Origin of the sequence: Salegentibacter lacus (genome assembly GCF_020164555.1) — a bacterium.
Taxonomy (GTDB): Bacteria; Bacteroidota; Bacteroidia; order Flavobacteriales; family Flavobacteriaceae; genus Salegentibacter; species Salegentibacter lacus.
The window spans coordinates 1-224656 of record NZ_JAIQZB010000005.1 but is presented as its reverse complement, the minus strand read 5'-3'; the positions used below and the strand labels follow the sequence as shown (position 1 = coordinate 224656).

General features: G+C 37.0%; 201 protein-coding genes and 1 other RNA gene. 74 read left to right on the top strand and 128 right to left on the bottom strand.

The features are described 5' to 3' along the window. Positions 1 to 229 precede the first annotated feature (229 nt). Positions 230 to 1333, bottom strand: a complete 1104-nt coding sequence (locus tag LB465_RS05775) for a glycoside hydrolase family 43 protein (RefSeq protein ID WP_224468048.1) — start codon at positions 1331 to 1333, stop codon at positions 230 to 232. A gap of 234 nt (positions 1334 to 1567) precedes the next feature. Between LB465_RS05775 and LB465_RS05770 the strand changes: the two genes are divergently transcribed. Both LB465_RS05770 and LB465_RS05765 read left to right on the top strand, forming a co-directional pair. Beyond that, positions 1568 to 2608 (top strand): sugar-binding domain-containing protein, encoded by a 1041-nt coding sequence (locus tag LB465_RS05770; protein ID WP_224468046.1) that lies wholly within the window; start codon positions 1568 to 1570, stop codon positions 2606 to 2608. Next, the gene (locus tag LB465_RS05765) at positions 2572 to 2808 is read left to right on the top strand and encodes a glycoside hydrolase family 2 TIM barrel-domain containing protein (RefSeq protein ID WP_224468043.1); all 237 of its coding nucleotides are present in this window, start codon (positions 2572 to 2574) and stop codon (positions 2806 to 2808) included. The genes LB465_RS05770 and LB465_RS05765 overlap by 37 nt, the downstream gene beginning before the upstream one ends. A gap of 7 nt (positions 2809 to 2815) precedes the next feature. Here the strand turns inward: LB465_RS05765 and LB465_RS05760 are convergent, their stop codons facing one another. Next, positions 2816 to 4186: an IS110 family RNA-guided transposase gene (locus LB465_RS05760; RefSeq protein ID WP_224468041.1), complete on the bottom strand. Its 1371-nt coding sequence runs from the start codon at positions 4184 to 4186 to the stop codon at positions 2816 to 2818. Positions 4187 to 4443: 257 nt separating this feature from the next. On the opposite strand from LB465_RS05760, the gene LB465_RS05755 reads away from it, so the two are divergent. The 7 genes from LB465_RS05755 (at position 4444) to LB465_RS05725 (ending at position 13726) form a co-directional block, all read left to right on the top strand. Next, entirely contained in the window at positions 4444 to 5151 is a 708-nt protein-coding gene (locus LB465_RS05755) for a glycoside hydrolase family 2 TIM barrel-domain containing protein (RefSeq protein ID WP_224468039.1), read from the top strand. Next, complete coding sequence (locus LB465_RS05750) at positions 5100 to 5819, top strand: DUF4982 domain-containing protein (RefSeq protein ID WP_224468037.1); 720 nt, start codon at positions 5100 to 5102, stop codon at positions 5817 to 5819. Before LB465_RS05755 ends, LB465_RS05750 begins: the two co-directional genes overlap by 52 nt. 350 nt (positions 5820 to 6169) lie before the next feature. Then, entirely contained in the window at positions 6170 to 9283 is a 3114-nt protein-coding gene (locus LB465_RS05745) for a SusC/RagA family TonB-linked outer membrane protein (protein WP_224468035.1), read from the top strand. Positions 9284 to 9295: 12 nt separating this feature from the next. Next, on the top strand, positions 9296 to 11218 hold the full coding sequence (locus LB465_RS05740) for a RagB/SusD family nutrient uptake outer membrane protein (RefSeq protein ID WP_224468032.1): 1923 nt from the start codon (positions 9296 to 9298) through the stop codon (positions 11216 to 11218). A gap of 196 nt (positions 11219 to 11414) precedes the next feature. Next, on the top strand, positions 11415 to 13217 hold the full coding sequence (locus tag LB465_RS05735) for a carbamoyltransferase family protein (RefSeq protein ID WP_224468029.1): 1803 nt from the start codon (positions 11415 to 11417) through the stop codon (positions 13215 to 13217). After that, positions 13218 to 13367, top strand: coding sequence for a DUF5989 family protein (locus LB465_RS05730; protein ID WP_224468027.1), 150 nt, complete (start codon positions 13218 to 13220; stop codon positions 13365 to 13367). Further along, on the top strand, positions 13367 to 13726 hold the full coding sequence (locus LB465_RS05725) for a hypothetical protein (RefSeq protein ID WP_224468025.1): 360 nt from the start codon (positions 13367 to 13369) through the stop codon (positions 13724 to 13726). Before LB465_RS05730 ends, LB465_RS05725 begins: the two co-directional genes overlap by 1 nt. A 6-nt stretch (positions 13727 to 13732) precedes the next feature. On the opposite strand, the gene LB465_RS05720 is transcribed toward LB465_RS05725, so the two are convergent. Together LB465_RS05720 and LB465_RS05715 are read right to left on the bottom strand one after the other, a co-directional pair. After that, the gene (locus LB465_RS05720; RefSeq protein WP_224468022.1) at positions 13733 to 15376 is read right to left on the bottom strand and encodes an SGNH/GDSL hydrolase family protein; all 1644 of its coding nucleotides are present in this window, start codon (positions 15374 to 15376) and stop codon (positions 13733 to 13735) included. Between the two features lie 77 nt (positions 15377 to 15453). Beyond that, complete coding sequence (locus tag LB465_RS05715) at positions 15454 to 15819, bottom strand: endo-1,4-beta-xylanase (RefSeq protein ID WP_224468020.1); 366 nt, start codon at positions 15817 to 15819, stop codon at positions 15454 to 15456. Positions 15820 to 16221: 402 nt separating this feature from the next. On the opposite strand from LB465_RS05715, the gene LB465_RS05710 reads away from it, so the two are divergent. Together LB465_RS05710 and LB465_RS05705 are read left to right on the top strand one after the other, a co-directional pair. Then, positions 16222 to 16923 carry a DsbA family oxidoreductase gene (locus LB465_RS05710; RefSeq protein WP_224468018.1) on the top strand — a complete coding sequence of 234 codons (702 nt, stop codon included), beginning with the start codon at positions 16222 to 16224 and terminating at the stop codon, positions 16921 to 16923. Between the two features lie 138 nt (positions 16924 to 17061). Then, complete coding sequence (locus tag LB465_RS05705) at positions 17062 to 17502, top strand: universal stress protein (protein WP_224468015.1); 441 nt, start codon at positions 17062 to 17064, stop codon at positions 17500 to 17502. 617 nt (positions 17503 to 18119) lie between these two features. On the opposite strand, the gene LB465_RS05700 is transcribed toward LB465_RS05705, so the two are convergent. Continuing rightward, positions 18120 to 19115 carry a GAF domain-containing sensor histidine kinase gene (locus LB465_RS05700; RefSeq protein WP_394370921.1) on the bottom strand — a complete coding sequence of 332 codons (996 nt, stop codon included), beginning with the start codon at positions 19113 to 19115 and terminating at the stop codon, positions 18120 to 18122. 434 nt (positions 19116 to 19549) lie between these two features. Here LB465_RS05700 and LB465_RS05695 point away from each other — a divergent pair, with 434 nt between their 5' ends. The 3 genes from LB465_RS05695 to LB465_RS05685 all read left to right on the top strand — a co-directional run bounded on the left by LB465_RS05695 (position 19550) and on the right by LB465_RS05685 (position 22231). Further along, positions 19550 to 20104 carry a hypothetical protein gene (locus LB465_RS05695; protein WP_224468011.1) on the top strand — a complete coding sequence of 185 codons (555 nt, stop codon included), beginning with the start codon at positions 19550 to 19552 and terminating at the stop codon, positions 20102 to 20104. A 246-nt stretch (positions 20105 to 20350) separates the two neighbouring features. Continuing rightward, entirely contained in the window at positions 20351 to 21115 is a 765-nt protein-coding gene (locus tag LB465_RS05690; RefSeq protein ID WP_224468009.1) for a LytR/AlgR family response regulator transcription factor, read from the top strand. A 9-nt stretch (positions 21116 to 21124) separates the two neighbouring features. Then, positions 21125 to 22231, top strand: coding sequence for a sensor histidine kinase (locus tag LB465_RS05685; protein WP_224468006.1), 1107 nt, complete (start codon positions 21125 to 21127; stop codon positions 22229 to 22231). Here LB465_RS05685 and LB465_RS05680 read toward each other — a convergent pair whose 3' ends face one another. Next, positions 22232 to 23314, bottom strand: a complete 1083-nt coding sequence (locus LB465_RS05680; RefSeq protein ID WP_224468004.1) for a Gfo/Idh/MocA family protein — start codon at positions 23312 to 23314, stop codon at positions 22232 to 22234. 148 nt (positions 23315 to 23462) lie between these two features. Here LB465_RS05680 and LB465_RS05675 point away from each other — a divergent pair, with 148 nt between their 5' ends. Then, positions 23463 to 24038, top strand: coding sequence for a DJ-1/PfpI family protein (locus LB465_RS05675; protein WP_224468002.1), 576 nt, complete (start codon positions 23463 to 23465; stop codon positions 24036 to 24038). Positions 24039 to 24225: 187 nt separating this feature from the next. Here the strand turns inward: LB465_RS05675 and miaA are convergent, their stop codons facing one another. The 7 genes from miaA to LB465_RS05640 all read right to left on the bottom strand — a co-directional run bounded on the left by miaA (position 24226) and on the right by LB465_RS05640 (position 31334). Next, positions 24226 to 25146, bottom strand: coding sequence for a tRNA (adenosine(37)-N6)-dimethylallyltransferase MiaA (miaA, locus tag LB465_RS05670; protein ID WP_224467999.1), 921 nt, complete (start codon positions 25144 to 25146; stop codon positions 24226 to 24228). Next, positions 25136 to 25969: an ion transporter gene (locus LB465_RS05665; protein WP_224467997.1), complete on the bottom strand. Its 834-nt coding sequence runs from the start codon at positions 25967 to 25969 to the stop codon at positions 25136 to 25138. The genes miaA and LB465_RS05665 overlap by 11 nt, the downstream gene beginning before the upstream one ends. 65 nt (positions 25970 to 26034) lie before the next feature. Continuing rightward, positions 26035 to 27408, bottom strand: a complete 1374-nt coding sequence (locus LB465_RS05660) for an exonuclease domain-containing protein (protein ID WP_224467995.1) — start codon at positions 27406 to 27408, stop codon at positions 26035 to 26037. 21 nt (positions 27409 to 27429) lie between these two features. After that, positions 27430 to 28083: a YggS family pyridoxal phosphate-dependent enzyme gene (locus tag LB465_RS05655; protein WP_224467993.1), complete on the bottom strand. Its 654-nt coding sequence runs from the start codon at positions 28081 to 28083 to the stop codon at positions 27430 to 27432. A gap of 11 nt (positions 28084 to 28094) precedes the next feature. Further along, a complete protein-coding gene (locus LB465_RS05650) occupies positions 28095 to 29339 on the bottom strand; it encodes a DUF1015 domain-containing protein (RefSeq protein WP_224467990.1) in 1245 nt (414 codons plus the stop codon). A gap of 19 nt (positions 29340 to 29358) precedes the next feature. Further along, positions 29359 to 30246: a 3-hydroxyacyl-CoA dehydrogenase family protein gene (locus LB465_RS05645; RefSeq protein WP_224467988.1), complete on the bottom strand. Its 888-nt coding sequence runs from the start codon at positions 30244 to 30246 to the stop codon at positions 29359 to 29361. A gap of 110 nt (positions 30247 to 30356) precedes the next feature. Further along, positions 30357 to 31334, bottom strand: a complete 978-nt coding sequence (locus LB465_RS05640) for a Gfo/Idh/MocA family protein (RefSeq protein ID WP_224467985.1) — start codon at positions 31332 to 31334, stop codon at positions 30357 to 30359. A gap of 135 nt (positions 31335 to 31469) precedes the next feature. On the opposite strand from LB465_RS05640, the gene LB465_RS05635 reads away from it, so the two are divergent. After that, the gene (locus LB465_RS05635) at positions 31470 to 32111 is read left to right on the top strand and encodes a protein-L-isoaspartate(D-aspartate) O-methyltransferase (protein ID WP_224468057.1); all 642 of its coding nucleotides are present in this window, start codon (positions 31470 to 31472) and stop codon (positions 32109 to 32111) included. Positions 32112 to 32227: 116 nt separating this feature from the next. Here the strand turns inward: LB465_RS05635 and yidC are convergent, their stop codons facing one another. The 6 genes from yidC to LB465_RS05605 form a co-directional block, all read right to left on the bottom strand. Continuing rightward, entirely contained in the window at positions 32228 to 34096 is a 1869-nt protein-coding gene (gene yidC, locus LB465_RS05630; RefSeq protein WP_224467983.1) for a membrane protein insertase YidC, read from the bottom strand. 46 nt (positions 34097 to 34142) lie between these two features. After that, positions 34143 to 35783, bottom strand: coding sequence for a CTP synthase (locus tag LB465_RS05625; RefSeq protein WP_224467981.1), 1641 nt, complete (start codon positions 35781 to 35783; stop codon positions 34143 to 34145). Positions 35784 to 35905: 122 nt separating this feature from the next. Next, the gene (locus LB465_RS05620; protein WP_093305874.1) at positions 35906 to 36142 is read right to left on the bottom strand and encodes a DUF3820 family protein; all 237 of its coding nucleotides are present in this window, start codon (positions 36140 to 36142) and stop codon (positions 35906 to 35908) included. Between the two features lie 94 nt (positions 36143 to 36236). Next, entirely contained in the window at positions 36237 to 36605 is a 369-nt protein-coding gene (locus LB465_RS05615) for a response regulator (protein ID WP_224467979.1), read from the bottom strand. Continuing rightward, positions 36602 to 37468, bottom strand: a complete 867-nt coding sequence (locus LB465_RS05610) for a histidine kinase (protein WP_224467977.1) — start codon at positions 37466 to 37468, stop codon at positions 36602 to 36604. The genes LB465_RS05615 and LB465_RS05610 overlap by 4 nt, the downstream gene beginning before the upstream one ends. A 10-nt stretch (positions 37469 to 37478) precedes the next feature. Next, the gene (locus LB465_RS05605; RefSeq protein ID WP_224467975.1) at positions 37479 to 38051 is read right to left on the bottom strand and encodes a carboxymuconolactone decarboxylase family protein; all 573 of its coding nucleotides are present in this window, start codon (positions 38049 to 38051) and stop codon (positions 37479 to 37481) included. 170 nt (positions 38052 to 38221) lie between these two features. On the opposite strand from LB465_RS05605, the gene LB465_RS05600 reads away from it, so the two are divergent. Both LB465_RS05600 and LB465_RS05595 read left to right on the top strand, forming a co-directional pair. Continuing rightward, the gene (locus tag LB465_RS05600) at positions 38222 to 39781 is read left to right on the top strand and encodes an NAD(P)/FAD-dependent oxidoreductase (protein WP_224467973.1); all 1560 of its coding nucleotides are present in this window, start codon (positions 38222 to 38224) and stop codon (positions 39779 to 39781) included. A 108-nt stretch (positions 39782 to 39889) separates the two neighbouring features. Continuing rightward, a complete protein-coding gene (locus tag LB465_RS05595) occupies positions 39890 to 41416 on the top strand; it encodes a GH3 family domain-containing protein (protein ID WP_224467970.1) in 1527 nt (508 codons plus the stop codon). Here LB465_RS05595 and LB465_RS05590 read toward each other — a convergent pair. The 6 genes from LB465_RS05590 to LB465_RS05565 form a co-directional block, all read right to left on the bottom strand. Next, positions 41413 to 41991, bottom strand: coding sequence for a M48 family metalloprotease (locus LB465_RS05590; RefSeq protein ID WP_224467968.1), 579 nt, complete (start codon positions 41989 to 41991; stop codon positions 41413 to 41415). The two genes, LB465_RS05595 and LB465_RS05590, sit on opposite strands and share 4 nt — an antisense overlap. A gap of 230 nt (positions 41992 to 42221) precedes the next feature. Further along, on the bottom strand, positions 42222 to 42701 hold the full coding sequence (locus LB465_RS05585) for a DUF4168 domain-containing protein (RefSeq protein ID WP_224467966.1): 480 nt from the start codon (positions 42699 to 42701) through the stop codon (positions 42222 to 42224). Between the two features lie 117 nt (positions 42702 to 42818). Beyond that, positions 42819 to 43643, bottom strand: coding sequence for a DUF2490 domain-containing protein (locus tag LB465_RS05580; protein WP_224467964.1), 825 nt, complete (start codon positions 43641 to 43643; stop codon positions 42819 to 42821). Beyond that, positions 43643 to 45577 carry a hypothetical protein gene (locus LB465_RS05575; RefSeq protein WP_224467962.1) on the bottom strand — a complete coding sequence of 645 codons (1935 nt, stop codon included), beginning with the start codon at positions 45575 to 45577 and terminating at the stop codon, positions 43643 to 43645. The genes LB465_RS05580 and LB465_RS05575 overlap by 1 nt, the downstream gene beginning before the upstream one ends. 285 nt (positions 45578 to 45862) lie before the next feature. Beyond that, on the bottom strand, positions 45863 to 47728 hold the full coding sequence (locus tag LB465_RS05570) for a DUF389 domain-containing protein (RefSeq protein ID WP_224467960.1): 1866 nt from the start codon (positions 47726 to 47728) through the stop codon (positions 45863 to 45865). A gap of 136 nt (positions 47729 to 47864) precedes the next feature. Next, a complete protein-coding gene (locus LB465_RS05565; RefSeq protein WP_224467958.1) occupies positions 47865 to 48146 on the bottom strand; it encodes an alpha/beta hydrolase family protein in 282 nt (93 codons plus the stop codon). Positions 48147 to 48374: 228 nt separating this feature from the next. Between LB465_RS05565 and LB465_RS05560 the strand changes: the two genes are divergently transcribed. Next, a complete protein-coding gene (locus LB465_RS05560) occupies positions 48375 to 48815 on the top strand; it encodes a VOC family protein (protein WP_224467956.1) in 441 nt (146 codons plus the stop codon). On the opposite strand, the gene LB465_RS05555 is transcribed toward LB465_RS05560, so the two are convergent. Beyond that, positions 48812 to 49624 (bottom strand): HAD family hydrolase, encoded by an 813-nt coding sequence (locus LB465_RS05555; protein WP_224467954.1) that lies wholly within the window; start codon positions 49622 to 49624, stop codon positions 48812 to 48814. The two genes, LB465_RS05560 and LB465_RS05555, sit on opposite strands and share 4 nt — an antisense overlap. A gap of 232 nt (positions 49625 to 49856) precedes the next feature. On the opposite strand from LB465_RS05555, the gene LB465_RS05550 reads away from it, so the two are divergent. Further along, complete coding sequence (locus tag LB465_RS05550) at positions 49857 to 52337, top strand: TonB-dependent receptor (RefSeq protein ID WP_224467951.1); 2481 nt, start codon at positions 49857 to 49859, stop codon at positions 52335 to 52337. A gap of 159 nt (positions 52338 to 52496) precedes the next feature. Next, positions 52497 to 53621 carry a PepSY-associated TM helix domain-containing protein gene (locus LB465_RS05545; protein WP_224467949.1) on the top strand — a complete coding sequence of 375 codons (1125 nt, stop codon included), beginning with the start codon at positions 52497 to 52499 and terminating at the stop codon, positions 53619 to 53621. 92 nt (positions 53622 to 53713) lie between these two features. Here the strand turns inward: LB465_RS05545 and LB465_RS05540 are convergent, their stop codons facing one another. The 10 genes from LB465_RS05540 to LB465_RS05495 all read right to left on the bottom strand — a co-directional run bounded on the left by LB465_RS05540 (position 53714) and on the right by LB465_RS05495 (position 62115). Next, the gene (locus LB465_RS05540; protein WP_070055173.1) at positions 53714 to 54517 is read right to left on the bottom strand and encodes a DUF481 domain-containing protein; all 804 of its coding nucleotides are present in this window, start codon (positions 54515 to 54517) and stop codon (positions 53714 to 53716) included. A 59-nt stretch (positions 54518 to 54576) separates the two neighbouring features. Then, positions 54577 to 54861, bottom strand: coding sequence for a sll1863 family stress response protein (locus tag LB465_RS05535; RefSeq protein ID WP_070055174.1), 285 nt, complete (start codon positions 54859 to 54861; stop codon positions 54577 to 54579). A 67-nt stretch (positions 54862 to 54928) separates the two neighbouring features. Continuing rightward, the gene (locus LB465_RS05530) at positions 54929 to 55342 is read right to left on the bottom strand and encodes a hypothetical protein (protein ID WP_224467947.1); all 414 of its coding nucleotides are present in this window, start codon (positions 55340 to 55342) and stop codon (positions 54929 to 54931) included. A gap of 75 nt (positions 55343 to 55417) precedes the next feature. Further along, positions 55418 to 56302 carry a mechanosensitive ion channel family protein gene (locus LB465_RS05525; protein ID WP_070055176.1) on the bottom strand — a complete coding sequence of 295 codons (885 nt, stop codon included), beginning with the start codon at positions 56300 to 56302 and terminating at the stop codon, positions 55418 to 55420. Between the two features lies 1 nt (position 56303). Next, entirely contained in the window at positions 56304 to 57074 is a 771-nt protein-coding gene (locus LB465_RS05520; protein ID WP_224467945.1) for a transporter, read from the bottom strand. Positions 57075 to 57145: 71 nt separating this feature from the next. After that, positions 57146 to 58405, bottom strand: a complete 1260-nt coding sequence (locus tag LB465_RS05515) for a hypothetical protein (protein ID WP_224467943.1) — start codon at positions 58403 to 58405, stop codon at positions 57146 to 57148. After that, on the bottom strand, positions 58384 to 59550 hold the full coding sequence (locus LB465_RS05510) for a hypothetical protein (protein WP_224467941.1): 1167 nt from the start codon (positions 59548 to 59550) through the stop codon (positions 58384 to 58386). The genes LB465_RS05515 and LB465_RS05510 overlap by 22 nt, the downstream gene beginning before the upstream one ends. A gap of 495 nt (positions 59551 to 60045) precedes the next feature. Continuing rightward, complete coding sequence (locus tag LB465_RS05505) at positions 60046 to 61047, bottom strand: helix-turn-helix transcriptional regulator (protein ID WP_224467938.1); 1002 nt, start codon at positions 61045 to 61047, stop codon at positions 60046 to 60048. Positions 61048 to 61059: 12 nt separating this feature from the next. Continuing rightward, a complete protein-coding gene (locus tag LB465_RS05500) occupies positions 61060 to 61416 on the bottom strand; it encodes a phage holin family protein (protein ID WP_224467936.1) in 357 nt (118 codons plus the stop codon). Positions 61417 to 61482: 66 nt separating this feature from the next. Next, entirely contained in the window at positions 61483 to 62115 is a 633-nt protein-coding gene (locus LB465_RS05495) for a SanA/YdcF family protein (RefSeq protein WP_224467934.1), read from the bottom strand. 126 nt (positions 62116 to 62241) lie between these two features. Between LB465_RS05495 and LB465_RS05490 the strand changes: the two genes are divergently transcribed. Next, a complete protein-coding gene (locus LB465_RS05490) occupies positions 62242 to 62874 on the top strand; it encodes an NAD(P)H-dependent oxidoreductase (RefSeq protein ID WP_224467932.1) in 633 nt (210 codons plus the stop codon). On the opposite strand, the gene ribB is transcribed toward LB465_RS05490, so the two are convergent. From ribB to LB465_RS05425, 13 genes are all read right to left on the bottom strand, one after another. Beyond that, complete coding sequence (ribB, locus tag LB465_RS05485; protein ID WP_224467929.1) at positions 62871 to 64019, bottom strand: 3,4-dihydroxy-2-butanone-4-phosphate synthase; 1149 nt, start codon at positions 64017 to 64019, stop codon at positions 62871 to 62873. The genes LB465_RS05490 and ribB overlap by 4 nt on opposite strands. Before the next feature lie 30 nt (positions 64020 to 64049). Continuing rightward, the gene (locus LB465_RS05480) at positions 64050 to 65498 is read right to left on the bottom strand and encodes an LptF/LptG family permease (RefSeq protein WP_224467927.1); all 1449 of its coding nucleotides are present in this window, start codon (positions 65496 to 65498) and stop codon (positions 64050 to 64052) included. Between the two features lies 1 nt (position 65499). Next, positions 65500 to 66141 carry a LolA family protein gene (locus LB465_RS05475; RefSeq protein ID WP_224467924.1) on the bottom strand — a complete coding sequence of 214 codons (642 nt, stop codon included), beginning with the start codon at positions 66139 to 66141 and terminating at the stop codon, positions 65500 to 65502. A 15-nt stretch (positions 66142 to 66156) separates the two neighbouring features. Further along, positions 66157 to 68526, bottom strand: a complete 2370-nt coding sequence (locus tag LB465_RS05470; protein ID WP_224467922.1) for a DNA translocase FtsK — start codon at positions 68524 to 68526, stop codon at positions 66157 to 66159. A gap of 193 nt (positions 68527 to 68719) precedes the next feature. Continuing rightward, positions 68720 to 69082, bottom strand: a complete 363-nt coding sequence (locus LB465_RS05465; protein ID WP_224467920.1) for a diacylglycerol kinase — start codon at positions 69080 to 69082, stop codon at positions 68720 to 68722. Continuing rightward, positions 69082 to 69582, bottom strand: a complete 501-nt coding sequence (gene tpx, locus LB465_RS05460) for a thiol peroxidase (RefSeq protein WP_224467917.1) — start codon at positions 69580 to 69582, stop codon at positions 69082 to 69084. Before tpx ends, LB465_RS05465 begins: the two co-directional genes overlap by 1 nt. A gap of 131 nt (positions 69583 to 69713) precedes the next feature. Then, positions 69714 to 69962 carry a DUF6952 family protein gene (locus LB465_RS05455; protein WP_079713624.1) on the bottom strand — a complete coding sequence of 83 codons (249 nt, stop codon included), beginning with the start codon at positions 69960 to 69962 and terminating at the stop codon, positions 69714 to 69716. Then, positions 69943 to 70257, bottom strand: a complete 315-nt coding sequence (locus LB465_RS05450; protein ID WP_133549479.1) for a thioredoxin family protein — start codon at positions 70255 to 70257, stop codon at positions 69943 to 69945. Before LB465_RS05450 ends, LB465_RS05455 begins: the two co-directional genes overlap by 20 nt. Positions 70258 to 70279: 22 nt before the next feature. Further along, complete coding sequence (locus LB465_RS05445; protein ID WP_224467915.1) at positions 70280 to 70918, bottom strand: peroxiredoxin; 639 nt, start codon at positions 70916 to 70918, stop codon at positions 70280 to 70282. A gap of 185 nt (positions 70919 to 71103) precedes the next feature. Continuing rightward, a complete protein-coding gene (nhaC, locus tag LB465_RS05440; RefSeq protein ID WP_224467913.1) occupies positions 71104 to 72591 on the bottom strand; it encodes a Na+/H+ antiporter NhaC in 1488 nt (495 codons plus the stop codon). A 137-nt stretch (positions 72592 to 72728) separates the two neighbouring features. Next, positions 72729 to 73307, bottom strand: coding sequence for a porin family protein (locus LB465_RS05435; protein ID WP_224467911.1), 579 nt, complete (start codon positions 73305 to 73307; stop codon positions 72729 to 72731). Between the two features lie 298 nt (positions 73308 to 73605). Then, positions 73606 to 73761, bottom strand: a complete 156-nt coding sequence (locus tag LB465_RS05430; RefSeq protein ID WP_224467908.1) for a hypothetical protein — start codon at positions 73759 to 73761, stop codon at positions 73606 to 73608. A 188-nt stretch (positions 73762 to 73949) separates the two neighbouring features. Beyond that, complete coding sequence (locus tag LB465_RS05425; RefSeq protein WP_224467905.1) at positions 73950 to 75164, bottom strand: aminotransferase class I/II-fold pyridoxal phosphate-dependent enzyme; 1215 nt, start codon at positions 75162 to 75164, stop codon at positions 73950 to 73952. A 160-nt stretch (positions 75165 to 75324) separates the two neighbouring features. Here LB465_RS05425 and LB465_RS05420 point away from each other — a divergent pair, with 160 nt between their 5' ends. From LB465_RS05420 to lpdA (LB465_RS05380), 9 genes are all read left to right on the top strand, one after another. Beyond that, positions 75325 to 75783, top strand: a complete 459-nt coding sequence (locus LB465_RS05420) for an Lrp/AsnC family transcriptional regulator (protein WP_224467903.1) — start codon at positions 75325 to 75327, stop codon at positions 75781 to 75783. Positions 75784 to 76208: 425 nt separating this feature from the next. After that, positions 76209 to 77516 (top strand): aspartate aminotransferase family protein, encoded by a 1308-nt coding sequence (locus LB465_RS05415; RefSeq protein WP_224467900.1) that lies wholly within the window; start codon positions 76209 to 76211, stop codon positions 77514 to 77516. Positions 77517 to 77696: 180 nt separating this feature from the next. Beyond that, the gene (locus tag LB465_RS05410; RefSeq protein ID WP_224467898.1) at positions 77697 to 78629 is read left to right on the top strand and encodes a carbon-nitrogen hydrolase family protein; all 933 of its coding nucleotides are present in this window, start codon (positions 77697 to 77699) and stop codon (positions 78627 to 78629) included. Positions 78630 to 78645: 16 nt separating this feature from the next. Next, on the top strand, positions 78646 to 79062 hold the full coding sequence (locus tag LB465_RS05405; RefSeq protein ID WP_224467896.1) for a VOC family protein: 417 nt from the start codon (positions 78646 to 78648) through the stop codon (positions 79060 to 79062). A 2-nt stretch (positions 79063 to 79064) separates the two neighbouring features. Next, the gene (locus LB465_RS05400) at positions 79065 to 81821 is read left to right on the top strand and encodes an aminotransferase class I/II-fold pyridoxal phosphate-dependent enzyme (RefSeq protein WP_224467894.1); all 2757 of its coding nucleotides are present in this window, start codon (positions 79065 to 79067) and stop codon (positions 81819 to 81821) included. Positions 81822 to 81825: 4 nt separating this feature from the next. After that, positions 81826 to 83616, top strand: a complete 1791-nt coding sequence (locus LB465_RS05395) for a biotin carboxylase (RefSeq protein ID WP_224467892.1) — start codon at positions 81826 to 81828, stop codon at positions 83614 to 83616. An 86-nt stretch (positions 83617 to 83702) separates the two neighbouring features. Then, entirely contained in the window at positions 83703 to 84953 is a 1251-nt protein-coding gene (locus LB465_RS05390; RefSeq protein ID WP_224467889.1) for a C45 family autoproteolytic acyltransferase/hydolase, read from the top strand. Between the two features lie 147 nt (positions 84954 to 85100). Next, on the top strand, positions 85101 to 86459 hold the full coding sequence (locus tag LB465_RS05385; RefSeq protein ID WP_224467887.1) for an NAD-dependent succinate-semialdehyde dehydrogenase: 1359 nt from the start codon (positions 85101 to 85103) through the stop codon (positions 86457 to 86459). 88 nt (positions 86460 to 86547) lie between these two features. Then, positions 86548 to 87954: a dihydrolipoyl dehydrogenase gene (gene lpdA / locus LB465_RS05380; RefSeq protein ID WP_224467884.1), complete on the top strand. Its 1407-nt coding sequence runs from the start codon at positions 86548 to 86550 to the stop codon at positions 87952 to 87954. 261 nt (positions 87955 to 88215) lie between these two features. Here lpdA (LB465_RS05380) and LB465_RS05375 read toward each other — a convergent pair whose 3' ends face one another. Further along, positions 88216 to 88854 (bottom strand): hypothetical protein, encoded by a 639-nt coding sequence (locus tag LB465_RS05375; RefSeq protein ID WP_224467882.1) that lies wholly within the window; start codon positions 88852 to 88854, stop codon positions 88216 to 88218. Between the two features lie 6 nt (positions 88855 to 88860). Next, a complete protein-coding gene (locus LB465_RS05370) occupies positions 88861 to 89355 on the bottom strand; it encodes an RNA polymerase sigma factor (RefSeq protein ID WP_224467880.1) in 495 nt (164 codons plus the stop codon). A gap of 176 nt (positions 89356 to 89531) precedes the next feature. On the opposite strand from LB465_RS05370, the gene LB465_RS05365 reads away from it, so the two are divergent. Then, a complete protein-coding gene (locus LB465_RS05365; protein ID WP_224468055.1) occupies positions 89532 to 90839 on the top strand; it encodes an NAD(P)/FAD-dependent oxidoreductase in 1308 nt (435 codons plus the stop codon). 67 nt (positions 90840 to 90906) lie between these two features. Here the strand turns inward: LB465_RS05365 and LB465_RS05360 are convergent, their stop codons facing one another. Continuing rightward, the gene (locus LB465_RS05360) at positions 90907 to 91341 is read right to left on the bottom strand and encodes a hemerythrin domain-containing protein (RefSeq protein ID WP_224467878.1); all 435 of its coding nucleotides are present in this window, start codon (positions 91339 to 91341) and stop codon (positions 90907 to 90909) included. A gap of 191 nt (positions 91342 to 91532) precedes the next feature. Here LB465_RS05360 and LB465_RS05355 point away from each other — a divergent pair, with 191 nt between their 5' ends. Genes LB465_RS05355 through LB465_RS05345 form a run of 3 tightly spaced genes read left to right on the top strand, consistent with a single transcriptional unit; the run spans position 91533 to position 93906 of the window. Beyond that, entirely contained in the window at positions 91533 to 92858 is a 1326-nt protein-coding gene (locus tag LB465_RS05355; protein WP_224467876.1) for a 2TM domain-containing protein, read from the top strand. 2 nt (positions 92859 to 92860) lie between these two features. Continuing rightward, on the top strand, positions 92861 to 93154 hold the full coding sequence (locus tag LB465_RS05350; protein WP_224467874.1) for a 2TM domain-containing protein: 294 nt from the start codon (positions 92861 to 92863) through the stop codon (positions 93152 to 93154). Further along, entirely contained in the window at positions 93154 to 93906 is a 753-nt protein-coding gene (locus tag LB465_RS05345; protein WP_224467872.1) for a LytR/AlgR family response regulator transcription factor, read from the top strand. Before LB465_RS05350 ends, LB465_RS05345 begins: the two co-directional genes overlap by 1 nt. 252 nt (positions 93907 to 94158) lie before the next feature. On the opposite strand, the gene LB465_RS05340 is transcribed toward LB465_RS05345, so the two are convergent. The 9 genes from LB465_RS05340 to LB465_RS05300 all read right to left on the bottom strand — a co-directional run bounded on the left by LB465_RS05340 (position 94159) and on the right by LB465_RS05300 (position 102938). Next, complete coding sequence (locus LB465_RS05340; protein WP_224467870.1) at positions 94159 to 94962, bottom strand: anti-sigma factor; 804 nt, start codon at positions 94960 to 94962, stop codon at positions 94159 to 94161. Next, positions 94962 to 95492, bottom strand: coding sequence for an RNA polymerase sigma factor (locus LB465_RS05335; RefSeq protein WP_224467867.1), 531 nt, complete (start codon positions 95490 to 95492; stop codon positions 94962 to 94964). Before LB465_RS05335 ends, LB465_RS05340 begins: the two co-directional genes overlap by 1 nt. Positions 95493 to 95637: 145 nt before the next feature. Continuing rightward, positions 95638 to 96234, bottom strand: a complete 597-nt coding sequence (locus tag LB465_RS05330) for a superoxide dismutase family protein (RefSeq protein ID WP_224467865.1) — start codon at positions 96232 to 96234, stop codon at positions 95638 to 95640. Positions 96235 to 96332: 98 nt separating this feature from the next. Then, a complete protein-coding gene (locus tag LB465_RS05325) occupies positions 96333 to 97544 on the bottom strand; it encodes a bifunctional alpha/beta hydrolase/OsmC family protein (RefSeq protein ID WP_224467863.1) in 1212 nt (403 codons plus the stop codon). Positions 97545 to 97664: 120 nt separating this feature from the next. Beyond that, positions 97665 to 98432: a 3-keto-disaccharide hydrolase gene (locus LB465_RS05320; RefSeq protein WP_224467860.1), complete on the bottom strand. Its 768-nt coding sequence runs from the start codon at positions 98430 to 98432 to the stop codon at positions 97665 to 97667. A gap of 9 nt (positions 98433 to 98441) precedes the next feature. Further along, complete coding sequence (locus LB465_RS05315; RefSeq protein ID WP_224467858.1) at positions 98442 to 99497, bottom strand: sugar phosphate isomerase/epimerase family protein; 1056 nt, start codon at positions 99495 to 99497, stop codon at positions 98442 to 98444. 12 nt (positions 99498 to 99509) lie between these two features. Beyond that, the gene (locus tag LB465_RS05310; protein ID WP_224467856.1) at positions 99510 to 100649 is read right to left on the bottom strand and encodes a Gfo/Idh/MocA family protein; all 1140 of its coding nucleotides are present in this window, start codon (positions 100647 to 100649) and stop codon (positions 99510 to 99512) included. 21 nt (positions 100650 to 100670) lie between these two features. Further along, a complete protein-coding gene (locus tag LB465_RS05305) occupies positions 100671 to 101906 on the bottom strand; it encodes a nucleoside permease (RefSeq protein ID WP_224467854.1) in 1236 nt (411 codons plus the stop codon). 18 nt (positions 101907 to 101924) lie between these two features. Continuing rightward, positions 101925 to 102938 carry a sugar phosphate isomerase/epimerase family protein gene (locus tag LB465_RS05300; RefSeq protein WP_224467852.1) on the bottom strand — a complete coding sequence of 338 codons (1014 nt, stop codon included), beginning with the start codon at positions 102936 to 102938 and terminating at the stop codon, positions 101925 to 101927. Between the two features lie 149 nt (positions 102939 to 103087). On the opposite strand from LB465_RS05300, the gene LB465_RS05295 reads away from it, so the two are divergent. Together LB465_RS05295 and LB465_RS05290 are read left to right on the top strand one after the other, a co-directional pair. Continuing rightward, positions 103088 to 104791 carry a GMC oxidoreductase gene (locus LB465_RS05295; protein WP_224467850.1) on the top strand — a complete coding sequence of 568 codons (1704 nt, stop codon included), beginning with the start codon at positions 103088 to 103090 and terminating at the stop codon, positions 104789 to 104791. Between the two features lie 11 nt (positions 104792 to 104802). Next, positions 104803 to 105447: a gluconate 2-dehydrogenase subunit 3 family protein gene (locus tag LB465_RS05290; RefSeq protein WP_224467847.1), complete on the top strand. Its 645-nt coding sequence runs from the start codon at positions 104803 to 104805 to the stop codon at positions 105445 to 105447. 122 nt (positions 105448 to 105569) lie between these two features. Here the strand turns inward: LB465_RS05290 and LB465_RS05285 are convergent, their stop codons facing one another. From LB465_RS05285 to LB465_RS05255, 7 genes are all read right to left on the bottom strand, one after another. Further along, positions 105570 to 106472, bottom strand: coding sequence for a GyrI-like domain-containing protein (locus LB465_RS05285; RefSeq protein ID WP_224467845.1), 903 nt, complete (start codon positions 106470 to 106472; stop codon positions 105570 to 105572). Between the two features lie 3 nt (positions 106473 to 106475). After that, on the bottom strand, positions 106476 to 107810 hold the full coding sequence (locus LB465_RS05280; RefSeq protein WP_224467842.1) for a vanadium-dependent haloperoxidase: 1335 nt from the start codon (positions 107808 to 107810) through the stop codon (positions 106476 to 106478). After that, positions 107811 to 111077 carry a VCBS repeat-containing protein gene (locus LB465_RS05275; RefSeq protein ID WP_224467840.1) on the bottom strand — a complete coding sequence of 1089 codons (3267 nt, stop codon included), beginning with the start codon at positions 111075 to 111077 and terminating at the stop codon, positions 107811 to 107813. Continuing rightward, positions 111061 to 114438: a VCBS repeat-containing protein gene (locus tag LB465_RS05270; RefSeq protein WP_224467838.1), complete on the bottom strand. Its 3378-nt coding sequence runs from the start codon at positions 114436 to 114438 to the stop codon at positions 111061 to 111063. The genes LB465_RS05275 and LB465_RS05270 overlap by 17 nt, the downstream gene beginning before the upstream one ends. Before the next feature lie 139 nt (positions 114439 to 114577). Beyond that, complete coding sequence (locus tag LB465_RS05265) at positions 114578 to 116179, bottom strand: RagB/SusD family nutrient uptake outer membrane protein (protein WP_224467835.1); 1602 nt, start codon at positions 116177 to 116179, stop codon at positions 114578 to 114580. Positions 116180 to 116193: 14 nt separating this feature from the next. Continuing rightward, entirely contained in the window at positions 116194 to 119286 is a 3093-nt protein-coding gene (locus LB465_RS05260) for a SusC/RagA family TonB-linked outer membrane protein (RefSeq protein WP_224467833.1), read from the bottom strand. Between the two features lie 288 nt (positions 119287 to 119574). Next, positions 119575 to 120450 carry a diacylglycerol/lipid kinase family protein gene (locus LB465_RS05255; protein ID WP_224467831.1) on the bottom strand — a complete coding sequence of 292 codons (876 nt, stop codon included), beginning with the start codon at positions 120448 to 120450 and terminating at the stop codon, positions 119575 to 119577. Between the two features lie 68 nt (positions 120451 to 120518). Between LB465_RS05255 and LB465_RS05250 the strand changes: the two genes are divergently transcribed. Continuing rightward, positions 120519 to 121484: an App1 family protein gene (locus tag LB465_RS05250; RefSeq protein ID WP_224467829.1), complete on the top strand. Its 966-nt coding sequence runs from the start codon at positions 120519 to 120521 to the stop codon at positions 121482 to 121484. A gap of 100 nt (positions 121485 to 121584) precedes the next feature. Next, a complete protein-coding gene (locus tag LB465_RS05245; RefSeq protein WP_224467827.1) occupies positions 121585 to 123711 on the top strand; it encodes a Tex family protein in 2127 nt (708 codons plus the stop codon). Here LB465_RS05245 and LB465_RS05240 read toward each other — a convergent pair. The 4 genes from LB465_RS05240 to LB465_RS05225 all read right to left on the bottom strand — a co-directional run bounded on the left by LB465_RS05240 (position 123708) and on the right by LB465_RS05225 (position 128729). Then, positions 123708 to 124571, bottom strand: coding sequence for a dienelactone hydrolase family protein (locus LB465_RS05240; protein ID WP_224467824.1), 864 nt, complete (start codon positions 124569 to 124571; stop codon positions 123708 to 123710). The two genes, LB465_RS05245 and LB465_RS05240, sit on opposite strands and share 4 nt — an antisense overlap. Before the next feature lie 36 nt (positions 124572 to 124607). Then, positions 124608 to 125957 (bottom strand): M28 family metallopeptidase, encoded by a 1350-nt coding sequence (locus tag LB465_RS05235; RefSeq protein WP_224467822.1) that lies wholly within the window; start codon positions 125955 to 125957, stop codon positions 124608 to 124610. Between the two features lie 137 nt (positions 125958 to 126094). Continuing rightward, positions 126095 to 126376 (bottom strand): YtxH domain-containing protein, encoded by a 282-nt coding sequence (locus LB465_RS05230; RefSeq protein WP_224467820.1) that lies wholly within the window; start codon positions 126374 to 126376, stop codon positions 126095 to 126097. Between the two features lie 139 nt (positions 126377 to 126515). Beyond that, positions 126516 to 128729, bottom strand: a complete 2214-nt coding sequence (locus LB465_RS05225; RefSeq protein WP_224467817.1) for a bifunctional alpha,alpha-trehalose-phosphate synthase (UDP-forming)/trehalose-phosphatase — start codon at positions 128727 to 128729, stop codon at positions 126516 to 126518. A gap of 96 nt (positions 128730 to 128825) precedes the next feature. On the opposite strand from LB465_RS05225, the gene LB465_RS05220 reads away from it, so the two are divergent. Beyond that, the gene (locus LB465_RS05220) at positions 128826 to 130625 is read left to right on the top strand and encodes a glycoside hydrolase family 15 protein (RefSeq protein WP_224467815.1); all 1800 of its coding nucleotides are present in this window, start codon (positions 128826 to 128828) and stop codon (positions 130623 to 130625) included. On the opposite strand, the gene LB465_RS05215 is transcribed toward LB465_RS05220, so the two are convergent. From LB465_RS05215 to LB465_RS05160, 12 genes are all read right to left on the bottom strand, one after another. After that, entirely contained in the window at positions 130622 to 131677 is a 1056-nt protein-coding gene (locus LB465_RS05215) for a mechanosensitive ion channel family protein (protein ID WP_224467813.1), read from the bottom strand. The two genes, LB465_RS05220 and LB465_RS05215, sit on opposite strands and share 4 nt — an antisense overlap. Positions 131678 to 131684: 7 nt before the next feature. Further along, the gene (locus LB465_RS05210) at positions 131685 to 133412 is read right to left on the bottom strand and encodes a mechanosensitive ion channel family protein (protein WP_224467810.1); all 1728 of its coding nucleotides are present in this window, start codon (positions 133410 to 133412) and stop codon (positions 131685 to 131687) included. A gap of 162 nt (positions 133413 to 133574) precedes the next feature. Then, the gene (locus tag LB465_RS05205; RefSeq protein WP_224467808.1) at positions 133575 to 135389 is read right to left on the bottom strand and encodes an acyl-CoA dehydrogenase family protein; all 1815 of its coding nucleotides are present in this window, start codon (positions 135387 to 135389) and stop codon (positions 133575 to 133577) included. Positions 135390 to 135450: 61 nt separating this feature from the next. Continuing rightward, positions 135451 to 135813: a four helix bundle protein gene (locus LB465_RS05200; RefSeq protein ID WP_224467806.1), complete on the bottom strand. Its 363-nt coding sequence runs from the start codon at positions 135811 to 135813 to the stop codon at positions 135451 to 135453. Between the two features lie 37 nt (positions 135814 to 135850). Beyond that, positions 135851 to 137044 (bottom strand): acetyl-CoA C-acyltransferase, encoded by a 1194-nt coding sequence (locus LB465_RS05195; protein ID WP_224467803.1) that lies wholly within the window; start codon positions 137042 to 137044, stop codon positions 135851 to 135853. A 41-nt stretch (positions 137045 to 137085) separates the two neighbouring features. Further along, entirely contained in the window at positions 137086 to 137433 is a 348-nt protein-coding gene (locus LB465_RS05190; protein WP_224467801.1) for a four helix bundle protein, read from the bottom strand. A 47-nt stretch (positions 137434 to 137480) separates the two neighbouring features. After that, on the bottom strand, positions 137481 to 139889 hold the full coding sequence (locus tag LB465_RS05185; protein ID WP_224467798.1) for a 3-hydroxyacyl-CoA dehydrogenase/enoyl-CoA hydratase family protein: 2409 nt from the start codon (positions 139887 to 139889) through the stop codon (positions 137481 to 137483). 71 nt (positions 139890 to 139960) lie between these two features. Then, a complete protein-coding gene (locus LB465_RS05180; protein ID WP_224467795.1) occupies positions 139961 to 140413 on the bottom strand; it encodes a MarR family winged helix-turn-helix transcriptional regulator in 453 nt (150 codons plus the stop codon). Between the two features lie 162 nt (positions 140414 to 140575). Further along, a complete protein-coding gene (locus LB465_RS05175) occupies positions 140576 to 142357 on the bottom strand; it encodes an AMP-dependent synthetase/ligase (RefSeq protein ID WP_224467793.1) in 1782 nt (593 codons plus the stop codon). Between the two features lie 244 nt (positions 142358 to 142601). Next, complete coding sequence (gene purL, locus LB465_RS05170) at positions 142602 to 146279, bottom strand: phosphoribosylformylglycinamidine synthase (RefSeq protein ID WP_224467790.1); 3678 nt, start codon at positions 146277 to 146279, stop codon at positions 142602 to 142604. A 121-nt stretch (positions 146280 to 146400) separates the two neighbouring features. Next, positions 146401 to 146970, bottom strand: coding sequence for a lamin tail domain-containing protein (locus tag LB465_RS05165; protein WP_224467788.1), 570 nt, complete (start codon positions 146968 to 146970; stop codon positions 146401 to 146403). Positions 146971 to 147044: 74 nt separating this feature from the next. After that, entirely contained in the window at positions 147045 to 148262 is a 1218-nt protein-coding gene (locus tag LB465_RS05160) for an RsmB/NOP family class I SAM-dependent RNA methyltransferase (RefSeq protein WP_224467786.1), read from the bottom strand. 241 nt (positions 148263 to 148503) lie between these two features. On the opposite strand from LB465_RS05160, the gene LB465_RS05155 reads away from it, so the two are divergent. Continuing rightward, on the top strand, positions 148504 to 149568 hold the full coding sequence (locus tag LB465_RS05155) for a WD40/YVTN/BNR-like repeat-containing protein (protein ID WP_224467784.1): 1065 nt from the start codon (positions 148504 to 148506) through the stop codon (positions 149566 to 149568). 123 nt (positions 149569 to 149691) lie between these two features. Here the strand turns inward: LB465_RS05155 and LB465_RS05150 are convergent, their stop codons facing one another. The 3 genes from LB465_RS05150 to LB465_RS05140 are packed head-to-tail and all read right to left on the bottom strand — an operon-like array spanning position 149692 to position 151242. Beyond that, positions 149692 to 150141 (bottom strand): hypothetical protein, encoded by a 450-nt coding sequence (locus LB465_RS05150; protein ID WP_224467781.1) that lies wholly within the window; start codon positions 150139 to 150141, stop codon positions 149692 to 149694. Position 150142: 1 nt separating this feature from the next. Then, positions 150143 to 150664 (bottom strand): hypothetical protein, encoded by a 522-nt coding sequence (locus LB465_RS05145; protein WP_224467779.1) that lies wholly within the window; start codon positions 150662 to 150664, stop codon positions 150143 to 150145. A gap of 32 nt (positions 150665 to 150696) precedes the next feature. Then, the gene (locus LB465_RS05140) at positions 150697 to 151242 is read right to left on the bottom strand and encodes an RNA polymerase sigma factor (RefSeq protein WP_224467777.1); all 546 of its coding nucleotides are present in this window, start codon (positions 151240 to 151242) and stop codon (positions 150697 to 150699) included. A gap of 424 nt (positions 151243 to 151666) precedes the next feature. Here LB465_RS05140 and LB465_RS05135 point away from each other — a divergent pair, with 424 nt between their 5' ends. Then, entirely contained in the window at positions 151667 to 152020 is a 354-nt protein-coding gene (locus LB465_RS05135; RefSeq protein ID WP_224467775.1) for a hypothetical protein, read from the top strand. A gap of 77 nt (positions 152021 to 152097) precedes the next feature. On the opposite strand, the gene LB465_RS05130 is transcribed toward LB465_RS05135, so the two are convergent. From LB465_RS05130 to LB465_RS05115, 4 genes are read right to left on the bottom strand one after another with little or no spacing between them, the layout of a single operon-like run. Beyond that, a complete protein-coding gene (locus tag LB465_RS05130) occupies positions 152098 to 153927 on the bottom strand; it encodes an ABC transporter ATP-binding protein (protein ID WP_224467773.1) in 1830 nt (609 codons plus the stop codon). A 12-nt stretch (positions 153928 to 153939) separates the two neighbouring features. Next, entirely contained in the window at positions 153940 to 155670 is a 1731-nt protein-coding gene (locus tag LB465_RS05125) for a phospho-sugar mutase (protein ID WP_224467771.1), read from the bottom strand. 48 nt (positions 155671 to 155718) lie between these two features. Then, positions 155719 to 156678 (bottom strand): glycosyltransferase family 2 protein, encoded by a 960-nt coding sequence (locus LB465_RS05120; protein ID WP_224467768.1) that lies wholly within the window; start codon positions 156676 to 156678, stop codon positions 155719 to 155721. 10 nt (positions 156679 to 156688) lie between these two features. Next, the gene (locus LB465_RS05115) at positions 156689 to 157207 is read right to left on the bottom strand and encodes a DUF4199 domain-containing protein (protein WP_224467766.1); all 519 of its coding nucleotides are present in this window, start codon (positions 157205 to 157207) and stop codon (positions 156689 to 156691) included. A gap of 149 nt (positions 157208 to 157356) precedes the next feature. Between LB465_RS05115 and LB465_RS05110 the strand changes: the two genes are divergently transcribed. Both LB465_RS05110 and LB465_RS05105 read left to right on the top strand, forming a co-directional pair. Continuing rightward, the gene (locus tag LB465_RS05110) at positions 157357 to 157608 is read left to right on the top strand and encodes a type B 50S ribosomal protein L31 (protein ID WP_037314972.1); all 252 of its coding nucleotides are present in this window, start codon (positions 157357 to 157359) and stop codon (positions 157606 to 157608) included. A 198-nt stretch (positions 157609 to 157806) separates the two neighbouring features. Next, positions 157807 to 158979 (top strand): GlmU family protein, encoded by a 1173-nt coding sequence (locus LB465_RS05105; RefSeq protein WP_224467764.1) that lies wholly within the window; start codon positions 157807 to 157809, stop codon positions 158977 to 158979. Between the two features lie 324 nt (positions 158980 to 159303). Here the strand turns inward: LB465_RS05105 and LB465_RS05100 are convergent, their stop codons facing one another. Beyond that, on the bottom strand, positions 159304 to 160998 hold the full coding sequence (locus LB465_RS05100) for a M23 family metallopeptidase (protein ID WP_224467761.1): 1695 nt from the start codon (positions 160996 to 160998) through the stop codon (positions 159304 to 159306). 184 nt (positions 160999 to 161182) lie between these two features. Here LB465_RS05100 and LB465_RS05095 point away from each other — a divergent pair, with 184 nt between their 5' ends. The 4 genes from LB465_RS05095 to rny all read left to right on the top strand — a co-directional run bounded on the left by LB465_RS05095 (position 161183) and on the right by rny (position 163558). Next, a complete protein-coding gene (locus tag LB465_RS05095; protein ID WP_224468053.1) occupies positions 161183 to 161473 on the top strand; it encodes a hypothetical protein in 291 nt (96 codons plus the stop codon). A 5-nt stretch (positions 161474 to 161478) separates the two neighbouring features. After that, on the top strand, positions 161479 to 161769 hold the full coding sequence (locus LB465_RS05090; RefSeq protein WP_075327237.1) for a cell division protein ZapA: 291 nt from the start codon (positions 161479 to 161481) through the stop codon (positions 161767 to 161769). A 55-nt stretch (positions 161770 to 161824) separates the two neighbouring features. Beyond that, positions 161825 to 161945: non-coding RNA, 6S RNA (ssrS, locus tag LB465_RS05085), on the top strand. A 50-nt stretch (positions 161946 to 161995) separates the two neighbouring features. Next, entirely contained in the window at positions 161996 to 163558 is a 1563-nt protein-coding gene (rny, locus tag LB465_RS05080; protein WP_224467759.1) for a ribonuclease Y, read from the top strand. A gap of 224 nt (positions 163559 to 163782) precedes the next feature. Here rny and LB465_RS05075 read toward each other — a convergent pair whose 3' ends face one another. Further along, on the bottom strand, positions 163783 to 164745 hold the full coding sequence (locus LB465_RS05075; RefSeq protein ID WP_224467757.1) for an aldo/keto reductase: 963 nt from the start codon (positions 164743 to 164745) through the stop codon (positions 163783 to 163785). A 124-nt stretch (positions 164746 to 164869) separates the two neighbouring features. Then, on the bottom strand, positions 164870 to 165766 hold the full coding sequence (xerD, locus tag LB465_RS05070) for a site-specific tyrosine recombinase XerD (RefSeq protein ID WP_224467755.1): 897 nt from the start codon (positions 165764 to 165766) through the stop codon (positions 164870 to 164872). Positions 165767 to 165882: 116 nt separating this feature from the next. On the opposite strand from xerD, the gene LB465_RS05065 reads away from it, so the two are divergent. The 4 genes from LB465_RS05065 (at position 165883) to LB465_RS05050 (ending at position 168410) form a co-directional block, all read left to right on the top strand. Next, the gene (locus tag LB465_RS05065; RefSeq protein ID WP_224467753.1) at positions 165883 to 166488 is read left to right on the top strand and encodes a porin family protein; all 606 of its coding nucleotides are present in this window, start codon (positions 165883 to 165885) and stop codon (positions 166486 to 166488) included. Between the two features lie 144 nt (positions 166489 to 166632). After that, complete coding sequence (locus LB465_RS05060) at positions 166633 to 167121, top strand: hypothetical protein (RefSeq protein ID WP_224467750.1); 489 nt, start codon at positions 166633 to 166635, stop codon at positions 167119 to 167121. A gap of 141 nt (positions 167122 to 167262) precedes the next feature. Further along, positions 167263 to 167685 (top strand): type II 3-dehydroquinate dehydratase, encoded by a 423-nt coding sequence (gene aroQ, locus LB465_RS05055; protein WP_224467748.1) that lies wholly within the window; start codon positions 167263 to 167265, stop codon positions 167683 to 167685. Further along, positions 167685 to 168410 (top strand): Dph6-related ATP pyrophosphatase, encoded by a 726-nt coding sequence (locus LB465_RS05050; RefSeq protein ID WP_224467746.1) that lies wholly within the window; start codon positions 167685 to 167687, stop codon positions 168408 to 168410. Before aroQ ends, LB465_RS05050 begins: the two co-directional genes overlap by 1 nt. A 171-nt stretch (positions 168411 to 168581) precedes the next feature. Here LB465_RS05050 and lpdA (LB465_RS05045) read toward each other — a convergent pair whose 3' ends face one another. From lpdA (LB465_RS05045) to LB465_RS05025, 5 genes are all read right to left on the bottom strand, one after another. Beyond that, positions 168582 to 169973, bottom strand: coding sequence for a dihydrolipoyl dehydrogenase (lpdA, locus tag LB465_RS05045; protein ID WP_224467744.1), 1392 nt, complete (start codon positions 169971 to 169973; stop codon positions 168582 to 168584). Positions 169974 to 170285: 312 nt separating this feature from the next. After that, positions 170286 to 170852 carry a DUF2977 domain-containing protein gene (locus LB465_RS05040; protein WP_224467742.1) on the bottom strand — a complete coding sequence of 189 codons (567 nt, stop codon included), beginning with the start codon at positions 170850 to 170852 and terminating at the stop codon, positions 170286 to 170288. Positions 170853 to 170871: 19 nt separating this feature from the next. Beyond that, positions 170872 to 171264, bottom strand: a complete 393-nt coding sequence (msrB, locus tag LB465_RS05035) for a peptide-methionine (R)-S-oxide reductase MsrB (protein WP_224467740.1) — start codon at positions 171262 to 171264, stop codon at positions 170872 to 170874. Positions 171265 to 171356: 92 nt separating this feature from the next. Continuing rightward, positions 171357 to 171851: a peptide-methionine (R)-S-oxide reductase MsrB gene (msrB, locus tag LB465_RS05030; RefSeq protein WP_224467738.1), complete on the bottom strand. Its 495-nt coding sequence runs from the start codon at positions 171849 to 171851 to the stop codon at positions 171357 to 171359. A gap of 99 nt (positions 171852 to 171950) precedes the next feature. Beyond that, positions 171951 to 172820 (bottom strand): alpha/beta fold hydrolase, encoded by an 870-nt coding sequence (locus tag LB465_RS05025; protein WP_224467736.1) that lies wholly within the window; start codon positions 172818 to 172820, stop codon positions 171951 to 171953. 185 nt (positions 172821 to 173005) lie between these two features. On the opposite strand from LB465_RS05025, the gene LB465_RS05020 reads away from it, so the two are divergent. Both LB465_RS05020 and LB465_RS05015 read left to right on the top strand, forming a co-directional pair. Next, on the top strand, positions 173006 to 173827 hold the full coding sequence (locus LB465_RS05020) for a M48 family metallopeptidase (protein ID WP_224467733.1): 822 nt from the start codon (positions 173006 to 173008) through the stop codon (positions 173825 to 173827). 83 nt (positions 173828 to 173910) lie between these two features. Further along, the gene (locus tag LB465_RS05015) at positions 173911 to 175248 is read left to right on the top strand and encodes an MFS transporter (protein ID WP_224467730.1); all 1338 of its coding nucleotides are present in this window, start codon (positions 173911 to 173913) and stop codon (positions 175246 to 175248) included. 33 nt (positions 175249 to 175281) lie between these two features. On the opposite strand, the gene LB465_RS05010 is transcribed toward LB465_RS05015, so the two are convergent. The 4 genes from LB465_RS05010 to LB465_RS04995 form a co-directional block, all read right to left on the bottom strand. Then, positions 175282 to 176013, bottom strand: a complete 732-nt coding sequence (locus LB465_RS05010) for a head GIN domain-containing protein (RefSeq protein ID WP_224467728.1) — start codon at positions 176011 to 176013, stop codon at positions 175282 to 175284. Between the two features lie 98 nt (positions 176014 to 176111). Continuing rightward, complete coding sequence (locus LB465_RS05005) at positions 176112 to 177197, bottom strand: hypothetical protein (RefSeq protein WP_224467726.1); 1086 nt, start codon at positions 177195 to 177197, stop codon at positions 176112 to 176114. Beyond that, positions 177181 to 177747 (bottom strand): DUF4179 domain-containing protein, encoded by a 567-nt coding sequence (locus LB465_RS05000; RefSeq protein WP_224467724.1) that lies wholly within the window; start codon positions 177745 to 177747, stop codon positions 177181 to 177183. The genes LB465_RS05005 and LB465_RS05000 overlap by 17 nt, the downstream gene beginning before the upstream one ends. Then, positions 177744 to 178298: an RNA polymerase sigma factor gene (locus LB465_RS04995; protein WP_224467721.1), complete on the bottom strand. Its 555-nt coding sequence runs from the start codon at positions 178296 to 178298 to the stop codon at positions 177744 to 177746. The genes LB465_RS05000 and LB465_RS04995 overlap by 4 nt, the downstream gene beginning before the upstream one ends. Positions 178299 to 178513: 215 nt before the next feature. Between LB465_RS04995 and lon the strand changes: the two genes are divergently transcribed. The 3 genes from lon (at position 178514) to rpsA (ending at position 183896) form a co-directional block, all read left to right on the top strand. Further along, complete coding sequence (gene lon / locus LB465_RS04990; RefSeq protein WP_224467719.1) at positions 178514 to 180964, top strand: endopeptidase La; 2451 nt, start codon at positions 178514 to 178516, stop codon at positions 180962 to 180964. A 210-nt stretch (positions 180965 to 181174) separates the two neighbouring features. Further along, positions 181175 to 181867, top strand: a complete 693-nt coding sequence (gene cmk, locus LB465_RS04985; RefSeq protein WP_224467716.1) for a (d)CMP kinase — start codon at positions 181175 to 181177, stop codon at positions 181865 to 181867. Between the two features lie 244 nt (positions 181868 to 182111). Further along, on the top strand, positions 182112 to 183896 hold the full coding sequence (gene rpsA / locus LB465_RS04980) for a 30S ribosomal protein S1 (protein ID WP_394370920.1): 1785 nt from the start codon (positions 182112 to 182114) through the stop codon (positions 183894 to 183896). 82 nt (positions 183897 to 183978) lie between these two features. Here rpsA and LB465_RS04975 read toward each other — a convergent pair whose 3' ends face one another. From LB465_RS04975 to LB465_RS04940, 8 genes are all read right to left on the bottom strand, one after another. Continuing rightward, positions 183979 to 184833, bottom strand: coding sequence for a pirin family protein (locus LB465_RS04975; protein WP_224467712.1), 855 nt, complete (start codon positions 184831 to 184833; stop codon positions 183979 to 183981). Between the two features lie 16 nt (positions 184834 to 184849). Further along, complete coding sequence (locus LB465_RS04970) at positions 184850 to 185467, bottom strand: alpha/beta hydrolase (RefSeq protein ID WP_224467709.1); 618 nt, start codon at positions 185465 to 185467, stop codon at positions 184850 to 184852. 116 nt (positions 185468 to 185583) lie between these two features. Then, on the bottom strand, positions 185584 to 185814 hold the full coding sequence (locus tag LB465_RS04965; protein WP_224467706.1) for a hypothetical protein: 231 nt from the start codon (positions 185812 to 185814) through the stop codon (positions 185584 to 185586). Positions 185815 to 185858: 44 nt separating this feature from the next. Continuing rightward, complete coding sequence (locus tag LB465_RS04960; RefSeq protein ID WP_224467704.1) at positions 185859 to 186677, bottom strand: GIN domain-containing protein; 819 nt, start codon at positions 186675 to 186677, stop codon at positions 185859 to 185861. A 65-nt stretch (positions 186678 to 186742) separates the two neighbouring features. Next, complete coding sequence (locus tag LB465_RS04955; protein WP_224467702.1) at positions 186743 to 186886, bottom strand: hypothetical protein; 144 nt, start codon at positions 186884 to 186886, stop codon at positions 186743 to 186745. Further along, positions 186883 to 188619, bottom strand: a complete 1737-nt coding sequence (locus tag LB465_RS04950) for a PspC domain-containing protein (protein WP_224467700.1) — start codon at positions 188617 to 188619, stop codon at positions 186883 to 186885. Before LB465_RS04950 ends, LB465_RS04955 begins: the two co-directional genes overlap by 4 nt. Then, the gene (locus LB465_RS04945) at positions 188612 to 188956 is read right to left on the bottom strand and encodes a PadR family transcriptional regulator (RefSeq protein WP_075327210.1); all 345 of its coding nucleotides are present in this window, start codon (positions 188954 to 188956) and stop codon (positions 188612 to 188614) included. The genes LB465_RS04950 and LB465_RS04945 overlap by 8 nt, the downstream gene beginning before the upstream one ends. After that, entirely contained in the window at positions 188953 to 189489 is a 537-nt protein-coding gene (locus LB465_RS04940) for a DUF4870 domain-containing protein (protein ID WP_224467697.1), read from the bottom strand. The genes LB465_RS04945 and LB465_RS04940 overlap by 4 nt, the downstream gene beginning before the upstream one ends. Positions 189490 to 189634: 145 nt before the next feature. On the opposite strand from LB465_RS04940, the gene LB465_RS04935 reads away from it, so the two are divergent. The 4 genes from LB465_RS04935 to LB465_RS04920 all read left to right on the top strand — a co-directional run bounded on the left by LB465_RS04935 (position 189635) and on the right by LB465_RS04920 (position 192219). Continuing rightward, positions 189635 to 190087, top strand: a complete 453-nt coding sequence (locus tag LB465_RS04935; RefSeq protein WP_224467695.1) for a DUF4442 domain-containing protein — start codon at positions 189635 to 189637, stop codon at positions 190085 to 190087. Between the two features lie 4 nt (positions 190088 to 190091). Then, positions 190092 to 190892 carry a TIGR00266 family protein gene (locus tag LB465_RS04930; protein ID WP_224467692.1) on the top strand — a complete coding sequence of 267 codons (801 nt, stop codon included), beginning with the start codon at positions 190092 to 190094 and terminating at the stop codon, positions 190890 to 190892. Positions 190893 to 191024: 132 nt separating this feature from the next. Further along, positions 191025 to 191222: a hypothetical protein gene (locus LB465_RS04925; RefSeq protein ID WP_133549211.1), complete on the top strand. Its 198-nt coding sequence runs from the start codon at positions 191025 to 191027 to the stop codon at positions 191220 to 191222. Positions 191223 to 191457: 235 nt separating this feature from the next. Then, the gene (locus LB465_RS04920; RefSeq protein WP_224467690.1) at positions 191458 to 192219 is read left to right on the top strand and encodes a hypothetical protein; all 762 of its coding nucleotides are present in this window, start codon (positions 191458 to 191460) and stop codon (positions 192217 to 192219) included. A gap of 72 nt (positions 192220 to 192291) precedes the next feature. Here LB465_RS04920 and LB465_RS04915 read toward each other — a convergent pair whose 3' ends face one another. The 8 genes from LB465_RS04915 to LB465_RS04880 all read right to left on the bottom strand — a co-directional run bounded on the left by LB465_RS04915 (position 192292) and on the right by LB465_RS04880 (position 200090). Beyond that, a complete protein-coding gene (locus LB465_RS04915) occupies positions 192292 to 193248 on the bottom strand; it encodes a LysR substrate-binding domain-containing protein (RefSeq protein ID WP_224467688.1) in 957 nt (318 codons plus the stop codon). Between the two features lie 102 nt (positions 193249 to 193350). Further along, positions 193351 to 193767, bottom strand: coding sequence for a DUF2141 domain-containing protein (locus LB465_RS04910; protein WP_224467686.1), 417 nt, complete (start codon positions 193765 to 193767; stop codon positions 193351 to 193353). A 229-nt stretch (positions 193768 to 193996) separates the two neighbouring features. After that, complete coding sequence (locus tag LB465_RS04905) at positions 193997 to 195328, bottom strand: DUF58 domain-containing protein (RefSeq protein ID WP_224467683.1); 1332 nt, start codon at positions 195326 to 195328, stop codon at positions 193997 to 193999. Next, complete coding sequence (locus tag LB465_RS04900; RefSeq protein WP_224467681.1) at positions 195328 to 196329, bottom strand: AAA family ATPase; 1002 nt, start codon at positions 196327 to 196329, stop codon at positions 195328 to 195330. Before LB465_RS04900 ends, LB465_RS04905 begins: the two co-directional genes overlap by 1 nt. Then, positions 196310 to 197524, bottom strand: coding sequence for a DUF4350 domain-containing protein (locus LB465_RS04895; protein ID WP_224467679.1), 1215 nt, complete (start codon positions 197522 to 197524; stop codon positions 196310 to 196312). Before LB465_RS04895 ends, LB465_RS04900 begins: the two co-directional genes overlap by 20 nt. Next, positions 197517 to 198275 (bottom strand): DUF4129 domain-containing protein, encoded by a 759-nt coding sequence (locus LB465_RS04890; protein ID WP_224467676.1) that lies wholly within the window; start codon positions 198273 to 198275, stop codon positions 197517 to 197519. Before LB465_RS04890 ends, LB465_RS04895 begins: the two co-directional genes overlap by 8 nt. Continuing rightward, positions 198275 to 199132 (bottom strand): hypothetical protein, encoded by an 858-nt coding sequence (locus LB465_RS04885; RefSeq protein ID WP_224467674.1) that lies wholly within the window; start codon positions 199130 to 199132, stop codon positions 198275 to 198277. Before LB465_RS04885 ends, LB465_RS04890 begins: the two co-directional genes overlap by 1 nt. Beyond that, positions 199113 to 200090, bottom strand: a complete 978-nt coding sequence (locus tag LB465_RS04880) for a stage II sporulation protein M (protein ID WP_224468051.1) — start codon at positions 200088 to 200090, stop codon at positions 199113 to 199115. The genes LB465_RS04885 and LB465_RS04880 overlap by 20 nt, the downstream gene beginning before the upstream one ends. A gap of 34 nt (positions 200091 to 200124) precedes the next feature. Between LB465_RS04880 and LB465_RS04875 the strand changes: the two genes are divergently transcribed. Beyond that, positions 200125 to 200841, top strand: a complete 717-nt coding sequence (locus LB465_RS04875; protein ID WP_224467672.1) for an RDD family protein — start codon at positions 200125 to 200127, stop codon at positions 200839 to 200841. Between the two features lie 94 nt (positions 200842 to 200935). On the opposite strand, the gene LB465_RS04870 is transcribed toward LB465_RS04875, so the two are convergent. Beyond that, on the bottom strand, positions 200936 to 201697 hold the full coding sequence (locus LB465_RS04870) for a peptidylprolyl isomerase (RefSeq protein ID WP_224467670.1): 762 nt from the start codon (positions 201695 to 201697) through the stop codon (positions 200936 to 200938). Between LB465_RS04870 and LB465_RS04865 the strand changes: the two genes are divergently transcribed. The 3 genes from LB465_RS04865 to LB465_RS04855 all read left to right on the top strand — a co-directional run bounded on the left by LB465_RS04865 (position 201696) and on the right by LB465_RS04855 (position 204063). Beyond that, positions 201696 to 202337, top strand: a complete 642-nt coding sequence (locus LB465_RS04865; protein WP_224467668.1) for an NUDIX hydrolase — start codon at positions 201696 to 201698, stop codon at positions 202335 to 202337. The genes LB465_RS04870 and LB465_RS04865 overlap by 2 nt on opposite strands. Positions 202338 to 202440: 103 nt before the next feature. Next, positions 202441 to 203238 carry a lysophospholipid acyltransferase family protein gene (locus LB465_RS04860; RefSeq protein ID WP_224467666.1) on the top strand — a complete coding sequence of 266 codons (798 nt, stop codon included), beginning with the start codon at positions 202441 to 202443 and terminating at the stop codon, positions 203236 to 203238. Between the two features lie 33 nt (positions 203239 to 203271). Then, positions 203272 to 204063 carry a tRNA pseudouridine synthase A gene (locus tag LB465_RS04855; protein ID WP_224467664.1) on the top strand — a complete coding sequence of 264 codons (792 nt, stop codon included), beginning with the start codon at positions 203272 to 203274 and terminating at the stop codon, positions 204061 to 204063. On the opposite strand, the gene recQ is transcribed toward LB465_RS04855, so the two are convergent. Further along, positions 204060 to 206177 carry a DNA helicase RecQ gene (gene recQ / locus LB465_RS04850; protein WP_224467661.1) on the bottom strand — a complete coding sequence of 706 codons (2118 nt, stop codon included), beginning with the start codon at positions 206175 to 206177 and terminating at the stop codon, positions 204060 to 204062. The genes LB465_RS04855 and recQ overlap by 4 nt on opposite strands. Positions 206178 to 206306: 129 nt before the next feature. Then, complete coding sequence (locus tag LB465_RS04845; RefSeq protein WP_224467659.1) at positions 206307 to 207242, bottom strand: C1 family peptidase; 936 nt, start codon at positions 207240 to 207242, stop codon at positions 206307 to 206309. Between the two features lie 231 nt (positions 207243 to 207473). Between LB465_RS04845 and ychF the strand changes: the two genes are divergently transcribed. From ychF to LB465_RS04825, 4 genes are all read left to right on the top strand, one after another. Then, on the top strand, positions 207474 to 208568 hold the full coding sequence (ychF, locus tag LB465_RS04840) for a redox-regulated ATPase YchF (RefSeq protein ID WP_224467657.1): 1095 nt from the start codon (positions 207474 to 207476) through the stop codon (positions 208566 to 208568). A gap of 158 nt (positions 208569 to 208726) precedes the next feature. Continuing rightward, on the top strand, positions 208727 to 209401 hold the full coding sequence (locus tag LB465_RS04835) for a hypothetical protein (RefSeq protein ID WP_224467654.1): 675 nt from the start codon (positions 208727 to 208729) through the stop codon (positions 209399 to 209401). Between the two features lie 90 nt (positions 209402 to 209491). Further along, the gene (locus tag LB465_RS04830) at positions 209492 to 210226 is read left to right on the top strand and encodes a class I SAM-dependent methyltransferase (protein WP_224467651.1); all 735 of its coding nucleotides are present in this window, start codon (positions 209492 to 209494) and stop codon (positions 210224 to 210226) included. Positions 210227 to 210307: 81 nt separating this feature from the next. Then, a complete protein-coding gene (locus LB465_RS04825) occupies positions 210308 to 211501 on the top strand; it encodes a hypothetical protein (RefSeq protein WP_224467649.1) in 1194 nt (397 codons plus the stop codon). A gap of 100 nt (positions 211502 to 211601) precedes the next feature. Here LB465_RS04825 and LB465_RS04820 read toward each other — a convergent pair whose 3' ends face one another. The 3 genes from LB465_RS04820 to LB465_RS04810 form a co-directional block, all read right to left on the bottom strand. Next, on the bottom strand, positions 211602 to 212540 hold the full coding sequence (locus LB465_RS04820) for a ring-cleaving dioxygenase (RefSeq protein ID WP_224467647.1): 939 nt from the start codon (positions 212538 to 212540) through the stop codon (positions 211602 to 211604). Between the two features lie 71 nt (positions 212541 to 212611). After that, the gene (locus tag LB465_RS04815) at positions 212612 to 215110 is read right to left on the bottom strand and encodes a cation-translocating P-type ATPase (protein ID WP_224467645.1); all 2499 of its coding nucleotides are present in this window, start codon (positions 215108 to 215110) and stop codon (positions 212612 to 212614) included. Between the two features lie 26 nt (positions 215111 to 215136). Continuing rightward, positions 215137 to 215460 (bottom strand): phosphoribosylpyrophosphate synthetase, encoded by a 324-nt coding sequence (locus LB465_RS04810; RefSeq protein ID WP_224467643.1) that lies wholly within the window; start codon positions 215458 to 215460, stop codon positions 215137 to 215139. A gap of 248 nt (positions 215461 to 215708) precedes the next feature. Between LB465_RS04810 and pyrR the strand changes: the two genes are divergently transcribed. The 5 genes from pyrR to LB465_RS04785 all read left to right on the top strand — a co-directional run bounded on the left by pyrR (position 215709) and on the right by LB465_RS04785 (position 219165). Continuing rightward, entirely contained in the window at positions 215709 to 216248 is a 540-nt protein-coding gene (gene pyrR, locus LB465_RS04805; protein ID WP_224467641.1) for a bifunctional pyr operon transcriptional regulator/uracil phosphoribosyltransferase PyrR, read from the top strand. Positions 216249 to 216256: 8 nt separating this feature from the next. Then, a complete protein-coding gene (locus LB465_RS04800; protein WP_224467639.1) occupies positions 216257 to 217186 on the top strand; it encodes an aspartate carbamoyltransferase catalytic subunit in 930 nt (309 codons plus the stop codon). Between the two features lie 41 nt (positions 217187 to 217227). Continuing rightward, entirely contained in the window at positions 217228 to 217560 is a 333-nt protein-coding gene (locus LB465_RS04795; RefSeq protein ID WP_224467637.1) for a ribonuclease Z, read from the top strand. 10 nt (positions 217561 to 217570) lie between these two features. After that, positions 217571 to 218479, top strand: coding sequence for a ribonuclease Z (locus LB465_RS04790; protein WP_224467635.1), 909 nt, complete (start codon positions 217571 to 217573; stop codon positions 218477 to 218479). A 179-nt stretch (positions 218480 to 218658) separates the two neighbouring features. Next, entirely contained in the window at positions 218659 to 219165 is a 507-nt protein-coding gene (locus LB465_RS04785) for a CAP domain-containing protein (protein ID WP_224467633.1), read from the top strand. Positions 219166 to 219245: 80 nt separating this feature from the next. On the opposite strand, the gene LB465_RS04780 is transcribed toward LB465_RS04785, so the two are convergent. The 3 genes from LB465_RS04780 to LB465_RS04770 all read right to left on the bottom strand — a co-directional run. Continuing rightward, positions 219246 to 221108, bottom strand: a complete 1863-nt coding sequence (locus LB465_RS04780) for an OmpA family protein (protein WP_224467630.1) — start codon at positions 221106 to 221108, stop codon at positions 219246 to 219248. Between the two features lie 17 nt (positions 221109 to 221125). After that, positions 221126 to 222037: a PorP/SprF family type IX secretion system membrane protein gene (locus LB465_RS04775; RefSeq protein ID WP_224467627.1), complete on the bottom strand. Its 912-nt coding sequence runs from the start codon at positions 222035 to 222037 to the stop codon at positions 221126 to 221128. Positions 222038 to 222049: 12 nt separating this feature from the next. Next, a partial coding sequence (locus tag LB465_RS04770; RefSeq protein ID WP_224467625.1) for an HYR domain-containing protein occupies positions 222050 to 224656 on the bottom strand: 2607 nt, incomplete at its 5' end.

Below are 224656 nucleotides of genomic sequence, written 5' to 3'. Positions count from 1 at the left end.
ACCCTTTTCTGCTGGATTATTATCTTAAAGTTAGAACGTAAATTAGGGAACCGCTCAGTACGGATCCGTACGCTGAGTGGTGTGAGAGGACAGATAGGGAATTAATCCCTATCTTCCTACTCGATTTAGGGTGGCCTAATTAAAATATGCTAAGTGATAAAGATTCAAGCAAAAAAAGAGGTGCTAATAATTTACTTACCAGCACCTCTTCTTAAAAAATAAACTTGCTTTAGTCTACTTCAGTATAAGACTGCATTGTTTTAATTTTTCCATCTTCATCATATTCAATTTCCATCATTTTCATACTTCTTAAGTATGTTTTTCCTTCTGAAAGCGAACTATCGTGGTAGAATAAGTACCATTTTCCTTCATACTCAACTATAGAGTGGTGGTTTGTCCACCCTACAACCGGTTCTAGAATTACTCCCTGATAAGTAAAAGGACCATAAGGGCTGTCGCCGATGGCGTAAGCAATGTTATGGGTGTCTCCGGTAGAATAAGAGAAATAGTATTTACCATTGTATTTATGTACCCAGGCGGCTTCAAAGAATCTACGGTCATTATCACCTGTTGTAATCGGTTCTCCGTTTTCATCTAATATTTCAACATCTTTTGGTTCTTCAGCAAAACTTAATAAATCATCGCTCATTTTAGCGATTTTAGGTCTAAGTGCCGGTTCATCATCAGCTGGATATTCGTCCTCTTCGGCAAATTCGCCGGTTTGCCAACGTTGCAACTGGCCTCCCCAAATTCCACCAAAATACATATAATATTCACCATCGGTATCTTTGTAAACCGCAGGATCTATACTGTAACTACCTTCAATTGGTTCTTCTTCAGGATTAAATGGACCTTCTGGATTATCAGCCGTAGCAACTCCAATTCTAAAAATATCGTCCTTATCCTTAGCAGGGAAGAATAAGTAGTATTTTCCGTCTTTTTCGGCAGCATCAGGAGCCCACATTTGGCGTTTTGCCCAGGCTACGTCTTCAACGCTTAAAACTTCCCCGTGATCGGTTACTTCGCCGTTAGGATCTTCCATAGAATAAACATGGTAATCTTTCATGTTAAAATGATTTCCGTCGTCCATTTCAGGTTCTCCAGAATCCCAATCGTGTGATGGATAAATATATATTTTATCTTTAAACACATGAGCCGAAGGGTCTGCAGTATAATGATCGGTAATTAGTGGTTCTGAGTGATATCTAATAGTGTCTTGTTGGGCTATAGAATCTTCAGCTACTTCGTCTTTTTCCTCCTGTTTGTTGTTGTCCTTACACCCAAAGGCGATAAGGGCCGGTAATAAAATTGGAAGGCTTTGTTTTAATTTCATTTTAAAGTTGGTTTTAATGTTTTGGGTAAAAATATAAAAAAATCAATCGTATTCGTAAGTTAATTTGGATAATATCCCCTGTAAAATAGTTTTTTAAACAAAAATAGACCTGTTAAAAAAGCTAATTTAACACAAACGGTTGCGTTAATTAATTAAACCCTTACCTTTATTAATCATTCAATAAATCTTTCTGTAACGGTGATTTTCCAACAAATTAAATTTGAAATTTTCATATTGTTATTATTAATTGGTGGTGGCAATTTTGTTCAAGGTCAAAATACCAGTGCCGAACCAAGGGAAAGAATACTACTAAATGAGGATTGGAAATTTTTTAAATATGATTCTGCAGCTGAAGTTGATAGCTTAATCTACGATGTGCGGCCTCAATTTGAAGATGATGAAGACGGAAAAGATGCTGATGCTAAGCCTACGGAAGCTGAAGAAATTACCGGTGAAGCAAAAGTTTTAAAACCCTGGATATTACCTACAGGTAATAAATTTTTAAAGGATGGTGAAGATAAACATTCCAGACCCAGGGGAGAACCTTTCCCTGATTTTCCATTTATCCAGCCCGATTATAATGATGGCGATTGGGAGTCTATAGACTTGCCGCACGACTGGGCTATAAAAGGGCCTTTTTTTGAAGGAGAGGATGCAGAAGTAGGAGGTGGAATGGGACGCTTGCCAAGCCCCGGTGTAGGCTGGTACCGAAAAAGCATCGAAATTTCAGAAGCCGATCTTAAAAAACAGATTTTCTTGGAAATAGATGGTGCTATGTCTTACGCTATGGTTTGGCTAAACGGAAAAATCGTAGGTGGATGGCCGTATGGTTATGCTTCCTGGCAGGTAGATTTAACGACGTATTTGAAGAGCGGTGAAAACCAGTTGGCTATTCGAGTAGATAATCCACCGGCTTCTTCACGCTGGTATCCCGGTGGAGGAATATATCAAAATGTTTGGTTGACCAAAAAGAACCCTATTAACATAGCCAAATGGGGAACTTTCGTTACGGGTGAAAATATTACTGAAAATTCAGCAGGTATTAATTTAAATCTTTTTATTGATAATGTTTCTAATAATGATGCTGAAATATCAGTTGAAAATAAATTATACGAGTTGAATGAAAATGGGGGAAGAAAGAATGCTATTACTGCTGAATTTGATGAGGTGAAATTAAACCTGAATGCTAATTCTACTGAAATTTTAAAAGATAAAATAAACATTCAGAACCCAAAACTATGGGGACCACCTCCCAGCCAGAAGCCTTCTATATAAAGGGTGTTAATCTACATCATGACCTGGGTGCTTTGGGGGCAGCTTTTAATATTGAAGCAGCCCGGCGTCAATTAAAAATTCTAAAGGAAATGGGTGTAAATGCTATAAGAATGGCTCACAATCCTCCGGCTTCAGAATTCCTTGAATTAACGGATGAAATGGGATTCCTGGTAGTTCATGAAATTTTTGATTCTGACTAACGTCAAATTAGTTGATTTGTATTAAGGTTGGTAAAAACCCCAGATCTTCTGGTTTGAGTTCCAATTTAGCTATATTTTTCTTTAGCCTTGCCACCATCTTTAATTTCCGCTTTTGGTCAAGGAACAAATACTCTGTTGGTGGAAGATATGGAACTTTTTTCACCATCATGTTCCAAACTATTACCGCAAGTTTTCGGGCTGTGGCTGAGACTGCTGCAGTTCTACCTTTTCTGTAGGCTACCCTTTTAAAAAAATTAGACAAATGGGTGTCTTTTAGATTTCCTATGGAATTTGCTGCTTGCCTGAAGGCTATTTTTAGCCGGTTACTTCCTTTTGGTATTCTATGGCTCAAGATTTTCCCTCCAGATATTTTATTGTTTGGTGCTAGTCTTAACCAGGAAGTAAAGTGTTTGGCAGATTCAAATTTCTTAAACCCTTCTGGTCCTATCTCGCTCATAATGGATACTACTGTAGCGTGACTTAAGCCTTCTATGGTAAATAAATCGACACCTTCAAAATACTGATAGGCTATCTGGTTAAGGTTTTTAATTTTAGGAGCATTCTTATTGATCCTCTTGTATGGTTTTTCAGTAGTTTTCAAAGCTCTTTTGGCTGGGAACTTTTTGAGCTCTGCATTGATAAAATTTTCCATCTGCTTATCACACTCATCAATCTTCTTTTGGAGGAACAGGTAAGTCTCGTATTCTTGCTTTAAACCAAATAGATAATCTTCTCTATTATTACCATGCAATGCCTTGGCTATTTCTTCTTCTGACTTTCTACAGTTGTAATGCCGGTGCTTTGCAAGTTTTTCGGGGTCTAGGTTCCCTTTACAGATATCGCCTACAATCGCAAGTCCTGTAAGGCCGCAAATGTCATTAACCACTACATCCAATCGGAAATTCAAAAACTTGAGGAACTTCTGCATTTTCTGAGTGGTGCAAGCTGCCTGCTCTACCCAGTTCCCACGCTGTCTGCAATAGGTGCGAAGCTTCTCTGTAGTTTCATCTGGAAGGAAACTCCCAGAGAGAAGCCCTAGGGTATGCAGCTGCTGGATCCACCGGCAATCCTTTACGTCCGTCTTTTTCCCTTTAGCGTGTTTGGTAAATTTTCCATTGACCAGGACAACTTCAAAACCTTGTTTAACAAGCTCCCCAAACAGGTTTTGCCAGTAATCACCTGTAGATTCCATTGCCACAGTTGTAATTCCTTTTGATTTTAACCATACTCCAAGTGCGGTAAGTTCTTCGGCATACACACCAAATTCCTTTACATCTCCAGGCAATTGCCCCACGGCCACGTAATGTGAGCGACTGCCAACATCAATCCCCGCTGCATTGGGATTAATGATTTCCATAGAAAGTTTTTTTCGTCCCATAATTGAATATTTTAGAAAAAGACCCTAAGGAAATGTATCTTTGATTTGAACAATATTCTGAACGGGCTCTCCAAAAAGGGGCACCACTGAAATTATCAACAAGCTCCTGAACCACTTCAGGGGCTTTTTTACATTTCGACCAGAATGTTTCTCGGGCTTTGTTTCAAGCGCCAATTTAAAAAGCGGCCACACATAGGGTCACCAATAAATTTAATACAGAAAGCTGATATTTTGCTCCACGTTAGCCGAAGAAATTAATGGAGTTTCTTCATGTGGGGAATGTTTGGGAACGAAAGAAAACACCGCTTGATTTTCACCTAATTTTTCCGGACTGGTACGAGCAGGATTTAAGGGCTTTTATAAGAAGGGACAGGAACCATCCCTCCATCATTTTATGGAGTTACGGGAATGAAGTTGGGGAACAATATACCGGGGAAGAGGGAGCTAAACTATCCAGTCTTTTAAATGAAATAGTTAAAGAAGAAGATACTACCCGTCCAACAACGGTATCAATGAATTTTGCCAAACCGGATATGCCATTTGCCCAAGTTCCAGATGTAATTAATTTGAATTATCAGGGTGAAGGTATAAGAAATACACCTGCGCACGCTCATTTAGATGGAATTAGAACTGAACCTTTATATGCTGAATTTCATAAAGGATTACCCGATAAATTAATTCTTAGCAGCGAAAATGCTGCAGCTTTAAGTACTCGGGGTGAATTTCTCTTTCCCGTTCATGAAGACATAAGTTATCTGGTTACCGACAGTCTTGGAGGTGATTCTGAAAATAAATATGTAAGTGATTATGGTATCTATGCAGTAGAATTTGATTCATCGCCGGATAAGGTTTTTAAGGCTAAAGATAAAATCCGTTTGTTGGTGGAGGATTTGTATAGAGCGGATGGGATTATTTGGGTGAGCCCAGCCCATATTATCTGGCGCGAAGTTCCTATTTTGGAATAATCGATCTTGCCGGATTTAAGAAAAGCAGGTTTTATCAATATCAGGCCAGATGGAGACCTGATTTAAAAAAGGCTCATATTATTCCTCATTGGAATTGGAAAAATAGAATTGGAAAAAATGTACCTGTACACGTTTTTTCTTCGGCCGATGAAGCTGAGCTATTTTTAAATGGAAACTCCTTAGGCCGACGGGAAAAAGGGGAATTTGAATATAGGTTCAGGTGGGACGAAGTAGAGTACCTGCTTGGTAAATTGGAAGTGGTAACTTATAAAAATGGCAAAGAATGGGCGGAAGATTCGGTGGTAACTACAGGGGATCCTGAGAAAATAGAATTGATTTCCGATAGAGAAGCAATAAAGACTAATGTAAAGAACCTCGCCTTTGTAACTGTAAATATAATTGATAGCAAAGGGAGATTGGTTCCAACTGCTGATAGTAAACTGGAATTTGAATTGTCTGGACCGGGGGAAATAGTAGCCACCGACAACGGAAATCCTGCAGATCTTGCATCGTTTATAAGTAAAGAAAGAAAAGCTTTAAATGGGAAAGCTCTGGTGATAATCAAGGCTAAAAAGGATGCAAAGGATAAGGATAAACTTTCACTTAAGGTAAGTTCTCAAAATCTCGACTCAGGCAAATTGATTTTAGAAGTCCATAGAATGCCTTAGTGGACTAAGTTAAATATCAATAGTATTAGGAATGCACTCTAACGGGTGCATTTTTACTTTTTTAAGATTTTCTAGCCTTTAAAAATAACAAGAATAGAATAATTACCGCTAACAACTATTCATTTTGCAATTAAAAATCAATCGTATTCGTTAAAAATATACATTTTAAAATATTGATTTTCAAGATTTTATATTTTAATATTATGATTTTTTAAATAAATTTAAAGATTTTTTAACGCAAACGATTGCGCAAAACATGATTTCTTGTATATTTATCATTGTAGAAAATTTACAACCTGTTTTTTAAAAATTAAGTAAACTAACACTCAAATGATTAAATATTCGAAAAGATGAAAGAAACGTTATTAAATTATTGTTTAAGTATGAAGCATTTTCTGTTAATACCTGTTTTCTTGTTGATTACAGGTTCAATCTATGCTCAGGAAATATCAGTTTCAGGAACTGTTACTGATGAAACAGGTCCCGTTCCAGGGGTTACTGTAGTTCTCGAGGGAACAAATAAAGGTGTTACAACTGATTTTGATGGAGTTTACCAAATTAGTAACGTACCTCCAAATGGAAATCTGGTGTTTTCCTATATAGGATACCTCACGGAAACAGTCAGTATTCAAGGTCGTACCGATATTGACGTAGTTTTGGAAACAGACTTGGAATCTCTTAATGAAGTGGTCGTTCTGGGTTATGGTACACAAAGTAGGGAATCGGTAACAGGTTCAGTCGTTTCGGTAAAAGGAGAGGAGTTGAATGAAGTGAAGACAGCAAACTTCCAGGAAGCCCTTATAGGTCGTGCAGCTGGTGTTAATATCCAAACAACTAGCACCAGGCCTGGAGCCTCACCACAAGTTCGTATTCGTGGTGCTCGTTCGCTCTCAGGAAATAATGATCCTTTAGTCGTGCTTAATGGTATTCCTTTTGCTGGGGGTTTAAGTGATATTAATTCGAATGACATTGAAAGTCTTGATATACTTAAAGATGCTTCTGCAACAGCAATTTATGGCTCCAGAGGTGCAAATGGTGTTATTCTTATAACTACGAAATCAGGAAAAGAGGGACAAGAAGCAACATTTTCTTATAACACGTACTATGCAACAAAGGAGGTTTTTGCTAAGTACCCTATGATGAATGGACCTCAGCTAACACAATTGCGAGCTGACGTTGCAGCTAATAATGATGGAGTTCCAATTTATGATTTGGCAGGAGATGAAGACCCTGCAAATAATACTGATTGGCAAAGCCTATTATATGCTCCAGGCCTTCAAACTACCCATGATTTTAGTGTGAGGGGTGGTTCGGAATCAGGTTCATATAATGTTGGAATGGGATACTTTAAAGAAACTTCTGTTGTACCCGATGATTCTTTTGAGAGGATTACATTAAGAGCTCAGGTTGATCAGGAAGTTGGTTCCTTATTCAGTTTTGGCTTAAATTCGGTAATGAACTTCAATAAAACAAGTAGTGTCGTTGGTGTATTTGGTGCACTGGCTGCATCACCTCTTTTAAGTCCTTATGGTGAAGATGGAAATTTCGTAACACCCGTTCGACTTCAAACTCAATCTGATGATCTTTGGATTCCTACCAGGTATGAGATAGAGCGAATTGGGGATGGCAGAAAAAACCAGCAATTAGATTATGGTTCTTATAATAACTTGTATGCTCAGGTTAGAATACCCTGGGTTGAGGGATTGAAATTTCGAATTAATGGCGGTTTAAATTTCCGTGCCAGTAGAGATGGGGATTTTACAGGTCAGGGAGTATTCAGCTTTAATCCCAACAATCCTTCATCTGCAAGTTACAACAGTTCTAATACAAGAGATTACGTTGTTGAGAACCAATTACTTTTTGACAGAACTTTCGCTGATAAACATAAGGTAAATTTCGTAGGATTATTCTCAGCTCAGCATACCGAATATGATGACGTAGGCTTAACCGTTCGAAATATCCCCGACGAACAATCCTTATGGTACAATTTAGATTCAGCTCTTACAGAAGATATCCTAGGTTTTGGAACCAATTATTCAGCTACCGGATTACTGTCTTATATGGGGAGGGTTATGTATCAATATGATGATCGTTACCTCTTTACTGCTACAGTACGTTCTGATGGTTCATCTCGTTTAGCACCCGGTAAAAAATGGGTTACTTATCCTGCAGTTTCCGCCGGGTGGAATATTGCCAATGAAGCCTTTATGGAAAATGTTGATGCTGTTAATGTTTTGAAATTTCGTGCGGGTTACGGGCAAACCTCTAACCAGGCAATAGCCCCTTTTTCTACACAAGGAAGGTTAGCTCAAAGAAATTATAACTTTGGTAGTAACTTTGCTACGGGTTATTTTGTGAACCAGTTACCTAATCCTAATTTAGGCTGGGAGTTTTCAGAAACTTACAATTATGGAGTGGATTTCAGGTTATTTAACCATCGCTTATCCGGCTCTGTAGAATATTATATTACTAATACTAATGATGTATTATATGGTTTGGGACTTCCCGCAACATCTGGTGTAGGCAGTGTAACCAGTAATATTGGAGAAACACAAAATAAAGGTTACGAAATCACCCTTAATGGTACTATTATAGATAATCCAGATGGTTTTACCTGGGATGCTGGTTTAAATCTTTATTCTAATAGAAATGAAATTGTTTCTTTAGCTTCTGGAGAGACTAGAAATGAAGGACAGCTTTGGTTTGTTGGTTCACCCATTAACGTAATCTATGATTACGAAAAAGTTGGACTTTGGAATGAATCAGACCCAGATTTTCAATACCTGGATACTTACGAGCCAGGTGGTAACGCCGGAATGGTAAGAGTGAGATACACCGGAGAATTTAATGATGACGGATCACCGGTTAGAGCGATCAATCCTGATGATAGAGTTATACAGGATCCTACACCCAATTTTCAAGGTGGTTTTAATACGCGTTTAGCTTATAAAAATTTTGATTTAAATATGGTTGGAACCTTCCAAAACGGGGGACTTGTTTATAGTACACTATATGGATCTGCAGGTTACTTAAATTTACTAACCGGAAGACAAAATAATGTTGATGTGGATTATTGGACACCTACAAATACAGATGCCAGATTTCCTGCACCTGGAGGAATACAAAGTGGCGATAATCAAAAATATGGAAGTACTTTAGGTTTGTTTGACGCCTCCTATGTGAAAATTAGGTCCATAACCTTAGGATATAATTTTAACCAGGACTTCATTGGGGATATTGGAATAAAAAATTTACGTATTTATGCTTCTGCGCAGAATCCGTTTGTATTCTTTTCACCTTTTCATGATGAATCTGGCTTAGATCCAGAGATTACCAACTCTTCGCAAGGAGATCGGAATTCTGCTATAGGAGATCTCGGAAATGTTTCCGCAGGTATTCCTACGATAGGAGCAAATGTGCCCTCAACACGAAATTATCTGTTAGGATTAAACCTTACATTTTAAAATATGAAAATTATGAAAAACATTAAATCTAAAATGAGACTATTTGCGATGCTGTCAATGGTATTGCTCATAGGTTTTGCATCTTGTTCAGAAGATATACTACAAGAGAAACCAAGGAGTGTTTTTACTCCAGATTTTTTCACAACTGAAATAGGTGTCCAGGGTGGAATAACCTTTTTATACGAAAATATGAGGTACTTATACGGTCATGCCTATTATTATAGTGCTTTGGAAACCGGGACCGATGAATATACCTTTGCCCAAAGTGCTGATAATAACTTTATAACTCCGGATTTATCGGGTCAGGGTGCTCCTATCCAATCAGATACATATGTAACCGGTATTGCCTGGAATACTGCCTTTCCTGCTATTAATACAGCCAATGGAATTATCGAAAATGCTGAGGCGGTTGGAGTTAATGAATCTCTAGTTGCGGAAGCCAGATTTTTCCGTGCTTTTAACTATTTCATATTAGTTCAACAATATGGTGGTATGCCATTGGATTTAGGTTCAGGAGAATTAGCATTTAATAATTCTGCAGTTAGAACCTCAGTACGTAATACGGTACCTGAAGTATACACTAAGGCCATATTTCCAGATTTAATTACAGCCGTTGAAAATCTTCCTGTGAATCCTAGATTAACTGGAACCGTTACGCAAAATGTAGCCAGGTTGAAATTAGCGAAAGCCTATTTAACTTATGCATGGTGGTTAGAGAATCCAAATAATATTCCTACGTATCCAGAAACGCCCAGAACAGATCCTGATGGACATGATGCACAATGGTATTTCCAGCAAGCTTATGATCTAGCTGTTGAAGGAATTGAAAGTCCAGGGCCTTATGCTTTACAGGAATATTATTATGATGTACACCTGGGATCCAATGATCGCAATAGCGAATGGATGTTATATGCAGATCGAACAGAAGAAAGCCAACTTTATAATGGAGCAGATTTAGGATGGAGTGGGACTGATGGTAGTGCCAATACAGCCGTTTGGATGGTTACACCTAACTATACCACAATAAGTGTTGATGGTGTTGCAGCGGTGCAACGTGAAGCAGCTCAAAGCTATGGTAGACCCTGGACTCGTATGGCTCCCCCAGTCGAAGTGCTTACAGAGACTTTTGATAATAAAGATATGGATTCTCGTTATGATGGTACATTTGTAACTAGTTATAGAGGGAACTGGGATAAAGGTGGCGTTGAAGCACCAACTATAACAGCTGCCAATGGTATGGAAATAGCACCCGGTGATGCTGTTATTTCATTCTTAGATGAATATAACCCGAACGTAGCTTATGTAGACGGGGCTAGTATTGGAGGTGGAGAGCTTCCTGGTAGATCTGATTATGTTATAAACCCAAATGAAATCAACAGAAGATTTTATCCAGGTTTATGGAAGCTGGGAACTTATCGTACCGATAGTCAAGGTGGTTTGGGACAACCAAACGGGGCATTAACCCGTCCTTTCCCGATAGCTAAGTATTCTGAATTTTACTTTATAGCTGCCGAAGCCGCAGTAAAAGGTGCATCTGGAAGTTATTCTGCTTACGATTTAATAAATGTTATTCGTGCTCGTGCTGGAAATTGGCGTTTTGATAATGGTGAACAGGAAGTAAGAATTGAGGATTTTAGTGATGAATTGGTAGCTGCAACCCCAACTGATATTGATATATACTATATTTTAGCAGAACGTTCACGAGAATATTTTGGTGAGCAGATAAGATGGTATGACTTGGTGCGTACCCAAAAATGGGCTGAACTTGCTGGCACTTATACTATTGCAGGAAATGCCGCTACAGACCATGATCCAGAACAATTTACCAGAACTATTGAAGATTTTCATTACTTAAGGCCAATTCCTCAAAACCAGTTAGACGACTTGGATATGACTGAAGCTGAAAAGGATGCATATCAAAATCCTGGATATTAATATATAGTGTTTGATGTAATATAAATTTTTAAATACGAATTTTACTTCTTGAATTAGTCAAAGTAATTCGGTTTTATGAAAAGGTTGTCTTGAAATATTAGACAGCCTTTTTATTTATATATTCGGCTTAAATAGCGCCAGAAAAGTAACTTTGAATACAACTAACTTACTTTAACAATTAGCCTGCTTAATTTAAATGAAAGTACTTGGCATTTCTGCATATTATCATGATTCGGCTGCTGCCATTATTTTTAATGGAAAAGTTTTATACGCTGCTCAGGAAGAACGCTTTACCAGAATAAAAAACGACGCTTCTTTTCCTGAAGAAGCCATTAAATTTTGCCTCAATGAATCTGGATTTAGTCTATCCGATATCGATGCTATTGCATTTTACGATAAGCCTTTTTTGAAATTTGAAAGACTTTTAGAAACCTATTATGCTTTTGCGCCAAGAGGTTTTAAATCATTTGTTAAAGCTATGCCTGTTTGGCTAAAAGAAAAACTTTTTATTAAACAGATTATAAGGAAAAGATTAAAGCAAATAAATAAAGACTTTAAATTTTCAAAAATTGACATAGTTTTTCCGGAGCATCATTTATCTCATATAGCCAGTGCATTCTATACTTCCCCTTTTAAAAAAAGTGCTTTTATAACAGTTGATGGCGTTGGTGAATGGGCTACCACCTCTTATGGAGTTGCTTGTGGTGAAGATGGAATAGAAATATTAGGAGAATTACAATTTCCAGACTCAATAGGTTTATTTTATTCTTCATTTACTTATTTCCTGGGATTTGAAGTGAATAGGGGCGAATATAAAATGATGGGACTTGCTCCTTACAGTAATAAGCAATCTGATCGAGTAGCACAATTTATTGGCATTATAGAAGAGGAATTAATTGATATCAAAAAAGATGGCTCAATTAAGTTGAGTAGAGATTATTTTGAATTTCCCGTTGGATTAAGGATGGTGAATCCAAAAAAATGGGAAAGATTATTTGGATTTAAAAAGAGGGAACCAAATGAAAAACTAACACAAATACATGCCGATTTAGCATTCGCGGCACAAAAAGTTTTAGAGCAAGTGTTAATTAGGATGATAAAACACGTTAAGCAGCAAACAAATGCCGATTATTTATGTATGGCAGGAGGTGTAGCTCTTAATTGCGTTGCTAATTCTGTTTTATATCACCAGAAAATCTTTAAGGATATTTATATCCAACCAGCCCCAGGAGATGCCGGCGGTGCATTAGGAGCTGCGTTGATAACTAATTACCTTAAGTCAGATTTGACATTTAATGGTTTGAATAAACCTTTTAATAATTATTTGGGTCCTATTTTTTCGAATTTCGAAATTGAAAAGATGCTGAGAAAAAATAAATGCAATTTTCATTACTTTGAATCATCAGAAGATTTAATGAATAAAACCGCCAATTACCTCGCTGAAAAAAAAGTAGTTGGTTGGTTTCATGGAAGGACGGAATTTGGTCCAAGAGCATTAGGTAATAGAAGTATTTTGGCAGATGCAACTGATGGAGGTATGCAGTCTAAGCTCAATTTAAAAATTAAATTTAGAGAAAGTTTCAGACCCTTTGCCCCGGCAGTGTGTGAAGAGGATTATGGCACTTATTTTAAGCAAGGAAAACAATCTTATTATATGTTGTTTACTAATGAGCTTAAACAATCACTGGTAAATGAATTACCAAATAATTTTGATGAGCTTAGTCTTGAAGAAAAACAAAATTTTATTAAATCCACACTCCCTGCAATTACCCACGTAGATTTTTCTGCCAGGGTGCAAGTTGTGAAAAAAAGTACGAATGCAAAGTTTTGGAATTTAATACAAGCTTATAAAAAAGTTTCTGGAAATGGTGTGATAATTAATACAAGTTTCAACGTTAAAGATGAACCCATAGTTAATACTCCAGAAAATGCCTATTTTTGTTTTATGAACTCAGGGATGGATATCTTGGTGATAGAGAATTATTTAATTGTAAAGTAGATGGAGTTTATAAAAGAATTTTTCCTTTTTTTAAAGGAACGCAAAAAGTGGTGGTTGGTACCATTGATTTTAATTTTTGGGATTTTAGGAGGTTTAATATTTCTTACAAATGGGTCTGCTTTAGCGCCTTTTATTTATAGCTTATTTTAATGAAGAAAGAAAAAGCCTTTGAAACCATAATTGTTTTAGCGTTAGCTGCGCTAATTTGTTTTTTGTTTTATCAAAAGATATGGCTCATTTATTTATCAGTAGCATTGCTGGTAATTCCAATAATTTCAGTTAAAGTCACCTTGATTATAGCCCAAATTTGGTTTGGTTTTTCTAATTATTTGGCTCTGGTAATGAACTATGTTCTAATGTTCATTTGCTTTTATCTTTTTTTAGTTCCGTTATCTTTTCTGCAAAGGTTATTTGGGGGAAATCAAATTTTAAAAAAACAAGAGGGTGATTCATATTTTCATAAAAGGAATCATTTATTTACCAGTGAGGATATTAATAAACCCTGGTAACTGCTCTTATTTTAGTTTATCCCCTTTTTCAAAATAAAATTTGGCATAATCTACCTTATCCATCTCCATACACATATTCCCGGCCATTTCGTATACCTTTGACTGTTCAGGAAATTCAGAAATTAAGGATTGTGCCACTCGAAGAGCATTTTCAAAATCACCTTCATTCTTATAAGTATGATAGGCCTCCCTCATTACATCTTCCCATTTTTCTCTACCAGAGTAAAGGTTGATTGCTTTTCTCTCTTCGTAAGTGGGATTTTGAATGGAATGATACAGTCTTACCGGATTCCTTCCAGACATTTCTAAATCATAGGGCCAGGATTGTTTTAGATCATCTACAATAAACTTTCCTTTAAGAGAATCTATGCGAGTTATAGGGATGTCCTGGAATGCCTTATCATAAGGAATAAAATTTTCCCATCTGCCTATAAATTGTAGTTGCTTTATCTTGTTATAAAAAGCATCAGCTATGATGAAATTACCTTTTACATTGGGATGCACATGCTCTGTCATCAGTTCATTATCGATAAATCCACTTTGGGATTTAGCCCTAAACAATTTCTTTGTATCAACCAGATGCACATTTTCATTCTTTGATAATTCGATAATGGCTCCATTTATTTTTTCCGGAGCTCGAAACCTAAGTAAATCTAATTCTTTAGCAATATGGAAGTACTTTTTTGCAGAATCCTTTTGCTTATTAATATAAAATTGCCCCAATTTGTAAGCGGCTTTGGCATTATGCTCAGCAATTTTAGAAGTTATCGTTTTATCTTTCTCTAAAGCCTCTTTAAATTCATCTTCGGCCAAATCATCACTTATAAATGGGGGAATATCTTTCTCGTTTGATACGAGCGTTGATAAAATTACAGGAATATCTTTGCCTTGATATTTCGATATGATTTTTTCAAAATTGCTTTTAAATTGATTTATACCAGCATGATAAATTTCTGAGTTATAAGGGATCTGCTGTTCCCTGGCCATCACCTCCATCAGTGTTGTTTCTCCAACTTTATAACCAGTATCATCTACAGATTCAAAAATCTGGGAGTAGGCATTTTCTAATAATTGAAAGAAACGTAAGTTTTTTAACTTTAAATAGCCCCTTACAAGAAATGGATGATTACCTGTAAAAACAGTTGATCCTGCACCTAATGCTCCATAATATTCATTGTGTCCCGCATATATTATTACAAGGTCTGGATTTTGTTCAATTATTCTATCCGTCAAATCCCATAGTGTATAGGAATTAACAGCGGTAATTCCAGTATTTATTACTTCTATATTTTTCTCAGGAAAAGTTCGTGATAGTCTATGTTTTAGCAACCTGGGAAAGGAACCATTTCTATAAAAAGGAAAACCTACTATTGTGGATGCTCCCTGAACAACAATTCTAAATGTATTATCAGTTTTATTCTTTAAGAACAAATCTGATTGATTATCGGAACGAAATCCTGTATTCTTAAAATATTTTTTAGATATGTCGGAATCCATTACATAATATTCCGTAGTATTTTCAGAAATAACTTTATTAAAAAGTTCATAATTTTCACCGTATCCAAAAAGTCTAAGTATTATCTCTACCACCAGAATTAAAAACAATGGGAGACCAATAGCGATTAGCTTAAATACTGTTTTTTTTTTCAAAAGCATTCAGTTATTGTCGATTTAAACCATAAAATTTCAACCAAGATAATAAATCGAAAGCGATATAATTAGAGTTTCTACTTATTTAGAATATTTAAATTGATTCCTAATCTGAATATGTTTTTCCTTGATTTAATGTTTTCTATAGCATAATTTATAATTTCATCACCATCACTGTAATCGTAATTATCTGGCCCCAGGAAGAAGTTCGCCATTTTCATATCATTCTCTGCAGTAATACTATTGTATTTCCGTTCCAAAACCTTTTTGAAATCAGTGTTATTTGTATTATTAGAAGTTAGTTTTGAGGCAGAAACAATATTGCCAATTGGGAAACTTGTTGAATTCTTAAGTAATGCTGAAGCATTATAAGTTAATGGGTAATCATCATCTCCGGTATCTGGTATATCTTCTCCGCATCCCTCCTTCGGTATGTCCGCCAACAATAGGATCGGTTACACTATCATCATCACTACTGCAGGCTATGAATAAAACACATCGTAAAAATTGGAAATAATACGAAATTATAACAATTGAGGAAGAGATGTTTAAGGAATTCCGTAGTGCTGTAGTTTTTTCTGAAATATCCCTTCTTTTTAGGCATCTTCAGCCATACCTTTAATTTTTTTCCTATTTTTAAAAGCTCTTTATTAAAGAATCGATAAAAGCAAATCCCTACATGCTTTATATTAATATCAAACCCCCAAATCTGCCTTGAGAGAATTTAGCGATAATAGCGGAAACTTCAATGCCAATTTACAATATCGGTATCTTAATTACTATCAGGAACAGGAGGGCAGTGGAGGTGAATAGCCCGCAGAAGTCTAATTTTAGAAAAAAACATTATGAAAGTTAAAATATGGTCAGATGTAAGATGTCCGTTTTGTTACATAGGAAAGAAAAAATTTGAAGCCGCTCTGGCAAAATTTCCGCAGAATAATCAGGTAGAAATAGACTGGAAAAGTTACCAACTTGATCCAAATCTTAAGACAGATCCAAATTTAAGCACGCTGGAGTATTTCGTTAAAGCAAAAGGTGTAAGCGAAGCTCAGGCAAAAGAAATGTTTAGCAGCGCAACCAATATGGCTGCTGAAGTTGGGTTGAAGTTTAACCTGGAAACTTCGGTGACGGCCAACTCATTTATGGCGCACAGGCTTATTCAATTGGCTAAATCAAAAGCTCTTGGAAATGAAATTGAAGAAGCGCTGTTTAAGGCTCATTTTGAAGAATCAAAAAATATAGATGATTCTGAAGTTTTACAGGAAATCGGGACGTCGGTTGGAATGAAAGCCGATGAAGTAAAAAATACGCTGGAATCTGATGCTTTTTCTTATGAAGTGAAACAAGATGAAATGGAGGCACGAAATATAGGGGTAAGAGGGGTTCCCTTTTTTGTTGTAGATGATAAATATGCTATTTCGGGAGCGCAGCCCTTAGAGGCCTTTTTACAAGCCATGGAAAAAGCATGGGATGAATTTAAACCGAAGAAAGATGAGTTAAAGGTTTCAGAAGGCGATTCCTGCTCAATTGATGGTAATTGTGATTAAAAAATAAGTTATATAAAAAGCTCTATTGTCTTGCTTTCAAAAAAATAAAAATTTAGTATCTGAATAATTAAAGCTTATAACGAAATATTTTAGAAGCATTTAATTTTTTCCTATTTTAGTTTCTTAAACTACCACAACATGAAGAATATTTTAGTAGCCGTAGACCATAAAAAAGATGCCGAAATACTTATCTCTCACTCGGTTAAAATTGCAAAGCTCAATAATGCCAAGATCTGGATAATTCATGTTACCGAAGCAGATCCTGATGATTTTCTTGCCAGGGAAGCCGGACCTCAATATGTGTATGACAAAAGAGCTGAAGAGCGAAAGGTAGAAAAAGCTACCATAGAAAAATGGGCCGATGATGTGGCTAAAGAGCATAATATAGTAGTTGAAGGTCGTTTAATTGAAGGTTCAGGAATTAAATCTATCAAAAAATTAGTCGATGAGTGTAATATTGATTTGGTAGTTGCAGGGCATAAAAAAAGAAATTTAGTTTATGGTCTGTTTACTTCCAATAAGAAAAAAGATCTTATAGATGAACTTAAAATTCCATTACTGGCGGTTCCGCTTGGGTAAATAGTTAACAATAAAAAGCCAAAATATCTTTAAATGTCAAAGCTAAGTTTAAGTGTTTGGCGAAGTGTTTTGTCCTTTCCCGTTTTCAATCGAGTTCCTTCTATTTGGGGGTTTCAACCGCCTTATTAGTAACTTCATTCCTTTTAAAACTGTGATATTTTTTGCTTTATCTGCACTCTATTTTTAACTTTAAATTAATTAGCAGGGATTTCCCCTATACCAAAAATGTATTTATAGTCTTAAATTAATGTTGAACTTTTTTGGACAAAAATATATAGAAGAATATGGTATGAAATTACCTTTAAAAAATTCTGAGGCTAATCATTTTTTGAAGGATTAAAGCTTCAAAGCAAATTTCGTTTCAGATTTATACCATTACTTATTTATAGCGAATTTATCCAAAGGTTCTATGTCTAACCTTAATTTTTGTGCTATGAATCCTTTTTATATTTTTATCGAGAATTATAAAACAGCCACGTCCGGTTTCCATTTTCTGGCCAAACTCTTTATTTTATTGATACTCGCGTGGATCGTAATTGCGGCTATCTTTGCAGTGTTGGGAACCTTAAATTTGATATTTTAGTGTCAAATAATCTTTTAAATTCTGGCATTCCGGCTTAGTTATGTGCAGGCATGACAAAGCTGAATATCGTTTCTTTGTCTGAAGATTTTACATTTATATTTCCCTGGTGAGCTCTGGCAATTTCGGAAGCTATATAAAGCCCAAGCCCTAAACCTTGTTTAGCTTCTTCACCCTCAATACGATAAAAAGGTTCAAATAATTTCTCTCTTACTTTCTTTGGGATTTTTGCCCCCTTATTGGTAATTTCCAATTTAAATTCCCCGTTAACACAAACAGCCTCAAGTTCTATAGGATTATCCAGAGAGCCGTGGGTTACAGCATTTCCCAAGAGATTAGAACATAACTGTGCAATTCTATCAGGATCACAGTTAACAGGATTTTTAATTCTAATATTTGTAGAGAAATCTCTATTGGGAGATATGGTTTTAATTTCGTTGATTACCTGCTCCAGAATATTTTCTAGCTTTCCAAAATCCTTTGTTTTATTTAATTTGATACCTTCCCCTAATCGACCACGAGCAAAATCCAGAAGATTATCTATTAAATTTTCCATTCTAATGCTGGTAGATTTAATGAGCGCGGCATTGCGTTTTACAATATCTTCCTTGCTAAATTTCATAAGAATTTCAGCACTCATTCTGGTGGTGGCAATAGGATTCTTAAGGTCGTGCCCTAAGATTGCTATAAATTGCTCGCGCAATTCGGCTATATGTTGCTCTTCGTCAAGCTCTGTTATCGCCTTTTCTTTCTCTTCAATCGCTTCAAGATGAAAACTTATTAGATCAGCATAAAGTTGAAACATTCCTCTAACTTCTTCGTTATCAACGTTGGCTGCCTTTTTATCTATAGCGCAAAGCGTTCCGAAGAAACTTCCATCCTTTTTATAAAGCGGTATCGAGATATAACTGCCAAACCCGTACATAGCCGGGGTAGGATGTTTAGCATAAGTTTCACTGGTTGCTACATTATCAATATAAATTGGTTCTTCTTCTCGGCGTACCTGCTCACAAAGTGTAGTTTCTACTTCCAGTTCATCCCCCTGGTTTTAAGCCAAATGAAATTTCATCCTTACTGGCGCAGGTGATCCATTTGTCTTCAGTAACGCGTGCAATCGCTGCGAAGCCCATTCCCGTATTAAGGCAAACTATGTCTAATAGCTGAGAGACGATCGGGATTTTATTAATGTTTGCAACGTCAGCTTTATAATTTTTATGCGTAGTGGAAGTCTTAATAGGTATAAATTTTTGAGTGTAAAAAGCTTATAAAATTAGTAAATATTTTTGATTCCTAAAAAGGTTACAAGTCAGCCCTGGGGCTTTATATCAAATTTCTACCTGCTCATTATCAAAAAAATGTAGTCTGGATCATTACTGATTATTTTACCTGTATTGCTATTTAACTTTAGGATATAATTAAATACAAGCTTGTACCTAAACCGTTTATAAATCCTAAAATTTAATTGTTATGAAAACATTAGTCGTTATTTTGATGCTTGTGAGCTTTAGCTTTAGTAGCTACGCTCAGAGAATTACTGAACTGGAAGAAACTAAGATTGCTTATTCTCCAATTGTTCTGACTGAAACCGATAATCCAGATGAATATCGCTATAAAGTGAACGATGGTTTTGCTGCCGAATTCACTGAGAACCCATTGGCTTTTATGGAATCTTATTTTGATATTTCTAACTTTATTGAAGAAGTAAAAGATAAGGATTATAATTCTTACCTGGTGCGTTTCTCAACTGATAAAGGCTTTCTTGAAGCCAATTATTCAAAAGATGGAGAATTAAACCGAACCAGGCAGCTATTTAAAGATGTTGCTTTGCCTCGTGCGGTAAGAGACCAATTATGGAGACAAACCGAAGGCTGGAGTATGGTGAAGAATAGTTATAAAGCCAAAGGAAAGAGGAATCTGGTAGACAAAGAGCTTTACCGAATTAAAGTTGTAAAAAACAATAAATCGAAAATTATTAAAATTGATCCTAAAAATATCGGGGAAGAGCGGTTTGCGGGAATGTAGTTTCCATAGATTCTAAAATTAATGTCTGTAAGGGGTAAGCTAGGGCTTCAAAACTTTTACAGGCATTTTTTATATGCTTAAAGCAAATAAAGATGTATTTACTTCAAAAATTTAACCGTTCACTGCAAAATTAAGGGTATTCATATTATTCAGTTTATTTGTTTTCAGTCACTTAGAATTAAAAAATATATACAACAAGAAAAAATAGTTTTAAATTCACATGGGTAAATATCTAATATTAGCATTATGAAAGCACTTGTTGTAGACGACGAAGAATTGGCGAGGCGAAGAGTGCTCAACCTGCTGGGTGAAGTTAACGAAATTGAAGTTTTAGGAGAATGTTCAAATGGGAAATCGGCTATTGCGCAGATTAATAACCTCAAACCCGATTTGGTTTTTCTTGATATTAGTATGAAAGATATGAATGGTTTTGAAGTTTTGCAGAAGCTTAATGTGAACCCAAAACCAGTGGTTGTCTTTGTAACTGCTTATGATAATTACGCCACAAAAGCTTTTGATGTAGATGCCTTTGATTTTCTACTGAAACCATTTAGGGACGAACGTTTTTTTAAAACCATAAAAAAGGTACTAAATATATCGCATCATGAAGCTCAGGGTAATTTTGAAAGACGCCTAAAGGCTTTATTTGACGTTTACAATAATGACCAGGAAACCTCAAATCTCCCGTTAAAACTGCCGGTAAGGCAGGGAAATAAAACTATTTTGTTAAAACCTGTAGATATTTATTATATCTGTGCTTCGGGATATTATGCTGAAATTTTTACTGAAAATAAAAAATATGTGTTGCGGGATTCATTAAGCAACCTGGGTGATTTTTTTAAGAACCACTCTTTTTTCAGAATTCATCGTTCGGCCATCATCAATCTTGATCATATCAAGGAAATTGTTCATTCAGACTTTTCTGAAGTAGACGTTAGAATGAAAGACAATAAATTATTGCGCATCAGTAAATCCAATAAAAAAGAATTGTTTGATAAACTCGGTATATAAACCTAAACGATGACTCTTTCAGCCTTAAAGAATAAATATATAGATGTAAAGCTTATTTTGCTTTTAGCCGCTTTTTATACACTATTCAATCTAGTATACATTGCCAAACTTGCTTACATGCGGGCATATATGTTTCAGGAAATTATGGAGTCCTGGCATGATATTATTTTTCACAACCTCCTTATAGACTGGATTATCGTAGTAACTTATATGACCCTCGTAGCCATAAGTACTAAACGCTTACTGAATAAGAATTATTCCTGGACCAGGATCTTTTTACTGCATACTATATTTTCAATTTTAATAGGATTTGTAATTCGTTTTGTTTTCGATCTACACGGAATTTTGCTGGGCCGTATGACTTTTGCCGATTACAGCTTAAAGGCCAGCCTGGACCGCATGATATATGTAATAGACCTCAACTTTCTCATCTATTTTGCGATGATTTTCATCATCTATACTTATTATTATTTGAAGCAGGTAAAAGAGGCTGAAAAACAAAAAACACAGTTGGAATCTCAACTTGTCAACACCCGTATGAAAATGCTATCTTCTCAACTTCAGCCACATTTTTTATTTAATACGCTTAATTCCATATCGGCTTTAGTAGAAATGGATGCTAAAAAAGCCCAGGATACTATTGCTGATTTAAGTGACCTGCTTCGGGAGATTTTATATAGTGGTGAGAATTATAAAGTGAGTTTGCGAAAGGAATTACGAATGATGGATTATTATTTAAATATTCTTACGCTCAGATTTTCAGATCATTTGGTGATTGAAAAGCAAATAGATGAAAGCCTTTTAGATCGTTTGGTGCCCTCTTTAATTTTACAACCCATTATAGAGAATTCGGTGAAACACGGTTATTCCTATCATAATATTCACCTTAAAATTGAAATTAATATTTTCAGGGAGAAAAACTACCTTGTGCTTAATATCTATAATAATGGCAAACCGCTTACTGAAAAGCAAGAAGCTTTATTAAATAAAGGTGTTGGAATTTCTAATATTCGGGATCGCTTATTTACACTTTATGGAGAAAAAGCTCGATTTAAGATTCGTAATAAAGAAGTAGGTGTCGAAACCCTAATAAAAATTCCTTTTTCTAAGACCTAATTATAAACTTAGACGTTCCCCGTTTTTACTGGCAGATTCATAGATCTTTTCAAGAATGATAATATCCTTTAAACCATCTTCTCCCGGAACCATAACTTGTTTATCCTGAATAATTGCCAGGGCGTCATCATCCATTTGCACTGCCTGCTGGTTTTTTCCAAATGGTGGCAAAATAGTTCCATCGCTAGCCTTACCTTTCACACCGGAATAAGACTGAAAAGGCCTTAAGTAATACCATCCGTTTTCACAATCGGTTTCAAGGTTATTCATACTCTCGCCAAAACTGGTTTTGCAATCGGCAGTGATTCCGTTAGGGAATTCAAGATTAAAAACCGTGGTTTCATCGACTTCATCAAAAATTTTAGGCCTATTAATAATATGTTTCGCACTCACCGAAATTGGTTCTAATCCGGTAGTATATCTGGCTGCATTTAACGGGTAAACTCCCATATCATACATTGCACCGCCACCCATTTCTTTTTCCAGTTTCCAGGGATTCATTGGGTCTCCATAATAACCTGCTTCCGCTTTTAAGCTTTTCATTTTACCAAAAGGTTTGGTATCAGCCCATTTCATAAGCGTTTGTGTGTTCTTTTCGTGTTGCATTCTATAGCCAATAGAAAGCTTCACTCCATTTTTATTACAGGCTTCAATTATTTGCCGGCATTCTTCTGATGTTTTTGCCATGGGTTTTTCACACCAAACGTGTTTACCGGTATTCGCGGCTTTAATAGCATATTGGGCGTGTAATCCCGTTGGTAAAACAATATAGATCACATCGATCTCGTCGTTATTTGCAATACCATCCATATTTTCATAATTATACACATTTTGATCTTTAATACCGTATCTCTTTTGCCAAACAGGGATTTTTTCTGGGCTTCCGGTTACGATTCCCTTTAGTTCACAATAATCTGTTTCCTGAAGTGCCGGTGCGAGTTGCCCTGTGCTGTAATTTCCTAACCCTACCAGGGCCACACCCAATTTTTCTTTATTCTTCGGAATCAAAAAGTTGGGAATTGGAAGCGTAGTGGCGGCAACAAATAACCCCGACTTTTTAATGAATGTCCTGCGATCTTGCATAATTATGTTTTTGGCTGAACCCAAAAGTTACTCAAGCTTTCTTAAATTTAGCAGCCAAATTTCATATTTAACTATTTTTTAAAAGCTGATTACTAGTGCTTAGCCCGAATTTCCTTAACTTAAAAAGGAAACTAAAACCTGATTAATTATGAAAAAAATACTCTTTTTAACCGGAGATTTTGCTGAAGATTACGAAACAATGGTTCCTTTCCAGATGTTAGATATGTTGGGATATACAGTGCATACTGTTTGCCCGGGAAAGAAGAAAGGCGACAAGATAAAAACCGCCATTCACGATTTTGAAGGAGACCAGACTTACACCGAAAAACCCGGGCATTTGTTTGAGCTCAATTATTCTTTTGAAGAGGTATTTCCAGACGATTATGACGGATTCGTTATGGCCGGAGGCCGAGCGCCAGAATATCTTAGATTGAACAAAAAAGTAATTGAAATCACTAAACATTTCTTTGAGAAAGATAAGCCGGTGGCTTCTATTTGTCACGCGATTCAAATTCTTACGGTTGCGAAAGTTTTACAAGGAAGAACCCTTACGGCTTATCCAACCATAGGTCCTGAAATAGAACTGGTAGGAGGGACGTATAAAGAGGTAGAACCTACTGAAGCGGTAGTTGATGGTAATTTGGTAACTTCACCGGCCTGGCCCGGACACGCTGCTTTTATTAGGGAATTTGTAAAACTACTTGGTGCAAAAATTGAGATTTAAGATAAAGCTATAACCACCCCTTTTTTCAGTAAAGCTGAATTCATTGAAGCTGCATAAGAAGTTATTAAATCGTCATTCTCAATTCAATTCAAAATCAGAGATGTGGATAATCAAAACTTGTTAGAAGCTGAAACTAGTTTCAGCTTGACGAGATGAGACTTTTTATGCAGCGTTCAGCTTTAATCGATCAATCTTCATAATCTTTAATTTTTGTTTCAATAAATTGTTGGATTTCCTTACCCGTAGTTTTAAAATTGAACCAATGGATATCTGTGTCTTTTCTAAACCAGGTAAGTTGTCTTTTTGCGAATCTTCGGGTGTTTTTCTTGATTTCTGATACGGCTGTTTCCAGGGAATCTTTCCCTTCCAAAAATCTGAAAAGCTCTTTATAGCCCACCGTATTTAGGGCATTGAGCTGTCGTTTGGAAAAAAGGTTTTCAGCTTCTTCCAGTAATCCTTCTTTCATCATTAAATCTACACGGCGATTGATGCGTTCATAAATTATTTCGCGATCTGCGTCTAAACCAATATTTACAGGAATAAAATTACGCTGTTTTTTAGGCTGATTTAAATAAGAAGAATAAGGTTTTTCGGAAACAATAGCGACCTCCAGGGCACGAATCACACGCTGCGGATTTTCAACATCCGCAATTTTATAATATTCAGGATCCAGTTTTTTTAATTGTTCCTGTAGAGGAGCAATGCCCTCTTTTTCAAACTTCTTGTTGAGATCTTGTCTAGTTTCTGAAGGAACTTCAGGAAAATAATCCAGCCCGTGCAAGATACTTTTGGTATATAGGCCACTGCCGCCAACCATTATCGCAAAATTATTATTTTGGAAAAGTTCTTCTAATTTCTGAATAGCTTCAGTTTCAAAATCGCCAACATTATAAGAATCTTCAATAGAAATATGCTGTATAAAATGGTGTTTAGCCACCTGTAATTCTTCTGCTGAAGGAACGGCAGTACCAATGCTCATTTCTTTATAAAATTGCCGGGAATCTGCAGAAATTATTTCAGTATTAAACTTTTTGGCAAGTTTAATGGCCAGAGAAGTTTTACCAATAGCAGTAGGGCCAATTACATTTAAAAGATAATTATTCTTCATTCAATTTTTTTCCACAGTTATGGCAAAATTCGGCATCATCTAAATGCTTGGTTTCATTACAATGCGGGCAGGCTTGCGTATTGTCTGGAATCTTCTTTTTTTGAGCCCGGGTAATTTCAGAAGTAACGATTCCGGTTGGGACCGCAATAATTCCATAACCTACAATCATAATAAAAGATGCGATAAACCTACCAAGGGGAGTGACCGGATGTATATCACCAAAACCAACTGTGGTAAGGGTTACAATAGCCCAATAAATACTAAGGGGAATATTATCAAAACCTCCTTTTTCGCCTTCTACCAAATGCATCAGCGTTCCCATAATCACACAAATAATAAGCACGGCAAAGAGAAAAACAATAATTTTAGGCCTACTATTACGTAATGCTAGTAAAAGTCGGTTAGATTCCCCGATATAGCGCGTAATCTTTAAAATTCTAAATACTCTGAGTAATCTTAACGCCCTTACCGCAAAGAGTAAATTATGGCCCCCAAGAATAAGGGAGAGATAGGTTGGGAGGGTGGAGAGTAGATCCACAATCCCATAAAAACTAAAAATATAATTTTTAGGTCTTTTAATTGCTATTACCCTTAAGATATATTCAATGGTGAAGATTACGGTGATAATCCATTCGGCAATATAAAAATGCCAGTAATATTTTACATTCAAGGAGCTAACACTTTCCAACATTACCAGGACAATGCTTATCGCAATAACTATAAGTAAGGCAACATCAAAAAATTTACCTGCCGGGGTATCGGCCTCATAAATGACTTCATGAATCTTCGCCTTCCAGCCTGGTTTCGGTTGTGTTCTCGCCAAAAATAAGTGTTTTAAGAATTATTCAAATTTAAATAAATTACTGTAGCTTCTAATTAATTTGAAACTTATTTGGTTAGCGGGTCTAACTGAACAATTTTTAAACGGGAATTTTGGCGTAAATAACTTTGAATAATATGCTGTGCATCCCGGTCGTTTTTCATAGGAGTTATGATAGACCTAATAATTTCTATGTTGTTAATCTGGTGGTTTAAATTAAAATAACCATATCCTTTGAATTCACCATCTTCAACGAGTAATGCGCTTTTTTCGTCTATATCCCGACCCCGGTCTATAACCAGCATATGTTGATTTTTATAGGAATGTTGATCTATTAATGCCCTTACCCTTTCGTTGTAAGATTCAGCTGATTCTTCCCTTATGCAGGCACCATTGCATTCTTTTATAGTGTAGTTAAAGCAATTTCCTTTGCCATTCTCAAGATTGCAAAGTTTTTGGCAGAGTTCGTATTTTTCGATCCACATCTCCAAAACATTTCTAGCTCGTTTTAGAGAAGAAAAAGTGGTAATACTTTGTTTTTTTCCGGCACGCCCAATTTTTAAATTAATATAGCCGTTTTCATCGGTAGAGTGGTAGAGTGCGTGGCTAAAAATATTCTTTTTTAAAGCCTTGTTGTATTTCGGTTTGTTGTGTTTTATTTCCTGGTTTTCCTTTAAGAGGGCAGCGAGTTCATTTCCCGTAGCTTCAAAACTAACCGAGCTAACTTCTTTTTGCATTTCGCGGGCTTTACGTTGCTCGTTAGTAAAATGCTGGGTTACCCGTTTTTTTATATTCCTGCTTTTCCCAATGTAAATAATTTCACCTTCCTCGTTATGAAAATAATATACACCGGTAATTCCCGGTAAATCTTCCAGAATATAAACCAGACGAGTATCTAACTGGCGTTTAGGTTCTAATTTTACGGCATCTTTTAAGATATTTTTTTCAACATCTTTGGCAAGTAGCATTTTAAAAAGTTTTACCGTAGCCTGTGCGTCGCCACTGGCACGATGCCTGTCACTTAGCGGAATTCCCAGTGCTCTAACCAGTTTTCCCAAACTATAAGATGCCTGCCCGGGAATAAGTTTTTTAGATAGTTCTACTGTACAAAGCGATCTTCTTTCAAAATCGAATCCTAGTCTTTTGAATTCGGTGCGAAGAATTCGATAATCAAATTTTGCATTGTGCGCTACCAAAACGCAATCTGCAGTAATTTCTACAACGCGCCTGGCCACTTCGTAAAATTTAGGTGCATTACGAAGCATGTCGTTATTAATACCTGTAAGGTTTACTACAAAGGGCTGAATAGGTTTTTCAGGGTTTACAAGGCTTATAAACTGGTCTACTACTTTTAGGCCATCAAATTTATAAATTGCAATTTCGGTTATTCCTTCTTCGTTATATTTACCACCGGTGGTCTCTATGTCTACTACTGCGTACAAAAAATGCTCTTACTTCTTTAATTAATTTCTTTCTCCAAAAATTTCGCTTCCTATGCGTACCATATTACTACCGCAATCTACAGCGATCTTGTAATCTCCGCTCATTCCCATAGAAAGGATACTCATATTTGAATATTCTTTTTTAAAATCTTCAAAAACCGATTTTAAGTGTTCAAATTCTTTTTTTACCTGCGCTTCATCATCGGTAAAAGTGGCCATTCCCATTAGGCCTTTTACCTTTACGTGATCTAACTTTTTAAATTCTTCTGAATCTAATATTTCTTTAGCTTTTTCAGCTGAAATTCCAAATTTGCTATCTTCTTCCGCAATTTTAATTTGCAACAGGCAATCTATAGAACGCACATTTTTGTTGGCTTCTTTATTGATTTCTTTCAATAATTTTAAACTATCCACCGCGTGAATCAGGGAAACGTACGGCGCCATGTATTTTACCTTGTTTCTCTGCACGTGACCAACCATATGCCATTCAATATCTTTGGGAAGTTTCTCCCATTTCTCTGTCATTTCCTGGATCTTATTCTCACCAAATTGTCTCTGCCCGGTTTCATAAGCTTCAAAAAGATCTTCTACAGGTTTGGTTTTGGAAATAGCAATTAGGTTAACGTCTTCAGGTAGTTCTTCTTTAAACCTTTTAATATTTTCTGAAATGTCCATGCAATCAATTTTTATTTGGTTTCAAACTCGTAGATGGTTAGGCCGTTTAAAAGTTTAGGCTCAATATATGTGCTTTTTGGTGGCATCGTTAAACCTTCATCGGCTGTTGCTTTAATTTCCTCAATACTTAATGGAAGCATCCCAAAGCCGACTGCAAATTCACCTTTATCTATACGGGTTTTGAGTTCGATTAGATCATTTTTACCGTGAATATAAGAAATACGCTTGTCATTTCTAAGGTCTTCAATTCCCAAAATTGGCTGAAGCACTTTTTTATAAAGAATATAAGGATCTAATTTAGTCAAAGAATCCCCAAATTCATAGTTTGTTTTTCGCAAATAAAGGGAATAAAATTCCCCATCCAAATACATGTTGAAATGATGTTTTTGCAGCGGCTTATAAACTTCCATCCCGTGATTTTCAATTCTGAAATATTCATCCAGTTGGATAAGAAATTCCTCTTTGGTATGTCCATTTAAATTGGTAATCAGCCTGCTGAATTCGTGAATTTTAAGGTTACTCTCTGAGATAAGGTAACTCATAAAAAAATTATAAGGTTCTTTTCCCGTATGCTTAGGATTGGCCTCTCGTTCTTCCTGAGCTAACAAATAGGAAGAAGCGCAACGGTGATGACCATCTGCGATATATAAATGCGGCATCTGGTCAAATTCTTCCTTAATTTGCTTTAATAAATCTTCCTCATCAATCTTCCATAGGTAATGAATTTCCCGGTTTGCAGTGGCAAATTCATATTCGGCCCGGGTTTGCATTACCCGATCAATAACGTCGTTTATTTTAGAATTATCGGGATAGGTGAGGAGCACAGGTTCAGTATTAAAGCCCACCACTTTTAGGTAATCTTTGAACATTGTCTCGCGGCGGGCAATCGTATCTTCGTGCTTTTTAATGAGATTATTTTCGTAATCTTCGGCACTGGCAGCGGCTATAATACCGCAGCAATTAGTTTCGCGACTTACTATTTTATAAAGATAGTAGGCCGGCTCTTCATCTTTTATAAACGAATTTTCTTCCTTAAATTCCAGGTAGCGATTTTTAACCATCTGGAAGCGTTGCCCACCGGTAATCTCGTGTTGAAATTTATAACCCGGATTCAAAATATGTAAAAATGAATACGGGTTATATTGTAATATCGCCCTTATTTCGGCTTCAGTATAGTCTTCAAAAGACTTTGTAGCTACAAGTCCGGCTTTGGCTCGTTGTGGCCTTACAGCTCTAAATGGAAGTATTTTTGTCAAATCTAATTCTACCTTTTATTTAGCTGAATTGAGCAGAAACCTTTTCGGCTTTTTTGCTTTCAGAATAATCATAAAAGCCTTCACCCGATTTTATTCCAAGTTTTCCTGCCATCACCATATTGGTTAATAACGGACAAGGGGCGTATTTTGGATTTTTGAAACCTTCATACATCACTTCCAGAATAGAATGACAAACATCCAGCCCTATAAAATCGGCCAATTGAAGCGGTCCCATAGGGTGCGCCATACCTAGTTTCATAACGGTATCAATTTCTTTTACTCCGGCTACGCCGTTGTAATAAGTTTCAATCGCCTCGTTAATCATAGGCATTAGAATTCGGTTGGCTACAAAACCGGGGTAATCGTTAGCTTCAACCGGAACTTTATTTAGTTTTTCTGAAAGCTCCATGATCGTTGAGGTAACCTTATCGCTGGTACTGTAACCTCGAATAATCTCTACCAGTTTCATAATTGGCACCGGATTCATAAAATGCATTCCAATCACCCGCTCCGGATTGGAAACCACAGAAGCGATTTTTGTAATAGAAATTGAAGACGTATTACTCGCCAGTATTGTGTTAGCCGAACAATTCTCGTCCAGTTGCTTAAAGATTTTCAGTTTTAAATCTTCATTTTCGGTAGCGGCTTCAACCACAAGATCAATTCCTTCAACTCCTTTAGGGATATCGTTAAAAGTCGTGATGTTATTAAGGGTCGCTTCCTTATCTGACTCACTAATCTTTTCTTTGGAAACCATTCGGTCTAAATTTCCCGAAATAGTTTTCATTCCTTTATCCAGGCTTTCTTCTGAAATATCGATCAGGTTTACTTTGTATCCAAATTGAGCGAAAGTATGGGCGATCCCGTTGCCCATTGTTCCTGCTCCTATAACTGCTATATTCTTCATTGTGTGTGGTTTTATATGAGATTAAGTTCAAAATCATGCTGAAACTTAATCGTAATTAATTCATAAAATTACTTACTCAAGTATCGAGATATAAATGATCCGAAGTTTGTTTACTGCGATTTAGTTTTACTAAAACTTGCAATAACTCCATTAGCAATGCGTAAAGCTTCAGCGCCTTGTTCCAGCGTCACAATTGGAGTGGTATTATTGTTTATGGCATCGGCAAACGTTTCTAACTCATCTAAAATGGCGTTGTTTGGCGCAACATCAGGATTGTCAAAATAGATTTGCTTTTTCACTCCTTCAGCATTTTGCAAAACCATGGCGTAATCATCTGGAGTTTCGGGAGCATCCTTCATTTTTACTACCTCACATTTTTTCTCTAAAAAATCTACAGAAATATAGGCATCTCGCTGAAAAAACCTTGATTTACGCATGTTTTTCATTGAAATTCTGCTGGCGGTAAGGTTTGCCACGCATCCGTTTTCAAATTCGATCCGGGCGTTGGCAATATCTGGCGTATCACTGATTACTGAAACCCCGCTGGCGTTAATATTTTTCACCTTAGATTTTACTACGCTAAGTACAGCATCTATATCATGAATCATTAAATCAAGTACGACAGGAACATCAGTTCCGCGCGGATTGAATTCTGCAAGACGGTGAGCTTCAATAAACATAGGATTTTCTATTCTGGAAGCCACGGCCCTAAATGCAGGATTAAAACGCTCTACGTGTCCTACCTGGCCTTTTACGTCGTGCTTTTCTGCTAAAGCGATAAGTTCTTCGGCTTCTGCAAAAGTGTTGGTAATAGGCTTTTCTATAAAAAGATGTTTTCCTTCGGTAATAGTTTTTTTAGCGACTTCAAAGTGAGAAAGGGTAGGCGTAACAACATCTACAACATCTACTGCGGCGATAAGCTCGTCTATGGAATCAAATTTTTTATAACCGAATTCAGTAGCTACTTTTTCGGCATTTTCTGAACTGGCATCGTAGAAACCTACGAGTTCATACTTTTTAGACTGATTAAGTAATTTGAGATGGATCTTTCCTAAGTGTCCTGCACCCAGCACGCCGACTTTCAACATATTATTTAGCATTTTTCACAAAAATAGCATTTTGATTGCAAATAGTTTAGCAATAAAGCGGAGAATCTCCCCTGATTTCGCTTGGCATCTTTGACTTCTAATGAGTATTTTTGCAATCTAAACGGGGAGAAAGTGATTGAAGATAACTATAGACATAAAGGGAAAAGACAGCAATTGGTAAAAACCGTAAAGAAAAAGGGAATCACCGATAAAGCAGTTTTAGATGCAATTGGGAAAATTCCGAGGCATTTATTTATGGATAGTAGTTTTGAAGATCACGCTTACCAGGATAAGGCTTTCCCTATCGCGGCAGACCAAACAATTTCCCAACCTTATACGGTGGCTTTTCAAACTGAAAAACTGGAAATTGAAAAAGGTGATAAAGTTTTGGAAATAGGAACCGGAAGCGGGTACCAAACTGCCGTTCTTTGCGAACTTGGCGCAAAAGTCTATAGTATTGAACGCCAACGCGAACTTTATAAAAAGACAAAAGCCTTTTTAAATAAAATAGGCTACCGCCCTAAACATCTAAGTTTCGGTGATGGTTACAAAGGAATGCCAGATTATGCTCCTTTTGATAAAATAATTGTGACTGCCGGTGCGCCTTTTGTGCCTAACGACCTTTTAGGCCAATTAAAGGTTGGCGGTAAAATGGTAATTCCTGTGGGCGACGATGTACAAACAATGACCCTTTTTATAAGAAAATCTCCTAAAGAATTTGATAAAACCGAATTTGGACAATTCCGGTTTGTGCCTTTGTTGGGGGATAAAAATTAAAAAAGCTGATTTAACTTTTCATCTTATTAGGTCCTGAAACAAGTTCAGTATGACGTAATAAAAAAAGCCGGTTTAAAAATGTTTTTTAAACCGGCTTTTCTATTTGAGGAATAAGTTTATTTCTTCTTCTGTTGATTCTTTTGCTGTTCTGCCTGCTCCATCATTTCCTGCATTTTCCTGGTGAACTTGTTTTGTTTTTTAGGCTTTTTCTTGTTCTCCTGGATCTTTGCATGAATTTTATCTTCATCAATAATCACATATTTAATCACTAACATAATTCCGATAGTAATCAGGTTAGAGGTGAAGTAGTATAATGAAAGTCCACTCGCATAGTTGTTGAAGAAAAACAACATCATAATTGGAGACAGGTACATAATAAATTTCATATTAGGCATTCCCGGCTGCTGGGCTTGCTGCATACTTTGCCCCGTGGTCATCATCATATAAATAAAGATGGCGATAGATGCTAAGATTGGAAATAAACTCACGTGATCTCCATAAAAGGGGATATGAAACGGTAGTTCTGCGATTGTATCATAACTCGATAAGTCGTCTGCCCATAAGAATCCTTTTTGCCTTAACTGGAAAGCACTTGGGAAGAACTGGAAAAGTGCATAGAAAACCGGAATTTGCATCAAGGCAGGCAAACAACCACTCATTGGGCTGGCTCCCGCTTTGCTATACAGTTTCATAGTTTCCTGCTGCTTTTTCATCGCGTTATCCTTATACTTTTCATTAAGCTCATTAATTTCAGGTCTTAAAACCTTCATTTTAGCTTGTGAGAGATAAGATTTATAAGTAACCGGAGAAAGCACGATTCTTACTACAATAGTCATTACAATAATCGCAATACCGTAGCTAGGTAAAACTCCGCTTAAAAATGAGAAAAATGGTATAAATACATACTGGTTAATCCAGCCGAAAATTCCCCATCCTAATGGTACAACTTCATCCAGATTACGATCATAATCGTTTAAGATCTTATAATCTGTTGGGCCGTAATACCAGTTCATATTATAATTAAGCTCCCCACCATTTAATTCTAATGGCAATTTTGCAGCAAAATTTTTGGTGAAAACTGTATCTATTTCTTCATCCTCCACCAGGTTTTCTGATGTGAATTTTCCTCTTTCAAAAGGATTGTCAGTTAGTAGGATAGAGGTGAAGAAGTGTTGTTTAAATGCTACATAAGTAATGTTTTCATCTTCCTGTTCTTCAAAATCACCACTTCCTAAATAATCATCGTCACCTTCATCATATTCATAAATAAGTTCAGTGTAACGATTTTCATAGGAAATACTTTTCGCGTGGCGATAACCTTTTAACTGCCAGTCTAAATTAATATCCCTGGAACTGTTGAGTACATCGTTTAGACCCTGAGATCTTATGCTGAAATCCAGCATATATTCGCCTGGTTTCAGTACATAACGATATTCAAGGAATTCGTTTTCTGAAACTTTCAACTTCATAGAGATAATCTGATTATCTCCACTTTGGGTTACTTCAGGTTCAAAATAAAGGTTTTCGGTGTCTAAGGTTCTACCATCGGTGGTAGTAAAATTAATATTGAAAGAAGCATTTCCGTCTTTAATTAAATAAACCGGAATAGAATCGAAGGTCTTGAAATTTGTTAACCTTGCTTCTGAAATATAACCACCTTTATTATCAATTTTAAGTTCTAAAACATCGTTAGAAATTGTGGTTGTATTTTCTGTAGCTGATGGAAGACTAGCTGAATAACCAAAAGCACCTAAACGCTCACGAGCCTGGGCAAGAGCAGTAGAATCTGCTCCTGGAGTTTGTGTTTCCTGTTGTTGTGGAGGCTGGTTAGTATCGGTATTTCCGGGAACTTCAACCTGTTCTGTTTCCTGTTGTGGTTCTATTGTTTCTTCAGAGCCGCTGTTGGTGTACAACATCCAAAGTAAAATTCCACCAATAAGTATGAATCCAATTAAGGACTGAACATCAAATTTCTTTTCTTCCATGCTTTTCTAAACTATAACTTGCTTTTGGTCAATAAGTCGGCCACTTTTATTTTTGTGCCAGACTGGCATTTTTTCTTTTTTTCGAAAAATCGTAGGCAGCCTTAATAAAGGCTATAAAAACCGGATGCGGAGTCGCAACGGTACTTTTATATTCCGGGTGATATTGAACTCCCACAAACCAGGGATGCTCTTTTAACTCTATAACTTCTACCAGGCCGGTTTCAGGATTTATACCCGTACTTAGCATTCCTGCTTTTTCCAGTTCTTTCTTGTATTTGTTGTTATATTCGTAACGATGGCGATGTCTTTCTTTAATCTCGGTTTTGCCGTAAGCTTTTTGGATTTTAGAATCTTCGGTAAGTTTACAATCCCAGGCACCAAGTCGCATCGTTCCGCCCTTATGAGTTACCTCTTTTTGCTCCTCCATAAGATCTATAACCGGATGTTTGGTTTTAGGATCCATTTCGGTAGAATTGGCAGTTTTTAACTTTAATACGTTCCTGGCAAACTCAATTACTGCCATTTGCATTCCCAGGCAAATACCTAAAAATGGTAAGTTATGTTGACGTGCATATTTAACCGCGTCAATTTTTCCTTCTACACCACGTTCGCCAAATCCAGGCGCAACCAAAACTCCGTCTAAATTTGCGAATTTATGATCTATGGTATTTTCATTTATAAATTCAGAATGAATGCTTTCTACATTCACCTTAACTTCATTTTCTGCACCCGCGTGAATAAATGCTTCAAGAATTGATTTATAAGAATCCTGTAATTCAACATATTTTCCAATTAAACCAATGGTAATTTCAGCTTTTGGATTTTTATGCCGATCTAAAAACTGGTTCCATCGGTCCAAATTTGGCGTAGTTTCATCAGGAAGGTGTAACTTTTTCAACGTTACAGTATCCAGACCTTCCTTCAGCATTAAATTTGGAACATCGTAAATGGTAGCTGCATCTATACTCTGAATTACAGCTTCCTGCCTAACGTTACAGAAAATAGCCAGTTTACGGCGGATATCATCTGATAGTTCGTGCTCGGTTCTACAAACCAGGATATCGGCTTTAAGTCCGCTTTCCATCAAAGTTTTGACACTGTGCTGGGTTGGTTTTGTTTTTAATTCACCGGCAGCAGCAAGATAGGGCACAAGTGTAAGATGAATAATTAAAGCATTTTCATCGCCTAATTCCCATTTTAATTGTCTAACTGCTTCTATATACGGTAAGGATTCAATATCGCCTACAGTTCCGCCAATTTCAGTAATTACAATATCGTAATCCCCATTTTGGCCAAGAATCTGGATGCGATCCTTAATTTCATTAGTTATATGCGGAACCACCTGAACGGTTTTCCCTAAAAATTCTCCACGACGTTCTTTTTCAATAACACTTTGGTAGATACGGCCGGTAGTTACATTATTTGCCTGGGACGTATTTACATTTAAAAAACGCTCGTAATGGCCAAGGTCAAGATCGGTTTCAGCACCATCTTCGGTAACATAGCATTCGCCGTGTTCGTAAGGATTTAAAGTGCCGGGATCTACGTTAATGTAGGGGTCGAGTTTCTGAATAGTGGTTCTAAATCCACGCGCTTGTAATAATTTTGCCAGTGAAGCCGCTATAATCCCTTTTCCGAGGGAAGAAGAAACGCCGCCGGTGACAAAAATATACTTGGTTTCGGCCATCTTAAGAAGTGTTTGTTGCGTTGTTTGATTCAGGGCGCTAAATTACAAAGAAGAATAGAAAAGCCGTTAATTTTAAACCTAATATTTTTAAAGTTAAAACCACCATTTAAACTGCGGAAAACTCAAGGTTTTGGAAACTTTCTTCTTATATCTCTAAGCAATTGTTCCATCCCGTTAAGTTTAAGTTCAAAGACCTCGCTCATTTGCTGGCCGAGTTTGCCTTCGGGGAAGCCCTTTTGGCGATACCAGACCAAATAATATTCGGGAATATCGCTTAAATAATAGCCTTTGTATTTTCCAAAATGCATTTTAGCGTGGGCAAGTTCTAAAAGTGCTTTATGATTTGGTTTTAAGCTCATTTGCTCAATAATTGAGATTAAATGTTAGTAGATTAATCTCTTAAAATTAAAAATGTTATTTTATGAACGCCTTGGGAATTTTCTTCTATTTAGTTTACGATTGTTGCAAAAGCGGTTTGAGCTGGGCGAATTTACTTTTATTCAGTGGTTTTTCTACATATTCTATAACTGAAGAATATTCCTTCGCTTTTTTTCGGTCTATAGCACTGGTGCTAGAGGTAAGTATAATAATTCTATGTTGATGTCCCTTAGCTTTTAAATAATCCAGGAATTCGAAGCCATTCATTTCTGGCATATTAAGGTCTAAAAAAATGAGGGTGTCTTGTTTATTTTCCAAATAGGCTAAAGCTTTTTCGGGATTGGTGAAATCTAAAACATCTTTATTATAACCTTCAATTTCCAATAGTTTTCGGGTTATAAAATTGGCTATGGGCTGGTCGTCTACAAGAATAATGGTGCTCATAACTCTTTTGCTTTTAATTGATTTAACTCGGTGGTGGCCATTTCAATAACTTCTCGCAAAACCTGATCCATTTCTTCTGAAGACTGTTTAAGTTTTGGCAGCAGATCTTCTCTACAGGTTTTGTCGTCAAAAACTTCAAAAAGCTGAACAATTCCCTGAATCCTGGATAATGGCTCCCTTACATTATGTGCGTTTAATGCTGAAATATGCAATAATTTTTCATTTTTTTCAACCACCTCTTTGGTTCGATCGGCAATGGTTTGCTTTTGATTTTCAACGATCTGGTTGATTTTCTTATTCTGGTTTTTAATAACGTCTAATGCTTGTAACAACGACTGATTTTTATGAAAGACCTCTTCTTTCAGGTAAATTTCCTGAAATTTTGCCTGGAAACTATCGCTTATCAATTTCAGTATTTCAATATCTCCAACATCAAAAGCCTTGTTTTCATCGGCTACGAGGGAAACGGTGAAATCTACATCCATTTTTTTAAAAGTCCAGCACCATAATGCCGGAGATTCTAAAATGTTAGCAGTGATTTTTTCGTTTAGCTCAGAAGGAATATTTTCGGTTCGAACAGGAATATTATCATCCAGAATTTTTACTTCGTACGGCAGTAGATTTTCTCGCTGAATAAGTTCAAAGTGTCCCTTTGAATTACATTGGCAATAAACCAAATAAGAATCTGCCTGATTTACGCTTATTCTGAAAAGATGAAAATTCAGTAGGTATTTTAAAAAACGCACTGAAACCTGCGAAACTTCTTCCAGACTTTTACAACGGTTTAGGTTGTTGCTAAATTTAGAAAAAGTTTCGTAAGTGATTCTGTAAACCCGGGAGGTTCTATCTTGTAGGGATTCCATTAAAATGAAATTATTCCGGAGTTTCCAGTAATTCGTTGTCTATTTTAATTCCAGAAACATCAGCTATGGTATTTAGCATATTCACTAAATCGGCCTGAGCCATTAATTCCTGGACTTCCCTTGGGGAAAATCCTGCTTTTTCCAATTCCTGAAAATCTTCATCTGAAACTTCGTTATGATTGAGTGCGGCATTAGTAACGATTTTTACGGCAATTCTAAAACTTGCCGGCATAGAAGGAGAATCTATATTTTCTGTCGCCTTAAAACCTTCTTCTTCCGAGATCATCGCACTCATACTATCGGCGAAAATTCCGTGAGCATGAGAGCAGTAATTGCAACCACGTTGCTTGGATACATTATAAATAATGAGTTGTTTAAGCACATTTGGTACTTCACCTTCCATTAAAGTGTTCTTTAGTTTGCTCCAGTTACCTTTTAACAAAGTAGCGTTATTTCCCTGGCATTTAAACCAATTTAAAACAAATGGGAGTTGAAGGGTTTTCTTGGTGTCGTCGTAAATTTCCTGTACTTCAGGAGAGGCTTCTTCGTAAGAAACCATAGGGTAGCGTGAGGTCAAATTCATTTAATTTTGTAATAAGATTTGGGTTTATAAAGATTGCACAAAATAAGTTAATAATTTGCCACTGCCTAAAAAAAAGTTAGTCGCATTGTTCTTAATTTAATAGATATCTCAATTTTTAAAAATTCACTTAACAAATTTGAAAAGTATATTTTTGTGGTAGAATTTTTAAAATGAAGTACCAGTACCAAATAAGATTAACTCCTGAAGAAGCTGCAAATCAGCAAAAACTTATGAAAGCAGTCTCCAGTCACGGCGGTATTGCTTCGAAGGATATTAATTACGTAAAAGTCTTAAAGCGCTCGATTGATGCCAGGCAGAAAGCAATAAAAATTAATTTAAAGGTTGATGTTTATGTAAATGAAGATTTTACCGAAGAAAAGATATTCCTCCCAGATTATCAGGATGTAAATAATAAAGAGGAAGTCGTAATTGTGGGAGCTGGTCCTGCTGGTTTATTTGCCGCATTGCGTTGTATTGAATTGGGATTTAAACCGATTATCATTGAACGCGGAAAAGACGTAAGAACGCGCCGTCGGGATCTAAAAGCGCTAAACATTGAACATATTGTTGATGAAGATTCCAATTATTGTTTTGGAGAAGGTGGCGCCGGAACTTACAGTGATGGTAAACTATATACACGATCTAAAAAGCGTGGCGATGTAGATCGAATTCTGAAATTACTTGTAGGTTTTGGCGCTACGCCTGAAATTATGGTAGATGCGCACCCGCATATTGGAACAAACAAGCTACCGGCAATTATTGCAGATATACGCGAACGTATTATCGCCTGCGGAGGAGAAGTTCTTTTTGAAACCAGGCTAACCGATATTCTTATTGAGAATAATGAAGTTTCAGGAATTAAAACTCTAAAAGGTGAAACTATTAAAGCGAAGAAAATCATCCTGGCTACAGGACATTCAGCTCGTGATATTTTTGAACTTCTGCATAGAAAAAATATAAAGATTGAAGCGAAAGCTTTTGCGCTTGGGGTTAGGGTAGAACACCCGCAGGAACTTATAGATCAAATCCAGTATAAATGTGATTCCAGGGGAGAATTTCTTCCGCCTTCGCCTTATAGTATTGTTAAGCAAATAGGAGGAAGAGGAATGTATTCATTTTGCATGTGCCCCGGCGGAATTATCGCTCCCTGTGCCACGGCTCCCGGGGAAGTAGTTACCAATGGCTGGTCTCCCAGCAAACGCGATCAACCTACAGCCAATTCAGGAATTGTGGTGGAGTTAAGGCTTCCAGATTTTAAAGATTCAGAAAAGAATCCGCTGGCGGCTATGGAATTCCAGAAGCAAATAGAACAAAAAGCCTGGTTGGAAGGTGGCAGTACACAAAAAGTTCCAGCGCAGCGTTTGGTAGATTTCACCCAGGGGAAAGTTTCTTCAAACCTGCCGGTAACTTCATACAAACCCGGAGTTACTTCGGCTGATTTAGGAAAAGTTTTCCCTAATTTTATTCATAAAACTTTGCAAGAAGGATTCAAAGAATTCAATAAAAGCATGCGCGGCTTTTTAACGAACGAAGCCGTGGTTCACGCTCCCGAATCCCGCACTTCATCACCGGTTAGAATTCCACGAGATCCTTATAGTTTTGAACACGTGCAGATAAAAGGACTTTATCCCTGCGGGGAAGGCGCCGGTTATGCCGGAGGTATTATTTCAGCAGCTATAGACGGCGAAAGATGTGCAGAAAAATGCGTGGAAAGCCTACAGAGTTCTTAGCCTGTTATAAAGGTTAAAATATTGATAATTGTTAAGACATTAATAGTGTTGATTTTGGTTTTTTTTATCTTCATTTTTTGAAAATAACCACCAATAAATATCAGTATTATGGCCATAATAGGTTCAATTTTAAAAAAATTAATAGATTTTAGGGATTCTGTTGTTTCTGAACCCGAAGCACAGGAAGCGCAACAGGAAGTATTAAAAAAACTGCTTAAAAAAGCAAAGGATACTCAGTTTGGGAAGCACTATGATTTTGAGGCAATTTTAAAGGCTGATGATATTTCAAAAATGTTTGCTGAAAAAATCCCTTATTTCGATTATAACAAAATTAATGATGAATGGTGGTATAAAATGCACGAAGGTGAAGAAGATGTAACCTGGCCTGGAAAACCTCCCTATTTCGCGCTAAGTTCTGGTACTACCGGTAAATCGAGTAAGCGTATTCCGGTAACTGAAGATATGGTAGATGCCATTAGACAAACCGGAATTGACCAGGTAGGCGCTTTAAGTAATTTTGATCTTCCTAACGATTTCTTTGAAAAAGAAATCATGATGTTAGGTAGCTCTACCGATCTTCAGAAGGAGGGCGACCACGAAGAGGGAGAAATTAGCGGAATATCTGCCAGCAAAATCCCTTTCTGGTTTAAAGGTTATTATAAACCCGGTGATGAGATCTCAAAGATTCCAGAATGGGACGATAGGGTGCAACGCATCGCAGAAAATGCAAAAAACTGGGATATTGGCGCCTTAAGCGGGATCCCTTCCTGGTTAGAACTTATGATGAAAAAGGTGATTGAATATCATAAAGTTGATAATATTCACGAGATCTGGCCAAATCTACAAGTTTATACTTCTGGAGGTGTGGCTTTTGAACCTTACGAAAAAAGTTTTAATGCACTTTTAAAACACCCAATTACCATAATTGATACCTATCTGGCTTCAGAAGGATTTATAGCTTACCAACAAAGACCGGGAACGCATTCTATGAAGCTTGCCCTAAACAATGGAATCTATTTTGAATTTGTTCCATTCGAGGCTGAATACATAAACCAAGACGGTTCTATAACTAATGATGCTCCTGTAATTTCAATTTCTGAAGTAAAAGAAGAGGAAGATTATATTCTTTTAATTAGTACAGTTTCAGGCGCGTGGAGATACTTAATTGGTGACACCATTAAATTTACCGATGTAGTCCGTCACGAAATTAAAATAACCGGAAGAACCAAATTCTTCTTAAACGTTGTTGGATCTCAACTTTCAGTAAATAAGATGAATGATGCGGTGCAGGAGCTTGAAGATAAATTTGACATTAAAATTCCAGAATTTACTCTTGCAGCCGTGAGAATTGATGGAGAATTCCATCACCACTGGTATTTAGGAACTGAAGGTGAAACCTCAGAAGAAGACCTTACCGAAGCTTTAGATGAATCTCTCAAAAATGCCAATAAGAATTACAAAGTAGCACGTTCCAAAGCCTTAAAAGGAGTTAAGGTAACCAAAGTGCATCCTGATATTTTTCCAGAATGGAGCGCCGCTAACAAGAAAAAAGGCGGACAGGTGAAAATGGAAAAAGTAATGGACGAAGAGAAATTTGCGAAATGGGAGAAATTCGTTAAAGAGCAGCAAACTTAATCGTCGTCCTTGTCTATTTCATCAATTAACGCCATAATTTCTTCTTGTGAGAGATAAAGTTTTTTGATTCGGGCTTTGTAGGAATCTGCAAGATGCGTGTGATTCAATATAAAATCTTTAGTCGCAATAATATATTTTCCAAGTCCGTGGTTTACCGCATAAGCATCTGCAGCTCTTTCTGCTTCCTGTATGTATCTTTTTGAAGTAAGGTATTTAATGCCAAACCAAACCATATTTAATGCACTGCGCTCACGGTAATCCATAATGTGCCCCAGTTCGTGACCAATCCAGCCTATTAATACTTCGGAAGGTACATTCTTAACGTCAAAGACTTCATCTTCAATTTTTATATGCTCGCTTATCATAACAAAGTAAGACCGATTCTTTTTGTTCTTTAGCAAACCGGCAACTTTTGGCTGTGCCTGCATAAAAGATTTCTGAATCTTCTTTTTGAATTTGAATTCAATAGGCGTGTCTTTTAATTCGGGGTAGTGGGAAAGTGCCACATAGGTTTCCCTCCAAATTTCATCTGGGACTATTTTATTTTCAAACTTTAAGCTGTCTTTTTGTTTCATTGTTTTTTGGGCATAGAGGGTGCCATAATTCCATTGACTAATTAGAATTATGGCTATTAATATAAGGTATGTTTTAGGAGTGAATTTCAAAAGCAATTATTAATGGTGTCTTGCTAAAAATATAGCATAGTTGCAGTTTAAACCAAAAATCAAGTTATAAAATAAACATAAAAAAAGGCCTTCCTAGGTGGAGGCCTTTTTTTATAAAATTTCTAAAGCGTAATTAGAAATTATCCTTGCATTAACTGCTGTAATCTCTGTTGTAGTTCAGTATCGGTTTGTAGTGCCATTGCGATTTTCTCGTAACGTGCAACATCAAGACCTTCTTCTGAAATAGCACTTTCCATTTCTTTCTGAAATTCGCCTTGCATGCCTTCAATCTCTGCAACAACCTCGGCGTGCTTAGTTTTTTCTTCTTCAGTTACGTCAACTTCAGCATTTGGATCTAAAGAAGCCTGGTGAATTTCGTTAAAACGCTGAATATCAAACCCGCTATCTTCTACCTTCTTCGCCATCTCCTGTTGCGCCTGTTGGTTTACCATTCTAATCTTTTGATAGGCATCAGCAAAATTAGAAAGCTCCTCGTCACTAACATCTACCTCTACAGTTTGTTGCTGTTGCTGTGGAAGCTGTTGAGTTTGGGCAACTACACCTGCTGTTCCTAAAGCAAAAGCAAATAATAAACCTGCAATTTTCTTTGATTTAATCATAATCTTTGTTTAAAGTTTTTAATGGGGCACAATCTAAAAATATCATATTGTGACACAAAAAATATTGATAATTAATTTCTTTTTTTTAGAGAGATTTAACTCAAAGGAATAGCCATGTTAAAATTCATTTTCTAAAACTTTTATTTTTTCCTTTTGTTTTTCAATTCTTCTACGATTAAAATCTAAATTGTGATACACACTAACTCTTGGAATATGCCTGTGTTCAAAACTATAAGGTCCGTCTTTGTACCTAAATGTCCACATATATCCTACTTGAAATTGAATATTTTCATTTAAGATATAACCTAGCCCAAGAAACATCCTGTTATCCTCCAAATAGTCGTAGGTAATAGATTTCCCGGCCTGTACAAATACTTCTTCATAAAATGAAAGAAACAATGTATTGTTGATTAGCTTGTAATTATTAAGAGGGTAGTAAGCGGTTAATTTGTACCGAAATCTATGGGTTAATTTAAAAGGAGATTCCTCTACATAATCCCTTTTCCACCGTTGCTCGAACCTAAATTGATGATTAATCTTTAATCTTTCAAATGGTTGTACTAATACAATTTGTTGCCAGAGCCTATACTGTGGCACTATATTATCCTGGTTGGCTAAATCCTGCTCCGGGGCCCAATAAAATGGAGTTACGATACCTGCTGTAAGTTCTACTTTAGGATTTATTAAATAGGTAAGACCAAACCTGAGATAGATTTGAGCCATATCGTTCACAAAATTATTTCTACGTCTAAAATGATATTCCCCATAATAGAATAGCTTTTCGTTAAGTCGATATTTGGTATATAATCCTGTCCAAAGCCCGGTGGTATGGGTAAATTCTTTTTCGTAATTATTATCTAAAACAGAAGGTTCATTTTCTTCCTGTGCTAATGAAGAAAATGTGATAAAACATAGAACGAATAGCGTAAATATATTCTTCATTACAGGCTTCTAAGTAGTTCTAATTTCTCATTAAAAGAGTCGGTTCTACGTAATTTTCTCTCCAGGCTTTTTGTATTCTTATCTTCCATAAAAATCAATCTGTCCTGCATTCGTAGAATCGCATTAAACTTTTTTAAGACTTCTTCGGGATCACGATGTGCTGCCCGGGCCTGATCTTTTAAACCTTCAATAATGGTGTTATTAATTTCGTTGTATAAAGTTTTCTTTTTTCTCACAGGAACCTGGTCGCTGTAGGTAAAGGGATCAAAAGTATATTCAGTATAAAGGGTGTCTATCCTACCTTCTAATTTTGTGATGCGTTCCCCGGTTTCCCAAATTGTTTCTAAAAGTTGTAATTGCCTTAAAATAGAATTTCCACGCTCTATTTGTACGACATCATCTTCAGGCTCTTCCAGGAAACTATTAACTAACTGTGGTAAGCTGTCCCGATAAAAATTACTCTTGGTTTGTTTTACGATTTCATCAAGAGATTTATCACCAAGTTTGTTACTGTAAAGTTCGTCTAAGTTTTTACGGGTGCGAGAAACTTCGTTATTCAGACGCCCAATTTCCTTATCCAGCCTTAAATCTTCTATAGCAGAAGTTAGATTTAAAATTAAACTATCTGCCAGTTCATTTCTTTTTTTAAAATTCTCTGTTACATACAGTAAAAAATTATCAGATTGTTCTTCACTGCTGTAATCATAAATAATTCTTTCTCCCTGAACATTAAGGGTGTCTTTAGCTAATAATTCTTTTGCGTAGTTTACTAATAAACCTTTACGATTGTAAAAAGGCAACTGATCTTTATAAAGAATATCGTTCCAGGGTTTTATGTATTCATTTAATGAATCCTGTTTTTGTTTCCACATTAGTGCTTTTTGTATAGCATTGTTTTCAACCAGGTTTAAGTTTTCAATTTCCAGGCTGGTTATACTGTCTATATTCTTTCGATATTTATTTTCAATTTCCTTCCATTTCTCTAGGGCATTTTCTTCTTCAGAATTAAGTGGATAGAAGGCTCTATTGGCGCCTAAGGGAAGTTGTTCCAGGGGATCTATTTGTGGGTCGTATTTAAAAATAGCTTTGAAAATATTTTGAATAAGCTTTTCCCCTTTTTTCTGAGCCTGAATATATTTTGAAGTACGAGGATAGCCATCACTAAAAGTTAAGCTTAAAGGACGGTTTACAAGTTCAACATCGGTTTGTTTGTTGGCTAGTGCAGCTTGTAGCCCGTCACTCAGCGGATATTCTATTTCTTCTATTTTTCGTCCATTTTCATTACGTTGTAGACTTAATAGAATCCCTCTGTCGTAAGTGCGAATTTCCTGAAAGTCTTCGGTGAAATAATTAAATTCCCAGATGCCATCCATTAATCCATTTATCATATTGCCAATTACTGAAATACTATCATTCTCCCGGTTTGCAATTATATAATCGAACCTACCCGTCATTTTTTCATTTTGAAATTGGGTTTTGAGATATTCCAGCGTTTTCACCCGGTTTCCATCTACATATAATATAGTTTCCATAAGAAGATCTCCCGAAGGATAGCCATTGCTGTAAGATAATTCCATGATCTCATCTTCAGTAACGATATCGTAATCTAACTCTACATCAGAAATTTCATTGATTTTTACAATGTGGTGTTTAACCTCATAACTCCAGTCATCGACTTTTTGATTATTTGCATATTTTCCTTCCCATAGATTATAGGTGGCAGAAGTTTCAGCCAGGCTGTCTTTATTCTCCCTTAGGAAAGTGAATTCACCATCTTTAATTCTCTTGTCTTCACTGGCTAGTTTGTAAGTAAACTGAGCTTTACCCGTAATCCCGGGAATGGGTTGGTAAATACTGTCGTAGGAATAATTTTGGCCAAATACACTGGCACAAATAAGATTAACTAGAAAGAGTAGGAGTATAGATCTCTTCATATTTCTGACTGTTTTTTGATGGAATTTTTTTCTTCCAGCCAGAATTATTCAACTTTTGCGCCAACTGCGGCCAACCTTAGAAAGTTCTAAATTTTTATATGATTCTCATTTTCGATGAAATTTGTAAAAAATAAAAACTCATCAAATAGCTTATAAACAGTAATTTATCACCTTGCTGGATTTGCTCTCTTTTAAGAAAATGAGATTTAAAAAATAGATGAGTTTTAAATTGGATTCGAATAAATGGGAATTAAGCTACAAAAGTGTTGCTATATTCCACACATCTTAAAAGCCACGAGCAGAAATTACTTCTAACTGAATAGGTTCTCCAATATCCTTTTCTAGTTTTTCTTTAATTTCCCTAAGTTCATCTCCTCCAAGATTTTCCGGCCCAACAAGTGTAAGGGAAACACGCAAAGGATCTCCAAATCTTACCTTTACGTCTCTAATAACCAATTCGTTGATGGTAGAACCTTCTAACTCCCGGGTAATACTGGCTTCTTTTTTAATTCGATTAAAAGAGAGAGAAAGAGGCACCATGACCATTCCAATTAAAATTAAGGTGTAAACCAAACCGAGTTTTGCACGTTTAAAAGGCGCAAAACCGAGGATAAGAAACGTAATTCCGGCAAACATGATAATTCCGGCAAGGTTGGTTAAATACAGTAAAAAGGCTCCCGAAAATACCTGCCAGTCCCACCAGCCAATTCCAATTCCGGCAACGGCCAATGGTGGCACCAGGGCAACCGCAATGGCAACTCCCGCGAGACTTTTTGCGATTCCTTCTTTGGCGTGGGCATAAGCCGCGGCCACACCAGATGCTACTGCAATTCCCATATCTAAAAGAGTGGGAGATAGGCGCGCATCAATTTCAGAAGTGATCAGTTTTATGGGGATAATTAGACTAACTCCGGCTGAGAACATTAAGGAAACACCTGTACCAATGAGAATGGTAATAATCCCCCTCTTAAGCATATTGGTATCGTAACGCACCATACCCATAGCAAAAGAAACGATAGGAGAAATAATAGGCGCCAGAATCATAGCTCCAATAATTACTGGAGAAGAATCTGCGAAAAGTCCGAAAGTGGCAATGAGTGTTGAAAGGATCATCATCACCACATACATGGAACTGGTTTTAGAATTTTCCCGCAATACTTTAAATAATTCCTGAAATTCCTCGGTAGTAGCCCTGGGAAGAATAGGTAGCTTACGTTTGGTTAATTCTCTGCGCTTTTCGCCTATGGGTAGAGTTTCTGTTTTGTTGCTCTTTTTTAAATTAGCTTCTTCTTTTTCTGTGCAATACTTACTGGCTTGTGCGAGGTAAAGAGATTCGGGTTCTACTCTAAGCGATATTTCCTTAGCTTGTTCTTTTTCTCCATCTATCGTAAATTCTATTTCAGAAGAATTTTTGATGTTTAGGTTGGCTATTTTTATTCTTCCAATAAAAGAGGGAGTTTTATCTAATTGTTTTCCGCCTGGAAGTAAGCTGCGCAATAAAAACCATATTAATTGTAATAAATTGGTAGGCGAAATAATAAGTGCAGTAAACATTCCGTCGTTCAAAGAGCTATCTGAGACTAGCCTTCTAGCAACAACAGAGCTTAGTGCATGTTCTACTACAATTATCCCCAGGGCCGAAGTATGAATTATTTTTTCATCTTCTGAACTTATTTCATACGAGTGATGAGAAAGAGAAGATAGATGCCTGATATTTTTGAAGAAAGAATAAACTTCCCGAACGAAATTGTTATTCTGATGATCTTCAGTGAAAATAAAAACGTTTCCTATATTAACCGATTGGAATATAGGAATATCATTACAATAGAGCATATCCAGCTTATGCGCTTCCTTATTCTCAAGAATTTCTTCTAATACTTCCTCAGGATCATTGGCAATTCCCAAACCCTTTGTAGTATAAGTGTTTTCGGGGTGTGGAAGAATACCAACTTTCTGGTTCTTTTTTGCAGCTCTCGGTAAAAATTCCCTTAAAAACTCATCGCTTAAATAAGTAACTATAATATCATCCTCTCCAGCTTCGAATTCGGTGTGGGGATAATCTATGGTTTGTTTTTCGGTATTTTCTAATAGCGGAAAAATGTCTTCTTCCACTTTTTCCCTATCATCAGGATGATGTAAAATATACAGCATAGTCAGTTATTGCGATTGCAAGACCAAGATAAGGCTTTTTGAAATCGGTACTAAATGTTTAACCCGAGTTTTGGAGTTTACCTACAATATTTGCAGATTTTAGTCTTCTTCTTTTAAGTATTTATCCAGGCATTCCCTAATTTGCCTGTAACCTTTTATTTTCTTTTTTAATAAATCCGTGGCCTTCATCTTCAAAAACAATATATTCTACCGGTACATCATTTTCTTTTAAAGCTGCTGCAATTTCATCAGATTCTACCTGGAGCACCCTGGGATCGTTAGCGCCTTGTAAAACCATTACAGGATTTAACCTGGTCAGCGTGAAAAGCGGTGATTTATTATAAAGTGCGATGGAATCTTTTACCGGGTCACCCATTTCCTCATAAAGCGCCTCACGGAAAGCTTCCCAGTAAGTCAATAGTATAATCTTCTGGTTGTCGGGTGTTCTGGGTAAATACCGGAAAGCTCAGGAAAGCCATTAGGTAAAGGAAATATTTCATGATTATTAATTTTTTTGGTTTTATGATCTGATAATCAGAAATTTAATCAAACTAAATTTACGTAAATTTTAGATATTTATTTAAGCTAATTCTTAATTTGCAAAAAAGTGGGGTTTAATTACTATTTTGAAGAAAAAATCATCATTATGAAAAATAACAGTCTACCAACAATTATTTTATTTGCAGCTACTTCGCCTAATAGTGCTTTTAATTTCAGAAAAGATCACGATACTATTAGGGTGAAAAATTTAAAGACTTCGGTAGATTTCTACGGAAATATCCTGGGCTTGGAGCAAATATCTAATGGCGGACTTGGAGACCACATAAAATGGTTTCAGCTAAATAATAGGGTGCAATTGCACTTGGTTGAAAGCGAGGAAGTGGTTGAAAAGAATAAAGGCGTGCATACCGCTTTTAATACCGATAAATTATCTGAATTTATGGAATTTTTGCAGTCTAAAAATATTCCTTTTGAAAACTGGAATGGAGAAAAAGATACTATAACCAACCGTCCCGACGGGATCAAGCAAATTTATTTTCAGGATCCCGATGGGTATTGGATTGAGGTAAACGACAGTAAAATTTAACCTTTTACTGCGTATTCTTCTTTAAGCAAGCCTAATTCTTCAATGGTTTTTAAGACTCCATTTTCGTTATTATCGAAAGTGGTTAGGTATTTACTTGCTTTAATAATTTCGGGATGCGCATTTTTCATCGCGTAGCTGTATTTCGCGTTTTGCATCATTTCCAGGTCGTTGAGGTAATCGCCAAAAACAAGAGTTTCATCGGAAGTAATATTTAATTCTTCCTGTATGCCGCTTATGGCATTTCCTTTATTTGCACTTATAGATGTAATATCTATAAATACATTGGCCGCTATCGCTACTTTATAATCATTTGCATGTTCTTCAAAATGCGGGTAAGTATGCTCTTCAACACCATTAAAGTTACAGAAAGTAACTTTTAAAATCGTATCGTCTACTTTAGTAAGATCGTCAACTTTTTCAATTCTCTTGTAAAATTTATTGATTTCGTTAAAAAAGCTATCGTCTTTACTTTCTATATATGCTGAATTTTTTCCACACAACACTAAATGAGTTTCGGAAAGTTCCCTGCCCTTTCTTACAAAATCCATCGCGGCAGTTTTATCTAAAGGATTTACGTACAAATCTTTTCCTTTATGCACCACGTGGGTACCATTTTCGGCAAAAAACATCATTCGATCTTTAATTCGGTCAAATTTGCTCTCTAGATTGTAAAACTGACGGCCACTGGCCACAGCGAACATAATTCCTTTATTGTTTAATAATTCTTCTATTTCCCAAAAGTCTGGGTGAATCTCGTGCTGGTCGTTCAACAAAGTTCCGTCCATATCGGTAACAATCAATTTTATCATAGCGCAAATTTAAGCGGCAAATATAAAAGATTAGTAAGCGGCAGTAGTTAAGAAAAGATCAAATGTGCTTTTAGCAGTATAAATTTTTGTGATCCATATGTTTGACAACCAAAATTCTGCGCTTTCAGAAATTATTTTTATTTAAAATAATTATAAATAAGCTTTTGAAAATTGAAATTGCTTTATACATTTGCCCGGTATTTAAAATCAATCTAAATAAAAACAAACACTAATGAAGCTTTCAAAGAACCTCATTATCCTATTTCTTTTTGCTATTCAGTTTAGTTTTGCTCAAAGCACCGGGGCAATAAAAGGTAGTGTAGTAAATAGCGAGGCAAATGCATTGTCTAATGTAAATATAGAAGTTAAAGGTCTTCAAATTGGGGATGAAACCAATAACCGGGGAGAATTTAGTTTAAAAAATATTCCAGAGGGAAATTATACCATCCAGGTTTCTTATGTAGGATATGAAACCCAAAATCTAAAGGTTAATGTACAGCCAGGTACAACCACAAATATTCCTTCTATTATTTTAATAGGGAAGCAAGAGCAACTGGGTACTGTTGTATTGAGGGGAAATGGAAACGGAAATAGATTCACCCGAAATACCAGTGTAAGTGTAGCTAAAATGCCACTTAAAAAGATAGAGAATCCGCAGGTTTATAATAATATCACGTCCGAACTTTTAAAGGAGCAAGTGGTTACAAATTTTGACGATGCCGTTAAAAATGCTTCGGGACTTACCAAACTTTGGGAATCTACAGGGCGTGGCAATGATGGTGCAGGATATTTTTCTCTTAGAGGTTTTCCCGTGCAACCAACTTTAGTTAACGGTTTACCGGCTCTAACTAACGGAAGCCCGGATCCTGCCAATATGGAAAATATTGAAGTGATTAAAGGACCCTCGGGAACTTTATATGGTAGTAGCCTGGTTTCTTATGGCGGACTAATAAATATTACTACCAAAAAACCCTATAATTACTTTGGTGGAAATATTTCTTATACCCTAGGAAGCTTCGGACTTAACCGTGTGTCTGCCGATGTGAACACTCCGCTTGATGAAACCGGCGACGTTGCTTTAAGGATAAATACTGCGTATCATACCGAAAATAGCTTCCAGGATGCAGGTTTTAATAAGTCTCTGTTTGTAGCGCCTTCGTTAAGTTATAAGGTAAATGATAAACTTTCATTCTTTGTAAACACTGAGTTTTATGATTCTGAAAGTACTAATCCTTTAATGCTATTTGTAGATAGGGGAGCACCACTTACAGCTACTAACCTGGAAGAATTGGGCTATAACCATGAGAATTCTTACACCAGCAATGACCTTACTGTAGAAAACCCAACCTTTAGTTTACAGGCACAAATGAATTATGAACTTTCAGACCAATGGACTTCACAAACAGCGGTTTCAACTGGTTCGGCTAAAGCTTTGGGAAATTATTCATATTTATATGAAACAACCCGCTTTAAGCAGGGTAGGGAAGAAGTACCGGGAGAAGTAACTAATCTTAATGAAGGACTTATTTTTACTCGCTATATAAGCAATCAAAATTCTACAACTTTAAGTACTGATATTCAACAGAATTTCATTGGAGATTTTGAAATTGCAGGAATGCGTAACCGTATCGTAGTTGGCCTGGATTACTTTAATAGAAGAGTGATAGACAATAATACGGGTTATGTTAAAAATGGTGATGTCTATATTGGGAATGCAAGTTTGCAAAATGTAAACGAAAGTGTTTTTGGAATTTACGAGCCGGCAAATTATATTACAGATAATGATAGCGGAATTCTTAGTAAAGAAGCCACGGCCGGTTTATTAGAAAATGTAAACCGAAATAACAATATTGCTGAAGAAGATATTTATAGCGCGTATATTTCTAACGTTCTTAACTTCACTCCGCAGCTTGCTTTAATGACCAGCTTAAGATTAGACCAGTTTGAGACTGAAACCAATAGCCAGACTGCACTATCTCCAAAATTTGGAGTGGTTTATCAGCCGGTTTTAGATAAAGTAGCACTTTTCGCAAATTATATGGATGGTTTTAGTAATGTTGGGCCAACACAGGTAGCCAACCTTGAAACCGGGGAAACCAGAACTCTGGTTTTTGATCCGGAAAGAGCAAAGCAATTTGAAGTTGGAACTAAATTTAATTTGCTGAATAACCACCTTTCAGCTACTTTAAGTTATTACGATATTCAGGTTTCTAATATAGTAATGCAGGATGCTGAAAATCCTTTTAATCTTGTGCAGGATGGCGAACAATATAGCCGTGGATTTGAAGCCAGTATTACCGCAAGCCCTTTTGAAGGTTTAAATTTAATTGCCGGGTTTAGTCATAATGATAGCGAATTAACCGAATCTGATCAAACTGATTTTCTTGGAAGAAGACCGGAGTCAGCGGGTCCTGAAACTTTAGCTAACTTCTGGGCAAGCTATCGTTTCGCACAAGGAAATCTTGAAGGTTTCGGACTTGGTTTTGGTGGAAATTATGCCAGTGAGAATATGATCTTTAATCGCCAAACCGCAGGAGTTTTCACGCTACCATCGTATACTATTCTAAACGCCTCTTTGTTTTATAATGTAGATAAATTTGGGATTAATTTGAAGTTAAATAATCTTACAAATGAAGAATACTATACCGGTTGGTCTACAATAAATCCGCAAAGACCAAGAAACTTTGCAGCAAGCTTAACTTATAATTTTTAATTAAATAGAATTTCTTTGGTCACCACTAAAATTGTTTTGAGTTTTGGTGGTGACTTTTTTCTCGATAATCGAGATTAAATGCTCGGAAGCCTGCTTCGAAAATCAAATTATATTTTCCAATTAATAATGGTTCTTGAGCTTGTTCCCAAGTAGTTTTCTATGAAGAATAAAAAAGCAAAAAATAAAAGCTCTAAGAAGTTTATTGCTAAACTTCATTTATGGCTGGGACTTGGTTCCGGTCTTATTGTTTTTATAGTGGCTGTTACTGGTTGCATCTTTGTTTTTCACGATGAAATTAAAGATATCACCAGGGATTACCGAAAAGTAACTCCTGAAGCTTCAGCATATGTTGCACCTTCCAGTCTTCAAAATAGAACTAAAAGTCTTTACCCTGAAGCCCAACCGGGAATGGTAGTTTACCAGGGCAGGGATAGGTCTGCTTTTGTGTATACACTAATAGACGAAGTGCCGCATCATATTTATTTTAATCCTTATTCTGCTGAATTTCTTCAGAAAGAAAATCTTGAAAATGACTTTTTTCTTATCGTGGAAGATTTGCATATGCATCTCTGGCTTCCGGAGAAAATAGGAAAACAGGTGGTTGGGATCTCCACGCTCATTTTTGTTTTTATGCTTATTTCAGGAATAATACTCTGGTGGCCAAAAAAACAAAAAAACCTTAATAAAAAACTTCAAATTAAATGGAATGCAAAGTGGCGGCGCGTTAATTATGACTGGCATAGCGTAACCGGATTGTATATTTCATTAATTGCCTTGTTTGTTGCCATTACAGGACTTAGTTTTTCTTATGAATGGATGAATCACGGCCTGTATGATCTGGCAAACTTTTGGCAGGAAAAGCCGAAAGATGAATTGAATATTCAGTTTGAAGAGGCCGAATATTCTGAAAATGCTATGGATATTGCTTTAGCTAGAACCTTAAAACTAAAGCCTGAAGATGAAATGTTCTTTGTTTGGGAGCAGGGTGGAAGCGCGCCAATAACCACGGGTTCCTATCCTGATGCGCTGGATTATGACCATCAGTCAAATTTCTATTTTCATCCTAAAACCGGGGCATTACTAGAAGATCACGAGTACTCCAGCAAAAGTGCCGGGATGAAATTACAGGAAATGACGTATGGTTTACACACCGGGCAATATTTTGGGATTACCGGTAAGATTATCGCTTTTTTTGCCAGCCTGTTTGTGGCCGCACTACCCGTTACTGGTTTTCTTATTTGGTACGGTAGAAGAAACAAAAAACAAGCAGCTATTAAAAAATAGAACAAACTTTTATTAAGAATTAAATTGGTAATTCTAGCTAAAAATAATATTCTATAAGTAGTATAAAAAAATATAAACCTGATTCAGATGGCTTAAAAGGAGATGGTTACTCCAAAGTTAACATCATGAAATAAATTATCAATAGGCACTATTGGTGATGAATCATAGATATTTTGATATAGAAATCTTAATCCTAAATATTGTGTAAAATTGTAGGTTAGTTCAAAACTACTTGCCAGCCTATAATTTTTGAATGGCGAAGAATAGGTAGGTTGGTAATAGCCGCTAATATCCAGATCGAATAAATCACCGAGATTTTGTTTTAAACTTATATAAGAATTACCTCGTACCTTATTTACTTCAATGGGAGATAAGTTTAGCGGCAAGAGCTTATCTTTTACACCGGAGTAGTCCCAACGCTCAAATTCGTATAAACTACCAATACCAAAAAACAAAGCAGTCTGTTCTTTTACAATGGCTCGCCATCTTAAGTTTAAGCCAGCTGCATATTTTCTATCCAGTCCTCTTACTTCATTCCAATGCATCTGGTAAAAAGGTTCCAATGCTATCTTTTTGCTTTGCAGATTCATATATTCTAAATATAAAAAACCACCACTCATTAGGCTTTTATCACCAAAAAAGCTGTATTCAATTTTATTGGCGATAGTAAAGGCATGATTTTTTATTCGAATTGAAATATCTGCCGTATTTTCTATTTCAAGAAATTCTTCCTTTAAATTTCTAAATCTAAAACTTGGCGTGAAGTTCCCTTTTACAATTTGTGCTGTATCTATTACTACATTAAAATTCTCTGTATGCAATACCTGGGAAAATAATTTTTGCTGTGAGCCAATAGCACAAACAAAGAATAGAAAAGTAAATAGCTTTTTTTTCATTTTTTGGAATTAATAAAAAAGCAGGATTAAACATTTTAAGTTGAAGCCTGCTTATAATTTTAAGCGAATAAGGATTTTAATTTATCAAATCCCTCTTTAAAAGAATCTGAAGCAGATGAGAAAGCCTGTTTTACTTCTTCCCATTTCTCTTCAGATGCATTTTCTAAATCTTCATATTTAGCTTCCAGGTCAATTTTTTTGGCTTCCAGGTCTCGCAGCGTTTCATCATATTCCGCTTTTGCATCTTCCTTTGCAGCTTCTCTTTTAGCTTTTAATTCGTTAATTTTAGCAGAAACCTCATCTATTGATTGTTTTGCTTTTGCTTTAAATTCTTCTTGATTCATTTGTTTAATATTTGTGTTTTATTTCCTACTCTTACAGCTTTTCGGATGACGCTTTATTAAAATTTTGCTAATTTTTTTCAGGAACTAATAGGGTAGCTCTTGTAATTTCGGTCCCAGATGGAAGGCAATTTCCTTCTTCATTTTCTGCGGTAATAAAAACTTCTACCGGTTGGTAAGGAAATGAAGCTTTATAATTAGATTTTTCAGCATTTTCCTGGGTAAAGTGACCTGCGTTTCTAACCACCCCGGCCTCTGAAACTGCCCATATAACATATAATTTTTTTGGAGGTTCTAATCTTTCTGGTGCAGCAAGGTTATTAGCTTCTATTGTAACTTCGTAGTTTGATTCTCCTTGTTTTTTAATTTCTGCAGAAATATCTGCGGCAGGAGCAACTTTAGAAACAGGAAACTTAATAGTTTCTGAACAGGAAGTCATTGTAGCCAGAATAAAAACGATTGATAGCAATTTTATAAATTTCATATTAGTTATATTTTAGTTGACGATAATGGTTCTACTTGATTTTATTAGTTTTATTTAATTAAATATTGGTTTTTTCTAGTTGTTATCTTCTTTCTGTATGTTGAGATGCAAAGAATTTGAAGCATCATAATTTTTTAATTCAAGAATGGAGGCAGGTAAACTAAAACCTTGTGAAACCAGTGCTGCGATTACGTTATTCATCACCTGGGAGCGAATGCTATGATGTACCGATCGTTTTGAAGTGCTAAAGGTGTCTACCCAAAATTTTACATTTATATTTATAGTGTTTGTAGCCAATTCACTAATAATAATCGCTGGTTTTTTGTTTCCTAGCAAAACTCCATCTACCTTATTTACTGTTTCTAGGATGTTTTTAATGGCCTCTGTAGGATTATTTTCGTAGGCGATACCCAGTGTGAACTCATAGCGTAGAAATCCGTCTAAAGTATAATTAAACAACGGATTTTTTAGAATGATAGAATTTGGTAGAAAGACATCTTTCCCATCGGGAGTTTTAATAAGAGTTTCTCTAATGTTAATATCCTTCACAAAGCCTTCAATACTATTTACTTCAATTAAATCGTCTAACCTAAAGGGACTTTTAAAAGCCAGGATAATTCCTGCAAGAAAATTTTCTCCAATATCTTTTAGAGCAAAACCTATTACAAAAGTTAAAAGACCTGCTCCTGCTAATACCTTATTCGTAAAATCATCTAAGCCCAGTAGGTATAGGGTTATTAAAATGATAATGGACTTAAGTGTAAATCCGGTAATTTGAGAAATAAAAGTAGCGGTAATATGGTTGGGTGATTTTTTTATTAAACGCAGTCTTATTTTTCGCTTTATAAAATTGGCGATAAAAAAACCAACAATTAAAAATAAAATGGTGAAGGCCAGGTTAAGATAGTTTAACCTAAAATATTCTAAAATATTATTGTAAAAATCACTTGTCTTTTCCAAATTATTCAGTTTTTGATTTAAAGACTCTCCAGCTTATACCTGTACTCACAAAATAGTCGGTTACATTTTGATTATCTCCAAACCCGGCAAAAAGATCTACAGAAACGTTGTTGTTAATTAGGTAACCTAATCCTGTATCGAACCTGGTTTGGTAGACCGATTGGTTTACCTGGCCATAATTTTCTATAAATCCACTAAGCTGTTTGTAGATGGGAAAACCAAAATTAATTACATATTTTCCGGTTGGTTTGGGATCATTGCCGCTATAAGATAAAATCCAGTTTGTGGCTAGGCTCATATTTTTTGGCAAACCCCAATTGGCCACAAAAACCATAGCCGGTGCTAAATACTCACTTCCAAAATCATCAGATATATTAGGTAATTTTAATCGCATCTGGAATGCTGTAGCAGGAAGCCATTCTTTTTGATCATTTATATTTACCCGAAACCCTAAATGTAAATTACTTAATCCTTCCAGGCTCCTGGTGTTATTATTAAGCTCAAATTCCTGGTATTTATAGTCAATAACCGCACTAAGTTCTACTCTTTCTAAAATACCATACCTAATAACGTTATTAGAAATAAAACCTTCGGGTAAATTTGCTTCTGAAGTGCCAAAATAGTCAAGCCCCTGTTGAAATTGCAGCACATTAGAACCTACGGTAAACGCGCCAATAGACTGGCCGGGCCTTCCGGTTCTAATAGTTTCATTAAATTGTCCAAAACAATAAGTTGATAGTATAAGTAATAGAAAAGTAGTTAAGTTTTTCATTGATTAGTTTGAGATGTGATTTTGATCATCGAGTTCTATATGTCTTGAATTTTATCCCGAACTTGTTTTGTTCAATTTAGGGTTTTTAATTTTCCTCCTAAATCTACATAAAATGTTATTTCAACCCTGCGTTCGCTGTTTACAATTTTATTTGAAGCAAAGGTGTCGGCAAAATTTTGCAGAAATATTTTATTTAAAGGTAAAAATTCGGCTACGGTATCTTTAATGTAATCCAGTCGGGAATTAGTGATCTTTTTATTCACTATAGTATTTCCGGAAACATCTGTATAGCCCGAAAGTATTGCTTTTTCAATCGATTCGTTTTGTGCTATTTCCCTGATCCTTCCCATAATATTGTTGCTGGGTGTTGTCTTACCCATATCATAATATGCTGTTATTAGTACCGAATCAAGTTCCCTGGCTTGTAACGCCGGTACCTGAACAGTTTTATAAACCGTATCTGTTTTTTGAATTGTGTCCGGTACAGAGTTTAACTTTCTACGCAGTTGCCTAATGGTATCGTTTTTAATATTAAGCTCTTTATATATCGCTTCTAAATTGGTGTTTTCTCCAGAGGGTACTAAAATTTCCTTTACCTCATGAACAGTGTCTGTTAGTTGTGGCCTTTTCTCATCTAATATGAGTTGCTTTTGTAATTGCCGGATTATCTCATCTTTCTCCCTAAGTTCCTGATAAAGAAATTCTTTATCCCCAGCTTGAATTTCGTCTTCCTGAATTCTTATAGTTTCTTCAAGAAGGTAGATACTATCCTGTTTTTGCTGCAAATTTTGAAGCGATTGCAGTTTATCTTTTCGCTGCTTTAAACTGTCTGTTTTTGTTTTATAGACAGCATCTCTATCATTTTTTAGCTGCTCTCTTAATTGAGATATGGTGTCCTTTTTATTCCTAAGACTATCTAGAACCTCGAGATGGTTTAATTTTAGTTTGATAAAGCTACTATCTGTATCATTAACAGGATATTGCTGTAGCATACGAATTTCTAAATGCAATAACTGCAAAGAATCAGACATATCGCCAAGTCGTTCTCTAACTTGCTTTAGATATTGATTTTCTGCAGGAAGATTAGATAAAATCGACTTCCGGGATAAGTTTACCAGGGAATCTATTTCAACTTTAGATATTGAAATTTCTTTATTCTCTAAAATGCTGTCGCTTAATTTATTGCCATTGGGTTGTGCTGCCATAATTGGCGCGTAATCCTTATCTACATATAAACCGGCATAATTTATTTTCTGAACATTGCAAGCGGTAATTGTTGCAGCAATTAGAATTATTAAACCAATTACTTTTATTTTTTTATTCCTAACCATAAATCAAGTTCTAAGGCTAATCCAGCCGTTGGTAAAATAGATAAATTATTAAAGTCTTGTGTTCCTTTCTCTCCAATTATTAATACTCCTGCATTAAAGCGAGCCACTTTAAAAAATCTGAAACCAAGCCCTGTGTACAACGGTAAGTCTATTCCTGGGGTTACATATTCTGTTCCTTCAGCATCTACAACAGGTTCCAATAAAACTCCTGCAGAAAAACCAAAAGAATCTAATACACGAGATTTTGTTGCCAGTCTACTCTTATTATTAAAAGGAATGGTTAAGCCAATTCCTGGGGTAAAGTCTACATTTTCTGCTGAAGTGTTATTGATATCTACCGTTTTACTCCAGGCATACATACCAAAGTTTATAGGCAGGGTAAAAGCTTCCTTATCGGTTTTAACAGATTTAATATTAACTTGTTTGTGATGTTGTACAAGTTCGCTATTAAAGAAAGGGGCAAGTTCAGAGCTAATTAATGCCACCAGGTGATCTACCTTTTTTGCAATAAGTTGGTTTGTAAGCTCATTTTTTTCATCTCTATTAGATTGTTTGAAAAGCCTGTTAAATTTGAAGTCACTTTGTTTCTTTAATTCCTGAAGCACTAAAGAGGATGGTGCTTCTATTGGAATTAAGCTTTTTGATTCCTGGTATTTTAAGGATTCATGAATTAGATCTTCTAATTCATTAAAAACATTTTTAGGTTTATTTACAACCACATTTTTGCCGTCAAAATAAATATTGTTCATTAGGAGGAAGCGTATGCGATTCTCTAAATTACTTAGTAGTTTATTTTTTTGTGCCCGGTTTAAAAGCTTATAAGTAATAATTTCGAAATCATATTTTGTATTAGATTTTAAGACGGGAGGAATAACAATATTAAAAGTTTCTGAGGTATTGCTTTCAATCCTGTTCCATACATAAGAATCTAAAATATAATCTTTGTCTTCATAAAAGATATTAACCTTAACCAGTTCAATATCTTTCCCGGTTTCGCCTACTATTGTTAGGCTTTCATCAAAGGGGACTTTTGGATTATTGTAAAATGTTCCAGATTCAAAATCAATCTTCACACTTCTTTCCTGGCTAACAGAGGCGGTAAAGCTTAAGACAGTTAATATAGTAGATAGTAGTAATTTATTCATATTTTTAATCAATTGTAGAGTTGCATTTTAAAAATGCTTCATTAATAAAATTTAGTTGTTCGGTTTTTTAAATGATAAAAACGGCTTATTTACATTTAAAGCTGGGTATTATTATTTCTGTCAGTAGCTAATCTTTTTAAGATGGAAAAAAGTAAACCGCCAGATACAGCTCCCAGTATATAAAGTAGAATACTAAGAAATGATAAAGGTAATTCCAGGTGCCAACTTAAAAAAGCTAGATTCACCGTTTCAAGATTTTGAAAAGCAAAAATTATAGCTGCTGCTATCAGGAGTATTAATAAAATGGATTTTACGAAACGCATATTAAAAAATTAATGTGAATACCTTGTTATGCAGGTTTAAATACTTTTTAAAATTGAGAGTTGGGGGAGAATTAATAATAAAATATTTCTGATGGTGTAAAAATACAACAGATTAGATGCTATTTAATTATTTAAGTAAAATTTCATCTAATTAAGACCTAAAAACAACTATTCAAGAGTTTTTATACTTGCTGGGCGTAGTTCCAAATCGCTCTTTAAACCTGGTGCTGAACATTGAAGTACTCTTATACCCACAAGAATATGCAATTTCTTTTACACTTAATTCCCCCTTATCCAGTAAGGCTTTAGCTTTATTTAATCTTTCTGTTCTCATAATTTGGGTAAAAGTCTTACCGTACAATTGTTTAAACCCGGTTTTAAGTTTTGTGCTGTTTGTACCTATTGAACGCGAAATTAAAGATAGGGTAAGTTTATTATCAAGGTTTTCATGAATATAATCTTTAGCTTTTTTAATAATAATGATATCGTGTTTTCTTAAAACTTTTGGATTATAACCCTCGTTTTTTTCCTGCTTAAATTGCTCAGTTTGGAGCCATAATAATTCCAGGGCTTTAGATTCTAGAAAAAAACGTTTAACGATACCTTCTTTTTTGGTTTTAATTATTTTTTCAATAGTATCAGCAATATTCAGCGTATAAAGGCTATGGTAAATAATATGGCTATCCATTTTTTTATTCATCAATACATCCCCAATATCCTGTGGAAGACTAAAAATATCTGATTTAAAATCTATTGAAAAGCTTTTGGTCTCTACTTGTAAAAACAGGATTTCTACATCTTTTTGGGCTGGAAAAGTAAAAATTTGGTCCTGTTGATCTTTGGCGGCTACCATGCAAGAATAATTATCTGTGAGCCTATAGCGTATGCTTGCAGAAACGGTATGTATTAATTCTCCTTTTTTGACAAAGAAAAACCTCAGGTAATTGTTGTTATCCTCTTCGAACTCAAACTTAAGTAGCGAATTAATATCTCCCTTTAAAATATTGAAATTAAATCCCTTATCAAATTCAAAACTTTTAAGAGATAAAACTCCAGCAGGTTTCGTAAAATAACTAAAGTACTCGAAATCGTCTTTGGAAAATTCTGTTTTTAAGGTTTGGTTTAAAGCCTGGTGAATTCCTTCAGCATTATTACGTTTTATTTTAATTTTCATCTTGTCTTTTGCCTAAAATAAAATCGCATCTACGATGGCACCAACAAGGGCGATAAAAACGGCAAGCCACAGCGAAGGAAGAAAACCTTTTGTTTTAAAATCTGAACTTAACTGGTCGGCTATTTCAATAATGATGGCATAGGCAATAACCCTGATTATAAATCCTAATCCCAGGAAATAAAAAATTCCGAAGGTTGCTACATTTAGTAATAACGTTAGAACCCAACTTAATAAGAAACTGAGTAAGCCAATAATAAGTGCTACAATAATAGCCGTTTTGAAGCCCTCGAGTTTCACTTTAGGCATCATATTGGCTGCGGCGAGTAAAACCAGACCATCTATAACGATATGCACTATCCACTGAAGCATAATTTTTTTGGATTTATGGTTAGGTTACTTAAAGATAGAAAAAAATTGCTAAAAACTTGAGCAATTTTAATCAGGCTGTTTTTCCAGTGTGGTAGGTTGCTGGTTAATTATAAGCTCCCAAATAGCTTTAAAATTAGCCAATTGTTCCCGGCGTTTAATTGTTTCAGAAGAAGTATATGCTACAGGAGCAGCTTCTAAACCTTTATATTCAGCATCCAGGTTTTTAGCAATATAAAGACTTCTGGGTAAATGAAATTTCTGAGTAATTACGATAGCGTCTTCAATTTCAAATACAGCTTTAGCTCTAAACATACTGTCATACGTATCAAACCCGGAATGATCTAAAATAATATCTTCAGGAGGGACACCTTTTCTTTCCAGATGATTCTTTATCGAATTTACTTCGTCATAATCATCGGTTCTATGATCACCGCTTATTAGAAAATTTTCAATTTTATTTTGTTTGTAAAGTTGGTAGGCAGTTTCTACACGATCCTCGAGAATAGGCGATAATTTTCCGTCTGAATGTACGCTCGCTCCCAGAATTATTCCTGTTTTAGCTGAAGGAATTTCTGAAATTTCAGAATAAATAAGATTAGATGTTTCTTTTAGGATATAAGCTTCTAACCCAAATATAATGAGGATACTTAAAATAACGAAAAGTGAAAAAGCAAGGATTAGTTTTTTAAAAAACTTCATAAACTGCGCCGATTATAACACGAAGATAAAGAATAATAGTTTACCTATATGTTTAATTTATTGTGGATGGTTTAGGCATTAAACCTTATTGTTTACCTTTGAAAATCTTAAAATAAGAATTGAAAAATGAGCAATATTAAAGCTTTACAATGGCGTTATGCTACCAAAAAGTTCGATCCAAATAAAATACTTTCTGAAGAGAAAATAGACATTCTTAAAGAAGCTTTTAACCTCACCGCAACTTCCTATGGTTTGCAACCTTTAAAAATGGTGGTGGTGCGCAATAAGGATCTTCAGGAAAAGCTGAAATCTGCCTCCTGGGAGCAACAACAATTAAATACTGCTTCTCATGTTCTGGTGATTTGTATTGAGAAGAAAGTAGACAAACATTTTATTGAGCAATATTTTAAAAGGGTAAAACATATCAGGGAAACTCCAGATGAGATTTTAGATCCTTTTAAAAACTCTTTGGTAGATAGTTTTGAATCTAAAGCAGAAGAGGAAGTGCACTCCTGGGCTATAAATCAAGCTTATTTAACCTTAGGTACGCTTTTAACCGTTTGTGCTACCGAAGAAATAGATGCCTGCCCAATGGAAGGTTTTGAGCCCGATAAGTATGACGAACTTCTAGATTTAGAGGTACATAATTTAAAATCGGTGTTGGCCTTGCCCGTTGGTTATCGCGCAGAAGACGATATGTTTTCTGAATTTAAAAAGGTACGAAGACCGCTTGGTGATGTAATTATTGAAATGAATTAATAATTTACGTAGCGGGTAATTTCAAGCTCATAACCAATCATCCCCACACGTTTAGTTTGTTGAGTGTTAGAAAGCAACTTGATTTTATGAATTTCCAGGTCGTGTAAAATCTGGGCCCCAATACCAAAATCTTTATTGTCCATATTAATTGGCGGAGCTTTTACTTCGCCTTTTTTCTGGCGTTCTTTTAGCTCAGCAAGGCGGGCCAGTAAGTTTAAAGACTGTATAGCAGGGTTTATAAAAACAATAGCCCCACGGCCTTCATCATTAATAGCCCTAAACATGCTATCCAATTTCTTATCAGCATCATTGGTAAGCGTTCCCAGGATGTCATTATTTACCAAAGTAGAGTTTACGCGAACCAGAATTTCTTCATCATTTTTCCAGCTTCCTTTGGTAAGCGCCAGATGAACCTGGCCATTTGTAGTTTGACGATATGCTCTTAATCTAAATTTTCCAAAACGGGTTTCAAGATCAAAATCTTCTTTTTTCTCGATTAAAGAATCGTGCTGCATTCTATAAGCTACCAAAGCTTCAATTGAAACAATTTTAAGATCAAATTTTTCGGCAACTTCCATTAGTTGTGGAAGCCTGGCCATAGAACCATCCTCATTCATAATCTCCACAATAACTCCTGCAGGCTCAAAACCGGCAAGTCTTGCAAAATCTATGGCAGCTTCGGTATGTCCGGTTCTTCTTAGAACACCGCCTTCTTTGGCTTTAAGCGGAAAAATATGCCCTGGACGGTTTAGGTCTATTGGTTTTGTTTCGGGATCTATAAGCGACTGAATAGTTTTAGCCCGGTCTGATGCTGAAATTCCCGTAGTAACACCTTTACCGCGCAAATCTACAGAGATGGTAAAACCGGTTTCCATAGGATCGGTATTGTTACTCACCATCATTTCCAGTTTCAGGTTTTTACAACGTTCTTCTGTAATTGGTGCGCAAATGAGTCCGCGGCCGTGAGTAGCCATAAAATTGATCATTTCCGGAGTCACCTTTTCTGCGGCTGCAACAAAATCTCCTTCATTCTCCCTGTCTTCATCATCTACCACAATAATAACCTTGCCTTCACGAATATCGTCTATCGCTTCGTGGATGCTGTGAAGTTTAAAGGGAGTTTCGGTAGTGGTTTCCTGAGCCATGTTGTGTGTTATTTTGGGCTGCAAAGATATTTAATCTATTTTTCTTTTCGGCTTAATTATACCAGCTTTTTTAAGGCCTTTCCGTATAGGTTCGGTAATAGTATCAAAAGCAAAAAGACCCTGATCGGTAGTGGCCCGGTAAGTAAGATAAATTCCCAATGGCAGCATAATTAAAGTGGAAAGCCAGGTAGCCCAAAACGGACTAATACTGCCATCTTCTGCACTATTTTTAGCGAAAATGCCTATAAAGTGATAAGTTAGGAAAAGTAGAACAGCAACAACCATAGGTAATCCCATTCCTCCTTTTCTTATTATGGCGCCTAAAGGTGCACCTACAAAGAACAAAATAATACAGGCCGCAGCCAAAACATATTTTTCGTGAAGGGCTATTTCGAATTTATTAAGTTGTTTGGTAGAATTTTTTAATTCAGATCTTTTAATATTTAGATGTGAAAGCGCCCCGTTTACAGATCCTAATGACAGATTAACAATTTGAATCGCCTGGTAAGTATCGTATTCTTCAAGAATAGTATTCTCAATCTCTTTTACGGAATCTGAAGGATTAAGATTAATCTCTATATTGTCAAAATCTGTACGGCGGTATAAATTTTCACTCAGACTTTCTTTCTTTTCATTATGGGCTATAGAAAATGAATCTAAACTTTGCTTAAGTTCAGAAATATTAAGCATTCCCTGGGTATTGCTGTAACTTTCATCTTCCAGGTCTACATTATTAAAATCGGAAAGATCCAGATTTATCGTGTATTCTTCAAAATAACTCTTGGCAAAAGGTTTATTTCTTCTTTTAGAATAATCTGTAGGTTGAATTTCGTCGTAATAATTACCATCTTTCAAGATTAGTGAAAGTACTTCAGAATCTGTACTACCCATTAATTCGCCTTCTTTGGCTTTCATTACTGTAAAGTTTCCGCTGCGAGCCGTTTTTTTATGAATAATAACATCCGTAAGATATTGGCCGTTATCACCGCTTTTGTCTTCAACTTTAATATTTATGGTTCCCAGATCGTTAAAAACACCTTCGGTAATGGCCATTGCCGGTTTTAACTTAGCAATATTTTTCCTGAGATTTATCGATTTATATTCAGCGGCAGGGATTACATTGTTGGCAAAAAAGAATGCGGTAACGCTCACTAATAAGATGAAAAAAGTTAGGCTACGCATTGCCCTTTGAAGTGAAATCCCGGAAGATTTCATTGCTGCAAACTCATAATTTTCGGCAAAATTACCAAAAGTCATTATGGAAGTAAGCAGGATGGTAAGCGGTAAAACCAGTGGCACCAGTTTGGGAGAAAAATAGAGAAGGAATTTAAAAATTATCTCGGTATCCAAATCTTTCCCGGCCAGTTCACCTATGTACAACCAAATGGTTTGAAGTACAAAGATGAACATTAGGATGATAAAAACTGTAAAAAACGTTTTTAGGTAACTGGTGAGTATGTACCGGTCTAATATTTTCAATTTAGTCTAATCTATTGATGTAAAAATCTTCGTAACGATCTTCTTCAAAAGTAAAAAGGTTTTGCGCGAGTTCCTGATCGGTTTTAAAGCTTTTTACGGTAATAGTTATTTTGGTGTTGTTATTCTGGGTTTGGATAAGGTTATAAATATGCTTGGTTTGGCTGTCTATCCCAAGTAGAATATTTTTAACTTCGGCATTGCTGTCTTTGGGTGTTAACTTTACATATTGAATTTTGCGACCATTTAAATTTTGAGCGGCATCCATTTCATAATTATAGCCTTCTTCATAGAAAGTGAACATTTTAGAAGGAGTAATATTATTCTCTTCCTCTTCAACATAGGTAGAAATATTTATCTCTTCATCTTCGGGAATTATGGTATAGATTTTCTTCCCATCAAACATTTGGGTTGTCCCCATTAAGTTTAGTACATATTTTTCACCTTTAATGCTTACATCACCACGAGTTTCCTGGTTTACGTTGGCGGCATTGTTTTGCAAGGTGTACTTAAAATCTATCACCATATTGTTGTAACCTTTAACCTTTGAAGAAACTTCGTTTAGAAGGCTCCCTGCTTTTGTGGAATTCTGCGCTTGCAAACTTATGGTGAAAATAGCGAGCGTAATAAAAATTAAATTTTTCATCTTAGTAATTAGGTGTTATTCTTCATTTAATAATTGATCTAAGGCTGCAAGATCGGTCACTAAAACCTGTCGGGCTTTACTACCTTCAAAAGGTCCTACAATACCGGCTGCTTCTAATTGATCTATGATTCTACCGGCGCGATTGTAACCCAATTTTAGTTTACGTTGCAGCAAAGAAGCCGAGCCTTGTTGAGCGGTAACGATCACCTCGGCAGCTTCTCTAAAGAGTTTATCTCTTTCGCTAATATCTATATCAACACCTGTGCCACTATCATCTGCTTCGTAAGCAGGAAGTTGGTGGGCTTCTGGATAAGCTTTTTGCGAACCAATAAATTCGGTGATTTTATCCACTTCCGGCGTATCTACGAAAGCACATTGTAAACGTCTTAACTCATTTCCCTGCGTAAATAGCATATCTCCACGCCCAATTAGCTGATCTGCCCCCTGGCCATCTAAAATGGTCCTGGAATCTATCTTTGAAGTCACCCTAAAGGCGATCCTGGCAGGGAAGTTGGCTTTTATAATTCCGGTAATCACGTTTACCGATGGTCTTTGTGTAGCAATAATTAAATGAATTCCAATCGCTCGGGCCAGCTGCGCTAAACGGGCAATTGGGGTTTCTACTTCTTTTCCGGCAGTCATAATTAAATCGGCAAATTCGTCTACTACCAGAACGATGTAGGGAAGGAATTTATGACCGTTTTCCGGATTTAATTTTCTTGCTTTAAATTTAACGTTGTATTCCTTAATATTACGAACCATCGCATCTTTAAGCAGCTCGTAACGATTATCCATTTCAATACATAAAGAATTTAGGGTATTGATAACTTTAGTATTATCGGTAATAATTGCGTCTCCGGAATCCGGAAGTTTAGCTAGGTAATGTCTTTCAATTTTATTGAAAAGCGTAAGTTCTACTTTTTTAGGATCTACCAGCACAAATTTTACTTCTGCAGGATGTTTGCTGTAGAGTAGGGAAGTAAGAATGGCATTTAATCCAACCGATTTACCCTGTCCTGTAGCCCCCGCCATAAGCATATGCGGCATTTTTGCCAGGTCTACCACAAAAGTTTCGTTAGAAATAGTTTTCCCAAGTGCCATTGGTAATTCCATTTCGGCATTCTGGAATTTAGGCGAAGCAATTACCGAACGCATAGAAACAATAGTTGCGTTTTTATTCGGAACTTCAATACCTATAGTACCTTTTCCAGGAATTGGAGCAATTATACGAATTCCCAATGCTGAAAGGGAAAGCGCAATATCGTCTTCCAGGTTTTTAATTTTTGAAATCCTTATTCCGGCCTCGGGTACAATCTCGTATAGCGTTACCGTGGGACCTACGGTTGCTTTAATTTGTGCAATTTCAATTTTATAATTTTTAAGCGTATCTACAATACGGTTTTTATGCCCTTCAAGCTCTTCCTGGTCTACCGTAATACCGCCACCATATTCCTGGAGCAGGTCCAGGGTTGGAAATTTATAATTGCTTAATTCTAAAGTGGGATCAAATTCACCAAAATCCTTAACGATTTTATTGCTTATTTTATCTTCATCCAGCTCTTCTTCATGCGCTGTTTCTACTTCCATCTCGACCTCTTCGGGCTCAGCCGACTTTGGTTTTGGAGTAGGAGTAGGTTTTTCTTCTTTTGGGGGAGTGGTATCCAGTTTTATTTCTGCTGAAGATTTTTGAGCGGGTTTTTCAGTTTTTGGGATTGATTTTTCTTTCCAGTCTGTTTCTTCCTCTGTAGCTGAAAGCTCTTCTTTATTCGATTGAAATTCCTTGTTGAGACTGTCTTTTTTAGATTTCAGAAAGCTTCCAATTAATTCTGGTGTAATCTTCAATCTTAGAGTGAGATAGGCAATAAACAGAAACAACATCAACAAGATCGTTCCGAAAAAACCTAAATAATCCTGAAGAAAATCGTTCATTTCAAACCCGATCCTGCCACCAAGAAGCGGATTTTCTGCAGCGAAAAATCCGAAGAAAATAGCAAGCCAAAGCATAATTAAAATTCCCCAAAACCAGGATTCCCTAAGTTTTGTAGATTTTACGCCAAGAAAAAGATGAAAACCGGTGTAGCTTACTAAAATTGAAAAGATAAAAGCGGCAACGCCAAAACCCTGGTACATAAAAAAGTCGCTAACTGCAGCACCAAATTTACTTAGCCAGTTTTTGGTTTCTATTTCCCGGTTTGAGAATTCACCAAGTGTGCTTTGATCTACCTGCCAGTTGAATAGAAATGAAATGAATGCTACGCTTAAAGCAAGGCCAAATAACATTAAAAAACTGCCTAAAACTACCTTTTGTTGCCGGTTAAGTTTGAAGGAAAATTTAGTCGACTTTTTCCCGGTGCTTGTTTTAGTCCTGGTTTTCTTTTTGGCCATAGATGATAAGTAGGATTTTGAGCAAAAATACAAATTAGCCCCGTCTAAAATAAAGAAAATTGCTTTCAGTTTAGCGGGTGCTGTTTTGTATGCTTAAACGTTCAAATCTAAGCAATTATTTTTTGAGAAGTAAAGCTTAAAATGCCTCAGAATTTAAAAGCCTTAGGTTGTGAAAGCTAAACCAGGAATTATTTTAAAAAATATAAGGAAAGTAAATAAACGCACCGATTATTACTGCAATTAAGGCCGCAATAAATACAGCGCCGGCAGCAATATCCTTAATATGCCCAATCTTGCTATGAAAATCTGGATGCACGAAATCTGCCATTGCTTCTATTCCTGAATTTAGACCTTCAGCAGTCATTACAAGGCCTATCGCTAAAAACTGAAACATCCATTCGGATTTGGTAATATCAAAGAAATAACCGGCAATACACATAATTATGGCAAGCACAAATTGCACCTGTATGCTTTGCTCATGTTTTAATAACAACCAGGCACCTTTAATGGCATAGCCGCCTCCTCTAATTCTTTTTCCGAGGAAACTATCCCGCATTATAACAGGGTTTTAAGTGCAGCAAGATAATCTGGTTCTTCACCAATCTCCGGAACTTGTTGGCTATGAATAACGTTTCCGTTTTCATCTAATACAATTACAACCCTGGAAAGCAAAGCCTCAAAAGGACCGTCCATAATTTCCAGTCCGTAATCTTTGCCGAAGTTTCGATCTCTAAAATCTGAGAGGTTAATTATATTTTCTAAACCTTCATCATTTACAAAACGCTTTTGTGCAAATGGTAAATCCCGGGAAATACAAAGTACAACGGTATTCTCAAGTTCAGTAGCACGTTCGTTAAATTTTCTTACCGAAGTTGCACAAACCCCTGTATCAATGCTTGGGAAAATATTTAGGATCACGCGCTTGCCTTTAAAATCATTTAAAGTTGCGGTGCTAAGATCTGATTTAATAAGTGCGAAATGTGGTGCTTTCTCGCCTTTTTCAGGAAGGCTGCCATAGGTGTTAATTTTTTCACCTTTTAAAGTTATCTGCGACATGGATGTTTATTATAAGATTGGATTGCTAAATTTAGAACATCTCTTTTAGGGATTTACTAAAATTATCATAAAAACAAAGGGCTGCCTTAATATAAGACAGCCCTTTTTAAATTATATTCAAAACGCGATTCCTAACGGTCTATAGAACCAACTACTTTTTGCATAAAGTTGTTGCAGGCATCTTTTTCTGGAGTTCCTCCATCTATTGAATGCTTAACTTCTACAGCGCCACATAAGTTCGAAATCAATTCACCTATCACATCCATTTCCTCGTCTTTAACTGAACGGTGTTCAGTATAGCTTTCGAGTACTTCTATGGTATGCTCCAGTTTTTGAACTTCGTTCTCTCGAGCTAAATGTTTAATTACTGGTAACTTCATTTACTAGGTCTTTTAGAGGTTCAAATTTGTTGGTTTGTACCTGGTTTACGAGACTTCCGTTTTTGAATGTGGCAAAAGTTGGTAAGTTATCAACTTTAGCCAGTTTTCGTGATTCCGGATATTTTTCGGCATCTACCAATAAGAACGTAGCGTTCTCATTTTCTGAAGCCAATTTCTTGAATTTAGGCTTCATCAATCGGCAGTTACCACACCATCCGGCCATATACTGTACCACAACGGTTTCGTTATCTGAAACTATCTCGTTTAAATTATCCTGTTCTAATTCTTTTATCATAACAATTTCTTTCCCTTTTTTCTTAGTTTAAGCTTAGGTAAGAAGCAACTCCGTCTCTATCGGCGTTCATTGCATCTTTACCTTCTTCCCAGTTTGCAGGACAAACCTCACCTTTTTCCTGTACGTGAGTGTAAGCGTCTACAAGTCTTAAGAATTCTGCTACGTTTCTACCAAGTGGCATATCGTTAACTCCTTCGTGGAAGATTTTTCCATCTTCGTCAATAAGGTAAGTTGCACGGTAAGTAACGTTATCTCCTTCTAAAGTAACATCTCCGGTTTCTTCGTCATAGGACTCTCCGGTGATATCTAAAATTCCAAGACGGGAACTTAGGTTTCTGTTAGAATCTGCAAGGATTGGGTATTTAACGCCTTCAATCCCTCCATTATCTTTTGGAGTACTTAGCCAGGCGAAATGCACTTCTGGAGTATCACAAGAAGCTCCAACTACCATTACATTTCGTTTTTCAAATTCTTCTGCTGCTTTTTGGAAAGCGTGTAATTCTGTGGGGCAAACAAAGGTGAAATCTTTAGGGTACCAAAACAACAATACTTTTTTCTTGTTCTTTTGTGCTTCTTCCAAAATATTTAGTTGAAAGGTATCACCCATTTCATCCATTGCATTTACGCTTAAATTTGGAAATTTTTTTCCTACTAATGACATATTAATTCTGTTTTTTATTGGTTTAACTTTCGTTGTAATTCTTGTGCAAATTTAAGGAAAGTTTACCCTTGTAAAAATTATTGAAATTTTAAAATACTATGCGATAATAGGTTTTTCTTATCGTTGAAACAATAAGAAATAGATAAGTCTTATTTAACAATTATTTTCCAGTATATACGGTGCTTTTAAGCCGTTTGCGTTTTGGTAGATTCACTTAATTCCTGGATTTTTATACTGAAAGCAGCAAAAAGCAAGGTCATAAATGGGCTTAGATAATTGAAGAAAGCATAACCTGCATAACTAAGTGTAGGAACGCCTAATACTCCACTATGATATGCCCCGCAGGTATTCCACGGAACTAATACCGAAGTTACCGTACCAGAATCTTCCAGTGTTCTACTCAAATTTTCTGGAGCCAGGCCTTTATCCCGATAAGCTTTAGCAAACATTTTTCCCGGAACTACAATGGCCAAATATTGATCGGAAGCGGTTGCATTTAAAGCAAGACAGCTAAAAACCGTACTGGCAAATAAACCAAAGGTTGTATGAAATAGGTTTAATAAGGCTTTACTAATTCGCGCAAGTGCTCCAATAGCTTCCATAATTCCACCAAAAACCATCGCACAAATAATTAACCAAATGGTCCCCAGCATTCCTGCCATTCCTCCCGCAGAAAATAAATCGTTTAAATTTTCATTATCTGTTTCTACAGCGGTTTCCACAGTAATGGCTTGCATAACGCCGCGGTAGCCACTAATAAAATTGAGGTCATTGGTTCCTGCAATTTGCGCTACAATACCTGGTTGAAAGAATAACGCAGCGGCCGCACCAAGCAAGGTTCCCAACAATAGAGCAATTAGTGGGGAAGTCTTTTTTATAATCAAGACGATTACAATTATTGGAACTAAAAATAACCAGGGGGATATTCTGAATGAATTTTCTATGGAAGCAAGTATAGCTGAAGTATCGGTAGTCCCGGAAGTATCTAAATTCAGTCCTATAATTACGAAAATAATAAGCGTTATTGTAATTGTAGGAACCGTGGTAAGCGTCATATACCGAATGTGAGTGAAAAGATCGGTTCCCGCCATTGCAGGTGCAAGGTTGGTAGTATCGCTTAAAGGCGATAATTTATCACCAAAATAGGCTCCAGAAAGAATTGCCCCTGCGGTCATTCCTATCGAAATTCCTAAAGCTTCAGCAATTCCTATTAATGCAATACCAACAGTTGCAGAAGTAGTCCAGCTACTTCCGGTTGCTACTGAAATTACAGCACAAATAACTACACAGGCAGCAAGAAAGATCGTAGGATTCAAGATTTGTAATCCGTAGTAGATCATGGTGGGGATAATTCCAGAAATAAGCCAGGTTCCTGCCAGAGCACCTACCATTAATAAAATAAGAATCGCACCGGCAGTACTTTGAATGTTTCCGGCAACTTCATCGATCATTTTATCGTATTCCACATTATGGAAATACCCAACTATAGCCGCTACAGCACCGCCGAGTAATAATACAAACTGATTGGAACCACTTAAGGAATCGTCTCCAAAAACAAAAACATTAAAAGCAAGCATTGCGATAAGTGCAAAAACAGGAATTAATGCAGGCCAAATACCAAGTTCTTTATTAGTAGGAATTTGTTCAGTTTGGGACGGGTTTTGGTTTTCCATTAAGCCTTGAAGTATATATATAAAACCTTATTAAAAAGGTTTTCGGTTGAATTTATTTTAATCAAATTTTTCTATTCGCCTGTAATTTTACGATTTTACAGGAAAATGAGCAAGTTTTCTATATAACTATAAATTGATTAAAATTTGTATCCAACTCCAAATTGTACTCCAAAGGTGGTAAGTTTTTGATGAAAATTTTTCTCTTCAAACGGAATTACCGCGTATCTTCTAAAATTAGGATTTAGGTAGATATTGAAGTTATTAAAAGTATATTGGGCGCCTAATCCAAAACCGACTCCAATTCCCGCCTGTGGATCTACAGATTCACTTTCTGAACCTTGAAAGTCCATAACCGGACCTCCATTTACAAAGAAATAATCTAAAAAAGTATAATTGGCATAAATAGGAATAGAGGTGGTTTGTAATTCTTCCGAGCGTGTAGTTTGTTCCGGCATTGGGGCCGAAGTTATCATCACATCTCCGCGCCAGTAGTTAAGTCCGGTTTCCAGGGCTAAATTATCTGTTATTCCAAGTAAATAGCGAAATCCAAATTCATAAGAATTTTCAATCTCAGTACTGCCACCGCCAGCAATTTCATCACTTCTTAGTAAATCACTATTGGTAAATCCGTAATAAAGTCGCACTTCATTTTGGGTTTGCGAAAAAGCACTAAGGCTGAAAAATGTAAAGAATAGCGGGAGTAGTATTTTTTTCAAAATTGAATGAATTTAAAAATTTTTATTACGCCATCGGTTGTCAACGACGTTTATTATTTGCAAACTAGTATTGGTCGATTTATAAAAGATAGTAATTCTTCGGTATAATATTTATTGCACGTAAATCACTTGTTATCTCCTGCAGCGTACCTAATTCTGGAAATTTAGTTAATAAATTAAGAATACCCTGAAATCTACTTCGAAAATTTTTAGCGGGAGTATCTCTAAGTGTTGTTGTATTCGTTTAAGAATTATCACATAATTATCGAGAGCCTTGGAGACCACTTAATTTCTAATTTCATCCGAGCTTTTTCGGTATTTGTTCCATAGCCTTATCCTTACTCATTAATTTATCAGGATTTTCAATATCTTTTAAACTTTGATAGGTTTCTTTTTTCTCTTCAGCATTAAGAAGGTTTAGTAGCTCTCCTTCTTCTGAATTATTATTATCCATAATGGTGTAAATTTGCTATAGATATAGAAAAACGCTGTTTTTAGACTTTTTTACCAATTCAATTATTTTTTTCTTCACGTTCAAATCCATAGCTAAAAATTTTAATAAATATAAGAAATACAAAAAAAAGCCCTTACAGCTTTAAAGTTTTCTGTAAGGGCTATAAAGAGTTTATATGAATTTTTATTCTAAACCATTTCTTTGCTTAAAATTTCAACTTCCTTCATACAGGATTTCATCATTTTATAAGTCCGTTCTATATCATTATCCAATCCAATAGAAAAACGAATTAAGCCATTGCTTAAGCCCATTTCTTCCTGCTCTTCAATTGGAATTTCTGAAGAAGTAGAACTACCGGGAGCACTAAATAATGTTTTATAGAAGCCCAGACTTACCGCCAGATAGCCCAGGTTTTTCTCCTGCATCAATTCCATTAATGCATTGGCTTTATCAAGACTGCCTACATCAACGGTCAACAAACCACCAAAACCGTAATCTTCATTCATCATCTTCTTAAAGATATCGTGGCCGGGATGATTTTTTAATCCGGGATAAACCGTTCTCAAGCCGTCTTCCTGGAATTTTTCAGCTAAAAACATTGCATTATGGCTGTGCTGTTTTATCCTGATGTGAAGCGTCCTCAAATTCTTTAAAACCGAAGCCGCCCGCATACTATCCATCGTTGGTCCAAGTAACATATTGGCGCCATCGTTAACGCTGCGAAGTGCGTTAATGAAATCCTGACTTCCACAGGTAACACCGCCAACGGTATCGCTGCTGCCGTTAATGAACTTGGTTAGGCTATGAATTACAACATTTGCACCCAATTCTTTCGGATTAATAGAAAGCGGGGAGAACGTATTATCTACCACAAAAGTGAGCTGGTGTTTTTTTGCGATTTTGGCTAAAGCTTCAATATCGGCAACTTCTAAAAGCGGATTGCTCACCGACTCGCAATAAAGCACTTTTGTGTTTTTTGTGATCGCTGCTTCAACGCTTTCAAGATTAGTAATATCTACAAAGGAAGTTTTGATATTGAACTTCGGTATAAAATTTTTCATAAATGCATAGGTCCCGCCGTAAACGGTGCGGCTGGAAACAATATGATCGCCGGCCTGGCATAACTGAAGCAGGGTAGAGGTGATAGCGCCCATTCCGCTGGCAGCTACATTGGCGGTTTCGGTGCCTTCCATTGCTGCAAGGGCTTCGCCCAAATATAAATTTGAAGGAGAAGAATGTCTCGAATAAAGGTAGCAACCTTCTGAATTTCCTTCAAAAGTATCGAACATGGTTTTTGCTGAAAGAAATGTATAAGTAGAGGAATCGGATATGGAAGGATTAACGCCTCCAAATTCGCCAAAATATTGAAGGTCCTGGATGCTATCTGCGGGTTTGTATTTCATTGAATTTGATTTTATAGGTTAATCTCAAAATTAAGCTCTATATGAATAAAAATCAACTAAAAAATATAATTTCAGTAAATAAAACTATATAAATTAGATGCTATAGAATTATAATCAATAATTGTTTAGATTTGAAGTTAAGCATAGAATATTTTTCATTATGAAATTAGATCAAAAAGACCTTCAGATTTTAAAACATCTTCAGGAGGACAGCAAAATGACCAACAAGGAGATCTCTAGTAAAATGCAGCTTTCTGTAACGGCTGTTTTTGAAAGAGTTAAGCGCCTTGAACGAGAAGGGGTTATTTCGAAATATGTAGCTTTGGTTTCCCCTGATAAAGTGGAAAAAAGTTTTATGGTTTTTTGCCAGATTAAACTCATTCAACATTCCCGGTCTTATTTAACCAAATTTGAAGCTGAAGCCGCAAAGCTTTCTGAGGTTTTAGAATGTTATCACGTAAGCGGTGAATACGATTATATATTAAAAGTGTTGGTGAAAGATATGGCAGCTTACCGTGAATTTATGGTTACCAAGCTCACCAATTTAGATCATATTGGAAGCACCCAAAGTACTTTTATAATTAGTCCTGTGAAAAGCACTACAGCGGTTCCTCTTTAAAACTTTTGTAGGCACAACAGGTTTCAGTATAGTAGGAATAATCCTACTTATCGTAGTTTCAGAAGTCTGAGATCATCTTTTTTTTTAAAATTTTAACTTCCCAATTCCTGGAGGTGTTTCAATATTTTAAAATCTAATTTTTGATTCAAAGAAATATGGATTGTAAATAATTGAATATTAAAGAAATAAAAGCATTTAAAAATAGAACTTTGGTTTAGGTTTTATACTAATTATCCCGCTCTTCAAACCCATTTAATAAGCCGTAAACAGCCTTTCTTGCTGATTTTCAGTAAAAAAGCTTTCCGGAATAAGAAAATAATATTGTATATTAACAAGCAGCGAAACGAGGTGTGGCCTGCTCATTTATCTCTACACAGCTTTTACTAACTTTTAGATTAACCATTCAACTGAACAATCAGATATTTATGACTGAAGAAAAAACTAAATCTCAGCAACTCCTTGATAGGAGAAAAAACATTGTCGCCAACGGGGTTGGCGTTTTTAATACAGCCACGGTTAAAGAGGCTAAAGGAGCAATAATAACAGATGTAGATGGAAAGGAACATATAGATTTTGCAGGTGGGATTGGTGTTGTAAATGCAGGCCATTGTCCCGAACCTGTAGTGAAAGCTATCCAGGAACAGGCTGAAAAGTATCTTCATACCAGTTTTAATGTAGTGACTTATGAGCCTTACATTCAGCTCTGTGAAGAACTTGCTGAAATTCTTCCGCACGGGGGGAAAACGAAAGCGATGCTTATTAGCACCGGAGCAGAAGCCGTAGAGAATGCCATTAAAATTGCACGCCAGGCCACAAAAAGACCTGCTGTAATTTGTTATACAGAAGCATATCATGGGCGAACATTAATGGGGATGAGCCTAACCAGTAAGGTAAATTACAAATTTTCTTCAGGGCCTTTTGCTCCTGAAGTTTACCGAATTCCTTTTCCAAATTTTTACAAATATCACGGCACCCAGAATATGGAGGAATTTGTAGAAACAGAGCTAAAAAGGCTTAGGGAAAGTGCCCATAGTATGGTTGATATAAATAGCGTTGCAGCTATAATTGTTGAGCCAATTCAGGGAGAAGGAGGTTTTAATCCAATTCCTCAAAAATACCTGGAAGGACTTCGCTCCTTTTGCGATGAACATGGTGTTTTGTTAATTTTTGATGAGATTCAAAGCGGTTTTTGCCGTACAGGGCATTGGGCCAGCTGGCAACATTATGGAGTACAACCTGATATTAGCACTTATGCAAAATCTATGGGCTCCGGGCTTCCAATTGCTGCGGTACTTGGTAGAGCTGAAATTATGGATGCTGCAGAACCGGGCACTATTGGCGGCACCTATATTGGTAGCCCTGTTTGTTGTGCTGCAGCTTTGGCTACTATCCAGTTAATGAAGGATGAAAACCTTAATGAGAGAGCAATTTATATAGGTAAGCTCATCAGAGACCGGATGGAAATTTTCAGGAAAGAATGTCCTGAAATTGGGGATATAAGAGGATTAGGTGCTATGATAGGAATAGAATTCATAAAGGATAACGATCCCGGCAACCCACATACAGAACTCTGCGCTAACATCGTAAAAGGATGTGCAAAGGAAGGTTTAATTCTAATAAGCGCCGGTACCTTTAAAAACGTAATAAGAATATTATGTCCACTTGTAATTACCGATGAACAACTAAATAGAGCTCTGGATATTCTGGAAAATCAAATAAGAAAACATACTTAAATTTTATCGGGTAGGTTGAAGTTCATTTTTTAAAGAACATTGAATGAAATCCTCCGCATAATTTTAGTGTAGATATTAATTAATGAGATTACTAATTGGTGGGCACTAGCAAAATAGAAGAAATCCATTAGAAGCATCCGGGGGAAATATTTTCTACGGATAATAATAAAAAAATTAAATATGAATCCATTTGCAATTGCAGGAATACAGATGAAGGTTTCCGCCGTCGCCTCGAATGTCGAGATGATGAAGCTGAAACTTGATATTACCATGAGTCTTTACCCCTGGGTAGATATGGTGGTTTTTAGTGAGTTATGCGGCTACGGCCCATTAACCCATAATGCGCAGGAAATTCCGGGAGAATTTGAAAGGGAGATGCAGGCTATGGCCAAAAAACATGGAGTTTGGTTATTACCGGGTTCCATCTTCGAGAAAAGCGAAGGTAAAATCTATAACACTGCAACGGTAATTAATCCTGAAGGGGAAATTGTTACACGTTACAGAAAAATGTTCCCTTTCTATCCTTATGAAGTAGGGGTTACTCCGGGTTCAGATTTTTGCGTTTTTGATGTGCCGGGAGTTGCAAAATTCGGGCTATCTGTTTGTTATGATATGTGGTTTCCTGAAACAGTGCGTACGCTCGCGGTAATGGGAGCTGAGGTTATTTTGCACCCAACTATGACAGGAACTATAGACAGGGATATTGAATTGTCTATTGTAAGGGCTATGGCCGCGGTAAATCAGTGTTACTTCTTTGATGTAAACGGACTCGAATCCGGGGGTAATGGAAGGTCGCTCGTTTGTGGACCCGATGGTCGTGTGATTTATCAGGCCGAAGGAAATGAAGAGATTTTTCCCCTGGAACTTAACATCAGTCGTGTTAGAAGAAGTCGGGAACTTGGAGTTTTACGCTTGGGCCAGCCCTTAAAAAGTTTTAGAGATCATATTGGTCAATTTAATATTTATCAACACGGAGCGCAGCTGCCTTATCTTAATTCACTCGGTCCACTTATAAAGCCTACGAGGTTGGATAACCTGGCAGAATTAAAAATGAAAGAACATGAATATGAACCACCAGCAAACCCTACAGGTTATAAAGGATTTGGCGCATAATTAAAAAACAAGGACTATGGGAGGAACAACACAAAAGAAGAAAAAGGATAAACAGGAAGAACAACCTGTAAAGGACTTTATAAGCTGGTTTGAAATTCCTGCAATTAATTTCCAACAAGCGGTAGATTTTTATAACCGCATTTTTAATATTGATATGGAAACCCAATTTGACGGGAATTATGCGATGGCTTTTTTCCCTGCAGAAAAGGGTATTGGAGGGGCGATTGTTACGGGACCAAATTCTATACCCGGGATTATAGGCCCCCTGCTTTATCTTAATGCAGGAAAAGACCTAAACCGTATTTTAAATAGAGTAGAAGCAGCCGGAGGAAGAATTGTGATGACCAAAACCCTGATTAATCCTGAATCGGGACATTTTGCCATATTTATTGATTCTGAAGGAAACAAGCTTGCTTTACACTCAAAAGATTAATTATGCCAGAGAAAAAAATAGACAGTGCACATTATTATAATATCGCTCAACTTAGAGTGGAATCCTGGAATACTTTAAAAAGTGAGTCTACAAAACTTCATTCTACTCCTCGTGGGTCAGAAGATGAAAAGGCACATAAAAAAAATCTTCGGCAGCTTTTAAAAGATCTCGAGGGTGTAGAATGCTTCTTTGCATTTCCAGGTTTATCCTGTATCGACTCACTGCGTGAAATGTTAGAAAGACAGGAACATACCGCTCTCTCACATAAAATAGCAGAGATCACAAAGAACCTGGTAAGTGACAGGTATAGAAGCAATCCCGATTTTTTGGAAGATGAAGATCCGGGAACTGATCTTAGCGATAAAGGAGAATATACCGAAGTAGCTAAGAAGAATTATTTTGAAGTCATGTTTGTAGAAGATATTTCTCAGGCAGAAGAAAATAAACTTCGGCATGACCTTAAAGAAATGCGTCTGTCTAACGAGCAGTTTGCCTATGGAATTGTAGTACAACGTTCTTTTGAAGATGCTTTAATTGCCCTTCAGTTTAATTTTAATATTCAGGCGGTTGTAATTCGCTATGCGCCTCCCTATCATTCAAAAAAGATTACTCCTGCAATAAAACCTTTTATTCAGAATATATTGAAATTGAATTATGGTTCTAAATCGCCTACTGAATTAGGGCCGATTTTAGGAACCATGGTAAAAAAATTCAGGCCAGAACTGGATACCTATTATGTAACCGATACGGCTTTAAGTAATTTAAAGGACAGTACCTTAAAAACCTTCAGAAGAATTTTTTACCGAACTGAAGATTTACAGGAGTTACACCTTACAGTAATTCGGGGAATAAGCGAGCGTTATGAAACTCCATTTTTTTCAGCTTTAAAAGATTATAGTAAAAAACCTACCGGAATTTTCCATGCGATGCCAATTTCCCGGGGTAATTCAGTTTTTAAATCCAGATGGATCAACGATTTTGGAAATTTTTACGGCCGAAATATGTTTCTGGCAGAAACATCTTCTACCACCGGCGGTTTAGATTCCTTATTGCAACCAACCGGCTCACTTAAAAAAGCACAACAAAAAGCCAGTGAAGCCTACGGCTCAAGAAATACCTATTTTGTAACCAACGGTACTTCTACCGCCAATAAGATTGTAGTGCAGGCATTGGTGAAACCTGGAGATGTGATTTTAATTGACAGGGACTGCCATAAATCGCATCATTACGGACTTGTATTGGCAGGAGCTTATCCGGTTTATCTCGATTCTTATCCAATTGAAGAATATTCAATGTATGGCGCGGTGCCGCTGGAGCAGATAAAGGAAAAACTTCTTCAATTAAAAAAGGCAGGAAGATTAAACCTTGTAAAAATGCTTTTGTTAACCAATTGCACTTTTGACGGACTGGTTTATAATGTTGAAAAAGTAATGCAGGAAATACTGGCCATTAAGCCAGATATGATCTTTCTATGGGATGAAGCCTGGTTTGCATTTGCCGGTTTTACATATAATTACAAGCAACGTACTGGAATGTTTGTTGCTCAGAAATTATGTGATAAATACCAAAGTGAAAGTTACCGTAAAGAATACAACGCTCATATTAAAGGGCTTAAAAAGAATGAAATTCCAAGCCTGCCAAATCCAGATGAGGTACGCATAAGGGTATATTCTACCCAAAGTACGCATAAAACCCTTAGTAGTTTCCGCCAGGGTTCTATGATACATATATGGGACGAGGATTTTCGTAAAAAAAGCGAGAATACCTTCATGGAAGCTTATATGACGCATACTTCAACTTCTCCTAATTACCAGATGCTTGCTTCCCTTGACGTTGGAAGAAGGCAGGTTCAATTTGAAGGTTATGAGTTAGTAGAAAAAAGTGTGGAATTGGCAATGGTTTTAAGGGCTAAGGTCAATGATCATCCTAAATTGAAGAAATATTTTGATGTGCTAACTATAAGCGATTTTATCCCGGAGCAGTACCGCAAATCGGGCATAAAGGAATATTATAATTCAAAGGAAGGTTGGAACAGGATGGAAACCGCCTGGGAGCAGGATGAATTTGTTTTAGACCCTACCAAAATCACCTTGCATATAGGAAGAACCGGAGTAGATGGTGATACCTTTAAGAACAGGTATCTAATGGATAAATTTAATATTCAAATAAATAAAACCTCCAGAAATACGGTTTTGTTTATGACGAATATTGGGACCACGAGGGGAAGTGTCACCTATTTAACCAATGCATTATTAAAGATAGCCGATGAGTTAGATCAGGAATTCAAGACTCTTAGCCAGAAAGAGGGGAATAACCGTAAGGATCGCATTAAATCTTTAACCGAAGATTTTCCGCCATTGCCAGATTTTAGTTATTTCCACCATTCATTTCAGGCTGTTCCCGGGGTTCCTGGGGGTAATATAAGAGAGGCATTTTTCCTCGCTTACAACGAAGAAAATTATGAATATATGCCGCTGCTGGAGTGTTTGCCCGCTATGGAGGAAAATAGGATCCTGGTAGCTTCATCTTTTATAATCCCTTATCCGCCGGGATTTCCGGTACTTGTTCCCGGCCAGGTAGTAAGTAAAGAAATTATAAGATTTCTTACTGCATTAGATGTATCTGAAATTCACGGGTACCGGGCAGATCTCGGTCTAAGAATTTTTAAGGACAATGTGCTGAACCGTCAAAAGACAGTGAGTTCTATGGGCTCTATGGGAAACAACGCGAAGAAAAAGATCACTAACTTAAAAAATTAAAATTATGGAATCTAAAAAACCAAAAGCCTCCAATAAAAAAGGAGCAACTAATAAAAAGAAAACTACACCTAAAAAAGAACCGGTATCCCCGGAACGTAGTGCTAAAAAAGATAGCAAATTAAAAGTTACAGAAGAAAAGCCTTTAAAAGGGAAGAAATCTGTGCCTTCAGATTCTACAGCGCAGCAGGGAAAAGCTCCTGCTTCTTCAGCTAATAAAAAGAAAAAAGCTACTACAGATTCTGCTGCTAAAAAGGCAAAAACTATTAAAAGTAAAAAAGCGGTTGGACCTAAGCAGGTAAAAGATAAAAAATTAGCTACGAATGCCCCCAGACAATACAAAAGCAAGAATGCGCTGAATGGAGTTTCAGATATTAGAAGGTCTTTCCATAAGAACGAGGAGCCTTTATATTTTATAAGTGCCACAAACTTCAATCTTTTAGGTGCTGATGAGTGGATCAAAGGATTCAAATTTATTTGCCATATCGAATGTTTTGACGGCCTTCATCCTAATGTGTTTTCTCCTAAAACCGAAATTCCTCACGATGATTTTGAAGGTATAGAAGATATAAACAATTATCTATTACAGCATCCTGAAGTTCAGGATTACCTAAAAACAAGATCTGTAGACGGAAGGGCTGGTAAAGCCATGTTCCTTATGTTTAATGAGAAAACCGAAGAGCTTGCAGAGAAACTTGGCTTAGAAATTATGTTTCCAAAAGCTGAAATGCGAACTTTTCTGGATAATAAGGTAAATACCAACCGGATCGCAGAGAAAGCAGGAGTTGCCTGCGTACCTTATGTACTTACAAAGATTGATAATTTTGAGCATTTGAGAGAGGTTTCAAAGCATCTAGGAAACGAGTTGGTTATCCAAACCCCTTTTGGTGACTCTGGCCATACTACTTTCTTTATTTCGAATGAAGAGGAATATCAAAAACATGCTGAAGAAATAGAAAAGGAAGACGAAGTTAAAGTGATGAAGCGTATTCGTTGCCGAGGTTCTGCTATAGAAGCTTGTGTAACCAGACACGGTACCATCGTTGCTCCGCTAATGACAGAATTGGTAGGTTTTAAAGAACTTACTCCTTATGAAGGTGGATGGTGTGGAAACGAAATCTACCCTAATGCGTTTACTCCTGAGCTAAGAGATAAAGCAATAGAATATACCCAGTTATTTGGAAATCAATTACGGGAAGAAGGTTATAAAGGATATTTTGAACTTGATTTCCTAATAGACCAGGACAATGGAGAGATTTATTTAGGGGAATTAAACCCGCGAGTTACGGGAGCTAGCTCCATAACCAATCATGCTGTTTTTGCGCTTGCAGATGCACCATTATTCGTTTTCCATATTTTGGAATGGATGGATATTGATTATGATCTTGATATTGACGCTATAAATGATCGTTGGGCCCGCCAGGAAAATATTGATGGATGGAGCCAGCTAATCGTTAAACATACAGAAGACACTATAGAATATATCACTCATGCACCAAAATCGGGTATTTATAGAATGTATGATACAGGCCATATTCAGTTCGACAGGATGGATACCCACCGTAGGGCGGTAGAAAATGAAAATGAAGCTTTTTTCTTACGTATTAGTCGTAAAGGGGACTACCTCTACGAAGGTGCAGATATGGGAATTTTGGTTAGTCGTGGCCGTATGATGACCGACGATTTTCAGCTGAATAACAGGGCGAAGCATTGGATTAAAGCTATTCGTGGACAGTATGCCTCTGAAATGGTTGAGGATAAGAAAAAGCCAAAATTATCCGGAACTTTAACTAAATAAAATGCTGGCTTATTGAAGGTTCAAAAGGAATTAAAACTACTTTGCCGAACCTAAAAAGTACAAGTAGTTATTTAAACCCCATATCTATGCAGTTACATTTTAATGCTATTTCTGAACCCGGAAAACCGGGTTCTAAATGGCAAAAATTATATAATACTCACTGGCCCGCTTATAAAAGCTGGCTTAATTCAAAAGGAACAACCAATTACCCAGATCTTAAAACTTCGCAGGAAGCACTTAAAAAGTATATGCCAGAGATGTGGCCTACTTATCAGCGCTTATGCAAACTTGCAAAAGGAGATAAGGTAGCGGCACGATTCTTAACAGGCTTTCAGCCTCCTGCTTATATAAGTGGTTGCTCACAGGCGGTTACTACGGGAGAGGAAATTCAGTTGGTTAGAAATTACGATTTCCATCCAGATTTAATGGAAGGAACCCAATTGCTAACTTCCTGGAATAATAAAAAAGTAATCGTAACCAGCGATTGCCTTATTGGCGCAGTAGATGGTATGAATGAAGATGGCCTGGCCATTTCGCTTACCTTCGGAGGTCGAAAGGAGGTAGGAGTAGGTTTTGGTATTCCGTTTATTTTGCGTTATGTTTTAGAATTTTGTAGTGATGTTGATGAAGCTGTTGCAGCTTTAATCAGGATTCCTTCACATATGTCTTATAACGTAACCGTAGTAGACAAAACCGGGAAATTTAAGACCGTACAACTGGCACCAGATAAAGCACCAGTGATTACTGATGCTTCTTTTTCAACGAATCACCAGGGAACTGTAGACTGGCCGGAAAATGCAGCGTTTAATAAAACGATGGAACGATCTTCTTTTCTGAATAAAATGTTGTCAGAGAAAGGAGTGGATTCCACTCAGGTAGCCAATGCCTTTCTTAAGGCACCGCTTTATAATACTAAATTCAAGGAAGGTTTCGGAACTTTATTCACCTCGGTTTACCACCCGCTAGATGGAAAAGTAGTACTTCGCTGGCCTGAAGCTTCGGTGCAACAAACTTTCGAAAACTTTAAGGAAGTTTATAAGTTAATAAATTACGAACCAGCTCAGGTTGCAACTGAATGGTGGAACCAGCCAGCTGCGGAAATTGCTCAAACGGTAGAAGATCCATTTGAAGAGCAATACGCCGAAAATGTAGATTGGCAGGAAACTGTAACCGAAATTATGGTGAATGCTATGGCTCAGGCCCATCCTTCAACAAATGAGAAGGAGCTTGAAAAATTAAGAGGCAAAATTATTAATAATGGAGAAGTCTCCTGGCAGGCAGTCGCCGGTTTCTGGAGTAAAATGGGAACAGGATATGCCGATTCCTGGAGGAGTTAATTTTTATTTATTGAGTTTAAATATATTCCTATAGAACCTGGTGTTATAAATAATGGATTTTGCTATTATTCATAACACCAGGTTTTTTTAGTTAGTTCCTTATTTTCATTTCTAATTCATGTCAGTCCTAATAAAAAATAAAACACAATGGAATTTTATAGCACAAACCCCTATAACGGAGAACAGGTTGGAAAGTATACTGCGCAAACAGCAGAAGAAACTACAAAGGTTTTAGACCTTTCAGGAGAAGCATTTAAGGATTGGAGCAAGACACTTCTTTCTTCAAGAACCGAACTTTTAAAGAAAGCCGCACAGGTTTTAAGGGATAATGTTGAAGAGTATGCACAAATGATTACTCAGGAAATGGGGAAACCAATTTCTGAATCCAGGGCTGAGGTTAATAAATGCGCCTGGGTTTGTGATTATTATACTGAAAATGCTGCAGAATTTCTCGCTCCTGAAGAGATAAAAACAGATGCCACTCATAGCTATGTTAGGCACGATCCCATAGGAAGTGTATTCGCTATTATGCCCTGGAATTTTCCATTCTGGCAGGTTTTTAGGTTTGCCGCACCAACACTTACCGCTGGAAATACCGGAATTTTAAAACACGCACCAAATGTTTTTGGCTGTGCTAAAAAGATTGAAGAGGTTTTTACAAAAGCTGGATATCCAAAAGGAGTTTTTCAGAATTTAATTGTACATCACGATCAAACCGAAATGATTATCGCTCACGATGCAGTTCAAGCGGTTACCTTAACCGGAAGTGAAGCTGCAGGATCGGCAGTGGCGCAACTTTCGGGAAAATATATAAAAAAGAGTTTACTCGAGTTAGGCGGTAATAATTCTTTTATTGTTTGGGAAGATGCCGATATAGATCGCGCTGTTAAAACAGCAGTTTCTGCAAGGATGTTAAACTGCGGACAAAGCTGTATCGCCGCGAAACGTTTTATTCTAGTGGAAGGAATTTACGATGAGTTTGTTTCTAAATTCAAGGCTGCAGTAAGTGAGTTAAAGGCAGGAGATATTATGGACGATACTACCCAGGTTGGTCCGCTTGCCAGAAAAGATCTCGCAGATCAACTTCAAAGTCAGGTAAAAAGATCTTTGGAACAGGGAGCTGAATTGTTACTTGGTGGGGAACAGGATCATTGTTTCCATCAGCCTACCTTACTTGGAAATGTAAAACCGGGAATGGCCGCTTTCGATGAAGAAACATTTGGACCACTCGCAGCGATTATTAAAGTAAAAAGCATAGAAGAAGCTTTTGAACTTTCAGAGAAATCAAAGTTTGGACTGGGAACTACGGTTTTTACAAAGGATATTGAAAAAGCTATGCAAATGGCTGATAAGGTTAGAGATGGCGCCTATTTTGTTAATGAGCTGGTAAAATCTGATCCCCGACTTCCCTTTGGTGGAACCAAGCGATCTGGCTATGGCCGCGAGTTAGCTAAAGAAGGAATGATGGAGTTTGTTAATAAGAAAACAGTTTATGTTAAAGCCTAAATCATAATTTTATGAGCATTGGTCATTGCCCCGAATAGTTGTACTTTTGTGTTCACTTTGTTAAAAAATCAACATAAAAAATAGAATTATGAGTAAATATGATGTTGCAGTTATAGGTTCTGGCCCGGGAGGATATGTGGCCGCTATACGCTGCGCGCAACTGGGAATGAAAACTGCTATCATAGAAAAATATTCAACTCTGGGTGGAACCTGCCTAAATGTAGGTTGTATTCCAAGTAAAGCTCTACTGGATTCTTCTCACCATTACCACGATGCTGTAGAACATTTTGAAGAACATGGGATAGATATACCGGGTGAGGTAAAAGTAAACCTTAAAAAAATGATGGAACGTAAATCTTCGGTTGTGAGCCAGACTTGCGACGGGGTGAAGTTCCTGATGGATAAAAATAAGATTGATGTTTTTGAAGGTGTTGGATCTTTTAAGGATAAAACCCACATCAATATTGAGAAAAACGATGGTAAAACTGAAACCATCGAGGCTGCGAAAACAATTATCGCTACAGGTTCAAAACCGGCCAACCTTCCGTTTATCGAGCTGGATAAAGAACGAATAATTACTTCTACTGAAGCTTTAAAATTAAAGGAAATTCCTAAGCATATGGTCGTAATTGGCGGTGGTGTAATTGGCCTGGAATTAGGTCAGGTTTACCGTCGTTTGGGAGCTGAGGTTACTGTTGTTGAATTTTTAGACCGAATTATTCCTACAATGGATGCTGCACTTTCAAAAGAACTTCAAAAAGTACTTAAGAAGCAGGGTGTAAAATTCCATACTTCTACCAAAGTGAAATCAGTAGAGCGTAAAGATGATGAGATCATTATAAAAGCTGACGATAAAAAGGATAAAGAAATTGAAATAAAAGCAGATTACTGCCTTGTTTCAGTAGGACGTAAACCTTTTACCGATGGTTTAAATGCTGATGCTGCCGGAGTAAAAGTTGATGATAAAGGTAGAATTGAGGTAAACGAACATCTGCAAACCAATACAGATAACATTTATGCTATTGGTGATGTGGTAAAAGGTGCGATGCTGGCTCATAAAGCCGAAGAAGAGGGAACTTTTGTTGCTGAAACAATTGCCGGACAAAAACCACATATTGATTATAACCTGATTCCGGGTGTGGTTTATACCTGGCCTGAAGTTGCTTCTGTAGGTAAAACCGAAGAACAACTTAAGGAAGATGGCGTTAAATATAAAGAAGGTAAATTCCCTATGCGTGCTCTTGGACGTTCCAGAGCAAGTGGAGATACAGACGGATTTGTAAAAATCCTTGCCGATGAAAAAACCGATGAGGTTTTAGGTGTACATATGATTGGTGCCCGTACTGCCGATCTTATTGCTGAAGCTGTGACCGCAATGGAATACAGAGCATCTGCTGAAGATATCGCTAGAATGAGTCATGCTCACCCAACTTATGCTGAAGCCGTTAAGGAAGCCGCCCTGGCCGCTACCGATAACCGTGCGCTTCACGTATAGACAATTTTAAGAAAGTTTTATATAAAAAAGTGGCTGTTTGATTAACTCAAACAGCCATTTTCTATTTTATAGCCTGAAGTTTAAACTGGCGCTGGTATTATTAATCACCACTTTCGCCTAGAAAGAACAGTCCTGCTGAACTTGATTCAGCATCTAACTTTCAGCTAAACTTAGACCCTGAAACCAGTTATGAATAACGATTTAGGAATAATAAATAATAAAGGTGATTCTACTTTCAAATTATAATAACTAGGTAGTTATCTAAACCTCTAATTTCTTTAACTCTTTGTAGTTTTTATTCAATCGGCGTAACAAAATCCCATAAACAACCCGGTAGAATAACCATATAATTCCGAGGAAAACTGCTAACCCACCTAAAATTATTCCAGCAAACATTAGCCATTGTAGCGGCGTAAAACTGTATTTTTCTACATCCTCTACCACAGTGGTACTTGCGTGATAATTCATAAAAAAATAGGTGTAAATAACTGTAATTAGTGCTGTTGAAATTAAAACGTAACCTATATAATATTTTACCGTTTTTCTGGTGCGTAAGATATTCTTCATCAATTTTGCTACATTATCAGTAGAAGATATTCTTCGATAATTTTTATAAAAACAAAAAATAAAGAAAAAAGTTATTGCATAATTAATGACATAAGTTATTACCGTAAATTCTTTAAGATGAATCCGTTCCATCTCTGCCCAGTATTCATGATCGGCCATAAAAATATTAATGAGTGCCCAAAATAGAAACTCAAGAATACTAATTACAAAAATCCATTTTACAATTGAAGATGAGCGCTTCCACAGCATCTTGTAAATTTCATTATAGGAAAGTTGAGGAATATTACCTTCCCGTTTTTTCCAATCCTTTTTTAATAAATCCAGTCCATCCATTATTCTCTACGGATTTAAAATGTTTTTTAACTTCGTTTTCACCCTGTTCATCTTCACTCGTGCATTTACTTCAGTAATACCAAGGGTTTCAGAAATATCCCTGTAATTTTTATCTTCGAGGTATAAGAAAACAAGGGCCTTTTCAATATCATTTAATTCTTGAATTGCAGAATACATCACTTTTAATTGCTGCTCGGTTTCATCGTCATATTCCTCCGCCTTTATCTTAAAATCTACCGTATCAAAATCCTGCGTTTTTATACTTCTTTTTTTCTTTCGGTATAACGTGATGGCAGTATTTAGGGCAACCCTGTACATCCAGGTGCTAAATTTTGCTTCACCCCTAAACTTGGGGTAAGCTTTCCAGAGCTGAATGGTAATTTCCTGAAAAAGATCATTATGCGAATCTTGATTATTCGTATATATACGGCAAATTTTATGCGCAATATTCTGGTGTTTCTCCAGGTTTTTTACAAACTGATGTTCTAATTCCTTATCCACATTAATTGGTTAGCTCTTATATGTAGTATAAGAGGCTGCAATGTTACAAAAAAGTATAAAGTATAGTTAATGCAGCCATATTTTTTCAGCCAAAGCAGGAGAAAACTTAAATTTGGGTGACTACCTCCATAAAAGAAGGTATTTTAAATCTCGATTATCGAGGAAAACAAACCTTTATGAATATTCCAAGAACAAATTTACCGAGAGTCGTTATTATTGGTGGCGGCTTTGCTGGAATGGCAATGGTACGTAAACTAATAGGCGAAGATGTGCAAACTGTGATTTTAGATCGTCACAATTATCATACTTTTCAGCCTTTACTTTACCAGGTTTCTACCTCTGGTTTAGAGCCAGATTCTATTGCTTATCCTATGCGCAAGATTACGCGAAATAGTAAGAAATGTATTTTTAGGATGGCCGAGGTTAAATCTATTAATACTGAAAAAAGCTATATAGAAACTACTATTGGGGATTTGATTTACGATTACCTGGTGATTGCTACCGGTTCTAAAACCAATTTCTTCGGAAATAAAAGTATTGAGAAGAACGGGATGTGGATGAAAACCGTTCCGCAGGCATTGAATATTCGAAGTCTAATTCTCGAAAATTTAGAACAGGCTGTAATTACTGATGATCCAGAACTAAGAAAAGCACTGCTGAACTTTGTTTTGGTAGGAGCAGGCCCAACCGGAGTAGAACTTAGTGGTGCAATTGCTGAATTGAAGAACCATATTGTGCCCAACGATTATCCTGATATAAATCCAACTGAGATGAATATTCATCTCCTGGAAGGCCTGGATAGGGTTTTACCGCCAATGAGTGAAAAAGCATCCAGAAAAGCCCACGAATTTCTTGAAGAACTTGGAGTGAAAGTTCACCTGAATACAATGGTAGAAGAATATGATGGGCATTTAGTAACAACCAATACAGATCTTACCTTAAAAACTGAAACTTTTATCTGGGCCGCTGGAGTAACTGGGGCACCGGTAAAAGGCTTAAGTGCTGAAGCTTTAGTAGAAAAAGCAAACAGGTATGAGGTGAACGCTTTTAATCAAATTAATGGTTATGATAATGTTTTCGCCATTGGTGATATCGCCTTAATGCAAACCAAAGATTACCCGAAAGGTCATCCTATGGTTGCCCAGCCGGCAATTCAGCAGGGGAAACATTTGGCAAAAAATATTATGAATATCGTTGAAGGTAAAAAACTTGAACCTTTTAAATATAAAGATAAAGGAACTATGGCCACGGTTGGAAGAAACCGTGCGGTTGTAGATCTAGAACAGGGCTCGTTTAGTGGATTTTTCGCCTGGTTCATCTGGATGTTCGTACACCTTTGGTTCCTTATTGGCTTTAGAAACCGTTTAGTGACTTTCTTTAACTGGCTTTATAATTACTGGAATTACGATAAGGCCGCCCGACTGATAATCAGACCGTTTAAAGGTTATGAAAATCAAATGAAAGTAGATAAAGAAGAGATATAAATAAAAATGCAGTTAAGTGAAATTTTCGCTTAACTGCATTTTAGTATTCAAATTTTCATTTCCAGTATTATCTCATTTTCTTTATTTCCTTGTTATAATCTTCGGCAAGGCTGGTCTTTTGGTTATCGGTTAGGGCTTTTCCGGCCATTTGAAAAACTTCCTGCTCTTCTTCATCTAAATGATGAATTACCTTATGCTCAAGCTCTTTTGCGATTTTCAGCCAGTTAGAAGCGTCCATTTCTGTATCTTCCAATTGCTCAATAAGCTCATCCATCTCGTGATGTTCGGCCACACTGTGCCTGGCTTTTTCCTGTGTAAGGTCTTTCTTGATTAGAGGGATATAAAAGTGCCTTTCTTCAGCATCAGCGTGAATCTTTAATTCGTGTTTTAACTGCTCAAAGATCTTTTTTCTTTCTTCGGTATCGCCTTGGGTTTCTACCAACTTGGCTACAAGATGGCGTTGTATTTCGTGTTCCTGGCGTAATGCTTCAAAAATATTCATAATTTAGGGTGTTGGTTAAGGTTCTAAATTATTGATTTTTATGTTAAGGAAAATTTAAACCCGAGTTTTCCCTATAGTTTAAACCGGTTCTAAAGAACAAAAACAGTTCAGTTTAGATTTTCTACAATTCAGAAATTTTAATTAGTAAAGAAAATGACTTTCTCGCATCTTAGCCTTGTAAATAGAAATCGATGAAATTCTTTCTCAAAGTTCTAAAAATCAGTATCACGATTACCCTGGTGATCTTTTTTCTGGAAATTCTCTTCAGTGGATTTAATTTTGAAGAATTGCTGGAGCTGGAAACCTGGCTTCTTTATTTTTCCTACAGTTTTATTCTCACCTATTTAAACGCCAGTTATTTCTGGTGGTTTGGAGCAAAGATAACCTGGGAAAATGCCAACATAAAAAAAGTGCTTTTGGGGGCTTTTGGTTCAGTAATTTTAACATTAATAGGATACTTTATTTGTCGGTTACTGCATCACGTAGTTTATGAAGGGGTTGCATTTCAGGAATTTTTTGGCAATGAGAGGATGTCATTTTATCTTTTTCCATTGCTTTTTACGACCATTATTTCCTTGTTTTTTCATCTTATTTATTTTTACAAGGCTTTACAGGAAAAGAAAGTAAAAGAACAAAAGATAATCGCCGGTACGGCTTCGGCAAAATTTGATGCCCTTAAAAATCAATTAGATCCTCATTTTTTATTCAATAGTTTAAATGTTTTAAGTGCGTTAATCGATGAAAATCCGGAGCAGGCTCAGAAGTTTACAAGCGCGCTTTCCAAAGTTTACCGCTATGTTTTGGAACAGAAAAATAAAGAACTGGTGGACCTTGAAGAAGAATTAAAATTCGCTAAAACCTATATGGATTTGCTGAAGATGCGTTTTGAAGATGCTATTGTGTTTAATTTTCCTTCGGTATTAAAAAATCCGGAAGCCAAGGTTGTTCCACTTTCGCTTCAATTGCTATTGGAAAATACCATAAAACACAATACGGTAAATTCTGAAAATCCTTTAGAGATTAGCATTATAGAAGAAGATAGAAATTTGGTGGTGAAAAATAATCTTCAGCCCAAAGCGATTCTAAAGCGGGGAAGTGGAGTTGGGCTTTCTAATATTAAGCAACGTTATCATTTGCTTACCGATAGGAAGATAGAAATCGATAATTCTCATAATGTATTTATTGTAAAACTTCCTTTATTAACTAAAATTGTAAAAATGGAAAAGCAAGCACCGGTTTATGCCAAAGAGGACGCTTATTTACGGGCAAAGAAGCAAGTAAAAGCAGAGCGCGAATTCTATGGAAATTTAACTTCCTACCTGATTGTAATTCCTGTTCTGGGATTGTTTAATTACTTGACCTATAGCGGATTTATATGGGTTGTTTTCCCGGCAATTGGTTGGGGAATAGGCGTGTTTTTTCACGGTCTGTCAGTTTTTAACTATAACCTTTTACTCGGTAAAAATTGGGAAGAGCGAAAAATTAAGGAATTAATGCAAAAAGATAAAATCAACTAATTATGGAAACTTCAGAAGATAAATATTTAAAAGCCCGGGAGCGGGTTAAAGAATTGCGGGAATTCTACAATCATTTATTCTCCTATATTTTGGTGAATTTATTTCTAGCGGGAATCAATTACTATACGAATCAATGGGTATATCCCTGGTTTTTATGGGTTGTAGGAGGTTGGGGAATCGGTTTGGCCTTCGACGCTTTAAAAGCTTTTAGATTGAACCCTATGTTCGATAAGCGATGGGAAGAACGCAAGATTCAGGAGTATATGGAAAAAGAAGAAAAACAGCGTTGGGAATAATGGAAATAGTTATTGTTGAAGACGAGAAACCTGCTGCCCGACGTTTGGAAAGAATGCTGAAAAAGCTCGATTTAGAGGTTAATACGATGTTACATTCAGTAAATGAAGGTGTTGCCTGGTTTAAAGAAAATCCAGAACCGGATCTTGTTTTCCTTGATATTCAACTTAGTGACGGAATTTCTTTTGAAATTTTTGAAAAGGTGAAAATTAGCAGCGCCGTTATTTTTACCACTGCTTATGATGAATATGCTTTAAAAGCTTTTAAACTGAATAGTGTTGATTATTTACTGAAGCCTATAGATGAAGAAGAGCTGACCAATGCAGTGCGTAAATTCAGGGAAAATTATCTAAAAAATAACTCCCAGATAGATTTTAATGTATTTAGAAAGATGTTGGAGACCGAAAGCAAACCAGATTACAAAACCCGGTTTACCATTCAAGTAGGTCAACATTTAAAGATTATCGCTACCAATGAAATTTGCTGTTTTTATTCTGAAAATAAAGCTTCTTATCTCACTACAACGACCGGAAGAAATTACCCGGTAGATATCTCCCTTGAAAACTTAGAAAATGAGTTGGATCCTGAAAAATTCTTCAGAATCAATCGCAAATCCATTGTAAATATTGACTGTATAGAAGATATTATTAGCTATACCAATAGCCGTTTAGAAGTGAAACTAAATGCTTTTACTGAATTTCAGCTTATTGTGAGTCGTGAAAGGGTTAAGGATTTTAAACGCTGGATTTCTTAAGCTTAAAATGTTAAAAAAGAAGATATTAAAACCTTCACTCCAATTTCTCCGTAAATATTGATGAAAAACGGGAATCTCAAAATAACTTGTTTTTGTTAGCCCCCTGGTTTTCTGAATTTTATTTTTTTGGTTGGTTATGTGAAGGTTTGCCGTATAGAAATATGGCGAGCCTTCATTTTTTTTAACCAATGTTTGAGATTAAAACAACTTAAGAACTCCTGTTTGTTTTCCAGATTTTATAGTAAGGATAATCTAAGGTGCGGCTACCGTACCTAAAACATATAATTGTTCCATTGTTGGGGTTTCACTACCACCTTCGGGTTCTAAAGTAATCCCGAAAGCCTCAGACTGGTTTGGATTTTCAAGACTGAAAACCTTATTACCGTCAGCTTCAAAATCATCCAACAATCCTATGCTGGTTGGTGTAAGTGGTTGCATAGTAAGTGACCAAACCTGGTATACTTTTCCGCGCGGCGGTTGGGGTAAATCTTTAGCGTCTATATAAGCAGTGTTTTCCTGCGTATTCCAGTAAACGGAGGCAAATGCCTCAGGAGCTACATTCTGGCCTCTTAAAGGCACTCGCTCTACGTTTCTATCTCTAATTACCGCAAGCAGTTCTTCAGCTTTTTCAGCATTTTCACGTGCGTTGGCAATTTGTTCTTCCATTTGAGCATTTCTGGCTCGTTCGGCACTTAATTCGTCTCTTAGATCGTTGGTTCGATTAAAGAAAACGAAAAGTCCTATAAGTAATAATAAACTTGCTGCCCAACCTGAATAAGTGATCCAGTTAATAGATCTAACAGGAGTTGTTACCGGCGTAGGTGCCTTTGAAGATTTAGCTAATTTCTCTTTAATTGAGAAAATTAAATGTTCAGCATTGTTTGGGGCCGCTGCAGAAGATAGAGTAAGTAAAGCTTTTTCAATTTCTTCAACCTCGGTTTTAACTTCGGGATACTCTTTTAGTACACGACTAACTTCGCGACTTTCTTTTTCAGAAAGTGCGCCATAAACATACAGTTCAAGAATTCCAGACGATATGTACTTTTGAATATCCATTACTTAACTACCATTGCTCTTAATTTATCTATACAAACCCGATTTCGGGTTTTAACGGTTCCCAGCGGCATATCTAATTCTTCTGAAGTTTCTTTTTGTGTGTAGCCTTTAAAAAATAGATAATCAATTAACTTTTTACAAACCGGCTTTAAGGCGTCTATGTACTTTTTAAGTCCAATTGTATCTACTGCTTCAGAGAAATTAGTCTTTGCCTCTAATATATCTACGAAGTTATCTGTCTTAAGGTTTTGTTGATCGTTTTTAAAATCTTTAGATCTTATTTTATCTATGGAAGTATTACGTGCAATATTAAGAATCCAGGTGAAAAAACGGCCTTTATCTGAGTTATAACTAGGGGCTTTATCCCAGATTTTTAAAAATACATCCTGAAGAACTTCCTCGGCAATACTTTCATCTCTAATTATACTGTAAATAATCCCGTAGGTACTTTCTGAATATAAGTGGTAAATACGTTCAAAAGCACGTTCATTGCCATTTTGAAGTTCTAGAATTAAGGCGTCTTGTTGCATAAAATAATAGTGGCTTACTCAGTGATTTACCTGGGGAAAAGTCTTAAAGTCTCACTTATAGTGAGTAAATGTAGAAAAAAGTATTTCCCGAAAAAAATAAAAAGCGGCAATTAGCCGCTTTTTATTAAAACTTATGTAAAAGAAATTACATTTCTATTATACCACATCCAACTCTTGTGCCTGCAGCTCCAGATGGTTGCGAAGTGAAGTCGTCTACTCCGTCGTGCACTATAATGGCTTTTCCAACGATGTTCTTATTATCGTCGTCACAACCTATACACCATTCATCGGTAGTCATACTAACAGTTCCTTCTCCATTAGCATCAACTTCAAAGTTTCCAATATCACCTTTATGGTAACCTTCAGCATCACCCCATTTACCATGCTTTTCGTTGGTTGGATTCCAGTGGCCACCTGCAGAAGTTCCATCTTCAGCAGAGCAATCTGCTTTCTGGTGAATATGGATCGCGTGCTGACCTTCAGCTAAACCTGTAATTGTAGCTTCCATAGTAACTTCGCCATCTTCTTGAGTAAAAGTTACTTCGCCACCTAATTCGCTTCCACTTTTAGGCTCTAGAGGAACAGTAATTTCTTTAACCTCTTCCTCATCCTGCTGTGCTTCCATCTCAGAATTCATTTCTGTCTCGGCAGCATTTTCAGTATCGTTTTCTTTTTTGTCGTTTTTACAACCTATTATAAATAATGAGGCGCAAAATACTAGTGATAAACTTATTCGTTTCATAATCTGGATTGGTTTTTAGATTTAACATTACTAAATTAATCGTATCCCGTTGTATAGCCAAAGATTTAAGGATAGGTTAACAAACACCGGGTTTCAGTCTAGATTAATTTGGTTTTTATGTTTGTTGCTGAAGTTAAACTTTTATGAACAGGGCAACGGTCTGCAATTTCTAGCAATCGTTTTTTCTGTTTTTCATCCAAATCGCCATAAAGTTTAATTTCTCTTTTAAAAGTATCTATTTTTGAAGCTTTCTCTTCACATTTTTCGCAATCTGCCTGATGTTCGCGAGAATAATAAACGTGTGTTTCCACATCTTCTAAAGGCCATTTTTTTCGCTTAGCATACATTTGAAGCGTCATAGAAGTACAGGAAGCCAAACCGGAAGATAAGAGCTGATATGGAGTAGGTCCGTAGTCTTTTCCACCGGCTTTTATGGGTTCATCGGCCAAGAAGCTATGGTTTCCGGCTTTCATTTTTGTAGTAAAAGCATCTTCTTTCTCTAATCCCGCCACAACATCTGCATCAGATTCCGGAATTTCTTTCTTCGGAATTTCCAAATATCGTGCAGCCCAGGTAGCAATTACATTACCGGCGTAAGTAGCGTCACCTTTGGCAGCAAGTAGATGCGCTGCTCCGTCAAGGGAGATAAAACTCTTAGGGTGCCTTGCCGCTACATATAATTCTTCAGCATTTTTAATGCTCACTATATTATCCTGTGGTGAGTGCATAATCAGAAGTGATTTTTTAAGATCGGCGAGGTAAGGTTTTAACTTATGTTTTTCAATGTCGTCAAGAAATTGCTTTTTGATCTTAAAAGGTCGTCCCCCGATATTTACCTGAGCTTCTCCGTTTTTCTCAATTTCCTCAACATTATTTTGTATTAAATGTTGAACGTGTGCAGTAGTAGAAGGTGCCGCTATTGTTGTAATCGCTTTAACCGATTTCAATTCTTTGGCCGCAAATAAAACTGCAGCTCCACCCAGTGAATGTCCTATTATTAAGCTGGGAGCTTTATACTCCTCTTCCAAATAGGTAGCCGCCGCAATAAGATCCTGGATATTTCCGGAGAAATTACTGTCTGAAAACTCTCCCTCACTCTCTCCCAATCCCGTAAAATCGAAACGTAAAACCCCATAACCGTTTCGCGCCAAGGTGCGACTAATATTTTTAGCAGCAAAGAAATTTTTATTGCAGGTAAAGCAATGAGCAAAAAGCACAAAATTATGAGGTTCCTGATTAAAAGGGAGTTCTAAATAACCAGATAGATCATCGCCATTCTTATTTTTAAAGTTTACTTTTTCGGTTCTCATAGCTTAGTTTTTATTCAAGGTACAAATTGTTTGGCAACACCTAAAACAAAAAAGCTGATTGCAAATTCAATATAAGTGCTATGAATTTCAATCAGCTTTTAAATCAAAAGAGACTCTGGATTATTCCAGTTCTTTAATTTTAATATTTCTAAACCAAACTTTATCACTGTGGTCCTGGAGGGCAATGTGGCCTTCCCGGTTTTTCCCGAAATCTTCCCAATCTTTAAACTTTGAGTTTTCTACCAGTTTACTCCATTCTTCCCCGTGAACGGCAAACTCATTGATCAAAGTTCCGTTTAGACGAACCGAACCTTTATTGGTTTCGTGGTTAATTCTTATTACCGTCTGGTTCCATTCTCCTGCGTTCTTAGTTTTATCTTCGCTTGGCGGCATCATATCGTAAAGGGCACCTGCCTGTCTAACTTCACCATTCTTTGCATCTGGGTGTAAATCATTATCCAGGATCTGGATTTCCGGTCCGGTTAAATAAGGTTCAGAGAACTCTTCACTTTCCTGGACACCCCACATAATTCCGCTATTTCCTCCTTCTGAAATTTTCCATTCCAGGGAAAGTTCAAAATTAGTGTAGGTTTTTTCAGAAATAAGGTTTTCAGAACTTTCGCGTTCTCCTTCGGCAGGAATAAAAGCAAGCACACCATCTTCTACCTGCCACTGGTCTGAAATAGAATCGGCGTTAAAAGCTTTCCAGCCTTCAAGGCTCTGCCCATTAAATAATTCGGTCCAGTTATCATCATTGCTAGCCATTGCAGTAGTGTCATTGGCTGCATCAGCTTCATATGCCTCTTTTGTTTCCTGTTGTTCCTTATCAGATTTACATGCTGTGGCCATAATTGCAGCCGTTGCTAAAATTAAACTTGTTTTTTTCATTCTATATATTTAATTAAGTCCTAAGATTCTTTTTAATTTTTGTTCGTCAATTTCGCTTCCGGCAAAATCATCAAATTTCTTTTGGGTAGCTTCAATAATATGATTTTGAATAAACGGGGCTCCTTCGCGAGCGCCCTGTTCGGGCGATTTGATGCAGCATTCCCATTCAAGAACCGCCCAAACATCACATCCATATTCGGTTAATTTAGAAAATATGGTTTTAAAATCTACCTGGCCGTCCCCGGGATGTCTATATCTTCCCGCACGATCTATCCAGTCGCCATAACCACCAAAAGAGCCTTTTTTCCCGGTGGGATTAAACTCGGCATCTTTTACGTGGAACATTTTAATAAATTCGTGATAATGATCTATGTAAGAAATATAATCTAATTGCTGCAATACAAAATGGCTGGGATCATACAATAAATTTACTCGTTTGTGATTATTTGTCGCTTCCAGGAAACGTTCAAAAGTTACTCCGTCGTGAAGATCTTCTCCAGGGTGAACTTCGTAGCAAACATCTACGCCCTGTTCATCAAATTCATTTAAAATAGGAGTCCAGCGTTTTGCAAGTTCTTTAAACCCCATTTCTACAAGGCCTTGCGGTCTTTGTGGCCAGGGATGCGCAGTGTGCCAGAGTAGAGATCCGCTAAAAGTCCCGTGAACATCCAAACCAAAATGCCTGCTGGCACGGGCTGCGCTTTTCATTTGCTCAACTGCCCATTGGGTTCTGGCTTTGGGATTGCCTTTAACTTCTTTGGGTGCGAAATTATCGAACATTGTATCGTAAGCAGAATGAACTGCAACAAGTTGCCCCTGTAAATGGGTGCAGAGCTCGGTGATTTCCAGTCCGTACGATTCTACTCTTCCTTTAATTTCGTCGCAATAATCTTTACTTTCCCCTGCCTTTTTTAAATCGATTAAAGCCGATTCCCAGGTTGGGATCTGTATTCCTTTATATCCTAAATCTGCAGCCCATTCGCACAAACCATCCAAACTATTGAATGGCTTTTCGGAATCCATAAATTGCGCTAAATAAACCGCAGGTCCTTTTACTGTTTTCATAATGTTACTATTTTATGCGTCCAACTTTACCCAAGCATTTCCTTTGGCATGAGAGTTTACTACTTTTTCGATAAAGTTCATTCCGCGAATTCCATCCTTCATTGTAGGAAATTCGGCTGGGTGGTATTTTTCTCCATTAATTGCCCTTGCAACTCCTTTATAAATGTTTCCCATAGAATCGAAGATACCTTCGGGATGTCCCGGAGGCAGTTTGGTACCGTCTAAAGAAAGCGCTGAATTGTATTCGTGCCCGGGTTTTAAAACCTTCATTGGTTGCCCGTCTTCCAGTTTGTAGAGGTAATTCGGGTTTTCCTGTTCCCATTTTAGGCCGGCTTTTGTTCCGTAAATCTTTACAGCAAAATTATTTTCTTCTCCCGTAGCGATCTGGCTGGATCTAAGCACTCCTTTTACAAATTCTGAAAAACGAAGTAGCACAGTTCCATCTACATCCATTTTATTATCTGAATAAACATAGTTTAGATCGGCTAAAAGTTCTTTTACCTCAAGGCCTGTAACATACTCTATCATATCAAAAGCGTGTGTACCAATATCACCAATACAGCAGCTGATACCTCCTTTTTCAGGATCAAGGCGCCAAATACTGTTTCTTTCATCTTTATCGTGAATAATTGAATTTATCCATCCCTGGTAATATTGCACGTCTACCTTTTGAATTTTGCCAATCTCGCCTGCAGCGATCATTTCTTTCATCTGGCGAATCATTGGGTAACCTGTATAAGTGTATGTTACCGCAAAAATGGTTTTAGATTTTATGAGCGTGTCTTCAAGTATCTTAGCTTCCTCGTAAGTGGTAGTCATTGGTTTTTCACAAATCACATGATAACCGTTTTCCAAAAGCTGCTTTGCCATTGGAAAATGCAAAAAGTTAGGTGTAAGAATTGAAACAGCTTTTATACGGTCTTCTTCCGGCAATTTTGCTTCTTCAGCTATTAAATGATCCAGGTCTTTATAAACCCTATCGGTTCCAATTCCCAACTCCTGTGCAAACTTTTTACTTTCTTCCAGGTCAGGATTAAAAACTCCACCTACAAATTCAAATTTATCATACATAGAAGAGGCTACGCGGTGTAGAACCCCAATAAGGGAATCGCCACCGCCACCTAGTACTCCTAATTTTATTTTTTTACCCATATTTTATTTCTTTTTGGTTTGTTATATTTCAATATCCTTTTTCGCTATATCTTCATTTTTGAAGAAAATAGCAAATAATATCATTACAACAAAGGCAAACCCCGCCGGAACTATCCAAATCTGTTCCCAGTCGTGAGTGCCATCTGCATTTAAATAAAGATCGCTAATCTGTCCTGCTACCCAGAAACCAATTAGCATCCCTACGCCGTAAGTTGCCAGGGTAATTAAACCCTGTGCTGCACTTTTAATTTTTGGTCCCGCTTTAGAATCGGTATAGATCTGTCCGGATACAAAGAAAAAGTCGTAACAAATTCCGTGGAGTGCTATACCTATAATTAGCATATAAACCAATTCTCCCGCATTCCCATATGCGAAAAGCAGGTAACGCAATACCCAGGCGAGCATACCCGCCAGCAAGGTTATTTTAAAGCCGAATTTCTTAAAAAAGAAAGGCAGTAATAAAAGGAATAATGCTTCGGAAATCTGCCCGATAGACATCATAAAAGTAGGATCTTCCATGCCTACTTCAGAAAGAAAAGGATTGGCGTTTTGGTAATAAAAAGCCAGTGGAATACAAATTAATACCGATGAAATAAAGAACATTAAAAAGTTTCTCCCTTTTAGAAGGGCTAAAGCTTCCAGTCCTAAAATATCAGATAAAGTTACTTTTTCACCTTTGCTGCTTGGTGGTGTTTTAGGTAATGTAAAACTGAATAATCCTAGAACAGCAGAAGCAATTGCTGCCATTAAGAAAGTGTATCTAAGCATTCCTTCTTCTCGCGCCATCGCAGAATCCCAGCCAAAAACCAGGCTTATTACAACTCCCGAAACTATCCAGCCTATGGTTCCAAAAACCCTGATGCTGGAAAATTGTTTAGATGGATCGGTCATTTGGTAAAAGGAAATGGAATTTACCAGAGCCAATGTTGGCATATAAAGGATCATATATCCCAAAACAAAAGGATAAAAATTAGTGAAATCTTCCGACTGAAACATCATATAAAGCAAAATCGCACCGGCAATATGAAGAAATCCTAAAATGCGTTCGGCATTAAAAAAGCGGTCGGCGATTAGGCCAATAATAAAGGGAGCTATAATGGCTCCCCAAGATTGTGTAGAAAAGGCCATCCCGGTTTGTGCACCGGTAGCACTTAAATTCTGTCCTAAAAATGTTCCTAAAGTTACAAACCATCCTCCCCAAATAAAGAATTCGAGGAACATCATGGTTGATAGTTGAAATCTGGTTAAACTTTTCATTATTTTCTGTCGCTTCTCTTAGTTATTGTTGCTGTTTAATTTGCTTCCAACTTCTATTAAAAGTTCTTTAGTGGCTTCAATACCTTCTTCTGGCGATAAATTTTCGCCTTCATATTCTACGCCAACAAAACCGGTGTAACCTGCATCCTGTACTATTTTCAGAATTCGTTCATAATCAAGCGTGGTTTCTTCGCCCTCCTCATTAAAATCATAAGATTTTGCGCTTACAGCTTTGGCATAAGGCATCATTTCTTCTATGCCCTGGTATTTTGGATACTCTTCAACACACTTTGCTTCCCAACGTTCGCCACCTTCTCTTTTGAGGCAAAAATTACCGAAATCGGGGAGGGTTCCAGCATTTTCCATATTCACTCCTTCAATAACTTCTACCAAAAGTTCTGCGTTAGAAGAAAGGTAACCGTGGTTTTCAACCAAGACATTTATATTTTTTTCAGCAGCATATTTGCTAAGTGCTTTTAAACCTTTTGTAGCTGAATCTTTCCATTCTTCCGGTTCTTCACTTCCAAAAAGGTTTACACGTATAGAATGAGCTCCGAGGAAACTGGCGGCATCTACCCATTTTTTATGATTTTCAACGGCTTCTTCACGTTCAGCTTTGTCAGGGCTGGCTAACTCGCCTTCCCCATCTACCATAATCAAAACGTTTTCTACGTTGAATTCTTCACTTTTAGTTTTTAAAGTATCCAAAACCTTTTGCATTGCTTCTTCGGGATTTTCGGCTTCGTTTATTTGCTGCGAATAGAAAGCACTAACATATTCAATACCTTCAAAGCCCATTTCGCTTGCTTTTTCAGCAAAATCCATAGGATCTAACTCACCGGCAAAAATAGGTTCATTAAGAGACCATTGGGCCAGGGAAAGTTTAAAGAATGGTTCAGCATTTTCTTCGGTTTGAGCTTCAGAGGTTTTAGCATTTTCATTTTCCGACTTTTGGTCTTTGCAGGAATAAATTCCGAAGGATAAAAAAAGGACTAATAAATAGGAGGAAATTTTCGTTGGTGTAATTTTCATAGAATGGGATTAATAGTTACTAGTATGTGATTTTACTGATATTTTGGAATCTTAAAAGTATACTTTTTTTTAAAGAAGTAAAATTATAACCTTAAATTTATATATTTGGAGGGATTCGATTAACTAAATTATTAATTAACTACAAGACAGTGAGCAATTATTATGAAAATGACACTTACGATGCAATAGTCGTAGGTACAGGAATTAGCGGTGGTTGGGCCGCGAAGGAGCTTAGTGAAAAAGGATTTAAAACCCTGGTTCTTGAACGGGGGCGTATGGTAAAGCATATTGAAGATTATCCTACAATGAACGATGATCCCTGGGATTATAAGTTTAAAGGACAATTGACAAGGGAAGAAGAAAAACGCCAGCAAAAGCAATCCCGTACCGGTTATACTACCAATAAAGCGAGTGCACATTGGTTTGTAGATGATATTAAACACCCTTACAATGAAACCAAAAGATTTGACTGGATGCGTGGTTACCACGTAGGCGGTAGATCTATTATGTGGGGACGTCATAGCTACCGCTTGAGTGATTTGGACTTTGCTGCCAATAAAAATGACGGTCACGGAGTAGATTGGCCAATTCGATATAAAGATATTGCACCCTGGTATGATTATGTAGAATCTTATATAGGTGTTAGCGGTGAAAATCTTGGCCTTAGCCAATTACCCGATGGTAAATTCCTCCCGCAAATGCCGCTTAATTGTGTTGAAGACCACCTTAAAAAAAGTATGGCCGAAAGCTTTACAGATGGTCGTGTTTTAACCGCTGGAAGGGTGGCTCACCTCACGGGGGATAAAGAATTTGAAGGCCGTTCTAACTGCCAGTATAGAAACCGTTGTATTAGAGGTTGTCCTTACGGAGCTTACTTTAGCAGTAACTCCTCTACTTTACCAGCAGCCGAGAAGACTGGAAATATGACTTTGAGACCCAATTCTGTGGTAAACCAGGTTATTTACGATCCTGAAACCAAACTGGCTACAGGCGTAAAAGTTATAGATGCTGAAACTAAAGAGGAAATAGAATTTAAAGCCAATGTGATTTTCCTTTGTGCTTCTGCAATTGCTTCTACAAGTATCCTAATGCAATCAAAATCTGATAGGTTTGAAGATGGCATGGGGAACGATAGTGGAGAACTTGGACATAATGTAATGGACCACCATTTTCGTGCTGGAGCTTCTGCTAAATACGATGGTTTTGAAGATCAATATTATAAAGGAAGAAAACCTAACGGAATTTACTTACCCCGTTTTAGAAATATAAAAGGAAGCGATGATCTAGGTTTTATCCGTGGTTATGGTTACCAGGGTGGTGCTGGTCGTGGAGACTGGAGTGAAACAATAGCTGAAGCTTCTTATGGAAAAGAATTGAAAGAAGCAATTGTTAAGCCCGGAGGCTGGACTATGGGACTTATGGGCTTTGGTGAAACTTTACCTTATCACGAAAACAAAATGACCCTTGATTATGATAAAACCGATGAGTGGGGTTTACCAACTGTAACTTTTGATGCCGAGTTCAAAGAAAATGAACTGAAAATGAGAAAAGATATGGTAGAACAAGCGGTTGCAATGTTAGAGAAGGGTGGCTTTAAAGATATTCAGCCTTATGATTATTTAGGAGCTCCCGGACTTGGAATTCACGAAATGGGAACTGCCCGTATGGGAAGAGATCCAGAAACTTCGGTATTAAACGGAAATAATCAGGTACACGCTGTTCCCAATGTATATGTTACTGATGGTTCTTTTATGACCTCTGCAGGTTGCCAGAACCCGTCTTTAACTTATATGGCTATGACGGCAAGAGCTGCAGACCATGCTTCTAAGAATTTTAAAAAATCTAACGCTTAAAAAAAAGGATTATGAATAGAAGACAGGCATTAAGAAACATAGGACTTGGAGCGGGAGCTATTATTGTAGGTCCCACTACTTTAAACCTTTTACAAAGCTGTAAAAACGATCCTACCTATAATTGGGAGCCAACTTTTTTAAGTGCTTCTAATGGTTTTGCATTAAAGCAGATTTTAGAAGTTATTCTACCTAAAACCGATACTCCCGGAGCGGAAGAGTTAAATATTGCTGAATTCATAGATTCTTATATGGAACAAGTAGCTCACGAAAATAGACAGGAGAATTTCAAACAGTCTGCTGATGCGTTTTCCAGAGCTTTTAAAAATGAATTTGGTAAAGAAGAAGGCGAAGGTAGTTTAGAGGAATATGAGCAAATTGTAGCGAAATATCTTAAAGCCACACCTGCAGAAAGAGATGAAATCGCTAAAAGAAATACAGCAACCCAGGATCCACAGGATAGAGATCAAAAAATAACTTTAGACCCAGATGCCGGTTCCTTAGCTTATTTACAGGAGGTACGTGATATGGGAATATGGGCTTACAAAACCAGTGAAGAAATTGGTGAAGAAGTCATGTGGTACGATCCAATTCCTGGAGAATATATTCCTTGTGGTCCCGTAGACGAATTGGGTGGCGGTAAAGCAATGTCCCTTTAGTTTTTATTCTTAAAACAAGTTAATTTCAATACTTCGCTTTAACTGAAAAACCTCACAGAATTTAAACTGCGAGGTTTTTTTATTTTAGGTTAGTCCTTAAAATAAGGTTTAGTCCTAAAGTTTTACTCTGCTAAAGGCAGGTATATTTCAGCTTCCCATTGAGATTCGTCTCCACCTAGTTGAGGGTTATTCTGAAAAACTTCCAGGATATTCTCAGTCTTGACTTCAATATTATGTTTTTCGGCATAATTTATCAGATGCAACCAGGCATTATGTGAAAACATATAATTGCCGTGGAAGCTTGCTTTCAAAGCTTTTTCTGAAGGAATTTCTTTAATTTCAATTAATAAATCCTTCGGATAGGTTTTCATTTCGGCAATAGGAAAACAAAAACTGAAATTTATATTTTCAGCTTTTTTATCCCAGGAATTGATGAGTATTCTAGGTCTTCCAAGGGTCTCTAAATCATTATTCAGGATATAATTAGAAAGGATATCTATGGTTTTCATCATCTCGAAAGCTTTTTGATCTACCTTACTATCAGTAGTAATGCAGGCACAGGTATTTTTTGGGGAACTTGTTTTACCTTCAATTTTCACTTTATATAATTCGAGATATGTAGTAAGAGCGTCTTTAAAATATACGATCTCATCTCTCATTTTCTTTTGAAAATCATTTTGGCCTATTAGCAATAAAAATCGATCTTTAAGCGAATTATTTTGATTGGTTACACTGAGTTTTACTTTAGTGATAGAATCATTCTTAGGTTCAATATTCCAATTGAGATCATAGAACTCTGCTCCTAATTGTGCATCCTGAATTACCTGGGAAAAATTAGATTTGATTTCTGAATTATTAATCTGCATTTTATCGAAAACAGGAGAGTCAATCAGGTAAACTATTTCACTGGGTAGTGCTTTAGTTTCAAATGTTATAGCGTAATCATTATTCTTTATTACAAAATACCAAAGCAAAAAGAGCACAGGTATGCCACAAAGAAGCAATAGCCAGATTTTTTTTGACATTAATTAGTAGGTGAGGGGTTGCAGGTTAAGGTTTTCTACTACGTGAGTCCCGAGATTGCGACCCTGAACAATGCCATTTTCTATTGCCGATCGGTAATGAATTCCGCCATACAATCTACTTATAGCGGCTTCATTGGCTGCCTGGGCAAAGGAATCAAAAGATCTTACAGGTAAGCCATATTTTACTTCGGTGTCATCCCTAAAGTTAAAATCTTCTCCAAAAATTCTGGTGAGTACTATAGAAGCTGCTCCGGAGACAACAGAGTGTCCGCTGGAATATTCCGGAAATGGAGGTGTTTGTAGCACTGGTTTCCAGTTTTCATCTACATATTTATTAATAAGCGTTTCAGGTCTTACCAAATTACTACTGTATTTTTCATCCCAGCAACTTATAAATCCATCGGCAAGCGCAATAGCAGTTGCGGTATATGCATAAGAGCTTTGAGCGAAATCCAAAGCTGCTTTCTTAGAAGCAATTTTGCAAATCCCCATCCAGTGGCCACCGGGAGTGATCTTTTTGGTAGCAAACATAAGATGGCCTCGTTGGGTAGAAACATAAGGGTTGCAATCCCAGAATTGGGCTATTTTAATCTCTTCAGATTCATCTCCTTTTTTCTCCATTTCATTCTTTATCTCGTAAACTTCAATAAGCTCATCATAAAACGCCGTTCCTTTTTCCAAGGAAAATTCTGGATGTGGTGCCGGTTTAAATTGAGAAGCAGAATCAAGAGTAAAGGGTCTTATTTTTGGCCAGTGGGGCTCAATGCCATCCATATAAGAGGGTGGGGTTGGTTGCCAACGCCCCGGATCGTCGCTATACACCGAATATTTGGGCATAGTACGGGTTTCTTTATAGTTATCTTCATCTATCCATTTAGAAAGATGTTGTGCCACGGCTAAGCCATAATCTTTGGAGCTTTTGAATTCCTCTTCATTTGTTTTTTTCCAATCGGTGTAGAGACTATCACGGTAAGAGGTAAGCAAGTCTTCAGAAAATATTAATTTCTTTCCAATCTCCATTTTGGCAACTAATGCTGCAAGCTTAAAGTTAATATTGGCGGTGGAATCTGCTTTCGGAATTGCTTGTAATTCTTCGAATTTTGAAGTAAAATCTATGAGGTCTTTATTTTCCTGCCTCATTATCTGATAAGCGGCCAGGTTAGAATAGGCGTAAATCCGGCTGGCTACCGGCGGCGAAAAAATATCGTGCACCATAATATCAGTAATTTTGTCTACAGTATGATGATAATTTTCAGCTGAAACCACAATAGATTTTTCTTCTTTGGAACAAGAAGCTAAAACCAGTGTGCTTATAAAAAAATAAAGGTATTTTTTCATTTAATTATTCAATTTGTAAAATTCTGGTTTGCCATTGTTTATGCCTACCATAAGATAATCAATTCCCTTGAAAGTTACAATATCAAGGCTTCTCACGCTTTTCTGAGTGAGATTCAGGCCAAGTTCAACGCCTTCAAGGATTTTACCATTCTGTGTGATAATATTTCCCGCAAGGGCATCAAACCTTCCATGATATGGTGTTACTCCAAAATAATTTCCGGCAACCAATACTTCTTCCAGAGTATCCTTATTAAAATCTGCTTTTAAAAATGCCAAAATTGGTGTAACCTGCAATGCATTTTCAAAGTGCTCAAAAATAAACTTTCCATCCTTATTTAGCAAATATCCTGAAGCCATTGTATGCACTTTCAGTAATTTAGCTTCTTCCAGGACTTCCTTTTCGAAAATATCTTCTATGGTTTTTCCTGCGAAATCTTTATACTCCGGAAATTTCTTTCGCAGATAGGAAAGTTGTCCTACGAGTTCATCGAGACCATTTGCCGGATAATATTGTTCGTTTTTAGCATAAGTTATAATTGTTTCTGTGCTTCCGTTTTTATCGAAATCTGAATAATACATTTTTAGCGGAAATTCTGCTGAAGCCGGAAATTTAGTGTTCAAGCCCCAGTTTCCGAGTAAATAATCCATTCTTCCGTCGTTATTTATATCAAAAGGAATAATGCTTTGCCAAAGCCCGTTTAGCTTTTTGTCCAGTATATTTCTTGAAACATTCTCTAAAGTTCCGTTATTATTTCTAAAGAATTGCGGAGACATCCATTCTCCAACCACGATCAAATCTTCAAGGCCATCTTCGTCAAAATCGGTCCAGACCGCATCGGTTACCATTCCCACCTTTTCAATTTCAGAATTTTTCCGGATTCTGAATTCTCCATTTTCATTAATGAGTAAATAGGAGGAAGGGAGTTTCCCAAAATCGTTGGAAACCGCGGCGCCTCCAACAAAAATATCCAGATCGCCATCGCCGTCAAGATCGCCTAATTTTACGACCGAAGTATTTTCAAAGTATTTTGGTAATTCTTTAGCTTTTAATTCCCCATTTTCAAGAGCATATAATTTATCCAGTAATGCATCAGCCTCACCATAAAATTCACCACCGCCGGAAGTGACTAAAAGTTCATTTTTATTATCCCGGTTTAAATCGGCAATGACGGCTGAAGTATTTTCGGTTTTTTCATCTTTTTCCAACAGCTCAAAATACTGCTTTTTAAAAGTATTTTCCTGTTGAAAGTATATTTCTGCCGGTTCAAATTTTGAATTTCCGAAGTAGATATCATCTAACCCATTCCCGTTTAGATCTCCCACAACAACCGCAGGCCCACGGTCTGAAATTTGATAAGGTATCAGTTTTTGTCTGTCAAAATCGGTATACCTGTTTTCGCGGTGATTAAAAGTAATTCCGGGTAGAGAATCGATTTTCTCAAACCAGGGTTTTGGTGAAGGATAAAGTTTTTTGTAATCAATACTATCGCCGTTTTGGTTTGGAATTATTACTAAATGCTGATTTAAATCCAGTTTTTCCTGTTTTTGATAGGTATTATCTGGCCAGATGATCAACAGGGAATCTAATTTTTCTTTCTTCGGAAACCCAAAATGGATAATAGGCTCTGAAGAAGACTGAAAGCCTCTCGAGTTATAAAGCTGGCGAGTTTGCATTTTTCCATCCTGCCAGGCAATTGCTTTGGTACCAATTCCAAAGGTATTTTCAGTTTTCAGTTTAAAGGATAATTTTAAATAAGCTGAAGTAGAATCAGATTGATTTACATAAATACTCGCATTTGCATCAATATTGTTACTCACAATATCCAAATCACCGTCGTGGTCCAGATCGGCATAAGCTATTCCTGTAGAGATCACAGAATCGCGCGCCATCCATTTACCGGATTGATCTTTAAAATTGAGGCTGTCAGAACCTTTAAAAACATAATTATGGACCTTTCCAGAAGGCATCATATCTAAAGCTTCATTATCTACAAGACGGGTATTATTTATTTTTTTCTGAATCTGTTTACTGGAAACGTATTTTATATAATCTAGATCATTGGGACGTTTGGGAATGCCGGTGGCTATAAACAGGTCCTGAAAGCCATCCTGGTCAAAATCTGCAAATAAAGGAGCCCAGCTCCAATCGGTGGCGGCCACACCACTCAAAAGCCCGGTTTCCTGAAAATATTCTCCCTGTTTATTTATTTGAAGCATATTTCTGGCATACTGGTAGTGATAGCCCAATTCTTCGGTTTTTAGTTTATCTAAATCCCGGGGATCGTCGCTTACAGAGGCTTTTAAAACCTTTTCATCCTGGGGAAGCATATCCAACGTGAGAATATCTATAAAACCGTCGTTATTAACATCGGCAGCATCATTTCCCATAGAAAACCGACTTACGTGGCCAAATTTTGATTTTAGGGTTTCGGTAAAAGTGCCGTCTCCATTGTTTAGATAATAATAATCATCTTCGTGAAAATCATTACTAACATAGATATCGGTAAATCCATCATTATTAAAATCAGCGGTTGCGAGGCCAAGGCCGTAGCCATTAGCACCTCCGTAAATGCCGGCTTCCTGGCTTACATCAACAAACTTCCCGTTATCATTTCTTAAAAGTTTATCCCCACTTTCGGCGATACGTTTATTTCGAATATTGGCTGGGCCGTAGGTGTTCACCGTGTGTACGGCGTGATTTAGAAGGTACATATCTAAATCGCCGTCATTATCAAAATCAAAAAAAGCGGCCGTGGAAGAATAGTTCTGAAAATCAAGTCCGAATTCTTCAGCTTTTTCAGTAAAAGTACCATCGCCATTGTTGACGAACAATTCGTTTTTTCCGTTTAAACCGTTAATTCCCGAAACGGCGCAAACGTAAATATCTAGAAAACCATCCCCGTTAACATCGGCCATGACCACCCCAGTATTCCAGTCAGACAATCCTGAAACCCCTGCCTTTTCGGTAATATCCTCAAACTGTAGGTTCCCTTTGTTGAGAAAAAGTTTGTTCTTAACCTGGTTACCGGTGAGGTAAATATCGGGTAAGCCATCGTTATTAATATCTCCAACTGCAACGCCGCCACCATTATAGAAATACAAATAATCTAAAATATTTAAGGCATTGGTTTCGGTAAGATCATTGCTAAAATATAGACCCGTAGTTTCTGCCGGAAGGTTTTCCAAGAGAAAATCTTCTGAAGATTTTTCTTTTTCACACGAGGCGAGAAAGATGAATAAAAATATCAGGCTAAAGTGCTTTCTCATCAAACTTAAAGATTTTTGGTTCCTGATTATTTATGGCTACGAGAATAAAGATTTCACCATTTTTATTCAAAATTTTCCTGATGTGCTTTACTTCACCTTCTACAGTAAATCCAGTCTTTTTATTGGATATAATTTCCATAACCCCATTTTCACTCACCTTTAAAAGAAGGCCTTTACTGGCATCTAAACGGCCAAATTGCGGTTTCAAATCGAAATCATTTCCTGCAAGTAAAAAATATTTACTTCCATCTTTCGTAATTAAATGCTCGATCGCGTGAATACTGGATAATTGAGCCTCGGTGGGTAATTCTTTAAATTTATAATTTCCCTTAGAATCACTTAAAGCTATCAGGCTTTTAAAAGTTGTTATTTCTTTTACGATTGAATTTTCAACAATTTCCGTCGGAAAAAGTTCATCGATAGACTTTGTAGCATATTCTGAAAATTTTAGATTCTGCTTTTTAATTGCTGAAATTTGCCCGGCCAGTTCTCTTCTTAAATGTATTGGGACATCCCTGCCGTTTATATTCCGGGTGAAAATTTGTTCTATTGTGCCGTTATTATCAAAATCGTTTATGTAGACCTTAACCGGATTTTCGGCTGAAGTTTGATAAAATGAATTGGTGCCTCGATTTCCTAATATGAAATCCGGATTTTCATTAGCATTTATATCTAAAACTGAAAGGCTTGTCCAGGCCCCGGAAATTTCTTCGAGCTTAGTATCTATTAACTTAAAAGAATCCCCATTGTTTTGAAGGATTTTAGGCGCCATCCAGTCCCCGCTGAGTATGAGGTCTTTAATGCCGTCACTATTGGTGTCCTCCCAGGAAGCATCAGTAACCATCCCCAGATCGTTGAGAATATAAGCTTTAGCATCGGTTAAATCTTTAAAATTTCCTTTTCCATCATTTTCTAATAATTGATGCTTTGGATTAATACCGAAAATTCCAGGGACACTTCTGCTTCCTATAAACAAATCTATATCGCCATCATTATCAAAATCATAAGGTGCGATCACAGCAGTATTATTCCCGGTATTCGGTAAGCTCAAATTTGAGAGTTTGAAATTACCATTTCCCTGATTTAAGTAAATTCTACTGCGAAAAACTTCCTTATCTACATTTGCCTCATTCCCTCCAGAACCCACGATAAGATCTGGTTTGTTGTCCCCATTAACGTCCGCAAAAACAGCGTAAGTATCTTCAAAACTTGCATCTGCAATAAAAATATCAAGCTTTTTATCGGTGAATTTTCCTGAATTGTTTTGCAGGTAAAGCACACCGGATTGGCCTTTTGCGCCGCCTAAATAGAAATCCTCATTTCCGTCCCCATTAACATCGCCCACAGCTAATGCCGGACCTTCACGAGATAACATCTTCGAGATTAAACCTTCGTAATCGTAATCTATATAATTATTCTCTTTATGTGCTTGAAGGTTCATCTTTACTTCAGAAAAAACAGGTTGAATTTTTTTCTGTTGAGGATTATACGTTGAATTTGCTTCAGCTTGACTTAGTTCTAAAGTGGTATTAATCCCTGGATTCTCAACAAGCTGCGTAGTTCTATCCGGCCAGATAATTCGAAGCGAATCTATTTTCTCAGTTTTTCCGAGGCCGAAAGTAAGGCTGTAGTCTATGGAAGACTGAAATCCACGGCTAGGAATTAATTCTTGAGAAAGCACTTGATTATTGAGATAGAGTAGGGCCTTACTACCTATAGCAAAAGTGTTTTTCCCCTTTCCTCGCAAGTTTAATTTTAGGTAGTTATTGCCTAATTTTTCTGATGATCTATTTTTATAAATAAATACTTCCTGATTCACGTTGTTGACTACAAGGTCGAGATCGCCATCGTTGTCCAGATCGGCGTAGGCTGAGCCGTTGGAGAAACTGGGTTCATTTAAACCCCAATCCTGGGTTTTATTATCAAAAGTTAAATCGGCATTATTTTGAAATGCATAATTAGAAATAGGATTGCTGGGCATCTCATTTAAAATGGAATCAAATTCTTTTTTCTGACCGGTAATCACCATTTCCTGAAGAATATCGTTAGCAAAGAAATCCATAAAATCCTGGTTGGTAAGATCGTGGTAAATGCCGTTGCTTACATAGATATCCTTAAAACCGTCATTATCCATATCAAAAATGAGTGCCCCCCAACTCCAGTCAGTTTGGGCAACGTTACTATGAAATGCAATTTCCTGAAAACCGTTGTTCCCGGTGTTAAGCTGCAGGGTGTTTTGCATAAATTGATGATAGAAATCTCTGCTTTCTTTGAGTTTGTAGATATCAAAACGCTCAAAATCTGAAGTTTCTTTAAGGCGTTTGTCACTTTCGGGCAGCATATCGGTAACAAAAATCTCTGGGCGGGCGTCGTTATTTATATCGGCCATATCTGCTCCCATTGAAGAAAGACTTAAATGGGAAACCCTGTTTTTAATATCTTCAGTAAAAGTACCATCACCATTATTGATATATAGATAATCGCGTTCATAAAAATCGTTGGAAATATAGAGATCGGGGAGTTGATCGTTATTCACGTCACCAACGGTAACTCCAAGTCCGAAGCCAATTAGGCTTCCATAGATTCCTGCTTCTTCGCTCACATCGGTGAATTTTCCGTTGTCGTTACGCAGTAATTTATCGCCTCCACCTTTAAAAATTTCTGGCAAATCCCAGTCTTCACTTCTAAGATCTCGTTTGTTATCGAAACCAAGGCTGGAAACCGGAATAAAACTATTGTTGAGAATGTAAACATCGAGGTCACCATCGCCATCATAATCAAAAAAAGCAGCGTGGGTGGTAAATCCGTTTTCGTCTAAATTATAAGAGGCGGCGTCTTCTGTAAACGTAAGATCTCCATTATTGATAAAAAGTTCATTTTTACGATCTGAACCTTCAATATTTCCAGCATTACTAACATAAATATCTAAAAGTCCGTCGTGATTAATATCTACAAAGCTCACGCCTGTACTCCAGTTCTTGGTTCCCGCCGTCCCCGAACTTTCTGTAATATCTTCAAACTTAAAATCACCTTTATTTAGATAGAGTTTATTTTTCCCGAGGTTAGAAGTTAAATAGATATCGGGTAGGCCATCGTTATTGATATCACCAATACCGACACCGGCACCATTGTAAAAATTTCTGTACCTAAAGATGTTGAATTCTTTAGTATTGGTAATTGTGTTTTCAAAATTAATTCCTGTTTCACTGGAGGACATTTTGAAGAATAATGCATCTTTATTTTCATTCTCTTCTTTTACTTCATTTTCCTGCTTATCGTTAGCGCATGAGTTGAAAAAAAGAATAACAAGAATCAAGCTTAAAGCCGGTAGGGTTGAGAAATGTTGATTGAATTTTATCAAGGAAAAAAGAGGTTTTGATATTGGGTTATTCTGAAAGCAATTTAAGCAAATTTTAAGAAGAGTTTAGAAGTATAAAAAAGAAAAAGAGACTAAAATGCATTGCATTTTTAGTCTCTTTTTTAAAAACTAATTTAGGTGATTAATAACCTTCGTTTTGTTCTAAATTAGGGTTAGAAGTAATTGCAATAGATGGGATTGGGAAAAGGTTAACAAACTCACCTTTTGCCTCTTTAAATTCCCAGGCGGAGTTAAATTGACCGAATCGAATTAGATCCTGTCTTCTCCACATTTCATTATACAATTCTCTACCTCTTTCATCTAGCATATCCTGCTCGGTTAATGAACCTAAAGTAGAAGCCTGTCTTAGCTCTCTTAATTCATTAACCAATTCTAATGCTGACGCGTCAGAATTTCCACCTCGCATAATTGCCTCAGCTTTCATAAGGTGAGCATCGGCATATCTAAATAAAATAAAGTGACCTGTATAGGCGCCGTTTGAAGGATGATATTTTAAAACCCTTACTCCGGTTCTTTCATTATTACCTAATAGACCAGGCATTTCTTTAGTATAGAATAAAGGATTTCCTCCGCGATCCAAAGTTTCAGAACCATCAAGTTCATGTTGTTGGCCAAATAAGAATCCAAGTCCAATATCAGAACCATCTACGAATCCGTCATCATCGTCATCTTTTCTGCCTGCAAAATAACCTTCAGTTGCAGAAGTTGTTGTTCCTTCCAAAGGCACGTAACCTCTTCTTTCTTCCTGATTTGCGCCAAGGTGATTGTTATCTGCATCTCCTTCAAAAAGATCATAAAATTCAGATAGGGTAGCGAATCCATTCCATCCACCTCCGGTATTGTCAGGAGTAGTTTGGTTATAATGAAGTCCGTTCCAGATTTTAGAACCCACACCAGTTTCGGTAAAAAATACAGTTTCAGTATCTACTGCGGGTGTGAAAAGTTCAAAGAAACCACTTTGTAAACCAAAACCTTCATCGGCAATTGCATCTACGTGATTTATTACCTGATTCATATCTTCAGCAGCAGCGGTACCTGTACCCATATAAACGTGTTTGTTTATATACATTTTGGCCAATAGATAATGAGCGGCAGCTTTAGAAGCAAATTTAGCATCAGCACCTGGACCTGTACTTGGTAGATCTGGCATAGCTTCAGTTAAATCCTGCAAAATAAAATCGAAAGCTTCAGGTCTTGTCATAACACGAGGATTTACTGATGGTCCTTCATCTACTTCTCTAAAAGGAACCTGGCCATATAAATCCATTACCCAATACATGCTAAATGCACGCAGAAATTTTGCTTCTGCCAGTTGCTGAGGGTTAGCATTACTTTCTGGAGCAATAATTTCAGATAAATTAAATACGTTCCTGTTATTATTGTTCCAGGTATTAAGTACAAATTGGTGGTTTGCATCCCAGGTATGCTGGTGCAAAGTTCTCCAAAGCCCGTTATCACCCCAGTCAGTTCCTCTAGTAGGTACTAGCATTTCATCAGAAGTAACCTCTTGTAAAGCATATAGGTTTTCCTGGGTATCCAGTTGGCCTCGCAAATTGTTATAGTTATTCACCAGGGCAGAAGCAACATCGCCTACCCCCGAAAATCCTTCTCCCGTGTCTTCACGGAAGATAGAATCTGTTTCCTCGAGTTCCAGGTCTGTACAAGCTGAGATTCCCAGCAGTACTCCAAGAACAATCGTGGGCTTTATTAAATTAATTTTCATAATAATTTTTTTATTTAGAATGATACATTTACACCTAAGGTCACTGTTCGTGCTCTTGGATAAGTTGTGTATTCAATACCTGCGGTAGGAATACCATTTAAAGACTTATCAGTATTCACTTCAGGATCTAAACCAGTATAATCTGTGATAAGAAATAAATTTTGACCAGTTAAACTCAATCTTAATGAATTAAGGAAACTATCATCATTTATATCAAAATTATATCCTAAAGTTGCATTTTGCAGTCTTAGGAAATCTCCCTTTTCAAGAAAACGTGTAGAAACATCTGGAGCATTATTAGCTGCTTCTCCGTTTCCAATAACGTTTCTGGTCACGTTTGATCCTGAATTAAGAGCACCAGCTGTGAAGAAAGCGTTTTCAGTATTGTTATACACATAGAAGCCAAACTGACCTGTTAAGAAGGTAGAAAGGTCCCAGTTCTTATATTCAACTCTGGTAGAAATACCAAGGTTGGTTGTAGGTAAGGCACTTTTTCCAGTAAAGGTTTGAACATCACCATTGGGATAAATGGTTTGACCATTTTCATCAAATCCACCGAATTCACGTAAGTAGTAAGAGAATAAAGGATGTCCTCCTGCTAGGAGCTGAGCATAGGCATTGGTTAAGCCCTGGCCGTTAATTCCTCCGGTTTGAACGCTACCAGTGAAATCTTCAACCATGTTATCGTTATACGAGAAATTAAAACCTACATTCCAGTAAAACTCTTCTTGTCTAAACAAGTCGTAATCAAGACTAAACTCAACACCTTTATTAACTACTTTGGCATCAAGATTTTCCCAAACAAAATCTTGTGCTGCAGGTTGTGCAGAGAAGGTTTGGAAAAGAAGATCGGTAGTTTCTTTATAATACACGTCTATAGATCCACTTAAACGGTCTTCCATAAATCCAAAATCAAGACCTATGTTAGTTTGTGAAGTAGTCTCCCACTGAAGATCTTCATTTCTAAAAGTCACCTGACCAGTTCCAGGAATATTTACAATTCCGTTGTCACCTACTCCTACACCTCCAAATCTTTCACGAGAAGTATAAAGGTTGTATGGAATTTCCTGGTTACCGGTTACCCCGTAACCTAATCTAAGCTTTAAAGTTGAGAAGGTATCGGGTATAAAGTCTTCTTCGGCCATTTGCCATGCGAAAGCACCAGATGGGAAGAAACCATATTTATTGTTTCCGCCAAACCTGGTAGAACCATCTGCTCTTAAAGTTGCTGTGAATAAATATTTATCAGCAACACTATAATTTAATCTTCCAAAGAAAGACTGGAGTTCATCAACAGTGTAAAAAGTATCTCCCGCAAGAGCATTTACATTTACACCTAAAGGAGCAGCAGGTCTGTCTGTAGCGATTTCTGGGAATAATCTGTTTACGAAAAGACCTGTATTGTCTAATCCATATTGCTGATAAGAGCCCTGTATTGAATTTTCGACCGCTTCTCTACTGCTTTGTAAGTCATTAATTATGGCGTCCATACCCATATCCTGGAACCCCCAACCACTTACATTGGTACCTCTTTGGTCAAATTCCTGATAAGAATAACCAACCAAAGCATCAAACTTAGAGTTTTCAAATTCTTTATCGTAATTCAAAGTAAACTCCAGAAGTTTATTGGTGCTTTCAATCTCGTTTATTTGAGATCTACCGTTTCCGGGAACAGCGCTTTGAATACCCTGGATATCTCCGGAAATTGCAAAACCACGATAAGATTCAGCTTTGTCATAACCTACATTTACCTTAGCTGATAAATTTTCCAATACAGAATACTCGGCAGATAGGTTTAATATAAACCTGTCGGTTTCAGTTTGATCCTGAGTAAATCTTAATAAAGAAGTAGGAACAATTTGACCGGTAAAATCTTCTGGATCAGGGTCTGGATTTGAAGATAATGTTGGATTGGCTCTATAAGCTGCACCAAGTAAATCACCCTGGAAACCCGCATTGTTAGAAATTGGAGCTCTCTGGTCGTTAACTCTTGAGATAGCAGTTTGTAATCCCAGTTTTAATTTATCATCAAATAAACGATGATTGATATTTAACCTTCCGGAAAGTCTTTCCATTTCAGAATTTTCTATAATCCCCATCAGGTCAGAATATCCTAATGAAACTCTATAATTTCCCTGGTTATAAGAATCAGAATAAGAAAGGTTATGCTCTTGTGTAAAAGCAGTTCTTGTAATTTCATCCTGCCAGTCTGTATCACTACCAAAATCAGCAGCTTCTCGATCTCCTCCAATACCAGCGTAGGCATCAAGAAACTCTTCGCGACCAAGCAAATCATATCTATTTGCTGGTGTAGCAACTCCAAAGTTTGTACTATAATCTAAACGGCTTTGCATTCCTCTACCAGATTTGGTGGTAATAATAACCACTCCATTAGCACCACGAGAACCATAGATCGCAGTGGCAGAAGCATCTTTTAAAACACTCATGCTCTCAATATCCTGTGGGTTAAGAAAGTTAAGCGGGTTTTTAGGAGAGCTATCTCCAAAACCGGCGTTAGAACCACCGGCGGCTACGTTATCACCTGATAACGGCACTCCGTCTACTACAAACAAAGGATCATTTCCACCTCGTACAGAAGTTGTACCCCTTATTCTGATATTAACTCCGGCCCCAGGTTCACCACTAGTTGTAGTCACCTGTAGACCTGCAGTTCTACCCTGAATTAGTTCTTCTGGAGAAGCAACAACTCCACGGTTAAAATCTTCCGCAGAAACAGTTGCTACGGCACCCGTTGCATCCCGTTTTTGTACATTTCCATAACCAATAACTACAACCTCACTCAACGCAGCGGCATCCTCTGCCATTGTTGCATTAATTGTCGTTCTTCCGTTTACCGGAATTTCTTGTTGGGAATAGCCTACAAAGCTAAATACCAATACGCCATCAGAGGGAACATTGTCTAACGAATAATTTCCGTCAAAATCTGTTACCGTACCATTAGAGGTACCTTGAACAAAAATGTTCACTCCCGGTAAGGGCATTTCCCCATCGCTTACTGTTCCTGATACTGTTTCCTGTGCCTGGGTGAATCCGAAGCTGAAAATAGTAAATAGAAACAGACCGATTTTGAGTAATCTTTGTTTCATAAAATTAATTTTACAGTTGATTAATTAAACCATTAAGTTGAATATCTAAATTAGTGAAAATTTATGCTAAATATTAATATAGCTATAAACTCAAACGTTTGCGTATTTTCGAATATGAGGTAATTTAAGGCAAAATTTAGAATTAATAATTGATTATTTTTAAAATAATAAATCCTTAATACGATGTAAATAACTGATAAACAATATGATAAAAAATAAATGTATTTTTGACGTCTAATAATATTAGTATTTTGCCATTTTTGTTGATAAAATTTTAATATTTGCCTATTAATACGTCATTATTGGTAGTTTTTTGGGGGAAATTTTGACAGAAATTTCTTCTTTTTCTCCAATATATTCTCCATCGATTTGAAAAGCGACCGGTTTTTTGCAAAAAACCCGCGCATTTTTAACCGGAATAATTTCTACAAACTCTGGGTTTACCTCGGTCTCGTTCCTCAATGTTTTTAGAATTTCCAGGATATCAAAATTTTTGAATAAGAGGATCTCAAAAACACCATCATCTACTTTACCTTTTGGGTTTACATTGGCACCTGTACCGTATTTTTCAGCGTTGGCAAATGCAAGGAGAATTCCTTTTTTTGTAAAACTTTTATTTTCCAGTTGAATTTCAAATTCAAAAGGATATTTGCTCTCCCAAAGGGTGGGTATAGATTGAAGTAAATAACCCATTTTTCCCCTAATTTTTGAATGTTCGTAGTTTTTAATTAATTCTGCATTTAAACCAAGATCACTAATGTGTAAGCAGAGTTCTCCATTAATTTCCAGCATATCCATTTCCTTATGCTTATCGCCCAGTGCTATCTTTATTTGTTCATCTATATTATTTGGGATACCTAAATTAAGAATAAGCCCGTTGGCCGAACCTGCAGGAAAGATTGCTATAGGAATTGAAAAGTCTTTTATGGCTTCGGCTACCTGTTTAATGGTGCCATCCCCGCCGGCAATAAAAATCCTGTCAAAATTATTCTCACTCACGAGTTTTTTAATTTTATCCTGGTCATTTTCACCCGTTGTTCGGTAGGTTTTTAGCAGGGCATTAATCTTTAAAAGCTCATGTTCAACTCTTTGAATTATACTTTCTTTGTTAATATTTCCTGAAATAGGATTAACAATAAATAGCACCTTTTTTATTTCTTTCATATAGCTTCTAAAATCTGCTTAAATTTAATTATTTTGGAATAAGAAAAATTCAATAAAAATCTAAAATTTTGAAGTTAGACCTAAAACTTTATCGTGGTTATGTAAATAATCAGGAGCTTGTTGTATATGGACATTTATTTAAATCCTGGGCGCCAGATAAGTATAGGCTGGATAGAAAGGGAATTAAACATGCGGTAGCTATTATTCATATGTTTCGAATTAGCCCATTAAAAAACCGGGAAATCACCCTTAAGTTTCAAAATACCAAGGTTACAACCAAAACTTTGGATGATGGTTATTTTAGGTTTTCGATTCCTTTTTCCGAGGAATTAAAAAGTGGCTGGCACGAATATGAAGTCAGTTGTAATATCAAAGATTTTGGGATGATAGAGAAGGGGGAATTATTAAAACCGCATCCATCTAAATACGGGATAATTTCAGATATAGACGATACTTTTCTTATTTCTCATAGTAATAGCTTTTTTAAAAAGCTATATGTAATGCTTTCAAAAAACATCAACAAACGTAAGATCTTTGATGATGTGGTAGATCATTATAAAGAGTTAAGCCGGGCAGGGCAGGATTCAGATAAAGCTTCAAATTCCTTCTTCTATGTTTCCAGCAGTGAGTGGAATTTATATGAATTTATAAACGAATTTGCCAAGATGCACGAATTACCAAAAGCGGTAATTAAACTTAAAAAAATTAAAACGGGAATTTCAGACTTTCTTTCTACCGGCCGCGGAAGCCACGATCATAAATTCGAAAAAATAAAGGATATTATTTCATTCTATCCCCACATTCCTTATGTCCTTTTAGGAGACGATTCTCAAAAAGATGCCGATATTTATGAGCGTATTTGTAAAATCTTTCCAATGAGTGTAAAAGCGATTTATATAAGGCAAACAGGAAAAAAGCAGAAACCCGAAATTGCCAAAATTCTTAAAAACATAGAAAGTCTTGGGGTTAGCATTTGTTACTTTCAGCATAGTAATAAGGCCATAAAACATTCCCGGGAAGAGGGGATTATTTAATATTTTTGAACCTTATATTTGCTGAAATTTCACCCTTCCGGCAATATTAATAATCGCCGAATTTTAAGTCGAAAATTTATTTAATCTTAAATTCCATTCTTTGAACGTACAGGACTATATACAATCCAGGGCGCAGTTGCCCGCCAAAAGCATACAAAATACCATCGCTTTATTAGAAGCCGATGCTACAATTCCATTTATTTCCAGATATCGAAAGGAAGCTACGGGGAATTTAGATGAAGTTGCAGTAGAAAAAATTGCACTGCTTCTTAATTCTTTTAATGAGTTGGAAAAGCGAAAACTGGCGGTACTTAAAGCAATAAAAACGCAAAATGAGCTAACGGAAATTTTAGCTGAAAAAATTAAGAAAGCCACCACTTTAACTGAAGTTGAGGATCTTTATTTACCATTTAAAAAGAAAAGAAAGACCAAAGCTGATACTGCCCGGGAAGTAGGTTTAGAACCGCTTGCTAAAATTTTAATGGCACAAAATACGCCGAATATTGATCAGTCGGTAAAACAATTCCTTTCTCATAAGGTAAAAACCAAAGAAGAAGCTTTTACCGGAGCGGGCCATATTATTGCGGAATGGATTAATGAAAATACCTATGTAAGAAATTCCCTTAGAAGATTATATGCGAGAAAAGCGCAACTAACCACTAAATGGATAAAAACAGAAGAAGAGCATCCGGAAGCTTCAAAATTTACCCAGTTTGAAAAATGGGAAGAACCGCTTAAAAGAATTCCTTCGCATAGATTTTTAGCTATTCACCGTGCCGAAAAACTAGGAATAATCAAGCTGAAAATTGAAGTAGATAAATCTGAGGCTTTAAACTTAATTGAGAAAACAATAATTAAAAATCCGGGTTTTTCCGGTGTGAAATATCTGAAAGAAGCGATCGAAGATGCTTTTAAGCGATTGCTGAAAAAATCTTTCGCAACCGAATTCTCAAATGAAGCAAAGGAAAAAGCTGATGAGGATGCGATAGCGGTATTTGCTTCAAACCTGGAGCAATTGCTCATGGAAGCTCCTTTGGGAAGCAAACGTATTCTTGCATTGGATCCTGGCTTTAAATCGGGTTGTAAACTGGTTTGTTTAGATGAGCAGGGAAATTTATTACACAACGAAGCCATTTTCCCACACCCACCGCAGAAGAAAACAGATGCAGCTTCAGCTAAAATTAAAAGCCTTGTAAATGCCTATAAAATTGAAGCAATTGCGATAGGGAATGGCACCGCTGCCAGGGAAACCGAGCAGTTTATTAAAAATGTGTATTTACCGAAAGAAGTATCGGTTTTTACGGTGAATGAAGCCGGAGCTTCGGTGTATTCAGCTTCTAAGATTGCCAGGGACGAATTTCCTAATTATGATGTAACGGTTCGCGGAGCGGTTTCTATTGGTAGAAGGTTAAGCGATCCGCTGGCAGAACTGGTGAAAATAGATCCGAAATCAATAGGAGTGGGGCAGTACCAACACGAAGTAGATCAAACTAAATTAAAGGAAAAGTTGGATGTGGTGGTGATGCGCTGTGTAAATAAAATCGGGGTGAACCTAAATACTGCTAGTAAGGAATTGCTGTCTTATGTTTCGGGAATTGGCCCTGGACTGGCACAAAATATTCTGGATTATAGAAAGGAAAATAAAAGATTTGCAAGCCGAAAAGAATTACTAAAAGTGCCTCGCCTGGGAGAAAAAGCCTTTGAACAGTCTGCCGGATTCCTAAGAATTAGAAATGCTAAAAATCCCTTAGATAATTCTGCGGTTCATCCTGAAAGTTACTTTGTGGTAGAAAAAATGGCGAAAAACAATACTTTAAAACCCGAGGAACTAATTGGAAATACGGAAGTTCTTGAAAAAATAAAACCTGAAGATTATATTTCAGGAAACCTCGGTCTACCAAGTTTAAAGGATATTTTAGAGGAATTGAAAAAACCGGGTGCAGATCCCCGGGCAAAGAAAAAACCATTTAGTTTTGATCCTTCAGTAAAAAGCATCGGAGATCTAAAACCAGGTATGAAACTTCCCGGAATTGTAAATAACATCACCAATTTTGGTTGTTTTGTAGATATAGGGATTAAAGAAAGCGGCCTTATCCACATTTCTAAACTTGCTAATGAATTTATTAGTGATGTAAATTCTGTAGTAAAATTAAATCAGGAACTGGAAGTAACTGTGCTTTCAGTAGATGAAGAAAAAAAGCGGGTCCAACTTTCTTTAATAGATTAATCATTTAATAGGTCTTTAAGACGATCCCAGGCTTTATCGTGAGCTTCTTTATTTGCTTCTTCTGCATCGGGTTGGTGACCGCTGCGCATAAAAGCGTGGCCGGCTCCTTCGTAAATTTCATATTTGTAAGTTTTCCCGGTTTCTTCCATCATTTTTGCGCTGGCTTCAATCGTAGAATTCACTCTATTGTCATCCCCACCATAATAACCATAAACAGGGGCAGAAATATTAGCGATGGCTTCAGCATCTTCAGGACCTGTTCCGTAAAAGACGTGGGCAGAAGAGATTTCATCATTATTAGTAGCATACCTGAAAGTTTGCGAACCACCCCAGCAGAAGCCAACTACGGCAACCTCTCCCGAAGAAGCTGAATCTTCTTTAATGTAATTAAAAGCCGCATCAAGATCGGCAGTAACCTGGCCGGGATCTAAGGCGTAAATGGCGTCCCTGGCAGCATCGGAATTTTCAAAATCGGTAGTGCGGCGTTTTCCCTGTGTATTTGAAATCAAATCTGGTGCGATCACCAAATAACCCGCTTCGGCTAATTTATCGGCAAACAATCTCGCCCAGTCATTTAAACCACGATTTTCGTGAATTACGATCATAGATTTTGTAGCCTCACTAGATTCAGGATAGGCTACAAATGCCTGAAAATCCCTGTCACCGTGTGATAAAGTAACCCATTCGTGATGTCTTGGAGAATCAGAAAGTTCTTCGGCTTCAGTTTTTTGAGTCATTGTAGTATCGGACTTAACTTTGCCCTCTTCTATATTTTGGTCTTTTTTATCGTTTTTATTTCCGCAGGAAATAAGGCAAAACGTAAAGAAAAAAATGGCTAGTACGTGGTTAAAATATTTCATAGTTATAAAAATTTAATTGAAGATTCTTTCAATTTTCTAACGGAAGACTCCGGAAGGAAAAACCACTACACTTTCGTGGCCATCTTTCCCAACGGCTGCAACACCAAAAAAGAAGTTATCTATAACAATTCCGTCAAGGGTGAAGTCATTAACATCACCTACAAAGCGAGAGTATTGCCATTGTGCCTCAGTAGTTTCTCTCCAGTAAATTTTATAACCGGCAATATCGCCTTCCACTTTATCCCATCTTAATTTAGCTGAAGGCTCTACAATTCCTCCAATTTCAACATTTTTAGGTGCCGGTGGCGCCCAGGCCAGGCTGGCCATATTTATTGCATTTACAGCAGTAAGTTTTTTTGCATAATTGAAATTTACACCTTCTACTACATCACCATACTCAATACCATTTTCGGTCCTGATATCCTGATGCTGGCGGTTATAATTTTCGTGTGCTTCCATAATCCTGATTCCTGCGAAACCAAGATCATTAAACGGCCGATGGTGACCACCGCGACCAAAACGGTCTAAACGATAGATCATCATCGGGTTCATTTCCGGCATATAGGTTTCGGTAGTATTATGGACATAACGGGCCAGCTGACGAGAAATCCCATCTACTTCTCCGCCATAAAACCGGCGCATAGTTCTTTCTCTTTCAGTTTCATTTGGAGGAACGGGTTCCGAAAATATTCTAAAGGTGCGGTTGTCTATCACTCCATCAACACCCTCAATATTCCCAATCATATCGTTGTTTAAAACCCCAATGATCTCCCAGTTATTTTCTTTAGCATATTCTGCAAGTCCTTTACCACCAAACAATCCCTGTTCCTCACCGGAAAGTCCAACGTACACAACACTGCTTTCAAATTGGTAGTTCGATAGAACCCTTGCGGCTTCTATGGCACCGGCCATTCCGCTGGCATTATCGTTAGCTCCGGGAGCATCGGTTTCAAAATCCATAGTATTACTGGCGCGGGAATCTATATCGCCGCTCATAATAATGTAACGATTTGGATATTTGGTGCCTTTTTGAACGGCAACAACATTCACCACCCAGGCATCGTGTGGAATGCGTTCGCCATCTTCTGTGGTTACAAAATCTTTCTGATAAAAAACATCAAGACAATTATCGCAGTTGTCAGATATATTGTCGAATTCAGATTTTATCCACCTTCTGGCTGCGCCAATTCCGCGAGTATCAGATACTGTGTCGCTAAAAGTGTTCCTGGTACCAAAACCGGCAAGCTTTCTAATATCGCTCTCGATCCTATCTGCTGAAACGCTATCAATAATTTCGTAGATACGCTGGTCTGTTTGGGCATTTGTTTGTTGAAAAATTAATCCTGAAAAAAGGAGTAGGGCAAGAGTGTGTATATTCTTAATCATATAAATGTATGGTTTAAGCTTCTAAAATACCCAAACTTTACGTGATATCACAATTTAATAAGGTATTGGTAAATTGTAAAACAAAAAATCCCGGCTATTTGGCCGGGACTCTAAATCACATTCTAATAAATTAGAATTTAGCTTGCTTTCATATCATGAATTTCAGCTTTTGCTTCATTTGCTTTTTGTTCAGCTTTTGAAAGGCTAGCTTTAGTTTTATTCTTTAATGCATCAACTTTATGGCTTAAAGAGTCAGAAAATTCGTTGAATTTTCCTTTTGTTCCTTGTATAGCTTCGTTGCTTGAATCTGAGATCGCCTTTCTAGTATCTGCACCTTTTTTAGGAGCAAATAATAATCCTAATGCCGCTCCTGCAGCTGCTCCTGATATTAATCCTAATAACATTTTTCCTGATTTCATCGATCTAAGTTTTTGAGTTTTGGTTCGTAATATTGTTCGATGTAAAATTAGATCATAATCAGTCAGATACCATATTTTGCAAGTTAAGTTATGCATAAACTTTGTTAGAAAATGTCAAGAATTTTAACACTTTCACGCCTTATGAATAATCAGCGAACTTTTTGAGTATATCTCTTACTTTAGAAGTGTCTTCTACGTAGTAACGTGCACTGGTTTTTTTCATTCCAACTTTAATCGTGAAGGAATCTTCCGGAAGCTCTTCAAACATATATTCATCGGTCCAATCGTCCCCAATAGCGAAAATAAAATCGTAATTTTTACCTACCAGTTTCTTATTAGATGCCTTTCCTTTATTTACGCCGCTACTTTTTATTTCCAATACTTTATTTCCTTCTAAAACGCTAAGTCCGCGGTTAGAGATCAATTCTTTTAAAACATTAGAAAGCTCGTTAGCTCTTATTTCTCCAAGTTCCGGATCGGCCTTTCTATAATGCCAGGCCAGGGAATAGTTCTTGTCTTCTATAAACGTACCGGGAGTTCTATCTACGAAGGTTTCAATTACAGGGCGCACCGCGCTCATCCAGTCGTTATTTACATTTTCTGAAAGTTCCCATTCACTATTTTTCTGGCGCATCCAAACCCCGTGTTCAGAAATAAGTTCCACAGGAATTTGCTTCCACCAGGTACCGAGCGTGTCTTTATCCCTGCCGCTAATCAACACTACATCTGTATTCTCAGACTGATTTAATTTATGAACCAGATCTATTAATTCCTGGTCTGGTTTTGCTTTTTCGGGTTTATCTGTAAAGTTTACAAGCGTGCCGTCGTAGTCCAGGAACAGAATCCTGTTCTTCGCATTTTTAAATTTGTCCAGAATATCATCTGAAACCTTGGAAGAAACCCTGGTCGCTTTAAAAGCATCACGACCCTGGCTGGTATCTTTTAATGCTTGCATAAAATCGTTAGCCCATTTTTCGACACTGTAGCGCTTTAATCTTTTTTGAAGTGTTTTGTTTCGTTGTTGTTGCTCTTCTTCTGGCATTTCTATGGCCTGGATCAATGCTTCTGAGATTTGCTCGAAATTATTCGGGTTGATAATTAAAGCTTCATTCATTTCGTGTGCTGCTCCGGCCATTTCACTTAAAATAAGTACTCCGGTTTGATTTATTCTGGTTGCTACGAATTCTTTGGCAACCAGGTTCATCCCGTCCCTAATTGGTGTTAGCAAGGCGATATCGCAACTTGTATAAAGGTCAATTAGGTTTTCAAAAGGCATAGAGCGGTAAAAATACCAGATAGGCGTCCAGCTTACGGTAGAGAACTTACCGTTTATTCTTCCTACCAATTCATCTATTTCCCTTTTTAATCGTTGATACTGCGGAACGTTAGATCTTGATGGTACGGCAAGCATCACCAATCTTACTTTTTCAATAAATTCTGGATGGTTATCAAGAAAATATTCAAAAGCACGAATTCGGTTGGCGATTCCTTTAGTATAATCTAAACGGTCTATGCTTAATATAAGTTTCGCTTCAGGCGTTTCATTCGAATGGTGATCAAGCCTGCGCTGTAATTCGGTACGCTGTTCTTCGGTATTTTTAAAATGATTTTGAGCGGCATCTTCAAACTTAGTGTAATCTATTCCCATTGGGAAAGAATCTACTTTTACAATTCGCTCCGGAAGGGTGATTTCATTAAAATTCACCTGGTGACGTAAAATACGACTCACAGAACTTAAAAAGTGTCTTTCATAATCGTATGTGTGGAAACCAATTAGATCGGCTCCAAGCACTCCTTTTAAAACTTCATCACGCCAGGGTAGGGTTCTAAAAACTTCGTAAGATGGAAAAGGTATGTGATTAAAGAAACCAATAATTGCTTCTGGTTGTTGTTCCCTAATCATATTTGGAACTAAAAGCAGCTGATAATCGTGCACCCAAATATGATCTCCATCTTCATAATGTTTCAGGACTTCATCGGCATATTTTTTATTTACACTTTTATAGGTTTCCCAGTGATCTTTATCGGCTTCGGTATATTCCATAAAATAATGGAAAAGCGGCCAGATAGTACGATTACTGAATCCATAATAAAATCCTTCAATTTCTTCTTCGCTAAGATTTACAGCAACACAATCTTCTTTTCGGGCCTTTTCTTTAACATCTTCCAAAAGATTTTCAGGAATTTCCTCTTCGGTAAGTCCGCTCCAACCAATCCAGATACTATCACCATCCTTATGGAATGATTTTAAGCCAGTTGCGAGCCCGCCTACACTTGGTGTGACTTCCAGATTATTGTTTTCTAAGCTAATTTGTAATGGTAAACGGTTGGAAATTATTATTGTCTTACTCATAATTATATGTGAATGCTGTTGTTGCGAAATTGATTTTTATTAAATTTCCGAAAATCATTTTACACGACAAGCCTTTTTAAAGAATTTTAAGAGTATATGGATAATTTAGATTACGGAATTATAGGGAATTGCAAGAGTGCTGCGTTAATTTCAAAAACAGGTTCGCTGGAATGGTGTTGCTTGCCAAATTTTAATTCGGCAGCTGTTTTTGCAAAACTTCTGGATGAAAAACGCGGAGGAAGTTTTGAATTTATTTTAGACGATTCCTATAAAATTACCCAGGAATATCTTTGGGAAACCAATATTTTAAATACCCTGTTTGATGATGGTGAAAATTCATTCCAGGTTATAGATTTTATGCCACGGTACGAACGGGAAGATAGTACGTACTACGCTCCGCCAGATGTAATTAGATTTATAAGATTAATTAGTGGGAAGCCTAAATTTAAGGTGAAATACGATCCTCGTTTAGATTTTGCAAGGGAAAAAACATATAGTGAACATAAAGGGAATTACATAAAGAGTTTTACAAACGAAGGTAAATACGATTCGCTTTTTCTCTACTCCAGTTTAGACCTAAATGACGTTTTAGAGCAAAATGAAATTGAATTAACCGGAAACGCATATTTTCTGCTCGGTTATCACGAAAAGCTCATTACTCAATCTTTAGATCGTTCTTATTTAAAATTTCAACGTACCAAGACGTATTGGATGAATTGGAGCGCGAAAACTACCCGTTATACCCATTATGAAAAGGAAATAATGCGTAGCGCCCTGGTTTTAAAATGTCTTAGTTACAAGAAATCGGGCGCAGTTTTAGCAGCGGCAACCACCTCTTTGCCTGAAACTATTGGAGAAGAACGTAACTGGGATTATCGTTTTTGCTGGATTCGCGATGCTTCTATGGTAATTAAAGTAATGGCAGGGCTTGGCCATATAAAATCTGCTAAAGATTTTCTTCAATTTATTATTGATATAATCCCTGATAAAGATGAGAAAATCCAGATTATGTACGGTATTAATGGTGAAAAAGAACTCACCGAGCATATTTTAGACCATTTATCAGGGTATAAAGGTTCCCATCCCGTGAGAACCGGAAATGCCGCGTATATCCAAAAGCAAAACGATATCTATGGAATTTTGATGGAGGTGATCTATCAGCAATTCAATCAGTTTGAAACTTCTTTGGAAAATTCTGAAGAACTTTGGACAGTAGTGCGCGGAATTGTAAAAATCGTAGAAGAAAACTGGCAAAAACCAGATAAGGGAATTTGGGAATTGCGTACTGAAGATCGACATTTTGTATTTTCAAAGCTCTTATGTTGGGTAGCCATAGACCGTGCAATAAAGATTGGTGAAGTTTTGAGAATGGGTATTAATGATACGCACTGGAAATCTTTACGTGCCGAAATTTATAACGATATCTATAAAAATGGCTGGAACGAAGAAGTTCAGGCTTATACCCAGTATTACGGTTCTAAAGATTTAGACGCTTCAACTTTATTAATGGAGCAATATGGATTTATTGAGGCTAAAGATCCGAGGTTTGTGAGCACCGTTCAGGCAACTGAAAGAGAATTGTGCAAAGACGGATTAATGTATCGTTATAAGAATAAGGATGATTTTGGTGAACCAACTTCTTCTTTTACTATTTGTACGTTTTGGTTAATCGATAGTCTTTTCAAAATAGGGGAGAAGAAGAAGGCAAAACAAATGTTCGACCAGCTGCTTTCTTACAGCAATCACTTAGGCTTGTTTAGCGAGGATATAGATTTTGAAACCAAAAGATTGCTGGGTAATTTCCCGCAGGCTTATTCTCATTTAGCGTTAATAGAAACCGCAGCTAATTTTAGTTTAGGAACAACCTCTGAAGAGACCTGGCTTAGCGAGTTTTAAACTTTAGGTTGCTTATCATCTTCCTTATTGATTACTACGCGACTTTTAGGGAGACTCTCCGGATAATTCTCTTTGAGAAAGTCTATGAGTTTCTCCCTAATAAATACGCGTAAATCAAATGCTGTAGGGGAATCTTTAGCACTTACCAAAATCCTTATTTCCATAGACCGGTCGGTAGCATCTGTCACCTGGACTACTTTGGCCTGTTTATCCCAAAGAGGCGTGATTTCAAGCAACCTATCCAGTTCTTCCCTAATTTTATCTACCGGTACAGTATAATCGGTATAGAGAAATACGGTGCCCAAAAGGTCGGAAGAGTTTTTAGTCCAGTTTTGAAAAGGGGTTTCTATAAAATAGGTAGAAGGCACTACCAGCCTTCTTTTGTCCCATATTTTTATCACTACATAAGTGAGCGTAATTTCCTCAATCCAACCCCATTCGCCTTCCACGATCACTGCATCCTGTAATCTTATGGGTTGTGTAAAAGCAATTTGAATTCCCGCCAATAAAGTTCCAATAGCTTTTTGTGCTGAAAACCCTATAATAATCCCCGCAATTCCAGCAGAAGTTAAAACACTAACTCCAACAGCACGTATGCTTTCAAAACTCATTAATGCAATTCCTATAGCCAAAATCACAATGATGAAAATGATAATATTTTCCAGAATATTGAACTGAGTGTAAATTTTTCTAGCCTTTAAATTATCAGAAGTATTTACGTCATACCGCTTCAACATTCGGTTTTTAAGGATTTTTAGTGTGAGAATAATTAGCCAGGTGACACTAAGAATTATTCCTAGGGTACTAATTGGTTGAAGAATTTCGTAAGTGTATTCAAACTGAAAGATTTTGCTTAGCAATGCAACTTTCAGAATTAAAGCAGCAAGAAAAATTAATAATGGAATCCAAACTCTTTGTGCAAAATTTACCGGTAAGATGTTTTTTGGATCTTTTCCTATTTTCTTAAGTATATAAAAAGCGATGAAGAAACATACTAGAAGGATAATTATACCAACGAGAATATATCTTAACATTAAAGGGTCTGAGGTCATAAACAATTTATTTATCTGGCTTTTGCGAATTTTCGGCCTTAAAGTGAGGTTCTTTCAGTTCTACTCTTGATCGAGTGAGGTAGATACCTTCTTCAAGCTCCTTAATGTAGGCGACCATTTGCTCCCTTAATTTACAATGAAGCTCCCAAGCAATAACGCCGGTACGGGCACTACAAATAGCCCTTAATTTCAAGGATTTTTCGGTCATTTCTGTAACCTGCAGCATTGGTGGATGTTCCTCATCCCATTCTTCAGAATTTTCAAGCAATTCTTTAAATTTCCCCCTCAGTTTATCTACATCTACTCTATAATCTACATAAAGTTCAATTTCATTTATAGAATGAGGACTCGTGATAGAAAGATTCTCAAAAGTTTCAGAAATCACAGTTTTTAAAGGGACAATTAGCCTTCTAAGATCCCAGGTTCTTACAATCATATAAGTAAAGCGAATATCTTCAACATAACCCCAACGATCATCAATAATAACCGTATCGCCAATTCTCGCAGGTTTTGTTAGTGCAATCTGGACTCCTGCAATGATGTTACCCAAAGTGCTTTGGGCAGCTATACCTAAAATTATGGTAGCCAGACCTGCGGAAGCCAACATGGAAACCCCTAATTTTTCTAAAGATCTGAATTGAGAAAAGATAATTGATGTACCTACAATCACAACGGTAAATGTTAAGATTCTTCTTGCAACCGATAAATATGTGAAAAGCTGCCGGGATTCTTGGCTGTTTTCTGAAGTAACATCACCAATCTTATTCTCTGCAACATAGCGCATAGAAAAATCCAGAATGCGCATAAAAAACCAAGTTCCTGAAGCAATAACAATTGCCAGTAAGAGCGCATAAACTGTACTTGAAAAAGCACCTGAATAAGAAATGAGATTGTTAAGCGAGATATAGAAAAATAAAACTCCAGTAGCCATAGCTGCAGGAACGCCCAATCTCTTAGATAGCGCTAAAATAATTGGCTTGTCAAATGATTTAGCAATTTTCCTGATTAACAGAATTACCACTCTTCCCAGTAGGTAGGAAACGATTAATAGCAAAATAGTTAAGACTGGTTTCCACAGTGGTACAGTGCCAATTTTCGCTTGGGACCAGGTGGGCATATGCCGGTCTAAAAATGTTGGGCCGTAAATTTGATAAAGCTCTTCGGTATTTTCGACGGTGTTTGCAGAGATTAACCAAAAAGCTCCATAATCTCGATATTTTACTCGTTGTAGTCTAAAAATTATATCCCGGTCATCTATACGTGTTTCGCCAAAAACCACGCTTCTTCTAGGCTCTCCTGCTACCGCCTGATTGGTGGTGGTTCTAATATCTACCTGCCCATCGGGTCTGTCCGGTAAACCGTGCCAATCTATTGCTACTCGTTGATCCATCACGAAATAAAGTTTTTGAGCCATATCAATTGCCTCTTTCTCGGTTATAGAGTTGGGCATTAGGTTGAGGTTTAAAGCATAGGCAGCATCTTTAAAATTTTTATTTCTGCAACTAATTACAAAATGCTCCAAAGTAGCTTGCGGAGTTTGTAAATTAAATTTATTTGGCGGGAACCCTAATGGATTATTTAATCTGGTTAATGAATAATAAGCTTTATTATAATCTTCCAAACTATTAGGCAGATAGCTAGATTGAGTAGTATCAGTTATTTTTTCTGCGGAAGGCAGCTCATCTTCAGTGCTTGTAGAATCTTGCTGATATGCAAAAACTGAAACTTGTATCATAAAGACACTTAAAGAGCTAAACAATAGCAATCTCATTTGGTTGTTCATACCTAATTATTGAAGTCTTTTCTAAAATTTTTGATTGGAATAACTTTAAAATTAAGGAATAAAAAAAGACCGTCTAAATTTGACGGCCTTTTTACGATAGATTTATCAGAAATTTTAGAAACAATACTTATTTTCTGAAGTCAGTTTTTCAGCAATCGTGTTTCTTAACTCCACCACATTTGGCATTCTGTCATATTTGGTGAAACGCTTAAGTCCCATAAGCATCATACGTTGTTCGTCACCTTCAGCAAAAGAAGCGATTCCCTCTTTGGCTTTTTGGTTTACGGTATCTACGGCGTGGTATAAATATAACTTAGCCATAGCGATTTGCTCTTTTTGAGCATCTTCACCAAAACGTTTTACATTCTTTTCAGCTCTTAATATCGCAGATTCGGCCATATAGGCTTCAATAAGAATATCTGAAGCAGCCAATAGCAATTGCTGGTGCTCTTCCAGGTCCTGACCAAATTTTTGAACTGCGCTTCCTGCTACCATCAAGAAAACTTTTTTCAGTTTCTTAATCATATCCTTTTCTTCAGCGAATAATTCGTTGAAATCTGGCTTGTCCATAGAAGGGATTCCGGTAAGTTCTTCGCCCACAGCCTGTGCGGGCCCTAAAAGATCTACGTGACCTTTCATCGCCTTCTTTATCAACATTCCAACGGCTAACATTCGGTTAATCTCGTTGGTACCTTCGTAAATTCTGGCAATTCTGGCATCTCTCCATGCAGATTCCATAGGGGTATCTGCTGAAAAGCCCATACCACCTAATACCTGAATACCTTCATCACTACAATTCTGAACATCCTCAGAGCAGGCAACTTTAAGAATAGAGCATTCTATTGCATATTCTTCAAAAGTCTTTAATTCTGCATCAGAATGTGACTCTCCTGCTTCCTGACGAAGGTTAATTCTGTCTTCAATATTCTTTGCTGCACGGTAACTTGCTGCTTCCCCAACCCAGGCTGAGGTAGCCATTTCTGCAAGTTTCAATTTAATTGCACCAAACTTTGCAATTGGCGTTTTAAACTGAACCCGATCATTCGCGTATTTCACGGCAACATCGGTCACTCTTCGCTGGGCTTCCAGAGAAGCTGCGGCAAGTTTAATTCGTCCAACGTTTAAAGCATTCATCGCGATTTTGAAACCATTTCCTCTTTCTGAAAGCATATTTTCAGCAGGTATCACGGTATCATTAAAAAATACCTGTCGGGTAGAGGAAGCGTGGATTCCCAGTTTCTTTTCTTCTTCCCCAAAGGTGATACCATTAGGGTTTTCCTTATCGTATTCTACGATGAACCCGGTAATATTTTTATCGTCCTCAATACGTGCAAAAACGATAAAAACGCTAGCAAATCCCGCATTGGAGATCCACATCTTTTGTCCGTTTATTTTGTAACTTTTTCCGTCTTCGGTAAGCTCAGCTTTTGTTTTTCCTGAATTGGCATCACTTCCGGCTCCCGGTTCGGTAAGGCAATAAGCGCCGAACCACTCTCCCGTAGCTAATTTCGGAACATACTTTTTGCGTTGTTCTTCATTTCCATAAAGCAGGATTGGCAAAGTTCCAATTCCCGTATGCGCTCCAAAGGCGGTAGCGATAGAACCTGTCGCCCCCGAAATATAATCACAAACCAGCATTGTAGAAACGAAGCCCATTCCGAGTCCGTCATATTTTTCTGGTACGGCAACTCCTAAAAAGCCAAGTTCCCCGGCTTTGCCCATTACTTCTTCGGTAAGTGCATAATTTTTCTTTTCAAATTCTTCCTTTTTCGGCCAGATTTCACGATCTACAAATTCCTTAACCGAATCACGCATCATTTTTTGCTCCTCCGTAAAATCTTCCGGAGTAAATATATCTTCTGCCTTGGTTTCCTTTACCAGGAATTGCCCACCGCGGAGGAGTTTATCTTCTTTAATTGAATTTTCCATTATTTATAATGTTGGTTTATTTTTTCTTTTTTAATAAGAATCAGGAAAAAAGACTCAAGATTCAAAACTTTTCTAATCCATCTATAAATCCTGATATCATTTTCTGTAATTCCTGAATCTTAATTTCACTATTTTTAAATTTTTCTTCAGAAATATATTTTTCTGAATAGGCTATTATTAATTGTGTTTCCCATTCAAAAGCCGAGCCGAGACTATTTTCAAGATATTGTATAAAATGTCTATCGGTTCTTTTACTAGTTCCTTCAGCTATATTAGAAGGAATGGAAACCGCACATCTTATTAATTGCGATACAAGATTAAACTTTTCAAAATCAGGAAAATTTCTTACCATTTTATAAGTTTCTCTAGTAAGAAACATTCCTTCTTTCCAAATTTTCAACTTTTTAAAATTGTGCCGTTGCATTTTTTGTGTCTTGTCTCTTGATTCTTAACTCTTGAATCTAACTAAGGAACTCATAAACGCCGGCCGCTCCCTGTCCGGTTCCTACGCACATGGTTACCATGGCATATTTGTCTTTAAGGTTGCGTTTGCGCATTTCATCAAAGATCTGCACAGAAAGTTTTGCTCCTGTACAACCCAGTGGGTGGCCCATAGAAATAGCACCCCCATTAGGATTTAAGGTTTCCGGATTTAATCCGAGTTCTCTGATTACTGCTAAAGATTGAGAAGCAAATGCTTCATTCAATTCAATAAGCTGCATGTCGTCTTGTTTCAATCCGGCTTGTTTTAAAGCTTTCGGAATTGCGTGAACCGGTCCGATTCCCATAATTCGTGGATCTACACCAACGGGTGCATAACTCACCATTCTGGCGATTGGTTCCAGATTAAATTCCTTTACCATTTCTTCACTCATTACCATTACAAAAGCAGCACCATCACTCATTTGTGACGAATTACCAGCAGTCACACTTCCGCCTTCGGCAAAAACAGTTCTTAATTTCCCTAAAACTTCTTTAGAAGTATCGGCACGTGGACCCTCATCTTTGTTTACGGTATAAGTTTTAGTCTGTTTTTTCCCGTCTTTTCCAACAAAAGTTTCCTCTACATCTATCGGCACAATCTGATCCTGAAAACGATCTTCTTCCTGAGCTTTCAACGCTTTTTGATGGGAATTAAAGGCAAATTCATCCTGGTCTTCCCGGGAAACCTTGTATTTCTCGGCTACTGCTTCAGCGGTAAGTCCCATTCCCCAGTAATAATCTTCGTTGCCTTCTTTAGCGGCGTTGTAATTAGGAACTGGTTTGTAACCACCCATTGGGATGTAACTCATACTTTCTGCTCCACCGGCGATAATACAGTCGGCCATTCCACTTTGGATTTTAGCCGAAGCAATCGCGATGGTTTCGAGGCCGGAAGCGCAATAACGGTTAACCGTCATCCCTGGGACCTTATCGGTGTCTAAACTCATTAATGAAATTAAACGCCCAACGTTTAAACCTTGTTCGGCTTCAGGCATTGCGTTTCCTACAATTACATCATCGATCCTGGTTTTATCAAAATCCGGTAATTGTTTCATCATATATTCTATGGTTTCTGCCGCCAAATCATCGGGCCGCTTAAACCTGAACACACCACGGGGAGCTTTCCCCACGGCTGTTCTGTATGCTTTTACTATGTATGCTGTCTTCTTCATTGTATATTGTATTTTGTATAATGTATATTGAAATTATCTAGTTATAATGTTGATTGTAATTTGATAATCATATTCTGAATATGATGAATTTCATTTTCAAGAATTTTAAAATCATCTGAATTCATAAAATTTAGATTTTTTGCAATTATCAACTGCGTTTCTAATTCGAATGCCGATCCAAGAGATATTCCTAAAAAGTTAGCAAAATCTTTATCGGTTTTTCTGCCGCAACCTTCTGCTATGTTTGAAGGAATTGAAACTGCAGATCTTCTAATCTGAGATGTCAACCCATAAAGCTCTTCTTTTGGAAACTCCTGACTTTTTTTATAAGTCTCAGTGACCAAATCGATAGCTTTCTGCCAAACTTTTAACTCCTTGAAGTAATTCATAATATCTATAGATTACAGTATACAATCTACATTATGCACTATACTATTTAGTTACGAAGCGGTTTCCCTTTCTTCAACATATGCTGAAGTCTTTCCAGGGTTTTGCGTTCTCCTGTTAGCGAAAGGAAAGCTTCTCTTTCCAGATCTAACAAGTATTGTTCGCTTACCATTTGTGGTTCAGAAAGATCACCACCGGCCATTACATAAGCCAGTTTGTTGGCGATTTTCTTATCGTGATCGCTAATGTATTTCCCGGCGTTCATTTGGTCGGTTCCTACTAAGAAAGCTCCCAAAGCTTGTTTACCAAGGACTTTGATATCGGTACGGTGAATTGGTTTTGTATAACCATTTTCAGCCATTAATAAAGCGTGTTTCTTTGCGATAGTCAATTGGCGTTCCTGGTTCACCACTACGATATCTTTTCCTTTCTGAAGAATATTCAAATCGAATGCCTCGTGGGCTGAAGTAGAAACTTTTGCCATCCCTATGGTTAGGAAATGTTCTCTCAGACGGTTCAGTTCCACATCATCTTTTTCATAAGTATCTGCAGCGCGAACGGTCATTTCTTTAGAACCTCCACCGCCGGGAATTACCCCAACGCCAAATTCAACTAAACCAATATATGTTTCGGCTGCTGCTACAACCATATCAGCGTGAAGTGAAAGTTCACATCCACCTCCAAGTGTCATAGATTGTGGCGCGGCTACTGTTGGAATAGAGGAGTAGCGCATACGCATCATAGTATCCTGGAAATATTTAATCGCCATATTCAGCTCTTCATATTCCTGCTCTACGGCCATCATAAAGATCATCCCAATGTTTGCGCCAACAGAAAAGTTTTTTCCGTTATTGGCAACCACTAATCCCTGGTAATCTTTTTCGGCCATATCTATGGCTTTATTGATTCCGTCAAGCACATCACCACCAATCGCGTTCATTTTGCTTCGGAATTCGACATTAAGGATTCCGTCACCAAGATCTTCAACTACAACGCCGCTGTTGCTGAAAACTTCTTTTGATTCGCGAATGTTATCTAAAATGATAAATGCATCCTGGCCAGGAATTTTGGTGTAATCTTTTTTCTGGATATCGTAATAATAGGTGTTTCCTTCTTTTACGGTATAAAAAGAATCTTTACCATTTTCCAACATCTCGTTCACCCAGGCCGCCGGTTCTTTACCTTCGGCTTTCATCATCTCAACACCTTTCTTCACTCCAAGAGCATCCCACATTTGGAATGGGCCGTGTTCCCAACCAAATCCGGCTTTTACACCATCATCGATTTTATAAAGTTCGTCTGAAATTTCAGGAATTCGGTTAGAAACATAAGCGAATAATGCTGCAAAGTTCTTACGGTAGAATTTACCGGCTTTTCCTTTATCACCTACTAAAACTTCATAGCGGTCTTCAAGTTTATCTATAGTTTTGGTTTGTTCCAGTACATCGAATTTCGCGCTTTTTCTATCGCGATATTCCATTTTATCTAAGTCTAAAGACTTGATTTCGCTAGAGCCATCTTCTTTTTTTACTTTTTTATAAAAACCAGTGTTATTGGTTTTGCTACCCAGCCATTCGTTATCCATCATTGTCTGGATAAAATCTGGTAAAGCAAAAAGGTCTTTCGCTTCATCGTTTGGAACACCTTTATGAAGCCCGTTGGCCACGTGAACCAGAGTATCTAAACCAACCACATCTACCGTACGGAATGTTGCCGATTTCTGGCGGCCAATTACCGGGCCGGTAAGTTTATCTACTTCCTCAATAGTCATATCCATATCTTTTACCATATGGAAAAGGCTCATAATACTGAAAATACCAATTCGGTTACCAATAAATGCCGGAGTATCCTTCGCAACTACTGATTTTTTTCCGAGGAATTTTTCGCCGTATTCGTTAAGGAATTCGAGAACTTCAGGCTTGGTATCCGGTCCCGGGATTATTTCGAATAATTTCAGGTAACGCGGTGGGTTAAAAAAGTGAGTTCCGCAGAAATGCTGCTGAAAATCTTCACTTCTTCCTTCGTTCATTTGCTGAATAGGAATTCCCGAAGTATTAGAAGTAATTAGCGTACCTTTTTTACGGTATTTTTCAAGGTTTTCAAAAACCTGTTGTTTGATATCCAGGCGTTCTACAACTACCTCGATAATCCAATCTACTTCAGAAACTTTAGAAATATCGTCTTCCATATTTCCGGTTTCTATGCGATCGGCAAAATCTTTATGATAAATAGGGGAGGGCTTCGATTTTAAAGCCGACTGTAAAGATTCGTTTACCAGGCGGTCCCTTACTTGTTTATCTTCTAAAGTGAGACCTTTTTTCTTTTCTTTCTCGTTGAGTTCCCGCGGGACGATATCCAGCAAGAGAACTTCTACGCCAATGTTGGCGAAGTGGCAGGCAATCCCGCTTCCCATAATTCCGGAGCCGATTACTGCTACTTTATTAATTCTTCTCTTCATAATTTTATCTGGTTTTACTATAAGGTTTTCGATTATTATTGAAACCATACAGGTTTCGAAACCTGTGAGGTCTATTCTATTTTAATTTCTTCTTTATAAATTTTCTTTTCAGAAATAAGGCTTAAAATTGTATTTGCTACTTCTATAAAGGTTTTTAGGTCTTCTTCTGAAACATTTTCTTTCACAGCTTCATCAAATCGCAAGACCACTTTTTTGGAATATTCTCGCATTTCCTGCCCAAAATCGGTTAAATAGATAAGCACACTACGCCCATCTTTTGGGTTTTTCTTTCTAATTATAAGGCCTTTATCTTCCATAGTTTTAAGAATTCGGGAGAGGCTGGTGGCTTCCATTCCCATTTTAGGGCCAAGCGAGGTTGAAGGGGTTCCGTTTTCGGGGTCTATGCTTAAAAGCGCAAAACCTGTAGACATTGTACTTCCGGCTTTCCCGGCCTCCTCATTATACATTTTAGAAACCGCCATCCAGGTGGCACGTAAAACATAATCTATTGTCTTTTCCTTCATTTTTGAATGTTGATTCTCAAAGTTAAGAAAAATATATTATGCACGCATAGTAAAATTGAATAAATAATCAGGACATTCTATTATTTGAGTAAGTTTATGAGAAATGCATAAAAAAACCCTTCGCTGGGAAGGGTTTTAACTTAAGTTTTAAAAAATATGTAATTATGAAGGTCTGTATATTTTCTCGTATAATTTCTTATAACGATCTTTAATATTTCTACGCTTTAATTTCATCGTAGGAGTGAGGTGCCCTTCTTCAATTCCCCAAACTTCTGGGGTGAGTTCAACAACTTTTATACGTTCCCATTTCCCAAACTTCTCATTATAAAAATCTACTTCCTCCTGAATACGTTCTTTAACCTGGGTGTTTTCGGCAATAGCCTTTTCAGAGCCATCTCCAATATCAATATTTTTACGTTTAGCCCATTCTTCGACAAACTCGAAATTTGGCTGAATAAGCGCTGCGGGCATTTTCTCGCCGTCACCAATTACCATTATTTGCTCTATAAAACGGGATTGTTTCATCGTATTCTCAAGGATTTGTGGAGCTACATATTTCCCGCCGGAAGTTTTAAACATTTCCTTTTTACGATCGGTAATTTTAAGGAAACCGTCTTTATCCAATTCACCTATATCACCGGTATGGAAAAATTGATCTCCGTTTAGAACTTCTTCGGTTTTTTGCGGTTCTTTATAATAACCCAGCATTACGTTTGGTCCTTTTGCAAGAATTTCTCCATCTTCGGCTATTTTTACCGTTACGTTATCTATTGGTCTACCGACTGTTCCAATTCTGAAACCTCCATCTCGCTGGTCGTTCACCGCAATTACGGGTGAAGTCTCTGTTAATCCGTAACCTTCCATCACAGGGATGTCGGCTGCGGCAAAAACACGGGCTAAACGCGGTTGAAGTGCCGCAGATCCAGAAACGATTAACTCAATATTACCACCTAAACCTTCTTTCCATTTAGAGAAGATAAGTTTCCTTGCAATTTTAAGTCGGGTTTCGTACCACCAGCCATTTGCGCCGTATGGTTCATACTCCAAACCGAGTTCTACGGCCCAGAAGAATAATTTTTGCTTAACACCCCCAACGGTAGAACCTTTGGCAATAATCTTATCGTAAACTTTCTCTAAAAGTCTTGGAACGGCGGTAATTACGTGTGGTTTTACTTCTTTAAGGTTATCGCTAATTTTATCTATAGATTCAGCAAAATGAATGGAAACTGAGTAGTACTGATATAAATAAAGAATCATTCTTTCAAAAACGTGGCAAACCGGTAAAAAGCTAAGCGCTACATACGTTCCTCTTTCAAAGGGAACGCGCTTAGAGCTATCTATTACATTACTCACCAGGTTGTTGTGAGATAGCATAACACCTTTTGGTCTTCCGGTAGTTCCCGAAGTATATATTAAAGTTGCAAGATCGTCTGGCGTAACAGCTTTCTTTAATTGTTCAACTTCATCCTGATTACTTTTATCATCTCCAAGTTCCAAAACCTCAGTCCAGTTTTTTGAACCTTCTATTTCATCAAAAGTATAAACCTCTTTAAGTTTGGTATCTTGTTTAATGGAATTTAGCTTGTCCAGTACTTCTTTATCTGATACAAAGCAAAAAACCGCCTCACTGTGATCTAGAACATATTGATAATCATCTTCAGAAATTGTAGGATAAATAGGTACGGTTTGCGCACCGGTTTGCAAAACCCCAATATCCATTACATTCCATTCAGTACGGTTACTGGTAGAAATTATAGCAATTTTATCGTTAGGTTTTATACCCAATCGCAATAATCCACGGCTTATTGCATTGGCCTGATCAATATATTCCTGGGTGGAAATTGCTTTCCACTCTCCGTTATATTTAGTGACTAAAGCCTTATCTAAAGCGTGTTTTTCCAGTTGAAAATAAGGAAAGTCAAAAAGTCTTGTTGGTTTATCCATTAGGGTGTAGCATTATTATATACATTGCAAAATAGCAAATTTGTAGCCTATTTCAAATCGAAATATTAAAATATACATAGATATATTAACAAGAATATAAAATTATTAATGAAAACAGCTATTTAGAGTATGGACAAACTGCAGTGAAAAGGTGATTTATTGAGTTGATAATCATTGCATTAAAATAAAAAAACGCCCGAGAATAAAAATTCATCGGGCGTTTTAAATAATTTTAAAGAAAAATTTATTTTTCCTCCAGCCACTTTCTGGCATTTACGAAAGCTTCGAGCCACGGGCTTACTTTATCTTCTTTTCTATCTTTTGGATAATATGCCCAGTTCCAGGGGAACGTAGAACGTTCTAAATGCGGCATCATTACCAAATGTCTTCCGGAATCATCGGTTAACATCGCGGTGTTGTGATTGGAGCCGTTAGGATTAGCCGGATATTTATCATAACCGTATTCCCCAACAATATTATAATGCTCTTTCTTATAAGGAAAACTAAATTTCCCTTCTCCGTGCGCAGCCCAAATCCCAAGTTTACTTCCAGAAAGAGTAGAAAGCATTACCGACTTGTTTTCCATAATTTCTACGGAAGTAAAAGTACACTCAAACTTATGCGAGGCATTATGAAGCATTTTTGGTTTCTTTTCGTGGTCTGGATTTATTAATCCTAATTCTACAAAAAGCTGACAACCGTTACATACACCAAGAGATAAGGTGTCTTCTCTTTTAAAGAAATTATCCAGGGCAGTTTTGGCCTTTTCATTATATAAAAATGCACCGGCCCAACCTTTGGCACTTCCCAAAACGTCTGAATTTGAGAATCCACCAACCGCGGCGATAAACTTAATGTCTTCCAGCGTTTCCCTTCCCGAAATCAAATCGGTCATGTGTACGTCTTTTACATCAAATCCAGCTAAGTGCATTGCACGAGCCATTTCACGTTCAGAATTGGAACCTTTTTCACGAATAATCGCAGCTTTAATAGGTTTTCCTGGCTTTTCCATTAAGTTAGACTGAAATGGAAGTTGACCGGTAAATCCATAAGGAAATTTAAATTCCAGCGGCTGATTCTTATAATTGTTAAACCGTTCGGTAGCTTTATCTACACCGCTTTGCTTCTGGTCTAAAAGGAATGAAGTTTTATACCAAACATCCCGCAATTCAAGAATATTGAAATTCAGGTTTTCTGATCCGTTTTTGATTTGTAGCTCGTTTCCTTCAGTTACTTTTCCAATTTTAAAGAATTCAACTTTATTATCGGTAAGCACTTTTTCAGCGGTATCGTCTTTTGCCTGGAAAACAATTCCGCAGTTTTCATTAAAAAGTAATTTTACGCTGTCTTTTTCATTTAATGCTGATAGATCTAATTCTGCACTTAGATTGGTATCGGCAAAACACATTTCCAAAAGAGTAGTAATTAAACCACCTGAAGCCACATCGTGCCCGGCCAGGATCAAATCCTGTTTAATTAAGCCCTGAATATTATAAAAAGCATCGGCAAATTTCTTATCGTCTTTTATAGTTGGCACTTCTTTCCCAACTTTATTCAGAATTTGCGCAAAAGAAGATCCGCCAAGTTTAAACTTGTCTTGAGATAAATTGATATAATAAATTTCGCCGCCATTTTTCTGAAAAACAGGTTCTACAACTTTCGTTATATCGTCGCAATGTCCGGCTGCTGAAATAATCACCGTTCCGGGTGAAAGTACTTCATCGTCTTTATAACGCTGTTTCATGGAAAGCGAATCTTTTCCGGTAGGAACATTTATTCCCAAGGAAATGGCGAAATCTGATACAGTCTGCACGGCTTCGTAAAGCCTGGCATCTTCGCCCTCATTATTACAAGGCCACATCCAGTTTGCTGAAAGCGAAATAGATTTTAAGCCTTTTTCCAGCGGTGCCCATACGATATTTGAAAGCGCTTCACCAATTGAATTTTTAGAACCAGCAACAGGATCTACCAAAGCGGAAACTGGAGAGTGACCGATGGAAGTTGCCACACCTTCTTTCCCGTTATAATCCAGCGCCATTACGCCGCAATTGTTTAGAGGAAGCTGCAATGGCCCGGCGGTTTGTTGTTTTGCAACGCGTCCGGTAACACAGCGATCTACCTTGTTGGTTAACCAATCTTTACAAGCCACTGCTTCTAACTGAAGCACCTGGGTTAAATAATCTTTTATATTTTCTGAAGAATAAACTACATCGTCATAAACTCGCTTTATTGATGTGTCTTTCATTATGGTTTTTGGCGAACTGCCAAACATATCTGAAAGCTCCAGATCCATTGGTTTTTGACCGGATTTTGAACCTTCAAAAGTAAACCTGTGATCACCGGTGACATCACCAACCTGGTAAATAGGAGAGCGCTCACGTTCTGAGACCCTCTTTAAGATTTCATAATTCTCACCGCCAATAACAAGTCCCATGCGTTCCTGGGATTCGTTCCCAATGATCTCTTTTGCGGAAAGGGTTGGATCACCTACCGGAAGTTTATCTAAATCTATTCTGCCGCCGGTTTCTTCAACGAGTTCGCTAAGGCAGTTTAAATGCCCGCCCGCACCGTGATCGTGAATAGAAACTATAGGGTTCTCTTCGCTTTCTACCATTCCGCGTACTGCGTTAGAGGCACGCTTTTGCATCTCGGGGTTGGCTCTTTGTATGGCATTTAATTCTAAACCACTACCTAATTCGCCAGTATCTGCAGAAGAAACCGCGGCACCACCCATTCCAATTCGGTAATTTTCACCTCCAAGGATAACAATTTTATCGCCTTTCTTCGGAATATCTTTTTGTGCCTGGCTGGCTTTTCCGTAACCAATTCCGCCAGCAAGCATAATTACTTTATCGTAACCCAAACTTCTTTGATGCTCGGAATGCTCAAAAGTTAGTACCGATCCGGAAATTAAAGGTTGCCCAAATTTATTTCCAAAATCTGAAGCGCCGTTAGAAGCTTTTATCAAAATATCCATCGGGGTTTGGTATAACCAATCACGTTCTTTCATTCCGTTTTCCCATTTTCGGTCTTTATCGAGTCGGGAATAGGAAGTCATATAAACTGCGGTTCCTGCTAATGGCAAAGAGCCTTTTCCTCCGGCAAGTCGGTCACGGATTTCACCACCACTTCCGGTTGCTGCACCATTAAAAGGTTCTACCGTAGTAGGGAAATTATGGGTCTCGGCTTTTATGGAAATAACCGAATCAAAATCTTTGTTTTCGTAAAATTCAGGAACATCGGGGCGTTTTGGTGCAAATTGCTGTACTCGCGGCCCGTTTATAAAAGCAACATTATCTTTATAGGCAGAAACAATTTCGTTAGGATTTTCTTCGGAAGTTTTCCTGATTAACTTAAAAAGTGAACTCGGTTTTTCCTCTCCATCTATTACAAAAGTGCCATTAAAAATTTTGTGACGGCAATGTTCAGAATTCACCTGTGAGAATCCAAAAACTTCAGAATCTGTAAGTTTTCGTCCTAGTTTCTCAGCTAAGCCTTGTAAATAAGCAACTTCCTCTACATTAAGCGCTAAACCTTCCTGGCGGTTATAGGCTTCAATATCGTCAATTTCAATGATAGGTTCAGGATTGATATGAATATCAAAAATATCCTGATCCAGACCTTCGTATTTCTGGGAAAGCATTGGGTCAAAATCGTGGTAATTTCTGTCTATTCGCAAAAATTCCTCAATCCTGATTATTCCCTTAACACCCATATTTTCAGTAATTTCTACCGCGTTGGTACTCCAGGGCGTGATCATTGCGGCACGGGGACCAACAAAAAAATCTGCCAGAGCAGATTTATCGATTTGTTGTGTATTCCCAAAAAGCCAGTTTAATTTTGTGATGTCTTGCGCCGTAAGGTTGGTATGCGTTTCTACCGCAAAAACCTTAGTGGTTTGGTCTCCAAAGAAAAGGATCATTCTATGTTGTTTTGTGTTGTTCGCGAAAACACAAATTTAGGTTTTTCAGGAGAATAATTTAGATAGTTGTGAAAGAAAATATTAGCTAACTAACGACTAAATTTTGATATAATGCTATACTTTAATAACTACCTAACCCATCTATAGTATTCATTTCGAGAAAATCCCAGTCATCTGGATTGTATTCCAGTGATGGCTCGGTTATAGAGTGCTTTCTTCTTAACGTTTGGTCTTTGGCAAAATCTTCGTCGTTATCAAAATGCCCAATAACATCTATTAATTCCCCGTTTTTGAAAAGTCCTACTGGATCATTACCGTTAAAATCTAATGGAGCCCCGGTTTTTAATTGATTAGATCTTGAAATGATTTCAGAAATAGGAGCCGATTCATTCCCTATTACAAAAGTTTCATTGTGCGCTAAGTTGCCTTCCAGTATAACTTCACCCATCCAGTCGCCTGCACCGTTAGATTGTTTTCTAATTGAATAAGCTCCAGCTTCAAGGTCAATACTTTCTCCGGTAAGATTTACAATTTCCAGCGCTTTATTAAATGAAGTACCTTCTACATATTCAGAAAAGAAAATTTCAGTCGAAAAATTATTTTCCTCCGCCAGTTCTTCAGGAATTACAGTATCGTCTTCAGAACAGGAATAGAGAAGTACTAATAGGAATAAAAAGCAGTAATTTTTCATCGAGAATCAATTTCAGGGAAAATAACAGGAATTCCCCTGAAATTGAATCATTCAAAAAATTTGGGGAGAAACCCTTAAGGTTTTTTCTCCAAAAGTGCCATATAAAACCCGTCAAAACCGGTTTCAGAAGAAAGTATCTTCTGGTCCCTAAGCAGTCTGAATTTTTTTCCTTCTTCAGTATTCTTCAGGAAATTTTCTACTTGCTTTTCATTTTCAGAAGGTAAAACCGAACAGGTCGCGTAAACCATTTTTCCGCCAGGTTTAACGATACGGGAATAGGTTTCGATAATTTCGGCCTGGGTTTTTATAAGGTTGTCTATAAATTCCGGTTGTAGTTTCCATTTAGCATCGGGGTTTCTACTTAAAACTCCGAGTCCGCTACAAGGGGAATCTATCAATACGCGATCTGCAGTTCCATACAGTTTTTTGATCACTTTTGTAGTATCAATCGCACGCGGATCTATATTATGTGCGCCGGCGCGTTTGGCACGGCGTTTCAATTCTTTAAGTTTATTCCCGTAAATATCAGTCGCTATAATCTGACCTTTATTTTCCATTAAAGCGGCAAGGTGAAGTGTTTTACCACCGGCACCGGCGCAGGTATCTACCACGCGCATGCCAGGTTCTACTTCCAAAAATTCTGCAACTAACTGTGAAGACGCATCCTGAACTTCAAAGAAACCATCTTTAAAGGCCTGGGTTCTAAAAACGTTGCCACGTTCTTCCAGTTTTAAAGCGTCTTTATAACCTTTTATTGGTTCAGAAATTATTTCTTCGTCTTTAAGAACGCTGCGTAAATTATCTTTGGTAGTTTTTAAGGTGTTAGCTCTAAGGATAACAGGTGCCTGCGTATTAAGCGCAGCGATTTCTTTTTCCCAAACTTTTTCACCAAGCTCTTTTACACCAAGCTCATCCATCCAATCTGGAATAGATTCGCGGTATTTTCTAATCTTACTTAAACTATCAAATTTTCCTTTAATTCTGCGGGTAGGAGTACCCGCAAATTGTGGCCAGTCTGGTAAAGCAATTCCGCGTAAAGTAGCCCAAACGGTGAATAATCTAAATAAATTCTCACGATCAAACGGCTCTTTTACTTCAGCAATTTCTGCATAAAGTCTTTTCCAGCGAACAATATCGTAAACGGTTTCAGCAATGAAACTACGATCACGAGAACCCCAACGCTTATCGCGTTTTAGAGTTTGCTCAATAACCTTATCGGCATATTTATTATTGTTGAAAATTTCATTTAAGGCATCTATGGTTGCAAAAACCAAATTCCTGTGTAATCGCATAACTAAATTTTGAATTTGCAAAGGTAAGTTTTTTACTCGATAATGGAGATTTAATGCTTCGCGGCTTTCCTTGCAATTAAAATAGTATGTTTTTGAATGCTTTCTAAGCTTGCTATGCGGTATTTTGCCTCGGAAAAATTTACCTTTGACTTGATAATCAAGATTTATCCCGATAAAAATCGATAGCTCCGAAGATGGCGAGGTAGTTTAATGGTTACCCAAAACGATTAAAATTGAACTTATGAACAGATTTATAGTTTTTTGTCTCCTTTTAATTTTTAGTGCCTGTAAAAATGAACAAAAAGCTGAGAAGGAAAATCCGACTAAAACTGTAATAGATTATTCTTCAGTAGAAATAGAACCTATTCTTGAAAATGATTCTTTAAGTATTAGAGCGATTGAGATTATTGGAAACAACCTTGCTTTTGCAGCCAATAACGCCACTTTTGGGATGTATAATTTTGATAATAAAACCTGGCGAACCAATACTCAAACATACGATACACTAATTCCTGAATTTAGGGCGGTAGCTTCTACTGATACCGATTTCTTTATGCTGAGTGTGGGCAGCCCTGCTCTGTTATATAAAACAGGAGATTCCGGTGCGATGGAGCTTGTTTATAAAGAGGAAAACGAAAAAGCTTTTTACGATGCTATGGCTTTTTGGAATAACCACGAAGGAATCGCGATGGGCGACCCAACCGATAATTGTATTTCTATAATTATTACGCGTAATGGCGGAAAATCGTGGGAAAAATTAGACTGTAATATATTGCCTGAAGTTATAGAAGGAGAAGCTGCTTTTGCAGCTAGTAATTCTAATATAGCCGTTGAAGGAGACAAAACCTGGGTTTTAACCGGTGGAATGAAATCGCGGGTTTATTTCTCTCCAGATAAAGGGGAAACCTGGGAAGTTTATAATACTCCCTTAATAGATGGGGAAGCCACAACTGGCGGATATAGTATAGATTTTTATAATGAAAATTTCGGAATTATTTTCGGGGGAGATTATACCAATCCTGAAGGGAATACCGGGAATAAAGCCATTACAAAAGATGGCGGTAAAACCTGGGAATTAGTTGCTGAAGGTCAGGAGCCAGGCTACAAAAGTAGTGTGCGATTTATACCAAATACTGGAGGTGAAAAAATTATTGCAACCGGTTTTAGCGGAATTTCAATTTCTAAAGATTCGGGCCAAACCTGGGAAGAACTTTCTGATGAAGGTTTTTATACGTTAAGATTTAAGAATGACTCGGTGGCTTATGCTGCCGGAAAAGGTAGAATTGTAAAGCTCACTTTTAGGTAAAAAGAATCCCGGAAGGCCAAAACCTACCGGGATGCTAACTAACTACTAACTAACCAAAAAACTAAATTCTGAAACTCACCAGGTGAGATTTTTATTTCTTAATCGGGAACTATAAAAGTTAACTTATTCTTCTTCCTGATTTTCACGATCTTTTCTTGACCGGTATTCTTTAATCAATTTTTTATGGAATTCGTCTTCCAGTTTATGAAGTTTAATAATTTCCTGTGCGCTCATTATTTCTTTCAAATCCTTAAAAAGCTTTTGCTTTAAAACATAATCCTGTTTTTCTATCGTAACATATTCTTCTAACATTTCTTCGGCATCATCTTCTGAAATACATTCCAGATTAGGAAGATCTCTATGTTCTCGTTTTCTTAACTCATGTAAATTAGATTCATACTCATTATAAACCGGCCAGAATTTTTGGGCTTTTTGCTTGTCCAGGTTTAATTCCTGGGTAAAAAATGCGGTCTTTAATTCTTTGATTTTCTCTCTATGAGAGTGATCACGATCCTGAGATTGCATTTGCCACAATCCGGAGAACATTAATAATATTATAAATAGGTTTTTCATATTAATTTTCATCTAAAATATAAAGGGCGTCTTCTATATTTTCATCAAGATAATTCTTCATTGCTTCAGAATTTACCGTGTTTAAATCTGCATCGTCAACAATATATCCTTGCTGAAAGATATAATTTGAAATTTCACCGGTAGAGAGATCTATATTATTATCGTCTATATAACTTTCCATTACTGAAAGCTCAACATTCTCCCAGCTGGTTTGCGTTTCAGGGTTTATATAAAAAGTACTTGCAAAAGCAATAACCATTGCTGCGATGCTCGCTACATAAAGGAAAACTTCTTTTGTAAATAAGGTGCGCACTTTTGGCTCCGGATTAGTTACTTTTTCAAGAAACTCATCTTCCAACCCATCAAAATATCCATTAGGTGTAGTGAAACCGGCAGGTTTCTTTTCTTCCAGAGTTTCTGAAAGCTTCACCATATCCAGTATTTCATCCTCTAAACCCTCAAAATAACTTGGTGGGGTTTTAAAACCTGACTTGGGATTATATGATATTTTTTCTTTCTTCATTTGTTTATTTGACTATGAAAAGTACAAAAGGTTTAATTGGTTTTTAAGTATTCCTCAATTTTTTTAGCCGCGTGATGGTAAGAGGCCTTTAACGCTCCTTCACTGGTTTCCAGAATTTCTGACATCTCACGGTATTTTAATTCCTGAAAATATTTCATATTAAAAACCTGCTGTTGTTTAGCCGGAAGACTGGCGATTGCTTTTTGCAATTTTAGCTGAATTTCATCGCCTTCAAAATAAACATCGCTTTCTAAATTTGAAATTAGTTGTTGTTGTAGATCTTCTGAAGTGATGTGATTGCGTTTAGCACGTTTGTTTAAGAAGCTTATGGATTCGTTGGTAGCTATGCGGTACATCCAGGAATACAGTTTACTTTCTCCTTTAAAATTATGAATATTTCTAAATATTTTGATAAATGTATTTTGAAGCACATCATGAGCATCCTCATGGTCTTTAACCATATTACGAATGTGCCAGTATAAACGCTCTTTATATAAAGATACCAGTTCCTTAAAAGCTTCAGAAGAAGTCTTTTTTTCCTGTAAGCGTTTAATAAGTAGATCTTCGGAAGTTTTCAAAGGGATACTTGTCTTAATATTTATGTGGAATCCCGTGTAACGGAAGCCAAAGGTAATTAAAACTTTATTCTTCTTAAAGTCAGTGTGTAAAAGAATTCAGTGCAGATTTTTTTCAAATAAGATTGCATTTCATCGATTAAATACATAAAAATCGGATAAAAAGCACTTTTGGTTTGGCTGAATGATTTCTGTGATCTATATTTACACCATCAAAATGATTTAATCTTTTTTTGCCCCAAAATGAAGATGAATTAAATCGATTATTCTTAATTGCCCCACAATAAGAGTAATTTTAAAAAGGATGGAGTTTACTTCATCCTTTTTTATGCTTAAAAGTTAACCTGTGAAAATTATGCTAAAAGTGCTTTAAAATTGTGTATTGGCAAAATAATATGTATATTTTTGCTAAATAAAAATTTTACCTATGAAAAACTTACTTATAATTCCGATTATGTTATTATTTGCCTTTCAAGTAGAGGCGCAGAACCAAACCGAACCAGTAATGGTAGGGGATGTATTAGTGATTAATCAAAGCCAAAATCAGGATTTTAAATCTTTAGATTTACCAAAAGCTAATTTCATCATTAAAAAAGGTGGGATTGCTAATTATAAAAGCCTGAATGGAAACAGAGTAGAAGTAACTGCAGTTGAAACAAACGATGCAGGTGAAACTACTGTAAAATTGAAAAGGCAGGATGGTAGAAAATTTTTTAGAACCCATTCTACGATTAGCGCTAATATAAACGAAGCTCTTGAAAATGGAGAGTTAACGCTATAAAACAATAATATTTAAATTGAAAAAAGCTGTCTGAGATTTTCTTAGACAGCTTTTTTTGTACTCTAATTTTTTGTGTCCTAATCAAAAGATTGCATTTCTACTAGTTTTTGGTAGGTGCCTTTTTCTGCGAGTAATTCCAGGTGTTTTCCCTGTTCTACAATTTCTCCCCGGTGCAGCACAATAATCTTATCGGCATTCTGAATAGTTGAAAGTCTATGAGCGATGACGATAGAAGTCCTGTTTTTCATCATGTTTTCCAGGGCTTTTTGCACCAGTTTTTCGCTTTCGGTATCCAGGGCAGAAGTCGCTTCATCAAGAATCATAATCGGGGGATTTTTAAGCACCGCACGGGCAATAGAAAGTCGCTGTTTTTGTCCGCCACTCAATTTGTTTCCACTATCCCCAATGTTAGTATCTAGTCCGTTAGGAAGCTCTCTTACAAATTCCCAGGCATTGGCAACTTTTAAAGCTTCAATAATTTCTTCTTCTGTAGCATTTTCTTTTCCTAACCCAATATTATTTTTAACTGTATCATTAAAAAGTATAGAATCCTGTGTGACAAGACCCATTAAATTCCGAAGGGATTTTTTAGTAATTCCCCTAATATTATGCCCGTCTAATTTAATATTGCCTTCGTTTACATCATAAAAACGAGTTATCAGGTTTGCAATGGTAGACTTCCCACTCCCAGATTGCCCTACAAGCGCAATCACTTTTCCTTTTTCTACCTGCATGGAAAAATTCTTCAGCACATTCTCTTTTTCGTATCTAAAGTTAATGTTCTCTACTTCAATACTATTCTCGAAAGTTTCCTTCTTTATTGCGTTCTTATCATCTTTAATTGTCGATTCTGTTTCCAGGATCTCCAGAATACGTTCTGCACTGGCATTTCCTTTTTGTATAGAATACGTTGCTTTTGAAATGGCTTTCGCCGGAGTTAAAATATTATAAGTCAATACCAGAAAACCAATAAAGGTAGAAGCATCCATAGTATTATCTATTAATACCATTCTTCCGCCAAACCATAGAATTATAGTGATAACTACTACACCTAAAAATTCACTCATTGGAGAAGCTAAGTTCTGGCGGTGTAAAAGCGTGTTTAGGATTCGGTTTAAACGACCAGTGCTATCGTAGAATTTCCGTTTAAATTTATCTTCAGCGTTAAAACCTTTAATAATTTTTAAACTGGAAAGTGATTCTTCTACAATAGTTAGAAAGTTTGCATTTTCCTGCTGTGCCTGGGTAGATTGTGATTTTAACTTTTTACCAATCGAAGATATCAGTAACCCTGAAAGCGGTAAAAAAACCAGTACAAAGAGCGTTAATTTAGGACTAAGTGCAATCATTGCAACCAATGTAAAAATTAAGGTAAGCGGTTCTTTAACAAAAAGCTCCAGCATACTTAAAAATGAAGTCTGTATTTCCTGGACATCACTGGTAATTCTAGAAATAAAGTCTCCTTTTCGTTTTTCAGAAAAAAAGGAAACCGGCAATTCTACAATTTTGTCGTAGATACGGTTTCGAATATCCTTAAGCATTCCGTTTCTAAGGTTGGCTATAAAATAAAGCGCGAGGTAATTAAAAAAGTTCTTTAAAAAGAAAAGAACAATAACCGTAATACAAATGCTTACCAAAGCCGCAAGCTGTCCGTGCTCTTCTACCTGCTGATTTAGGAAAAAATTGGAATAATCGTTTGCGTAATCTTTTAAGCCGCTAAACTCTCCGTTCCAAACCGGTTTGGTGCTAATTGGCTCTTCTTCCTGAAAAAGCACCCTAAGCATTGGAATAAATGAAATAAATGCAAGGGTGCTAAATAGCGCATAAAAGATATTACTGATGATGTTGAGTATTGCAAAACGTTTATAGGGTCTTGCAAACTGAAGTATCTTCTTTAAGTAGGTCATAAATGTGAGCGTTTAGCCCAGTTGTAATTCATTTTTAATACGCTGAATCTTATCGGCAAGCTTTGCATTTTCAGCAGCAAAATTCTCTACTTTATCCAGCTCTGAATTCACACTGATGTAAAACTTGATCTTTGGCTCTGTACCACTTGGCCTGGCTGCGATTTTTGTGCCATTTTCAGTATAATAAATCAGTACGTTAGATTTTGGAATTTTGATCTCTTCTTCAATTTTATCCTGAAGATTTTTTGCTTTAGAAGTATGGTAATCTTCAATAAGCACCACCTTCTCCTCATCAATTTCTTTCCACGGATTTTCTCTTAAATCCACCAGCATTTGCTTGATTTCTGCTTCACCTTCAATTCCTTTTTTTACTAAAGAAATTAATTCTTCACGGTAAAGGCCGTATTCAGTATAAAGTTTTAAAAGCTGCTTGTAAAAAGAACTTCCTTCAGCTTTCATTTGTGCTGCAATCTCGCAGGCGAGTAGGGTAGCGGTTGCCGCATCTTTATCGCGAACAAAATCACCCACCATAAAACCGAAGCTTTCTTCACCACCACCAACAAAATCAAGTCCTGGATTATCTTTTATTAATTTCGCGATCCATTTAAAACCGGTTAATACCTCGTGATATTGAGCACCAAAATCCTCGGTAATATTTTTAAGCATTGGTGTAGAAACTATCGTAGAAGCCACAAAAGAATTATCAGAAAGTTTATTCTGTTTTTTATGCTGCTCCAACAAGAACCAGGTCATTACCAGCATCGTCTGATTTCCGTTAAGGAGAATCATTTTTCCGTTTAAATCACGAACGGCAACGCCCAAACGATCACCATCTGGATCGGTACCGATTACGATATCGGCATTTTTTTCCTCCGCGAGTTTAAGCGCCATTTTTAGTGCTTCTGGTTCCTCCGGGTTTGGAGATTTTACTGTTGGGAAATTTCCGTTTGGCTCTTTTTGTTCCTCAACCAGGAAAACATTTTTATAACCTGCTTTTTCTAAAATTTGCGGATTAGTAGTAGAAGCGGTTCCGTGCAGGGATGTGAAAACGATTTTTAATTCGTCTTTTGCTGAATTTGCAGTATCGAAACTTCCGTTCTCTACTGAAGCTTCCTGAAATGCTTTATCAACTTCTGTATCAATGCTATGAATTAAGTCTGGCTGAGCCTTGAAATTAATTTCGTCGTATTCCAGATTATTGATGATATCTACAAGTTTGGTGTCTTGCGGCGGAACCAATTGGCCACCATCCTGCCAATACACTTTATAACCGTTATATTCGGGCGGATTATGGCTAGCGGTAAGTACAATGCCCGCGTGGCAATCCAGGTATTTAACCGCAAAAGAAAGCTCTGGTGTTGGCCTTAATTCTGAAAACAAATAAACCTCAATATCGTTGGCTGAAAATACTTCAGCTACCATTTGTGCTAATTCTTTGGAGTTATTCCTACAATCGTAAGCGATGGCAACTTTAAGTTTTTCACCTTTAAATTCACTCTTTAATAAATTAGAAAGTCCCTGCGTGTTTTTTCCGAGGGTATATTTGTTGATTCGGTTTGTGCCAACTCCCATAATGCCGCGCATGCCACCGGTTCCAAAAGCGGCATTCTTGTAGAAAGATTCTTCCAGCTCTTTAGGGTTGTTTTCTATAAGGTGATTAATTTCTTTGTGTGTGTCTACGTCAAATATATCGGTCAGCCAGGTTTCAGCCTTAGCCAGGATTTCTGATTTATTTTTAGCCATAATTATAATTTTAGATAAACAAAAATAAGGATTAATGCCTTAACAGCATTATAAATTTGGGGTGGTTTTATTGATGAGGTAGCGTTCCTTTTCGCGTTTAGAGCGTAAAATGAGCTCCCCGAGGAAACCGGCAAGGAAAAGCTGTGTACCAATAATCATTACCGCAAGAGCGATATAAAACCAGGGATTTGAGGTCACCAAAACATTGGGTAAACCATTATATAGTTTGTAAAGTTTGGAAACGCCAATCCAACCGGCGGATAGAAAACCGAAAATAAACATTAACACGCCTAAAGCTCCGAAAAGGTGCATAGGCCGGCGGCCAAATTTGGAAAGGAACCAAATGCTGATAAGGTCTAAAAAACCATTGATAAATCTTTCGGCACCAAACTTTGTTTTTCCGTATTTACGGGCCTGGTGTTGAACTTCTTTTTCGGTAATTTTAGTGAACCCCGAATTTTTCGCTAAAACCGGGATATAACGGTGCATTTCGCCATACACGTCAATATTTTTCACCACTGCCTGTCGGTACGCCTTTAAACCACAATTAAAATCGTGTAATTTTACTCCTGAAGTTTTTCTCGCCGCGGCGTTGAAGATCTTTGAAGGTATGTTCTTGGAAACCACAGAATCGTAGCGTTTCTTTTTCCAGCCCGAAACCAGGTCATAACCTTGATTGGTAACCATATCGTAGAGTTCGGGAATTTCTTCGGGATTGTCCTGTAGATCGGCATCCATAGTGATAATCACATCACCCTGGGCGCGTAAGAAACCGGCGTGAAGTGCCTGGGATTTCCCGTAGTTCCTATTGAATTTTATTCCTTTAACCGCCTGGTCGTTTTCTGCCAGGGCTTCAATGGTTCTCCAGGAATCGTCTGTACTGCCGTCGTCTATAAAAATGATCTCGTGTGAAAAGGAATTGGATCGCATTACTTTTGCGATCCAATTATACAATTCAGTTAAAGATTGTTCTTCGTTTAAAAGAGGAATAACGACGGAAATCTGCATTATTTTATTTCTATTGATGTGCAGGATTTTCTCTTTTTAGAATTAACCCTGTAATTAATGATATTATAAATCCGAAAAATAAACTTCCTACCAAAGCCATAGTGGCAAAAAACCAGGGGCTGGTGAACATTTTTGTCATTTCCAGAGCCTGAGATTGCTGAGATTCAGGTATGCCTTGTTCTGTCATTTGCAAAACTGCTTCATCATACATTATTTCTGAATACTCAGGATATACAAAGCTATAATGAATAAAGGAATAAACTGCAGTAATTAGTCCGCTTATTACGGCTACAGCCAAACCAACTTTTAAGGCTTCCTTAAGGCTTAAAAAGCCATTATTATTTTGTTTAAATTTTTTAATAGCCAAAACAAAAATAGCAATGGAGACAAGTGCGTTTATAACGCCAACTATCCAGTTATCCTGGGCTACATTAAAAGCATAAATAAGAACAAGAACTAGGATAGAGTAAATTGCAAGAACCATCCCATAAGGATAGGCAACCGATTTGACTGAAGTAGAATTTTCCATATTTTTGTGATTGTTTAGTTATAACCGGTTAGTAAGCAAATATAGCAAAACGTTACATTGCAGAAGAATTAAAATTAATTTCGACTATTCCTTGTTTTTATAATTGAATTACTTAAATTTGCACCTCGAAAATTAAAAGAACTAAAGCGATGAAGCAGGGAATCCATCCGGAAAATTATAGATTGGTAGCATTTAAAGATATGTCTAACGAAGATGTATTCATTACCAAATCTACCGCAAACACTAAAGAAACTATTGAAGTAGAAGGTACAGAGTATCCACTTATTAAATTGGAGATCTCAAGAACTTCTCACCCATACTATACCGGGCAAACCAAATTGGTTGATAGCGCTGGTCGTATTGACAAGTTTAAGAACAAGTACAAGAAATTTAAGAAATAAGTTTTTTGTTATATATAATTTCGAAAAGTCGTCTTTTTTAAGGCGACTTTTTTTTGTGCGCAATTTTTACAAATTCCAAAAGGAATTTTAAGTAGATGTTTCTCAACGTTTCAAATTGTCTTCTATTTTTCAACTTAGAACCCGGTAAACTTGCTTCAAGGCAGTTTATTTGTATTTTTGATCCCTAAATTTGTGCGGATGAATTATATATTATTTGACGGTTCTGTCAGGAACCGCTTACTCCCTTTTACCTTTACCCGGCCTGTAGCCGATATTAGAGTAGGTATTCTTACAATTCGGGAAAAATGGGAATTCCTTTTAAAATCTACCACTTCTACAGTTACTGAAGGTTATTTAGCCGAAAAATGGCCTATGGTAGAACTGGAAGAAAACATAATGATAAACGCTTCTTTTCTTCCAAATCCTCAGTTTTTACAGCAAATACAAAATCTAAAGCTTAACCAGGCGATTTTTCATAAGGAAGATATTGTTGCTTTTCACGCTTACAAAGATCAGGAAGTGGCTTTAGATGATTATGAGCAGATAGAGTTGGCTGATGGAGTAATTCAAATAAATAATTCCTGGGATATTTTTTCCAAAAACGGAGAAGCCATTGAAGCCGATTTTGAAATTATAACCAAAGACCGGCAATCCCAGCCAATTCACGAATCTAATTATGTAAAAAACCCAGAAAGGATTTTTATTGAAGAAGGAGCCGAAGTAGAGAATTGCTCCCTTAACGCTTCTTCCGGTCCAATTTATATCGGGAAAGATGCAAAAGTACTGGAGGGTAGTCTTATAAAAGGCGCGCTCGCGGTTTGCGAAGGTGCTTTGGTGAAAATGGGTGCTAAAATTTACGGTCCCACTACACTTGGCCCTGGATGTCGCGGTGGTGGCGAGATAAACAATGCTGTGCTTTTTGCGAATTCTAATAAAGGACACGACGGATATTTAGGAAACTCGGTTTTAGGAGAATGGTGCAATCTTGGCGCGGATACCAACAATTCTAACCTGAAAAATAATTATGCTGAAGTGCGTATCTGGGATTACGAGACTGAAGGTTTTGCTAAAACTGGATTGCAGTTTTGCGGATTAATGATGGGTGACCATAGTAAATGCGGAATAAACACGATGTTCAATACCGGAACAGTTGTTGGCGTGAGTGCTAATATTTTTGGAGCAGGATTTCCACGGAATTTCGTCCCCAGTTTTAGTTGGGGCGGCAGCGCCGGGATGACAACTTACAAAACCCAAAAAGCTTTTGAAGTTGCTGAAATAGTAATGCAACGGCGAAACATAGAATTTTCAGAGGAAGATAAAAAAATCCTGGAACACGTTTTCGAAGAAACCAGTAAGTGGAGGAGAGGGTAAATGCTCTTTTTTTTAATTAGAACATTACTTTCCAAAATATTATTATAAAAATCAACATAAAGACAGCGGAGAATATCAATATTTTCCGCTGTCTTCTTTTATTCTCCAGTCTTATTTTCTTTCTTATTTCAAGGATTTCAACTGAATTTACTTCTTCAGATTTAATACCCTGAATTCCTGAGCCGGTAGACTTTTGAAACTTATCAGTCTTCGATTTTCTTTCTCGACGATTATTTTTAAAAATTACATTGGCACCGCTTGAACTTCCTCCAAAACCCATATCATTTAAATTAGGATAATATAAAACTTCATTTTCACTTCAATTTAAGAAGTCTTTCTAAAAAAAGTAGCTTCATAAGTATTACTGTTTCCAACATTATCGGTTACGATTATTTTTAGCTGGTTTTCAGAATCTGTGACTACGCCATCGCTAAAATCGTGGGTTAACGTATTATTTTTATACTCATATTCCATCAGGATGAATTTGCCGTTTACCGTTGCACGGTAACTTTTAATTCCGGAAAGGTCGTCGCTTATTTTTACCTGTAAAGTACTGTTGCTGGAAATCCACTGGCCATCGTTAAAGTTGGTAGGCCAAATTTTAGGCGGTGTAACATCTGAAGCAAGCGTGTATTCCCCAAAAGTCCTTGTCCCGGTGGTAAAACGGTTTGCCTTCTTATAGGTTGAAGAGTAATTAGGTCTATTGCCATAACCTAATCTGGCGATAAAGAGTTTTTCTTTTTCTTCAGCCGAGTACTCACTTACGTCAAATCCAATTGTTATATTTTTATGAAGCGGGGTGTGGTCGTTATGAACTTTCACTTTGTCTTCTCCAAATTCAATATCCAGATAGGTATCGTGATAAAGGCTTCCTTTCGGAATATAAACATCCATTCCGTTTGCTTCAGTGACAAATGGTTGATTTGCTTGAGCGAAGTAATCGGTTTTTTCTTCTTTCTTAGGCGGAATATCGTTTCGCTGCATTCCCTGAATAGGAATTCTTATCACGCGTTGGTTTCCGGCAAAGTCGCTCACTTTTATGGTATAATTATAATTAAGACTGTCTTGAATATGAAGCTCTCCTTTATTCACTACGTCCTCATACAAGCTTAGCGGATTTCCGTTTTCAACAAAAAGCTTTTGAATGCGTTTTCTGTTTTTACTGTAATATTCATAATCGATTAGTTGATTAAGGTGACGGCTTTCGGCAAAAGAAAACCGCTTAAATGGTAAGGTGAATACGCGATCTCCATTTAGCTCAGCTTCAATTTTATAAACTCCATTTCGGTTGGGCGCTCCATCCTGCTGATCTACTGAGGAAACCCCAAAACCTATGTTGCCACAAGCATCAATTTCACTCGCAATATAAGTCCCATCTTCGAGTGGAGTGAGGTTTATTTTTTGTCGCTCTCTTGAATTATTTACGTGCGCTTCTGCATCTAATGGATAGGCATATAAACCATCTATAATTGGCGCACGATTATCTTCTATATTTATTCCAAAGAGCTTTGGGTTCATTGGTCGCTGACTGCCATCACGAATTTCAAAATGCAGGTGAGGGCCACCGCTGCCGCCGGTGTTTCCGCTAAAAGCTACAAGTTCATTTTCTTCTACCTTTAATTCGTCTGCTTCAGGAAAAAGTTCTATTTCATAAGTTTCGTTCGCATATTGCCGTTTCTTGATATAGGCTTCAATTTCAGGTGAAAATTCTTTTAAATGGGCGTACACTGTGGTATAGCCGTTAGGATGCTGCACATAAAGCGCTTTTCCGTAGCCGTAATGCTGAATATTGATTCGGCTTACATATCCTTTAGCTGAAGCGACCACATTTAGTCCCTGCCTTTGCTGGGTTTTGATATCTAAACCACTGTGAAAATGATTGGAACGCAGTTCTCCAAAAGTACCTGAAAGAACTAGCGGAACTTCCAGTGGTTTCTGAAAATAATCCTGCGGAAGCTGCGCCTGAGCGAAGATGGCAGTGCCAACAAATAAGAGAATAAGCGTTAAAATAGATTTCATGTAAATTTTTTATTTGAGGTATTACGGGGCAGTAAAGTTAATTAAAGTTTAACCAAAAATTAAAGCCTTAGTGCTTAGAAACTTAGCAATAGTCTTGCCGATTTTTAAAAATAGACGAAAAAACAATTGGCATATTAGAGCGCGAATGTTAACTTTGTGGGGACAAGCATTACATTTGGCTTTTATGAGTGAATTGACAGAAATCGTTGATAGCCTTGAAAATAGGATTAGTAAATTGCTTCATAAATATGAAAATTTAAAGCAGAATCAAAGTTCTATAGAGGAAGAAATGACAGCTGTTAAAGAGGAAAATCTTAGATTAACTCAACAACTTGAACGTTCCAATCAGGAAGTTCAAAACCTCAAAGCCGCCAATGCAATGCTGGGCAGTACCGAATTCAAAACAGAAACTAAGCTTAAATTAAACAGCTTAATAAGAGAAATTGATCAATGCATTGTTCAATTATCTGAATAATAAATATGGCCGATAAACTAAAAATAAAACTTTCTATTGCAGATCGTGTGTATCCTTTAACCATTAATCCACAACAGGAAGAAGGTTTACGCAAGGCAGCGAAGAAGATTGAGGCTATGATTAAGCAATTTGAGCAAAGTTATGCCGTAAGGGATAAGCAGGATGTATTGGCGATGTGCGCTTTGCAATTTGCCGCCCAAACCGAGCAAAAAGATATAGATAGATCTACCGATACGCTTAAAGCAGAAGATAAACTTAAATCACTTAACGATTTACTGCAGAAGCATTTGGTGTAATGAGCGTTCTTTAAATAAATAAAGGTTACTGCCTGTATTAGTGATATTTTGATAAACTCAACAGAGATTCTTTAAAGAGGGTGAGTCTAAGTTGTAAAAGCGCGCCGCTCCCGATTTTTCGGGATGAGCGGATTCTTGATCAGCTTGTTAGCCCTAAACTTGTTTTTAAGGAGTTTAATCCAAAAACCCATCTAATACAGGCTTTTTTTATACATAAATTTTAAATATGGAAATATTATTAAATATAGTTATCGGGGTTATTGGGACAGCAATAGGATTTGCTATTGCCAAGCAATTGGAGCGAAAAAGAGCTTCACAAACCATCAAGAACGCTAAGAAAACGGCGGCAAATATTCTTAAAGAAGCTAAATCTGAAGGAGAGAGTATCAAGAAAGATAAGATTCTTCAGGCCAAAGAGAAGTTCATTGAATTAAAATCGGAGCATGAGAAGGTAATTCTAAACCGGGATAAGAAAATGAACGATGCCGAAAAACGCATCAGGGATAAAGAATCTCAGGTTTCTGGAGAACTTTCCAAAAACAAGAAACTCAATAAAGAATTTGAAGATAAGTTAGCCGATTATAATCATCGTGTTGAATATCTTGAAAAGAAACAGGAAGAAATCGATAAACTTCATAATAGCCAGATTCAGCAATTAGAAGTAATATCAGGACTTTCTGCCGATGAAGCTAAAGCACAACTCTCTGAAGCGCTTAAAGACAGTGCCAGGACAGATGCAATGGCCTTAATTCAAGATACTATAGAAGAAGCTAAACTAACTGCACAGCAGGAAGCAAAGAAAATTATAATCAATACCATTCAGCGAATAGGAACTGAAGAAGCTATTGAGAATTGCGTTTCGGTTTTCAACCTGGAAAGCGATGATGTTAAGGGTAGGATTATTGGCCGTGAAGGTAGAAACATAAGGGCTATTGAAGCTGCAACCGGTGTGGAAATTATTGTAGATGATACTCCTGAAGCTATTATCCTTTCTTGTTTTGATTCTGTTAGGAGAGAAGTTGCCCGTTTATCTTTACACAAACTGGTAACTGATGGTAGAATTCACCCGGCCAGAATTGAAGAAATCGTTAAGAAAACCCGTAAGCAAATTGACGAGGAAATTATAGATATTGGAAAACGTACGGTAATCGATCTCGGAATTCACGGTCTAAACCCTGAATTGATCAAATTAGTAGGCCGAATGAAATACCGTTCGTCTTACGGACAAAACTTACTACAGCACTCCAGAGAAGTTGCAAAACTTTGTGGTGTGATGGCTTCAGAGCTTGGAATTAACCCTAAACTCGCCAAACGTGCCGGATTACTCCACGATATTGGTAAAGTGCCGGAAACCGAAACAGAAGTACCTCACGCAATCCTTGGAATGCAATGGGCCGAAAAGCACGGTGAAAAACCGGAAGTTTGTAATGCTATTGGTGCTCACCACGACGAGATAGAGATGACCTCCTTGCTTTCACCTATTGTTCAGGTTTGTGATGCTATTAGTGGTGCCAGACCGGGAGCGAGAAGACAGGTGCTCGATTCTTATATTCAGCGTTTAAAGGATCTTGAAGAGATCGCCTTCGGGTTTGGTGGTGTGAAAAAAGCTTACGCTATCCAGGCAGGACGTGAACTTCGCGTAATTGTAGAAAGCGAAAAAGTAAACGACGAAAAAGCTTCAAATCTTTCTTTTGAAATTTCTCAAAAGATCCAAACCGATATGACTTACCCGGGACAGGTTAAAGTAACTGTAATTCGGGAAACCAGGGCGGTTAATATTGCTAAGTAGGATAGAGAAATATTAAAATACTTTATAAAAAAGGGTGATTGGAATTTAATTTTCAATCACCCTTTTTCGATTCTATCTGTTTCGCGATTGTAAATTTTATTTCTTTTAATTTGAAAACCTAAAAAGGATCCTCACCTTATTTTCAAGGGAGGTGGTCGCAGACCGGAGGGGTTTGTTTTTAAAATGTCTCAGTTCTTATACTTTGCGGAGTGTCTAAACCCTTTTTAAGCTTTATAATCATCGTCATCATAAATATTCTCGTAAGAATTGCCCTTTGTGACAAAAAACTCGCCGGTTACATATCTATAATGTTCATCTAAAGCGGCTATTGCTTCCAGATCGTCTTCATTTAAATTTAAACCTGCACTGGCAAGATTTTCTATAATTCTGCCTTCATTGGTAGATTTTGGTATTACTGCAGTTCCTCGCATTTCACTCCACTTAATTAAAACCTGTCCCGCACTCGATCCGTGTTTTTTAGCGATCTTTTTTATAACCGGATTTTCTAATAATGAAGGTTCGTCTTTTGCTTTCAACCCGTCTGGCCGGTCGCCACTTCCAAGGGGCGAAAATGCAGTAACGTGAATATTATAGTTACTGCAAAATTCCAGTAATTCATTTTGTTGCAAATAGGGATGTAATTCTACCTGGTTCATTTCGGGATGTTCTGAAGATTCTTCCATTAATTCTTCCAGTTTCATAGTGCTAAAATTGGAAACCCCAACGTGTTTTACCAAACCTTGTTTTTTTGCTTCCAACATCATATTCCAGGTTTCAATTAGAGGTGCTTCTTCTAATGATAAATATTCATCATCATTTTCAGGAAAACTCACATCGGGTTTAAAAGCCACAGGCCAATGAATTAAATAAAGGTCTAAATAATCTAGCTGCAGGTCTTTTAATGTCTTTTTTAATGCAGGGATTACATCTTCTTTTTTATGGGCATTATTCCATAATTTTGAAGTAATCCATACTTCTTCGCGTTTTATTTTTCCTTCAGCAAAAACTTCAGCGAAAGCTTCACCTACTGCGTCTTCATTCCCGTAGGTTGCAGCACAATCAATATGTCTGTAACCATTATTCAATGTAATTTTCACCGCTTCTTTAACTTCTTTATTTCCAGATTTCCAGGTACCTAATCCTATGGTCGGCATTTCGTCACCGTTCTTAAATTTTAAAGTTTTCATTTTCGAGATGTTTTAAGGAAAACAAGGTTTCCGTAGCAATTTTTAAAAATTATTCGATTGAAAATACTAATAAATAACGGCTTTTCGAAGATTTGGAACGGTTTTAACCGAACTTTAATATAAGCTATCGCCGTGGATGAAATTGCTCCATAACTTCCCGAAGGTGTTTTCGGTCTACGTGCATATACACTTCAGTAGTGGTAATGCTTTCGTGACCCAACATTTGTTGAATAGCACGTAAATCGGCGCCATTTTCCAGTAAATGCGTAGCAAAAGAATGCCTAAATGTATGCGGACTTATCTTTTTCTGAATTCCGGCCTTTTCGGCAAGACGTTTAACTATGGTAAAGATCATTGCCCGGGTGAGTTGGTTTCCTCTTCGGTTTAAAAACAAGGTGTCTGAAGCATCTTTATTAATCTTCTGGTGAATTCTAACCTCGTCCTTATAAATATTGATAAACTTCTGCGTATAATCTGAAACCGGGACAAAACGTTGCTTATTTCCTTTTCCAGTCACTTTTATAAAACCTTCTTTAAAGAAAAGGTCTGAAATTTTAAGTTCTGTAAGTTCGCTAACCCGCAAACCACAACCATATAGTGTTTCCAGAATGGCACTGTTACGTTCGCCTTCAGCCTTGCTTAGATCTATAGTTGCAATAAGCAGATCTATTTCTTCAGTAGAAATGGTATCGGGTAATTTTCGGCCTATTTTAGGGGATTCTATGAGGTCTAAAGGATTGTCTTTGCGGTAATCTTCAAAAACCATATAAGTGAAGAACCCCCGAATGCCAGAAATTATTCTCGATTGTGAACGTGCATTTACATCTCTTGCGATTTCATAAATAAATTGTTGCAAGTCTTCTTCGGAAATTTGAATAGGGGAGACTTCCAGTTTTTTAACTTCTAAAAAGTTGATAAGTTTTACAACATCCAGCCTGTAATTAGTAATGGAGTTATCTGAGAGTCCGCGTTCTATACGAAGGTAGTTGCAATAATCCTGTAATGCTGCGGCCCATTTCATACGTTAAAGATATAAACAATTTGCCTTAATCTTAGTAATACTTTAGGCTTACATAACATTTTATTAAGAAGCCTGTCCCTACATTTGCCCTTGTAACACTAACAAAAATGAAAGTAATGAAAAAGTCGATTTTAATTGCAGTAATTGCCGTATTTGGTTTTACTAGCGCAGCAAGTGCACAGGAATTTGTGTATTTTGGAGCAAAAGGTGGAGTGAATTTCACCAACATGACTTCAGATGGTTTTGAAGATGAAAAAAGCCGAACAGGATTTCATTTAGGTTTACTTTCTGAAATTCCTTTAAGTGAACGTTTTTCCCTTCAGCCAGAGGTGCTTTATGCAACTCAGGGACTGGAAGCAAATAGAACTTTCGCCGGACAGAATTTTAATGGAGAGTATCAGCTTGATTATATTCAAGTGCCTGTTTTAGCCAAGATCTACCTTATAGATGGATTGTCTATAGAGGCAGGGCCTTCTTTTAACTTTTTAGTAGAAGAAGAGTATGATTTTGAAAGTAGTATGGGTGATGCAGAATTTGATACTGAAGCCGGAAGTACTTTTGAATTTGGGGGAGCAATTGGTGCTTCTTACAAATTTAACAATGGTTTCTTTGCTTCTGCGAGATACACTCAAGGATTTACAGATGTGTTCGATAGTGACAACTGGGACGATGATGCTATTAAAAACAATGGGATCCAGTTAGGTATTGGATTAATGTTTTAAGACCAATATTAACACCTATGATTATAAAGCGGGAACTTTAAGGTTCCCGCTTTTTTTATACCTGAAATCCTGTAATTCGCTGTAAATAAGTGCTTTGTTTGCTTTTTGTAATATCTTTATGTAAATAACCAAAATAGCAAAATTATGAAACGATTAGTACTTATTTTTTGTTTTATGCTAATGGGTGCTACTGTAATGCACGCTCAAAGTGGATTAAGAGTTGGTGCAAATATTGGCTTACCCGTAGGAGATATTGAAGAAGCTAGTAATTTTCAGGCCGGGGCAGATTTAGCCTACATGGTTGGCGTAGCAGATATGTTATATGTTGGCCCTAAAATAGGCTATACCCGCTTTTTTATGGATGAAGATAATTTTGGAGGCTTTGAAGTAGACGATCCTGCATTTCTACCCATTTCAGCATCTGGCCGTGTTTCCCTGGCAAGAGGTTTTTTCTTCGGAACCGATCTTGGCTATGCGGTAGGTTTGAATGATGGAAACGATGGGGGCTTTTATTATCGGCCACAAGTTGGATATAATTTTGGGATAATAGGTATAGTGGGCTCTTATACCGGAATTAGTGTAGATGGTGGAAACATTGGCTCCATAAATTTGGGAATCGAATTCGGATTATAATTAAAATTAATCAACCAGAAATTACCCTTCTTAAAATTTGGACTTCCCCCAATGGATGTTTCTTTTTTCTGAAGGGTTTTTTATAGATCAACTATTTCTTATTTTTTACCTTTACAAGTATAACCAGCTAAGCGGTAAAAAATGAAAATAATGATAATCAACGGGCCAAACTTAAATCTTTTAGGGACCCGTGAACCTGATACCTACGGAAGTAAAAGCTTCGAAACTTATTTTTCTGAGCTTCAGTTCAAATTTAAAAAAACAGAACTTTCCTATTTTCAAAGTAATATAGAGGGAGAACTTCTTGATAAACTTCACGAAGCCGACAGAGACTTCGACGGTATTGTTTTAAACGCAGCTGCCTATACACATACTTCAATTGGTTTAGGAGATGCGGTAAAAGGCATAAAAACCCCGGTGGTAGAAGTGCATATTTCCAATACTCATTCCCGGGAAGAATTCAGGCATAAATCGTATATCGCACCCAATGCCAAGGGTGTGATCCTTGGCTTTGGACTACTGGGTTATGATCTGGCCATTCAGAGTTTTTTAAATGAACATTGATGAAAAAGGCTTATTTAAACTGGAGTAGTGGAAAAGATGCCGCATTGGCGCTATTTAAAGTTCGGCAGGAAGGAGAATATTCGGTTCAAAAATTAGTGACAACGGTTAACACAGAATTTAACCGAATCTCCATGCACGGTGTGAGAATAGAATTACTCCAAAAGCAGGCCGATTATTTAAAATTGCCCCTTCATCAAATTAAATTGCACGGCGAGGTTTCTATGGAAAGGTATAATGAGGTGATGGCGATAGAAACCAACAAGCTTTTAGATGAAGGTTTTACCCATAGTATTTTTGGTGATATATTCTTGGAAGACCTGAAGCGTTACCGGGAAAAACAATTGGAGGAAATTGGAATACAGTCAGTGTTTCCGCTTTGGAAACAAAATACAAAAGAGCTTTTGGAGGAATTTATTGAAATCGGATTTAAAGCGATTGTAGTTTGTGTAAATACAGATAAACTCGATAAATCTTTCTGCGGAAGAATTATTGATCAAAGTTTTCTAAAAGATCTCCCTGAAAATGTTGATCCCTGCGGTGAAAACGGTGAATTTCACACCTTTGTTTTCGATGCACCAATTTTTAAGAAACCTATTGAATTTGTCAAAGGAGAGATGATTGAGAAATCTTATAAACCTGCTGAAAAATCAGCCGATAATTGTTTTTCCGAAGATCAAAAATCCTGGGATACGAGTTTTGTTTATTGTGATTTGTTGTTGAAATAGAGTATCTAAATATTCTGGTTTCGTAAAGCTGAAATTGTTTCAGCTTCTAACATAATTTAATTTTTCAATTTATTAGATCCTGAAACAATTTCAGGATGACGTTAAACAAAAAAATCCCCGAAGCATTACTGCCTCGGGGATTTTGTTTTTCAAATCTTTTTCTATTACTGCTTAAATATGAATGACTTCATCGTAAGCAGCAGCAACAGCTTCCATCACCGCTTCACTCATCGTTGGGTGAGGGTGAACTGCTTTTAGTACTTCGTGACCTGTAGTTTCCAGTTTACGTCCAAGAACCGCTTCAGCGATCATATCTGTAACTCCAGCACCAATCATATGGCAACCTAACCATTCGCCGTATTTGGCGTCAAAGATCACTTTTACAAATCCGTCAGATTTTCCTGCGGCCTTTGCTTTTCCTGAAGCAGAAAATGGGAATTTACCTACTTTAAGTTCGTATCCCGCTTCCTTAGCTTGCTTTTCAGTCATTCCAACAGATGCAATTTCAGGCGTAGCATAAGTACAACCAGGGATGTTTCCGTAGTCTAATGGCTCAACGTCAATTCCTTTAATTTTTTCAACACAAAGAATTCCTTCGGCAGACGCAACGTGGGCCAGCGCAGGGCCGTGCACTACATCACCAATGGCATAAATTCCGTCCACATTGGTTTTATAAAAATCGTCTACGATAATTTTATCCTTTTCGGTCTTGATCTTAAGATCTTCAAGACCTATATTTTCAATATTGGTTTTGATTCCAACTGCAGAAAGTACCACATCTGCCTCAAGCGTTTCTTCGCCTTTTTTGGTCTTAACCTTGGCTTTTACTTTTTTACCTGAAGTATCTACACTTTCTACCGAAGAATTGGTCATTACCTTAATTCCGGCCTTTTTAATGCTGCGCTCAAATTGTTTAGAGATTTCTTCGTCTTCTAAAGGCACAACATTTGGTAAAAATTCTACTACAGTTACATCAGTTCCCATAGCGTTGTAGAAATGAGCAAACTCAACTCCAATAGCACCGGACCCAACCACGATCATAGATTTTGGTTGTTTTTCCAGGCTCATTGCTTCACGGTATCCAATTACTTTTTTACCATCCTGTTTAAGGTTAGGCAATTCGCGAGAACGCGCACCGGTAGCTATAATAATATTATCGGCCTGGTATTCTTTAGTTTTATCGTCTTTATCGGTGACAGCGACTTTCTTTCCGGATTTTAGTTTTCCGTAGCCTTCTATTACGTCAATTTTGTTCTTCTTCATCAGGAACTGAACTCCTTTGCTCATTCCCGCCGCTACATCACGGCTACGTTTAATCACTTTAGAAAAATCCTTATCTGGATTTTCCAAACTCAATCCGTAATCTTCGGCGTGTTTCAGGTAATCAAAAACCTCGGCACTTTTTAAAAGCGCTTTAGTTGGGATACACCCCCAGTTTAAACAAACACCCCCAAGGCTTTCTTTCTCTACAATAGCGACTTTAAATCCTAATTGTGAAGCTCTAATAGCGGTTACGTAACCTCCAGGGCCACTACCTAAAACAATGATATCGTATTTACTCATATTCGGAATTTTTATTATGCTTAGTAACTTTCCCGAGACAGGCCAAATCGTAATAAAAAAGGGCGTGCTTCAAGACCATTTTTAAATCTCGCTTAGCGAGTTAAGTTGCGAATTTAAGGAATAATCACTTAAACTGAAAGTTTTAACTGGGAGTATAGCTACTAAGTAAAAGGAAAGTATGATACGCTGAATTTCACAATTAATCTGGACCGCATTTTGAGTATAACTGATACTTAAAATCTTAAGTATTTTAAATACAAAAACCCCACAGTTTTCGCATCCTGTGAGGTCTATTTTAAATAAAAGCCAGTCTTACTTAAGACTTCCTGCTTTTTTAATATCCTGTTCTTTTAATTCTAATGCCTTCATCAATGATCCAAAATTAGAGCTATCAAAATTTGCACTTTCATAGAAGTTAGCTGGAATAATAGCTACTCTAAATATCTGACCCGTTGTGAAATCATCGCTAAGTCCACTTAAATCATAATTCCCATCAATAAAAATCTCGGTATCTACGAATGTATGGTTAAAAACATACTGGATAGTTCCCTCATCAGTAAAAAAATTCTGAGGTAACATACTCCATTCATCCACATCGCTACCATCATCTAATTGTCCTACGGCATCTAAACGGTAAATGAGAACAACATCTGTTTCAAGAACTTCAACATCCGTAAAATCAGCAAATGTTAGAAAATCTGTAGTCCAAAGGTTGGCCTCTGCATCATAAAAAAAGTCTGAATTAACTTCAAAAATTGTTGCAGATGCAGGATCAAGTCCGTCCTGTCCCGGAGGGCCTTGTGGTCCTCTTTCTCCGTCACTGGAACAAGCGGTGAATAAAAACGTGGTCATAAATAAAATTGAAAATAGTTTTTTCATAATCATAGGTGTTAGGTTGTTATTTATTAAAATTAATACTGGCCGAGTTCACGCAGTAGCGCTGGCCGGTTTCAGTAGGTCCATCATCAAAAACGTGGCCAAGATGACCGCCGCAATTGGAACACAGGATTTCAGTCCTTATCATACCAAAGGTTTTATCCTGTACGTATTCTACTTTACCTTCTATGGCTTTATCGAAACTTGGCCATCCGCAGCCACTATCAAACTTGGCCTCGCTATCAAAGAGTTTTTCTCCACAGCCGGCGCAAAAATACTCTCCATCTTCAAAATGCATATTGTATTTCCCGGTATGTGGAGCCTCTGTACCTTTTTTTCTCAATACCCGAAATTGTTCCTCTGAAAGTTTTTCTTTCCATTCGGTTTCAGGTTTTTCTATACTATACTTTTTCATTCTTAATTTTTTTGTTATTTCCGTGAAGGCGGAAATCTTATTTTTTATCATTTCCGTCCCGCAAAAAAGTCGGGATAAATTTCAACGGAAACCTATTTTTCTTCTGGTTCAAAATCCATCGCGATCCCGTTGATGCAATGTCTTTTACCGGTAGTTTCCTTTGGTCCGTCTTCAAAGACGTGGCCTAAATGTCCTCCGCAACGTGCGCAATGCACTTCGTTTCTTTGGTAACCTAGTTTTGAGTCGGTTCCATAGGCCACACCGCCTTCAATAGCGCGATCAAAACTTGGCCAGCCTGTACCGCTCATAAATTTATGTTTGGTTTTGTAAAGTTCATTTCCACAGGCAGCGCAAACAAAGGTTCCCGGTTCTTCAATGTCATTTAGCGGACTTGAAAATGAAGGTTCTGTAGCAGCTTTTCTTAATACTTTATATTCTGCATTGGTCAATTCAGCTTTCCATTCCTGATCGGTTTTGGAAACTTCAAATTGCTCTTGTTTTTGCCGGTCTTTTTCCTCATCTTTTTGTGCATTGCCCTGGCAGCTAATAATAAAAACTGCGAGCAAAATTGGTATTATCTTTTTCATTGCTTTTTAAAATTTTAAATGGCTTTTTTTATGTTAGAAACAAGAAATTGGCCATTTATGAATGCCCGGAAGGGCTTTTTTCTTTTAAAACTACAAAGATTATACCGCGATGAACGTTGTGATTTTGTTAATTACTTTAGAATCGCCCAAGATGCGACGATGTCCTAAACCTTTGGTGATAAAAAGTTCACTGTTTTCTAAAACCTCATGAATATCGTATGCTGAAGAGATTTCAACATCTACATCATTTTCATCGTGAATAACAAGCGTAGGAATATTTACTTCTTTCGCTGAAATCGCCCCGGAGTAGCTGTCCATATCAATATTGAATTTCTTATCGAAATGAGCTTTCATTTTATCAGCTACCTTTCTATTCATTTTAAGATTTCTGGCAAATTCGCGGGTTATATGGGTAATACTGTTGGCTGTACCAATAATTACCAATTTTTTGGAATTTAAACCTTCTTTTACAGCTCTTAAAGTAGCCATTCCACCAAGGGAATGCCCAATTACAGCTTCAAAAGGCCCATATTTATTATCCAAAAATTGAACCGAGTCAATAAAATCCAACATCATACTTTTGTTACCGGGCGCTTTTCCATGCGCTGGTGCATCAAAGCTAATGGTGCTATAACCTTTAGCCTTTAAAGCTTCAGCTATTTTTGCTAATTGTGTGCCACGACCACTCCAGCCGTGTACCATTAAAATTTTCTTTTCGCTTTCACCAAATTCGTATACCACAATCTCCCGATCGGTTTTCGGGATTTTAGTCCGGTATTGTTTAGAAAGCTCATCCATATTCTTTTCTCGATCCGGTAGCTTATACTTAAAAGGGGTTAGAAAGAGTTGCGCAGCAAATCTGCTGGCTACAAAGGGAGAAAGTTTAGAAAGTACTTTTCCTGTATAACGTATATAATTTGGAACAAGCAATCTTTGCACCGGGATTTGATCTTTTTTCTGCTGATTCATTTTTGAATGGGTAATTAGGCCGCAATTTACATATTTCCTAAATGCTAAACAGCCCTGGGATCAGTATCAATAGGATAATTATTTTGTGGTATCATTTTTGAAAACTGTAAACTGTTAAATGATGCTTAAAGCGATAAATAAGCATTGAGGGCTTTTGTAATTTTAACAAAACTAAACCAAAACATATGAAACTTAAAAAGACAATTAGTGTGATTGCTGTTTTACTGCTCGTGGTAGCTTGTAAGACCAATCCCTTTACAGGAGAGAAAAACTTGAATTTTGTTTCTAACGATCAGTTATTTCCAGCCGCTTTTCAGCAATATGATCAATTTTTATCTGAAAATGAAGTGGTGACAGGAACTGCTGAATCGCAAATGATAAAGCGAGTTGGTAATAAAATTGAAACTGCTGCTGAAAGATATTTAAACGCCAATGGTTACCAGGGGTTTTTAGAAGATTTTAGATGGGAGTATAATCTGGTAAAAGATGATGCGGTAAATGCATTTGCGATGCCAGGTGGGAAAATTGTTTTCTTTACAGGTATTTTGCCCGTAGCCGAAACTGAGACCGGTATAGCTGTAGTAATGGCCCACGAGATTGCCCACGCCCTTGCCGATCACGGTGCCCAAAGAATGAGTGCAGCACAATTACAACAACTTGGTGCTGTTGCCGGTTCTGTAGCGGTAAGCGGAAGAAGCCAGGAAACGCAACAAATTTTTGCACAAGCCTATGGTTTGGGAACTCAAGTGGGAGTGATGCTACCTTTTAGCCGTAGCCACGAAACCGAAGCCGATAGAATAGGATTAACCTTAATGGCAATCGCCGGTTACGATCCTTATGAGGCTGCCGATTTATGGAGAAGAATGGCTGCACAAAGTGATGGTCAGGCTCCACCAGAGTTTTTAAGTACTCACCCGGCTAACCAAACCAGGGTTAATAACCTGGAGAAATGGGCGCCGCAAGCCGAAGCTGAAGCCAAGAAATACGGAGTTACAAGTTTCCAATAGAATATAACTTATAAATTATATGAAAAAGCTGTCTTTTAAGGCAGCTTTTTCTATTTTAGGGCTCCTTAAAAGATTCGATCTAAATGAATAAACTTCCCAAAGGGCATAAAAAATTATTACATGCCTGGGCTTTTTATGATTGGGCAAACTCGGTTTACAGCCTGGTGATTTCATCGGCCATTTTTCCTATTTTCTATGGTGCGCTAACTATTGTAAAAGATGAAGACGGTAGGATCCTGGACGACACTGTAGACTTCCTGGGTTTTAGTATTAATAACGATTCTTTAATAAGTTATGTAACTGCCGTCGCTTTTTTGGTTGTTTCAATTTTGAGTCCGTTTTTATCGGGCATCGCCGATTATGTTGGGAATAAGAAGAATTTCCTGAAGTTTTTCTGCTACCTGGGTGCGCTCTCTTGTATTGGGCTATTTTGGTTTGATCTCGATTATCTTTGGTTTGGTTTACTATGTTATTTTCTTGCCTTAATCGGGTTTTGGGCGAGTTTGGTTTTTTATAATTCTTATTTGCCCGATATTGCTTTTCCGAATCAGCAGGATAAAGTTAGTGCCAGGGGATTTTCCTTGGGTTATATCGGCAGTGTCATCCTACTGGTAGTTTGTCTCTTAATGATCCTTAATTTTGAGACATTCGGATTTAAAAGTGAAGCTTTACCCACACGTTTGTCTTTTGTTTTAACCGGAGTTTGGTGGATTGGCTTCAGTCAATATACCTATGCCTATTTACCTAAAGGAAATAAGAAGGCTGCTTTCACTAAAAATGTTCTCTTTAATGGATTCAGGGAACTTCGGGGAATATGGATTACCCTTAAACACAATATTCAACTTAAGCGATATTTAGCTGCTTTCTTTGTTTATAGTATGGCGGTACAAACCATAATGCTGGTAGCAACTTATTTTGGAATAGAAGAACTGGAATGGGGAGAACAGGATGCAACCACTGGATTAATTATTAGTATTTTATTAATTCAACTTGTGGCTGTAGTTGGGGCCACTTTGACCTCGAGGCTAGCGATAAAATTCGGAAATATTAAAATTCTTATTTTCATAAACTTAATCTGGATCGCCATCTGTGGTTATGCTTTTTTTATCGTGAGTCCGCAACAATTTTATGTAGCAGCGGCTTCGGTAGGATTAGTTATGGGTGGGATTCAGTCGCTTTCGCGGTCTACTTATTCTAAAATGCTGCCGGAAAATGCTATAGATACCGCGAGTTATTTTAGTTTTTATGATGTAGCCGAAAAAATAGGAATCGTAATAGGAATGTTCCTCTACGGAATAGTAGCTCAACTGACAGGAAGCGTTAGAAATTCCATTTTATTTTTAGTGGTGTTTTTTATTGGTGGTGTAATTTTGCTATTGCGTGTACCTATAAGAAACCCCATCTCGAAAGACAGGGTTTAGTATTTTTTTCTTTTTCAGTTATTTTTTTTAATCTCAATTTGAAATTGAACCCGACCCCGAGGTTTTGAAATCCTGATTTTCCGGGTTTCCTTTATATTTAATATCTCCCGAGCCCATTACTTTAGCTTTCAATTTTTTATTTGCTAAAATTTGAATATCCCCGGAGCCCATTACGGTAGCTTCAACATTTTCTGCTCTTAAGTCATACGCTTTAAAATCTCCAGAGCCGGTCACTTTACAATCAAAATCCCTGGCTTTTCCTCTTAATTGAATATCCCCCGAGCCGGTTACTGCACCTTCCAGGTTTTCAACTTCCAGGTCTAATTTAATATCCCCGGAACCGGTAAGCTTGGTGCTGAAGTTTCTCGCAGTAATTGTAGTAGAATTCCAAAGATCTCCGGAGCCGGTTACTTCAACAGCATCTAAATCTTTAAAAGGAACTGTCACTTTTATGCCTTTATTTCTGGAAGGTCTTAAATTATAACCTTTTTCGATTGAAATTTTTAAGGTACCGCCGTTTACTTCAGTAGTAATATATTCCTGCAGGTTACTTTCAGCTTCAATGGTTAAATTACCTTCGGAGCCTGAAACCAGTTCCACATCCATAGAACCCACCAGGGAAATTTTGTCATAATCGCCGGTGTTCCTTTTTTCTGAAGTCATTTCACCGTTTCCTTTTACGGTTTCGTTACTGCCCCACCATTGTGCCTGAACAGGTGATGACGCGATAAATAATACTGCTAAAATCAAGATTAGTTTTTTCATAATTTAAGTTTAATGATTGATGAATTGTTTTAAAGGTTGGGTAAAATTATTTTTGGTTTAGTTACTCGATAATCGAGATTTAAATGCTCTGAGGTAGTTTACTGTTTGTTGAAGGTTACATTTCCATAACTGGTATTGATAAAAATGCTGTTACCTGAATTATCTTCTAGGTAATAGCCTTCAAAAAGTTTGCTGGTATTCTGGTCGTGACGTTTTCTAATTTGCATCTCGTCCAGTCCTTTTGCATTTCCGTAGGATGATTTTACCGTAAAATTAAATGGATGTTGGCTATCGTAGCCCAGTTTTATCCCGGCATAATCGGTGTTTATCTCTACTTTGGAAACTCCTTTTAAGATCTTTTCTATAGTTGCTGAACCATAATCGAGGTTAAGGTCTAAGGATTCAAAAACACGGCCTATTTTAGTGCTTAGATAATCGCCGTTACCCACAATCCTTTTTGCCTTTTCAATATTTATGCTGCCATAATCACAGTTAAAATCCAACTGAGCTACTTTTTTGATCCTGGAATCGGTATAATCGGCACTAATATTTAGTCTTTCGGCTTCTTCAATTTCGTAAGCGCTATAATCGGCTTTTATCTCTGCATTTTTCACGTAACCTATGTGGCTGTTCCGCGTGTAATCAAAATTAAGAAGGTTAGAGTTTCCACGTAATTCACCAATATCAATTTTTCCATAATCGCAGCTTATTTTTGCATTCCCCAGCAGCCGGTCTATGTATATACCGCCGTAATCGTTTTCAATATCTACGCTGTGTCTTGCAGGAGCTTTAATAGTATAATTAATTTGCATATTCACATTACCGGAGCTATTAAAAAGCGAACTCCACCAGGATCTTTCCTCTTTTGTGAAATGAGTTTTTGCACTTACCCCGGAAGAGGATTGGTTAAATTCTATATTGATTTCATCCAGTTTCTGTTGTACTTTTTCTTCATCGTCCCCATTGGTTTTTATATTGACTTCTATCACCACTTTATTTTGATCCCAGGTTGAAATATCTACATTTCCATAACTGTTATCTATCGTGAGCAAATCGGTAGCGCTCACATTGTAAGATTTTGTGACTTTTTTCTCTTTGGTATGCCTGCCGTCCAGGTCGCCATGGCAATAACTAAGTGCCGGGGCGAGCATAGTCACCATTAATATTTTAAATATAGTTTTCATCGCTTTTGTTTTTTAGGGTTTTAATATTTTCTATTTGCTCTAGTACTTGGTTTAATAGATCTATTCTTTGCTGAAAATTGGAGATCATTGCGTAGATAACACGTTTATCTTGCCCACTATTTTTAAGATCCTCTTTCAATTTATCATATTCACTCTCCAGTTTTTCTAGCTGGTAGAGTGCATCATTAACGATTGCTTGGGTTTCTGGGGTTTCTTCAGCCTTTAGGCTTGCCAATTCAGTTTTTATTAATTGCGTATAGAATTGTTGGGTTTCTTTCATTTCAGGGGAAACGCTGGATAATTCGCCATAGTTTCCGCGTGAATTCTCATTAAATAAACCTGAAAAAACCATAAACGCTATGGCCAGAATCGCAGCTACCGAAAGCATTGGTGCCCATAAACTTCTTTTATAGCTATTAAAACCAGAATTTTTCTTTTGCATATTCTGATTTTCCAACTTTTCAAAAAACCTGGCTTTATGACCTGTGGTGGGCTCTTTATTATCAAAGTCCAGCTCTTTAAAAAGCTCGTCTAGGTTATCATTTTTCATCTTTCAGCAATTTTTTTTCTTAAACTTTCTTTGGCTCTTGAAATCGTGGTTCTGCAATTGGCATAAGACAAATTGAGTATTTCACTAATCTCTTCGTAATCGTAACCTTCTATTAAGTGCAGCGTTAAAGCAACACGGTAGTTTTCTTTAAGCGAATTGAGGGTATTTAGAACTTTATTAACTTTTTCATTTTTAGAATCTTCTTCTAGTATAACTCCTTCACTTTCATCTATTTCGTTCTTCAGTTCATCGTTATAGGCTACTTCGTTTAATTTTACTTTTTTATTGAAGGCGTTTATACTTAGGTTTACCACGATTCTTTTTAACCAGGCACCGAAGGTGGAAGTCCCCTGAAAGCTATCTATTTTTGCAAAAGCTTTTAAAAATGCTTCTTGCATAATATCTTCAGCTTCAGCTGTATCGTTCACAATACGCAGGGAGGTATTATACATAGCTTTGTAATAGCGCTCGTAAACTTCCATTTGTGCACGCTGGTCATTTTTTCGGCAACGCGCAACAAGATCATTAATATGTGTGATGGTTGGTGTCAATTAAAACTATCTTGTTTCTATACTAAAGATAGCTTTGATTCTAATTTGTTACACTTTTTAGAAAATAAATCTGAAAAAGATGGTGGCATAGGAATTGACTACCTCTAGTAGAAATTGCACGAAAAGCAGCTTAGTTTACTGAGCATAAGCCTTTATAGAAAAAGAAAACATTAAGAACCACAAGCTGTTTGTGACAGTTTGACTTAAAATAAATTATGGCTAAAACTAAATTAACGAGTTTTGACAGTTTGTCATTACAAGATATAGATCAGGATGCAGATTTAATTCCCTTAATGACGCCAGAGGATGAAGAAGAAATAAACAGGGAAGAATTGCCTGAAACTTTACCGATATTACCACTAAGGAATACTGTATTATTTCCCGGGGTAGTAATTCCAATTACTGCCGGAAGGGATACTTCCATTAAATTAATTAATGAAGCGAACAACGATTCTAAAATAATCGGGGTTGTTGCACAAAAAGATGAAGAAGTAGAAAATCCTTCTGCAAAGGATATTTATACAACCGGTGTTGTTGCGCGTATTCTTAGAGTTTTAAAAATGCCCGATGGAAATACTACGGTAATTATACAGGGGAAAAAGCGTTTTGAAATTGACGAAATTGTAAAAGAAGAACCTTATTTAACAGCGAAAATCAAGGAAGTTCCTGAAGCAAGACCGGAAATTGATAATAAAGAGTTTCCAGCAATTATAGATTCTATAAAGGAACTTGCACTGCAAATTATAAAAGGAAGTCCTAATATTCCAAGCGAGGCTTCTTTCGCGATTAAGAATATAGAAAGCTCTTCTTTCCTAATCAATTTTGTGTCTTCGAATATGAATCTTGCCGTAGAAGACAAGCAAAAATTACTGGAAACTAACGATCTTAAGGATCGCGCCCTGGCTACTTTACGCCATATGAATATGGAGTTTCAAAAACTGGAACTCAAAAATGATATTCAGAGCAAGGTGCAAAGCGATATGAGCCAGCAGCAGCGTGAGTATTTTCTTCATCAGCAAATGAAAACCATCCAGGAAGAACTGGGCGGTGTTTCACATGAAGATGAAATTGAAGAAATGAAGTTGCGCGCCAAGAAGAAAAAATGGGGTGAAAAAGTGCTAAAGCATTTTAATAAGGAAATCTCCAAAATGCAACGAATGAATCCGCAGGTTGCGGAGTATTCAATTCAGCGAAATTATTTGGACTTGTTCCTGGATCTGCCGTGGAATGAATTTAGTAAAGATAAATTCGATTTAAAAAGGGCGAAAAGAATACTTGATCGCGACCATTATGGTTTAGACGATGTAAAACGCCGAATTATAGAGTATTTAGCGGTATTGAAACTTCGTAATGATATGAAGTCACCAATACTTTGTCTTTATGGACCTCCCGGGGTTGGTAAAACTTCGCTTGGTAAATCTATGGCTGAAGCTCTTGGTAGAGAGTACGTAAGGGTTTCTCTAGGAGGTTTGCGTGACGAAGCAGAAATACGTGGGCACAGGAAAACCTATATAGGTGCGATGCCGGGTAGAATTATCCAATCGCTTAAAAAAGCGGGCACTAGCAACCCTGTTTTTGTTTTAGACGAAATAGATAAATTAAGTATGGGTCACGCCGGCGATCCTTCTTCAGCTTTGTTAGAAGTTTTGGATCCTGAGCAAAACAGTGAATTCCATGATAACTTCCTGGAAATGGGCTTCGACCTTTCTAAAGTAATGTTTGTAGCTACCGCAAATACTTTAAGTACCATTCAACCGGCACTTAGAGACCGTATGGAAATTATAAACGTTACCGGTTACACTATAGAGGAGAAGGTAGAAATTGCCAAGCAGCATTTACTTCCGAAGCAATTAAAAGAACATGGATTAACCAAAGAGCATATAAAAATTGCTAAACCGCAATTAGAAAAAATTGTGGAAGGTTATACCCGGGAATCGGGAGTTCGTGGTCTGGAAAAGCAAATCGCTAAAATGGTTCGTCACGCGGCCAAAAATATCGCGATGGAAGATGAGTATAATGTTAAAGTGACCAATGAAGATGTTATAGAAGTTCTTGGTAGTCCAAGACTGGAACGGGATAAATATGAGAATAATGAAGTTGCCGGTGTTGTAACAGGCCTGGCCTGGACTCAAGTAGGCGGTGATATTCTCTTTATTGAATCTATTCTTTCTAAAGGAAAAGGGAACCTGAATATTACCGGTAACCTTGGGAAGGTAATGAAAGAATCGGCTACCATTGCGATGGAATATATGAAGTCTAATGCCGAAGAACTTGGTTTAGACCCTACTATTTTTGAAAAATACAATGTGCATATTCACGTGCCTGAAGGTGCTACTCCAAAAGATGGACCAAGTGCAGGGATAACAATGCTTACTTCTCTGGTTTCGTTATTTACACAGCGAAAAGTGAAGAAAAGCATCGCTATGACGGGAGAAATCACCCTTAGGGGAAAAGTACTCCCGGTAGGAGGGATCAAAGAGAAAATCCTCGCTGCAAAACGTGCACGTATTAAAGAGATCATTCTTTGTAAAGAGAACGAACGTGATATAAAGGAAATAAAAGAAGATTATCTAAAAGGACTTACCTTTCATTATGTAAATGAAATGCATGAAGTTATAGATCTTGCGATTACCAAAGAAAAGGTTAAAAACGCAAAAACGCTTTAATATCTTAGCTGTCTAAAAAGATCTTTTGTCGTCAACCTGAACTGGTTTCAGGTTCTAACATGATATAATTTTTCAATTTGTTAGATTCTGAAATAAATTCAGAATGACGTTCAATTAAAGATACTTTGTAGGCAGCTATTTTTATTCTAAAACGAAAGTTTCAGGACTGTAAAGCTTTATCTAATTTTGCATCCATACAGAAATTAAATTATGAGTAAGAAAATAACGATTGCCATAGACGGCTACTCTTCAACAGGGAAAAGTACCGTTGCCAAGCAACTTGCAGCGGAACTGGGTTATGTGTATGTAGATACCGGCGCTATGTATCGTGCGGTAACCCTGTACCTAATGCGTAAAATGATAGTTACCGATACCAATTTTGATGAAGAAGTCATTTTAAGACAATTGCCCTTTATTAATATCAGTTTTGTTTTCAATAAAGAGGTTGGTTATGGTGAAGTGCATTTAAATGGTGAAAATGTAGAAAAGGAAATCAGGTTGATGGAGGTTTCTCAGCAGGTGAGTAAAGTAGCTGCAGTTCCTGACGTTCGAAAAATGCTGGTTAAAATTCAGCAGGAAATCGGGAAAAATAAAGCGGTAGTTATGGATGGTCGCGATATTGGAACCGTGGTTTTTCCAGATGCCGATCTTAAGTTATTTATGACCGCTTCAACCGAAAAGAGGGCAGAACGCAGGTATAGTGAATTAAAAGAGCGTGGAGACGATATTAAATATGAAGATGTGCTCGCCAATGTAAAGGAACGCGATTACCTGGATACTACCCGGGAAGACTCTCCATTAGTAAAGGCTGAAGACGCTATAGAAATAGATAACTCAGAAATGAATTTGGAAGAACAGTTTGAAAAAGTACTGAAACTGGCCAAAGATAAAATTGAGGAATAAGTCTTCTGTTTTTAAACTATTTATGGTTTGAGAATTTAAAAATAAGTTGTATTTTTGCAGCCCTTTTTGGCAAAGAATCGGAAATTCAAAAGGGATTGAAAATCAAACCATAAACATCTTCTGTGTTTAATTTGCTTAATTTTTCCGAAGAATACAGGATACAAATTTTTTATCAGCAATGGCTGAAGACAAAACAAATCAGGACGTTCAGGACGAAAATCTTGAAGTTCAACCGGTAGCCGGAATGGCTACTTCATCGCAACCTGCTCCTACCGAGCAACAGGAAAACCCTGAGAAATTTCTTGAAGAATTTAACTGGCACAATTATGAAGAGGGAATTGACCCTATTGATGATAAGAAGTTAGAAGAATTTGAGAAATTAGTTGCAGAAAATTTCGTAGACACTTTAAATGACGAAGTTGTAACAGGAACGGTAATTAACCTTACCGATCGTGATGCAATTATAGACATTAATGCAAAAAGTGAAGGCGTTATTTCCCTTAACGAATTTCGTTACAATCCAGACCTTAAAGTAGGAGACGAAGTTGAGGTATTGATTGATGTTCGTGAAGATTCTACAGGACAATTAATCCTTTCTCACCGTAAAGCTCGTGTAATTCAGGCCTGGGATCGTGTGAATAAAGCTCACGACGAAAGTCTTATCGTAAACGGTTTTGTAAAATGCAGAACTAAAGGTGGTATGATCGTAGATGTATTTGGAATTGAGGCATTCTTGCCAGGTTCTCAAATAGACGTGAAGCCAATCCGTGATTACGATGCTTACGTAGGAAAAACAATGGAATTCAAAGTTGTGAAGATCAACCACGAATTCAAAAACGTTGTGGTTTCTCACAAAGCGCTTATTGAAGCCGATATCGAAGAACAGAAGAAAGAAATTATCGGTCAGCTTGAAAAAGGTCAGGTACTTGAAGGTACTGTTAAAAACATTACTTCTTACGGAGTATTTGTTGATCTTGGAGGAGTTGACGGACTTGTTCACATTACCGATCTTAGCTGGTCTCGTATCAACCATCCAAATGAGATCGTTGAACTTGATCAAAAACTAAACGTGGTAATTCTTGACTTTGATGAAGCTAAAACAAGAATTCAATTAGGTCTTAAGCAATTAAGTAAACACCCATGGGAAGCACTTGACGAGAACCTTAAGGTTGGAGACAAGGTAAAAGGTAAAGTAGTTGTAATCGCAGATTACGGTGCATTTATTGAAGTTGCAGATGGTGTTGAAGGTCTTATTCACGTTTCTGAAATGTCTTGGAGCACGCACTTGCGTTCAGCTCAGGATTTCGTAAATGTTGGAGATGAGGTTGAAGCTCAAATCTTAACTCTAGATCGTGAAGACCGTAAAATGTCTCTTGGAATTAAGCAATTAACTCCAGACCCATGGACAGATATTACTACTAAATATCCTGTTGGTTCTAAACACAAAGGGATTGTACGTAACTTCACCAACTTTGGTGTATTCGTAGAATTGGAAGAAGGAATCGACGGACTTATCTATATCTCTGATCTTTCATGGACTAAGAAAATTAAGCACCCATCAGAATTTACTAATGTAGGTGATGAACTTGAGGTTGTAGTTCTTGAATTAGACGTTGATGGTCGTAAGTTAAGCCTTGGTCACAAGCAGGTTGAAGACAACCCTTGGGATAAATACGAAACTGAGTTCGCTGTTGGTACTAAACACACCGCAGAGATCGCAGAGATCGTAGACAAAGGCGCTACAATAGACTTTAACGAAGATATTACTGCATTTGTTCCAACCAGACATCTTGAGAAAGAAGACGGTAACAAATTGACTAAAGGTGAATCTGCAGAGTTCCAGATCATTGAATTCAATAAAGAATTCAAAAGAGTGGTAGCTTCTCATATGGCTATTCACAAAGAAGAAGAGCAGCAAATTGTTAAGCAAGCCGCTAAGAAAGCAGCTTCGCAAAGCAATGACAAAACCACTATTGGTGATGTTAATGCCGATCTTCAAGCTTTAAAAGATAAAATGGAAGGGAAATAAATCCTGATATTTAATCATAAATAAAAACCTCCTTAGTTTTTGCTAAGGAGGTTTTTTTATAGTAAATAATCAATGCTTTAAATCACCCATTCCAGTTTCCAAATTCACCATTTTGATAATCCTGAAATGCTTGCTGAATTTCCTGCTGGGAATTCATGACAAAAGGACCCTGTGCGACTATGGGTTCTTTGAAAGGTGTGGCGTGGCCTAAAAGTAAAATGCTTTCTTCTAAAGCTTCAATTTCCACTTTTTCCCCATCATTTGCGAATTCAACCAGGTTATGCATTTTGGCTTCTTCTCCGTTTACGTTTACCTTACCCTTAACCACGTAAAAGAAAATATTTCTTTCTGAAGGAATTTCAACCGAATATTTACCGCCTTCTATAAATTCCAACGTAGCCATATGGATATCATTTAAAGGTTCAAAAGCTCCCTTTTTTTCTTCCCAGTTTCCTGAAATTGCTGCTAATTTGACTTTTCCATCATTTAAAGTTAACTGCGGAATATCTTCTTTTTGAAGTCCTTTATAATTGGCTTCAGTCATTTTATGTTTTGCAGGCAGGTTTACCCAAAGCTGAAGGATTTCCAATTCGCCACCTTTTTTCTTGAATTCTTCTGAAGAAACTTCAGCGTGAATAAGTCCTTTCCCCGCGGTCATCCATTGCACGCCACCGGCTTTGATCACGCTTTCAAATCCGCCACTGTCTTTATGGGTTAAATCACCTTTCAGAATAAACGTAACGGTTTCAAATCCGCGGTGTGGGTGTGGGCCAAAAGGTAATCCGTTATTGTTTTCAGGGTATTCCTGGTAGCCGTGATGGTTTAAAAATAAAAAAGGATCTATATGATCTATTGAATTTGTAGGTAAGGCGCGGTAAGTAATTAGATCGGCGATAGGGGAGCTCACCGCTGTATGTATTTTCTTGATGCTTCTCATAGAATTAATCGATATTTTAGTTAAAAACAAATTGATTGGCAAGTTTCAGCTCATCTTCTGAAATGGTATGTGGCCTGTTTTTATAGATTTTCACTTCTACATTAGCGTTCATTTCACGCAAGATTTCGACAGAATCTTCTACGCGTTCTACCGGTACGTGAGGATCTGGATCACCAGTTCCTATAAAAATTGGCGTACCATTGAAATCACCAGAATAATTTTCAGGATAAATCTTATCACCAATGAGCCCGCCGGTGAAAGCTGCAACTCCGCCAAACCTTTGGGCATTTCGGGTTACAAATTCCAGCGTTAGGCAGGCGCCCTGGGAAAAACCGGCTAAATAAATATTTTCTGAAGCTATACCGGTTTCTTTAATTTCTTCCAGTAATTCATTCAATATTTCTAAAGCAGATGAATATTCCGGCTCATTTTGAGCAACCGGTGCTAAAAATGAATTTGGATACCAGGTGAAATCTGTAGCCTGGGGTGCTAAAATTGCAAATTCCGAAGTATTTAATTGATTGGCCAAAGAAAGAAACTCCTTAGCGCTGCCACCGCGGCCGTGTATTAAAACCAAAACTTTTTCGGCTTCCCGTAATTCTTTTCCGGCGGTATATATCTCTTTTTTATGCATTCTCTGAATTTTTAAATTAAGATACTAAATACCAATAAAAAAGCCCCGAAAAACGGGACTTTTAAAACAATTTTTAGATTTTATTCACGAAGTGAACATAGAAAATCTAGATTTCACTAGTTATCGTCGTTGTCTGTTTTTATTTTTGTTGTAATCTCACCATCATCTTCTTTGATCTTAATCTTCTTGTCATCAGTCTTTACTTTTACTTTGTCGTCTTTAATTTTAACCTTGGCACCTTCTTCTTCAGCCAATTGCTCGACTTCAGATTTCTCTTCTTCTCTGCAGGACACAAAAGTTAGACTTAAAGCCAGTATTAGTAGGATTGATTTTAATGCAATTTTCATAATTATTAGGTTTAGTAATTTAGTTTAAATGTAGACTAAATAACCTAATCTTTTTTAGCCAGTACTGCTTTTTCTGAAAATTCTACCAAATCTATCTGTGGGTTGCCATACAACTCTATTTCACTTCGGTTTTTGGCGGTTAGCGTGAGTTTTTCCAACACTTCAATTTCGCTTTTAGATTTGCCTTCGGCGATAACTACAGCAGTAATGGCGGTTAATCTTCTCCCGTCAAATTTAGTAGAATGCTCAGCACGCAGTTGTAGATCGTCTATTTCTCCTTCAATTTTTGCACTAGCTTTTTCGTAGGTATCAACTTTAAAGTTTGGAGCATTTACCAGGGCTTCAATATCACTAGAACCATTGAGTTGAAAATAGGCATTCTCTGCCGTTAGGTTTAATTCTACTTCAGATTTCCCTTCGTTAAATAGGTCGAACTTAGTTGCCGTTACAGTAAGGTATACTTCAGCATCATCTGCAGTGGTGATTTTAAGTTCTTCAGAATATATCTCTTCGTCTGCTTCTAATTCGGTATTTCCTGATACCGTAATTTTCTGAAGATTTTCAGGATAGGTAAGGATGATTTCCTGGGATTTACTTCTTGCTATTTTTTTTGATGGTTTTAAATATAAAACCCGGTCTATAACCTCGCCTCTTATTATGCGGTGCAAATTGTCATCAGCCTCAACTTCCATCATACCAGTGCTGCCTTTTTTGAGTTCTACTTCAAAATCACCGGCTATTTCTATACTATGAAAATCCGGTAGGCGAGTCTTTTCAGTAGTAACATTTCGGCTTCCTTTTACTTTATTGGCGCCACAGCTAAAGGCCATGCAAATACTTAGTAGTAGTAATATCTTTTTCATAAAAAATAAGGATTTAATACAAATATACTAAAAAAGCCTCCGGAAGGGAGGCTTTTAAGACTTGCTTAGCGTTCGTAGAAAGCTACTGTACATTTTTTGGTTAAGATTTGATTACATTCCATATAATCTTTAACTAGGTTTTCGTTTTCAACTACTGGTTCTCCTAAACTGAAGACGACCATTAGTAATTGCAGAATTAATTGTATCATAACTCTTCATTTGCATCGTTTTCCCTTTCATTATCAGCCGGTTTTTTGTCTACCGTTACTCCTCTGCTATTAATTTGAATATTGACTTCTTCATCCCCAGAATTTATTCTTGCATTAAAATCCCCGTCTTCGTCCCATTCATCTTCACTTTCGGTTTCCCATTCTTCTACCGGGCAATTTTCACAAATAGCAGCATCTTCGGTGATTTTTAAGAATTTTTCTTCGTCACCACTTATCAAAATATCTCCCCAGTAGTCGGTATTTCTATGAAAAGTACTTGTATTATCGTCTGCAATAAGGCTGCTGCCTTCGGGTAAATACAAAGTAACTTTTACTTTTTGATCCCGATACTTGTATTTTGTAGCCGAAGTAAAAAAGCTGTTCAGCAATAATTTATTTCCGCTGAAATTAGTTTCATAAGCTATATTCTGAGCACGTTCTTTGGCTTCTTTGTAGTCTTTGCCTTCTGCCGACTTCACAATTTCAAGTTTAGCCAGGGAGTCTTTTGTGGGCTTTACGATTAGGCGAACATCAGAACTGTACATTACTTTTTCATCATTATCATCGTATTTGATTTTAAAATCTGTACTTCTGTAAATACTTGATGAATAATTTTGATTTGCCTGCATTCCCAGGTAAAGCGTATCGTTAGCTGAAATAGGCAGTGTTTCAGTAATTACCTGCTCGCCATCAAAAGCCCTGTGAGTGGCTTGTTGAACTGCTATAATTGCTCCGCCAATAAATGCTATTATCCAAAGTCCGAGTAAAACCAGTTTTGCCGGGTTACCAATAGATCTTAAGCGACCCACCAGGATCTTTAATCCTAAAATAAACAGGAAAAATAGTGGGATTCCTGCCAACAAGAAACTAATTAACCACATTAACCAAAGCGGAGCTCCACTAACTGCCATTTCTACATAACTACTCCAGGGGGCATCTATAAGTCCAAAGGTGCCCACAGTAAATAAGCCTATAAATAGTAGGATTAAGCCTCCACCTGCTAGTAGGATTATTAGAATTCCTATTAATTTCACAAATACCTTTAAGATAAATGTGATTACATCACCTATGGCAGTGGCTGCAGAGGTTGCCCCGCTTTTTGCCTGGTTGCCATATTTTTGATAATCTACATCTTTTACTTTTCCGGTAACGTTATCAAAACCCTCACGAATCTTTTTTTCAATATTGCTTATAGTTACCTCCTCACCGCGCATTGCTAGTTTATCGGCCGTGGTTTTAGCTTCGGGAACAAAGATCCAAAGTGCAATATAGATTAGGATAAAAGCGCCACTTGAGAAAATGGTTAGTAAGATCCAAAGCAAACGCACCCAAATAAAATCTATGCCTAAATAATGTCCCAGTCCTGAAGAAACACCACCTACATAAGAATGTTCGGTATCCCTAAACAACTGTTTTCCGGTAGATTTTGTGGTTTTTGTATAAACCGGTTCATCTTCAAAGATCTCTTCATCTACCATATAATCTTCGGGTTGCCCCATTATGGCGATTACTTCTTCTACTTCTTTAATGCCGATAACCTGACGGTCGTCTTTTTTCTTCTCATTGAACAATTCAGCAATACGTGCTTCAATATCAGCTATAATCTCATCTTTTCCCTGAGTGTTGGTAAAAGAACGTTTTATAGCCTCCAGATAATGCTGCAGTTTGGCATATGCGTCTTCGTCAATATGAAAGAATATACCGGCAAGATTTATATTTACTGTCTTATTCATGATTCTTATTTTTTTGATTGGTTACAACATTTACAGCGGTTTGGAGTTCGTCCCAGGTGCCGGTAAGCTCCTTAAGAAAGAGTTTACCGGTATCGGTAAGCCCATAATATTTTCGTGGTGGTCCGCTGCTGGATTCTTCCCAGCGATAACTGAGCAATCCTGCATTCTTCAACCTTGTTAAAAGCGGATAGATAGTGCCTTCAACCACCAGTAATTTAGCGTCTTTAAGGGTGTCCAGGATTTCGGCTACATACGCATCTTCGTCTTTTAAAACCGAAAGAATGCAGTACTCCAGTACACCTTTACGCATTTGAGCCTTGGTGTTTTCTATCTTCATAGCGTTTGGTTTTGAGGGTTGTTAAACTGTTCATTTTTTGATTGTTGATGGTTATTATGATGATTATCTAAATCTTTTCCTATAAAATTGATGCATAAGGGAAAAGAGTAATTTTCTCCATTACTAGCTCTTATACTTGCGCTGATTACAGCAATAATTTCTAAAAAGAATAGTGCGGAAAGTATAATTGCAAATACAATAATTGTAATCACTATAGAAATTGCCTGACCTATCTCGTCTATATAAAACTGCTCGGGCCCAATTATAAAGGGAACATCACCACCCAGGCGTATTGCCTGGAAAAGGATAATTGAAATCCCAATTGCCAGTACTAAAATGGTGTAGAGAAAAAGACTGATCTGGAAATTTATAGCCTTTCTGCCGTGGTCGTCTATAAATGGCTTTTCCTTTTTAGTAAGCCATAATATTAGCGGAAATATAAAATTCCCAAACGGAATAATAAACTTGCTAAAGACCGATAAATGCAGGATTGTGGCCAGTGTTTTTTCTTCTTTTGCTATCTTTGAGTTCATAACCTATTAATTTACATTACAAATATATGGTTAAAAGCAGGTATTTTGCAAAGCATAGTACTAAATTTTAACATATTTTTATGAAATTATTTCTGAAGACTTGTTGATTAAATTGAATACATTTATTAAAAACAAACCTTTTACAATGACATTAAATAAAAGCAAACTCAATAAATTCTTAATGCTGAAACTACCGAGTGCCTGGATTTGCGGGGTTCGGGTTAGTGAAATTGAAGAGAATACCTGCAAGGTAAGTGTTAAGCATAAATGGATAAACCAAAACCCTTTTAATAGCATGTACTTTGCTGTACAGGCAATGGCTGCCGAATTGAGTACGGGTGCGATGGTGATGGGAAAAATTCAGCAGTCTAATAGAAAGATTTCCATGCTGGTGGCACAGAATCGAGCAACCTTTACCAAAAAAGCCACTGGAAAGATCAACTTTTTTTGCTACGATGGTCATTTAATAGATGAAGCCATAGAAAAAACACTCTCAACAGGTGAAGGCCAAACTGTATGGATGAAATCTACCGGTATAAACGAAACCGGCGAACAGGTTGCAGTATTTGAGTTTGAATGGACTATAAAAGCAAAATAATATTATGAATGCACATGAAATAGATTACCAGATTTTTGGGGAAGAGATGCAGTATGTAGAATTAGAATTGGATCCGCAGGAAGCCGTAATTGCTGAAGCCGGCAATTTTATGATGATGGATGATGGGATTAGAATGGATACCATTTTTGGCGACGGTTCTAAAGAAAATGAAGGTTTTCTGGGCAAAGTTTTAGGTGCCGGGAAACGATTACTTACCGGGGAAAGCCTGTTTATGACGATTTTTAGTAATGAAATTCAAGGAAAGAAGCGTATTAGTTTTGCTTCACCTTATCCCGGGAAAATTATTCCTATAGATCTTACCCGGTATGGGAATAAATTTATTTGTCAGAAAGATGCTTTTTTATGCGCAGCCAAAGGTGTTGCTGTAGGAATTGAATTCAGTAAAAAACTGGGTCGCGGATTTTTTGGCGGCGAAGGTTTTATAATGCAAAAGCTCGAAGGAGATGGAATGGCATTTGTTCACGCCGGAGGAACTATGGCTAGAAAGGAATTATCTCCCGGCGAAAAGCTAAAAATAGATACTGGTTGTATTATTGGTTTTACGCAGGATATAAATTATGATATTGAATTTGTAGGCGGAATTAAAAATACAATTTTTGGTGGTGAAGGACTTTTCTTTGCAACGCTCACCGGCCCGGGAACGGTATACGTTCAATCCTTACCTTTTAGCCGATTAGCCAATCGAATTTGGCAGGCTGCCCCACAGGGTGGTGGGAAAGATAAAGGAGAAGGCAGTATTCTTGGAGGCTTAGGAGATGTTATTAGTGGTGATCGCAGATTTTAGGACTGTTAAACAGTTCTGAATTAAAAAAAGATTAGTAAATTTTTACTATATTTAGGTGATTTAAAAAACACTAGCCTATTATAAGATTTCTACTCTTTTTTAAACTAACTTCTAATTTAAATCTTTCAAATTATGGCGAGAGCGATGTTTGAATACACCAAGACTGTACTGGATAAAGTCAGTTTTGATCCCGCCCTGTTTTGCAGGGAAGTGAAAAAAGCACTTCAGCGACTTTTACCTCACGAAATAGAGGAACTTCGTATCTGGATTCTGGCTTTGACCCGGCAAAACCCGGAACTTAATCAATGTTTAACTTATTTAAATACATAAAAAAAGCGGCTTTTGGGCCGCTTTTTTAATTTTCAGAATTACTTCTTTTTATCCAAAATGATCTTAATATATAGTCCGCCTTTTTAATTATTTTCATAGTCTAAATGTTTTCTTCTTCCACTTTATTAGCGTTTTCTCTGAAATTTAACATTTCCTTGTAATTTTTTGTATATTGCTGATTATCAAATTTAATTTTAGTTTGATTTTCCTACCACTTATTTTTTCAAAATTAAATATGCATTCTATACACCTTGGGAACAATCCGAAAAGCCAATTCAATTCTGAAGTAGGACCAATTAAACCAATCACTATGAGAATTATTCTAAAAATCCTTTCTGTAATAAGTCTATGCTTATTTTTTTCAAACTGCTCAACCGATGATGGTCCCCAACCCCTGGCAGCCACAGTTCCAAGCCTTAGCTTGCAAACCACTGCTTCAGATGTGGATAAGACCTATACCACCATAGAAATCAGCGGAACAGTTGATGATGATGGCGGAGACCCAGTTACTGCACAGGGAACTGTTTGGAGTACTAATGCTGGACCTACGTTAAATGATAACTCTACAACAGAATCTTCAGCAAGTTTTACCAGTGAAATAGAAAATTTAGAGGCAAACACAACTTACTATTTTAGAACATATGCAACAAACGCTGAAGGTACAGCTTATAGTAATGAAGAGTCTTTCACAACAAATTCATTGGGAGGGACTACCTGGGATTTTCACGTAGTTTACGATCAAAATACCTCATGGCATGGAGATGTGGTATTTAATACCAATGGTACAGCGGTATATGATGAACCTTCATCTCCCGGAACTTACCTGACCAATGGAACCTGGTCTTTAAATGGCAATGAGCTAACTTACGATTTTGATAGCTCAGACCCGGGAAATGTAATGTATTACGGAACTCTTGAAGTAGGGGTAATGGCTGGCACTTTTGATTATCCTAATCACCAGGGAACCTGGAATGCTGTTGAGTATCCTAGTTTATAGTTTTTTAATTATAAAAATGGCTGTCTGAAAGCATGAAAAAGCCTTTAGACAGCCAATTTAATTTTAAGGTATTTATTCCTTAAATTCGTTCTTCTTACTTAAAGGGCTAATAATATTCACATTATGAAAAGCGATAGCACCCTTTACAACACCTGCAATTGTATTTCTTATAGCTTCAATAATTTGCATTTTTAATTCGCTTCGGTTGTAGATGAGACTTACTTCCCTGGCTGGTACAGGATCCTTAAACATCCTTAAGTTTTTCTTTTCAGCATCTTTTATATCTAAAGTATGCAAATAGGGTAGCAGTGTCATACCCAAACCTTCGTTGGCCAACTTTATTAAAGTTTCAAAACTTCCGCTTTCTAATTGAAAATGGTCATCATCATAATTTCTGGACGATTTACAAAGGTTAAGAATACCGTCTTTAAAGCAATGTCCATCTTCAAGAAGCAACATATCATCTATATCCAGATCATTAATTTCAATCTTTTCATTTTTATGTAAACGGTGCGTATTTGGGATATATCCAACAAAAGGCTCGTAGTAAAGCACATTTTCTTTAATTCCCTGCAACTCCAGCGGAGTAGCAGCAATTGCTGCATCTAAATGTCCTTCCCTTAAACGTTCAATTATAGCTTCGGTATTTAACTCCTCAATTTTGAGCTTTACTTTAGGGTATTTCTTAATGAAATTATTGATGAACATCGGTAATAAAGTAGGCATAACCGTGGGAATAACACCCAGTTTGAAAATCCCGCCTACAAAACCTTTTTGCTGATCTACAATGTCTTTGATTCGGTCACTTTCATTAACAATATTTCTTGCCTGTTGTACAATTTTTTGTCCCGTTTCGGTTAGTTGAATAGGTTTTTTGGTCCTATCAAATATCTGTACATCCAGTTCTTCTTCCAGTTTTTGAATTTGCATACTTAGCGTAGGCTGGGTTACAAAAACCTTTTGCGCTGCTTTAGTAAAATTCTTATGCTCGGCAACAGCCAATACATAATGCAGTTGTGTAATTGTCATAAAATTGAAGCCTTATTGTTACTGCAAATGTATTGGTTTTTTCTATTATAAATTAAAATAAATATGATTTTGTCTATGTGAACTGATTTACCAGAGTTTTCTTTAGAACTGAAGCTGTAACGCTTTCTCAGATCCGTCAAATTCAAATTTTGCATCTTCCCACAGTGGCGGACCGTACAAATTCATTTGGTTATTGGAAACTCCGTAATTTTCTTTCGGAATTCCATTACTTTCAAAATCCATCTGCTGATTTCCATTTTTATCGTGATAAGCGGTGATTGCGTAGGTCCCGGTAGGAACTTCAGAAAAAGTGATCTGCGCGACTCCTTCTTTAATCTCACTTACCTCTCCCTGGATCGGAGCTTTTTTAAGAAAATTATCTTCATTGAAAAGGGCGAAATAAACCTTTCCTTCTTCCGAAGAAAGATTCTCTACACTCACTGTAATGTTTCCGTTTTCGTTTTGCGCGAAGGCAATTTGACAAAGGAATAGACTGAATAAAATGGCAATTGTTTTCATAATGACTTAGTTTATATTGATTTATATCTTCAAAACTAAATGTATTTATGCTGCCTTATTAATAATTATAACCGAGTTGTAATTTTTGAATGATGAACCGTAGAATTCTTCTAATTATTAAAAATTTTAGCTCATCATGGCGATGATGCTAAGACTGAAGCAATCTTCAAACAAGGTAAACTCTCTAATAAAAAGATTCCGCGCTCCAGCGTCGCTCGTAATGACGGGGCTAAAGAATACCCCGTGCTTTAATTTCTAGATATTTATTAATGGCGTTAATACTTAGATTTTCGGGTTTGGTGAGTAAGGTATTAATCCCGTGTTTCCGTAGCTCTGCCGCCATTATTTTTTTATCGTGCGTAAAACTTTCAGCGATCACCTGGTGAGCCATATCAGTAGTATTATCAGGCTTACTGGCTATAATTTTTTCCAGCTCTGTATTTTCAAAAAATATCACCACCAGCACATGCTTTTTATTGATGGCCTGCAAATAGGGAAGCTGTCTTTTTAGTGCCGAAATATGCTCAAAATTAGTATATAACATCAGCAAACTACGCTGGGTGATCCTTTTACGCAAATTACTGTAGAGCATATTAAAATCTGAATCTGGGAACTGCGTATTTATATTATACAAGCGTTCCATAATTTGCTGCAACTGGCTCAATTTGGCATTTGCCTTTAGAATACTTTCAATTTTAGCAGAAAACGAAATTAATCCTACTTTGTCTTTTTTCTTAAGTGCAATATTAGAAAAAGCGAGGCTGCTGTTAATTGCATAATCCAGCAAACTCAAGCCATTAAAAGGCATTTTCATTACCCGGCCGGTATCTATAATGGAATAGATGGGTTGGGCTTTTTCATCCTGAAACTGGTTCACCATTAGATCGCCTTGTTTAGCGGTGGCTTTCCAGTTTATAGTGCGCACATCATCTCCCGGAACGTATTCTTTAATTTGTTCAAATTCCATAGTATGCCCAATCCTTCTGATTTTCTTTAGACCGGGTTGTGATAAGCGATTATCTATGGCCAGAAAATCCAGTTTTTTCATTTGGATAAAGGAAGGATAGACTTTCAGCATTTGTTGATCACCAAAAACCGACCGTCTTTTTACCAGACCAATTTTTGTGAAAACGTAAATATTTAATTTTCCGAAGAAATATTCACCGCGGGTAACAGGCCGTAAATAATAGCTGAATTTTTCAGAAGCACCGGCACGAATTTTCAGCTGTTTTAAAAAATCCCGCTTTTGAAATTGTACAGGAATTTCATCTATAATTTCAGTGTAAACCGGGAATTTATAATTGTTTTCCAGAATGATTTCCACTTCGTTATCATCTGAATTCGAGAGTTTCTGCGGAAGAATTCTTTCAGCATTTATTCGGTTAGATTTATAAAGACTTACCAGATCGGCGAGAAACAGAAGCAATAAAATAAGGCTTAAAACCCAGGTAAATCCGTATATAAAATCAAAGAAATACGAAAATAGAAAGAGTAGGGCGATGGCAAAGATCGCATAGAAAAAACGTTGATTTAGATATAAAGATTTAAAGAATTGGAGCACTAACGTGGAATTTCAACAGATTGCGAGATCATTTCTATTACTTCTTTGGCAGTAATTCCCTCCATTTCCCGATCGGGGCTAATAATTAGTCGGTGCGCCAGAACTGGATTTAAAGTTTTTTTGATATCCTCAGGAATTACAAAATCCCTACCGTTTATAGCAGCAAAAGCTTTTGAAGCATTCATCACCGCGATAGAAGCCCGGGGAGAAGCGCCAAGGTAAACGTGAGAATGATTACGAGTTTTCCCCACAATACTGGCAATATAATGCATCAGTTTTTCTTCTACTATAATTTCCTGGATCTGGCTTTTTAACTCGTTTAGATTCTCAGGATTCAAAACCGCTTCTATTTGTGAAACGGGAAGCACCCCTTTGCGCTGGTGATGTGTTTTTAAAATATCTACCTCGTCTTCAAGACTCGGATAGTCAACTTGAATTTTAAATAAAAACCTATCTAACTGGGCTTCGGGTAACGCATAAGTTCCTTCCTGTTCAATAGGATTTTGGGTAGCCAGAACCATAAATGGGGCTTTAAGATTGTGCTGCATCCCGTCTATGGTAATTTGACGTTCTTCCATCACCTCAAACAAAGCCGCCTGGGTTTTAGCAGGAGCGCGGTTAATTTCATCGATTAGGATAATATTGGAAAAAATAGGACCTGGTTTAAATTCAAATTCGCCTTTTTGAGCATTTAAAACCGAAGTTCCCAGGACATCGCTCGGCATCAAATCTGGCGTAAACTGAATTCGACTAAAATTGGTGTCCAGGCTTTTGGCGAATAGTTTTGCGGTTAAGGTTTTGGCAACTCCTGGCACGCCCTCAATTAAAACGTGGCCGTTAGAAAGCAGGCCGGCGATTAATAATTCTACAAAATCATTTTGGCCCACAATTACTTTAGCCAATTGATTCTTTAATCTTGAAACAGCTTCTTTAAGGTCGTCTAAAGGAATACGACTATCAAAATCTAGCGATTCGGTTTCTTTATTTTCGTAGTTTTCCATCGGAATGTGATTTAAAATTATTTATTGCCTCAGAAAGTTCGTGAAACTCGCTTTTCCCGGCATTAGTATTGTTTGAAATTTTCTCCATTTTAGCAAAAAGTTCCTTTCCTAAAGCTAAACTATTTCCAGATTTTGCAGCCAGTAAGGTATGGAATTCTTCGTCTATGGTTTTGGTAGAAATTTTATAATGAACCCTGATATATTCTAAAAATAAATTGATTTTTTTCGTGATCAATTCTCCGTATTCCTTCTCTTCTAAATAGAGGTTCCCGACAGTTTTTGCATATTCATAACTCTGATTTTTAAGAGGATTTACTATTGGAATTGCCCGTTGTTTTCTTTTTCCTTCAAAAATAATAAACAAAACACAGCCGGACAGTAAGAAATAATACGCCCATTTAAGTCGGTTATCACTAAGTAAAATATAAAGCGGAGAGGAATAAAATGTTTTTCCTGCCTTATAATAATTATCTAAAAACACCGGTTTTTCCTTATTTATATAAGCCAGGATGTTTTCAGCATATTTATAATTCTGGTCAGTTAGTAAAAAGTAATTTCCAAACGCTTCAGGGGTGTTGTGAAGGTAAATTTTTCCTTTCCCGAAATCTGATCTTGCAAAATTAGGTTGGCTGCTTTTCTCATCTCCCTGGATATTTATCTCACCCAGAATTTCAATTTTTGCGCTATCTTTTTGATGAAAGAAAAGTGAGGAAAATTCATTCTTAAACTGAAAATCGGTTTTACTTTTTAAGACTGAATTTTCAAAATTTACCTGTGGTTTTGAGCTCAGGTCGTTTTTTGGAATAAAAACTTTGGTTTCTAAATGAAGCGTATCTAATAAGGCTTGACTTATGCCTCTTGCAGAAACAAACAATTCATTTCCTTTAGTTACCCAATCAAGCAGCTTATCCAATTCGTCTGGATCAAAATTCACGGCATTATTCAGAAAAAAATAAGTACCGTTTTCCAGGCTATCAGAAAGTTTTTCGAATGGGGGAACACCAATTTCTTCAAACTCCCATTTCTCGGTATTCTTCCAGCTTTCATAAAAAACAAAACTTCCCAGTGGGATTTTATCATCGCTCATATAACTGGGCGTCCAGTTTACCGGTTCCGGTTCTGTGGCTTCCAAATAAGTAAGAAAAATTACCAGGAGCAAGAAAAAACCGAAAAATAGCTTTGATGTTTTACCCATTATCTCCCGTTTTCAGGTTGTTTTCCATTTGGGTAAATTCCCTGTTTACCTTCTCAAAACGTTCTTTTGAAAGTTCAAAATCTCCATACCAGATAAAGTCGTAGAGCCTGGTGATTTTTGTAAACTGATTTTTAATTTCATTTTCTTTTATTTCGTTGATATAATCTTCGTTTGTTTTTTGAAATCTATAGGAAATATGCTCCTTTTGATCCAGCAAGCGCAGGCTCTTTAAATATAAATATCGAACCGCCAACCGATAATTTTGGTTGCGAATCGCTTCATCAATTAAAGAATAAATATCAGCCGATTTTACGATATCTTCTTCTTTTTTAAGATTCACTTTTCCGGTAATAGGTTCAGTCATCACAGCATTTCCGGGATTTAAACGAATAAAAAGCCAGGTGATCAAGCCAAGCACTAAAATTAGAAGAACGTAAGGTAAGGCCGTAAGAACAGCGTTCCAGAAAGCGTTGGTTTGGTAATCACCAAAAAGCCATTGTAAAAAGGCATTCCATTTGAGGTTAACCCATCGTTTCAAGCGTGTCCACCAGGAATCTTCTTCAATTTTTTCTAAATAGTCAAAGGCTTTATCTGCTTTATAATTTTCAATGTTTTCAGTATCAAAATCCGCTTTTTCCAGTTTCTCTTCAGAAAAATTCTGAATTAACTCCGTAGAATCAGCAACTGCTTGATCCTGCGCAATTAAATTTCCGAAGAAAAGAAAACTGAAAAGAAGTAAGACTTTAATCATTAATCGTTTTTACCAAGGTTTTCAATGCTTTCGTAGGCGCCGGTAAAATATTTTATTTCGTTTAAATTATAATACACAAAAGCAACCCCAATTGGCGTAATGGCATAAAGCAGGTATTGAATCGCAGACGCAATAATGGTTAAGGTGAGATAAACCCAATCAAACATATCAGCCACATTCGCTGCCGAAGCGGAGTTTTCTTCCATGATGGTAAACATTTTTATAAACGTATAAATTAGCACAGGCAGTTGAAAAATAAGGCTAATGATATACACGATAAGCCAAATTAGAAAAAGGCTTATAAAACTCATCCACCAATTATCTTTTACCAGGCGAAAACCTTCAGAAATACTGCCGCCAATACTGTCACTTTTAAAAACAAGTACCGCAGCCGCAATACTAAGCGGAACACTAAGGTAAATCCCGGGAATTATAAATATTATAAGTCCGGCGAAAATTAAAATCCAGGTTACGGCACCTAGTCCAAACATTTTTCCTAAATCTTTTTTAACGCCCTGTTTAACTTCCTGGTGGCTGGTTTCACCATTATTACTTACATAAGATTTTATAAAATGAAATGCCGCTACATTCATCACCGAAAAATATAAGAGCAAACCAATCATTAATAGACCAAACCCAATGAAAAACCCACCATCCTGATTGAACATTAAGGAGTTTCCCACCGTAGTATAAGAATAATAAGCCACGGCCGCTATTAAAAGCAAAAACGCCGGCCACGAAATTTTCATAACGCTTGTAAAATAAGCCTTATAATTTTCACGTATAAACTTAAACGTATAGCTAATAATATCGCCCAGCTCCCGCTGTTGCTTAAAATCAATGTAATCCTGTTTCATGAATTTGTTGTTGTTTATGTAGATAAATGGGATAAAAGATATAGTAAAATAGAATGAGTGCTAAAGAGCTGCCAATAATTAAAATTGCCAGCCAGTCGGGCATTTGGGTTATTCGGGTTACAAAGCCTTCCAGAAATCCTGCTATAATAAAAAACGGAATGGTACTAATCACTATTTTAAGTCCGTTTTTAACTCCTTTTACAAATGAAGTCAGGCGGGTGTAGGTGCCAGGAAAAAGTATGCTTTTTCCAACAACAAGCCCGGCGCATCCTGCAATAATTATTACTGAAATTTCTATGGTTCCGTGAATCCAAATTGTTCTGGCAGATTCCCAGAGTAAACCCTGGTCGTAAAAAAAGTATTGAAAAGATCCCAGCATCACTGCGTTTTGCATTAAAATAAACACCGTGCCGATTCCGGCCAGGATTCCCATACTAAAAGCCATTAACGAAACCCGAATATTATTAATGGTAATGCCCAGGAACATATCGGTTTCAGACATTTTTTTATAAACCGCCATAGGATCGCCTTCAGCAATATTCTGCAGCGTCATATTCACATAAGCATCACCTAAAATACTTCTCACAAAAGTATGATCTGATGCAGCTGAAAAAGCGCCCGCTGCAGAAAAAAGCGCGAAAATTAAAAAGCTTAGCAGTAATTGCTTCTGAAATTTATAGAAGAATAGCGGAAATTCTGTTGTAAAAAATGTGACAAATCGGTTTTGTGATTCCTTCTTGTTCTTATAAATCTTTTGATGTGTTGAAGCCGCTAACTGGTTTAAATAGGTGGTTGTGTTGCTGTTGGGATAAAACGTTCTGGAATAGCTTAAATGGTCGCTAATTTCAATATAAATATTGGAGAGCTGCTCTGGCCGCAGCTTATTTTTATTTTGAAGCAGGCTTTCAAACTTAAGCCATTTATCCTTATTTTGCTTCACAAAAGCCGCCTCTCGCATGGTTTTTCTATTATGACTCAAAGAAACAGATTAAATGGATAATTTTCAAATTGAAACCGCTCAAAATATAAGTATTAATCAGAATGTTGCGAGTGTAGGCGATCGTATCCTCGCTTTTATCGTAGATATATTTATTATTGGGTTGTATATAGTGATAAGTTCGCTTGCATTGGCCGGCACAGGATTAGATGCAGCAGGGCAGTGGGTTTATTACCTGGTTATGGGCTTACCTTCTCTTTTATATTATTTATTATGGGAAAGTTTATATAACGGCCAAACCCCCGGAAAAGCTGCTTTACAAATTAGGGTCGTGAAATTAGACGGCAGCAGACCCGCTTTTGCTGAATATTTAATCAGGTGGTTGTTACGTTTTATTGATATCTCTATTAGTAGTGGTGCGATCGCGGTGGTAACTATTTTATTAAACGGAAAAGGACAGCGTCTGGGCGATCTTGCGGCTAAAACTACCGTCATTTCAGAAAAACCAAGAACTAATTTAAATCGAAGCCTTGCTGTAGATGTACCTGAAGGTTACGAACCCAAATATCCGCAGGTGAGTGTTTTAAAAGATGCCGATGTGCAGAATATTAAAAACCTGTACCAAACCGCGAAAAGAAGTCATAATCACCGACTTATTTTATCGCTTTCAGAAAAACTAGCAGAATTACTGGAAACCCAACCAAAGGAATCACCGATGGAATTTATTCAGCAGGTGATTACCGATTATAATTATTACACCCAGCGAGCCTAATCCCTCATTGAGGGTTTAATTATCCGATGCTTGCCTCGAAATTTTAAAATAGTTTTCCGATCCATACCTCGCGGACTTGCACCGAGGTCTTAATTTAATTGATTATTTCGACATCCATTTCCACGTTATCAATAGGCCATTCAGATTGGCCGGTTTCAACCTGTGCTATTTTTTCGGCTACATCCATTCCTTTAGTAACACGTCCAAAAACCGTGTGATCATTATTTAAATGCGGGGTTCCGTTTTCTTTTATTACAATAAAAAATTCAAAAGGAGAAGAAGCTTTACTTACGTTCTGCTCGCTATATTTCGCAGCTGAAAATGCGCCGTAGGTATGTTTATGCCCGGCATCAAATTCACTGGGAATAAGATAATCACCTATTGAAGAACGCATTCCAGGAGTGGCTTTATTATCTGAATTTCCACCCTGTACAACAAATCCCGGTGCTACCCTGTGAAAAAAGGTGCTGTTAAAATAACCTTCTTTTACCAGCATTATAAAATTGGCGCGGTGTAGGGGAGTGTCTCTAAAAAGTTCTACTTCAATATTCCCAAAACTGGTAACAATTCTAACCCGGTTTTCAGGATTTTCCTTCCCGTATTGGGTTAAAAAAGGAATCAATTCTTCTTGGGCAATAGGAAACTCCTCGTTGCTTTGAATGGAATCACTTTGGTAAGATACTTCTTCAGCTTTACTATATTTCGCTTTCAGGGAATCTAATTTAGAGGTTTTCTGAGTTACTTCTTCTTTATCTGAAGCCTTTTCCGAAGTGTTTTTACTGGAAGATTCCTTATCTTCACAACTTGCGAAAAAAAGAATTAGAAAAAGATAAACGAAAGCAAGCGAGTTTTTCATGGATTTTCAGGATTTTAAAGACAGGATACCAAAATTAAAAAAAATTGTCCTTCCGGGAGAAAAGGCGCATCATAAATTAGTGCCCGGCAACCGCATTGAAGAAATGAGAAATCTTGATATTGATAGTCTTAAGCCTAATAAAGCCGGGGTTATGGCTGTTTTTTATCCTGATAGTTTCGGAAAAACCCACCTGGTTTTAATTTTAAGAAAAACTTATAAAGGCGTCCATTCCAATCAAATAGGGTTTCCGGGTGGCCGCGTAGAACCTGAGGATGAGAATCTTGAACAAACAGCATTACGCGAAACCGAAGAGGAAGTGGGAATTCCCAGGAATAATATTGAAGTAATAAAAGAACTCACCCGCTTGTATATTCCGCCGAGTAATTTCTGGGTGCAACCTTACTTGGGCTTGCTGGAAAAAACCCCGATTTTAATTCCGCAGGAAAGCGAGGTAGAGCGAATTTTAGAAGTAGATTTAGATCATTTTCTAGATCATTCTAATTTTATAAATCAGGAATTAAGCACGAGCTATTCAAGTAAAATGATTGTTCCGGCATTTAAATTAAACGAACAGGTGGTTTGGGGTGCTACGGGGATGATGCTTAGCGAAATACGAGAAATATTTAGAAAAAGCTTTTAAAAACTAAGAATTACTATATTTGCGCGGCTTAATTTTTAAGGATTGTTCAAAGGAACTTATTTATAACGAATTTTTTAGGTGAATAAGAACTGAAATTTAAACTATGGGATTATTTAAGAAAAATCCATTTGGGCATTATTTAATTGTGAAGAAGTGGCTTATCCGTATTTTTGGATTACTAAGTCACCGCCGTTATCGCGGCTATAATGAACTGAGCATTGAAGGCTCTGATATCATTAAAAATCTTCCAGATACCAACGTACTTTTTGTTTCCAATCACCAAACCTACTTTGCTGATGTAACCGCAATGTTTCACGTTTTCAATGCAAGTCTAAGCGGAAGGGTAGATTCCATTAAAAACATAGGTTATATCTGGCAACCAAAACTTAATATTTATTACGTTGCAGCCAAAGAAACGATGAATGCCGGTTTAATTTATAGAATTATGGCATATGCGGGAGCCGTTAGTGTAGAAAGAACCTGGCGCGCAAAAGGCGAAGAAGTGGAGCGCACTGTAAATCCAGACGATACCAAGAACATAGGAATAGCCCTTGACGACGGTTGGGTGATTACGTTCCCACAGGGAACTACCAAGCCTTTTAAACCCATTAGAAAAGGAACCGCCCATATCATAAAACAATACAAACCGATTGTAATTCCTATTGTGATCGATGGGTTTAGGCGTTCTTTTGATAAGAAAGGAATTAGGATCAAGAAACGCGGCATTTTGCAGACTATGCAAATTAAAGAGCCTCTTGAAATAGATTACGAAAATGAATCTATAGAAGATATTGTGAGTAAATTGGAATATGCTATAGAGCAGCACTCCTCTTTCCTTAAGGTTATTCCTTCTGAAACGATTCAAGAAATGGAAGAATTAAACAAGAAAAGGGAATATTAGTATTAATTATTCCGAACCCGGAAAAAGAAAAATTTGCAACCCAAACGCTATTTTTACCTTATTAAAGTTCAGTATTTAGGTTACCGTTTACACGGCTGGCAAAAACAGCCAAATGTAAAAACGGTAGAAGAGTTAATTTCAAAAACCCTGCGTTATGTAATGCCTGAAGAGCGTTTCAAAATTTTAGGCACCAGCAGAACCGATGCTATGGTTTCAGCACAGGAATCGGCATTTGAGTTGTTCCTGGATTACAAACCGCTTTTAGATTTCGATGAATTTTTAAAGGAATTTAACCTGAATTTACCCCAGGATATTAGGGCGCTTTCCATAACTGAAGTAGATTCAAAATTCAATATCATTCAGCATCCAAAACTTAAAGAATACGCTTACCTATTTAGTTTTGGAGAAAAGAATCATCCCTTTTGTGCACCTTTAATGGCCAATTTTCAATTTGACCTTGATATTGAATTAATGAAAAAAGGAGCCAAACTTTTTGAAGGTAAACACCAGTTTCGAAATTACTGTGTGCGGGTTTCAGAGAACAGCACCTTTGAGCGTGAGATCGTAAAATCTGAATTAATAGAAAATACCGAAATTACCGCTAGTTTTTTTCCTCAGCAATCTTATATATTTCATATTCACAGCGCCGGATTTTTAAGACACCAGGTTCGGTTAATGATGGGCGCCTTATTACAACTTGGTAAAGGAGAACTAAGTTTAGAAGATATAGAAAACAGCTTAAAGCCCGGTGTAGAAATGCAAATGGATTATATAGTACCGGCTTCAGGCTTGCTCCTTAATAAAATTGGGCTCGAAGATTTTTAAACTTTTGCTTCTTGTTTTTCTAAAACCGCTAAAGCCAGCCTAATAGTGCCATAATCTATCGCTTCTTCAAAATGCTCAAAATATGGTTTTAAGCCTTCGGGATTTTCAAGTTCTGTTTTTGCTTTTTCAACAGCCTCAAAATCTGATTTAGAAATATATTTCATAGGTTCTACATCTTCATTTTCGGCATATAATTTTGCTAAATGTGAATAGATGGTTGTTAGGGCCAATTCCCGTTTCTTTGCGATTTCTTCCAGGCTTAAATCTTCGTTTAATAAACTGAGTGTAGCCTTATAAGTATTTGCTTTTTTACGTTTTTTGGTAGTTCTTTTTTCTTTGCTGAAAGCTATGATTTCTTTAATAAATTCATATCCGTAATCCTGCATTTTTTGCCTTCCCACGCCGTTTATCTGAAGAAATTCATCATCGGTCATAGGGCGGGATTTTTCCATTTCTTTTAAGGTAGCATCGTTAAAAATGAGGTAAGCAGGGATTTCTTCTTCTCTCGCAATTTTCAGCCTTAACTGTCTTAATTTTTCAAAAAGGGAATTCTCTGCAGCTTTCTCTGAAACTTCGGTTTCCTCACGGCGTTTCAGTTTTTTACGATCAGGAACTTCAGCGAGTTGCACTTTTTCTCCTTCAAAAAGTACATTTTTTGCCAGTGCAGTGAGCTGTAAATTATTGCCCCGATGAAATGCAATTTCTACATATCCCAGATTGATAAGTTGAATAATATATTGTTGCCAGTGGTGCCAGGATATATCTTTCCCAATCCCAAAGGTTTTAATTTCATGATAGTTTTTGCTGAAAACACCTTCGTTCTGTGAACCGCGAAGCACATCTATTACCAAAGTAATCGGTTCGTTTTCTTTTAGCCTGAAAATACAGGAAAGCGCTTTTTGTGCGATGATGGTCCCGTCAAAAAACTGTGGGGGATTCTTACAAATATCGCAGTTGCCACAATCTTCCTGTTTTAATTCTCCAAAATAACTCAGGAGAATTTTTCTCCGGCAACTTAAAGCTTCAGAATATTGCTTCATCCTATCCAGTTTAGCCAGCTGGACTTCCTCGTTTCCTGAATTTGAAGCGAATTTTTGCAGCTGTACTACATCGGCATAACTATGGAAAAGCATAGTGTCTGAAGGCAAACCATCCCGCCCCGCACGACCAATTTCCTGGTAATAACCTTCCAGGTTCTTAGGCATATTATAATGAATAACCCAGCGAATATTAGATTTATCGATACCCATCCCAAAAGCGATGGTGGCACAAATAATCTTTGAATTATCGTTGATAAAATTATCCTGGATCTCGATGCGTTTTTCTGCCGGTAATCCTGCGTGATAAGCTTCAGCTTCAAAACCTTTTCGTTGCAGTTTTTCAGCTATTTCTTCGGTGTTTTTTCTGCTTAGGCAATAAATAATTCCGCTTTCTTTTTTCCGGTTTTTGACGAAATTGGTGATTTGTTCAAAGCGTTTAATTCCCGGACGAACATCGAGGCTAAGGTTTTTCCTGTCAAAAGAAGCGATGTGCTTTTCGGCATTAGGAATATTTAATTGCTTGCAAATATCTTCCCGTGTAGCTTTATCGGCAGTTGCGGTTAGCGCGATCATTGGGGTAGTGGGGAAGCGATTTTTTAAATAGCCCAATTGCGTATAGGCCGGTCTAAAATCGTGACCCCAGCTGGAAATACAATGTGCTTCATCTACCGCGATCAAACTTATTTTGCCATCACTCATTAAACGGTCTACAAACTGTAAACTTTCAGGGGCTACGTAAAGTAATTTTAATTCTTTGGAATCAATTTTTTTAAAGATTTCCTGCTGCTGGCTTTCGGTTTGGCTACTATTCAAAAAAGCTGCAGGAACTCCGTTAGCGGTAAGTCCGTCAACCTGGTCTTTCATCAAGGCGATAAGCGGGGAAATCACCAAAGTAATTTCTGGAAGTAGAATTGCGGGAAGTTGGTAACAAATTGATTTTCCGCCACCGGTGGGCATAATCACCAGGTTGTCTTTTCCTTCAAAAACCGAATGGATGATCTTTTTTTGAAGCGGTCTGAAACTGTCAAATCCAAAATATTCTTTAAGCGTATTTAAAACCCGGGTACTTTCCATAGTTGCAAAGTTAGGGCAAAGTGACAATTCACAAACCCGATTGCATTTAAAATATGGAAAACACCTATTTTAAAAGCTGGGTCTCGCTAATTTTAATTTACCTGTGAATACCTAATGTGCTAATAAACTTTAAAGATCGTAAGCCACATAAGCTTGGTTTATTACTCTAAATTCAGCATTTTCATCGGTTACATTTTCAAAGGCCTGGTAATCTATCCAAACAAAACCATTGTCGCCCCAGGCTTCACCCCAGGAATTTACAACCTTGAAAGCACTTACTTCGTCATCAAAACCAATCACTAACATGGCGTGACAGGTTACGTCATCATAATCTACCGTATGTGTGCGGTAGGCGCTAAGGCCAAAACTATCGGTTTTTCCAAACTCAGGGGAAAGTACTGCGCCTATAATAACTGGTTGTTGCTGTGTGATTAGTGTTTTCATTTCAGCAAGCATATTTTCTCCGCTTAAACTTTTAAAATCGGATATTCTTGCTTCGGCGGCAGCTTCAATTACAGCTTCGTCGGGTTGAGATTCACATTCAGTTGCGGTATATGGGAAAAGTTCTAAAACTGCTACGCCCTGGTCTTCTATTAAGGAAAGTGTTTCGGGAATGGAAGTCCCGCCGCAATCCTCGTCGGTGAGTTGGTTATATGTATAAGACGGACTAAATATAGTAGCTTCAGAATAAGGTAAATCTGATTCAATTTTCTCCTGATAAGATTTCATATAGTAACTCGTTGCCCAGGAAACACAAGACCCTAATTCGCCCTGGTCGCCTACTGGTGGGAGATTTTCCGAAAGATCAAATGCTGCGGGTAAAGTATCAGGAAGAATCAGGCCTTCCAGTAAATTTTCAGTATCTATATTGTAGGTGCCGTTTCCGGTGCATTCAAGTCCGGTAGAATATATCTCCCCATCTTCAGAAATAAATTGATTTTCGGTTTCTTGCGGGATTTCAGGGATTGCGGGGTTTTCACCTCCGGTATCTAAATCGTCTCTATCAGTATAACATCCTGAAAGGCTCAATGAGAACACGAGCAGTAAAATTTGAATTTTTTTCATAACAATTTGAGGTGTTTTAATTCGACATCATTCAGAAAGAAATTTTTAAATTTATTAAATCAGTTCCTATTTCTTCTGAAACCTTTCAACATATGATAGCAATAAACATACTAATAATGTCGCCATTATGGAAATAAAGATTATTTAAGTTCAATTGCTATTGGTAAATAAAAAGAAATTAGTCGCTACACTAGAAAATATGTACATTTGCAGCCGCAAAAAATCATTACTATGAAAGCCGGAATTGTAGGATTACCAAACGTAGGAAAATCGACTCTTTTTAATTGTCTCTCTAACGCAAAGGCGCAGAGCGCGAATTTTCCTTTTTGTACCATAGAACCTAATGTGGGAGTGGTTAACGTTCCCGACCCAAGGATTCAACGATTGGAAAATTTGGTTAAACCTGAAAAAGTACAACCGGCCACTGTAGAGATTGTGGATATTGCAGGTCTTGTAAAAGGAGCGAGTAAAGGCGAGGGGCTTGGAAACCAGTTTCTGGGAAATATTCGTGAAACTGATGCAATTCTACACGTTTTGCGTTGTTTTGAGAACGACAATATTGTACACGTAGATGGTTCTATAGATCCTATAAGAGATAAAGAAACCATAGATATGGAACTTCAGCTTAAAGATCTGGAAACTGCAGAGAAGAAGTTGGAGAAAGTGAAGCGTGCCGCCCGTACCGGTAATAAAGAAGCGCAGAAAGAAGAAGCTGCACTAAGCAAGGTTAAGCAAGGTTTAGAAGCTGGGAAATCAGTTAGGGCTATAGATTTAACCGAAGAAGAAAGAAAAGATTTTATAAAACCACTTCAGTTTATTACCGATAAACCGGTGATGTACGTTTGTAATGTAGATGAAGGTGCAGCAGTAGACGGCAACGCACACGTAGATCGTGTAAAGGAAGCGGTAAAAGAAGAAAATGCTGAAGTTTTGGTACTTGCCGTAGGAACTGAAGCTGACATCACCGAGCTTGATGATTTTGAAGAGCGACAAATGTTTCTTCAGGATATAGGATTGGAAGAGCCTGGTTCTGCAAAATTGATTCGCGGGGCTTACGAGCTTTTAAACCTCCAAACATATTTTACCGCGGGAGTTAAAGAAGTACGCGCCTGGACCATTCCTGTTGGATCTACCGCGCCACAAGCAGCCGGTGTTATACATACCGATTTTGAAAAAGGATTTATTCGCGCAGAGGTTATTTCTTACGCCGATTTTGACAGTTTTGGAAGTGAAGCCAAAGTGAAAGAAGCCGGTAAAATGCGGGTAGAAGGTAAAGAATATATTGTACAGGACGGCGATGTGATGCACTTTCGTTTTAATGTATAAATCCCATTTTTTTAAGATAATTTTGTTATTTCCGCATTTATTAATTTAGATTTAACTAAAATTAGAATTTTCTCTAAATTTTTAGAAATAGTTTATCATTCGTGCTAGGCTCAGCTCTCATTTATTTGCTAATTTTAAGTGAACAACCAAAATTGTAAATGATGAAATTGAGAAAGAATTTTAAACCTACACTTATAACTCCGGATTTTATTAAGAAAACCGGACTAATAATCCTCGCATCTGGTATAATGTTTTCCTGTAATGATGGAAATAAAAAAGATGAAGAGGTAGATATCGAATTTGATCAAACTATGGAAGCGGAGGAAGATACAACCTCTAATTATGCCTATGAAGGCAACGCCGTAGCCGACTATCTAACTTATATAGATGGTGATGATGAATACGAAGAAATGCAGGAAGAAATTGATCCTGAAACAGCTTTGCAAAAATTCGCAGCAGCCGTTTCTGAGAGAAGTAGAGCATTTGGTCTTGATGCCAATGAAAAACTGGAAGTTATTGGTGACAGTTTAAGTAATCCTGTAGATGATATGGATACCCAATTGGAAACTGCCCTTGCTTCTTTAGAAAAACTTCAGGAAAACGCCTACGAAGAACTTTCAGGTGAAGTTGATGAATTGAAAGCCGAACTTGAAGAGATAGATATGCAGGCCAATGATGCAAAAGAAAAGCTACGTGCTTTCTTTAACAACGCTGCAGATGTAATGGAGGAAATGGATGCACCAACTTCTGAAGGAACAATAGGAATTAATCCCGGAGCAGTAGATGAGTCAGATTACAGTCAGGAACCGGATACTATTGACGTAGATCAATAGATAAAAAAGTATAAATTTTATTAGAACCGCCTTTTGGGCGGTTCTTTTTTTGTTTTTTTATTCCTTATTTTTAATAGAAATCAGCTTCTTATGAAAGATAACTTTTCTACTCAATCTTCTTCTTACGCCGAATATAGGCCGACATACCCGAAGGAATTATATGAGTTTTTAAAAGGAATATTAACGGAAACCACAACAGCCTGGGATTGCGGAACCGGCAACGGTCAGGTTGCAGGAGAACTCGCTAATTTTTTTGATGAAGTACATGCTACCGATATTAGTAAGCAACAATTACAAAATGCGATAAAGTTGCCGAATATTCACTATTCCGAGCAACCTGCTGAAAAAACAAATTTTCCAGATAATACTTTCGATCTTGTTACGGTAGCTCAGGCTATTCATTGGTTTAATTTTGAGGCTTTTTACCAAGAAGCAAAACGGGTTTTAAAACCTAATGGAATTATTGCTGTTATCGGTTATTCTTTATTTAAAAGTAATCCGGAAACCGATAAGGTTATCCGGAAATTTTACAATGATATTATCGGCCCGTTTTGGGATGAAGAACGGCGTTATTTAGATGAAAAATATCAAACTATCCCTTTTTCCTTTCTGGAAATTGAAACTCCGGAGTTTGAGCAGAAATATCAATGGTCATTTAATCATCTTATTGGATATTTAAATACCTGGAGCGCGGTAAAACACTACGAAAAAGAAAAAGGAGAAAACCCTGTAAATCTTATTAAGAACGAACTTAAAGCAGCCTTTGGAAATGAGAATAAAATAGTCTTTCCTGTTCTGTTTAGATTAGGAAAATTCATTGATTAAATTTCTGAATTGAACTGGCATAAAATATGATTAACTTCCTGTCGTTATAAATGAATAAATAGCTGATTAAAATAATTGATAATGAATAAATTAGGTTTTATTTTCCTGTTCGTTTCAGGGATGTTTTTTCAGAATACTTCGGCACAAAGCTTTGCCGACGACCAGTCGGTAACCCAGCAAGTGCTTCAGGAACTCAATAGGGAACGCAGTTTGCTAAGTCAGAATCTTGAATTCAGAATTAAAGAAATAGACTCAAAGATTAGTAATCTGGATGAAAGTATTCAAAACACCAATTCTTCTGCAGAAAAAGTAGAGAAACTACTGGAACGGGTAAAATTTCTTGAGGAACGCCAGGAAGAGATAGATAAAAATACGATTAGCGTTTACAAGTATAATTATAGTTCTGCCGTACTGAATTTAGCCTCTATGGAGCGCGAAATTAAACCGCTGAATCTTTTTAATGCTTCTCGTGAATTTTATGCTACACTAGATCAGGTGAGCAATCCTATGCATTACGAGGGTTATCAGGAATGGTTCGGACAGTTTAGAAAATTTGTAGAAGAAGAAAAAAAGAATGATGCACGACTTTCTGCTTTGAGCCATATTTTAAATGTTACCGGTGACCTTGCACAAGGCACGCCGTTTACTGGAATGTTTGCTGGAACTGTTTTTGACGGAATCGGAAGTTTTATCAATTCCCTGGGTTGGGGCGATAAAAAACTGAAACAGCAAAGTACAGAAATGCTTAAACTCACCACAACTGTAGCGCAATTTACCCACGATAAAGACCTCATAGAAACCGAATGGGAATCTATAAACAAAAACCTGGATGAATTAAAGGAGCTTCAGGAAAAAGCGATGCAGGAAAATTTAGTACAAATCCTGGGAATAGATACTGAAGAATTTGACCGCAATTTTACTAATGAAACAGATGCCAAAAAGAGAACTCAATATATTCTTGATATTTCTAAAATCGCTGAAAATAAAATCGCTGAAGAAAAAGCTAAAAATCCTGAAAACTGGAAACAGGATTATCACGACCAGATGATCGCTGTACAGAACTTAAAAATTCGTTTTGGAACTATTACGTTTAGAATTCTGGAGAATCTAAAGAAATATGATTCGCTTATCCAGAAATATGAAAACGATGAATATTTAAAAACCAAGATTGCCGATCTAAAAACGAAACTTAATGTAGTTCGAAATAGTTTTGAATCTACTTTTAATCCGCAGGAATATATTAAAGCTTCTAATGAGATGTACGTGGTAGAGTAGTGGTTTTTCTGCCTTATTATTGAAGACTATCTGAGAATCTACAAACGTCATCCTGATTTATTTCAGGATCTAAGATCTTCAGATAGTCTTTTAAGTTTATCTAATGTTTCAACTCCGGCAGTAGTTTTTCTATTCGATCACGGGAAGATTCATATTGATCGGGTAATTTTAGACTACTTCCCAATTCTTCCAAACTTTCATCTCTTGTAAAACCTGGATTATCGGTGGCAATTTCAAATAAGACTCCGCCGGGTTCTCTAAAGTAAAGGGAGAAGAAATAATCACGATCTATTTTTTCGGTGATTTGTAAACCTTTCTGCACAATTTTTTCCCGAAAACGCATCTGAGTTTCTTCATCTTTAACACGGAAAGCGATATGGTGATTAGTACCACCGGCGTTAATTCCTCGCTCTGCTGTAGGGTCTTCGTGAATATCTATAATTGCAGCATTTTCTACCACACTGGTTTTATATCTATGAAATTCACCCGCTTTTTCTTCAAGTTCGTATTCAAAAATATCAGTTAGAATGCTGGCGGTTGGCCCCACATTATAAAGAGTAAGTGTTACGCTGTGAAAACCTTTTAAAGCAACATCGCTTTTAACTTCATCGGTTTCCCAGGCTTCACGATCGTCCTGGTGTTTAGGAACTATTAGTTTTAAATTAAGACCATCCGGATCTCGAAAAGGTAAATATTGCTCTCCAAATTGCTCCCTGATCTTGCCAAATTCAACTCCATGTTTTTCAAAACGTTTTTGCCAGAAATCAAGGCTACCTTCGGGAACCGAATAACCGATTTCTGTGGCCATTCCCACACCGTTTTTTCCCTGTTTAACCCTTGTCCAAGGAAAAAAAGTTAGAATGCTTCCAGGTGTTCCTACTTTATCACCAAAGTAAAAATGATAGGTTTGAGGGTCATCAAAATTTACGGTTTTCTTTACCATTCTTAAACCCAGTACTTTCGTGTAAAAATCGTAGTTGCTTTGTGCATCGCCGGCAATCGCGGTGATGTGGTGTAAACCAAGTATTTTATCTTCCATAGTTTTTGTTTCAATTAAGTAAAAACCAGCCGCATTTCGGTTAAATTAATGGTAAAAAAGCGTGTAGGTAGTTAATTTTTAGTCCTTCGTTTGTAGAATTTATAGCCTTCAATCCAAATCACTGATAAAAATCCGATGAAGAGACTTAACAGTAATTGTTTTAATGAAATCTGCCCAAATTCAAAGAATTTTCTTAGTGGTGTCCAATATAGCATTGCAGTACTTAATAATGTGGTTATTCCAATAATTATTGGAATAAGTCTGTTTTTATAAGAAAGGGTAGTGATTGCAGAATAAAGAAAAGAACGGTTAACCAGGGTTAAAAATATATTTGCGGCAATTAAACAGCTAAAAACCATACTTCGGGTAAGATCTTCAGAAAAACCCGAAAAAACAGCAAATCGATAAATACCAAGGGTTCCTACTGATATACCAATACCCTGAATAACACTTAGGCTTAATTCTTTTATATTGAAAAAATTTTGTGTTACCGGTCTTGGTTTTTGTTTTAAAATATTGGCTTCGGCGGGTTCATTTTCATAAATGATAGAACAGGTTGGTCCCATAATTAACTCCAGAAAAATAATATGTACAGGAGAGAAGATATTGGGGTAAATCCATCCTAAAGCCAGGGGAATAAAAACCGTTAGAATAATAGGGATATGAATAGAAATGATATATTGAATTGCTTTTTTTAAGTTGTTATAAATTCTTCTACCCATTTCTACAGCATCAACCATCCCCGAAAGGTCATCTTTTATCAAAATTAAAGATGCAGCCTCTTTAGCGAGCTCACTTCCCCTTTTACCCATCGCAATGCCAATATGAGCAGCTTTCAATGCAGGCCCGTCATTAACTCCATCACCCGTCATCGCAACAATTTCGTTATTGGCTTTAAGTGCATTTATAATCTTTAATTTGGCTTCAGGAAACATTCGGGTAAAAATGTTTATAGTTTTCACCTCTTCTTTAAGCTCTTCATCTGACAGTTTTAAAAGTTCTTCCCCGTCCATGCTTTTTCCTGCATTTTTGAAATTGATTTGCCTGGCAATTTCAGCAGTTGTTTTAGCATTATCACCGGTTATTATTTTTACCTGAAGTCCTGCGGAATAAAAATCTTCAAACACTTTACTGATGTTTTCTTTTGGCGGATCATAAAATGCGATAAGCCCCAAAAATTTAAATTTTAGATCTTGCTGAATTTCAGGGAATTCCTGAATTTCTGTATTTACTTCGCCTACACCCAATACCCTAAACCCCTCGCTTGCCAGGTTGTTCAATTGCTTCTCAATTAGCTCTTTCGTGCGTTCATCAAGATCAGAAACTTTTAACAAGGCTTCTGGAGCACCTTTTGCTGCAATAATTCTTTTCCCAAGGTTATTCTCAAAAATATGAGTCATCATTGGTGGTTTACCACTAAGAGGATACTCATGAATCATTTTAAATTCTTTTCTCAGGTCTACATCTGTATTTAAATCATAAGTATTATGGATAGCGATTTCCATAGGATCAAAAGGAATGGGCTCGCTGGCCCACATGCTCACTTCAAGAAGTCTTTTTGCTTTTGTATTTAGAGCTGCATTTAAATCCTGAATTTCCCAATTTTCACTTGTAACAATCTTGGCCAGACTCATTTTATTTTGGGTAATAGTTCCGGTCTTATCGGCGCAAATTACGCTAGCGCTACCAAGGCTTTCAACCGTTTTCATTTGCTTAACAACAATTCCCATTTTCATAAGTCGCCAGGCTCCCATAGCCATAAAGGTGGCAAATGCAACCGGTATTTCTTCGGGAAGAATACTCATTGCCAGTGTTAAGGCCTGTAGCAAACTTTCTAGAATACTTTGTGTTTCGAGATAGTTTAGTATCCAGACAAGTAGAAAAAAGAAACTACCTGCGATAACCATTTTTTTTACAAAATTGTTAATCTGTTTCTCGAGTAATGTTTTTTCATGTTTCTGAGATTCCATGCTTTTCCCGATTTTACCTAATCGGGTTTTATTGCCAATTGCAGTAACTTTTGCAACGGCAAGTCCGCCAACCACCTGGGTTCCCATATAAATTTCGGGGTTTTCTTCTGGCTGTTTGGAAACGCTAAACGATTCTCCTGTTAAAACTGCTTCATTAACAGAAAAATCATTGGATTGCAGGATTGTAGCATCAGCAGGAACACTACTGCCTTCTTCAACCACAATAATATCATTTAAGACTAATTTTGATGCCGAAATTTTTTCAAGCTTATTATTACGAATAACTTTAGTTTCCGGTTGAATAATCTCTTTTAGTTTTTTGAGAGCATTTCTACTTCTGGTTTCCTGAAATAATGATATACCCGCTACTAATAAAATTGCGAAACTAAGAAAGAGTCCATCGCCGGGATTTCCGGTTAGAAAATATATAATGGCCGCAACAAACAGCAATATGATCATGGGCTCGGTGATCAAAGTTTGTATTGCTGTAAAAAAACCGGATTTTTTTTTAGATTCTATTTGATTGTACCCATCACTTTCGGCAGAGGCTTTTACCGCCTCTGAGGTAAGACCTTTAAAATTAGTAGTAAAATTTGACATAGAAAAAGTGTAATTAACGCTTAAGCTTAAAGATGCTTATGAAGCCGTTTTACAATATTGTAAGTATTCGAATCTGCATACGTTCCAAAAGCATTTACCAAAACGCCTTTTATATTATGATTATGTGAAGAAATTGCGTAAACAATCATTTCGTCGCCTGGATCTGTCATTCCTTCAAAACGGTAGATCTCATCAATTTCAAACTCGTCGGGAGAAAGCTCCAGGGAACGGTTCGGATCTACAATTTTATCTTTTTCCGGCTCTAATTTAAAGTCGGTAGTATAACCTCGAACAGCAAGACCATTTATCGCCTGGCTCACGGTTTCATAATCGTGTCTTAGGACCAACATAGCTTATGATTTAGAGTTATAAAATTACTAATTTTGTTTGTGTAAAACTATTGAAAATCAGTAATTTATTTGATGATGGATAAGATTTAGCCTCCTTGATCTAATAAGTATTTTAGTTTTGGATATACTTATGAAATATTCTGTTTCAGGTTGTAAGTAAAAAGATTTAAATCTGAAGTCTATTGAACTTCAGAAAAAAATAAAAAGCTTACTTTTGTGATAGAACTTCTATTTTTTGCAACTAAACTATGGGTCAAAGAACATTACTGAATGCTGAAGAAATTAATATTATTCTGCACCGTCTTGCCTGCCAATTAGTTGAAAATCATACCGATTTTAAAAATACCGTAATTATAGGAATCCAGCCGCGTGGTGTTTTTCTTGCTGAAAGGATTATAAAAATCCTCAAGGAAGAATATAATATCACTGATCTGGATTATGGCCATCTGGATATTACTTTTTACCGTGACGATTTTAGGAGAGGTGACAAACCGCTGGAAGCTAATAAGACAAAAATTGATTTTATAGTTGAAGATAAAAAGGTAGTTTTTATAGATGATGTTCTATACACAGGCCGGAGCATTAGGGCTGCGCTAACTGCAGTACAATCTTTTGGCAGACCCGCCGAAATTGAATTATTAAGTTTTATAGACAGACGTTTTAGCCGTCATTTACCCATTCAGCCAGATTATAATGGGAGGCAGGTAGATGCTATAAATGAAGAAAAAGTAATAGTAAACTGGAAAGAAAACGATGGGAAAGACGTGGTTTATCTGGTTTCTAAATAACTAAATATATGAGCGAATTAAGTGTAAATCACTTACTGGGAATTAAATATCTAACCAAAGAAGATATTGAGCTTATTTTTAAAAACGCCGATCATTTTAAGGAAGTGATTAACCGGCCTATTAAAAAAGTCCCTTCGCTTAGAGATATCACCATTGCCAACCTATTTTTTGAGAATTCCACCAGAACCCGACTTTCTTTTGAACTTGCTGAAAAACGTTTAAGTGCCGACATAGTTAATTTTTCGGCAGCATCTTCTTCAGTAAAAAAAGGGGAAACGCTTATAGATACCGTGAACAATATTCTCTCTATGAAAGTAGATATGGTAGTGATGCGACATCCCAATCCCGGGGCGGGAATTTTTCTTTCACGCCACGTAAAAGCCAGTATAATCAATGCCGGAGACGGTGCACACGAACATCCAACCCAGGCACTTTTGGACACTTATTCAATTAGAGAACGACTTGGAGATGTAGCTGGAAAAAAAGTAGTGATTGTGGGCGATATTTTACACAGTAGGGTAGCACTGTCCAATATTTTTGCACTTAAACTTCAGGGAGCTGAGGTTAAAGTTTGCGGCCCTAAAACACTTATCCCCAAACACATTGAATCTTTGGGAGTAAAAGTTGAAACCGATCTAAAAAATGCCCTCGAATGGTGTGATGTGGCCAATATGCTTAGAGTTCAGAACGAGCGAATGGATATTAGCTATTTTCCCAGCACCCGGGAATATGCGCAGCAATTTCAGTTAAATAAGAAAATGCTTGAAAGCCTGAATAAAGAAATTGTTGTGATGCATCCCGGACCAATAAACCGCGGAGTGGAAATTACCAGTGATGTTGCCGATGCAGAAAACGCGATTATTCTTGACCAGGTTCAAAATGGGGTTGCCGTTAGAATGGCAGTAATCTATTTATTGGCTTCTAAGATAAACCGCTAAAAGGCTTAAGTTCCTTAGCTTTAATTATAAAGAATTACGCTATGAAGATATCAGAAAAAGAAAATTATATTTTAATAGAACCATTAGAAGCCCCGGTAGTAGATTTTGTTTCGCTGCTTACGCAAAGACACGCTGAGTTCGAAACTAAAAATGTAACGGTTAGTCTTCTCGCTTATCACAATCTTCAAAAAGAAGAGGTGATGGGGTTTTTAGAGATTTCCAATGCGCACCAAATGAATAATAAATCTTTTGTTTTGGTAAGCAATGCGATTACTATAGATGATTTACCCGAAGAAATCGTTTTGGTTCCTTCTTTAAGAGAAGCAGAAGATCTTATTCAAATGGATGAAATTCAGCGAGATTTAGGCGTTTAATTCTTTGTGCATGAAGCTTAATATTCTTGGTTGTTACGCCGCTACTCCACGTAGTTTTACCAATCCCACTTCCCAGGTGCTGGAAATGAAAAACGAATTGTTTTTGATTGATTGTGGCGAAGGAACCCAGGTACAGCTAAGACGCAATAAGATTAAATTTTCCAGAATAAAACATATATTTATTTCTCACCTTCATGGAGACCACTCCTATGGCCTCGTAGGTCTTATTTCAACATTTAGATTATTAAACCGAGAAACCGAATTGCATGTTTACGGTCCTAAGGGAATTAAGGAAATTATCACCCTGCAGCTAAAACTCTCTAACTCCTGGACTAATTACCCCTTGTATTTTCACGAATTGAATAGCAAAGAACCGAAACTTATCTATGAAGATGAAAAAATAAGCGTAGAGACCATTCCTTTAATACATAGAGTTTATACCAATGGTTTTCTTTTTAAAGAAAAAACCGGTGATCGTAAGTTGCTTATTAATAAAGCTGTGGAATATAATATAGATGTTTCTCTCTATAAAAGCTTAAAAAAGGGAAAGGACGTAACTTCTGAAGACGGAGAACTCATTCCTAATCATTTGGTAACTGCAGATCCGGCTCCAACACAGAGCTATGCCTACTGCAGCGATACGGCATTTAACCAAAAAATGATTCCGCAGATAAGTGGCGCAACTGTTTTGTACCACGAATCTACTTTCCTTGAGGATAAAGCCGATCTCGCTTTCCCAACAAAACATAGTACTGCAAAGGAAGCGGCACAAATTGCCAAGCAGGCCGGAGTTCAAAAACTTATTTTAGGCCATTATTCTACCCGATATGCCAATATCAATTTATTTAGAGAAGAAGCTGCAACTATATTTCCAGAGGTTGAATTAGCCGATGATGAGAAGGTTTTTATCTTCGAATAACACTTTTCAGTTAAATTTCTTACATAATTATTTTTAAAACTTTGATATTCACCCTTATTTAGTAAGGTAAATCCTACGGTTTCTGTTAAAAAACAAAAAAAATCGATGAAATGCATTTTAACATATGCGTTTAATCGATAAAAAGTGTACTTTTATCTTCCCAGTCTAACATGATCACTATGAGAAAAAGTACACTTAAGTTTGTTATGCTTGCTTTGCTAGCTGTTTCAACGGTATCCTGTGCAAAAGAAAGCATCGAAGAGGAAGTTAATTCCTACAATCATACTCTTGAAGAAAAGGTTAATTTTGATTATACTGAAATTGAAAGCGAGATTCTTGAATTGGTGAATCAACACCGAGAAAGTTTAGCTCTGGAAGCTCTGGAACCTATTGCTGAAATATCAGTAGAAGCAGAATCTCATAATTATTATATGCTTGAAGTTGGAAAAGTGAGCCACGATAATTTTGGCGCTCGTTACGAAAACCTTGTTTCTGCCGTTGGTGCCAAATCTGTAAGTGAAAATGTAGGTTATGGCTATCGCACTGCAGAAGCTGTGGTAAATGCCTGGTTAAAGAGTGAAGGGCACAAAAAGAACATAGAAGGAAACCACTCTCATTTTGGAGTTTCGGTGGTAGATGATGAGCAAGGTAGAAACTACTTCACCAATATTTTTATTAGAAAGTAATTTTTGTTTTTCATAAATTAATTAAGCAAAAAAGGTTCAGCAAAACGCTGAACCTTTTTTAATATAAATATTCCTAAACTTTAATCCATCTTTACAACACTAAACATAGAGCGACGATTAAGCTCATGATCTTCTTTAGAACATCTGTCACAGTCAATTGCAGGTTTGCTTTCGCCATAAGCCTGTTCTTGAATTCTATCTCCACTAATACCTTCAGCAATTAAGTAATCCCGGGTAGCTTTGGCACGTCTTTCAGATAAAGCTTCATTGTAATTATCGCTCCCGCGTTTATCGGTATGTGAGCCAACTTCAATAACCAGATCTGGATATTCGTCTTGCATTAATTTTACAAGTTTATCCAGTTCTTTTGCTGCATCTGGCCTGATATTGCTTTTATCAAAATCGAAATAAATATTTTTAATTTCCGCAAGGTATTCTACATCGGCAACCGGCTGGAGAGCAATATTATATTCCATTTCCTCTGAGTCCTCCATATCTCCAGTATTCAAAGTATCATTGAAATTTATATATTCAATTTGTTTCGCTTCCAGCGGAATTTCCACATTTCTATTTACCGTAGTTTGATAATTTCCATCTTCATCTGATTCTAAAAAGGCGATTTCCTCATTATTCTCATCGAAAAGTCTAATGGTAGCTTGGGCGATTGGATTACCATTTACGGCATCGGTTACTTTTCCTTTTAAAATTAACGGAAGTAATTGATTAAATCCATAAATATTATCGACACCATCACGGTTAGAAGCTATAAACCCTGCGTTACTTTCAGTTTCCCTGAAGTAACTAAAATCATCTAAATTACTGTTTATGGTTTCTCCAAGATTTTGAATTTCATCATTTTCAGCCTGTAAATCTGTTTTAAAAATATCGGCTAATCCATAGCCTCCTTGACCGGTAGAAGAGAAGTAAAGCACATTTTCTTCATCTATAAAAGGAAAACTTTCGTCTTCAGCAGTGTTTATTTTATCTCCTAAGTTTTCAGGATTTCCATAGGCGTTATTTCCATTTATTGCAACCTTATAAAGATCGGTACCGCCTTCACCACCGGGCATATTAGAGGTGAAATAAAGTGTTTTTCCATCTGGAGAAACCGAAGGATGACCTACAGAAAAATCTTTACTGTTAATTGGTAATTCCTGTATATTCGTCCAGCTATTACCCGATTTTTGAGCTGAATAGATCATTAAATGATTGGTTGCTTCTTTATCCCGTTTTCCTTCCTTATTATTGAAATAATTATTTCGGGTAAAATACAGGGTTTCCCCATTTGGGCTAAAACTTATTGGGCCATCGTGTAATTTAGTATTTATTTCTCCGGAAATAGGGGAGACCTCACCGCTTGAGTTTATTTTATAAACATCTAAAAAGGGTTCTTCATTCCAGGAATATTCTTTATCTGAATTTTCTGAATTCCGCGCTGAAACAAGATAAGTTTCACCATTATATTTAACTGCCCCGAAATCACTGAATTCTGAATTAAAATTACTTTTCTTAATGGTATAAGTAGTCTGTATTTCAGAATGATTCTTGTTTAGCATTTTATTGACTTCAGCTGAAGCTTCACCGTTACTTTCCAGGTATTTTTGTAACCATTCCCGGGATTCGTCATATCTTTTCGCTCCGCGTAAAGCCTGGGCGTATTCATAATAATATTCCGCAGAAATATCTGTAGAGTCTTTAAGAATGTCTTCATAATAGAAAACAGCATTTTCCGGACTCCTTAATTTCATATAAGTATCTGCCAGTTTTAACCGGTTTTCCTTGAGATTATACTCGTTTTCTATAAGTTCTTTGTAAACATCCACGGCTTCGGTATAAGCGAGATTGCTATAGAGTTTATCTGCTTTCTTTTGTTTTCCGTATTGTGCCTGCAAGCTTATGCTAAACACTAAGAATAAAAAGATTAGATAGTATTGTTTTTTCATAATTAGCAGCGTTTAAATTAGAAGAATCGGGGAGATTTATACCTTGTTTTTTGGAATCTGAATTCATAAATAAGCAGAATCTCGTGAGATCCTGAGGTATAAGGCCTAATATCCGAAATTGAATATTCATAGGCATAACCGGCTCTAAACCCTTCAAAAAGTTCTACATCGAGAAAGGCACCCAATGCATCGTCTATTCGCCAGTTGGCACCCAGGTAAAACTTCTCATTAAAGATCATCGTTCCTGAAAAATCGACCGAAAGTGGGGCTCCGGTTGTCATTTTCAGTAAGGAGGTAGGCCTGAATTTCAGGTTTTCGTTTAGATCAAAAACATAACCCCCGGTTAAGTAATAATGAACTTGTTCCATAGCTAGAAATTCACTGTACTCGTGATTATTATTATTAATCAATTTTGGTGCTGAAGCTCCTACATACCAGTTTTGAGAGGAGAGATAAAAACCTATCCCAACATTTGGCGTCCATTTATTAAATCGATCTTCAAAAAAAGGATCATTCAATACCTGCTGGTCGTTAAACAACTCTTGATCTAAATTGTAGTAGCTCATTCCGGCCTTTAAACCCATCGCCAGTGAGATATTGTCACTGAAATCTAATCGATAGGCGAAATCTCCATAGGCATAAGTATAATTCTCATAACCGGTTTTATCGTTAATCACCGAAAGTCCCAAGCCCACTTTATCGTTCGTAAGGGGCGAGTGAATAGACAGGGTTTGCGTATTTGGCGCTCCGCTTACTCCTGCCCATTGATTACGGTTTAAAGCGGTTATTGAGAATCCGTCCCGGCTCCCGGCATAAGCCGGATTTACAGATATCATATTGTACATATACTGCGTGAATTGCGGCAATTGCTGAGCCAGGGCAGATGCCGAAAACATAAGAAAAAATAGGGGTAGATATATATTTTTCATGGTCTTTCTTTTTTATTTTGTTCCTAAATAGATGTAACCTTGAATCGGTTCAAATCCGCTATTTCTAATTTCTAAGACATAGAAGTAAGTTCCTGATGGCAACTGGTTTGAACTTGTCGCCGAATTGGTGGAATAACCATCCCAATCGTTTTGATAGTTAGTAGCTTCATATACTTTACTTCCCCAACGGTTAAAGATCTTCACATCGTAGGTGAATCCGCATTCGCTGGCGAAATCTATACTGAAATAATCATTATGAGTATCACCATTAGGAGTTACCGCTTTAGAAATGCTTGATTCAATATCTTCCAGGCTGCAAGGCAATACCACACAATCATCATTTATAGATACCATAACTTCTGTAGTAGAATTACAAACACCGTTATTAATTTGATATTCAAATGTGTAAGTGCCGACCGCCAACATAGCAGGGTCAATAATACCCTGGCTTAATGCACCGGTGTCTTCTGTATCTATCCACATTCCGGAAGTGTCATATTCTCCTTGAAGTAATTCGTAAAGATCGAAAGTGGTATCTTCAGTACAAAGACTTATAGTACTGGTTTCAATTTCTTCTGCTATAGGTTCTTCTAAGGTTACTATAGTTGCATCTGAAATTTGATCGAATTCATCTCTGGCGGTCACCTCGTAAGTACCCGGCTCAAGCTCAGAAAATTCATCTACAGCTTCATAGTTTTCTCCATCAATGCTATAGGTAAGTCCGTCTTCAGTATTAATCAGAATCACTCCGGTCGGTGTTGCACAATCGGGCTGAATAAGCTCAACAATTGGAGCACTTGGTGCAGGAGGAGTTTCTTCCGGATCTTCCTCAACGATTACGATAAAGGAACATGTGGCAGAATTTCCTGCAGCATCAGTAACTTTATAAGTGACCGTTGTTTCGCCTACCGGAAACTCTTCTCCGGAAGCAAAACCTTCGATTAGTTCAGTATTGGTTTCCGAACAGTTATCTGTAGTTGAAATAGCATTATAATCTACAACCACAGTTTCGGTACCAAATTCAACGTTTACAGTAATATCTTCCGGACAATTGATTACCGGAGCTTCATTATCTATAACGGTTACTGTGAAGCTTGAGTTAACTGTATTTCCATTGATATCGGTAACGGTATAAGTTACAGTAGTTTCACCTAACGGAAATTCAGATCCTGAGGCAAAACCATCGGTAAGTTCTGTACTCGCTACACCACAATTATCGCTGGCAGCAGGAATATCAAAATCTACAATCGCACCACAGTTATCCGCGTCAGTGGTTACAGTAATGTCCTCAACTTCGGCAATTACCGGTGCCTGGTTATCAGTTACCGTTACGGTTTGAACAACTGGCTCGGCATTATTTCCATTTTCATCGGTTGCATTCCAGGTGATTGTAGTAGTTCCCACCGGATATTCAGCATCTAAAGCCTGTTTATCATCGCGGGTTCCATGAGCATCTTCTGCAATGCAGTTATCACTTACAGCTGGAGCGGTGATTTCGATCATCGCTCCACAGCTATTTGCATCGTTGGTTGTATTGATTGGATCTACTTCGGCAATTACCGGTGCCTGGTTATCAGTTACCGTTACGGTTTGAACAACCGGCTCGGCATCATTTCCATTTTCATCGGTTGCGTTCCAGGTGATTGTAGTAGTTCCCACCGGATATTCAGCATCTAAAGCCTGGTTATCATCTCGGGTTCCAACAGCATCTTCTGCAATGCAGTTATCACTTACAGCTGGAGCGGTGATTTCGATCATCGCACCACAGCTATTTGCATCGTTGGTTGTATTGATTGGATCTACTTCGGCAATTACCGGAGCTTCGTTGTCTTCAATATCTTCAATTATAATCTGTACCTCAGTTTCACACTCTCCATTACTTACACTTAGAGTGTAATCTCCAGGAGAAAGATCTGTATATTCTCCATTATTATGCTGAAAGGAATTATTGCCGCTATAGGTTAAAGTATAGCTTAAGTTATTTTCAACCTGAAATATTATCTCCCCGTTATTTTCATCACAAGTGACATCAGTGGTAGAAGTGATTGTGGGAGCATCAGGAGTTTCAGGTTGAGCGTTTATTGTTACAGAAAGCTCTTCCGATTCACATCCGTCAGCATTTCTTGCAACAACAGTATAAGTATCGGCAGCAAGTTCAGACCAGGAAGTAGTAGTTTCAAAAGCACCGCCATTAAAGCTATATTCCATTCCGGTTACAGCAGTGATGCTGAAAGACCCGGTTGCTTCGTCACAAGTTGGTTGAACAGTTTCAGCTACTACAGGAGCATCAGGAGTTTCAGGTTGAGCGTTTATTGTTACAGAAAGTTCTTCCGATTCACATCCGTCAGCATTTCTTGCAGTTACAGTATAAGTATCGGCAGCAAGTTCAGACCAGGAAGTGTTAGTTCCAAAAGCACCACCATTAAAGCTATATTCCATTCCGGTTTCAGCAGTGATGCTGAAAGATCCGGTGGCTATATCGCAAGTTGGTTGAGAAACTTCACCGGCTACTACAGGAGCATCAGGAGTTTCAGGTTGAGCGTTTATTGTTACAGAAAGTTCTTCCGATTCACATCCGTCAGCATTTCTTGCAGTTACAGTATAAGTATCGGCAGCAAG

Bases quoted from the DNA above. Each gene is read 5' to 3' on its own strand.
- msrB (WP_224467738.1), bottom strand. From the start codon at position 171,851: ATGAAAAAGATAATACCAATTTTGCTCGCAGTTTTTATTATTAGCTGC.
- ribB (WP_224467929.1), bottom strand. From the start codon at position 64,019: ATGGCTCAGGAAACCACTACCGAAACTCCCTTTAAACTTCACAGCATC.
- LB465_RS04965 (WP_224467706.1), bottom strand. From the start codon at position 185,814: ATGAAAATTGCATTAAAATCAATCCTACTAATACTGGCTTTAAGTCTA.
- LB465_RS05290 (WP_224467847.1), top strand. From the start codon at position 104,803: ATGAATAGAAGACAGGCATTAAGAAACATAGGACTTGGAGCGGGAGCT.
- LB465_RS04830 (WP_224467651.1), top strand. From the start codon at position 209,492: ATGAAAGATAACTTTTCTACTCAATCTTCTTCTTACGCCGAATATAGG.
- LB465_RS04890 (WP_224467676.1), bottom strand. From the start codon at position 198,275: ATGATTAAAGTCTTACTTCTTTTCAGTTTTCTTTTCTTCGGAAATTTA.
- LB465_RS05375 (WP_224467882.1), bottom strand. From the start codon at position 88,854: ATGGATGGACTGGATTTATTAAAAAAGGATTGGAAAAAACGGGAAGGT.
- LB465_RS04885 (WP_224467674.1), bottom strand. From the start codon at position 199,132: ATGAAACAGGATTACATTGATTTTAAGCAACAGCGGGAGCTGGGCGAT.
- tpx (WP_224467917.1), bottom strand. From the start codon at position 69,582: ATGTCGCAGATAACTTTAAAAGGTGAAAAAATTAACACCTATGGCAGC.
- msrB (WP_224467740.1), bottom strand. From the start codon at position 171,264: ATGAAAAAGTATAGTATAGAAAAACCTGAAACCGAATGGAAAGAAAAA.
- LB465_RS05105 (WP_224467764.1), top strand. From the start codon at position 157,807: ATGAATTATATATTATTTGACGGTTCTGTCAGGAACCGCTTACTCCCT.
- LB465_RS05355 (WP_224467876.1), top strand. From the start codon at position 91,533: ATGAAATTCTTTCTCAAAGTTCTAAAAATCAGTATCACGATTACCCTG.
- LB465_RS05405 (WP_224467896.1), top strand. From the start codon at position 78,646: ATGGGAGGAACAACACAAAAGAAGAAAAAGGATAAACAGGAAGAACAA.
- LB465_RS05685 (WP_224468006.1), top strand. From the start codon at position 21,125: ATGACTCTTTCAGCCTTAAAGAATAAATATATAGATGTAAAGCTTATT.
- lpdA (WP_224467884.1), top strand. From the start codon at position 86,548: ATGAGTAAATATGATGTTGCAGTTATAGGTTCTGGCCCGGGAGGATAT.
- LB465_RS05350 (WP_224467874.1), top strand. From the start codon at position 92,861: ATGGAAACTTCAGAAGATAAATATTTAAAAGCCCGGGAGCGGGTTAAA.
- LB465_RS05560 (WP_224467956.1), top strand. From the start codon at position 48,375: ATGAAAAATAACAGTCTACCAACAATTATTTTATTTGCAGCTACTTCG.
- LB465_RS05580 (WP_224467964.1), bottom strand. From the start codon at position 43,643: ATGAAGAATATATTTACGCTATTCGTTCTATGTTTTATCACATTTTCT.
- LB465_RS05360 (WP_224467878.1), bottom strand. From the start codon at position 91,341: ATGAATATTTTTGAAGCATTACGCCAGGAACACGAAATACAACGCCAT.
- nhaC (WP_224467913.1), bottom strand. From the start codon at position 72,591: ATGGAAAACCAAAACCCGTCCCAAACTGAACAAATTCCTACTAATAAA.
- LB465_RS05135 (WP_224467775.1), top strand. From the start codon at position 151,667: ATGAAAAACTTACTTATAATTCCGATTATGTTATTATTTGCCTTTCAA.
- LB465_RS05425 (WP_224467905.1), bottom strand. From the start codon at position 75,164: ATGAAATACAAACCCGCAGATAGCATCCAGGACCTTCAATATTTTGGC.
- LB465_RS05725 (WP_224468025.1), top strand. From the start codon at position 13,367: ATGAAGAAAGAAAAAGCCTTTGAAACCATAATTGTTTTAGCGTTAGCT.
- LB465_RS04950 (WP_224467700.1), bottom strand. From the start codon at position 188,619: ATGAATAAGACAGTAAATATAAATCTTGCCGGTATATTCTTTCATATT.
- purL (WP_224467790.1), bottom strand. From the start codon at position 146,279: ATGATCCTTTTCTTTGGAGACCAAACCACTAAGGTTTTTGCGGTAGAA.
- LB465_RS05150 (WP_224467781.1), bottom strand. From the start codon at position 150,141: ATGAAAAACCTATTTATAATATTATTAATGTTCTCCGGATTGTGGCAA.
- LB465_RS05300 (WP_224467852.1), bottom strand. From the start codon at position 102,938: ATGAAAATTACACCAACGAAAATTTCCTCCTATTTATTAGTCCTTTTT.
- LB465_RS05025 (WP_224467736.1), bottom strand. From the start codon at position 172,820: ATGAATCAGCAGAAAAAAGATCAAATCCCGGTGCAAAGATTGCTTGTT.
- LB465_RS05130 (WP_224467773.1), bottom strand. From the start codon at position 153,927: ATGACCTACTTAAAGAAGATACTTCAGTTTGCAAGACCCTATAAACGT.
- LB465_RS05640 (WP_224467985.1), bottom strand. From the start codon at position 31,334: ATGTTGAAAGTCGGCGTGCTGGGTGCAGGACACTTAGGAAAGATCCAT.
- LB465_RS05745 (WP_224468035.1), top strand. From the start codon at position 6,170: ATGAAAGAAACGTTATTAAATTATTGTTTAAGTATGAAGCATTTTCTG.
- LB465_RS04975 (WP_224467712.1), bottom strand. From the start codon at position 184,833: ATGAGAAGCATCAAGAAAATACATACAGCGGTGAGCTCCCCTATCGCC.
- LB465_RS05590 (WP_224467968.1), bottom strand. From the start codon at position 41,991: ATGAAACAAAAAGACAGCTTAAAGTTTGAAAATAAAATAGTCCCAGAT.
- LB465_RS05430 (WP_224467908.1), bottom strand. From the start codon at position 73,761: ATGGATAATAATAATTCAGAAGAAGGAGAGCTACTAAACCTTCTTAAT.
- LB465_RS05160 (WP_224467786.1), bottom strand. From the start codon at position 148,262: ATGCGATTACACAGGAATTTGGTTTTTGCAACCATAGATGCCTTAAAT.
- LB465_RS05540 (WP_070055173.1), bottom strand. From the start codon at position 54,517: ATGAAAAAAAAGCTATTTACTTTTCTATTCTTTGTTTGTGCTATTGGC.
- LB465_RS05690 (WP_224468009.1), top strand. From the start codon at position 20,351: ATGAAAGCACTTGTTGTAGACGACGAAGAATTGGCGAGGCGAAGAGTG.
- LB465_RS04880 (WP_224468051.1), bottom strand. From the start codon at position 200,090: ATGCGAGAGGCGGCTTTTGTGAAGCAAAATAAGGATAAATGGCTTAAG.
- LB465_RS05310 (WP_224467856.1), bottom strand. From the start codon at position 100,649: ATGGGTAAAAAAATAAAATTAGGAGTACTAGGTGGCGGTGGCGATTCC.
- LB465_RS05545 (WP_224467949.1), top strand. From the start codon at position 52,497: ATGAAGAATAAAAAAGCAAAAAATAAAAGCTCTAAGAAGTTTATTGCT.
- LB465_RS04900 (WP_224467681.1), bottom strand. From the start codon at position 196,329: ATGGAAAACTACGAAAATAAAGAAACCGAATCGCTAGATTTTGATAGT.
- LB465_RS05120 (WP_224467768.1), bottom strand. From the start codon at position 156,678: ATGCAGATTTCCGTCGTTATTCCTCTTTTAAACGAAGAACAATCTTTA.
- LB465_RS05110 (WP_037314972.1), top strand. From the start codon at position 157,357: ATGAAGCAGGGAATCCATCCGGAAAATTATAGATTGGTAGCATTTAAA.
- ychF (WP_224467657.1), top strand. From the start codon at position 207,474: ATGAAAGCCGGAATTGTAGGATTACCAAACGTAGGAAAATCGACTCTT.
- LB465_RS05095 (WP_224468053.1), top strand. From the start codon at position 161,183: ATGAGTGAATTGACAGAAATCGTTGATAGCCTTGAAAATAGGATTAGT.
- LB465_RS05325 (WP_224467863.1), bottom strand. From the start codon at position 97,544: ATGAGAACCGAAAAAGTAAACTTTAAAAATAAGAATGGCGATGATCTA.
- LB465_RS04925 (WP_133549211.1), top strand. From the start codon at position 191,025: ATGGCGAGAGCGATGTTTGAATACACCAAGACTGTACTGGATAAAGTC.
- LB465_RS05315 (WP_224467858.1), bottom strand. From the start codon at position 99,497: ATGAAAACAGTAAAAGGACCTGCGGTTTATTTAGCGCAATTTATGGAT.
- LB465_RS05330 (WP_224467865.1), bottom strand. From the start codon at position 96,234: ATGAAACGAATAAGTTTATCACTAGTATTTTGCGCCTCATTATTTATA.
- LB465_RS05510 (WP_224467941.1), bottom strand. From the start codon at position 59,550: ATGAATAAATTACTACTATCTACTATATTAACTGTCTTAAGCTTTACC.
- LB465_RS05610 (WP_224467977.1), bottom strand. From the start codon at position 37,468: ATGGAATCCCTACAAGATAGAACCTCCCGGGTTTACAGAATCACTTAC.
- LB465_RS05520 (WP_224467945.1), bottom strand. From the start codon at position 57,074: ATGAAAAACTTAACTACTTTTCTATTACTTATACTATCAACTTATTGT.
- LB465_RS05625 (WP_224467981.1), bottom strand. From the start codon at position 35,783: ATGGCCGAAACCAAGTATATTTTTGTCACCGGCGGCGTTTCTTCTTCC.
- LB465_RS05400 (WP_224467894.1), top strand. From the start codon at position 79,065: ATGCCAGAGAAAAAAATAGACAGTGCACATTATTATAATATCGCTCAA.
- LB465_RS04875 (WP_224467672.1), top strand. From the start codon at position 200,125: ATGGATAATTTTCAAATTGAAACCGCTCAAAATATAAGTATTAATCAG.
- LB465_RS05705 (WP_224468015.1), top strand. From the start codon at position 17,062: ATGAAGAATATTTTAGTAGCCGTAGACCATAAAAAAGATGCCGAAATA.
- LB465_RS05470 (WP_224467922.1), bottom strand. From the start codon at position 68,526: ATGGCCAAAAAGAAAACCAGGACTAAAACAAGCACCGGGAAAAAGTCG.
- LB465_RS05495 (WP_224467934.1), bottom strand. From the start codon at position 62,115: ATGAAGTTTTTTAAAAAACTAATCCTTGCTTTTTCACTTTTCGTTATT.
- LB465_RS05445 (WP_224467915.1), bottom strand. From the start codon at position 70,918: ATGTCATTAGTAGGAAAAAAATTTCCAAATTTAAGCGTAAATGCAATG.
- LB465_RS05465 (WP_224467920.1), bottom strand. From the start codon at position 69,082: ATGCGGGATAGTTTCCTCGGAAAAAGAATTAGAGGAGGCGGCTATGCC.
- LB465_RS05065 (WP_224467753.1), top strand. From the start codon at position 165,883: ATGAAAAAGTCGATTTTAATTGCAGTAATTGCCGTATTTGGTTTTACT.
- LB465_RS05145 (WP_224467779.1), bottom strand. From the start codon at position 150,664: ATGAAGAAAGAAAAAATATCATATAATCCCAAGTCAGGTTTTAAAACC.
- LB465_RS04785 (WP_224467633.1), top strand. From the start codon at position 218,659: ATGAGAAAAAGTACACTTAAGTTTGTTATGCTTGCTTTGCTAGCTGTT.
- LB465_RS04915 (WP_224467688.1), bottom strand. From the start codon at position 193,248: ATGACAATTACACAACTGCATTATGTATTGGCTGTTGCCGAGCATAAG.
- LB465_RS04865 (WP_224467668.1), top strand. From the start codon at position 201,696: ATGGATTTTCAGGATTTTAAAGACAGGATACCAAAATTAAAAAAAATT.
- LB465_RS05490 (WP_224467932.1), top strand. From the start codon at position 62,242: ATGAGCAATATTAAAGCTTTACAATGGCGTTATGCTACCAAAAAGTTC.
- LB465_RS05060 (WP_224467750.1), top strand. From the start codon at position 166,633: ATGAAACGATTAGTACTTATTTTTTGTTTTATGCTAATGGGTGCTACT.
- LB465_RS05575 (WP_224467962.1), bottom strand. From the start codon at position 45,577: ATGAAGAGATCTATACTCCTACTCTTTCTAGTTAATCTTATTTGTGCC.
- LB465_RS05225 (WP_224467817.1), bottom strand. From the start codon at position 128,729: ATGAGTAAGACAATAATAATTTCCAACCGTTTACCATTACAAATTAGC.
- LB465_RS05285 (WP_224467845.1), bottom strand. From the start codon at position 106,472: ATGTCAAAAAAAATCTGGCTATTGCTTCTTTGTGGCATACCTGTGCTC.
- LB465_RS04780 (WP_224467630.1), bottom strand. From the start codon at position 221,108: ATGAAAAAACAATACTATCTAATCTTTTTATTCTTAGTGTTTAGCATA.
- LB465_RS05410 (WP_224467898.1), top strand. From the start codon at position 77,697: ATGAATCCATTTGCAATTGCAGGAATACAGATGAAGGTTTCCGCCGTC.
- LB465_RS05615 (WP_224467979.1), bottom strand. From the start codon at position 36,605: ATGAGCACCATTATTCTTGTAGACGACCAGCCCATAGCCAATTTTATA.
- LB465_RS05220 (WP_224467815.1), top strand. From the start codon at position 128,826: ATGGATAATTTAGATTACGGAATTATAGGGAATTGCAAGAGTGCTGCG.
- LB465_RS05075 (WP_224467757.1), bottom strand. From the start codon at position 164,745: ATGAAAACTTTAAAATTTAAGAACGGTGACGAAATGCCGACCATAGGA.
- LB465_RS05645 (WP_224467988.1), bottom strand. From the start codon at position 30,246: ATGAAGAATATAGCAGTTATAGGAGCAGGAACAATGGGCAACGGGATC.
- LB465_RS05205 (WP_224467808.1), bottom strand. From the start codon at position 135,389: ATGGAAAATTCAATTAAAGAAGATAAACTCCTCCGCGGTGGGCAATTC.
- LB465_RS05255 (WP_224467831.1), bottom strand. From the start codon at position 120,450: ATGAAAGAAATAAAAAAGGTGCTATTTATTGTTAATCCTATTTCAGGA.
- LB465_RS05570 (WP_224467960.1), bottom strand. From the start codon at position 47,728: ATGCTGTATATTTTACATCATCCTGATGATAGGGAAAAAGTGGAAGAA.
- LB465_RS05390 (WP_224467889.1), top strand. From the start codon at position 83,703: ATGCAGTTACATTTTAATGCTATTTCTGAACCCGGAAAACCGGGTTCT.
- LB465_RS05395 (WP_224467892.1), top strand. From the start codon at position 81,826: ATGGAATCTAAAAAACCAAAAGCCTCCAATAAAAAAGGAGCAACTAAT.
- LB465_RS05275 (WP_224467840.1), bottom strand. From the start codon at position 111,077: ATGAGAAAGCACTTTAGCCTGATATTTTTATTCATCTTTCTCGCCTCG.
- rpsA (WP_394370920.1), top strand. From the start codon at position 182,112: ATGGCTACTTCATCGCAACCTGCTCCTACCGAGCAACAGGAAAACCCT.
- LB465_RS04775 (WP_224467627.1), bottom strand. From the start codon at position 222,037: ATGAAAAATATATATCTACCCCTATTTTTTCTTATGTTTTCGGCATCT.
- LB465_RS04930 (WP_224467692.1), top strand. From the start codon at position 190,092: ATGAATGCACATGAAATAGATTACCAGATTTTTGGGGAAGAGATGCAG.
- yidC (WP_224467983.1), bottom strand. From the start codon at position 34,096: ATGGAAGAAAAGAAATTTGATGTTCAGTCCTTAATTGGATTCATACTT.
- LB465_RS05040 (WP_224467742.1), bottom strand. From the start codon at position 170,852: ATGAAAAAACTATTTTCAATTTTATTTATGACCACGTTTTTATTCACC.
- LB465_RS05335 (WP_224467867.1), bottom strand. From the start codon at position 95,492: ATGCAACAAGACGCCTTAATTCTAGAACTTCAAAATGGCAATGAACGT.
- LB465_RS04795 (WP_224467637.1), top strand. From the start codon at position 217,228: ATGAAGATATCAGAAAAAGAAAATTATATTTTAATAGAACCATTAGAA.
- LB465_RS04920 (WP_224467690.1), top strand. From the start codon at position 191,458: ATGCATTCTATACACCTTGGGAACAATCCGAAAAGCCAATTCAATTCT.
- LB465_RS05500 (WP_224467936.1), bottom strand. From the start codon at position 61,416: ATGCTTCAGTGGATAGTGCATATCGTTATAGATGGTCTGGTTTTACTC.
- aroQ (WP_224467748.1), top strand. From the start codon at position 167,263: ATGAAAATAATGATAATCAACGGGCCAAACTTAAATCTTTTAGGGACC.
- LB465_RS05550 (WP_224467951.1), top strand. From the start codon at position 49,857: ATGAAGCTTTCAAAGAACCTCATTATCCTATTTCTTTTTGCTATTCAG.
- LB465_RS05620 (WP_093305874.1), bottom strand. From the start codon at position 36,142: ATGAGCTTAAAACCAAATCATAAAGCACTTTTAGAACTTGCCCACGCT.
- LB465_RS05015 (WP_224467730.1), top strand. From the start codon at position 173,911: ATGAATAAACTTCCCAAAGGGCATAAAAAATTATTACATGCCTGGGCT.
- LB465_RS05230 (WP_224467820.1), bottom strand. From the start codon at position 126,376: ATGAAATCAGGAAAAATGTTATTAGGATTAATATCAGGAGCAGCTGCA.
- LB465_RS05195 (WP_224467803.1), bottom strand. From the start codon at position 137,044: ATGAAGAAGACAGCATACATAGTAAAAGCATACAGAACAGCCGTGGGG.
- LB465_RS05260 (WP_224467833.1), bottom strand. From the start codon at position 119,286: ATGAAACAAAGATTACTCAAAATCGGTCTGTTTCTATTTACTATTTTC.
- LB465_RS05595 (WP_224467970.1), top strand. From the start codon at position 39,890: ATGGCCATAATAGGTTCAATTTTAAAAAAATTAATAGATTTTAGGGAT.
- LB465_RS04955 (WP_224467702.1), bottom strand. From the start codon at position 186,886: ATGATACAATTAATTCTGCAATTACTAATGGTCGTCTTCAGTTTAGGA.
- LB465_RS05215 (WP_224467813.1), bottom strand. From the start codon at position 131,677: ATGACCTCAGACCCTTTAATGTTAAGATATATTCTCGTTGGTATAATT.
- LB465_RS05125 (WP_224467771.1), bottom strand. From the start codon at position 155,670: ATGGCTAAAAATAAATCAGAAATCCTGGCTAAGGCTGAAACCTGGCTG.
- LB465_RS04800 (WP_224467639.1), top strand. From the start codon at position 216,257: ATGAGCGAATTAAGTGTAAATCACTTACTGGGAATTAAATATCTAACC.
- LB465_RS04910 (WP_224467686.1), bottom strand. From the start codon at position 193,767: ATGAAAACAATTGCCATTTTATTCAGTCTATTCCTTTGTCAAATTGCC.
- LB465_RS05200 (WP_224467806.1), bottom strand. From the start codon at position 135,813: ATGCAACGGCACAATTTTAAAAAGTTGAAAATTTGGAAAGAAGGAATG.
- LB465_RS05775 (WP_224468048.1), bottom strand. From the start codon at position 1,333: ATGAAATTAAAACAAAGCCTTCCAATTTTATTACCGGCCCTTATCGCC.
- LB465_RS04860 (WP_224467666.1), top strand. From the start codon at position 202,441: ATGGGATTATTTAAGAAAAATCCATTTGGGCATTATTTAATTGTGAAG.
- LB465_RS05185 (WP_224467798.1), bottom strand. From the start codon at position 139,889: ATGAAGAGAAGAATTAATAAAGTAGCAGTAATCGGCTCCGGAATTATG.
- LB465_RS05190 (WP_224467801.1), bottom strand. From the start codon at position 137,433: ATGAATTACTTCAAGGAGTTAAAAGTTTGGCAGAAAGCTATCGATTTG.
- LB465_RS04940 (WP_224467697.1), bottom strand. From the start codon at position 189,489: ATGAACTCAAAGATAGCAAAAGAAGAAAAAACACTGGCCACAATCCTG.
- LB465_RS05240 (WP_224467824.1), bottom strand. From the start codon at position 124,571: ATGAAATATTTTAACCACGTACTAGCCATTTTTTTCTTTACGTTTTGC.
- LB465_RS05050 (WP_224467746.1), top strand. From the start codon at position 167,685: ATGAAAAAGGCTTATTTAAACTGGAGTAGTGGAAAAGATGCCGCATTG.
- xerD (WP_224467755.1), bottom strand. From the start codon at position 165,766: ATGAAATGGGCCGCAGCATTACAGGATTATTGCAACTACCTTCGTATA.
- LB465_RS05415 (WP_224467900.1), top strand. From the start codon at position 76,209: ATGACTGAAGAAAAAACTAAATCTCAGCAACTCCTTGATAGGAGAAAA.
- LB465_RS05735 (WP_224468029.1), top strand. From the start codon at position 11,415: ATGAAAGTACTTGGCATTTCTGCATATTATCATGATTCGGCTGCTGCC.
- LB465_RS05305 (WP_224467854.1), bottom strand. From the start codon at position 101,906: ATGAAAAGTTTAACCAGATTTCAACTATCAACCATGATGTTCCTCGAA.
- LB465_RS05005 (WP_224467726.1), bottom strand. From the start codon at position 177,197: ATGAAAACTATATTTAAAATATTAATGGTGACTATGCTCGCCCCGGCA.
- LB465_RS04825 (WP_224467649.1), top strand. From the start codon at position 210,308: ATGAATAAATTAGGTTTTATTTTCCTGTTCGTTTCAGGGATGTTTTTT.
- LB465_RS05675 (WP_224468002.1), top strand. From the start codon at position 23,463: ATGAAAAAAATACTCTTTTTAACCGGAGATTTTGCTGAAGATTACGAA.
- LB465_RS04820 (WP_224467647.1), bottom strand. From the start codon at position 212,540: ATGGAAGATAAAATACTTGGTTTACACCACATCACCGCGATTGCCGGC.
- LB465_RS05760 (WP_224468041.1), bottom strand. From the start codon at position 4,186: ATGGGACGAAAAAAACTTTCTATGGAAATCATTAATCCCAATGCAGCG.
- LB465_RS05345 (WP_224467872.1), top strand. From the start codon at position 93,154: ATGGAAATAGTTATTGTTGAAGACGAGAAACCTGCTGCCCGACGTTTG.
- LB465_RS05755 (WP_224468039.1), top strand. From the start codon at position 4,444: ATGGAGTTTCTTCATGTGGGGAATGTTTGGGAACGAAAGAAAACACCG.
- LB465_RS05680 (WP_224468004.1), bottom strand. From the start codon at position 23,314: ATGCAAGATCGCAGGACATTCATTAAAAAGTCGGGGTTATTTGTTGCC.
- LB465_RS05740 (WP_224468032.1), top strand. From the start codon at position 9,296: ATGAAAAACATTAAATCTAAAATGAGACTATTTGCGATGCTGTCAATG.
- LB465_RS05765 (WP_224468043.1), top strand. From the start codon at position 2,572: ATGGGGACCACCTCCCAGCCAGAAGCCTTCTATATAAAGGGTGTTAAT.
- LB465_RS05730 (WP_224468027.1), top strand. From the start codon at position 13,218: ATGGAGTTTATAAAAGAATTTTTCCTTTTTTTAAAGGAACGCAAAAAG.
- LB465_RS05365 (WP_224468055.1), top strand. From the start codon at position 89,532: ATGAATATTCCAAGAACAAATTTACCGAGAGTCGTTATTATTGGTGGC.
- LB465_RS05180 (WP_224467795.1), bottom strand. From the start codon at position 140,413: ATGAAGGAAAAGACAATAGATTATGTTTTACGTGCCACCTGGATGGCG.
- LB465_RS05210 (WP_224467810.1), bottom strand. From the start codon at position 133,412: ATGATACAAGTTTCAGTTTTTGCATATCAGCAAGATTCTACAAGCACT.
- LB465_RS05695 (WP_224468011.1), top strand. From the start codon at position 19,550: ATGAAAACATTAGTCGTTATTTTGATGCTTGTGAGCTTTAGCTTTAGT.
- LB465_RS04870 (WP_224467670.1), bottom strand. From the start codon at position 201,697: ATGAAAAACTCGCTTGCTTTCGTTTATCTTTTTCTAATTCTTTTTTTC.
- LB465_RS04935 (WP_224467695.1), top strand. From the start codon at position 189,635: ATGACATTAAATAAAAGCAAACTCAATAAATTCTTAATGCTGAAACTA.
- LB465_RS05280 (WP_224467842.1), bottom strand. From the start codon at position 107,810: ATGAAAAAATACCTTTATTTTTTTATAAGCACACTGGTTTTAGCTTCT.
- cmk (WP_224467716.1), top strand. From the start codon at position 181,175: ATGAGTAAGAAAATAACGATTGCCATAGACGGCTACTCTTCAACAGGG.
- miaA (WP_224467999.1), bottom strand. From the start codon at position 25,146: ATGAAGAATAATTATCTTTTAAATGTAATTGGCCCTACTGCTATTGGT.
- LB465_RS05505 (WP_224467938.1), bottom strand. From the start codon at position 61,047: ATGAAAATTAAAATAAAACGTAATAATGCTGAAGGAATTCACCAGGCT.
- LB465_RS05155 (WP_224467784.1), top strand. From the start codon at position 148,504: ATGAACAGATTTATAGTTTTTTGTCTCCTTTTAATTTTTAGTGCCTGT.
- LB465_RS05165 (WP_224467788.1), bottom strand. From the start codon at position 146,970: ATGAAAAATTACTGCTTTTTATTCCTATTAGTACTTCTCTATTCCTGT.
- LB465_RS04815 (WP_224467645.1), bottom strand. From the start codon at position 215,110: ATGTCAAATTTTACTACTAATTTTAAAGGTCTTACCTCAGAGGCGGTA.
- rny (WP_224467759.1), top strand. From the start codon at position 161,996: ATGGAAATATTATTAAATATAGTTATCGGGGTTATTGGGACAGCAATA.
- LB465_RS05320 (WP_224467860.1), bottom strand. From the start codon at position 98,432: ATGAAAAAAACAAGTTTAATTTTAGCAACGGCTGCAATTATGGCCACA.
- LB465_RS05340 (WP_224467870.1), bottom strand. From the start codon at position 94,962: ATGGATATTCAAAAGTACATATCGTCTGGAATTCTTGAACTGTATGTT.
- LB465_RS05115 (WP_224467766.1), bottom strand. From the start codon at position 157,207: ATGGAAAATTCTACTTCAGTCAAATCGGTTGCCTATCCTTATGGGATG.
- LB465_RS04970 (WP_224467709.1), bottom strand. From the start codon at position 185,467: ATGCATAAAAAAGAGATATATACCGCCGGAAAAGAATTACGGGAAGCC.
- LB465_RS05535 (WP_070055174.1), bottom strand. From the start codon at position 54,861: ATGAATCAAGAAGAATTTAAAGCAAAAGCAAAACAATCAATAGATGAG.
- LB465_RS05515 (WP_224467943.1), bottom strand. From the start codon at position 58,405: ATGGTTAGGAATAAAAAAATAAAAGTAATTGGTTTAATAATTCTAATT.
- recQ (WP_224467661.1), bottom strand. From the start codon at position 206,177: ATGGAAAGTACCCGGGTTTTAAATACGCTTAAAGAATATTTTGGATTT.
- LB465_RS05475 (WP_224467924.1), bottom strand. From the start codon at position 66,141: ATGAAAAATTTAATTTTTATTACGCTCGCTATTTTCACCATAAGTTTG.
- LB465_RS05020 (WP_224467733.1), top strand. From the start codon at position 173,006: ATGAAACTTAAAAAGACAATTAGTGTGATTGCTGTTTTACTGCTCGTG.
- LB465_RS04845 (WP_224467659.1), bottom strand. From the start codon at position 207,242: ATGAAAAAAATTCAAATTTTACTGCTCGTGTTCTCATTGAGCCTTTCA.
- LB465_RS04835 (WP_224467654.1), top strand. From the start codon at position 208,727: ATGATGAAATTGAGAAAGAATTTTAAACCTACACTTATAACTCCGGAT.
- LB465_RS05265 (WP_224467835.1), bottom strand. From the start codon at position 116,179: ATGAAAATTAATTTAATAAAGCCCACGATTGTTCTTGGAGTACTGCTG.
- LB465_RS05655 (WP_224467993.1), bottom strand. From the start codon at position 28,083: ATGGACATTTCAGAAAATATTAAAAGGTTTAAAGAAGAACTACCTGAA.
- LB465_RS05605 (WP_224467975.1), bottom strand. From the start codon at position 38,051: ATGAATTTGACCTCACGCTACCCTATGGTTTCTTACGAAGAAGCCTCT.
- LB465_RS05710 (WP_224468018.1), top strand. From the start codon at position 16,222: ATGAAAGTTAAAATATGGTCAGATGTAAGATGTCCGTTTTGTTACATA.
- LB465_RS05450 (WP_133549479.1), bottom strand. From the start codon at position 70,257: ATGATAAAAGAATTAGAACAGGATAATTTAAACGAGATAGTTTCAGAT.
- lpdA (WP_224467744.1), bottom strand. From the start codon at position 169,973: ATGAGTAAATACGATATCATTGTTTTAGGTAGTGGCCCTGGAGGTTAC.
- LB465_RS05235 (WP_224467822.1), bottom strand. From the start codon at position 125,957: ATGATTAAGAATATACACACTCTTGCCCTACTCCTTTTTTCAGGATTA.
- LB465_RS05555 (WP_224467954.1), bottom strand. From the start codon at position 49,624: ATGATAAAATTGATTGTTACCGATATGGACGGAACTTTGTTGAACGAC.
- LB465_RS04960 (WP_224467704.1), bottom strand. From the start codon at position 186,677: ATGAAAAAGATATTACTACTACTAAGTATTTGCATGGCCTTTAGCTGT.
- LB465_RS05100 (WP_224467761.1), bottom strand. From the start codon at position 160,998: ATGAAATCTATTTTAACGCTTATTCTCTTATTTGTTGGCACTGCCATC.
- LB465_RS04895 (WP_224467679.1), bottom strand. From the start codon at position 197,524: ATGGGTAAAACATCAAAGCTATTTTTCGGTTTTTTCTTGCTCCTGGTA.
- pyrR (WP_224467641.1), top strand. From the start codon at position 215,709: ATGGGTCAAAGAACATTACTGAATGCTGAAGAAATTAATATTATTCTG.
- LB465_RS04810 (WP_224467643.1), bottom strand. From the start codon at position 215,460: ATGTTGGTCCTAAGACACGATTATGAAACCGTGAGCCAGGCGATAAAT.
- LB465_RS05000 (WP_224467724.1), bottom strand. From the start codon at position 177,747: ATGAAAAATGATAACCTAGACGAGCTTTTTAAAGAGCTGGACTTTGAT.
- LB465_RS05010 (WP_224467728.1), bottom strand. From the start codon at position 176,013: ATGAAAAAACTAATCTTGATTTTAGCAGTATTATTTATCGCGTCATCA.
- LB465_RS05600 (WP_224467973.1), top strand. From the start codon at position 38,222: ATGAAGTACCAGTACCAAATAAGATTAACTCCTGAAGAAGCTGCAAAT.
- LB465_RS05385 (WP_224467887.1), top strand. From the start codon at position 85,101: ATGGAATTTTATAGCACAAACCCCTATAACGGAGAACAGGTTGGAAAG.
- LB465_RS05175 (WP_224467793.1), bottom strand. From the start codon at position 142,357: ATGGATAAACCAACAAGACTTTTTGACTTTCCTTATTTTCAACTGGAA.
- LB465_RS05585 (WP_224467966.1), bottom strand. From the start codon at position 42,701: ATGATTAAATCAAAGAAAATTGCAGGTTTATTATTTGCTTTTGCTTTA.
- lon (WP_224467719.1), top strand. From the start codon at position 178,514: ATGGCTAAAACTAAATTAACGAGTTTTGACAGTTTGTCATTACAAGAT.
- LB465_RS05090 (WP_075327237.1), top strand. From the start codon at position 161,479: ATGGCCGATAAACTAAAAATAAAACTTTCTATTGCAGATCGTGTGTAT.
- LB465_RS04790 (WP_224467635.1), top strand. From the start codon at position 217,571: ATGAAGCTTAATATTCTTGGTTGTTACGCCGCTACTCCACGTAGTTTT.
- LB465_RS05530 (WP_224467947.1), bottom strand. From the start codon at position 55,342: ATGAAATTTATAAAATTGCTATCAATCGTTTTTATTCTGGCTACAATG.
- LB465_RS05420 (WP_224467903.1), top strand. From the start codon at position 75,325: ATGAAATTAGATCAAAAAGACCTTCAGATTTTAAAACATCTTCAGGAG.
- LB465_RS05455 (WP_079713624.1), bottom strand. From the start codon at position 69,962: ATGAAGTTACCAGTAATTAAACATTTAGCTCGAGAGAACGAAGTTCAA.
- LB465_RS04945 (WP_075327210.1), bottom strand. From the start codon at position 188,956: ATGAAGATAGAAAACACCAAGGCTCAAATGCGTAAAGGTGTACTGGAG.